Origin of the sequence: Pseudomonas sp. B14-6 (genome assembly GCF_013260315.1) — a bacterium.
GTDB classification, from domain to species: Bacteria; Pseudomonadota; Gammaproteobacteria; order Pseudomonadales; family Pseudomonadaceae; genus Aquipseudomonas; species Aquipseudomonas mandelii.
In genome coordinates, this window is sequence record NZ_CP053929.1 from 6,271,186 (window position 1) to 6,501,871 (window position 230,686).

Sequence of the window (230,686 nt, forward strand, 5' to 3'; positions counted from 1 at the left end):
TCATGGGCTTCCTGCTGCTGCAACTGGCCAACTTCACCTACGCCGCCGGGCAAGTGCTATATAAACATCTGGTGGCGCGTTACCCGAGCGATCTGCCGCATTACCGACGCTTCGGCTACTTTTACCTGGGCGCGCTGGCGGTGGCATTACCGGCATTTCTGATGTTCGGCAAACAGAATTTCCTGCCGGAGGCGCCGCTGCAATGGGGTGTGTTGGTGTTCCTCGGCCTGGTCTCGACCGCGTTGGGGTTGTACTGGTGGAACAAGGGCGCCTGTATGGTGAACGGTGGAACATTGGCGGTGATGAACAACCTGCATGTGCCGGTGGGGTTGCTGATCAATCTGTTGATCTGGAATCAGCATGAAGAACTAGGGCGGTTGTTCTTTGGCGGATCGGTGATTTTGATGGCGGTGTGGATCAGTCGGTTGGGTGTACGCAGGCCAGCTATCGCGTGATCATTCCCACGCGGAGCGTGGGAGCGATCAGTTCGGTGGGCTACATGATGTGTTTTTCGGGCTCGGGTATATGGCCCGCGCCTAAAACTGCCGGAAGTAACCCGCTCCGCAAGTCCCCACCACTCGGCTGCTGATACAGGCTCAATCCGAACTCCGGCAGCACCGCCAGCAGGTAATCGAAAATATCCCCCTGAATCCGCTCGTAATCTGCCCACGCCGTAGTGCGGGTGAAACAGTAGATTTCCAGCGGAATACCCTGCGCGGTGGTTTGCATCTGGCGGACCATGCAGGTCATGCTCGGCTGAACCTCCGGATGACTCTTCAGATAGGCCAGCGCATAGGCGCGGAACGTCCCGATGTTGGTCATCCGCCGACGGTTGGCCGACATCGCTGCGACATTGCCCTGCGCCTCGTTCCAGGCCTTGAGCTCCGCCTGTTTGCGGCCGATGTAGTCGGTGAGCAGATGCACCTGGCTCAGTTTCAACTCTTCGTCGTCGCGGACGAATCGCACGCCGCTGGCATCGATGAACAGGCTGCGCTTGATCCGTCGTCCGCCGGACTGCTGCATGCCGCGCCAGTTCTTGAACGACTCGGACATCAGGCGCCAGGTCGGTATCGAGACGATGGTCTTGTCGAAATTCTGCACTTTCACCGTGTGCAGCGTGATATCCACCACGTCACCGTCGGCACCGACTTGCGGCATCTCGATCCAGTCGCCGACCCGCAGCATGTCGTTGCTGGTCAGTTGCACGCTGGCGACGAACGACAGCAGCGTGTCCTTGTAGACCAACAGAATCACTGCCGACATGGCGCCCAGGCCGGACAGCAGCAACAGGGGCGAACGGTCGATCAGCGTGGCGACGATGATGATCGCGCCAAACACGTACAGGACCATTTTCGTCAGTTGCACGTAGCCTTTGATCGACCGGGTACGGGCATGTTCGGTGCGCGCGTAGATGTCCAGCAGGGCACTGAGCAGGGCGCTGACCGACAGCATCAGGAACAGAATGGTGAACGCCAGCGCGACGTTACCGAGGAATATCAGGCTGGTCTTGCTCAGCCCCGGCACCAGGTGCAGGCCGAACTGGATCACCAGCGACGGCGTCATCTGTGCCAGGCGATGAAAGACCTTGTTATGCCGAAAGTCGTTGACCCAGTGCAAGGCCGGTTGCCGGCCAAGCATTTTGGTCGCATGAATAATGAGGTAGCGCGCCACTCGTCCGAGGACCAGCGCCACCACCAGCAGCAGGATCAGTGCCAGGCTGGAATGCAGGAGCGGGTGCTGATCGAGGGCACCCCAGAGGTCTTGGGCGTTGAGCCAGAGCTGTTTGATATCCATGGGTAAAACCGGTTCTTCTGTAGGACGCGACGGGGCGATTAGAGCATCTAAGACGCTTTGCATGACGTTTTGAGACAAATCAGGCAACAAAAAAGCCACTGTTTACCGCCGTTTGCATAAAGAAACTCGGCCTCGGCGCTCGAAACCGTTACCCTATGCAGCTGTTTTTTTGTATTTCTTCGAGGTAGCACCCGTGTTTTCCCAATTCGCCCTGCACGAACGCCTGCTCAAAGCCGTGGCCGAGCTTAAATTTGTCGAGCCAACGCCTGTGCAAGCAGCGGCTATTCCGCTGGCGCTCCAAGGGCGTGACCTGCGGGTGACAGCGCAAACCGGTAGCGGCAAGACCGCTGCATTCGTTTTGCCGATCCTCAACCGTCTGATCGGCCCGGCCAAAGTCCGCGTCAGCATCAAGACCCTGATCCTGTTGCCGACCCGCGAGCTGGCCCAGCAGACCATCAAGGAAGTCGAGCGCTTCGCTCAGTTCACGTTCATCAAGTCCGGTTTGATCACCGGTGGTGAAGACTTCAAGGTCCAGGCCGCCATGCTGCGCAAAGTGCCGGACATCCTGATCGGTACGCCGGGCCGGATGATCGAGCAACTGAACGCCGGCAACCTCGACTTGAAAGAAGTTGAAGTGCTGGTCCTCGACGAAGCCGACCGCATGCTCGACATGGGCTTTGCCGAAGACGTGCAGCGTCTGGTGGAAGAATGCACCAACCGTCAGCAGACCATGCTGTTCTCGGCCACCACCGGCGGTTCGGGCTTGCGCGAGATGGTCGCCAAGGTCCTGAACAACCCGGAACACTTGCAGCTGAACAACGTCAGCGATCTGAACGCGACCACCCGTCAGCAGATCATCACCGCTGACCACAACCAGCACAAAGAACAGATCGTCAACTGGCTGTTGGCCAACGAGACCTATCAGAAGGCTATCGTGTTCACCAACACCCGGGCCATGGCTGACCGCATCTACGGCCGCCTGGTGGCGCAGGAATACAAAGCGTTCGTGCTGCACGGTGACAAAGACCAGAAAGACCGCAAGCTGGCCATCGACCGCCTGAAGCAGGGCGGTGTGAAAATCCTCGTCGCCACCGACGTCGCCGCTCGCGGCCTCGACGTGGAAGGCCTGGACCTGGTGATCAACTTCGACATGCCGCGCAGCGGCGACGAATACGTTCACCGTATCGGTCGTACTGGCCGCGCCGGCAACGATGGCCTGGCCATCTCGCTGATCTGCCACGGCGACTGGAACCTGATGTCGAGCGTCGAGCGCTACCTCAAGCAGAGCTTCGAGCGCCGCACCATCAAGGAAGTCAAAGGCACCTACGGCGGACCGAAAAAGGTCAAGGCCTCGGGCAAAGCCGTTGGCGTGAAGAAGAAAAAGGTCGACGCCAAGGGCGACAAGAAGAAAACCGGCGCCAAGGCCCCGACCAAGCGCAAGATCGCCAACCGCCCGAAGACCGACGCCCTGTCGCTGGTCAGCAAGGACGGCATGGCGCCGCTCAAGCGCCGCAAGCCGGAAGCACCGGCTGCTGAATAAGGCGTTGTCAGGTCAGTTAGGATAGGTATGGCGAACACAAAACCTTGTGGCGAGGGAGCTTGCTCCCGCTGAGGCGCGAAGCGGCCCTGAAAAGAAGGGACTGCTGCGCAGTCCAGCGGGAGCAAGCTCCCTCGCCACAGGATCCGTGTTGCTTCTGACTGACTGGTTTTAGCCGTAGCGATCCAATAAAAACCCGGACAAGTGTCCGGGTTTTTTTATCTCCAGCGTTTGTCAGCTCCCCAATAGCCCACTGGTGTCCGCATCAAAACGTTGTTTGGCTTGATCAGCCTTCGGTTTGAGTAGCGTGAGCAGCTCGGCCTCGCCGTACAACCGTGTGACCGCCAGTTCCTTTGGCGTCGGCTCAATCGGGATCAGCACGTCTTCAGTGTCGGCATGCAGCCAGATCGCCACCAAGTGCAGCGCCGAAACAAACAGCACCCGCAGCTCAACGGTTTTACCCTGCAGTTGCGGCGACTGTTCCGCCAGTTTCAACGCCCCGACCGTCGCAGCGGCGATGGCCCCGTGGTTCAGCGAGGCGAACTCGACATGGCCGCGGACGTCGGCCAATTGCGCATCGGCAATCGTCACGCCATTGGAAAACACCAGGTAATGCCAATCGCCGACTTTGGCGTCTTTCAGGCCTTTGCCCTGGCTCACGTCCTCCAGGCTGAGCGAGTAACCACGGTAGGCCTCGCTCAGGCTGATGTTGCCGGGCGTGGCGTTGGCAAACTGGCGATTGACGCCGAAGCCTTGGGTTTGCAGGGCGGCTTGCAGCGCCGGACGCAATGTCTGTACGCCGTTGGAAGGCGCCTTTGGATAAGTCAGTTGCATGATGTCGCCCTCCTAGTTTTTAACGGTGAAGTAAGTGTTGGTCCAGTTGCCGCCGCCGTTGTAAGAACCGGGGAAGGAGTTCAACGCTCGGGTCGAGTAGCCGTAGATCGAGTCTGCGACCAGCACGTAGTTGCCGTTGGTGCCATAGATCGTCAGGAAGTGCGCACCGCCACCGAACCAGGCACAGCGCAAACCGATCGGTCGGCCCATGTTGATCTGGTTCTGGATGGCCGACATCTGCAGCGAACCCTGATTCATACCGTTGAAACTGCGGGTGATCCTCAGGGCTGTATCCAGATAGCCATACACGTTGCACGGCCCCGGTTGATTACAGCAGTTGCGGTCCAGCGCGGTGGTGGCCACGCCGCATTGGGTCCAGGACCCGGTGCCGTAATAGTTGCCGACCGAGGCGGAAACCGCCGCCCAGCACCAGTTGGTCTGGGTTTGCTTCTGCATTGTGAAGTTGAGGCTGGCAGCAGCCAGTGCGCTGAGGGGGGCAGCCGATTCGACATCGGACAGTTGCGGGTTGAGCAGATGACCGGTCAGGCACCTTGGCAGGGTTTCGCCGGTGAATGACGTGGCTTCAGTGGTTAACATTTTCAATCCTCCATGAGTGAAAACTAGCGTCCAGCTAGTGGGTATGTAGCGGTGTGGCTGAGCGATCGGCGTATGCGGTTTGCCATGTTGGATGGCCGGCTCCGATTCGGGCTCGGGGTAACCTTAGGCAGATATATGCGTATGTGCAAATAATTAAATGCACTAGTGCAAATTCCAGATCGAAAGGACGGCGCCTTTGGCAGCGCCGGAAGAAGCGTCATTTTTGCGTAGGAGTGACCGAAGGCGCCAATCCCTGGTTTCAGCTCTCGGCCTTTTTGTCCGCCGTCTTCAGCTCTTTCAGCCGCTGATCAATCAGCTGGCATTTGTCGGGAAGATCCGCGCTGGCGGTGCCCAAATCCATCTTCTGCAGCTCGGCGTTGATCTCTTTGGCCTTGGCCGGGTTCTGCTCGGTGAGTTTGGTCACTTCCTTGGCCAGTTGTTCGCGCTTGGCGGTGGCTTCTTCGGGAGTGCAGGCCCAGGCAGGGAGGGCGCAGGTGAGAGTGGTGACGAGGGTGAGTTTCAGCAGGGTTTTCATTGTGAGCCTCAGTCCGGGTTAAGACGGGTTAACCGGTTGAGGGCCGAAGTACGGCAAAAGTTCAGCGGCGCAGTGGTGGATCGACCGGGATTTCGTGGATGCTTAGCCTTTCCCCCCCTGTTTCCTGTGCCCAAGGATCGAACATGCTTCCAAAAGCAGTGTTGATGGTACTTTTCCTGTCGCTATCAGCTTGCGGACCTTCTCGTTCAGCATGGATCGACAGCGCCAACAGCCTGGTCGGGCAGCCGATGCCCGATCTCGAAAACAAACCTTGCGATGCTCGCTGTCAGCTCATGCTGTGGTCCCCAAACAATCACGAACACCGCTATGAACGAGTGGTCGAGGGCGATGGCAATCGTTACTACTTCAACTGGCTATTCGATTGCAGTTACTCGGTGTACACCACGGCCGATGGTGTGATCCGGTCGTGGCGGTTCGAGACATCGCGGCCTGAAAGTTGTTATGTGTTCTAGCGCACTATCCCCCGTGGCAGCAGCTGGATGACGCCTTGTCTTCGTATTTGTCGTGGTGCTGCACCCACTCCATGATCTCCTCTTCATTACGGCCCTTGGGCGTCAGGTCGAGGTAGTTATAGGCCCCGACCAACATGTCCAGGCCCCGGGCATAGGTGGAATAGGTGTGAAAGATTTCTCCCGCTTCATTGCGATAAAACACGCTGAGGCCAGGGAGTTCTTCTTCGGCGCCGTCGGATTTTTCGTAGTTGTAGGTGGCTTTGCCGGCAGCGACGTCTTCGGCTCGGGCGGAAACGCCAAAGTCGTAGTTGAAATCGCAGCCTTCTGACGATACCCAATCGAATTTCCAGCCCATACGCCGTTTGAAGGCTTGGAATTCGGCGAACGGTGCGTGAGAAACTGCGACCACTGCCACGTCATGATGGGCCAGATGCTGGTTGGCGCCATCGATGTGGTCGGACAGGAACGAGCAGCCGGGGCAGCCTTCGTCCCATCCGGCGGCGAACATGAAGTGGTAGATGACCAACTGGCTGCGGCCGCCGAACAGGTCGGCGAGTTTCAGTTCGCCTTGGGGGCCCTGGAAGTGGTAATCCTTGTCGATTTTCACCCAGGGCAGGGCGCGGCGTTCGGCGCTGAGTTTGTCCCGTTCCTTTGTGAAGGCTTTTTCGTGGGCCAGGTGTTGTTTGCGGGCGGCGAGCCAATCTTCGCGGGACACGACGGGATGATTCTGAACGTTCATCAGGTTTTCTCCTTCGCAAGGCTGGGAGGTGACTTACAGAGCCTAGTCGTTTGACCTGCGTCCAATTCGACATGCCGTCGGTCGGCAGCCGCAAAAAACTCGGTTGAACGGCTGCGCGCGGTGCCGGTCACAACTTAAGAAGGCCCTCTCTCACAGGCTTTGGAGGTTGAATCAGGATGACCACTTACAACTGGGATTTGATTGAACGCTTGCTGCACGAAGTGCAACGCGGTGAGGCCAGTTTCACGCCGCGCCCGTATGCCGAGCAGCATGCGGCGGAGAAAGCGTCGGAAGGCGAAGCGACTGAAAACCTCGATCACCTCAAGGCTGTGGCCGGCGAGTACGAAAAATTATTGCTGGCGCGCGGTTATATCGAGCCTCGACCCGAAGAGCAGGGCGGCACCGGCTCCAATTACATTTTGACGCCGCGTGGCTCGAGCTTGTTGAGCCTGATCGACAGCAGCATTCCGGGTAATGACCATCCGCGGCAGGTGTTGGATGAGCAGGAAGATGCGCTGGATGAGCTGACGTTTGATGAGGTGGCGTCGAAGGCGCAGATTGCCTGAAGACCACCTGAAACCAATGTGGGAGTGAGCCTGCTCGCGATTGCGGAGTGTCAGTCGACATCGTCGTTGTCTGATACTCCATCATCGCGAGCAGGCTCACTCCCACATTTTGACCTGTGTTGGGCTTAGCCTTGTTGCGCGGCTTTCAGGCATTTCAAATCGTTGAAGTCCTTGCGCACCCCTTCAATCTTTTTCAACAGCCGCTGACGTTGAGGCGGCGTACTCTCGGCCATCAAATCCACGAACAATCCTCGTGCTTGCGCTTCAGTGTTGGCATAGGCCTGACGGTACGCCGGCGTCCATAAACTCTCACGATTCACCAGAAGCGTCTCGATTCTCTGTGGGAATTCCGGACTCTGACGCTGCGCAACGGCCGCACTGAATTGCTTCTGCCAATGCGCTCGGTTGGCGATCCATTGCGTGTTCTGGTCACCCAAGGCGTTCGACCATGTCACCACCCGTTGTCTCTGAGTCGGGCTGAGCGGGCCCAGCCAGTCATTCAGGCGTTTTTGCATGCGCTCGCTACGTTCCTTGATCTGCTGATCGAGCGTCGGTTTGACGTAATCGTCTTGGCGCTTGCGCTGATCCTTGGCGAAGGCGTCGTTCATTTCAGCGACTTGCTTGTCATCCAGCCCCTGTAACAATTCGATGGCCGAAGGGGTGATTTCCCGGGCGGTCTGTGCGATGGCGTCCTTGGCTTCCTGAGTGCGGATTTGCAGCGCGTCGTCGGTGACCTGGTTGGTCTCGACCATCGCCTGCAAGCGGTCCAGCCAGTCAAGGTAGCCCGGCAGTTGCGTGGTGCAGTGCCAGCTCAGGTGTTCCTTGAGGCGCTCGTTGAACCAGCCTTTTTGTTCGCCGTTCATGTCCAGGTAATCGCTGAGCGTCCACGGAATGATCACGTCGAGGTTGCGATAGGCCAGGCCCACGCGGCTACAGGCGCCAAGGGCCAGGCTGAGCGTGATGATGAGGGCTAGATACTTTAACCAGCGCGACATGGGCGAATCCTTGCGAAGATCTGGCTTCTTTAGTGGATTCTTATGTGAACGCAGAATGGGCCCGGCAGTTCAGCCGATCAATAGAAGGGGCGCTCGGCCTTGAGGGTGACCAACCCGTCGCACTGGCTGTTGTGCCCGGAGTAGGCGGAACAGTCGCTGCCGCTGAGGCTTGAGTCGCTGTAGATCAGGTTGAGGTCGACACCCATGAACGGCCGGGAAAGTTGCACCGACCAATCGGTAAAACTGCCGATATAGCCGCCGTCGACGGACGCTGGCGTGTTGAGTTGGTGGGTGGTGTATTTCATGCTGATCCCGATGCCGAACGGCTGATTGCCGCCCAGGTCGGCGAAGACGGTGCTGTTCTGTTTGTCCGGGTCGTTGCTGAAGGCTGCGCCGAAACGGCTGCCGAGAAAGGTCAGGCCACCGAAAAACTCCTGGCTGTCGAGGGTGTCCACTTTCGGGTAGCTGTAATGGATCATGCCGACTTCGTACCCGAGGGTATTATCGAAAGGCTGTTTAAAGCCCAGGTAGGAGTCGACTTCAAGGTTGGCCCCAGGGGATAAACCCATGCTCGGCGCCCATTGCCCCGCGTAAAAGCCACTGTCATGGCTCAGGTCGAGACCACCGTGGAACGAACCGGTGCTGGCGGGCTTGACCAGCCCTTGGGCCATGCTGCGGCTGGGGGTGGTGCCGAGTTTGAGATCGAAATCGCCCAATTCACGCTGGAAGATTTGCGCGTTGGCGACCGAACACGACAGCAGGGTGCCGAGCAATAAATGGGAGGGTTTGAGCATGCGTCACTCCATGACCGCGAGGAGCAGGAACAAAAACCTACTGAAACGCTTGATCTAGACGTGTGCAAGCATACCGGCGAATGCTCGGCATTGAAGGCCGTTCGTCGATTTTTGAAATATTGATGTGTTTGGCGGGGTGTTGCGGGGAGGTTCCAGTCCAAGCGCTTCGAAGCTCAAAGCGCTTACGGACCAGGTGACGCGGCGGATCTTTGGGGGAGTGTTACTTCTTGCCCAAAGTGATCTGCTTGGACGGGCCGAACGTCTGGCCGCTCACGCCTTTGGCAATTTGCTGGATCTCGCCGCCGGACTTGAGGAACGCAGCGATCTGGTTGTTGATCGATTCGCTGGTTTCAACGGCTGGAGCTGGCTTTGCTTTGCTGTTGGATGCTTTTACACGCATGGCGGCCATTAACCTGTAGAAAATTAACTTGGCCAGGCATCGTACAGGAAATACTTGACAATTGCTTGGCTAATATCCCCTCAAAATACACATTGCAGGGGCGTCATTAATCACAAGCTATTATTCGAAACACGTTCCTAAGCTGCTGTTTTAAATAAGAACGACGGTAGAAAAACACAGGTTTCAGATCCGCTGGCGAGGGTGACGATCGCCCGTTCGGCCTGACGAGCGGCCAAATACCCAAGGCAAAACCCAGGAAAATTAAGGCCTTCAGAAGAATTTCTGGTGTCACCGGGCTGGCCACGGGAACGCCGCACGGAAAAACGGGTAGAATGCCGCCCACGCAATGAGGGTATTGGAAATGGCTTTAGTCGGGCGCTACAACAGTTTGCAAGTGGTTAAACACACTAACTTCGGTTTATATCTTGACGGTGGCGCGGATGGCGAAATCCTCCTGCCTAATCGTTATATTCCCAAAGATATTCCCAGCGAAGATGAAGATTGGCTCAACGTTTTTGTTTATCTGGACAGCGATGACAAACTCATCGCAACTACCGAAAAGCCGAAAGTTCAGGTCGGTGAATTCGCCAGTTTGAAAGTCGTTGAGGTCAACAGCATCGGTGTTTTCCTGGATTGGGGCCTGCCGAAGGATTTGCTGCTGCCGTACTCCGAAGAAAAACGCCAGATGACGGCCGGCGAATATGTCGTGGTGCACGTCTACCTCGACAAGCACACTCGCCGCATCACCGCGACGGCGCGCCTGGACCGCTACCTCGACAAGACCCCCGCCAGCTACACGCCTGGCCAGGAAGTTGATTTGCTGGTGGCCGAAGCGACCGACATGGGCTTCAAGGCAATCATCAACAACAAGCACTGGGGCCTGATTCACAAGAACGAAATCTTCAAGTTCATGCGCGCCGGCAAGGAAGAGAAAGGCTTTATCAAAGAAGTCCGTACCGACGGCAAGATCAGCCTGAGCCTGCAACCGGTGGGCGAAGAAGCCGCCACCAGCCTCAACTCGAAGATCCTCGCCAAGTTGCGTGAAAACAACGGCACCCTGCCGGTCAGCGACAAGAGCGACCCGACCGTGATCACCAGCCTGTTTGGTGTCAGCAAAGGCAACTTCAAGAAGGCTATCGGTGCGCTGTACAAAAATGGCCAGATCGTCATTCATGCGGATCGCATTGAACTAAGCTGACCTCGCTCCGGCCCCATATAGAACGATTACAGAGGGGCGGGTTATGAAAAAAGGGCTGTTTGCCTACGCGGGCACCTTGCTCGCGTTTCTTGTGCTCGACGGCCTATGGCTGGGCGTGCTGATGGCGCCGACTTATCGGGCGCTGCTCGGTCCGCTGATGCTCGACCAACCGCTGCTGGCCCCGGCAGCGGTGTTCTATCTTCTTTATGTCTTGGGTTGCGTGGTGTTCGTGGTGTTGCCGGCGAAGACCTGGCGACGAGCTTCGGTGCTGGGCGCGCTATTGGGTCTGGTGGCTTACGGCACGTATGACCTGAGTAACTGGGCAACCTTGAACGGATGGTCGGCGCAGTTGGCGTTGATGGACATGGCCTGGGGCACGTTGGCCACCTGCATTGCCTGCACGGTCGGGTATTGGGTTGCGCGAAAAGTGCAGTGATCCTCGTTGCCTGCAATGACGCAATCGGGAATTTAAACGTCCCGTCCAGGCGGCATTTTCTGGCCGTTTGGTTAATAATCGACAGCATAACTTTTCGCCCCGACACCGTTTGTTCAGCAAGCAGGCCGGGGCTTTGTTTTTACTGTCGAGTCACTGCCATGTTTGTTGTTGTCGAGGTGTTCCGGTGAGCGCCAGCCGGCGTAGCGCCGATGGGTTTGCCCTGCAAGTGATGGTCGGGTTGTGCCTGATCTGGGGCGTGCAGCAGGTGATGATCAAATGGGCGGCGCCCGACATCGCTCCGGTCATGCAAGCGGCGGGGCGGTCGGGTATTTCCGCGTTGCTTGTAGGACTGTTGATCTGCTGGAAGGGTGGCTGGGACCAAGTCAGCAGCACCTGGCGCGGTGGCTTGTTGGCCGGTGCGTTGTTTGGTCTGGAGTTCTTTTTCATTTCCGAAGGTTTGCAACTGACCACGGCAGCGCATATGTCGGTGTTCCTTTATACCGCGCCGATTTTTACCGCGTTGGGCGTGCACTGGCTGCTGCCGAGCGAACGTCTGAGGCCGGTGCAATGGCTGGGGATTTTCCTCGCCTTCGTCGGGATCGCCATCGCGTTTGCTGGCGGCGTGTCCTGGGACAACCTCGACCACCGCATGTTGATGGGCGATGCGTTGGGCGTACTGGCCGGGGCATCCTGGGGCGCGACCACGGTGGTGGTGCGTGCCTCGCGACTGTCGGAAGCCCCGGTCACGTTGACCCTCTTTTACCAACTGATCGTCGGTTTCGTTGGGCTGCTGCTGATCGCGATCCTCAGCGGTCAGGTGACCCACGTCAGCCTGACCACCGTGGCGGTGGCGAGCGTGCTGTTCCAGGGATTGGTCGTGTCGTTCTTCAGCTACCTGACGTGGTTCTGGCTGTTGCGCCGTTACCTGGCCGCGAACCTGGCGGTGTTTTCGTTCATGACACCGCTGTTCGGTGTCACATTCGGCGTGGTGTTGCTGGGTGAAGAGTTGAGCCTGAACTTCGTCATCGGTGCCGTGCTGGTGTTGTTGGGCATCACGTTTGTCAGCGCTGAGCAGTGGGTTCGCCGTCGTTTGCGCAAAGCCCTGGGGCAGCAGTGACGGGACGCAGTAACAACCCACCGGCGACAAGCAAGCCGCTGCCGGCAACCACCAGCGCTGGCTGCAAACCACCACTGAAATGGCTGCTCAGCGCTGCCAGCAACGGTCCGGCGAGCTGACCCACGGCAAAGCAGGCCGTTAGCATCCCGGCGTTGCGTTGAGTAGCGTGGGGCGCCAGTTCTCGGGAGCGTTGCATCACCAATTGCATGCAGGCCAGGAACGGCGTGCCGCACAGAATCACCCCCAGCGCCAGGCCCGAGCCGCTGCCCAACAGACAGGCAAAGACACCAGCGGCTTGCAGCCACAACGTCACCATCAGCCAGTGGCGGGTGCCATTCGGGGTTTGTCGACGCAGGCTGACCAGCACCACCCCGATAGCCGACGCCAGACCGAAGCACGGCCAGAACAGGTCGGCCTGCCATTGGCCATGGAACTGTGCGCTGGCCATTTGCGAAAGGAACGTGGCGGGGATGATGTAGCCCAAGCCGTACAACCCGTAGATCACACCTAGACGACCAATGCCTCGCTGGTTCGAAGTGGCTGTGCTCGGTGCGGCAACCGCAGTCGCGGTCGATTGCGGCAAAAACGGCAGAATCCCCAGCAGCATTGCCAATGCGACACCGGCATACACCAGCCACAAGGTGGCAGACGTCTGCCCGAGCAGGTGCGAGCCCAACGCCAACATTCCTGTGAGAAAAATCCCCAAACCAGGTCCGGCAAATACCTGGGCGCCCAGTCGTGGGCTGCCGGCTGCCGCTGCCAGTGGCTGGCTCAACGCCGTGATCATCACCAGCACCCAGGCGCTGGCCACGCCGGTACCGAATCGCAGCACCAGGTGCGACCAGAACCCGTTGGCCCAGAACGACGCCAGTGTCAGCAGCACACACAGCCACAACCCACCGAGCAGTCGCCGACGGACCTGTTCGGGACGGCGAGAGAACATGGCATCCACGGCACCGACGAAGTAGCCGAGGTAGTTGGCGGCCGCAATCAGACCGGCGGCAGTCAGGTCGATCTGACCTTCGCTGAGCAAGTGCGGCATTTGCGGTGTGAGGGCGAAACGCCCGATCCCCATGGCCATCATCAGGGCGATAAAACTGGCGAGTAAGCGAATCAAGGGAGACATGGTCTGAATTCCGGTAAAGGCTCAATGACCGTCAGGCTAGGACTGATTGACTTTCTTTAAAAATGAATAATAGTGAGTAACTTGTTCTGATTTGGAGAATATCGTGGAGTTCAGCCAATTGCGGATTTTCCAGGCCGTGGCGCAGGAGGGGTCGATCACCCGTGCTGCCGAACGGTTGCACCGGGTGCCGTCTAACCTGTCAACGCGACTCAAGCAACTTGAAGAGCAGCTCGGTGTAGAGCTTTTCGTCCGCGAGCGTCAGCGTTTGCAACTGTCACCTGCGGGAAAAGTCCTGCTGGACTACACCGCCAAACTCTTCAGCTTGCGCGACGAAGCCCAGGCAGCAGTGCAGGGCGGGCAACCGGCCGGGGACTTCGTGTTGGGCACCATGTACAGCACGGCGGCGATTCATTTGCCGGGACTACTGGCGCGTTATCACCGCACGTATCCGGCGGTGAACCTGCAAGTGCAGTCCGGGCCCAGCGGTGAATTGCTTGAGGGTTTGCTCACCGGTCGTCTCGATGCGGCCTTGGTGGATGGCCCGCTGGAGCTGGCCGGTCTGGACGGTGTGCCATTATGCGACGAGCGGCTGGTGCTGATCAGCGAGGCCGATCACCCGCCGGTCCGCAGCGCCATGGACGTGGAAGGGCGCTCGGTGTTTACCTTTCGTCAGGGCTGCTCCTACCGCATGCGTCTTGAAGCCTGGTTTGCCCATGACCACGCGGCCATGGGCCGGGCGATGGAGATCGAGTCTTACCCGGGCATGCTGGCGTGTGTGATTGCTGGCTCGGGCGTGGCGCTGATGTCGGAGTCGATGCTGGCAAGCCTGCCGGGCCGTGAAAGCGTGGGGGTGCACCCGCTGGCGGAGCCGTTTGCCCACGCGACGACCTGGTTGATGTGGCGCAAAGGCATGGTCGGGGCCAACCTGAACGCGTGGATTGAACAGCAACAAGCGGTCTATCCATCGGCGCCGATGCAGGCTTCGGCGATTGCTTGAACTATCGGTCAGGTATTTTGATCAATTCAGTAACAGATCATTGCGGATTTGGCCGAGCATTGCGTAGGACTTCAGACTATTATCAGTGCGAAGGGGCTACAGAATTTCAGCCGCTCGGCACTACCCTGAAGGGGGCACCATGAAAGAGAAAATTCAAAACTGGCTGCACGATCTGGGTGTTGCACTCGGTTTGATCGAACCGCCTCTGCAACCTGTTCCTATTCGCACCGACGACGAACAGCGTCGACGCCAGCCGCGCCGTCGGTAAGTCTGACCCGCACTGGCTCAAACCTGGCAAATCCTCTGTGGCGAGGGAGCTTGCTCCCGCTGGGGCGCGTAGCGCCCCTTGGTAGCCTCAGAGTTGTCAGGGAATACTCGGACAGGATTGGCGACTGCTGCGCAGCCGAACGGGAGCAAGCTCCCTCGCCACAGTTCACCACGAGCGTGCGTTTGGCATTCGGACTCAATGCCGTCCAATCTCCACCAAAAACCGACTCAAATCATTCGCCGTCCTGGCATCCTTGAGCATACGGTCTTCTTCCGCCGTAAACGCCGTCAACCCCAGCTCATCCTCCAGATGGAAGATCAGCTCTTCGATATCCTGTTTATCCAATCCCAACTGCGCCAGGCTGGCGTTGTCGTCGAAGTCATCCTGACCCTCCAGCAGGCGGCTGATGAAACGATGCACGGCGGCACGAACGGCAGCTCTTTTCATGGTGGTTCTTCGAGGGCGTTATTGTTGTTCCTGAGCTTGAGTACAGCAGGCTTCAGGTGTGTGAGCGCTGCCACTCGTCAATCATCGTGCGCAAATGCTCCCCGGAAAAACTCCCGAAATGCCCGCCGTGCACCGTACGGATCGGCAACGTGCGCAAGCGCTGCAGGCTGCGAGCGTAGTCGTCGAGATTGGAGTGGTAGGCGTCTTCGATCAGCGGGCCGTCGTAGATGATGTCGCCGCTGAACAGCGTCTCGGTTGCCGCTTCGTACAGGCTGATGCCGCCCGGTGAATGCCCCGGCGTATGCAGCACCTGCAGTACGCGATTGCCCAGATCCAGCACGTCGCCTTCTTCAATCATCCCCGTGGCCGGCGCGGCTTTGACCCGATATTCGGCATAGCACAACGGGCAGTCCGGGTGCGCCTCGAACATCTCGTCGCCGACAAACGCCCGGCTCAAATCGTTTTCGCCGTCGGGTGCCGCCAGGATGTCGGCCTCGGCCGGATGCACCAGGCGCTCGGGAAATTCGTGATGACCGGCAATGTGGTCGAAATGGCAATGACTGGCCACTGCCACCAGCGGCCGCTCGGTGATCCACGGCAACTGCTCGCGCAGGCTCACCAACCCGGAACCGCTGTCCAGCAGCAAGTCCTTGTCGCGGCCCTGAATGTGCCAGAGGTTGCAGCGATAGAAGGGCCGGATGTAAGGCTCGTGAATCAGCCGTATGCCGTCACCGAGCTGTTTGACCTCGAACCACTGATCGCGCGAAACAATCTTCATCAAAGGTTTTCTCCAGACGAAAAAAAACGGGTGTGGCAACCGACGCCACACCCGTCGAAGAAAGCATCAAGTCGTTAGGTTCAGCTTAGGCGGCGCTGGCCATCGTTGCCGGACGAGGGGACAGCAAGCTGACCACCACGAAGCTCACCAGGCCCACGCCGAGGCTGTAGTAGATCGGAGTGTTGGCGTCCATACCGTCCTTGAACATGAACAGCAGCGCAGTGGCAAAGCCCATGCCCATGCTGGCGATAGCGCCGGCGGTGGTTGCGCGTTTCCAGAAGATCGCGCCCATCAGCGGAATCAGCATGCCGCCCACCAACAGGTTGTAAGCCAGGGTCAAGGCACTGATCACATCGTTTACCACCAGCGCGATACCCAGCACCACGATGCCGGTCAGCAGGGTGAACAGGCGGTTGATGCCCAGGCTCGACTGTTTGCCGCCGCGCAGTTTCGGCAGCAGGTCTTCGGTCAGAGTGGTGGCGGCGGCGAGCAGGCCGGCGCTGGCGGTGGACATCATTGCTGCCAGGGCAGCCGCGATCACCAAGCCACGGATGCCGTCCGGCAGCGAGACTTTGACGATAGCGGCAAAAGCGTTATTGACGTTGTCCAGATCCGGGATCAGTACGTGAGCGGCCATGCCGATCAATGCACAGACCAGGCCGTAGATGATGCAGTAGATGCCCGCGGTGGTACCGGCATACTTCGCAACTTTCTCGCTTCGTGCGGTGAACACCCGTTGCCAGATATCCTGGCCTATCAGGATGCCGAAGAAGTAAATCATGAAGTAGGTGATGATGGTGTCCCAGCCAATGCTGGTGAAGCTGAAGCTGGCAGCCGGCAATTGTGCAACCAGTTGATCCCAGCCACCCACTCGGTACAAGCAGATTGGCAGCAGCAGGAACATCAGGCCTACGGTCTGGATACCGAACTGGACGATGTCGGTCAGGGTCAGCGACCACATTCCGCCGATGGCCGAGTAGATCACCACCACGCCACCGCCGAGAATTACCGACATCCAGAACGGAAGGCCGAACAGCACTTGCAGCACGGTGCCGATCGCCAGGATCGAGGTCACGCCGATCATCAGCGCATAGGCCAGCATGATGCTCGCGCTTGCGGTACGAGCCATTGGGTTGTAGCGCTTTTCCAGCACTTGAGTGACGGTGAAAACCTTCAGCTTCAGCAGCGGTTTGGCGAGGAACAGGTTCAGCGCGACGATCCCGCAACCCAGTGCAGCACAGAGCCAGAAACCGGAGATGCCATGAACGTAGCCCAGGCGCACGGTGCCCACGGTGGACGCGCCGCCCAGAACGGTGGCGGCCATGGTGCCCATGTACAGGCTCGGGCCGAGGTTGCGACCGGCGACCAAGTAGTCTTCGTTGGTCTTGGCCTTGCGCATGCCGAAGTAGCCAAGTATCAGCATCGCGGCGGCGTAGATGAGTACGACGAATAAATCCAAAGCCATGATGGCGTGTCTCCGATTGTCTTTTTTATGGTGAGGCGAAAATCAATGTGGCAATCAGTCCGCTTTTTGTGGCGAGGGAGCTTGCTCCCGCTGGGCTGCGAAGCAGCCCCAAATCCTGCAACCGCGTTTCTTCAGGGGAAACACCATTCGCCTGTTTTGCGACTGCTGCGCAGTCGAGCGGGAGCAAGCTCCCTCGCCACAGAGGTCCGTTGACCATCGTTTGTGTTGAATCAGGCGGCTTGTCGCATCGCCGGTTTACTGAGCGCGTCCGTGCCCTTGCTGCGTGCATCATTCGGCCCGAACACCGCAGCCGGTTCCGGAAACAGGCTCAGCAGCGTCAGGTACACCAGCGAGGCCAGGCCGAGGGTGACCGGCAGGCTGATGTCGATGCCGCCAGCCAGATCGCCCAGCACACCCACAAACTGCCCCGGCAGGTTCACAAAGCACAAACCCACCAGCGCACTCGGGATCCAGGCTCCCAGGCCACGCCAGTTCCAGCCGTGGGTGAACCAGTAGCGGCCACCTTTCTCGCCGCGGGTGAACACTTGCAGGTCATCCGGGCAGTAGAAGCCGCGACGCACCACCAGGCCGATGATCATGATCACCATCCACGGGGTGGTGCAGGTGATGATCAGCACGGCGAAGGTCGACACGCTCTGCACCAGGTTCGCGGCGAAGCGCCCGATGAAGATGAAGGCAATCGACATCACACCGATCAGCAACGTCGCCTTGACCCGCGACAGCACCCGAGGGAACACGCTGGACATGTCCAGCCCGGTGCCATACAGCGAAGTAGTGCCGGTGGACATGCCGCCGATCACCGCGATCAGGCACACCGGCAGGAAGAACCAGCTCGGCGAGACCGCCAGCAAACCGCCGACGTAGTTGTTGGCCGCGATGTAGTCGGGTGCCTTGATCGCTACGATGGTGGCGGTGGCCAGGCCGAACAGGAACGGAATGAACGTCGCGATCTGCGAGATCACCACGGCGGCCATGATCCGGCGCTTGGAGGTCTCACGCGGGATGTAGCGCGACCAGTCGCCGAGGAACGCGCCGAAGGAAATCGGGTTGCTCATCGCCACCAGTGCAGCACCGATGAAGGCCGCCCAGAAACCTGGCTGACCCATATTGACGGTGCCGGCGTAATTCACATCGAACGGCCCGGCGAAGGCGAAGATGCCCAGCAGGAACAACAGGCTGGCGCTCCATACCGCGATTTTGTTGACCCACAGCAGAAAGCGAAAGCCATAGATGCAAACCGTCAGCACCAGGATCGCGAACAGCCCGTAGGCCAGGCCCAGGGTCAGGTCGGTTTCCGGCAGACCGATCAGGCGTTTGGCGCCACCGATCAGCGCATCACCCGAACTCCACACCGAGAGCGAGAAGAAGGCGATGGCGGTCAGCAGCGACAGGAACGAACCGACGATCCGCCCGTGCACGCCGAAATGCGCACCGGAAGACACGGCGTTGTTGGTGCCGTTGATCGGGCCGAACAGGCCCATTGGCGCGAGGATCAGCGAGCCCAGCAGCACGCCCAGCACAATCGCCCAGACACCAGCCTGAAAAGACAGGCCGAACAGCACCGGGAAACTGCCGAGCACGGCGGTGGCAAAAGTGTTGGAACCGCCGAAGATCATCCGGAACAAGTCCGTCGGGCCTGCGGTGCGTTCGTTGTCCGGGATCTGTTCGACCCCGTGGGTTTCAATCTGCGTAAGGCTTTGGTCTTTGTTGTTGTTATTCATGATCAGCTCCGATCATAAAGGCGCGCTCATCGTGTGTGAGCGTCACCTGTTTGGCTAAGGGGGTGGCAGCCCTTCCGGCATCGCGGACAAATGTTCATGGCAGGCCAGCCATAGGCCTTGTTGTTGTCGGCGAAACACAATCGTCTCGCGCTCCTGGCTGAAGTGTTGCTCCCCTTGCATGCGCAGCTCGGTGGCCACGTCATGGATGAAAATCGCCACGTCACCCTGCAGGCTGACGGAGGCGTTGCTCGATGTGCACGCAAGCACCTCGAAGCCATCCTCGGCGCGCCAGGTGTCCCACAACGCCTGATAGGCATCGCGCGACAGCAGGGGCTGTTCGAGGGTGTAGAACACGAAGCTGGCGTCGGCGCTGAACGCGCCGAAGTAGGCTTCGCGATCGTTGCAGGCGAAGGCTGACACCAGATCGGCGGCAGCTTTCAACACCTGATCACGTTCGGTCATGACCGATCCTCAGCGGTGGGCCACGCCCGGCAGTACGCAGAGCATTTCGTACAGCAGGTTGGCGGCCAGCAGCGAGGTGTTGCCGGTGGTGTCATAAGCGGGCGAGACTTCTACCAGATCGCAGCCGATCAGGTCGAGGCCTTGGCAGCCGCGAATGATTTCAATTGCCTGAATGGTCGTCAGACCACCGATTTCCGGGGTGCCGGTGCCTGGCGCCCAAGCCGGGTCGATGCCGTCGATGTCGAAAGTCAGGTACACCGGACCGCCGCCGACTTTCTCGCGCACTTCGGCCATCAGCGGTGCCAGGGATTTGTGCCAGCACTCTTCAGCCTGAACCACACGGAAGCCCTGTTTACGACTCCAGTTGAAGTCTTCGGAGGTGTAGCCCTGAGCGCGCAAGCCGATTTGCACCACGCGATCGCAGTCGATCAGGCCTTCTTCGGCCGCGCGACGGAAGGTGGTGCCGTGGGCGACTTTCTCGCCAAACATGTGATCGTTCACATCGGCGTGAGCGTCGATGTGCACCAGGCCCACCTTGCCGTGCTTCTTGTGAATGGCACGCAGGATTGGCAGGGTGATGGTGTGGTCGCCGCCCAGGGTCAGCGGGATCACATTATGTTCGAGGATAGCGTCGTAGGATTCTTCGATGATCCGCACCGCGTCCAGCAGATTGAACGTATTGATCGCCACGTCGCCGATGTCGGCCACCGACAGCGAATCGAACGGTGCAGCGCCGGTCGCCATGTTGTACGGGCGGATCATCACCGATTCAGCGCGGATTTCGCGAGGTCCGAAGCGGGTGCCGGGGCGCAGCGAGGTGCCAATGTCCAGCGGGACGCCAACAAAGGCAGCATCCAGACCGGCAGCGGTAGGCAAATGGGGGAGTCGCATCATGGTGGCGATGCCGCCGAAGCGCGGCATTTCATTGCCGCCCAGTGGTTGGTGAAGAATCTTTTCCACGGGTAAGGCCTCATCGTCGTTGTTTTATTTATGTCGGTTGCGCCGCTCCGGGGAGGTTTGGGCACCGTTGGGGGCCGATTCTGCGAAATGTAGTGCGCGGGAAGAATCGCTACGGGCAAATACTTAGTTCAGATTTTTCTAAACTAATGGTTGGCACGACGATAGACTTGCGGCCATGTGCCGCACTCCTGTGGCGAGGGAGCTTGCTCCCGCTCGGCTGCGCAGCAGTCGTAAAATCGGCTGATGCGGTCCGTCTGACACTACGAGGTGAATGGTTGTAGGGCCGCTTCGCAACCCAGCGGGAGCAAGCTCCCTCGCCACAAAAGCGCAACACGCATGACCTTGCAAACGGAGCCCCCATGGCCAACGCTTTACCCGACCTGAAACTGTTACGCATCTTCGTCAGCGTGGTGCGTCATCAGGGGTTTGCCAACGCGCAGCAAGAGCTCAACCTCTCGACTTCGGCCATCAGCACCTACATGAGCCAGCTCGAAGCCGCCCTTGGCCTGGTGCTCTGCCATCGCGGTCGCGGCGGTTTCAGCCTGACCAGCAAGGGCGAGCTGTTCCATCAGGAAACCCTGCGTCTGTTGGGCGAGCTTGAAGGCTTCGAGCAGTACGCGGCGGCGTTGAAGGGCGAACTGCGCGGCACTCTTAACCTCGGCGTCATCGACTCCACCGTCAGCGACAAGGCCTTGCCGTTCGCCGAAGCCATCGGCGCCTACAGCCAGGAACACCCGGCCGTGCATTTGCACCTGTCGGTCATGAGCCCCTACGAATTGCAGCTCGGCGTGCAGGACAACCGTCTCGACCTGGCCATCGGTGCGTTTTCCACGCGCATGAGCGGCCTGGTTTACATGCCGCTGTACCGCGAGCAACACTGGTTGTATTGCAGCAGCCGTCATCCGCTGTTCACCGAGCGGCGCATTCCTGAGCAAGTCATCACTCAGCAACGCATGGTCGGCCGTGGTTACTGGAGCCAGGCCGAACTGGCGCGCCACGGTTTCAAGCACAGCGCCGCCACCGTGGAAAGTATGGAGGCGCAGCTGATTCTGGTGCTGTCGGGCGCCTACATCGGTTACCTGCCGGAGCACTACGCCCAGGCTTGGGCGGACAAGGGCGATTTGCGCGTCCTGCTGCCCGCGACTTTCGGTTATCAGGCGCCGTTTTCGATGATCGTGCGTCGTGGCCGCAGCCGCGAGCCGCTGATCCAGACCTTCCGCGATCTGCTCAAAGCACAACTGAACCAGGCCTGAGAACATGTCCAGAATCCAGTGTCCACGCTGCCTGCGCCCACAAACCCATTGCCTGTGCCCGCTGATCCCGAGCCTCGACAGCCGCACCCGAGTGCTGTTGTTGCAGCATCCCAGCGAAGTGAACCATGCGTTGAACACGGCGCGACTGGCCGCGTTGGGCTTGAAGAATGCCGAGTTGATTGTCGGTGAGGTGTTTGAGGATTTGCCGGTGCTGCTGAATCCTCCGGGGTATCAGGCGCGGTTGTTGTTTCCGGCCGACGATGCGCAGCCATTGCAGGCGTACACCACGAATGAAGACCCGCTGTTGCTGGTCGTCCCGGACGGCACCTGGCGCAAGGCGCGCAAGATGTTGCACCTCAATCCGTTACTGGCGGCGTTGCCGAGGGTGACGTTGGTGGATTGCGGGGTGTCTCGATATCGACTGCGCAAGGCACCGGGGCCGGGGGCGTTGTCGACGGTGGAAGCGATTGTCCAGGCGTTGCAGACGCTGGAAGCGCCGAGCTCTTTTGAACCCTTGTTGAAACCGTTCGAGGCGTTGATCGAAGGCCAGATTGCCGCGATGGGGGAGGAGACTTACCAGCGTAACCACGGCAGGTGATTACTTGTGGCGAGGGAGCTTGCCCGCTGGAGTGCGAAGCGCTCCCAATTTGTCGACTCAGTACACCTGTTGCGCCTGGTTGAATGATTTTGGATCTGCTGCGCAGCCCAGCGGGAGCAAGCTCCCTCGCCACAGAGAATGAGTCAAACCTATCGCTCCCGCATCGCCTCGGTCCGCGCTTTCAACACCGGTTTCAACAGGTAATCCAGCACGCTTTTCTCGCCCGTGATGATATCTACCGTCGCCACCATCCCCGGAATAATCAGCAGCGGTTTCACATCGCCGCCCAAGTGATTCTTGTCGGTCCTCACCTGAATCAGATAAAAGCTGTTGCCCTTGTCATCGGTAATGGTGTCCGCACCAATCAGTTCCAGCTTGGCAGTCAACCCGCCATAAATCGTGTAGTCGTAAGCACTGAACTTGACCATCGCTTTCTGCCCCGGATGCAGGAACGCCACGTCCTGTGGCCGCACCTTGGCTTCGATCAGCAAGTTGTCTTCAATGGGGACGATCTCCACCATGTCGCTGCCCGGCTGGACCACGCCGCCGATGGTATTGACCTTCAGCACCTTGATGATTCCGTGCACCGGCGACACCACGGTGGTGCGGGTCACGCGGTCATCGATGGCGATGCTCGACGCTGTGATTTTCGACAGGTCGGTGCGTTTTTCATTCAGCTCTTTCGCCGCGTCCGAGCGGAAGGATTGCTCCGATTCATCGATCTTGCTTTTGATCTCGTTGATCGCCGATTCCGCCCGGGGAATTGCCAGCGTCGTCGCATTCAAAGAACCGCGAATTTCCACCGCGCTGCGTTTGAGCCGCAGGATTTCCACCGGTGAAACCGCCCCGGTGCCCACCAGCGGCGCGGACATGTTCATCTCTTGTTGCAGCAAGGCCAGGCTCGAACTGAACTGCCCCTGCTTGGAGCGAAATTCCGCCAGTTCCTGAGTCTTTTGCCGCAGTTGTTCGGTTAGCGTCCGTTGCTCACTGGCCAGTCGACGCTGGCGTTGTTCGTATAACGAGCGCTCGTCTTCGGCCACTTGCGGAGCCTTGGCGATCACCTCAGGCGACAGCTTGAACGGCCGGCCTTCCGCTTCGGCCGACAGACGTTCGACCTGCGCGGTCAACGCATAACGATCCGCCTCGCTCTCGCCCTTGTTCGACAGAAACCGCGTGTCATCCAGGCGCAGCAAGGTGTCGCCCTTGTTCACCATTTGCCCTTCGCGTACGAAGATCTCGGTGACGATGCCGCCCTCCAGGTTCTGGATCACCTGGACCTTGCTCGACGGGATCGCCTTGCCTTCACCCATGGTGACTTCTTGCAGCACTGCAAACTTGGCCCAGACCAGCGCGGTAATCAGCAGCGCCGCGGCCAGCCACACGGTGATCCGCGACCAGCGCGGCGAATCCTGTAGCGAAGCGCCGGCGGTTTCCGGCATGAATTCGCTCTCGGCGGTTTTGCCGAAGCTGCCGAAGTAGCCGCGGTCTTGTGGCGTGTCGGATGATGAACGGGCCATGGGTAGCTCCTAGACAGCCGCAGAGCCGACACGGCCCTTGCGCAGTGCATCGATGACCGCTTCTTTCGGACCGTCGGCAACGATCCGCCCGTTATCCAGCACCAGCAGCCGATCTACCAGGCTGAGCATCGAGGTGCGGTGGGTCACCAGCAGCAAGGTCTTGCCCTGCACCCAGCCGTGGAGTTTTTGCCGCAAGACATCTTCGCTGCTGTTGTCCATGGCGCTGGTGGGTTCGTCGAGCAGCATGATCGGCGGATCCAGCAACAAGGCCCGGGCCAGCAGCACTGCCTGGCGTTGACCGCCGGACAGCAACTGCCCGCGTTCGCCCACGGGCCGGTCAAAACCTTGCGGATGCTGACGCGCCAGCTCGGTGACACCGGTCAGTTCGGCGACTTCGAGCATCCGTGAATCGCTGATGTAACGCGCGCCCAGGGTCAGGTTGTCGCGCAGGCTGCCGGCCAGCAGCGGCAGGTCATGGGCGACGTAACCGATTTGCTGGCGCAGGTCGGCGACATCGAGTTGCCGCAGGTCCAGGCCATCGAGCAGCAACTGGCCTTCTTCCGGCGCATAGAACCCCATCACCAATCGCGCCAGGGTGCTTTTACCCGAGCCGCTGCGACCGATGATGCCGATCCGTTCGCCGGGTTTGACGCTGAAACTGATGTTGGCCAGGGCAGGGGCGTTCTGGCCGTTGTAGTGGAAGGTCACGCCACTGACATCCATCGCGCCTTGCAACTGAGTGCGCTCCAGCGGCCGCTGGTGGGCGTCGCGCTCTTGCGGCAAGGACATCAGCGCATCGGTGCTTTTCATGGTCAGTTGCGCTTGCTGGTAGCGGGTGATCAAACCGGCGATCTGCCCCAAGGGTGCGAGTACGCGGCTGCCGAGCATGTAGGTCGCCACCAGCGCACCAACGCTGAGGTTGCCGGCGATGATGCTGTAGACGCCGGCGACGATGGTCGCCATGCCGGAGAATTGCTGGATGAACAGCGTGCCGTTGGTGGCCAGCGCCGACAGATTGCGCGCATGGCTGTCGAGGCGGGTGAGGGCGCCGTGGGTGCTTTCCCATTTGTGCTGGCGCTCGCTTTCGGCGCTGCACGCTTTGAGGGTTTCCAGGCCGCCGAGGGTTTCGATCAGCAGGGCCTGGCGCTCGGCGCCGAGGCTCAGGCTTTTCTGCACGGTGTCGCGCAGGCGCACCTGAATGACCATCGCGAAAATGATCGTAATCGGAAACGCCAACAATGGAATCACCACCAGCCAGCCGCCGAGCAGGCCGATCACCACCAGCATCAACACGGCAAAGGGCAGGTCGATCAGGCTGGTCAGCGTGACGGCAGTGAGGAATTCACGCAGGCCCTGGAAGTCATGGATGCTCTGGGCGAAACCGCCGATGGTCGCCGGCCGCGCTTTCATCGCCATGCCAGTGATGCGCTCGAACAAGGTCGCGGAAAGAATCACGTCGGTTTTCTTCCCGGCGGTGTCCAGCAAGTGCGCGCGCACCACCCGCAGCACCAGTTCGAAACCGGTGCCGATCAGCAAGCCGATCGACAGCACCCACAAGGTCGACGTGGCCTGGTTCGGCACCACGCGGTCGTAGGTTTGCATCACGAACAGCGGCACCATCAGCCCCAGGAGGTTGATCAGGAAACTCGCCAGAATCGCATCGCTGTACAGCCATTTCGACAGCTTCAAGGTGTCGCGAAACCACGCTTCCACACGCGGCACCAGCGGCGAGCGCAGGTCTTCGAGTTCATGGCGGGGCCGGGCGAACAAGGCCTGGCCGCTGTAATTTTCAGCCAGTTCTTCACGGCTGACCCATTGTTCGCCACCGTCCGCTTCGCTGGGCAGGATCAGCAACCGGCCGTCATCGCCATAGCGTCGCAGGATGGCGGTGCGGCCGTTGTTCAGGATCAGCATCACAGGCAGGTTGAGCGCGGAAATGTCCGCCAGTTCACGGCGCAGCACCCGCGCCTGCAAGCTGGCCCGGGCTGCTGCACGGGGCAGCAGGTCCAGGCTCAAGCGTTGTTTGTTCAGCGGCAGCCCGGCACTCAGGCTGGCGCGACTGACCGTCGCGCCGTGGAGTTTGCAGAGGATCAACAGACCGTCGAGTAGCGGGTCATCGAAGCTCAGGCGCGGATCGACACCGATGTTGCCGGGTTCCATGCTGGTCAAATTGATCGCCCCCAGTGAGCTACTTCAGTTCAGGCAAACGCGCTTCGTTTTTCACTTCGGCCTGGGCGATCGCATCGGCGGGTAGCACCACCCGTTGTTTGCTCAGCAACTGGCCCATGTTCGCCAGCACGCGGTACATCGAATACTCCTCGGTGTAGCGCACTTCGGTGTAGCGGCGATTGGCGTTGTAGAGCTCGTTTTCACTGTCGAGCAAGTCGAGCAGGGTGCGTTGGCCGAGGCCGAACTGGTCCTGATACGCCAGGCGCACACGACGGCTGGTGTCCGCGTATTCGCGGGCAGTCGGGGTTTGTTTCTTGGCATTGACCATGGCGTTCCAGGCCAGGTGGATGTTCTCGTTGAGTTGGCGCAAGGCGTTGTTGCGGATGTCCATCGCCTGGTTGATCTGATGCGCATTGGAGGCCAGGCGCGCCTTGTCGCTGCCGCCGCGGAACAGGTTGTAGTTCATCACCACGCCCACGCGCCACTCGTTGTCGTGGCCTTCATCGCCCTGCACGTTGTTGTTTGCGCCCACTGCCGCTTCGGCATCGAAACGCGGGTAGAACGGCGACTTTGAGACTTCGTACTGGCTCTCGGCCGATTGCACGTCAGCTTGGGCCGATTTCAGGTACGGGTTGTTTTCCACCATGCTCTGCTGGGCTTCCGGCAGGGAGGCAGGCAGTTCGCCGCGGATAGACGGCGGCGTTTCCAGTTCATCGGGCAGGCGCCCTACAACGGCGGCGAAATTCGACTCGGCATCCGCCAGATCGACCTCGGCGGTGTCGAGGTTGTTTTGCGCCAGTGCCCGGCGGGCGCTGGACTGGTCGGAGTCGGCGTTGCTGCCGACGCCACGCTGGGTGCGCAGGCCGATCTGGTCGTTGACCCGCAAGTGAGCCTGCAGGTTGTTCGTGGCCAGGGTCACCAGTTCACGGCGCTTGAGCACTTCGAGGTAGACCTCGATGGTGCGCAATGCCAGGTCCTGAGCGGTGCCTTGAGCGTAATAGGCCCGGGAGTTGACGACCCCTTTGGTGCGTTCGACTTCGTTCGCGGTGTTGAAACCGTCGAACAGCATCTGCCGCAGGCGCAGCTCCGATTGGGTGTAGGTGAGGATTTCGGTGTTGTGATTGCCGAACGCCCGGGTGTTGGTGTTATCGCTGTACCCGCGCCCGTAGGCGGCGTTCAGATCAACTGATGGATAAAAGCCCCCCTTGGCGACTTTGACTTGCTCATCCGCGGACAGCCGCGAGTCGACGCGCGAGGCCAGTTCCGGGTGGGTTGCGATGGTGCTCTGGATCGCCTCGGTCACTGACATGGCTTGAGCCTGGGATGTGCAGGCCATGGCCAGCAGAATTGCGCTGCAAAGGGGGGTTAAAACGCGCATGGGTACATCTCCCTGATTCCTGATGGTTCTTTATCAGTCGCCAAATATTTGACGACATTTATAGGCAAAACCGTTTCATGCTTGTAACAACGTAGCTAAGAACATTCTAGAGCGTAGCTAAGAAATTTTTTTCATAGGGGTTATTCCAAAAAAAACTTATGCGCTCTGCAAAATCCAGCACATTGTTCACTCTGAAAGCCCTTGTTTTAGAAGCTCTAGGGAGCATTCGAGGGTTTAAGGAAAGTTCCATCCACTTATCGACATAGGGCGGAGAAGTGCTGGAGGGGAGGGAAGCGAAACGGTTTTGAGGCGACAGTTTTTTGTCGCTCTACAGGTTCAAAATCGTTACGCATCGCACAAAAGGCAATGTGGCTGCGATTGGAATCCCAAGGTTGTTGATTGCATTGGGGTTTTGCCAAAAACGGACTCATTGCCCATGAGCGACATGCTTGGCGAGACTATCGCCGGGGCAGCGGTTTACTCGGATAAACGCACCCCGCAGGCGATCCGCCAGGCAACCTGCTTCAACCATGAGCACGTTCTTCGCACAAACAGGGTGCCGACAGCGGTTGGCAGCGGAGGAAATGCACATGGCAACGCTCATCGGTACCGTCAGTAAAATCATTGGTCAGGTGTTCGCGGAAAGCGGCGGTACCCGGCGTGTGCTGGCCGAGGGCGATCGATTGTTCGCCGGCGACCAATTGATCACCGGCGCCGATGGCGCGGTGGCCGTGCATCTGAAAAATGGCCAGGAACTGACCCTCGGGCGTGGCAGCAGCCTGCAAATGAACTCCCAGTTGCTGGCGAATCAAGCGGCCCATGTGGAAACCGCTGAAGCGGTGACGCCGACTCAAGCGCAACTGACCGATGTCGAGCAACTGCAAAAAGCCATCGCGGCCGGCGATGACCCGACTCAAACCGCTGAAGCCACGGCGGCCGGACCTGCTTCGACCGGCGCACCCGGCGGGGCGGCGGGCGGCGGCCACAGTTTCGTCATGCTCGAAGAAGTGGGCGGGCGGGTCGACCCCACCATTGGCTTCCCCACCGCGGGCTTTAACGGCATTCCCGAATTTCCGCTGGAACGTCTGGCCGGTGATCCGGACAACGGCGACAACGGTGCCGGTTCAGGGGCACGGGTGTCATTCCCGTTCCTGACGCGCCGAACAACCCGGTCACCCTCGCGGGCCTGTCGGTGGCGGGCGGCGAACTGACCCTCAACGAAGCTAACCTCGCGGACGGTTCTGCCAGCAATCCAGGCGCCTTGATCCAGAACGGCACCTTCACCGTGTCTGCGCCCGACGGGCTGACCAGCCTGAGTATCGGCGGGATCAATGTGATCACGGGTGGGGTGCCTGTCGGCTTCCCGCAGTCGATCACCACACAACTGGGCAACACCCTGACGATCACCGGCTACAACCCGGCCACCGGCGTGGTCAGCTACAGCTACACCCTGGTCGGCAACGACACCCATTCGGCCGGCGAGGGTGTCAACAACCTCAGCGAACAGTTCATCGTCGTCGCTAATGATTCCAACGGCGATACCGCCACCGGCACGCTGGACGTCAACATCACCGACGATGTGCCCAAAGCGGTCGATGACAGCAACGCCGGCACCGCTTCGGAAACCCTGCTGACCCTGACCGGCAGCGTGCTGCCCAACGACTCGCAGGGGGCTGACCGCATTCCCACAGGCCCCAACAGCGGGCCGATCATCGGCGGCACTTTCACCGGGACTTACGGCACGCTGGTGCTCAATCCCAACGGCAGTTACACCTACACGCTGAACACCAGCGACGCCGATTTCAAAGCGCTGCACGGCGGCGGCAGCGGCACCGAAACCTTCACCTACACCCTGACGGATGCCGATGGCGACACCAGCACCGCCAACCTGGTGCTGCAAATCCAAAACAACGATGACCCGGTCACGATCGGCGGCCTCAACGTCGAAGGCGGCGAACTCGTCGTCTACGAGAAAAACCTCAGCGACGGCAGCAGCCCTGACGCGCCAGCGCTGACACAGAGCGGCACCTTCACCATCACCGCGCTCGACGGTGTGCAAACCCTCAGCGTCGGTGGCATCAACGTGGTGGTCGGCGGCGTGTCCGCAGGCTTCCCGCAATCGATCGTCACACCACTCGGCAGCACGTTGACCATCACCGGGTTCGACAGCGCGACCGGCGTGGTCAGTTACAGCTACACCCTGGCCGATAACGAAGCGCATCCGACGGCCAACGGTGCCAACGGGATCTCCGAGCAATTCGCCGTCACCGTGGTCGATGACAACGGCACCACCGCCAATGGCAACCTTGACGTCAACATCGTCGATGACCTACCTCAGGCCGTAGACGACAGCAACGCCGGCACCGCTTCGGAAACCCTGCTGACCCTCAACGGCAATGTGCTGACCAACGACACCCAAGGCGCAGACCGCGTGACCGTCGGCGAAAACGCCGGCCCGATCACCCCCGGCACTTTCATCGGGACTTACGGCACGTTAGTGCTGAACGCCAACGGCACGTACACCTACACCCTGAACACCAGCGATGCCGACTTCAAAGCGTTGCACGGCAATGGCAGCGGCACGGAAACCTTCACCTACACCCTCACCGATGCCGATGGCGACACCAGCACCGCCAACCTGGTGCTGCAAATCCAAAACAACGATGACCCGGTGACCCTCAACGGCCTCGACGTCGCCGGTGGTGAGCTGACTGTCTACGAGAAAAACCTCAGCGACGGCACCAGCCCGAACGCGCCCGCGCTGACCCAGAGCGGCACCTTCACCGTGACCGCCCTCGATGGCCTGCAAACCCTGACGGTCGGCGGCATTTCGGTGGTCAGCGGTGGCGTGGCCGCAGGTTTCCCGCAATCGATCGTCACACCGCTCGGCAGCACGCTGACCATCACCGGCTACAACCCGACCACCGGCGTCATCAGCTACAGCTACACCCTGGCGGACAACGAAACTCATCCGAATGCCAACGGTGCCAACAGCCTCACTGAGAATTTCAACGTGGTGGCGACGGACACCGACGGCAGCACTGCGTCGGGCCAGATCAACGTCAACATCGTCGACGACCTGCCCACCGCCAACCCTGATTACGCTTCGGTAGACGAGGGCGCGACCGTCTCGGGCAACGTGCTGGATAACGACATCGGCGGTGCCGATGGCCCGGCGCTCAGCGGCGCCGTGATTGGCGTGCGCGCAGGCTCGGACACCTCGACCTCGGCCATCGGTGGACTGGGCACCAACATCAACGGCACCTACGGTTACCTGACGCTGGATGCCAACGGCAATGCGACCTACCACAGCAATCCCAACGCGGTGAACGGCCCCGGCGCGACCGATGTGTTCACCTATACCGTGCGTGATGCCGATGGTGACGAAAGCACCACCACCATCACCATCGACGTGTCCAACAGCAGCATTGTCGCCTCCACCGATGCCGACGTGACCGTCTACGAAAATGCCCTCGACCTGACCAAGGACGGGCAAGACCTGGCGGCCGGCACGGTCATCGGCAGCGACCCGACCAGCACCGGCGAAACCGCCAAGGGCACGCTGGTCGGCTCGGTCACCGGTGCGATCGGCGCGATCACTTACACGCTGGTGGGCAGCGCCACGGGCAACTATGGCCAGATCCAGCTCAACCCCAACGGCACGTACACCTACACCCTGACCTCGCCTGCGACCACCACGCCGCCTGCCAACGATGGCGCGAATTCGCTGACCGAAAGTTTCACCTACCAGGCGACCGATTCCCTGGGTAACAGCACCACCAGCACCATCGTGGTGAAGATCGTCGATGACGTGCCAAAAGCCTTCAACGACAGCAACACCGGCACAGCGTCGGAGGCCGCGCTGACGCTCAATGGCAATGTCCTGAGCAACGACGTCCAGGGCGCGGACCGTGTCGCCACCGGCCCGAACGCCGGGCCTGTGACCCCAGGCACCTTTACCGGGACTTACGGCACCCTGGTGCTCAACGCCAACGGCACGTACACCTACACGCTGAACACCAATGATGCGGACTTCAAAAACCTGCACGGCGGCGGCACCGGCACTGAAACTTTCGCCTACACCATTACCGATGCCGACGGCGATACCAGCACCGCCAACCTGGTGCTGAACATCCAGAACAACAACGACCCGGTCACGCTCAACGGCCTCGATGTGTACGGCGGTGAACTGACCGTCTACGAGAAAAACCTCAGCGACGGCACCACCCCGAACGCGCCCGCCCTGACCCAGAGCGGCACCTTCACCGTGACCGCGCTGGACGGCCTGCAAACCCTGACCGTCGGCGGCATTGCTCTGGTCACTGGCGGTGTGGCGGCAGGCTTCCCGCAATCGATCGTCACACCGCTGGGCAGCACGCTGACCATCACCGGCTACAACCCGGCCACCGGCGTGGTCAGTTACAGCTACACCCTGGCGGACAACGAAACTCATCCGAACGCCAACGGCGCCAACAGCATCACCGAGAACTTCAACGTGGTGGCGACGGACACCGACGGCAGCACCGCGACGGGTCAGATCAACGTCAACATCGTCGATGATTTGCCGACGGCCAAAGCGGACACGGCGAGCGTGGTCGAAGGCGGCACGGTCAGCGGCAACGTGCTGGACAACGACATCGGTGGTGCAGATGGCCCGGCACTCAGCGGCGCAGTGATTGGCGTGCGCGCAGGCTCGGACACTTCGTCCTCGGCCATCGGCGGCCTGGGCACGAACATCAATGGCACCTACGGTTACCTGACGCTGGATGCCAACGGCAACGCGGTTTACCACAGCAATCCCAACGCCGTGAGCGGTGCCGGTGCCACCGACACGTTTACCTACACCGTGCGCGATGCCGATGGCGATGAAAGCACCACCACTATCACCATCGATGTGTACAACAGCTGCATCAAAGCGGTCAGCGACACCGATGTCACCGTCTACGAGAAAGCGCTGGACCTGACCAAGGACGGGCTGGACCTGGCGGCCGGTACTGTCACGGGCAGCGAGCCCGGCAACACCGGCGAAACGGCCACCGGCACCCTGGTCGGCTCCGTCACCGGCGCGAGTGGCGCCATCACCTACACCCTGGTCGGCAGCGCCACCGGGGCCTACGGGCAAATGCTGCTCAACCCCAACGGTACCTACACCTACACACTGACGTCGGCGCCGAAAACCTCGCCGAACACCAACGACGGCCCGAATACCCTGACCGAAAGCTTCACCTACAAAGCCACCGATGCGCTGGGCAACAGCACCACCAGCACCATCGTGGTCAACATCGTCGATGACGTGCCCAAGGTCCTCGGCGCGGAGCGTTCGGTGGCGGCTGTGGAGATCGATTCCAACCTGCTGCTGGTGATCGACGTCTCCGGCAGCATGGTCGACCCCTCCGGTGTACCGGGGCTGTCACGCCTCGAACTGGCCAAGCAGGCGATCAGTGCCTTGCTCGACAAATACGACGACCTGGGCGATGTGAAAGTGCAGATCGTCACCTTCAGCAGCAACGCCACCGACAAGACATCGATCTGGGTGGATGTGGCGACCGCCAAGTCGATCATCTCCGGCCTGACTGCCGGCGGTGGCACCAATTACGACGCCGCTGTCGCGACGATGCAAACGGCGTTCAACACCTCGGGCAAACTGACCGGGGCGCAGAACGTCGGCTACTTCTTCTCCGACGGCAAACCCAACGAAGGCGACATCGGCAGCGCAGATGAGGCCGCGCTCAAAGCCTTCCTCGACGCCAACAGCATCAAGAACTACGCGATCGGCCTGGGCAGCGGCGTGAGCAACGCCTACCTCGATCCGCTGGCTTATGACGGCAGCACCCACACCAACACCAACGCTGTTGTGGTGACCGATCTCAACCAGCTCAACTCGGTGCTTTCGGGCACGGTGGTCGGCGCGCCGGTGACGGGCACCTTGCTGGAGGGCGGTACGTTCGGCGCCGATGGCGGCTTCATCAAAACCCTCGTGGTCGACGGCACGACGTACACCTACGACCCTAAAGGCAACAGCAATCAGGGTTCGTTGAACTTCAGTGGCGGCGCCAACCACGGCACCTTCAACACGGTGAACAACAGCATCAGCATCGCCACCAACAATGGCGGCACCCTGGTGGTGAACCTCGACACTGGCGAGTACACCTACACCTCGCAAAAAACCACGGCAGTGGTGATTACCGAAAACATCGGCTTCACCGCCAGCGACAACGACGGCGACCTGGCCAGCTCCACGCTGACGGTCAAAGTCATCCCGAACGCGGCGCCGGTGGCGGTCGATGACCACATCATCACCAACGTGCTCTCGGGCAACATCGTGGTGCCGGGCGAGTTGCTGCTGGCCAACGACACCGATGCCGATGGCGATCCGCTGACGGCTTCACCCACCAACTTCAACACCGGCTGGATTTCCAAAGGCGCCGACTTCACCGGCACCGGGGCGATCAGCTTCTCCTCGACCGGCAACAACAACGCCAACCAGGTCCTGGCGAACGTGCGCAACGCCTTTGCGGCGAACGCGACGACCATGACGGCGGTGCTGGTGGTCAGTGGATATCTGGGCGGGGTAACCGCCGGCAACGCCAATGATGAGGACCGGATCACCGTCAACCTCAAACAAGGCGAAACCCTCAACCTGGACCACAATCTGGCGGGCGGTCACATCGCCATGGAGTACTCGCTCAACGGCGGTGCATGGATCGCCCTCGCGGACGGGCAAACCCTCACCGCGGCGGCGGACGGGACCTATCAGATCCACGTCACCAACATCACCAACACCAGCGGCAGCGGCGTGAACAACGCGGAATACTACAAGCTGACCATGACCCTCGATTACGCCGGGGGCCACGACATCGCCCCGGATGCCCACGGCACCTACACCGCCAACGACAACCACGGCGGCAGCGACAGCGCGGGCGTGACCATCAGCTATCAGGACGGACATACCCTCACCGGCACGGCCGGCGACGATGTGCTGGTGGCGGGCACCGGCAATAACGTTCTCAATGCCGGCGACGGCAACGATGTGCTCACCGCTGGCTCCGGCAACAACGAGCTGCATGGCGGTGCAGGCAATGATTTGCTGTTCAGCGGCACCGGCAACGACCTGCTCGACGGCGGCACCGGCACCGACACCGTGAGTTACGCCCACGCCACCGCCGGGGTCACGGTCGACCTGAGCGTGGCCACCGCGCAAAACACTGGCGGCGCCGGCACCGACACCCTGACCGCGATCGAAAACCTCACCGGCTCCAACTTCAACGACTCGCTCACGGGCGACAGCCTGAGCAACGTCATCACCGGCGGTTTAGGCGATGACATCCTCAAGGGCGGCGGCGGTGACGACTTCCTGATCGGCGGCCTGGGCAACAACACCCTGACCGGCGGGGCAGGGGCCGACACCTTCCAGTGGCTCAAAGGCAACAGCGGCCACGACCTCGTCACCGACTTCACCCCAGGCACCGACAAACTCGATTTGTCGCAACTGCTGCAAGGCGAAAACGGCACCGCGGCATCACTGGATGACTACCTGCACTTCAAAGTCATCGGCAGCGGCGCCTCGGTCCTGACCAGCATCGACGTCAGCGCCATGGCCGGCGCGGCACCGAACCAGACCATCGACCTGGCCGGCGTCAACCTGGCCAGCCACTACGGCGTCACGCCGGGAGCGGGCGGGGTGGTGGCGGGCGGGCACGATACCGCGACCATCATCAATGGCATGTTGAATGACCATTCGTTGAAGGTGGATACCGTGTGATCTGAAGGCTGACCTCTGAAACGACAAAACCCGCCATTCCTGGGTAAGGAATGGCGGGTTTTTGTTGTCTGTGAGATCGCTTTCGTCGGATCGCCGCCCGGAACAAGCCCGCTCCGACACTTTGATCTTCAGTGAACACAAAACAGGCGAACAACCCAGATCAACTGTAGGAGCGAGGCTGCTCGCGAAGAGGCCCAAAAGACCACCACAAAACTCACAGCCTGACACGCTGTTGTGGCGAGGGAGCTTGCTCCCGCTGGCTTGCGAAGCAGCCCCAAAACCATACACCGCGATTGTGTCTGATAAACAGCGTTTCGCTGGTTTTACGACTGCTGCGCAGCCGAGCGGGAGCAAGCTCCCTCGCCACAGGAAAGTGTTCGCACCAGGATTTTCGCTAACCCTGCGGAACGAAGTTATCCAGCATCCGATTCACCGCCAATTCCCCCAGCATCACCACCTGCTGAATCCCCAACACCGTATTGCGATGCGAACCCTCCATCAACCCCGCGAAATTACTCAACATCACACTCGCCGACGCCAGGGTTTCGCAGGCGTTGACCAGCAGCGTTTCGTCATTGGTGTCGGGAGCGATGGAATAGATGGTGCTCGGTTTACGCGGAGTGTCTGCGGGGATGACCGGTTTGAGGTAGTAGTCGAGGGCGCGGTCGGCGGCTTCGTTGAGTTTTTTGGAATCGGTGGATTCGTAGGGGGAAACGTCGTCGGTTTCGGGTGGGTTGGGTGTGATCTTGAACATGGTGAAACTCCTACAAGAAATGGAGCCACCAAGACCTGTCGCTAAACAAGTAAGGGTGGCGGCTGCACGCAGGTTAGCGAACCGGGTGTAGGCGCCCGGCAGACCCGAAAGTCTCCCGCGCACAGCCGCCATGACGTCAGTCGCAGACATGAACAATCTGCAAGAGAGTTGGGAGCGCTGTTGCGCCTACATAGGTTCGGGTCGCTAAACCCGATCGCTGATTTGTCAGCGACCGGGAAACGATAGAGCCCCGGCCCAAGGCACACAAGCCGGCGGATTCTGGCGCAGTCGTAGGCAGCTACGCAAGGATGTGTAGGCAGAGTGAGTGTCTTGAAATGTCTTTTAAACACCGCCGTTTATTTCCTCCTCCAAATAAATAGCGGCGCCCCCCCTACGTGGTGTCAATCGCCGACGAACGGTAGCAAAACCTGTTATTTCTGACAGTAGCCAGTCTGTACGCAGTGCCGTTAAATCACTTCAGAGCAACAAATACCTGACACGCTGAATACGTACTGAGCGTGAGAGAACGTCGACAAAGTCTTGAGAGGAAGTCAGCAATGCCGATTTCTCAAAACCGGGCTGATCCAACGGATCCAACCCTGGAACAACCGAGGGTGCCTGCCATCCTCAAGGACGAGAACGGCGAAGAGAGTCCGGAGGGGCTGTTGCCGAGAAGTGCAGTGAGTGATGACCTGGTCGTCATCGTTCCGAACTGGAGAACGGCACTCGTCGATCCGTTTCCCTACATCATCTCTATCAGTTGGGTAAAGGAAGGCAGTTCGTTCACCGAAGTGTACAGGGAGGAGTTCACCGACCCAGGGGAGAAGACCTTGAAAGTCCCTCGGGACAAGCTGGATCACGGTATTTATTCCCTGTCGTACCAACTCAGTTACGGCGGGAACGCAGAACTGTCCTTCTCCAAGCGCGTCACGGTCGATAGAGTGCCGCCGGATGATGGTCAGGAGCCAAAGCCGCTGGTGATGCTGGATGTTCCCGGCGATATCACCGATGACTACCTCACACGATTTGGAGAGGTCAGATTACAAGTCCCGCTCTATGTCGATTTAAAGGCCCGGGATCGCGCAATCTATTATTTGACGGACAACCCCAATCCTCTGGATACCGAACCTGACATTCGTGAGCAGGAGTTCAGTCAACAGGACATTGACCAGCGTCGTCTCATCATTACCGTGTACGCGGCGGATATTCGTGGTCGTGGGCACGGTCAACGCTACTTTTATTACCGGCTACGTGATTGGGCCGGCAACCGTGGGCCACGCTCGACCCTGTTACCGGTTTTTGTCGACTTGACGCCGGCCCCTGGCAATCTCGATCCAGCTCGGGTGCCATTGTCGGTGCGGGGGTTGATCGACCGCGAACACGCTCGCGAAGGGGCGGTCGATCAGAAAGCGGTCACCGTCGAAATCGATGCCTATGACAATCCGGACGCCTCCGACAAGGTTCTGATCCAGTGGAATAGTCATGCTCTCGCCCCCTGGACGTTGACCCAACCCAATTTCCGCTCAGCCAAACTGTACCGTGGTCGACACTGACGGCTGACGGGCTCGGGCCGATGGATGCGCGTGTTGACTACCGCATCAGTCGTGGCGGGACACCGACGCCGCCTGCTCCAGAAACGCAGGTGCCGATCAATTTGACGGTCGCCGGTCCGGATCACGCTGACGCTCCCACGATGTTGAACCTCACGCTGGCGAATCTGGAGATCTATGGCGCCGTTTCGAAACAACTGAACACGCTGCAGACGATAGATCATGGTCAGCCCGCCGACGGGTACTTGCGCTTGTACGACAATCCACAGCCTGGAGAAAAGATCTTCCTGTACTGGGGCGCCATCAGCACGCCAGTCGCTGAATACGAGGTCAAGGATGGCGACAGCGCCGGGCAAAATATTGAGTTCAGTATTCCTTGGACGGCTATCGAGCAAGACATGGAAAATCCGGCGTTACCGGTGTGGTACACCACCGACAACCAGGTAAACGTGCAGTTGGCCCGAGCGACTCCGGTAAACGTGGCAATCATCATCATCAGGAATTTGCCGGAGCCGACGTTCCCTGATGGCGGGCTAAAAGGCCTGCTTGATTGCTGTGCCAGACCTCGATTGTGGGAGCAGGTGCGGGTGCATATCGAGGGTAACGACGCGTTCGACAAAGACGATATTGTCGAGCTTCATTGGCAAGGGTGTTACGGCCCCAATGGCACATCCCCCATCCCGGGGGTCACTGAGTCATTTGAAACAACACTCAGTCTTGAGCAGGCACGCAATGGTTTTGATATATCGGTGACAGACTATGAAAGGTTAGTTGCGCCGATGGTTGATCGCGGATCAGCACTTTGCCGATATTTTTTGAGAAAGAGCAACGGCGGACAAGGTGAGTCGAAGTCTGAGTTTGTGATTATCAATAGAACGATGCCCAGTGGTCAATTGTGCGGGCCGAATAATGATATTTGCGAAGAATCATTCGTGAGTGACGTGCCTAAACATTGATCGATTAAAAGAGCGCAATACTGTCCGCTGTTTAAGTCGGATTATCAGAATTAAAGTCCGCGCGTGGGTGGTCAGTTTCCAAGTGTCCTGACGGGGGCTGGTAGTGTCCTTTGTCAGATAATCAAGCAATTGAAAGGAAGATACAGATGACCAGTTTCAAACCATTGGATCCCGCACAGAATCGCGCGCGTTATCTTGTCGTTCGGCAGAGTATGCCTACAGAGGACGCAGCGCCCCCCTCCCTGCACGCTGATAATCCCCTGTTGCCCGATACCGCGGACGATTTGCCAAATCAGTTGCATTCCAGTCTTCAAGGCGCACAGCTAAAAGTGCTGATCCCCCGATTTGCTCAGGCGGGCGATGAAAACGCTATACCAGGGTTTTTGAACTTGACCTGGAATGGCAGTCGTGTTGGTACCCGATATGATTATGAGACTCCAATTGATCCCGCCATCACTGCGTTTGAATTGCTGTTGCCAGCAGGCCTCACTAATGCATCGGGATCGCATGAGTTAAGTTATATACTGAGTCATGGTGGCAATCATGATGACGTTCTGGCCGAGGTGATTAATATCGATACGCAGGCTCCCTTGCCGAACGGTGAGGTGACCCTTCCTGCAGAAGTTGAGCGAGACGGCATTACCAAACCTTACCTGGATGCCAACGGTTTTGTTCTTGTTACCGTCCCTCAATACGCCACAAAAAAAATCGGGGATGAAATCGAAGCTTTCTTTGGCATATCTTTGCCAGGAGCTATTTCGATAGGGAAGGTGACTGTTACAGATACCGCCGTGCCGGTGACTTTCAACTTGACTGCTGCCCAGGTTGGCACCGAAGAGGGTGAAAAAGAACTCTGGTATACGTTGATGGATCGGAAAGGTAATAAGAGTCTCCCCTCAGAGTACAAGAAAACTAACGTATCGCTGACGGATCCGCCAGAGGGATTATTGCCACCCAGCATTCCGCTGTTTGATGATGATACGCTACCTAAGCTGGTGGATCTGGCCGATGCGCGGATGCCTTTGGGCATCGGGATATTGGCTGAGTACGATAATTACATCGCGGATCGTGATGAGATCGAAGTGACGGTAGATGGCATTCTATTGCCCGCACAGCGGATCAACGGCTTTCCCTTCTACGTGAATGTTCCTTATAGCGCGCTGGCTAAAGATAGCCTTGGCGAAAAAACAATAACAACCAGTTATCAGATAAAGCGCGGCACGGTTCGTCACCCATTAACTCCACTTACAAAAAACATTGTTGTCGACCTCCGCAGACCGGGGCCCGGTGAAGGGGAGGAGAATCCCAATCCGGACCTTGATCTGGTGACTGTTCAAGGACAAGGAGGTAATGGCCCGAATGTACTGACAGAAGACGACAAAGATCAGACGGTTTCAGTCACTGCGCAGGTTTTTGATGGCGTCAAGGACGGAGACGTTGCGACACTGATCTGGAAGGGTGTTGAGGTGACAGCAGCACAGGGCGGCGTCATTGAACTGGATGGAACGGAAACGGATGATTTGGAATGGACTGTTGAGTGGGAAGTTGTGGATGAAGGAGGAAATGGCAATCCGCTTCCGGTAAGTTACAAACTAACCAATCCGGACCTTAACGAAAATGAGGAGTTTTCGTTGCCTCAGGACGTTGATGTTTATATTCGTCCGGGTGTTGCGCCCGAAGTAAGGTTTCAACATATGGATCCAGATTTGACTCTACTCAATTGCCAATCTTTGCGAGCCGATGCAGTGCTTGGCAAATGTGCTGAAGCACTGGTCGCAGGTGGAGAGCCGGAATTGAAGGGGAAAACATTGGCCTGTACTTATCAAGGGTATAGCGATTCTGCGGGGACTACAGTAAAGCCGGGTACCAAGTACGAATTCAACTATTCTCCGAGCGATCAGGAGGTTGACGACGGTTTTATTATAAAAGTCCGCTACCAGGAGCTTCTTGCAACACAGAGCGCATGGGGGGAAATCAGTTACGTCGTCGAGATCGATGGGCGGGACGTAACTTCCAGTCACTTCGTTAGAGTGCATATGGTAGGGGGACTGGAACGCCTTGTCCGATTTAAGTGAAAAAGCCCGGAAGGTGTAAAAACCTTCCGGTTTTTTTTTAGTGAGGGAAGTTATGGAAATATTCGCTATGTGATTTCGGATATTTCCTACATTTTTTTAGGGGGAGTTCCTTTACCTTCCGCGCTCTATTTTTTCACGCAAATGTATTTGCGCACTTTTTATTATGAGTTGGAGGTGGATAAATTATGAAAGTATTTGGCGAGCTCCCCGTCAGGGTTATTCGAAAACGCGCGCTGGGCGTACTGGTGTTCATGCCGGTCTTTTCTTTGTCCGGCACGGGTGCACAGGCGGCAACCATCGTCGACGGAACGACACTGGATATCGACTCATCGACAACGTCGATCGACTATCTGGTGCGTAACAATGGCGTGTTGAACGTCAATGGCGCCAGTACCCGATCGATCACTGTGCAATCTGGCTCAACGTTGAATATCAACGGCGCGAGCATTGTCGGCAGTAGCGGCGCTGAAGGCGTTGTAGTCACCAGCAGTCGAGGCACTATCGATCGGGCCAATGTGACCAGCGAAGACATCGGGCTGGCCGTAAACCGTTCCAGTGTCGCGGCCGGCGGATCGGACGTGACCGTTTCCAATAGCCAGATCAAGGGTGAAGTAGCTGGTGCCCAGGTCACGGGGCTCAGCAAATTGTCGTTGATCAATACGCAAGTCACCGGCTCGGCAGGCGACGGCATTGGTGTGAACATTCTGGGCGGTGAAGTGGATGCCTCTGCCGGGACGCATATCACCGGGCAGGCGACAGGTGTGCGGATGGTCAACGATTCCGCCAATGTAGGTGCTCGTGCCCTTACACTGGATAATGCCATCGTACAGGGTGTCAACGGCTCCGCGGTTCTGGTCGAGAGAGGCACAAATGCCACTATCCGTCTCTCGAACGGTGCCAGTCTGCTTGCCGGAAACAACATCCTGCTTGATGTGCAAGGCGCCTCTACCGCCGCCATGACCGTCGCCAACAGTGCGCTTCAAGGCAACGTGAATATAGATGGCAGCAGCGTAGCGAACCTCACCTTCGATCAGGGCCATTTCACCGGTGATGTCGTGCTCGTCGATGACGCCTCCTCGGCCACGGTCAACCTGCAAAACAATTCACGGTTCACCGGCAGCCTGGATAAGGTCGACGGTGTGACCATCAACAGCGGCTCCAACTGGACCCTGACCCGCAACGACACCGTCGGCGCATTGGCCATGAATGGCGGTACAGTCAGCTTCGGTTCGCCCGATGCCCCGGACACGTTCTACCAGTTGAACGTCGGAACACTTGCGGCCTCAGGCACCGGCGCCAATGTATTTGCGATGAAAGGCAACTTTGCCACCGGCCATCACGATTTCCTGAACGTGACCGGTGTGGCCACTGGGCAGTTCGGTCTGTTGGTTGCGGCCTCTGGGCTGGATGCCGTGTCTCCCGGGCAATTGAACCTCGTGCATACGGCGGCGGGTGATGCGCAATTCTCGCTGATCAGTGGCAGGGCGGACCTGGGAACCTGGTCCTATTCGCTGAAAAGCACGATGGACGAAAGCGGGGCTACCGACTGGTATCTGGACCCTGCTACCGAAACCGTCAGCCCGGGCGCGCGTTCGGTATTGGCCCTGTTCAATACAGCGATCACTGTGGCCACCGGCGAAGACGCATCCCTACGCAGTCGCATGGGTGAGCTTCGATTCAACGGCGGCAAGTCGGGTGCCTGGGTACGTACTTACGGCAGCCAATACAATGTGGCTGACGGCTCGGGTGTGGCTTATCAGCAAACCCAGCAAGGTTTTTCCCTGGGCGCTGATGCGAGACTGGGTGAGAGCCAATGGTTTATGGGGGTGATGGCGGGGTACAGCAATTCCAGGCTGAATCTTGATTACGGCACTTCCGGCACCGTCGACAGCTACTACGTCGGGCCTTACGCAACTTGGCTCGATGCCGATTCCGGTTACTACTTCGATGCCGCGCTCAAGTTCAACCACTTCCGCAACGAGTCAAAAGTCGGCCTGAGCGACGGTTCCCGTGCCAAAGGCGACTATGACAACTCCGGCCTCGGCGGCTGGGCCGAATTCGGCCGACACATCAAGTTCGGCGATGGCTACTTCATCGAGCCGTTTACCCGATTCTCGTCCGTCGTGATCCAGGGCAAGCATTACAACCTGGACAACGGCATGGACGCCGACGGTGATCGGGCCCGCTCGATGCTGGGCAAGGTCGGCAGCACCTTCGGGCGCAATTTCGACTTCGGCAACGGCAAGGTGGTACAGCCTTATATCAGTGCCGCGGCGGGTTACGAGTTCGCTAAAAATAACAAAGTGCAAGTGAACAACAATGTGTTTAACAACGACCTGTCGGGCTACCGTACCGATTTCGGGGCGGGGTTGGCAGTGGCTTTCTCCGAGGGGATGCAGGCGCACGTTGATTTTGATTATGAAAAGGGCGAGCACATTGAGAAACCGTGGGGGGTTAACTTTGGGGTGAGGGTTAACTGGTAAGGGAATAGTAGTCTTGCAAGACTGAAACGCCGCTTCTCCTATTGGGTAAGCGGCGTTTTTTATTGACCCGTCTGACCGGCAATCACCTGTCTCGGCAACCACGAATCTCCATCCTCAATCCGCTTCACCTTCAGCAACAACGGTAGCGCCAGGGTAATCGACTGCCCGCCCCGCACCAGCTTCCATCGTAACTGCGCACCTTGTCATGCCACACCCCGAGAAGCGCCGCCCGATGGTTCGAGTCGAGTGGTGACTCCGGAAACGGCGGTGACCCGACACAGCGTTCATCAGGACCAGTCGCGCCTGATCCTGGTTAAGTTCACATCAGTCATGCAGGTGAAGGCGCGTAAATAGATTCGGCGCTTTAACTAGTCTTTAATCACGATTGTGGAAATAAATATTTCCCCTTCGCTTATCACATTCAAAACCTTATTCGCTCTCCCATGATGGAAGAATTTAATGAGGTGCGCTTTTGTACTCGTCAGGTTTATAAGACTATAAAGGTTGAATACACCATGCCCCGAATCGCCAGCGTTGGTCGACGTCGGATGCGCAACGTTGATCCATATGATCTATATTGTAGAAAGCGTATGTTTGATAACCCTGAACCGGAGGGCATCCACCCACTTCACAAAGCCAATAATTTCGGGCGGTAGGTAATTTTTGGCCATACACTCGTTGCATGTCATTGAGGGCTTGGCCAGCCGGCAATGCATTGCCGAAGGAGCTCATCCAGGAAACGGCCTGAGCGTGCGTTAAATATGAATCATTAGATCGCAGTTGATATATGTTTCTCACTGATATTGGATAACTTACCAATTGAAGCGATGCGTCTCGAACGAAAATTGTGGCATTGCCGATACTGTTGCCAGTGACTTTGCCCGTTTGTGTCACGGAGGCAACGGCCTCATTACTTGAATAATAATAATAGGGAGTCTTTCCACCTTGAGCCAGGCGAACATCAGTATTGCCAATAGAATCTTGTCCAGTTTTCGGCCAATTTGGGATTTTTACTGAGAGCCCATTTAGGTTCATCTGACTAGTATTAATTGTTAATGGTGTTGCTACTGTGAGGCTACGCGCTGGCGTGGAGGACTGTCCACTGCCATACAACGCTTTAGCGGTGAAGCTGTGAGACGCCACACTCAACCCTGTCACCAGCAAGTACCAGATTCCCGTCGTTGTACTGGCGGTGGGCTCCCCCTTCGATATGGTGCCGTCGAGTACCTGGACCTTCTGACCTTTGCTGGCCGTGCCGGTCAGCGACACACTGGTCTCCAATGTTGTACCGCCATTGGGAATTTCGACCCCGCTTGGCGAGCCTTTGACTGAATCAATGGTCGGTTTGACCTCCACCGCCACGGTAAACGTGAACGGTGGAGCGGACTCTTCGCCTTCGCCATACAGCGCCAGCGCCTTGAGGCTGTAAGCCTTGACGGTCAATGCACTTACCACCTGAGTCCAGACACCCGAACCATTGGCGGTAGGTTCCCCCAGTGACGTGGTGCCATCAAGCAAGCGGACTTTCTGGTTGGGACTGGCCTTGCCAGTGACGGTCACCGACCGGTCGAAGGTGATGCCACCCTGGGCGACCGGGCCTTTGGAATCGGTGACCGAGTCAATGGCCGGTTTGAGCGCCGCCGCCACGGTAAACGTGAACGGTGGAGCGGACTCTTCGCCTTCGCCATACAGCGCCAGCGCCTTGAGGCTATAAGCCTTGACGGTCAATGCACTTACCACCTGAGTCCAGATGCCGCTGCCATTGGCGGTAGGTTCCCCCAGTGAAGTAGTGCCATCGAGCAAGCGGACTTTCTGGTTGGGACTGGCCTTGCCAGTGACGGTCACCGACCGGTCGAAGGTGATGCCACCCTGGGCGACCGGGCCTTTGGAATCGGTGACCGAGTCAATGGCCGGTTTGAGCGCCGCCGCCACGGTAAACGTGAACGGTGGAGCGGACTCTTCGCCCTCGCCATACAGCGCCAGCGCCTTGAGGCTGTAAGCCTTGACGGTCAATGCACTTACCACCTGAGTCCAGGTGCCCGAACCATTGGCGGTGGGTTCACCCAGCGCGGTGGTGCCATCGAGCAAGCGGACTTTCTGGTTGGGACTGGCCTTGCCAGTGACGGTCACCGACCGGTCGAAGGTGATGCCACCCTGGGCGACCGGGCCTTTGGAATCGGTGACCGAGTCAATGGTTGGCTTGACCGCCACCGCCACGGTAAACGTGCGCAACGGGGTGGATGCTTCGCCCTCGCCATACAGCGCCAGCGCCTTGAGGCTATAAGCCTTGACGGTCAATGCACTTACCACCTGAGTCCAGATGCCGCTGCCATTGGCGGTAGGTTCCCCCAGTGAAGTGGTGCCATCAAGCAAGCGGACTTTCTGATTGGGACTGGCCTTGCCAGTGACGGTTACTGATCGGTCAAAGGTGATGCCGCCCTGGGCGACCGGACCTTTGGAATCGGTGACCGAGTCAATGGTTGGCTTGACCGCCACCGCCACGGTAAACGTGCGCAACGGGGTGGATGCTTCGCCCTCGCCATACAGCGCCAGCGCCTTGAGGCTGTAAGCCTTGACGGTCAATGCATTTACCACCTGAGTCCAGGTGCCGCTGCCATTGGCGGTGGGTTCACCCAACGCGGTGGTGCCATCGAGCAAGCGGACTTTCTGATTTGGGCTGGCCTTGCCAGTGACGGTTACTGATCGGTCAAAGGTGATGCCACCCTGGGCGACCGGGCCTTTGGAATCGGTGACCGAGTCAATGGTTGGCTTGACCGCCACCGCCACGGTAAACGTGCGCAACGGGGTGGATGCTTCGCCCTCGCCATACAGCGCCAGTGCCTTGAGGCTGTAAGCCTTGACGGTCAATGCACTTACCACCTGAGTCCAGGTGCCGCTGCCATTGGCGGTAGGTTCCCCCAGTGAAGTAGTGCCATCGAGCAAGCGGACTTTCTGATTGGGACTGGCCTTGCCAGTGACGGTTACTGATCGGTCAAAGGTGATGCCGCCCTGGGGGACCGGGCCTTTGGAATCGGTGACCGAGTCAATGGTTGGCTTGACCGCCACCGCCACGGTAAACGTGCGCAACGGGGTGGATGCTTCGCCCTCGCCATACAGCGCCAGTGCCTTGAGGCTGTAAGCCTTGACGGTCAATGCACTTACCACCTGAGTCCAGGTTCCCGAACCATTGGCGGTAGGTTCCCCCAGTGAAGTGGTGCCATCAAGCAAGCGGACTTTCTGATTGGGACTGGCCTTGCCAGTGACGGTTACTGATCGGTCAAAGGTGATGCCGCCCTGGGGGACCGGGCCTTTGGAATCGGTGACCGAGTCAATGGTTGGCTTGACCGCCACCGCCACGGTAAACGTGCGCAACGGGGTGGATGCTTCGCCCTCGCCATACAGCGCCAGCGCCTTGAGGCTGTAAGCCTTGACGGTCAATGCACTTACCACCTGAGTCCAGGTGCCGCTGCCATTGGCGGTAGGTTCCCCCAGTGAAGTAGTGCCATCGAGCAAGCGGACTTTCTGGTTGGGGCTGGCCTTGCCAGTGACGGTTACTGATCGGTCGAAGGTGATGCCGCCCTGGGGGACCGGGCCTTTGGAATCGGTGACTGTGTCCAGTGTCGGTGCAATCCATGCTGCGACCAGCAAATTCAACGTAACCGAATAACTCCACAACCCCGTAGTCGCATGCTTCACCGTGTAACGTACCTTGACGTACTTGCCGATGTTGGCCGCGACGAACTCCTCCGCCACTCTGAACGTCACGGGTTTTCCGGCGGTCACGGTGGTGATCGGCACCCAGTTGGTTGTGCTGCCAAAAGGACCGTTGCCGCTCCAGTGACAGGTCAGAATGTCGCCCGGGAGCGTGCCGAGGTAGTTGACCCTGACATTCACGTTATGGAAAACCTTCGAGGGGTCGAGCACATCCGGTGGGTCGGCTTCCAGCACCACGGGCACCGGCAGTGTGGTGCGCAATTGTTCGACCTTGAGCAGCAAGCGTTCCGATTCACTGATGCCAAACAGCGCTACGGCGTCGTTGGTGATGCGGTAGGACAGGTCCAGCGAACCCTTGTCCAGCACGACAATGTGCTGACTGTCGATGTGGAAGGTCACTAGCTTGTCGGCGGCCTCTCCGGCGCTGACAGTGTGTGGCTCTTCGTGCAAATACGACTGACCGTTGGCTTGGGTGCCCAGCCAGATCAGGTTGAGGGAATCGCCGCTGGCCATGCCGGGATAGCTGACACGCACCGTTGCATATTCGTTGTCCGGTTCAAGCGTGCCGCCCACCGCTTGCTCAACGATGGGCGCCGGGATGATTGCCACATCCCCAACGACATCGGCGAATGCGCGCTTGGACGACAGGGGCGGCGAGTTATCCAGTTTGGTCAACACATACGAGGCGTCGGCCGACCCCATGGCGATTGCGCGGACCTCGGCGTAGGGCACCTTGAATTCGAGGTGGTGCGGGATGTTGTCCACGGTTCGCGATTGCGTATGGATCAACGGCTTGCCGACAGCAGGCGTGCCGATCCAGGTCAGCGTCACCGTATCGCCGATTGCAAAATCGTCGCCAGCAATCTTGACCAGAACGGTGACGTCTTCGTTGTTCAGATCCTTGAGGGTGATGACCCCGTTCACGGCTTCATTGATGATCGGTGATTCCAGGCGCCAGGCACCGGCATCGACCAGAACCGTCGTGCTTATGGAGTGCTTCTCGGCCCAGTTCCACACCGGGTCGTGCGGAAAGTAGCGAACCGGCAACGCCGCGCTGTCACCGCCGGCGAGAATGGCGTCCTGATCCACCGTGATGATGATGGGGGTTTCGCGATTGGCCTGATCGGGGGTGACGGTATGAGGGATTCGAACGCTGCCCCAGTGCAGATTCACCACGTCGTAAGGGAAAATTCCAAGGTAGAAGGGGATCGTGACAGGGACACCGCTGGCGGCCCACTCCGCATCGATACCATTGTCAATGACGTCTTGGGGGAGTTGCGGTTTATGCAGTTCGGAATGGCCTGGCAGATGAGGTTCCTTGTCGCGCCCCCCCGGCCTGTCGAGCTTCACCAGCACCCGCAACCCAGCTGACGGGTCGTCCGGCACTGTTTCGTCCTTGCGCGTGAGCACGTAGTAAACCGTTTCCACCCAACCGGGAACCATGGGGGCGACGGGCAGGAAAAAGAACAGGAAATCACCGTCGACTTCTTCTGGCTGGAGTTCCTTGTGGAAGATCTTGTCACCGTCCCAATACACATCAATCTGATCGCCCGCCAGCACTGGAGGGCTGTATTTATTGATAGCGCACAACACCCCCTCCGGATGGCTTTCCACCACACTGATGTTGATACCCGCGTCACCGTCGACAATCGGTTCGACCGCGCCGGCAATCATCAATGGCCGGTGCTGCAGCGGGGCGACGACCAACCTTGAAGGGCGAAACAGGAATAGACCAGAAGCGGCCATCAAAAACTCCTTGGCGAAGGTACGCCACTGTGGGGGAGGGGACATTGACGGGTAGATTGGGCACGATGAAAGGCGCGCTGACTACTGTCAGAACTAACAGGTGGGCGGGGGTTTTAGACAAACGGTAGGCGAAAAAAAACGGCCTGGGTAGGCCGTTTCTTGTTCCATGCACCTCCGTGATCGACCCAGACCCAATGTGGGAGCGGGCCTGCTCGCGAAGAACGATGACACGGTATGACTGACCAGTGATGACTTCGGATCAAGGTTATCCAGCATCCGATTCACCGCCAGCTCGCCCAGCATCACCACTGGCTCAATCACCAGTTCAGTGTTGCAATGCGTAGTCAATCGATCCGTCCCTTAAACACTCACTCCACGCGAAACTGCACTTACCTGATAGGAAACCTGACCGACCAACTGGTCTTGCACCGTACTGCTGTTGCCTCCTTTTACCGGGTTACCCCAGGTTACAACGCGACCATCGGAGGTCAGGGCGGTGAACGCCTCGTAGCTGGCGTATAGGGCTTGTACATTGATCAGTTGGTCCTCAACCGCTGACGTATCCCCCCCATACCCGGCTTGCCCCAAGCTACGACGGTACCATTCTTACGCAAGGCTGCGAACGCTTCCCCCGTGCCGGCCACCTGCACAATGTCGTTCAGCAGCGCGATGTCGGCAGGCACCTTGCCGCCGCTTTGCGGGTGTCCCCACGCCACTACATGGCCGTTGGCACGACGAGCAGCGAATGCAAATGCTGTGGAGCACACGTCGACAATATCCTTCAATTCCGCGAACTCTGGGCTGATAGTGCCACCACTTGATTGTAAGCCCCAAGCCACCCATTGGCCTGTAGCGCGCTTCGCTATAAACGCCCAAGTATTACAACGCAGCTCGATGATGTCGTTCAATGCAGCAATCGGTTCTGGCAGGTCTCCACCAACCTCAACATTGCCCCAAGCGACGAGACGGCCGTTGGCGCGAAGGGCCGCAAAGGCCTGCTGGGCACCGAGGATCATGTTGATATCGGTGAGCAGGGCAATGTCCGTCGGCAGGTTTCCACCCTGATTGGGATTTCCCCAAGTCACCACCTGCCCGGTGGCCCGTTGCGCGGCAAATGCGTTGCCACTGACAACGATCCGCACAATGTCCCTGAGTGCCGCGATTGCAGTAGGCACAGTGCTGCCCGCGTTGTCATGACCCCAGGCAACCACCTGATTCGCATTCTTTAAACCGGCAAACGCCGCCATGTTACCAACAACCCGAACAAAGTCCGAAGGCACAACACTGCCCATGTTCCCACCATTATTCGCGGCCCCCCACACCACCACCGCTCCATGGGTTCGGCGGGCAGCGTAAGCGCTGTTAGTGCTACTGACTTCAACGATGTCTTTCAGGGGCATAATGGCCGGGGGAATCTTCCCACCCGAATCAGCATTGCCCCAAGCGATCACGTCACCCCCGTCACGATGCGCGACGAAGGAGTGTCCGTTGCCGATAATATTTACCGGATTGAGGGTGATCTGTTTGTCGGAGGAACGAACCTGTAAAGGTTCCTGTGGCGTTGTATCAGTCCAGGTGGTGGCAGTTGTCCACTCAGTGTCTGTGGCATATTTCCACTGCGCCTCTATGGGTTGCTCGGTAGTGGCATCGAACGCGCTCAATACACGAGAAGCGCCGGTATGCCCAAACGTATGGCAATTGAAGCGCGCCCCCATGACTTTCAGGTTGCCTGAGCCAATCGCCTGGCCAACCCCAAATTCCAGAACATTCGAATAACTCGTCTCGTTCGTCGCCGCCCGCCAGATCCGGTAACTCACCGTCACCTTCTTGCCGCGGTTCGGCTCGATATGCTCGGCGACAAACGTGGCGTTGAGGGTGAAATTCACATCCTTGTCCTTGGACAGCCCGTTGAGGGTGACGGAGTCTTCCGTGGTACCCGTGACTTCACCCGTCCAGGTGTAGGTCACGATGTCACCGGATTGGGTCGGTTTGACGGTCGGCCTTGGCGCGGTCAGTTTGCCGATGCCGCCGGGCAGGTCTCCGGGCTCCAGCGCTCCGTCCTGTTCACCGAGGACGATGGGTTTGACCAGTTCGAGTTGCGGCTCGCCCACCTGCAGCAGCGCCGCATGCAAGGATTCGCGGCGGACTTGGTCGCCGTTCTGGCCTTCGCTGAGCAGGTGGTACCACAGCTCCAGCGTGCCGCCTTCCAGGGTTTTCAGGTGCTGGCTCTCCACCGTGATGAAAAAATCGTTCTCGGCCTCGATCTCGTCCCTACTTGGAAAATACCAATCCAGCTCCGGGGTATAACTGCTGCTATCCGGGCGGGTGCCGAACCAGATCAGCTCGATGGCCATGCCCTGCTGCATGATCGGATCGAACGGAATCCGCACGCGAGGGTGAGGCAGGTCCGGATCAATCGCGCCGTTTTGTTCATCTTCGGCCTTGGGCGCGGCCAGGTGTTTCGGTTCGCCGATGAAGGTGACAAATTGCCCCTTTGACGGCAGGGGGTCGGTCACGCCCGGGCGCTCTACGCGATAGGAAAAAGTCACCTGGGTTTTGGCCAGTTGACGCACGTCGGCGTTGGACAGTTCGAATTCATAGGTATGCGGCAGGTTGTTGACCGTCTGGGCCGGCGTGTTGACTTCCACGGCCTCGTTGTCCACGGTGGTGCCGCGCATCTTCAGGATGATGCGGTCCTCCAGCTTGAACGCCGGCCCTTTGGCCCAGACCTGAGCCGTGATGTTTTTGTCCTCCAGCGCATCGAGGTCAAGGATGTTGTTCGTCGCCTCCTTGACGATCGGCGCATCGCGCAGATCGGTGCCGGTCATGACCACCAGCCGCGTGGCCTTGCACCAGTCTTCCGAAAAATTGTGCACCACATCGCGCACGCGGAAGGTGACCGCCAGCCCGGAGATGTCGGTGTCGCCCGCGGCCAGGATGGTGGCTTCGTCGACGTGGATCACGATCGGGTGAGTGGCCGGGTCGCTGATCTGCTCGGCAGTCAGCGGCGCGGATTCCACGAGCACACCGCCCCAGCTCAGCACCATGACATCGCCCACCGCCGCATCCGGATAAGGCTCGCCGGTCCCGGACTCGGCCCGAATGATGATGTCCACCCCGGCCGCGGCAATCTCCTTGTCGACGATGTCCTCGACGATGGCCGGATCGATGAACAGGTACAGGTTCGAGTGGCTGCCTTCTTCCGGGTTAAGGTCCTGGCCCGCAGGAATCTCCAGCTTGGCGTAGAGCTTGAGCGCCGGCGTGAACGTCTCGGCGCCCTGATTGAAACGGGTCACCCGGTAAGCCAGCGTGTGCGTCCCGGTCAGCCAATGCCTGGGTTCGACCCACAAGGTCACCCGCTGACCGACTTCGGCGTCGTCGGTGATGATGTGCTGATTGACCACCTGGTCGTCGAACTGCAGCTCGACCTTGTCGCCTTTGCCCATGCTTGACCAGGCCGGGACGTAGACTTTGAGCCCGTTGATGGGGAAGTTGTCCAGGGCCGCGGCGCGGTTGATTGCCCAGACGTCAGTGGAAGAGTCCAGTAGACGGGCGCCGGGGATTTCTGGTTCACGCAGCAGCATGGAAACAAGGTGACGGACGGGTTGCACGAGCATGGGGAGACTCCTGTCGAGGGGGGATGTGCGACGGAGTCATTTAAGGTGTTAGACCGTGCGGTTGGCTACTGTCAGAAATAACAGGTAAGTCCCTGTTTCCGATAAGCGGTAATGCATTAGCAGGATTGGCGTTAACCGGCCTACATCGGCTCCGGCGGCCCGATCAACCGTCCCATGACCCCGAACAACCCCAACGCCCGAATCACCTCCAGCTCGCCTTTGGTCTCGACCATCTCCGCAATCAACGGCAAATCAATGCTGTTGGTCGCCCGGTAGATCGCATCAATAAACAGCCGCTTGTCACTCTGCTCATCGATGTGGCGGATGTACGCCCCATCGATTTTCAAGTATGCCAACCCAAGCTGCGTGAGATTGCCGATCTGGCTGAAACTGCCGCCAAAGTGCTGCAAGCCGATGCGATAACCGGTGTCGAGCAGGCTGTGGCTCAGGCGTTGCAGTTCATCGGGGGGCGGCAGTTGGCGTTCGTCGATTTCCAGGGTCAGCAGAGGTGCCAGATCGGGCAGTGACTCGAGCATGTCGATGATTTGTCGCAGTTGCGCCGGGTCGCGCAAGGTGCTGCCGGAGAGGCTCAACGCCAAGGGCCAGCGGTTGACGATGAGGTAGTCGAGGGTGGCTTCGAGCATCGCCAGGTCGAACCGCGCGGTCCAGCCGAGACGCTCGATCCACGGCAGGAAATGCCCGGCGGCGATGGCCTCGCCTTGCGGGTCGAGCAGGCGCGCGAGGACTTTGTGGTGCAGCACCTGGCTGGTGTCGGCGCATTGCACCACGGGTTGGAAATACAGCTGCATTTTGCCCTCGGTGAGGGCGTCGTCGATCCAGGTGCGCCAGTCGTGTTGGGTGTGGTTCGTCGCGGTATCGGAGCGGGCCAGATGCACCCACGGCCGTTCGGGATGTTGCTGGGCCTGGGCCAGCGCTTGATCGAGGCGCAGCAGGACGTCGCTGGCCGGTTCGCCGGGCTGATAAGCGACCACGCCCAAATGCGCCACGGGCATGCAATCGCTGGCACCGGTCAGGCGCAGATTTTCCAGGGTGGCGCTGATTTCCGAGGCGAGTCGGGCGGCTTCGGTACTGTCCAGGCCGGGGGTCAGCAGGCTGAACTCACCACCACGATTGCGCGCCGCCAGCCAGGTACGGCGTTCAGGCAGCTGCGTCAGACGTTTGAGCAATTCGCCGACGGCGCTGATCAGCCCGTCGGTGCGCAGTCCGCCCAGGCGCTGGTTGAGACCGATCAGGTCGTTGATCCGCAGCATCAGTAAATGGCCGTCACTGCTTTGCTCGGAAACCAATAAATGGTCGGCCAGTTGTTCATCCAGCAAGCGTCGATTGGCCAGGCCGGTGAGGCTGTCCTGATAAGACTCGGCGCGCAGTTTTTCGCTGCGCGTGGCTTCTTCGGAAAACAGCGCCTTGAGCTTTTCGACCATCTGATTCATGGCCAGCACCACACGCCTCAGTTCAGGTGTGCGTGGCAATTTGGGCAGGCTGAGGAACTCGCGTTTGCTGATGGCTTCGGCCTGCCTGACCATTTTGTCGAGCGGGCGCAATTGCCGGCGTAACAACCATCCACCGAATACGGCGCTGAGCAATCCGCAGACCAACAGCCAGATCAGGCTGCCGAGGGTGCTGTCCCAGAGTTTGGCCAGGGCGAACTGCGGATTGCTCAGCACTTCGACCCGCGCCACCTGTTCCCAGCCGCGCATGACCAAGGCATCGCCACCTTCCGGGCGCAGGTTGACCAGGCTCACAAACCAGCCGGGCACGCCTTCGATCTGTGCTGGTGCGCTGCGCTCCACCAGCACTTGTCCATCGACGATATTGACGACGCGGATGCTGCGGAAATAGCCGCTGTCGAAAATCGAGCTGACCATCAATTCGGTCATCGCCGGGTCGTCGATCTGCGCGGTCAACGATAAACCCAAGGCGGTGGCAGCGTCCTGGGCGTGGGAGCGCAACTGGCCGAGCATCTGTTCACGGGAGCTTTCCAGGCTGACAAAAAAACTGCCGCTGAAGGCCACCAGCAAGAACAGGCAAATGGCGAGAAACAACTGTTTGCGCAGTGACATAAAACGCTCCTTGCGATGGCGGCTAGCCTTCGCCCACGGCGAACCCTTCGGCTTGCATCTTTTTCAACACGTCCTGCCAACGCGACAACTTCTTCGAGTCGCTGCTGCGTTTGCCGCCATTGGCCCCCGGCAAGTACAGGCCTTCGGCATTGAAGGCGTACACCGGCAACAGGTCTTTGCGTTGGGAGGCGGGGCGGATCTCGCCGATCAGGTTGTCGAGCACCAGCGGCTCGGCCGTGGGGCTGCTGTAGAAGGTCAGCACCATGTGCGCCTGGTTTTGGGACAGTGCCTTGACGTAGGTAATGCGCAGTTTCTCGCTGGGAATCCCGAGTTGGCGCAGGCTGAAATATTTCGCCAGGGCGTAGTCTTCGCAGTCGGCGGCGCCCTTGATCAAGGATTCTTCCGGCGTGGCCCAGTAATCGGTCTGGCGCCAGATGCGCGTGTCGTCCTGAAAATTCAGCTGTTGATTGAAGAAGCGATTGACCGCGTCCAGTTGTTCGCGCTCGGGTTGGTTGAGTTCGCTTTTGAGCATTTGACTCCAGGCCTCGATTCTTCCTTGGGCGGGGCCGAGCGGACCGTAGCGCTTTTCGGCGATTTGCAGGATCTGCGTAAAGTTCCAGTTGGCCCACACGCTGCCGAGCCCGGTCAGCAGAAAACTCGCCAGCAGCAGCCATCCGCCGAGCCGAAGTCGGAGCGTTGACCTTCCTGGACTACGCCATCGACGGGACATGTCTGGCTGCTCGGGTGCAGATGACTGAAGTCTAGGCGGTGTTCTTTAAAAGACAGGACTAATCGTCGGGTCGGCAGATGGACCCTGTGGCGAGGGCGCTTGCTCCCGTTCGGTTGCGAAGCAGTCGCCAAACCAATCAATGAGGTCTGTCAGGAGAATTGGGGGGAGGTTCTGGGGATGCTTCGCAACCCAGCGGGAGCAAGCGCCCTCGCCACAGAAGCTCAGGGCTTTTGCAGGGTTTTCTGTTTGAGGATGTAGATCGTCACCAGCACCGCGCTGGTCAGCATGGCCCCTCGCGCCCACGGCAGGGGAACCAGGTAGCAGGAGAACAGGATGCTCACCCACATCAGGCCGATGGCGTAGACCTTGCCCTTGAGCGGGATGCCGTTGCCGTCAAGGTAGTCGCGAATCCACGGGCCAAGCCGCGGATGCCCCACCAGCCATTGATAGAAACGTGGCGAACTGCGGGCGAAACAGGCGGCCGCCAGAAGCAGGAAGGGCGTGGTGGGCAACACCGGCAGGAAAATCCCGATCACCCCCAGCGCTACGCTCAGCCAGCCGATGGCTAGCAGCACGTAACGCAACATCAGGGAGCGGTTGCCTATGGGGTTGTCCATAGGCAAAACCTTAGTGGTGACGTGGCTTGAGGATCGCCGGTTTTTCGTCTGGCGCCTGGCACAGCAGGTACAGCGCGGTCAGGGCTTCCGGGATCTGCACGATCATGTCGTCCATCAGATTGGCGTCTTTGGCGATGTCTTCGAACTCAGGCTGTTCGTCGAACAGACCCGAACCGACCATGATCGGAAGCAGCATTTCGCTGACTTCGTCTTCGGCGGTTTCGAACCAGGCCGCTTCGCGCAGGAACACGCCTTCCATGAAACCGATGCACCAGCCGCGCAGGTCGGAATCGTCCGGCTCTTCGCCCAGGTCCAGGTCGCAAGGCAGCTCGAACTCTTCATCGGAGGCCAGTTGGCGCGCGATGTGAGCCTTGAGGGCCAGCAGGGTGGATTCGATCGCTTCACGCTCGGTGTCGTCAGCGTAATGCGGCTCTTCGGCGAAGAGGGCGTCGATCCATTCACGATCCGGAACCTCTTCGGAACAGATCGACAGCGCAGTGAGGTAGCCGTGGGCGGCCACGTAGTCCAGCGCCTCGTCGTGCAGTTCGTCGGCGTCGAGGAAGACTTGCAAACGGGTTAGTTGCTCAGCGAAGGACATTAAAGCGCTACCTTGGGGAATTAACAGATGCGGGAATTCTAGGCCTTCTTGAGCGCTCAGGCCAGCCGCGCGGGATATTTGCAGCCCGTTGACCCCGCAGACCACCGCAATACCTGTAGGAGTGAGCCTGCTCGCGATGGCGGTGGTTCAGTCAACATTGATATTGAATGTGACGCCGCCATCGCGAGCAGGCTCGCTCCTACAGGGAATTGCGTTGTGTTCCTCTTCTCAGCGGTGCCCTTTGCAAGGGAGGCCTCGGGTATACTCGCGCGTTTTGTGATGCCCTGCTGGCGTCGCGGCTGAAATGTGAAGCGTCATGCAATGCGCACTTACGATTTGTCAGTGCAGCCTGCGTGGTTCTGAACCAGCCTTGCAGGGATGTTTCGGTGATTTTTGGAGTTTTTATGCTCGAACAGGCTCAACGCGTCCTCAAGGACATCTTCGGCTACGACAGTTTCCGTGGCCGCCAGGGTGCAATCATTGAGCGCGTGGCCAGTGGCGGTGACGCCTTGGTGCTGATGCCTACCGGTGGCGGCAAATCCTTGTGCTTCCAGGTGCCGGCGCTGCTGCGCGAAGGCCTGGCCGTGGTGGTATCGCCGTTGATCGCACTGATGGACGATCAGGTCGCGACCCTCGAAGAGCTCGGCGTCGCCGCCGCTGCATTGAACTCCACCCTGAGCGCCGAGCAGCAGCGTGATCTCGCCGCGCGGATCAAGCGCGGCGAAGTGAAGATGCTGTACCTGGCGCCCGAGCGTCTGGTCCAGCCACGCATGCTGGCTTTCCTGCAAAGCCTTGAAATCGCCCTGTTCGCCATCGACGAAGCACACTGCGTGTCCCAATGGGGTCATGACTTCCGTCGCGAATACCTGCAACTGGGCCAGTTGGCGGAGCTGTTCCCCAACGTCCCGCGTATTGCCCTGACGGCCACGGCCGACAAGCGCACCCGCGAAGAAATCGTCGACCGTTTGCATCTGCAGAACGCCGAGCGCTTTCTCTCGAGCTTCGACCGTCCGAACATTTTCTACCGCATCGTACCCAAGGAGCAGCCACGCAAGCAGTTGCTGGCGTTCCTTGCCGAGCGCCGCAGCGATGCCGGTATTGTCTATTGCCTGTCGCGCAAGAAAGTCGACGAAGTCGCAGTGTTCCTCAGCGAGCAAGGTTTTCCGGCGCTGCCGTACCACGCCGGTTTGCCCAACGACACCCGGGCCCATCACCAGAAGCGTTTCCTCAACGAAGAAGGGCTGATCATGGTCGCCACCGTGGCGTTCGGCATGGGCATCGACAAGCCCAACGTGCGCTTTGTCGCCCACCTCGATTTGCCGAAATCCCTTGAGGCGTACTACCAGGAAACCGGTCGCGGCGGCCGTGATGGTCTGCCGGCGGATGCCTGGATGGCTTACGGCCTGCAAGATGTGGTGATGCTCAAGCAGATGCTGCAAAACTCCGAAGGCGATGAGCGCCACAAGCGTCTGGAGCAACACAAGCTCGACGCCATGCTCTCGCTCTGCGAAGAAACCCGCTGCCGTCGGCAAACCTTGCTGGCCTACTTCGACGAAGACATGCCCGAGCCGTGCGGCCATTGCGACAACTGCGTCGATGGCGTGCAGACTTGGGACGCCACCGAGCCGGCCCGTCAGGCGCTCTCGGCAATCTACCGCACCGGCCAGCGTTATGGCGTCGGGCATCTGGTGGACGTGCTGCTGGGCAAGGACAACGAAAAGATCCGCAGCTTCGGCCATCAACACCTGTCGGTGTATGGCGTTGGCAAGGCCATGGGCGAGAGCGAATGGCGCTCCCTGTTCCGCCAGCTGGTGGCCCGTGGCCTGGCAGACATTGACCTCGAAGGCTACGGCGGCCTGCGCCTGAGCGACACGTGCCGGCCGCTGCTCAAGGGCGAAGTGACCCTGGAACTGCGCCGCGACCTCAAGCCGCAGACCACCGCCAAAAGCAGCAAGAGCCAGGCGAGCCAGCTGGTTCGTGGCGAAGAACGCGAACAGTGGGAAGCCTTGCGTGCCTTGCGTCGCAAGCTCGCCGAGGAACATGGCGTGCCGCCGTATGTCATCTTCCCCGACTCGACACTGTTGGAAATGCTCCGCAGCCAGCCAACCTCGCTGGCGGAAATGGCCACGGTCAGCGGCGTCGGCGCACGCAAGCTCGAACGTTACGGCGAAGCCTTCCTCGAAGTGCTGGGCGGTCAGGTCGAGGCACCGAAAGTCGTTGCCGACGTGCGCCACGAGTTGATCACCCTCGCTCGCGCAGGCATGACGCCGCTGCAGATCGCCGGCCAACTGCAATGCTCGGAAAAGAATGTCTACACCATGCTTGCCGAGGCCATCGGCAAGCAGCAGTTGTCGCTGGAACAAGCGCTGGACCTGCCCGAAGAATTGATGGGCGAAGTTCAGGATGCCTTCCTCGATGGCGAGGGCGAGTTGCCGCCAGTGTCGGAGATTGCCGCGCTGTTCGCCGGGCGAGTGCCGGAAGGTGTCTTGTACTGCGTTCGGGCGGCGCTGCAATCCGAATTCGAGGTTTAAATGACCTGTTACAGTGATGTAACGATTCACTACAGACCAGACCTTGCCTCAAGCCAACGGTCATGCTTAGCTGACTAATAATTAGTTTTTCTCTATTTTCAGTCTAATCATGAGTTTTTTATGCCGTTAACCGATCAACACCGTTTTGGCATGCAACTGGCCCAGATGTCGCGCGGCTGGCGTGCCGAACTGGATCGCCGTCTGGCTGGCCTGGGTCTGTCCCAGGCGCGCTGGCTGGTGCTGCTGCACCTGGCGCGCTTCGAAGAAGCACCGACCCAGCGTGAACTGGCGCAAAGCGTCGGCGTTGAAGGGCCGACCCTGGCCCGGTTGCTCGATAGCCTGGAAACCCAGGGTCTGGTCCAGCGCCAATCCGTGCTGGAAGACCGCCGGGCGAAAAAAATCGTCCTCTGTGCTCCGGCCCGTCCTCTGATCGAACAAATTGAAACCATTGCCACTCAACTGCGCCGCGAACTGTTCGACGGCGTCGATGAGGCGGATTTGAAGGTGTGCATGCGGGTCCACGGGCACATTCTGGCCAACCTGGAAAAATCTTGAGGCATAACCACGCGCCAGCTTTTTGAGATACCCCGTTGGGCAGACTATAAAGAACTACTAGGCAATATCGTGTTCGTACCGGATGTGCGAACGCGTACAGGTTGGTTCTGGTTATCTAAGGGATGCTCATGCTCGAGAGTTGGCACGTTGTATTGAAGTGTTGCGCCAGGCTGTTTCTGGTCGGTGGTGCTGTCACTTACTCGGCATTGGCCCCTGCGCTGGGATTGGGCGACATTACCCTTCATTCCGCGTTGAATCAGCCGTTGCGCGCTGACATTGGCCTGGTCGATGTCGGCGGGCTGGAGGAGGGCGAACTCTCGATCAGCCTGGCGACAGCGGAGGAATTCACCCGCGCCGGCGTCGATCGGGTGTTCTTCCTCAACGACCTGAAGTTCACGCCGGTCCTGCGGGGCAATCGCAGCCTGATCCGGGTGACCTCCAACAAGCCGGTCAATGAACCTTTCCTGAATTTCCTGGTGCAGCTCAATCAGCCCAATGGGCGCTTGCTGCGCGAGTACACGGTGCTGATCGATCCGCCGGGTTCACCGGGGATCGTGCCGGCAGAAGACGAACCTGCCGCCAGCCCACAGAACTCTCCATTCCCGAGCGTCAAACCGGCCACTGCGCCGGCACCGGCGGCGAAGAAGTCCGCACCGGCGCCGGCCGTCGTGCAACCTGCCACCGATCCTGCCGCCGAACAACTGGCCGCCAGCGTGTTGCAAAACCAGCAGCTGCAAAAAACCATCGATGAGTTGAATGCAAAGCTTCAGGCTCAGGATGAACAGATCGCCGGCCAGAAGAAACAGGTGAGCGAACTGCAAACCCGGCTGTCGGAGGTCAATCAGGCGCCGCCGGTGACTCCGGTAGCGGTGGCACCTGCCCCCGTCGTTGTTGAAGAGCCCGAGGCCAGCCATTGGCCGCTGATTATCGGCTTGCTGGCGCTGATCGCGCTGGTATTGCTGGGGCTGTTTGTTCGACGTCAACGCCAGCAGGTTCAGGCGTTACCCGAGCCTTCGCCCGTTTTGCCCGTTTCACCCTTGAAACAGGAGCCGGGGCTTGAGCGTGCGGCGCACCCGTCGGTGCAACAGCCCATGCTGAGACCCGCTCCGGATCATCGTGAAGAGACGCCGACAGGCGATGTGCTCGAAGGGGTCGGCATCTACCTGGCGTATGGCCGTTTTTCCGAAGCCGCAGGGTTGTTGCGAGAAGCATTGGTCAAGGAACCGCAGCGCACGGATCTGGGCGTGCAACTGCTGGAAATCCTCGGCAAACAGGGGGATGTTCCCGCCTATGATGCACAGGAAAAAAACCTGCGTGACGGCGGGTTCGACGAAAAAAAGCTTGAGGACATCCGCGCCCGCCACCCGAAACTGAGCAATGCGGCACCAGCGGCACCAGCGGCACCAGCGGCACCAGCGGCACCAGCGGCACCAGCGGCAGCCGTCGCAGTCATCGCTTCCACGCAAGCGGCACCTGCCGACGAGTTCCAGTTGAATCTGGATGACCTGTCCATGGATTCCAGCTGGGACCTGATCAGCCCTTTCGACAACGCTAAACCTTCAGGCGAATCACCCAAGGCCGTAGAGCCGGCGTTCACCTCGAATCTGCACGTGTTGCCCGAGGTATTCGAGATGCCTGAAGAGCCGACGCTGGATGAGCCAGAGCTTGAGTGGGTCGCCGAACCGGACTCACAGGCGCTGAGCGACGATTTTCTCGACGAGTTCAGCGATCCCGGTCAGTCCTTGGAGCTTGACTCCCTGACCTTGGAGCCTGTCGAGCCGACCAATGCCGGTAAACTGGAACAAGCCCAGACCTGCATCGATGATGGCGACCTGGACAGCGCCATCGAACTGCTCAACGAGCTGCTCAAGGAGGGCGATGAGCCGCTCAAGCAAACCGCCCGGAGCCTGTTGGCCGGGATCCGCTGAGCCACTACTATAGCGGCGCCCTCTGGCTCAGGAGTCTTGTCCGTCATGACCACGCATAAACCGGAAATCATCATCACCTACTGCACGCAATGCCAATGGCTGTTGCGTGCGGCCTGGCTGGCCCAGGAGCTGCTGAGCACCTTCGGCGACGACTTGGGCAAAGTGTCGCTGGTGCCCGGCACTGGTGGGGTTTTCCATATTTTTTGTGACGAGGTGCAGCTCTGGGAGCGCAAGGCCGACGGTGGTTTCCCGGAAGCCAAGGTGCTAAAGCAGCGGGTCCGCGATCAGATCGACCCGGACCGCGACCTCGGCCACAACGACCGCACTCAGTGAGATGCGGCTTCGGCTGCCACGGTCTTTTTGCTTGAACCGGACAGTCTGCTGGAGACCACAATCGCGACGATGATCAAGGCGCCACCAAGCAGCATGCGCAACGTCGGGTTTTCATCGAACAACAACCAGGCCACGGTGATGCCATACACCGGTTCCAGTGCGAACACCACGGCGGCGGTGCGCGCCTTGATCACCGCCAGGCTGGCGACGAACAGACTGTGAGCGACGCCGGTGCAGAACACCCCGAGCAAACCGATCCACAGCCAGTCGATGGCGCGGACGTCGCTCAACTGCGGCGCCGCTACCGGCAGAAGGCACAGCGCGACCACGACGTTCTGACACAGCGCGGCCTGCACCGGCGGGATTCTGCCGGAGCTGGCGCGGTTGGTCAGCGACAGCAGGGCGAACAGCAAGCCTGAACCGATCGCCCAGAGCAGGCCCGTGGTGGCGCCACTTGCCAGATCGAAGTCCGGCGTCACCAGCACCAGCCCGACACTCACCAGTACCACCAACAGAATTTCATTGGCGCGGATCCGCTCCCGGAATATGACCCCTTCGAGGATCACGGTAAACGCCGGGAAGCTGGCGAAACCCAGGGTCGCTATCGCCACTCCGGCGACTTTAACCGCAATGAAAAAACTCACCCAATGCCCGGCCAGCAGCAAGCCACTGAGAAGCAGACGGCGCCAGTCCTGCGCTTCGAGTGTGTACCAGCGCGTCCTGCTGGCAAACCGCGCGAACACCGCCAGGGCGAGTACCGCAAATGCCGCGCGACCAAACACGATGACCGCGGGCGAGGCGGCAGCGAGTTTGCCGAACACACCGGTCAGGCCGAACATCAATGCGCCGATATGCAGGGCGCCAAGGGCGGTACGGGGAGTCATTGCGATCCTTAACAACAAGACAAACAGAGGGGGACATTGAACCGCGCCATACTCGCTGAGTCTGTCGGCAGACTATCGACTTTTGTCGCCAGCCTCGCGCCGCAGTTCGCCCGGAGTCTTACTAAACTCGCGCAACACCGCTGCGGCAAAGGCACTCTGAGAACTGTAACCGACCCGACTGGCAATCTCGCCGATGGGCAATGGCGAATCGCGCAGCAGTCTTACCGCACTATGCAGCCGCCGGCTGCGGATGTAATCCATCGGCGTCTGCCCGCACTCAGCGACAAACCGCGCATGCAATCGGGCAATGGACAGCCCGGCAACGCGCGCCAGGTCGGCGACCTGCAATGGATACGCCGCGTACTGATCGATATGCGCATTCAACGCCGCATATGGCAGACGGCGACCGCCCACGATTTCAGGCTTGGCGTTATTGAGGCTGGCCAATAACAGCACCGCGCCTTGCTGGGCAATCAACGGGTCACTGACCTGGCTGCCCGCCAGCCAACTCACCAATTGGCTTTGCCCGGCATCCAGCGGCAGGCGCCCAGCGTTGTCGAGCAAACGGCGGCTGGCGTCGGCGTGATCGCCAAGGGACTGCGAAACCCATTGGTCACTCGGTATATCCAGCACCAGGCAGCGGCTGCCATTGCTGCTGCCGCAGGCGTGATGAAAGCCCGACGGCACCACCACGAAACTCTGCTGAACCACCTGGCTACCATGCCCGTCGACCTCGAAGTCCAGCGCACCCGACAACCCGAACACCAGTTGTGCGTGGTCGTGGCTGTGGACGATCAGGTCCTTGGTGTATTGGCGCAGCGTGAGGATCGGTCTCATCGCAGGTCTCCCGGTCAAGATGCGGCCAGTCTACACCGGCCGGGTGTTGTCACAGGATTGACTCGCGGCTGTCATGGGCCATTAACCCGAACCGCGCAAGCTTGCCAAAACTTGTCCTGAGGGTTGCCAATGACCAGCGCCGAGCTCGCCAAACCCAGCCGTAAGCAACGTGTGCGGACCTTGTGGATTTCCGACGTGCATCTGGGCACCCGGGACTGCCAGGCCGAACACCTGTCGCAGTTTCTCAAGGGCTACCACGCGGACAAGATCTACCTGGTCGGCGACATCATCGATGGCTGGAAACTGCGCGGCGGCATGTACTGGCCGCAGGCGCACACCAACGTGATTCGCCGCCTGCTGACCATGAGTAAGCGCGGCACCGAGGTGATCTATGTCACCGGCAATCACGACGAATTCCTGCGCCGCTATTCGAAGCTGATCCTGGGCAACATCCAACTGGTGGACGAAGCGGTGCATGTGACCGCCGATGGCCGCCATCTGCTGGTGATCCACGGCGACCAGTTTGACGTGATTACCCGGTATCACCGCTGGCTGGCCTTTCTCGGCGACTCGGCCTACGAATTCACCCTGACCCTCAACCGTTGGCTGAATCACTGGCGCGCGCGTTATGGCTACGGCTACTGGTCGCTGTCGGCCTACCTCAAACACAAGGTGAAAACGGCAGTCAGTTTTATCAGCGACTTTGAAGAAGCCATCGCCCACGAGTGCGTCAAACGCGAGTTGCATGGGGTGGTGTGCGGGCACATTCACCATGCCGAGATTCGCAAGGTCGGCGGGGTGGATTACCTCAATTGCGGGGATTGGGTGGAGTCGTGCACGGCGTTGATCGAGCATTGGGACGGGTCGATCGAGTTGTACCGGTTGGCGGATGCCCAGGCGCGGGAGGCCGAATTGAAAGCCTTGAAGATCGCAGAGCCGGCATAAAAGTCAGCGTGCCTGGTCTGGCCCCATCGCGAACAGGCACGCGCCCACAATTTTGACCGTATTGACCTGCACGGACTCTGACACCTGTGGGAGCGAGCCTGCTCGCGATGGACCGCGCAGCGGTCCCCCCGGACCTGTCAGGCTGGCGAATATTCTTCCATCGCCGCCTTGTAGATCGAATGCTTCGGTTGCGCAAACAAGCGCTCCATCATTGGCTCAAAGAAGCTCAGCGGTAACGTCTCGTAAGCCGGATCAAACGCCGCCGCGTCATATTTGGCGCAGAACTCGATGGTCGCCTGATACTGCGGATGCCCGCTGAATTGTTCGCGCAAATGCCGATCCATTCCCAGGTGATGGAAGAAGTAATACCCCTGGAATATCCCGTGCTTCTCCACCATCCACAGGTTTTCGGCACTGACGAACGGCTTGAGGATCGCCGCGGCGATGTCCGGATGGTTGTAGGAACCGAGCGTGTCGCCGATGTCGTGAAGCAGCGCGCAGACCACGTATTCTTCATCCCGGCCATCGCGCCAGGCACGGCTGGCGGTCTGCAGGGAATGGGTCAGCCGATCCACCGGGAAGCCGCCAGAATCACCCTCCAGCAATTTCAGGTGCGCCACAATCCGTGACGGCAACTGCCTGGCGTAGGCACTGAAGTCGGCGGCGATGATCGCCCAGTCTTCCTGCGTGCCATCCTGCATGTGGGTGAATCGTGCATTGGCGTTCATCAGCTATCCTCTTGTTCTAATCGAAAGGGATGTCTTGAGTGTAGGACTTGGATCCAACATCGCACTGGCTGCGCAGGACGCTTTGATGGCCAGTGGAGCCTAGAAGGGCACGCGACCCAGAATCATGTCGCGGTACATGACAAAGTCGCCGAGCAGGCTATAAAGAGGATGCTGAAACGTGGCGGGACGGTTCTTCTCGAAAAAGAAATGCCCGACCCAGGCGAAGCTGTAACCCGCCAGCGGCAAGGCGAGCAACATCAACCAGGCACCTTTGCCGATGGTCAGCGCCAGAATGAAGATGACCAGGCTGGTGCCGATAAAATGCAATCGTCGACAGGTGCTGTTGCTGTGTTCACTGAGGTAGTACGGGTAAAACTCAGCGAAACTGTTGAAACGTTTGACGTTTTCCACGACTGCGATCTCTGTGGTTGTTGTTCTGATTGCAAGTTGTTCTGCGGGTAGCTTATTTGAGTCTAGAGTGATCATTGGCATCAGCCAGTGACAATGGGCGCCACTTTAGTATCCTTCGAAAACTTGCCGCGGTAGACGGCTCACAAAACAGTAAGAAAACGCCATGAGCGAACGAACGACTTCTGCAAGCTGGGCGATGGGGATTGTCAAAGCACTGGAGATGGACGGCCTGGATTGCCGGGTTCTGTTCAAGCAGCTGGGGCTCGACTACGCGTCTCTGGATGATCCGGATGCGCGCTTCCCGCAAGACTCCATGACACGCCTGTGGCAGCGCGCGGTCGAGCTGTCCGGCAACCCGGCGATTGGCCTGAACATGGGCAAGGTGGTGCGACCGGCGTCCTTCCATGTGGCTGGCTACGCACTGATGTCCAGTCAGACCCTGGCCGAAGGCTTTCAGCGGCTGGTGCGTTATCAGCGGATCATCGCCGAAAGTGCCGACCTGAGCTTCCGACTGCTGGATGAAGGTTATGCGCTGATTCTGACGGTGCATGGCGATCACTTGCCGCCGACCCGACAGAGCGCCGAAGCGTCGCTGGCCTGCGCGCTGGCGCTGTGTGGCTGGTTGACCGGGCGCACGTTGCAACCGCGCAAGGTGTTGATCCAGGGCGATCAGCCTGTCGATCTCGAACCCTATAAACAAGCGTTCCATGCGCCGTTGGTGTTCAACGCGCCCTATGACGCCTTGATCTTCGAACGCGCCGACATGGAGGCGCCGCTGCCGACGGCCAACGAGGCGATGGCGCTGTTGCACGACCGGTTTGCCGGCGAGTACCTGGCGCGGTTTTCCGAGAGCCGCGTGACCCACAAGGCGCGCCAGGTGCTGTGCCGTTTGCTGCCCCAGGGCGAACCCAAGCGCGATACGGTGGCGCAGACGCTGCACCTGTCGCAACGCACCTTGCAACGCCGTTTGCAGGAAGAAGGCACGAGTTTTCAAACCTTGCTCGACGACACGCGACGTGAACTGGCCGAGCAGTACCTGGCGCAACCCACCATGACCCTGCTGGAAATTGCCTACCTGTTGGGGTTTGCCGATCCGAGCAACTTCTTCCGCGCCTTTCGACGCTGGTTCGACGCCACGCCCGGCGAGTACCGGGCGCGGCTGATGGAAACGCCGGCGCTGGTCAGTGCCGCCAGAACGCAGGAATACACAGAACAAACACCGTAATGATCTCCAGTCGGCCCAGCAGCATGCCGAACGAGAGAATCCACTTGGCAGCGTCCGGCAAGGTGGCGAAGTTGCCCGCCGGGCCAATGGTCTCGCCCAGGCCAGGACCGACACCGGACACGGTGCTGGCGGCGCCGGTCAGGGCGGTCATCCAGTCGACGCCGAGCAGCGACAGCAGCAAGGCAATCACGCAGATGGTGATGGCGAAGAAGAACGAGAAGGTCAGGATCGAACGCACGATCTCTTCGTCGAGACGATGGCCGTTGTACTTCTGCTTGATCACTGCGCGCGGATGAATCAATTGGTTAAGGTTGGCCTTGAGCAGGATGTAGGCGACCTGGAAACGGAAAATCTTGATCCCGCCAGCCGTCGAGCCTGAGCAACCGCCGACAAACCCCAGATAGAAGAACAGCATCAGCGAGAAGTTGCCCCAGAGGCTGTAGTCCCCCAGTGCAAATCCTGTCGTGGTGACGATCGAAGTCACGTTCAGCGCTACATGTCGCAACGCTTCAAGCCAATGCAGCTGGGTGGTCCACCAGTACCAGGTGCCGAGCACCAGCCAGGTCACCAGCAACATGCCGAGCAAGCCTTGCACCTGCTGATCCTTGATCAACGCTCGACGGTTACCGCGCAAGGTCGCCACGTACAGGGTGAATGGCAGGCTGCCGAGAATCATGATGACAATCGCCACCCAGTGCACCGCCGGTTGTGTCCACTTGGCCAGGGACTGGTCGGACGTTGAGAAACCTCCGGTGGAAATCGCTGACATCGCGTGGTTGATCGCATCGAACGCGCTCATTCCGGCCCACCAGAACGCCAGGCTGCCGAGAATAGTGATGCCCACATAAGCCGCGACGATCAAACGCGCCACCATGTGCGAACGGGGCATGACCTTTTCGGAACGGTCCGACGACTCGGTCTGGAACAGCCGCATGCCACCGATGCGCAGCAGCGGCAGAATGGCCACTGCCATGCCGATAAAGCCGATCCCGCCGATCCAGTGCAACAACGAGCGCCACATCAGGATGCCGGGGGACATGTCGTCGAGGTGGTTGAGTACGGTTGAGCCGGTGGCCGTGATGCCGGACATGCTTTCGAAGAACGAGTCGGTGTAGCTGATGTGCTGGGTCAGCAAGAACGGCAGCGCGGCAAAGACGCAGACCACCAGCCAGCTGCTGACGGTCAGCAAGTACATGTCTCGCGGGCGCAAGTGTATGTGTTCGGGCCGGCCGGGGATGACCAGGGCCAAACCCGCGACGAAGGTAATCATGCTCGCCCAGAGGAACGACGGCAGATCGCTCGTGCGCTCGAAAATCACCAGGGTGGCCATGGGCACGACCATGGCGATGGCCAGCGTGATCAGGAAGATGCCGATGATGAAACCAATAATCCGTAAGGTCGGCAACGCCATGAAGTCCGCTCGGGCTGAAGAAGGGAAGGCCGCTATTCTACCTGCGAGGCAGGGCATGTAAACCGGCATCCCCGCGCCAGATACCGCTAGAATAGCCGCACATATTTTTCAGGAGGTGGCCGATGCAGGCTCTCGACGCTTTGCTCAACCGTGTTTCCGTTCCACGACTGCTCGAACCGGCACCCACCGCAGAACAGCGCGAAGTGCTGTTTTCTGCCGCGATGCGTGCGCCGGACCACGGCCACCTGCAGCCTTGGCGCTTCCTGACAGTCGAAGGTGCGGCGCGCGAGCAAATGGGCGAGTTGCTGGCCGAAGCGGCGAAGCTGCAAGACAGCGAAGTGTCCGAGGCGGCGCTGGACAAGGCACGTAACGGTCCGTTGCGCGCACCGCTGGTGGTTGTGGTGATCGCGCGGTTGCAGGACCACGTCAAATACCCGAAATCCGAGCAATTGCTGGCGGCAGGATGTGCCGCTCACGGGATTCTGCTGGCCGCTTACGCGCAAGGCATTGGCGCGGTGTGGCGCACAGGGGACCTGGCCTATTCGGCGCATGTGGCCAAGGGGCTGGGGTTGGCGGAAGGAGAACAGGTGATCGCCTTCCTGTACTTGGGCACACCGCAGAAAGAACCGCGCGTGGCCGAGAAGGTTGACCTGGCCGAGTTCGTCAGCGCCTGGCCCGGTCAGTAAGGATCGTTCACACGCGCGTGGGAACGATCAGTGCCTCGATAGTGTGTTCGGCATAGGACCTGTAGGAGCGAGGCTTGCCCGCGAAGCTTTCAAGGCTGGATGACGGCGCCGGGCACCAACGGTAATTCCAGGCTGGCGATGAACCCGCCTTGCGGGTGATTGGCCAGCACCAGGCTCCCGCCATGCCGTTCTGCCGCGCGTCGCGCAATCGCCAACCCCAAGCCATGTCCGGCCGCCGTCTGCCCCGGCGCCCGATAGAACGGCTCACCCAGCAGGTTCAAATGCTCGGCATCGACACCGGGCCCATGGTCCCTGACGCTGACCACAATCCGCTCGCCCTGGCGCACCGCCTGCATTTCAATCGGCTGCCCCGCGGGATTGAAGCGCTGGGCATTGCGCAGCAGGTTATCGACGGCACGCTCGATCATCGTCGGCCAGCCTTTGAGATTCAGCTGCGGTTCGGCGTCGAGGTGAACGGTCTGCTCCGGTGAAGCCAATTGCGCATCTTTTTGCAGCGTATTGAGCAGCGCATTCAGGTCCACTTCTTCAGCGCTGGCGTTGTCGGCATCGACCCGTGCCAGTACCAGGATCTCACTGATCAAGGCCTCTAGTCGATCGCACTCACGGGTCAAGCGTGGCGCGAGCTTCTCCCGTTCTTCGGGGGGGCCCGTTCGGCCAGTGCCAAGGCAATGCGCAGTCGCGCCAGCGGTGAACGCAGTTCATGGGACACGTCGCGCAGTAACTGTCGCTGGCTGCCGATCAGACTTTGCAGGCGCGCACCCATGCGGTTGAAGTCGTTGGCCAATACACCAAATTCGTCGCGCCGGTTGGCCAGTTTCACCAGGCTGTTCTGCTGATAGGTGGTTTGCCCAAGGTCATGCACCGCGCCGCGCAAGCGGTTCAGCGGGCGAGTGATGGACAAGGTCACGAACAGGCTGAAGAGGGTCAGCACCACCAGCGCAATGCCCAGCGCACTTAGCGGCCAGAGCAGGCTTTCGCGGTGCCAGGCGTCCAGTTCCGGGTGCGGGATGCGGTAGATAAGCAGGTAGGTGTCGCCGGTCTTGGCGCTGGTGTATTCGTCGGTCAGACGTCGCCACGGCAGGCGGCGATCGTCGTTGTTCTGCCGTGCTTCGAAAGCCGCCGCACGCCGGGGAAAGGTACCGCGCACCACCGGGTCGCCGCTCTCGTTGAGCACCTGAACGTCAATGTGATACTGGCGCTTGCGCTGTTCCAGAATGTCCTGGGCCGCTTCCTCACCTTGGGCTTCGTAGGTTTGCGTCCACTGTTCGGCCAGGGTGTTGAGGCCCGGGTGGCGGCTGAGAATCCACGCGTCCTGGTTGAGCATGTGCCCCAACAGAATGGAAAGCCCTGCAACCAGAGTGATGGCCAGCCAGAAGCTGGCCAGGATACGCCAGAACAATGAGCGCACAGAAAATCCTCAAACGATCACAAATCCCATGTGGGAGCGGGCCGACCTGTAGGAGCGAGCGGTACGGCGATCCGACTTGCCCGCACCGCCAGGTCCTACAATGGCAAAAGACCCGACGGGGTTAGCCGTCGGGTCCGGGGTCAGTGCATTATTGCGCTTTTTGCGGTTGTTGCGCTTTCCACGCCTTGAATTCGGCCCATTCGGCGCGGCGCTCAGCCTTCTTCTTCTGGATCTCGTCGAATTTCTTCTGTTGATCCGGTTTCAGCAGGCCACGGACATCGGCTTCGGCTTTTTTGTGGTTGGCGGCCATTTCATCTTTCATGGCTTTCTGGTCGGCCGGCGAGAGTTTCTCCAGGTACTTCTCGACCACTTGCTTACGCTCGTGCATCTGCTCGCCCATGATTTTGCGGATCTGCTCACGCTGTTCGCGGCTCAGGTCCAGCTGGCTGTACGGGCCTTTACCGTGCATGCCGTGCATCTGACCGCCGTGGCGCGGGCCGTCCATCGGGCCATCCATCGGGCCGGAACCTTCAGGCATGGCCATGGCAACGGTCGGCAGGGCGGCAGCGAACATCAGAGCGATAAGAGTCTTGCGCATGGTGAATCTCCTTGTCTCGTTCCCGGTACGTTCCGGATGAGTTCAGAATACGCAGATCAAGGTCAGCGGCGGTCAGCGGAGCGTAAAGCTTGGGTAAAGACGATTTCGTGGCGTCCTTACAAACTTTGCTGGCAGTGACCTGTGGCGAGGGAGCTTGCTCCCGTCGGGCTGCGAAGCGGCCCCAAAAGAAGGCCTGCTGCGCAGCCCAGCGGGAGCAAGCTCCCTCGCCACAGGTTGCTCCTATCCGGTTCTTCCAGGTGCTCAGAGGCTGTAGTAGTAACCGCGGCTACGCAGGGCAACGATGCGCGGGCGGCCGTCGGGGTGTGGGCCGATTTTTTTGCGCAGGTTGCTGACGTGCATGTCCAGGCTGCGGTCGTACAGGGTCAGCTTGCGGCCGAGGGCGATTTGCGCCAGGTCCTGTTTGTCCAGCGGCTCGCCGGGTTGCTTGAGCAGGGCTTCGAGCAGACGGCTTTCGGAGACGGTGAGGGTGAATTCCTGTTCGTCGATGCTGACCACGCCACGCACCGGGCTGAAGCACAGGTCGCCCAGTTCGAGCTGGCTGGACACCGCCGTCGGATGACTGCGGCGCAGTACGGCGCGCAGACGGGCTGTCAGTTCCCGCGGGTCGCACGGCTTGGCCAGGTAATCGTCGGCGCCGAGTTCCAGGCCGAGGATGCGATCCAGTGGTTCGCCACGCGCAGACAGCATCAGCACCGGCAGGTCCGGATGGTCGCTGCGCAATTGCTTGAGCAATTCCAGACCGCTGCCGTCCGGCAGCATCACGTCCAGCACCACGGCGGCGGGGGAGGTTTCGGCCAGCGCACGGCGAGCACTCTGGCCGTCGTGGCAGGCACGGACCTGAAAGCCTTCCTGGCTCAGCCAACTGCTCAGGAGCTCGCACAGCTCCTGGTCATCATCAATTAATAACAGCTCGCTCATTACTCACTCAATTTAGCCATTGCCGACGTTTTCTGGTGGCACCACTGGCGAAGATACCGCAGAGCAGGGCCAATAGCGCAACTCCACCACCGATTACGAACCATTGCTGCTGATCAGTCAGCAGACGTGGCAGCGGATTGCTCGCCTGGGCTTCCTTGAGTTGCAGCTTGAGACGCTGGTTCTCTTGGCGCAACCGGCCCAGCTGAGCGCTTTCGCGTTCACTGTCGGTATTTTGCAGTTGTTTGCTCAGTTCTTCCCGTTGCTGCTCGCTTACCTTCAAGCGCTGCTGCAACTCGGTGATCTGGCTGCCGGCGCTCAGCGACAGCGGCGTCGTACTGCCGCCCTCGGCGCTTTCTTCACCATGGGCCGGCGCTACCATCGACAACGTCACCAACATCAGACACAACGGACCTTTGCGCATCGCAACTCCTGATTCCAATACGAGTATTGGGCAGGTTGTCGGCCGGCGAACGAGAATAATGAGCGTTGAGCGCGCGATGAACCGGCAAGGTTCATCGCGCGGGCGCGATTACGGCAGGACTTGCTTGAACGGCTTGACCGAAACGTTGGCGTAGACGCCCGCAGCGATGTACGGATCCGCATCTGCCCAGGCCTGGGCGGCGCTCAGGGAATCGAACTCGGCGACGATCAGGCTGCCGGTGAAACCCGCCGCGCCCGGATCATTGCTGTCGACCGCCGGGTGCGGGCCGGCCAATACGATACGACCTTCGCCCTTGAGCACTTGCAGGCGCTCAAGGTGGGCAGGCCGTGCGGCCAGGCGGGCTTCCAGGGAGTTGGCGACGTCTGTGGCAATGATTGCGTAAAGCATGTCAGTCCTCGGTTTTTGGCGTGGTGGTATCGGCGTCGTGCAGGTGGCGGGACAGGTAAATGCCCTGTGCGACCAGGAACAGCAACGTCATGCCCAGGCTGCCGAAGACTTTGAAGTCGACCCAGTAGCTCTGGAACGTGAACGCGACGAACAGGTTGGCAGCACCGCAAAACAGGAAAAAGCCGATCCAGGCGATGTTCAGTCGCGTCCAGACCTGGTCCGGCAGGGTCAGTGCGTGGCCCATGATGCGCTTGATCAGCAGTTGCTCGCCGATGAAGTGGCTGCCAATGAACGCCAGGGCGAACAGCCAGTTGACCACCGGCGCTTTCCACTTCAGGAAGGTTTCGCTGTGGAACGCCAGGGTCAGGCTACCGAAGACCAGGCAGGCGATGAGGGTCAGCCATTGGCTCTTTTCCAGCTTGCGCTGCTTGATGAACAGCGCACCGTAAACCACCAGGGAGCTGATGATCAGCATCGCGGTGGCGCTGTAAATACCGCCTACAGTCAGTTGATGACCGCCGATGTCGACGACCCGTGGATCAATTTTGAAAACGATGAAAAACAGCAGGAGCGGGATGAAATCGATGAATTGTTTCACAGTGGCAGCCAGAAGCAGGATGTGGCGGCATAATAACAAACATATGGGCGCGCGATAGCGCCAGCTGATTTGAGGTAACACATCCCCGTGAATGTTGATTTGCACTGCCATAGCACTGCCTCCGATGGCGCTCTCGCGCCTGCTGTCCTGGTGGCGCGTGCGTTCGAGAAAGGCGTGCGAGTTCTGGCCTTGACCGATCACGACACCCTCGAGGGCCTCGATGAGGCCCGCAGTGCGGCGACCTCGCTGGGAATGCAACTGGTCAACGGCGTCGAATTGTCCTGCACCTGGGGCGGCGCGACCATTCATGTGCTCGGCTACGGATTTGATGTCAATGCCGAACCGTTGGTCGAGGCGATCGCCAAATTGCACGATGGCCGCTGGCTAAGGTCCGAAGAAATAAGCCGCAAGCTGGCATTGAAAGGCATGCCCGGCGCGCTGGAAGGTGCCCGGGCGATCCAGCAGGAACTGGGCGACAGCGGCAATGCGCCGGCCCGTCCGCATTTCGCCGACTGGATGGTGCGTGAAGGTTTCGTCAAGGATCGCGCTGAAGCGTTCCGTAAGTGGCTGGGCGCTGGCAAGCTGGGCGACGTCAAGCAGCATTGGCCGACCCTGGAAGACACGGTCGAAACGCTGCGAGCCGCGAAAGCCTGGGTCAGCCTGGCGCATCCGTGGCACTACGATTTCACTCGCAGCAAGCGTCGCCGCCTGATTTCTGACTATATTCAAGCCGGGGGCCACGCAATTGAAGTGGTCAATGGCCATCAGCCCGCCGAGCAAGTGGGCAGCCTGGCGATTCTTGCCCGCGAGTTCGGTCTGCTGGTCAGCGCCGGCAGTGATTTTCATGGCCCTGGAGGCTGGTCCGAGATCGGCGAGTACCGCCCGCTCCCGGAGGATCTGCCACCACTGTGGTGTCGATTCAAACATGACCCAATTATTGCCGCCGTCTGAACAGGTAGAGAATGTGAGTCAATTTTTCCAGATTCATCCGGAGAACCCGCAAGCGCGCCTGATCAAACAGGCTGTCGAAATCATCCGCGGCGGCGGGGTGGTGATTTATCCCACAGACTCGTCCTACGCCATTGGTTGCCAGATCGGCGACAAGAATGCCGTGGATCGCGTGCGCCGTTTGCGTGGGCTGGATGAAAAGCACAACTTCGCGCTGATTTGCAGCGACCTGTCGCAACTGGGGGTGTTCGCCAAGATCGACACGGGCACCTTCCGCTTGCTCAAGGCGCACCTGCCGGGGCCTTACACCTTCATTCTCAACGCCACCCGCGAAGTCCCGCGGCTGTTGTTGCACCCGAAAAAACGCACCATCGGCCTGCGGGTGCCGAGCCATCCGATTGCCCTGGCGCTGCTGGAAGAGCTCGGCGAGCCCTTGATGAGCGTGACCCTGATCATGCCCGGCGACACCGATCCGATGAGCGATCCTTACGAAATGCGCCAATTGCTTGAGCATCAGGTCGACCTGATCATCGATGGCGGTTTCGGCGGGATCAAGGCGTCCACCGTGATCAACCTCGCCGACGGCGAGCCGGAAGTGATCCGCGTCGGTTGCGGCGACCCTACGCCGTTCATGGCCGAGGCGTAGATGTCTGCAGTAGAACCCGTTGTCGACAGTCAGGCCGGCGCCCAGCAAGAGCTGCCCTTCGCCATGGTCTATGGCCAGGCGGTCATGGAAATGCCGCTGGACCTGTACATCCCGCCGGATGCGCTCGAAGTGTTTCTCGAAGCCTTCGAGGGGCCCCTCGACCTGCTGCTGTACCTGATCCGCAAGCAGAACATCAACATCCTCGACATTCCCGTGGCGGAAATCACTCGCCAGTACATGGGCTATGTCGAGCTGATGCAGTCGGTGCGCCTGGAACTGGCCGCCGAGTACCTGGTGATGGCCGCGATGCTGGCCGAGATCAAGTCGCGGATGCTGTTGCCGCGGGCCGAAACCATCGAAGACGAAGAAGATGACCCGCGCGCCGAACTGATCCGTCGCTTGCAGGAATACGAACGCTTCAAGGCGGCGGCCGAAGGCATCGATGGCCTGACTCGCGTCGGGCGTGACGTGGTGGTGCCCAAACTGGATGCCCCGGAAGCGCGGGCGCGCAAGCTGTTGCCGGACGTGCGTTTGTCAGAGCTGCTGCTGTCCATGGCCGAAGTCCTGCGCCGTGGCGACATGTTCGAAAGTCACCAGGTCAGTCGCGAGGCATTGTCCACCCGCGAACGCATGAGCGATGTGCTGGACCGGCTCAAGGGCGGCGGTTTCGTGCCCTTTGTCGAGCTGTTCACCGCTGAAGAAGGACGCCTGGGGGTGGTGGTGACCTTTATGGCGATCCTCGAACTGGTCAAGGAATCTTTGGTCGAGCTGGTGCAGAATGAGCCGTTCGCGGCGATCCACGTGCGAGCCCGAGCCGAATAACGAGTTGAATCATGAACCTGACTGAACCCCGCGAGCTAGCGCCATTGCTTGAAGCCTTTCTGTTGGCCTCGGGAAAACCGCAATCGCTTGAACGCCTGTTCGAACTCTTCGAAGAGGGCGAGCGCCCTGAGCCGCCAGTCTTCAAGAAAGCCCTGACGATTCTGGCCAAGTCCTGCGACGGACGCGCCTTCGAGCTGAAGGAAGTGGCCTCCGGGTATCGCCTGCAGATCCGCGAAAAGTTCTCGCCGTGGGTAGGCCGTTTGTGGGAAGAACGCCCGCAGCGTTATTCCCGCGCCATGCTCGAAACCATCGCCTTGATCGCCTATCGCCAGCCGATCACCCGGGGCGAGATCGAAGACGTGCGGGGCGTGGCGGTCAACAGTCACATCGTCAAGACCCTGCTGGAACGCGAGTGGATTCGTATCGTCGGGTACCGCGACGTGCCTGGCAAACCGGCGATGTTTGCCACCACCAAGGCGTTTCTCGACCACTTCAACCTGAAGAACCTCGACGATTTGCCGCCACTGGCTGAGTTGCGAGAGCTGGAGCCTGATCCGGTGCTCGATTTTGACGACGCGCCGGTACCGGCAGGCTTGCAGGAACTGGCGGATGCCAGTGCCGAACCGGAAGAACCCAAGGAGGAGACCAGTTTCCATACGCTGTTGCTGGAACTGGACACCATGGAAGAGGGGCTCAAGACCGACTTCGATGACATCCTGCGTGATAGTGCGGTGACGGATTCCGAAGAGGTGCTGGATCAGCCTGAGCCTGAAATCGAAGTTGAACTTCAGGTCGTGCCTGAAGCCACAGTCGAAGAAGAACCGGAAGAAGAGTTGGAAGATGACGTGCTGGGTGTCGCCGAAGCGCGGGAGAAACTTCTGGCTGCTGTGGCTGCCCTCGAACAGCACAAACCCGAACCCGAATTGAGCGACGAAGAGGCCGAAGCCCGGGCTCTGGCCGAAGCCATCGAAGCCGAACGCCGCGAATTCGACGACTGACCCGGACGCCGATTCCCCCTGAGGGAGTGAGCCTGTTCGCGATAGCGGTGGGTCAGGCAAAACGATGTCGATTGACACTCCCTCATCGCGAGCAGGCTCGCTCCTACAGGGGTTCTGTGTTGCCTGGAGAATTTGATGAGCTCAACCAAAGACCCCTGCGTCAGCGTCTGCAAATTCGCCGATGACATCTGCCTCGGCTGCGGCCGCAGCAAGCGCGAGATCAGGGCCTGGAAGAAACTCGACAAGTCCGACAAGCGCACGGTGCTGGCCGAAGCGTCGCTGCGGTTGATCAAACTTGGCGCCACCGGTCGGCGGAAAGGCAAGTAAGTCTCCATTCATCAGCTAGTCTCTGATGCGCGAACGCTTCCATGAGCGTATGATTCGCGACCCTTTGGCGATCCCTTTGCCAAAGTACCCAGTTTTACATCGCTTCAGGACGCTCAATTCAGGGCCGCCTGAACAGACCACACCGGGAGGTGCCCAGATGAGTATCAACGACCAGAAAGACGACCAGGAAATCGGCCCAGCAGGCGAAAAACTGCAGAAAGTCCTCGCCCGTATCGGCGTCGGCTCGCGCCGTGACGTGGAAGCCTGGATCAGCCACGGCCGCATCAAGGTCAATGGCAAAGACGCCACCCTTGGGCAGCGCGTCGACATGCACGACGCCATCACCATTGATGGCAAGGTGATCAAGCGCGAAGAAGCCGCCGAGTCGGTACGCCGCGTGATCATGTACAACAAGCCCGACGGTGAAATCTGCACCCGCCTTGATCCGGAAGGCCGTCCGACCGTTTTCGACAAGATGCCGCGCCCGAAAGAAGGTCGCTGGATCAACATCGGTCGCCTGGACATCAACACCACCGGCCTGCTGATGTTCACCACCGACGGTGAGCTGGCCAACCGCCTGATGCACCCGTCCTACGAAATGGACCGTGAATACGCGGTACGTGTCCGTGGTGAAGTCGATGACGAAATGATCGAGCGTCTGAAAGCAGGCGTCGTCCTCGAAGACGGCCCGGCCAAGTTCACCGACATCAAGCAAGCACCTGGTGGCGAAGGTTTCAACCACTGGTACCACTGCGTGGTGATGGAAGGTCGCAACCGCGAAGTTCGTCGTCTGTGGGAATCCCAGGGCCTTGTGGTCAGCCGTCTGAAGCGCGTGCGTTTCGGTCCGGTGTTCCTCAACTCCGACCTGCCGATGGGCCGCTGGCGCGAAATGAGCCAGTACGAAGTCGACATTCTGAGTGCTGAAGTCGGCCTGACCCCAGTGGCCATGCCGCAAATGAACGCCAAGAGCAAAGACAAGCTCGACCGCATGCAGCGTAAATCGTCGCGTCCAATGGGCAAGACCGAGCGCGTGCGTTCGTTGCGTCCAGCCATCGGCAATCAGACCGCTGCTACGCCGCGTGACTCCCGTGAACCGCAAATCGAAGGCGAGCGTCCAGCCCGCAAACCAGCAGCGCCACGCGCTGATGGCGAGCGCGGTCCACGCACGCCGCGTCCGGCCAACGGTCGCACTGAACGTGGCGAAGGCCGTGGTGCTCCAAGTGGTGGTCGCAGTGATCGCGGTGCTCCAGCCGGTCGTGGCGAGTCTCGTGGTGAGTCGGGTCGCGGTACGCCAGTGGCAGACCGTCCTTCCGACACCAAGCGCCCGGCCAAGGCACCGGCGAAGAAGCGCCCAGGCATCGTTCTGGTCGACAAGGATGCGCCATCAGGCAAACGCCGTGGTGCGCCAGCCGGTTCGGGCCAGCGTCCGGGCTTTGGTCGTCGCAAGCCTGAGTAATCGGTAAGCACCGAATAAAAAACGCCAACCCTCGGGTTGGCGTTTTTTTTGGTCTGGCAAAAGCCGGTCTTCAGAATGCAGATAAACCTGTGGCGAGGGAGCTTGCTCCCGTTGGGTCGCGAAGCGGCCCCAAACCCTCTACCCCGGTGTGTCAGGCAAATCGTGGCGGCAGGTTTTGCGACTGCTGCGCAGTCGAACGGGAGCAAGCTCCCTCGCCACAGGGTTCATGTTGCTTAGAAAACAAACCGCCCATCAAACACCGGCTCATCATCCAGCGCCAACACGCCGCTGGAGAAGATCAGGTCCAGATGATGGCTGCCCTTGGCCCCACCACCCAACCCCAGATGCAGCCCGCAATGGCGCTCCTCGAACCCGGCATTTCGGGCATACAGCGCCTTCACGCCTTCATTGGTGCCGATTCCCAATTCCTCAATGCGCCGGTTCGACGGATTGGCCTCCAGGTACTTGTTGAAATCATGTTCCAGTCCCGGCACTTCCGTGGCGATCTTGTGGATGGTCGAGTTCTCGATCCACAACTCCAGCGGCGAATCCAGCACCCCGTACTTGCGGGCAAACGGAATGGTGCTGAGGAAGGTCCCCATGAACTTCACCCGGCCGTTGATCGCTTCGCTGTGCGTGGCAATTTCACCGGGGGCCAAATCAAAGTTGCCGATGCCGTTGATGTCGGTCCACTTCTTGATGCTGTTCAGCGGTGTTTCAAACCACGAGCCGTGATCATCTTTGAAACTCAACGTTGTCGCGTGAGACATGCGCTGGATCAAGTGGCTGTTCAAGCCCGCTATGCGCTGCGGAGTGACGCTGAAAGTGTCGTAGAAGTAATCGCCGTAATCCTTGAACAGCAGCGACTTCTTCCAGTTCTCGGCCATTACACCTTGCAGCGCACGGACAAACTCCGGGCCGTCGGGGCGAGGATTGGGCAGGGTGGAAGAGTCGTAGAAGAAAATGTACAGATCGCTTTCGGCAATCGCCTGGGCCAGCTTTTCTGTCGGCTCGATGTCCAGGCGCATGGTGCTGAAACGGAAGGGCTGGCTGTCACTGGCCTGTTCGGCGATGGCGCCGGTCAGTGCCTCGTAATCAGCGGTGTGGCCGAGCAAGACCTTTGCCGGGTTGATGCCGGCAACGGCAGGGTGGTGTTCGAGGTAGTAAAGGAAATGCGAAATGGCGCGTTGCTTATCCATGTAGTCCTCCCTGACAAACCGAGAAAAAGTGGCAGGCACAACCGGCCGGATCGTGCCTGCCGGGTGGGCCTTACAGAGGCCACATCGCCGTGCCGAACGGAACAACCGCATCGGCTTGCATCATTTCAACGGCGGCTTCATGGGTCGGTGCTTCAAACCAATCGTCGAGTTGCAGTTCAGTTTCCAAGTCTTTTTCAAGTGCTTGCATTGTGAATCTCCTAGATGACTTTTTCGGTAAGTGCAGCGGCGCGTTTTTCAGTCATTGAATAACGTGCCAACTTGCCGGTCGATGCGTCTCGGCAAGTCGCTGAAAACCTAGTCCAGAGCTTTTTAAATTGCAAAAAAATAATCAAATTAGATTTATTTGAACTTTTTATTCTGTTTTATCAGGGCCTGTTTATCGATTAAAAACAAAAAACTAACTCGACCTTTTCCTTAGGAAGCTTCCTAACGTCAATTTGCAGTCGTCCTACGGATTGATCTGATTTGGAAAGTCTGCGTTACGGCTTGTAAAGAAAAGCTGACGGATTATCGCCTCTGAGCCCTTGGATTGACGTCCACGGAAGGTGTGTAAGGAAATCCTTCCGCAAACACGTCGCTCAACCACCCTGCAAGGCTCTGGCTCGCTTGTTTCAACGGCGCTGGCAGGGTGAGATGCGCTCCATGCCTGTCGTGCAGGTGCATAACAAGAAGGAGGCGCAATGAACGCCGTGACTCATCTCCACTTCTCCCCCAAGGGCGATTTGTTCGTCGTCCCCGTCGAAGACCCGCAAAGGTCTGACCCAGTTTTTGCAGCCGCCCGAGACCCTCGGGGCGGACACAGGCAATCCCGGCAAACGACGCGCTGATCCAGCGGTGTCTGGCAGCAGGGGGTTACAGGTGTACAATGCGCCGCGTTTTAACTGTGACCTCCTGCGCATCTGCGCAAACCTCAAGGCTATCCGCCTTGTTCACTCCGCCGCGCCACAAGCGTGTCGGGTTCGATTTCGTCACAGATAAAAACAAACAGGTGACGCATGACCGTTGTAAAAACGCTGAACTCCTTTTGCCTTCGCTGGGGTTTGATCGGCGCTGCTTGAAATCGCAACCGAGCAGCAACGTCTAACGAACATCATCAAACCTTGCGTGAGACCCTTTTCATGAGTGGACAAAACTCGCATTCAGGCGAGCTGAAACGCGGCCTGAAAAATCGCCATATTCAACTGATCGCCCTCGGTGGCGCGATCGGTACCGGGCTGTTCCTGGGCTCGGCCGGTGTACTGAAATCTGCCGGCCCGTCGATGATCCTCGGCTACGCCATCTGCGGCTTCATTGCCTTCATGATCATGCGCCAGCTCGGCGAAATGATTGTCGAAGAGCCTGTGGCGGGTTCCTTCAGCCACTTCGCCCATAAATACTGGGGCGGGTTCGCCGGCTTCCTGTCGGGCTGGAACTGCTGGATCCTGTACATCCTGGTGGGCATGTCGGAGCTGACTGCGGTCGGCAAATACATCCACTACTGGGCGCCACACATTCCGACCTGGGTCTCGGCCGCCGGCTTCTTCGTCCTGATCAACCTGATCAACCTGGCCAACGTCAAAGTCTTTGGCGAGGCCGAGTTCTGGTTCGCGATCATCAAGGTCGTGGCGATTGTCGGCATGATCGCGCTCGGCAGCTACCTGCTGGTCAGCGGCCACGGCGGCCCGCAAGCCTCGGTGACCAACCTGTGGGCCCACGGCGGTTTCTTCCCGAACGGGGTTAGCGGCCTGGTGATGGCCATGGCGATCATCATGTTCTCCTTCGGCGGCCTGGAAATGCTCGGTTTCACCGCAGCAGAAGCCGACAAGCCGAAAACCGTGATCCCGAAAGCCATCAACCAGGTGATCTACCGGATCCTGATTTTCTACATCGGTGCGCTGGTCATCCTGCTGTCGCTGACGCCGTGGGACAGCCTGTTGGCGACCCTGAATGCGTCGGGTGATTCCTACAGCGGTAGCCCGTTCGTGCAAGTGTTCTCGATGCTTGGCAGCGACACCGCCGCACACATCCTCAACTTCGTGGTCCTGACGGCGGCGCTGTCGGTGTACAACAGCGGCACTTACTGCAACAGCCGGATGCTGCTGGGCATGGCCGAGCAGGGCGATGCGCCGAAAGCCTTGGCGAAAATCGACAAGCGCGGCGTGCCGGTGCGTTCGATCCTCGCTTCGGCGGCGGTGACGTTGATTGCGGTGTTGCTGAACTACCTGATCCCGCAAAACGCGCTGGAACTGCTGATGTCGCTGGTGGTTGCCACCCTGGTGATCAACTGGGCGATGATCAGCTTCTCGCATTTCAAGTTCCGCCAGCACATGGACAAGACCAAGCAGACGCCGCTATTCAAGGCCCTGTGGTACCCATACGGGAACTACGTCTGCCTGGCGTTCGTGGTGTTCATTCTCGGCGTAATGCTGTTGATCCCGGGCATCCAGATCTCGGTGTATGCGATTCCGGTTTGGGTCGCGTTCATGTGGGTGTGCTACGGCATCAAGAACAAGCGCAGCGCTCAGCATGCGTTGCAGGCTGCAAACGCGAAGTAAGCGCAGCTCGCAGAAACAACAAACCCGGCCAATGTGCCGGGTTTGTTGTTTTCAGGCCTCACACAACCCCCCTGTAGGAGTCAGCCTGCTCGCGATGGGGTCGTGTCAGGCAACAAAGATGTCGACTGACAACACTGCTATCGCGGGCAAGCCTCGCTCCTACAGGGACCGCATGCTTTCAGTTCATTCGCGGTATCCTGCGCGTTCTGAATACGGACGCTTTTCCATGCTGGTGATTTCCAACAATGTGCATCTGCCGGATGCCGAGATCGAGTTGACCGCCATCCGCGCGCAAGGCGCCGGTGGGCAGAACGTCAATAAGGTCTCCAGCGCCATGCACCTGCGCTTCGACATTCCGGCCTCGTCCTTGCCCGAGTTCTACAAGGAACGGCTGCTGGCGCTGCGTGACAGTCGCATCACCAGCGATGGCGTGTTGATTATCAAGGCCCAGCAATACCGCACGCAGGAAGCCAATCGCGCCGATGCGCTGGAGCGGCTGGTCGAGTTGATCCTCAGCGCCACCAAAGTCGAGAAGAAACGCCGCCCGACCAAGCCGACCCTCGGTTCGAAGAAGCGTCGGCTGGAATCCAAGACCAAGCGCGGCAGCATCAAGGCCGGGCGCGGCAAGATCGATTTCTAGCGAGCGTCGCGCCCTTCGCGGTACTTTTCACTCAAGTGCTTCGGCGCCTGCCGGTACAAATAAACGCTCAGCGCCAAACCGCTCAATGCAGCAATCGCGGCGAACAGGAAGATCGAGGCAAAGCCAAACCCTGCAGCAATCGCACCGGCCAGCGGCCCGGTAATCCCCAGCGACAAATCGATGAACAGCGAGTAAGCCCCGACCGCAGCACCGCGACTGGAGGCCGGCACCAGGTTGACCGCTTCCACGCCCAGCGCCGGGAACACCAGCGAGAAGCCGAAACCGCTCAATGCCGCACCGGCCAGTGCCCAATGTGCATCCGGCGCCAGCCACAGCAGCAGCAGCCCCAGGGTTTCCACCGACAGGCAGGCAATCGCCACGCGAAAGCCGCCGAGGCGGTTGATCAGGTTGCCGAACAGCAATCGCGCGCCGATGAAACTGGCGCCGAACAGGCTCAGGCACAGCACCGCGTTGTCCCAGTGCTGTGTGGCGTAATACAGCGTGATGAAGGTGGCGATGGTGCCGAATCCGATCGAGCCCAGGGCCAGGCCGCAACCATGGGGCAGCACCCGTCCCAGCACATGCATGAACGGCAACCGTTCACCGACCACAATCGGCGCGGCGGTTTTTGGCCAGGCCAGTGCCAGGCCGAGGACGGCCAGCAGCACGATGCTCACGCCCATGCTCCACAAGCCCAGTTGACTGACCAGCAACACACCCAACGGCGCGCCGACTGCCAGTGCGCCGTAACTCGCTATGCCGTTCCAGGAGATGACTTTGGCGGTGTTCGCCGCGCCGACCCGGCCGATGCCCCAACCAATCGAGCCGGAGCCCACCAGGCTTTCTGCGCTGCCGAGCACCAGGCGGCCGATCAGCAGGCTGATCAGGCTCAGCATCGGCAGGCTTTGGGTCCAGGCTGAAATCAGCATGAACACACCGCTCAAACCGCAACCGGCGAGACCGTACATCACCGCGAGTTTGCTGCCCTTATTGTCGATGATTTTCCCGGCATAAGGGCGGCTGAGCAGGGTGGCCAGGTATTGCACGCTGATCACCAGCCCCGCGATTACTGCGCCGAAGCCGAGATCGCTGTGGACGTAGCCGGGCAATACGGCGAGGGGAATGCCGATGTTCAGGTAGCCGATGAAGGTAAAGAGAACGATGGAAACGACTTGCAGCGTGACCGCCAGGGGGCGCTGGTTTTCAGACATGGGTAAAGGTCCACGGGAAAGCAGGATAGATAGGCTGCTTATGATAGCGGCGCGAGCGTCCGTGGGGCGTGGAAAAGTAAAACTATTTGCCGTGCGGGGGGTTAATCAGGGTTTTGCGGGGGCGACCAGTTGCGTCGTGACCAGGGCGGCCAGGGCGTTTTCTTCGGTGCCGAAACGGGCGAGCAACGCGGCTTGTTTCTCGGGGGAGAGGCGATTCCAGATCTCGATCATCTTCTCGGCGGTGCCGATCAGGACGCTGGCCTGGGTCTCTGTGAAGTCGTCGGTCATGGTGGGCAGCTCAAGGGTTCAGGCGGTGTGGAAAGCGCATGTTAGCGCTTTCCACACGGTCTGGCATTGCGGGTGTTTCAGTCTTCGCTGTCGGCCTGGCGGCGTTCAGTGGCTTCTTTCGGCTCGGGCTGTTGGGCACCGGCTTGTTGCGTGGTTGTCTGCTCAGTTTCGTGCAGGCTTGGGAAGGGGAGATTAGGGATCTCGTGCATGGTTCGCGCTCCTCGCAAAGTCTGTTGATAGATCTGGTAGATCCGCGCTTTTAAAAAGCTTGGGCAGGATACAGCAGGAGAAATGACAAACAGACTTTTATATCCATTTGTTTCGACGGATGGAGTTGTCTAGACAGGTCAATAGCAGTGACACAAAACAGAGGGGCGAGCCTGTTCGCGAAGGGCCCGGCCAGACATCACAGTATTCGGCAATGCCATAAAAAAGGCCCGCATGAATAACCATGCGGGCCCTTTGCATTCCAGTCGGTGATCAGTGCTTCGGCTCGTCGTTCGACATTGCCAGCAGCTGTTTTTCCTGATTCCAGTCGAAAGGTTCGTCGTTCTGTTCGGCTTCGAAACGACGCTCTTCCAGTGCCTGGTACAAATCGATTTCATCATCGGGCATGTAATGCAGGCAGTCACCGGCGAAATACCACAACAGGTCGCGCGGGACCAGGTGGGCGATTTGCGGGTAACGGGTGATCACCTGGCACAGAATGTCCTGGCCCAGGTATTGGCTTTCGATCGGGTCGACCGGCAGCAACGCACGCAGCTCATCGAAGCGCTCCAGGAACAGGGCATGGCTTTCTTCGGGAACCTGTTCGGCCTCACCTACCGCGACCAGGATGCTGCGCAAGTGGTCGAGCAAGACAAGATGATCGGCAACGACGTTGGACACGAGATAAGTCCTCAAGAGCAAAACGGGCGCAGGAGTATAAAGCTCCTGCGCCCGTTTTTACAGGATCAGCGGACCTTTCCGTCGGCCAGTGCCAGTTCGTCTTTGTCGAAATCATCGACGTCGATGACCTTGCGCCGCGCTACTTCGGCATCACGCAGGGACTGCGCCTCACCCGCTTGCAACACTCCAGCCTCCAGCGCTGCATCGATGACATGTTCCCCAGCCGCCGGTTTGACCTGACCGCTCTTGAGCGCCACGTGCAGTTTTTTCTGTAACGGCTGCGCCGCGTTCAACAGGTTGCAGGCGTGTTGCAGGGCACCGACCGCGTCGTCTGCCGATTGCGGGCGGTAGCAACCGCCGAGCAATTCTTCGAGGGTTGGATCGCCCTTGGCGCGTCCGATCACTGCGGCGACTTCGGCGCCGAGTTTGTCCGATGGACCTTTGTGGCGACGGCCGAACGGGAACACGATCACCCGCAACAGGCAACCCAGCACCTTGTTCGGGAAGTTGCTGAGCAATTCATCCAGCGCACGCTCCGACTGGCCAAGGCTTTCTTCCATGGCCCACTTGAACAGCGGCGCCATGTGCTCCGGCGAATCGAGGTCGTGGTAACGCTTGAGCGCGGCGGAGGCGAGGTACATGTTGCTGAGTACATCCCCAAGACGCGCCGACAGGCGTTCGCGACGTTTCAGTTCACCGCCCAGCAACATCATGCTGAGGTCGGCAAGCATGGCAAACGCAGCCGCCTGTCGATTAAGCGCACGGAAGTAACCCTGACTGAGCTTGTCACCCGGCGAATGTTCCAGGTGCCCGAAGCCGAGGTTCAACACCAGCGTGCTGGCGGCGTTGCTCACGGCGAAACCAATGTGCTTGAGCAGCAGGCCATCGAATTCGGTGAGTGCCTGATCCTTGTCTTCACGGCCGGCGAGAGCCATTTCTTTCAGCACGAACGGATGGCAGCGAATGGCACCCTGACCAAAGATCATCAGGTTGCGCGAGAGGATGTTCGCGCCTTCCACGGTGATGAAAATGGGCGCGCCATTCCAGCTGCGACCGAGGTAGTTGTTCGGCCCCATGATGATCGCCTTGCCGCCGTGAACATCCATGGCGTGGCTGATGCACTCGCGGCCGCGTTCGGTGAGGTGGTACTTGAGAATCGCCGACAGCACCGACGGTTTCTCGCCCAGGTCCACCGCGTTGGCGGTCAGCATTCGGGCGGCGTCCATCATCCAGGCGTTGCCGCCGATGCGTGCCATGGCTTCCTGAATACCTTCGAACGCCGACAGTGGAACGTTGAACTGCTCACGAACCTGCGCGTACTGACCGGTGACCAGGCTGGTGAACTTGGCCGCACCGGTGCCGACCGCCGGCAGGGAAATCGAACGCCCGACTGACAGGCAGTTCATCAGCATCATCCAGCCCTTGCCGAGCATTTCCTGGCCGCCGATGAGAAAGTCCAGCGGCACGAAGACGTCCTTGCCGGAGTTCGGGCCATTCATGAAGGCGGCACCCAGCGGCAGATGGCGGCGACCGATCTCGACACCGGCGGTGTCGGTCGGGATCAGCGCCAGGCTGATGCCCAGGTCTTCCTTGTCACCCAACAAATGGTCCGGGTCATAGGCCTTGAAGGCCAGGCCGAGGAGGGTGGCGACCGGGCCCAGCGTGATGTAGCGCTTTTCCCAGTTGAGGCGCAGGCCGAGGGTTTCCTTGCCTTCCCATTCACCTTTGCAGATGACCCCGGTGTCGGGCATGGCGCCAGCGTCGGAGCCGGCCAGTGGGCCGGTCAATGCGAAGCACGGGATATCGTCACCCCGAGCCAGCCTTGGCAGGTAATGGTTGCGTTGTTCGTCGGTGCCGTAATGCAGCAGCAGTTCGGCCGGGCCCAGCGAGTTAGGGACCATTACGGTCGACGCGAGGTCTCCACTGCGAGTTGCCAGTTTCATCGCCACCTGGGAGTGGGCATAGGCCGAGAAGCCCTTGCCGCCAAACTCTTTGGGGATGATCAGCGCGAAGAAGCCGTTCTCCTTGATGTGGGTCCAGGCTTCGGGCGGCAGGTCCATGTCTTGCCCGATCTGCCAGTCGGTGACCATGGCGCAGAGCTCTTCGGTCGGGCCGTCGATAAAGGCCTGTTCCTCTTCACTGAGCTGCACTTTTGGATAGGACAGCAACTTGTTCCAGTCCGGGCGACCGCTGAACAGTTCGCCATCCCACCACACGGTCCCGGCGTCGATCGCATCGCGCTCGGTTTGCGACATTGGCGGCAGGGTTTTCTGGAACCAGCTGAACAGCGGCGCGCTGAAGAATTTGCGACGCAGGTCGGGCAGCAACAACGGCGCCGCGACGGCTGCAATCAACACCCAGAAAACCAGCAGCAGCCAGCCTGGCGCGCGACTGAAGGCCCCCATCGCGACGATATAGGCAGCGACGATGCACAGGGCGGGCAGGGGGGCGATGCGACGGTGGGCTAAATAAGCTATCCCGACAACCAGAACCAGTATCCACAACAGCAGCATATTTAATCCTCCGTGAACCAGGGCAAAACCAACCTTCAGAGCTTAGACGGCATCCGCAAAACAGGGTGGTCGGAGCGAGGTGATTGAATTCGTGGGAAACCATCGATGAGTTTTGTAGGTCGGGTTGGCAACACGCCCGGGAAATCGTTCGTTTCCTACGCGGCAATACGCCCATGTTTGGCCGAAACGTCGTTATCTCTGTGCTGAAGGTGTCGTTAGACTCGTGGCTTCCCCAGGAGATTGTTCTCATGCACGAGTATCTGAGTCCCGGCCGCTTCATCGATAGTGACCACCCCTCGGTGGTGGAGTTCGCCGAAAAACACCGGGGCGCCAGTCGCGATCCGCTTGAGCAGGCGATCAACCTCTATTACGCGGTGCGCGAGGCCGTGCGCTACAACCCCTACACGTTCAGTCGCGACCCGGATACGTTGCGCGGCAGTTATGCCTTGGCGGCCGGGGAAAGTTATTGCGTGCCCAAGGCCACGCTTCTGGCCGGTGCCGCGCGACATTGCGGGATCCCTGCGCGGATCGGTCTGGCGGACGTGCGCAATCACCTGTCGACCCCGCGTTTGCTCGAGTTGCTCAGGAGCGACGTGTTTGCCATGCACGGCTATACGGAGTTGTTTCTGAACGGTCGCTGGGTCAAGGCGACGCCGGCCTTCAACCAGCAACTCTGCGAACTGTTCAATATCGCGCCGCTGGAGTTCGACGGCATCAACGACAGTGTTTTCCATCCCTTCAACCGTGATGGTGAGCAGTTGATGGAGTACCTGGTCGACCACGGCCAGTTCACCGACGTGCCTGAGACGTTCTTTTTCGAGCACCTGGAAAAGTGCTACCCACATCTGTTCAGCGACACATTGCCGGCGTTGCTGGGTGACATGCAGAGTGATTTGAGCCGCGCCTGATCCGGCGTATGCTGCCTGCGCATTCATCCATAAAGAGGCGGTCATGCTGAAGATCTGGGGTCGGAAAAATTCGTCGAATGTCAGAAAGCCATTGTGGGCCGCCGAGGAGTTGGGCCTGGCCTATGAAGCCATCGATGCGGGTGGCGCCTTCGGTGTAGTCGATACGCCGCAGTATCGTGCGATGAATCCCAACGGTCGTGTGCCGGTGATCGAAGACGACGGCTTTGTGCTCTGGGAATCGAACGCCATCGTGCGTTATCTGATGGCCAGTCGCGCCAATGGCACCGCGTGGTACCCGACGGATCTGAAGGCTCGCGCCGCTGCCGACAAGTGGATGGACTGGACCACCTCCAGTTTTGCCGGCCCGTTCCGCACGGTGTTCTGGGGCGTGTTACGCACACCTGAAGACAAGCAGGACTGGACCGCCATCAACGCCGCAATCAAGGAGTGCGATGATCTGTTGGCGATGGCGAACCAGGCGTTGGCGGCCACACCGTATCTGTCCGGCGACGAAATCGGCATGGGCGACATTCCCCTTGGCAGTTTCATTTATGCCTGGTTCGAGATGCCGATCGAGCGTGCACCGCAGCCGCATCTTGAAGCCTGGTATGCACGACTGAAACAGCGTCCGGCGTATAAAAAAGCCGTTATGACCGCGTTGACTTAATACTCACTATCGACACACTTGACTGTACTTGTTTGGCGGCGACAAGCACCATTGCGCTCGTGCGCCGCGGTTGCATTGCTCGCCGCCCGCCCATAGTTATCCCTTTCTTCCCTTCTTGGTGCGTAAATCCGATATGAGTTCCGCTCTGTCCATCCGGCAGCTAACCAAAACCTACGGCAACGGTTTCCAGGCCTTGAGTGGTATCGATCTGGACGTCGCCGAAGGTGACTTTTTCGCCTTGCTCGGCCCTAACGGTGCCGGCAAATCCACGACCATCGGCATTCTCTCGACCCTGGTGAACAAGACCAGCGGCACGGTGAATATCTTCGGTCACGACCTGGACAAGGAGCCGGCAGCGCTCAAGCGTTGCATCGGCGTGGTGCCCCAGGAATTCAACTTCAACCAGTTCGAAAAAACCTTCGACATCGTCGTGACCCAGGCCGGTTACTACGGCATCCCGCCGAAGATCGCCAAGGAACGCGCCGAGCAGTATCTGACCCAGCTCGGGCTGTGGGACAAACGCGATGTGCCGTCGCGTTCGCTGTCCGGTGGCATGAAGCGTCGCCTGATGATCGCCCGCGCACTGGTTCACGAACCGCGCCTGCTGATCCTCGATGAACCGACCGCGGGTGTGGACATCGAACTGCGTCGCTCGATGTGGACCTTTCTCACCGAGCTGAACCAGAAAGGCATCACCATCATCCTCACCACTCATTACCTGGAAGAGGCTGAGCAGTTGTGCCGCAACATCGGCATCATCGACCACGGCACGATTGTCGAGAACACCAGCATGAAACAGCTGCTCGGCCAGCTGCATGTGGAAACCTTTCTGCTTGATCTCAAGAACACGCTGAACGTCGCGCCGCAGTTGCTCGGTTATCCGACCAAGCTGCTCGACAGCCACACACTCGAAGTCCAGGTCGACAAGGCCATGGGCATCACCGCGCTGTTCACCCAGTTGGCGCAGCAGAACATCGAAGTGCTGAGCCTGCGCAACAAAACCAATCGCCTCGAGGAGTTGTTCGTGTCTCTGGTGGAGAAAAATCTGTCGAAGGTGGCGGTATGAGTTCCGAGCTGCAACCCAACCTCGTTGCCCTCAACACCATCGTTTACCGCGAGGTGAAGCGCTTTACCCGGATCTGGCCGCAGACCCTGCTGCCGCCGGCCATCACCATGGTCCTGTACTTCGTGATCTTCGGTAACCTGATCGGTCGACAGATTGGTGATATGGGTGGCTTCACCTATATGGAATACATCGTGCCGGGCCTGATCATGATGTCGGTGATCACCAACTCCTACGGCAACGTGGTGTCGAGTTTCTTCGGCAGCAAGTTCCAGCGCTCCATCGAAGAATTGATGGTGTCGCCGGTATCGCCGCATACGATTCTGATTGGCTACACCCTGGGCGGCGTGCTGCGGGGCTTGATGGTCGGGTTGATCGTGACGCTGTTGTCGCTGTTCTTCACCGAATTGCAGGTGCATCACCTGGGCGTGACCATTCTGGTGGTGGTGCTGACGGCGACGATCTTCTCGCTGCTGGGCTTCATCAACGCCGTGTTTGCACGTAACTTCGATGATATTTCGATCATCCCGACCTTCGTGCTGACACCCCTGACATACCTGGGCGGGGTGTTCTACTCGATCAGTTTGCTGCCGCCGTTCTGGCAGACCGTGTCCCTGGCCAACCCGGTGCTGCACATGGTCAACGCCTTCCGTTACGGCATTCTTGGCGTTTCGGACATCAGGATCAGCGTGGCGATTACTTTCATGTTGGTGGCGACCGTCGTTCTATACATCGGTTGTGCGCGACTGCTGGTCAGTGGGCGCGGGATGCGTACCTGAGAAAGACCGCGTCGCCTGCTTCGCGGGCAAGCCTCGCTCCTACAGTTCACCATCAGACCTGTAGGAGCGAGGCTTGCCCGCGAAGGCGTCAGCCCAGACGCCATAAAAAAACGGCCTCCAACAATGGAGGCCGTTTTGCATTTACTGCATCCGGTTTCTCTTGCGCCGCTTCCACTGCCGCCCAACCCACCAGCGCCAATACATCATCACCAGGCAATAGGCGAGGGCGCCCAGCACCAGTCCCGTCACCACTGAACCCAGCAAAAACGGCTGCCACAAGGTGGAAAGCTCACCACTGATCCATTCCCAGGTCAGCTCGTCCGGCAAATGCCTGGCCGGCACGTCCATTAACCACGCTCCCGTCTGATAGGTGCAGAAGAACACCGCTGGCATGGTAATCGGGTTGGTCAGCCAGACCAGGCTGACGGCAATGGGCATGTTGCCCCGCACGACGATCGCCAGAATGGCAGCGACCAGCATCTGCAACGGAATGGGCAGGAAGGCCGCGAACAGGCCCACCGCCATGGCCCGTGCGACGGAATGACGATTGAGGTGCCAGAGGTTCGGGTCATGCAGCAGGGTGCCGAGAAAGCGTAAGGATTTGTGTTCCCTGATGCTGGTCGGGTCTGGCATGTAACGTTTGAATAAGCGCCGGGGCATAAGGCTTCTCGGTCGGTTAAGGCGGCAAGTATGTCTGGATTCTATGAACCGCCCATTCAGACTTTGTGACAATTAATAACCGTGTGCGTGCAGTCGGGCAGCTATGCCTAGGGTGGGACTCTCAAGGACGGGCGTATGCGCACAGGGATGATGGCGCTGGCGCTGGGTTTGCTGGCCCTGCGTTTTTTACCGGTTTTACCGCCGGTCTGGTTATGGATGTTGCTGCCGGTCGTGGGTTTGATGCTGTTGCCGTTTCGGACTCACCCGTTGGCGTTTTTTCTGTTCGGCTTCAGTTGGGCGTGCGCGAGTGCGCAGTGGGCGCTGGATGATCGCCTGTCGCTGACGCTCGATGGCGAGACTCGTTGGGTCGAAGGTCGGGTGACGGGCCTGCCGCAGAATGCCGAAGGGGTGGTGCGCTTCGAGTTGACTGACAGTCAGTCCCGAAGCACCCGGCTGCCCCGGCATCTGCGCCTCGCCTGGTATGACGGACCGCCCGTCAACAGCGGCGAACGGTGGCGGCTGGCGGTCAAGTTGAAGCGTCCTGCCGGGCTGCTCAATCCGCATGCCTTTGACTACGACGCCTGGTTGCTGGCACAACGCATCGGCGCTACCGGTACGGTCAAGGATGGCCATAGGCTGGTCGCCGCCCAATGGGCCTGGCGTGACAGCATTCGGCAGCAATTGCAGGCCGTCGATGCCCAAGGCCGGACGGGGGCGCTGATCGCATTGGTGTTGGGCGACGGCGGCGGGCTGAGTCGCGAGGACTGGCAAGTGCTGCAAGACACCGGCACCGTGCATCTGCTGGTGATTTCCGGGCAGCACATCGGGTTGCTGGCGGGGCTGGTGTATCTGCTGATCGCCGGGCTGGCGCGCTATGGTCTGTGGCCGAGCCGTTTGCCCTGGCTGCCATGGGCCTGCGGACTGGCGTTTGCCGCTGCGCTGGGTTACGGGTTGCTGGCCGGTTTTGAGGTGCCGGTGCGCCGGGCCTGCGTGATGATCGGTCTGGTGTTGTTGTGGCGGCTAAGGTTTCGGCACCTTGGCGCCTGGTGGCCGCTGTTGCTGGCGCTCAATGGCGTTTTACTGCTCGACCCGCTGGCGAGCCTGCAACCGGGGTTCTGGTTGTCCTTCGCAGCGGTGGCGGTGTTGATCTTCACTTTCGGTGGGCGTCTGGGGCCGTGGCGTTGGTGGCAAACGTGGACCCGTGCGCAATGGCTGATCGCGATCGGACTGTGCCCATTGCTATTGATACTTGGCTTGCCGATCAGCGTCAGCGGACCAGTGGCCAATTTGCTGGCGGTGCCCTGGGTCAGTCTGGTGGTATTGCCGCCAGCCTTGCTCGGGACGTTGTTACTGCCCGTCCCTTATGTGGGCGAGGGGTTGCTGTGGCTGGCGGGCGGTCTGGTCGACCTGTTGTTCAAGGGGCTGGCCTTGATGGCCGGGCGATTCCCCGCCTGGGTGCCGGTCGCGGTGCCGGTGTGGATTTGGGCGCTCGGTACGCTGGGGCCTTTCTTCTATTACTGCCTAAAGGGGTTCCGTTGCGCCCGTTGGGTTGGCCGCTGCTGCTGTTACTGGTTTTTCCACCTCGCCCGATGCTTGCCGAAGGCGTCGCCGAAGTCTGGCAACTGGACGTCGGCCAGGGCCTGGCCATCCTGGTGCGCACCCGCCATCACACCTTGTTGTATGACGCCGGGCCGCGTTTTGGCGAATTCGACCTCGGCGAGCGAGTGGTGCTGCCGTCATTGCGCAAACTGGGCGTGTCCGGGATCGACCTGATGCTGCTCAGTCACGCCGACGCCGATCACGCCGGCGGTGCACGTGCGGTTGCCAACGGATTGCCGGTGGCGCGGGTCCTGAGCGGTGATCCCGAGGCGCTGCCAGCCGAATTGCGCGCCGAAGGCTGTGAAAGCGGCCGGCAATGGACCTGGGACGGTGTGGACTTCCGGCTCTGGCAATGGACATCCGCCGCCGACAGCAATCAAAAATCCTGTGTCTTGCAGATCGAAGCCAATGGCGAGCGATTGCTGTTGACCGGTGATATTGATGCGGCAGCCGAGCGGGCATTGCTCGACAGTCCGCTTGCCGTGCCGACCGATTGGCTGCAATCGCCTCACCACGGCAGTCGCAGTTCCTCTTCGATGGCGCTGCTCGCCGCGTTGCAACCCAAGGCTGTGCTGATATCCCGTGGCCAGGGCAATTCCTTTGGCCACCCGCATCCCACGGTCATGGCGCGCTATCAAAAACGCGGCATGGCGATCTACGACAGCGCCACCCACGGCGCCATTCGTCTGCAACTGGGACGGTTCAAGCCGCCATGGACGATGCGTCTGGATCGGCGTTTCTGGCGCGATCCGCCACCGTTGGGCCCATAACCGCCAGTTATGAAAGCCCGACCGGATGCGACATCACGGTCTTCGGTGCATCCGGCCCCTATGTTAGAGTGGCGCACTTTTTCGAGGGGGCTGTCACTGTGTGGGAATTGGTCAAATCCGGCGGCTGGATGATGCTGCCGATCATTCTGAGTTCCATCGCGGCAATGGCGATCGTCGCCGAGCGTCTCTGGACCCTGCGAGCCAGCCGTGTGACCCCGGAGCATTTGCTCGGGCAGGTCTGGGTGTGGATCAAGGACAAACAGCTCAATAAAGAAAAACTCAAGGAACTGCGCGCCAACTCACCGTTGGGCGAGATCCTGGCGGCGGGCCTTGCCAACTCCAAACATGGTCGCGAGATCATGAAAGAGTGCATCGAAGAGGCCGCCGCACGGGTGGTTCATGAACTCGAACGCTATATCAATGCGCTGGGCACCATCGCCGCCATGGCCCCATTGCTGGGCCTGTTGGGTACGGTGCTGGGCATGATCGACATTTTCAGCGCGTTCATGGGCACGGGCATGGGCACCAATGCCGCAGTGCTGGCGGGCGGTATCTCCAAGGCGCTGATCACTACGGCCGCTGGCCTGATGGTCGGTATCCCGGCAGTATTCTTTCACCGATTCCTGCAACGCCGGATCGATGAGCTGGTGGTGGGCATGGAGCAGGAAGCGATCAAACTGGTCGAAGTGGTTCAGGGCGACCGTGATGTGGACCTGGCCGAGGGCAAAGCGTGAAATTCCGCCGCAAACCGCGGGAAACGGTCGACATCAACCTCGCGTCGCTGATCGACGTGGTGTTTATCTTGCTGCTGTTTTTCGTGGTCACCACTACGTTTACCCGTGAAACCCAGTTGCGCGTCGATCTGCCGGAAGCGGTCAGCGGTTCGCCTGCCGAAGACCAGCAGGTCAAGCACCTGGACGTTGCCATCAGTGCCGAAGGCGCGTTCTCGGTGAACAATCAGCTATTACCGAAGAACGACCTCGCGACGCTGATGGAGGCGCTGCAAAAAGAATCCAATGGCGACACCAACCTGCCGCTGTCCATCAGCGCGGATGGCAAGACTCAACATCAGTCGGTCATCACCGCCATGGACGCCGCCGGCAAGCTGGGTTTCAGCCACTTGCGCATGACCACGGTCGAAGCGGCACCGCCCGCGCCCTGATGGCCATGTCCGATCGCTTGCTCGCCGCGTGGTACCAAGGTCATCCGGCCCTGAAACTGTTGCAGCCACTGGAGTGGCTGTACCGGCGCATCGTCATGAACAAGCGCAAGCGCTTTCTGGCGGGCGAGGGCGAGATCTATCAGCCGCCCGTGCCGCTGATCGTGGTCGGCAATATCACCGTCGGTGGCACTGGCAAGACACCGCTGATTCTGTGGATGATCCAGCATTGCCAGCGCAGTGGTTTGCGGGTCGGGGTGGTCAGCCGGGGTTACGGCGCCAAACCGCCGCAATTGCCGTGGCGCGTCGAGGCCGATCAAAGCGCGGACATTGCCGGCGACGAACCGCTGTTGATCGTCCAGCGCACGGGCGTGCCATTGATGATCGACCCGGATCGCAGCAGCGCCGTCAAAGCGCTGCTGGCGAGTGAGCCGCTGGATCTGATCCTCTCCGATGACGGCATGCAGCATTACCGGCTGGCCCGGGACCTGGAACTGGTGTTGATCGACGCCGCCCGCGGCCTGGGCAACAAACGCTGCCTGCCGGCCGGTCCCTTGCGTGAACCGGTCGAACGCCTTCAGAGCGTCGATGCCGTGCTGTACAACGGCGCCGCCAATGATCGCGAAAACGGTTTTGCCTTCCAGCTGCAACCTACCGAACTGGTCAACCTGCAAAGTGGTGAGCGTCGCCCCCTCGACTACTTCCCCGCAGGTCAGGCACTGCACGCCGTGGCCGGGATCGGCAATCCGCAGCGTTTCTTCACGACCCTCGAAACGCTACACTGGCAGCCAGTGCCGCATGCGTTTGCCGACCACGCCGAATACAGCGTTCAGGCCTTGAATTTCACACCGTCATTGCCGTTGGTGATGACCGAAAAGGACGCGGTGAAGTGCCGTGCCTTCGCCGCCGCCGATTGGTGGTACCTGGCGGTCGATGCTGCACCATCGCCGGCTTTCGTGGCCTGGTTCGATACGCAGCTGATGCGCCTGTTGCCGGCTCGTCTTTTGCCTTAACTCCGTTTTTATCCAGGGAATGCTCATGGACACCAAATTGCTCGACATCCTCGCTTGCCCGGTCACCAAAGGCCCCTCAAACTCAGCGCCGACAAGACCGAGCTGATCAGCAAGGGCGCCGGCCTGGCTTACCCGATTCGCGATGGCATCCCGGTGATGCTCGAAACCGAAGCCCGCACCCTGACCACCGACGAGCGCCTGGATAAATGACCACAGCCTTTACCGTTGTCATTCCATCGCGTTATGCCTCCACCCGTCTGCCGGGCAAACCGCTGCTGCTGATCGCCGGCAAGCCGATGATCCAGCACGTCTGGGAGCAGGCGAGCAAAAGCAGTGCCGAGCGTGTCGTGGTCGCCACTGACGACGTGCGCATTGTCGAGGCGTGCAAGGCGTTTGGCGCCGAAGTGGTTCTGACCCGCGAAGATCACAATTCCGGTACCGATCGCCTGGCCGAAGTCGCCGCGAAACTCGGCCTGGCCGCCGACGCCATCGTGGTCAACGTCCAGGGTGACGAACCGTTGATTCCGCCGAGTGTGATCGATCAGGTCGCCGCCAACCTGGCCGCCCACGCCGAAGCGCGCATGGCCACCCTGGCCGAGCCGATCGAAGACGTGGAAACCCTGTTCAATCCCAACGTGGTCAAGGTTGTCAGCGACCTTAATGGCTTGGCGCTGACCTTCAGTCGTGCCACGTTGCCGTGGGCCCGCGACGCGTTCGCCAAAAGCCGCGAGCAATTGCCGGAAGGCGTGCCGTACCGCCGCCACATCGGCATCTATGCCTACCGCGCCGGTTTCCTGCACGACTTCGTCAGCTGGGGCCCGTGCTGGCTGGAAAATACCGAATCCCTGGAACAGCTGCGTGCCCTGTGGCACGGCGTGCGGATTCACGTCGCTGACGCACTGATCGCACCGCCCACCGGTGTCGACACCGTCGAAGACCTCGAGCGCGTCCGTCGCCTGCTGGAGGCCTGATGCGCGTTCTGTTCGTGTGCCTGGGCAACATCTGCCGTTCTCCGACGGCCGAAGGCGTGCTGCGGCATAAATTGCGCGAAGCGGGGCTGGCCGATCACATCGAAGTCGCCTCCGCCGGCACCGGTGACTGGCACGTCGGCAAGGCGCCGGACAAACGTAGCCAGGCCGCCGCCAGACTGCGCGGTTACGACCTGTCCGCCCAACGCGCCCAGCAAGTGACCCGCGCTGATTTTTCCGCCTACGACCTGATACTGGCGATGGACAACAGCAACCTGCGCCACCTCAAGGCCCTGCAACCGGCCAAGGGCAAAGCCGAGCTGGACCTGTTCCTGCGTCGCTACGAGTCAGAACTCGATGAAGTGCCGGATCCGTATTACGACGGGGACCAAGGCTTCGAGCAGGTGCTGGACCTGATCGAACGCGCCAGTGATCGACTGGTGATCGAATTGAAGGGACGGTTATGAGTTTGCAGGTTCAACCCCGGGTTTCGCTCAAGTCGTTCAATACGTTTGGTGTCGACGTTCAGGCCCGGTTGTTCGCCGAGGCCCACAGCGACGCCGATGTGCGTGAAGCCCTGGCGTATGCGTCGGCCCATGACGTGCCATTGCTGGTGATCGGTGGCGGCAGCAACTTGCTGCTGACAGCTGATGTCCAGGCGCTGGTGCTGCGCATGGCTACGCGCGGGATTCGGATCCTGAGCGATAACGGCAGCAAGGTCGTGATCGAAGCCGAGGCGGGCGAGCCTTGGCATCCGTTCGTGCAGCACACCCTGGCGCAGGGGTTGTCGGGGCTGGAGAACCTCAGCCTGATTCCCGGCACCGTGGGTGCGGCGCCGATGCAGAACATCGGTGCCTATGGCGTCGAGATCAAGGACGTGTTCGCCGGCCTGACCGCGCTGGATCGCCAGACCGGCGAGCTGCGGGATTTCTCCCTGGAAGAATGCAACTTCGCCTACCGTGACAGCCTGTTCAAACAGGAACCGGGGCGTTGGTTGATCCTGCGCGTGCGTTTCACCCTAAACCGCGCCGCGCACCTGCACCTGGAATACGGCCCGGTTCGCCAGCGCCTGACCGAGCAAGGCATCGATCAGCCGACTGCCACCGACGTCAGCCAGGCGATCTGCAGCATACGCAACGAAAAGCTCCCGGACCCGGCAGTACTCGGCAATGCCGGCAGCTTCTTCAAGAACCCTCTGGTGCCGACCGCGCTGGTCGCGCAGCTGAAAAGCCAATACCCGGACCTGGTGGCCTACGCGCAACCCGATGGGCAGATGAAACTGGCGGCGGGCTGGTTGATCGAGCGGGCCGGCTGGAAAGGCTTTCGCGATGGCGATGCCGGAGTGCATAAGTTGCAGGCGCTGGTGCTGGTCAACTATGGCAGCGCCACCGGCCTGCAATTGCTGCACCTGGCGCAGCAGATTCAGAAAGACATTTCCCAACGTTTCAACGTCGACCTGGAAATGGAGCCGAATCAGTATTGAGGCTACGCTTTAATGGCTGATCTCAAAGCCCTGCACACCTTCAACTGTGCAGGGCTTTTTTGTTAATGCTGGGTTAACTTAGCCACCTAACGATGCAAGCATTTGCTCCACCAAAGGCCCGATGCAGACGTTTCCGTCCGCGTAAGAGAGCCTCTTAGCCTGAGCCGATCTGCATGATGCCAACCGCCAAGTCTCGGCGGCAGATTGCTCGACCCCATAACCTCCAGAAATATGCGGGCGTGCCCATGATTACCCTGAAGCTCAATGGTCAAGACCATCAACTCGACGTCACCGAGGATATGCCGCTGCTCTGGGCAATCCGCGACGTGGCCGGTTACAACGGCACCAAATTCGGCTGCGGCATGGGCCTGTGTGGTGCCTGCACCATTCATATCGAAGGCGCTCCGGCGCGCAGTTGCATCACGCCGATCGGTTCAGTGGTCGGCCAGAACGTCACCACCATCGATAACCTGCACGTCGACCCGGTCGGGCAAGTCGTGCAACAAGCCTGGCTCGACGCCGCTGTGGCGCAATGCGGTTTCTGCCAGGGCGGGCAGATCATGTCAGCGACGGCGTTGCTCAAGACCAACCCGAACCCTAGCGACGCACAGATCGAAGAGGCGATGGTCGGCAATATTTGCCGTTGCGGCACCTACAACCGGATCAAGACCGCCATCCGCCAGGCATCCACTCACCTGAAGGAGGCCAAGGCATGAGCCAGTTACCGAATGATTTTGCGCTGAGCAACCTCAGCCGCCGTGGCTTCCTTAAAGGCGTCGGTGCGACCAGTGCGTTAGTTCTGGTAGCGAGCTGGGGCTGGCAAGACGCTTTTGCCGAAGAAAAAGAGAAAAAATTCGGCGCCGACGGCATGCCCAATGGCTGGATCGATGATCCCAAGGTTTACATCAGCATTGCCGCTGACGGCATGGTGACCGTGGTCTGCAACCGTTCGGAAATGGGCCAGGGTGTGCGCACCAGCCTGACCATGGTAGTGGCCGATGAACTGGACGCCGACTGGGCCATGATGAAAGTGCAGCAGGCGCCGGGTGACGAGGTCCGCTTCGGTAACCAGGACACAGACGGTTCGCGCAGCATGCGTCACTGGTACGAGCCGATGCGTCGTTGCGGTGCCGCCGCGCGAACCATGCTGGAACAAGCGGCTGCCGAGCAATGGAAGGTGCCGGTCAGCGAGTGCCACGCGCAGCTGCATAAAGTGGTGCACCAACCGAGCGGTCGTGAACTGGGCTACGGCGCTCTGGCCGCCGCTGCGGGTGCGCTGGCAGTGCCGGCCCGTGACAGCCTGCGGCTCAAGCAACCGTCGGAGTTTCGCTACATCGGCAAAGAAGGCACCAAGGCGATCGACGGTGCCGACATCGTCAACGGCCGCGCCATTTACGGGGCCGATGTGCATTTCGACGGCATGCTCTACGCCGTGATTGCGCGTCCGGCGGTTTATGGCGGCACGGTCAAATCCGTCGACTCCAGCGCGGCGATGAAAGTCCCGGGCGTGATCAAGGTCATTCAGATCGAAGGCCGTCCGCTGCCATCCGAGTTCCAGCCATTGGGTGGCGTGGCCGTGGTGGCCAGCAACACCTGGGCCGCGATCAAGGGCCGCGAAGCGCTGACGATCGAGTGGGATGACGGCCCCAATGCCAGTTACGACTCGATCGCCTACCGCAAAGAACTGGAAGCCGCGTCCCTCAAACCCGGCAAAGTGGTGCGCAATACCGGCAACATCGACGACGCCATGAAAGGCGCCAACAGCACCCTCGAAGCCTCGTATTACCTGCCGCACCTGGCGCAGGCGCCGATGGAACCGATGGTCGCCATCGCCCGCTTCAAGGACGGTGTGTGCGAGGCCTGGGCCCCGAGTCAGGCGCCACAGGTCACCCGGGAACGGATTGGCGAACGCCTTGGTATTCCGTTCGATAAGGTCACGTTCAATGTCACCTTGCTTGGCGGCGGTTTCGGTCGCAAGTCCAAGCCGGACTTCGTCATCGAAGCGGCGATCCTCGCCAAGGAATTCCCCGGTAAAGCGGTGCGGGTGCAATGGACCCGTGAAGACGACATCCACTGCTCCTACTTCCACACCGTGTCCGCCGAGTACCTGAAGGCCAGCCTGGACAAGGATGGGCTGCCCTCTGGCTGGTTGCACCGCACCGTGGGCCCGAGCATTACCGCGCTGTTCGCCCCGGGCATGAACCACGAGGCGGCTTTCGAGCTGGGCATGGGCTTTACCAACATGGCCTACGCCATCCCCAACGTGCGCCTGGAAAACCCCGAAGCGGCGATTCATACCCGGGTCGGCTGGTATCGCTCGGTGTCGAACATTCCCCACGGGTTTGCGATCCAGAGCTTTGTCGATGAGCTGGCGCACAAGGCCAAGCAGGATCCGCTCAAGTATCAGATCAAACTGCTCGGCCCGGATCGTCAGATCGATCCGCGTACCTTGAGTGAAGAGTGGAACTACGGCGAATCCCCCGAGCGTTATCCGATCGACACCGGGCGGATGCGCGCAGTACTGGAAACAGCCGCCAAGGCCGCCGGTTGGGGGCGCGAGCTGCCCAAGGGCCGAGGCCTGGGCCTGGCGGTGCATTACAGCTTCGTCAGCTATGTGGCGGCGGTGATCGAAGTCGAAGTCAAAGACGACGGCACGTTGATCGTGCACAAGGCCGACATCGCAGTGGATTGTGGTCCGCAGATCAACCCCGAACGGATTCGCGCTCAGTTCGAAGGCGCTTGCGTCATGGGCCTGGGCAATGCCGTGGTCGGGGAAATCAGCTTCAAGGACGGCAAGGTGCAGCAGGACAATTTCCACATGTATGAGGTGGCGCGCATGTCGCTGGCACCGAAGGAAGTGGCGGTGCATCTGGTGACGCCTCCGGGCAATGTGCCGTTGGGCGGAGTCGGTGAGCCAGGCGTACCGCCGATTGCGCCTGCGCTGTGCAACGCGATCTTCGCTGCCACTGGCCAGCGTATCCGCAACTTGCCGGTTCGCTTCCAGCTGCAAGGTTGGCAGAAGGCGCAGGCCTGATGGACAGCGCGGATCTGAACGTCCTGCGCAGCGTGCTGGAATGGCGTCGCGCCGGTCGGCGGGTGGTGTTGTACAGCGTGGTCCAGACCTGGGGCACTGCGCCCCGGGCACCTGGCGCGATGCTGGCGTTGCGTGAAGATGGCGTGGTGATCGGCTCGGTGTCCGGCGGCTGTGTCGAGGATGATCTGATTGCCCGGCTGCACGATGGGCGGATTCCACCTGACGGGCCGCCGGTGCAGTTGATCACCTATGGCGTGACGCGTGAGGAGGCCGCACGGTTTGGTTTGCCCTGCGGCGGCACCTTGCGCCTGACCGAGGAGCGGGTCGGCGATCCAGGTTGGGTCGCCGAGTTGCTGGAACGCTGCGAGGCCCATGAAATAGTGGCTCGTTCGCTGGATATTGCGACCGGTGAAGTGATTTTGCAGGCGGCGAACAAAAGCGATGTGCTGAGCTTTGACGGCCACACCCTGCGCGCCATCTACGGTCCGCGTTGGCGGCTATTGCTGATCGGTGCAGGGCAACTGTCCCGGTATGTCGCCGAAATGGCGCGACTGCTGGATTTCGAAGTGCTGATCTGCGATCCGCGCAGCGAGTTTGTCTACGGTTGGGAAGAGCAGCACGGCCGTTTCGTCTCGGGCATGCCGGATGAAGCGGTGCTGACCATCGAGACCGACGAACGCACGGCCATTGTCGCCCTGACCCATGATCCGCGCCTGGATGATATGGCGTTGCTGACCGCTCTGGATTCCAGGGCTTTTTATGTCGGCGCCCTAGGCTCGCGGGTCAACAGCCTGAAACGTCGGGAAAACCTGGCTCAGCTAGGCTTGTCTTCACAGGCCATCGAGCGGCTGCACGGCCCGATCGGTTTGCACATCGGCAGCCACAGTCCCGCGGAAATCGCCTTGTCGCTGCTGGCCGAGATTGTGGCGATCAAGAACGGCGTCGAATTGAAGCAGAAGAAGCCGTTGCAGGAGGTTGTATGAGTGAACCCATCGGCGTCATCGTGCTGGCGGCGGGGCAGGGCAGACGCTTCAGGGAGGTGGCGGGAGCGGACAAGGACAAGCTGCTGGCCGACTGCACGGGGCGAGATGGCGCGGTTCGGTCGGTGATCGAGCACGTGCTGCTGAGTGTGCCGGCCAACCTTGGGAAGCGTGTGCTGGTGACGACCGAAGATCGCCCACAAGTGATGCGCATGGCTCAGGCGTACGGTTTCGAGAGTGTGGAGATCGGGCCTGCCGGGATGGGCGATAGCATTGCCGCCGGGGTGGCGGCGTGTCCAGAGCTCAGTGGCTGGTTGATTGTGCTGGGGGATATGCCGTTTATCTTGCCGTCGAGTATCGAGCGGGTGGTGGCCGGGGTTGCGGAAGATTGCGTCAGCGTTCCGGTGCATGCGGGGATGTACGGACACCCGGTTGGGTTCGGTCGCAGTTTTGGGCCGGGGTTGATGGCATTATCGGGTGATCATGGGGCCAAGCCGTTGTTTGCGCAGGGCAGGGTGGTTGAAGTGGCGGTGGATGATGCCGGGGTGTTGTGGGATGTGGATGTGCCTGCAGCATTAGTATTTTCCTGACATACCGATTTGCCCGCGAAGAACGATAACGCGGTCTACTTGATTTATCTCAGATGTAAAAAAGCCCCGCCTGGATCACCAGGCGGGGCTTTTTAGTGGCCGATGGAATCAGACGAGGGGTTTAGGCTCGTGTTCTTTTTCCAGGGCTTGTTCGTGTTGCTCGACCGCTTCCTGTACGGAGCGCGGTGCTTCTTCGATGACCGATTCGGCAACAGGTGCCGCTTCGATCACTTCAGCCACAACCGGTGCAGGCTCGTCAGCGACAATCGCTTCAACCGGAGCAGCAGCGGCAGCCAGTTCGGCTTCCTTCTGCAGACGCTCTTCTTCACGCTTGCGACGACGCACTTCACGTGGATCGTTCGGTGCACGGCCGCTTGGCGTCAGGGCGCTGACAGGGGCGGCTTCGACTTGCGGTGCAGCCACTTCGGCAACGACCAGCGCTTCAACCACTGGAGCAGGCTCGGCGGCAACAACTACTGGCTCGGACACCATGGCTTCAGCAACCTGAGCTTCAGCAACCGGAGCAGGCGCTTCAACCGCAGCCGGCTCGGCAACCCAGTTGAACGCGGTTTGTTCTTCACGAACTTCGCGGACAGCTTCGGTTACGGTTTCGCTGGAGGTTTCGGCAGCTGGCTCGGCAGCAAACACTGGCTCGGGGGCCGCTTCAACTTCAGGCTGTGCTTCACGAACCGGTGCCACTTCGATTTCCGGAGCCGCAGTGGCTTCTACCGGAGTCGTTGCTTCCACTACTGGCGCTTCGACCGAAGCCGTTTCCAGGGTGGCGGCCGTTGCGCGTTCGGCTTGCTCGTTGGCTTGGGCTTCAGCAGGCGCGCTGATCACGGTGCTGGCAACGGCTGCGGTAACAGCCAGGCCGGCGGCCAGATCGGAAGTGCTTGGCGCTTCGTTGCTTTCGCCCGCTTCGCTGCCTTCGGCGGATTCGGATTCTTCCGAACCTTCGATCACGTTGCCGTTGGCATCGCGTTGACGCTCGCGACGGTTACTGCGACGACGCTGGCCACGGGAGCGGCGGCGTGGACGATCGCCTTCGGCGCCTTCCTGACCGTCTTCCTGCAGTTGCTCTTCGTTGGTTACCAGTTCTTCTTCGGCAACCGCGGCAGCGGCTTGCTCTGCACGTGGCTGACGTTCTTCACGCGGTGGGCGCGGAGCGCGTTCTTCACGTGGCTGGCGAGCTGGACGCTCTTCAGCGGTCGCAGCAGCGGCTGGAGCGGTGGCATCCAGAGGTTCGCGCAGTTCACGCACGCGTTCTTCACGCTCGCCACGTGGCTTGCGGTCTTCGCGAGGTGCGCGCGGTGCACGTTCTTCACGAGGGGCGCGAGGTGCGCGCTCTTCACGTGGAGCACGTTCTTCGCGGGCGACTACCGGGGTTTCTTCCCGGGCTTCGCGTGGTTGACGCTCTTCGCGTGGCTCACGTGGTGCGCGTTCTTCACGCGGTGCACGTTCCTCACGAGGCTTGCGCTCTTCATCGCGGCGACCGTTACGGTTGCGGCTCTGCTGACGACCGTTGCGACGCTCTTCGTTACGGGCCGGGCGCTCGGTGGTCGCTGGTTTTTCAACCACAACCGGAGCAGCAGGCTCTTCCTTGGTAGCAAACAGGCTGACCAGCGACTTCACCAGGCCTTTGAACAGGCTTGGCTCTGGCACGGCGATCGGTGCAGCAACAGGTGCGGCAGCGACGACTTCGGTCGGAACCGGAGCGTTGGCGCGGGCCGGCGCGGTCTTGACTGCGGCTTCCTGACGAACCAGGGTGCGGGTCGCGGCGGCTGGCTGGACTTCTTCGACTTCGGCAGCGGCTGCTGCGATTTCGTAGCTGGACTGGCCGACTGCGGCTTCCGGGCTGTCATCACGCAGACGCTGAACTTCGAAGTGCGGCGTTTCGAGGTGATCGTTCGGCAGAATGACGATGCGGGCACGGGTGCGCAGTTCGATCTTGGTGATCGAGTTGCGTTTTTCGTTGAGCAGGAAGGCTGCGACCGGAATCGGCACTTGGGCGCGAACTTCGGCGGTGCGGTCTTTCAGGGCTTCTTCTTCGATCAGGCGCAGGATCGCCAGGGACAGCGATTCAACGTCACGGATGATGCCGGTGCCGTTGCAACGCGGGCAAACGATGCCGCTGCTTTCGCCCAGGGATGGACGCAGGCGCTGACGGGACATTTCCAGCAGGCCGAAGCGCGAGATGCGACCGACTTGCACGCGAGCGCGGTCGGCTTCCAGGCATTCGCGGACTTTTTCTTCCACGGCGCGCTGGTTCTTGGCAGGGGTCATGTCGATGAAGTCGATGACGATCAGGCCGCCGATGTCGCGCAAGCGCAACTGACGGGCGATTTCTTCGGCGGCTTCAAGGTTGGTCTGCAGGGCGGTTTCTTCGATGTCGCTTCCTTTGGTGGCGCGCGCCGAGTTGATGTCGATGGACACCAGGGCTTCGGTCGGATCGATAACGATGGAGCCGCCGGAAGGCAGTTCAACGACGCGCTGGAAAGCGGTCTCGATCTGGCTTTCGATCTGGAAACGGTTGAACAGCGGAACGCTGTCTTCGTACAGCTTGATCTTGCTGGCGTACTGCGGCATCACCTGGCGAATGAAGGTCAGGGCTTCGTCCTGGGCTTCAACGCTGTCGATCAGCACTTCGCCGATGTCCTGGCGCAGGTAATCGCGGATGGCGCGGATGATCACGTTGCTTTCCTGGTAGATCAGGAACGGCGCGGAGCGATCCAGCGAAGCTTCTTTGATGGCGGTCCAGAGTTGCAGCAGGTAGTCGAGGTCCCACTGCATTTCTTCGCTGCTGCGGCCCAGGCCGGCAGTACGAACGATCAGACCCATATCGGCCGGGGCAACCAGGCCGTTCAGGGCTTCACGCAGTTCGTTGCGCTCTTCACCTTCGATGCGACGGGAGATACCGCCGGCACGCGGGTTGTTCGGCATCAGCACCAGGTAACGACCGGCCAGGCTGATGAAGGTGGTCAGGGCGGCGCCCTTGTTGCCACGTTCTTCTTTTTCGACCTGAACGATGACTTCCTGGCCTTCGCTCAGGACGTCCTTGATGTTGACGCGGCCTTCAGGGGCTTTCTTGAAGTATTCGCGGGAGATTTCTTTGAGGGGCAGGAAGCCGTGGCGCTCAGAGCCGAAATCGACAAAGGCAGCCTCAAGGCTTGGTTCGATGCGAGTAATCCGGCCTTTATAGATGTTGGCCTTCTTCTGCTCGCGTGCACCGGATTCGATGTCCAGGTCGTAGAGGCGTTGGCCATCTACCAGTGCAACACGCAACTCTTCGGGTTGAGTTGCGTTAATCAGCATTCTTTTCATGTAGTACCGTCGGTTTCCGGGCTGCCGGAAACGGCGTTCGGCACACACGACTTCTCATGGTCGGTGTCAGGTGCGTCGGGAGTGGTTGGCCATTCCCGTGTCCAGCGATGTCTGGCCAATTGGGCCGTTATCGCGACTTACGCGTCCTGCTTGCTGTGGCTACTTAAGCACTCAGTCAGGAGGAGGAATCAACCAGCGGCTGTGGACGAGATGAAGCGTCTTGATAAAGCCTATTGCTACACAGTCCAGCGGTTGTGCATCTCCACCCTACACGTATCCCTGATAATTCGGGTGCTGCCGCGCGCAGAATCCGCAGCGGGTTGGCATTTACCGTGAGCTCCGAAGGGGGAGGTCACGCATCATGGCTAATTTAGGCGTTGTTTCCGAAGCGTTCGCTCGGGGTCGTCCTTAGCTGACTGCACTTTGTGAACTGGCCATGAATATTGGCTCGCAAGGGGAGTGAAAACTCTGCTTTGCGGCTTGATTCAGGCCTCATGTCACCTGCGCTTGTTACAGCTGCAAACTCCACCGTTACGTAGCGAAAGCCCCGTAGGACGGCCTCGCGTCCTGGTGAATTGCGTTGGTCAGGGCCGGTTTTTGACCGTTAGTCCGCTGTCCAGGCCGCTTTTGGCGGCGTTCGCGACTATAGCAGCAATGATTAAGTGCTTCAATTCCATAAAAAATTGTTATCATCCGCGGCATGACGACTACTGCCCCTTCGACCCCAGCCGTACAACTGCTGGAGGTCTCGCCGGAATATGCCGGCCAACGTATTGATAACTTCCTTCTCGCTCGGCTCAAAGGCGTGCCCAAGACCTTGATTTACCGCATTTTGCGCAAGGGCGAAGTGCGAGTGAACAAAGGACGGATCAAGCCCGAATACAAGCTGCAGGCGGGCGATATCGTGCGCGTGCCGCCGGTTCGCGTGCCTGAGCGCGACGAGCCGGTGCCGCTGGCCCAGGGCCTGCTGCAACGCCTGGAAGCCTCGATTGTGTTCGAGGACAAAGCGCTGATCGTGATCAACAAGCCTTGCGGCATTGCGGTTCATGGCGGCAGCGGCCTGACTTATGGGGTGATCGAAGCCTTTCGTCAGTTGCGTCCCGATTGCAAGGAACTCGAACTGGTTCACCGTCTCGACCGTGATACCTCCGGCCTGTTGATGATCGCCAAGAAACGCAGCATGTTGCGCCACTTGCACACGGCCTTGCGCGGCGACGGCGTCGACAAGCGCTATATGGCGCTGGTCCGTGGTAACTGGGCGGCTTCGATCAAGCAAGTCCGGGCGTCGCTGGGCAAAAGCAATCTGCGTTCCGGCGAGCGTATGGTCGAGGTCGACGAGGAGGAGGGCAAGGAGTCTGTGACCGTGTTCAAGGTCCTGCGCCGCTTCGGCGACTTTGCCACCCTGATCGAGGCCAGGCCGATTACCGGCCGGACCCACCAGATTCGCGTCCATACCTTGCATGCCGGGCATTGCATCGCTGGTGACACCAAGTATGGCGACGAAGGTTTCAGTAAGGAAATTCGCGATTTGGGCGGCAAACGCCTGTTCCTGCACGCCTACCTGCTGACTGTGCCGCTGCCCGATGGTGGCGAGCTGAAATTGCAGGCGCCGGTGGATGAAATGTGGGCCAAGACCGTGGAGCGCCTGAGTGCACCCCTCTGATTACAAACTGCTGATTTTCGATTGGGACGGCACGCTTGCTGACTCCATTGGTCGGATTGTCGAGGCGATGCATGTTGCGTCCGAGCGGTCCGGGTTTCAGCTGCGCGATGATTTTGCCGTCAAAGGCATTATCGGTCTGGGGCTGCCTGAGGCCATTCGCACGTTGTACCCCGAAATTGGCGATGCCGAGCTGGTTGCGTTCCGCCAACACTATGCGGATCACTACATCGCCGCAGAGGCTGTGCCTTCACCGCTGTTCGAGGGTGTGCTCGAGTCGATGGAGGCGTTTCGCGCCGAGGGTTATCATCTGGCTGTGGCCACGGGCAAGGCGCGTCGCGGGCTGGATCGGGTGCTGAAAGCCCATGGCTGGGAAGATTATTTCGATATCACCCGCGCCGCCGACGAAACCGCCAGCAAGCCCCATCCGCTGATGCTTGAGCAGATTCTCGCGCATTGCGAGGTTCGCCCGGAGCAGGCGCTAATGGTGGGCGATTCGTCCTTCGACCTGCAGATGGCGCGTAACGCCGGTATGGATTCGGTGGCAGTCAGTTACGGCGCGCAATCGATCGACGCGCTGAAGCTGTTCGAGCCGCGACTGGCCATTGATCGTTTTTCAGAATTGCATGCCTGGCTGGGTCAGCGGGCTTAACGGGTTTTTGCTGGGGTAGATGTCATGACCGACGAATGGAAAGCGCCCGCCAAGGCGAGCGCAGAGAGCGGTGACGAAAAAAGCTGGAAGCTGCTGGAAACGACTTTGCTGGCCAGTGTCCAGGAGCAGCGCCGGTCTCGTCGCTGGGGTATTTTCTTCAAATTGCTGACCTTTGTGTACCTGTTTGGTGCGTTGATTCTGTTCACGCCGCTCATGGATATGGAAAAAAGCGCGACCCGCGGTTCCCACTACACGGCGTTGATCGATGTGACCGGCGTGATCGCCGACAAGGAGCCGGCCAGCGCCGACAACATCGTTGGCAGTCTGCGTGCTGCCTTCGAGGACGAGAAGGTCAAGGGTGTGGTCCTGCGCATCAACAGCCCGGGCGGCAGTCCGGTGCAGTCGGGTTATGTGTATGACGAGATCGTCCGTCTGCGCGGCTTGCACCCGGATACCAAGGTGTACGCGGTGATCTCTGACCTGGGCGCTTCCGGTGCTTACTACATCGCCAGCGCGGCGGATCAGATTTACGCCGACAAGGCGAGTCTGGTCGGTTCCATTGGTGTGACGGCGGCCGGTTATGGTTTCGTCGGCACCATGGAGAAGCTTGGCGTCGAGCGTCGGACCTACACGTCGGGCGAGCACAAGTCGTTCCTCGACCCGTTCCAGCCGCAGAAGCCTGAGGAAACTCAGTTCTGGCAGGGCGTTCTGGATACCACGCACCAGCAGTTCATCAACAGCGTGAAGAAAGGCCGTGGCGACCGTCTCAAGGATAAAGAGCATCCAGAGTTATTCTCCGGGCTGGTCTGGAACGGTGAGCAGGCGTTGCCGCTGGGTCTGATCGATGGCCTGGGGAGTGCCAGTTCGGTGGCGCGCGATGTAATTGGCGAGAAGGAGCTGGTGGATTTCACCGTTCAGGAATCGCCATTTGATCGTTTCTCGAAAAAGCTCGGTGCCAGCGTGGCTGAGCAACTGGCGATGTGGATGGGCTTCCAGGGGCCTTCGTTGCGTTGATTCTTTGGTTGCACCAGAAAACCGGCCGCAGTGGCCGGTTTTTTGTGTTCAGGGAATTTGCACGCCCTCGGCCAGTAGCATGTCGATCAGGCGAATCAGCGGCAGGCCGATCAGGCTGGTGGCGTCAGGGCCTTCGGTGCTTTGAAACAGGCTCACCCCCAAGCCTTCGGCCTTGAAGCTGCCAGCGCAGTCGTAGGGCTGTTCGGCGTGCAGGTAGCGCTCGATGCGTGCCGGGTCGAGGGTGCGCATGTGCACGGTGAAAGGCACGCAGTCGACCTGGCAGTCGCCGGTCTGGCTGTTGAACAGCGCCAGGCCCGTCAGGAAGGTCACGCTGGCACCGCTGGATGCCAGTAGTTGTTCGCGGGCCTTCTCGAAGGTGTGGGGTTTGCCGATGATTCGATCGCCGAGGACGGCAACCTGGTCGGAGCCGATAATCAGATGAGCAGGATGGCTGCCGGCCAGTGCCCGGGCTTTTTCTTCGGCAAGGCGTTTTACCAGTTCGATGGCCGTCTCGTCGGAGCGATGGCTTTCATCGATATCCGGCGAGCTGCAGGTGAATGGCAGCTGCAAGCGGGCCAGCAATTGCCGGCGATAAACCGAGCTTGAAGCGAGTAATAAAGGCAGCATGCGTATCTCCGGAAGACAGGCGCGAATTCTACCGAGGCTTCCAAGTGACGGACAGGGCTGAATTTCCTTTGACATGGCCGGGTGCATCCCTATAATGCTGCGCCTATGTTGAATGACCCGATTCCACCTCACGTTGACCCGCGCAAATTGGCTGACCGTGGCACCACCCTTCAAGGTGAACTGCTGCTGGCCGATTTGGAGAGACTCTGCGACCCGCTTTCCGATACTGTCGGTACGGTGCAGGCTAAATTCGTTTTTGAACGAGATGAACGTAAGTCTGTGGTAATCCACAGTTTTATCGACACCGAAGTCAAAATGGTTTGCCAGCGTTGTCTTGAGCTGGTCACCCTGCCGATCCATAGCGAATGCAGTTATGCTGTGGTGAAGGAGGGTGCGAATACCCAGTCGTTGCCGAAAGGTTATGACGTGCTGGAACTGGGCGAAGATCCATTGGATCTGCAGTCACTGATCGAGGAGGAGCTTCTGCTCGCCTTGCCCATTGTGCCTGCTCATCATCCGGAAGAATGCCAGCAGCCGGCGGGTCTCGATGAGCCCGAACCGAGCGAGGACGAGGTAACGCGGTCCAACCCGTTCAGTGTATTGGCGCAGTTAAAGCGTGACCCAAACGTTTAGGAGTTAATCAATTATGGCTGTTCAGCAGAACAAAAAATCCCGCTCTGCCCGTGACATGCGTCGTTCGCACGACGCCCTGACGGCAAGCACTCTGTCTGTAGAAAAAACCACCGGTGAAATTCACCTGCGTCACCACGTATCGCCAGAAGGCGTATACCGTGGCCGTAAAGTGATCGACAAGGGCGCTGACGAGTAATCACTTGTCTGCTCAAGTCATCGCGATTGACGCAATGGGCGGGGACTTCGGTCCCCGCAGCATTGTTCAGGCCAGCCTTGCTTGTCTGTCTGCTACGCCCTCGCTGCACCTGACCCTCGTCGGTCAACCCTCTCTTCTTGAAGAATTGCTCTCTGGCCAATCGGCTGTGGATCGCTCGCGCCTGTCGATTGCTCCGGCGTCCGAAGTCATCGCCATGGACGAAAAGCCTGCCCAGGCCTTGCGTGGCAAGCCTGACTCGTCGATGCGCGTGGCGCTTGAGTTGTTGCGTGATGGCAAGGTTCAGGCCTGTGTCAGTGCCGGCAATACCGGTGCGCTGATGGCGTTGTCGCGGTTTGTGCTCAAGACGTTGCCCGGCATCGATCGGCCGGCGATGGTGGCGGCGATTCCAACGCAGAAGGGTTATTGCCAGTTGCTCGACCTCGGCGCCAACGTTGATTGCAGTGCCGAGCATTTATTGCAATTTGCGGTGATGGGCTCGGTGGCGGCAGAAACCCTCGGCATTGTTCGCCCACGGGTGGCCTTGCTGAACATCGGCACCGAAGACATCAAGGGTAATCAGCAGGTCAAGCTGGCGGCGACCTTGTTGCAAAGTGCTCGCGGCATCAACTACATCGGCTTTGTCGAAGGTGACGGTTTGTACCGGGGCGAGGCGGACGTGGTGGTGTGTGACGGCTTTGTCGGCAATATCCTGCTCAAGTCCAGCGAAGGCCTGGCGACCATGATTGCCGGGCGCATCGAAGCCTTGTTCAAGAAAAACCTCGCTTCGAAAATGATCGGCGCGCTGGCGCTGCCGCTGATGAAGCGTTTGCAGGCCGATCTGGCGCCTGCGCGACATAACGGCGCAAGCTTCCTGGGTTTGCAGGGGATTGTGGTGAAAAGCCACGGTTCGGCCGGGGTTCAGGGTTTTCAGAGTGCCATTTCCCGTGCGCTGATCGAGATCCAGGAAAACCTTCCGGAACGCATTCACGGTCGTCTGGAGGATTTGTTGCTTTAGGCGTTTTCGTCGGACAATGCTTAAATGTGACCGCTCAGTTCAATTGGCCATCCAACTGTCAGTTTCTTGCGTCCCCCAAGCGGGACGTCAAATTCTCCGACGACAAGATCATTAGGGGCTTGTTACATGTCTGCTTCCCTCGCATTCGTCTTTCCAGGACAGGGTTCGCAGTCCCTCGGCATGCTGGCCGAGTTGGGCGCACAACATCCGGTTGTCCTCGAAACATTCAAAGAAGCTTCCGATGCTCTGGGTTACGACCTGTGGGCACTGACCCAGCAGGGGCCGGAAGAGCAACTCAATCAAACCGATAAAACCCAGCCGGCCATCCTGACTGCCTCGATCGCATTGTGGCGTCTGTGGCTGGCGGAAGGCGGCGCGCGTCCGGCTTACGTTGCCGGTCACAGCCTGGGCGAGTACAGCGCACTGGTCGCGGCGGGTAGCCTGAGCCTGGGCGCCGCCGTCAAGCTGGTGGAGCGCCGTGGTCAGTTGATGCAGGAAGCGGTTCCGGCCGGGCAGGGCGGCATGGCCGCAATCCTGGGTCTGGAAGATGCTGACGTGTTGGCCGCCTGTGCCGAAGCGGCGCAAGGCGAAGTGGTCAGCGCGGTCAACTTCAACTCCCCGGGCCAGGTCGTGATCGCCGGTGCCAAGGCTGCGGTCGAACGCGCCATCGAAGGCTGCAAGGCTCGTGGTGCCAAGCGTGCCATGCCGTTGCCGGTCAGCGTGCCGTCCCATTGCGAATTGATGCGTCCGGCAGCCGAGCGTTTCGCTGAGTCGATCGCTGCCATTGACTGGCAGGCTCCGCAGATCCCTGTGGTGCAGAACGTCAGCGCCAATGTGCCGGCCGATCTGGAAACCCTCAAGCGCGATCTGCTTGAGCAGCTCTACAAGCCTGTACGCTGGGTTGAGTCGGTCCAGGCGCTGGCCGCCAAGGGCGCGACCCAGCTGGTCGAATGCGGCCCTGGCAAAGTACTCGCCGGCCTGAACAAGCGTTGCGCCGAAGGCGTGTCGACATCCAACCTCAATACCCCAGACGCTTTCGCTGCCGCCCGTGCAGCGCTGGCCTGAATCAGGAGAAACTTGCATGAGTCTGCAAGGTAAAGTTGCACTGGTCACCGGTGCGAGCCGCGGTATCGGCCAGGCCATCGCCCTGGAACTGGGTCGTCAGGGCGCTATTGTTGTCGGTACCGCGACGTCCGCTTCCGGCGCCGAGCGTATTGCCGCTACCCTGAAAGAAAATGGTATTCAAGGCACTGGCCTGGAACTCAATGTCACCAGCGACGAATCCGTTGCTGCGGTGTTGGCGAGCATCACAGCACAGTTCGGTGCGCCGGCGATCCTGGTCAACAATGCCGGTATCACCCGCGATAATCTGATGATGCGCATGAAAGATGACGAATGGCATGACGTCGTCGATACCAACCTGAACAGTCTGTTCCGCCTGTCCAAGGGCGTTTTGCGCGGTATGACCAAAGCCCGTTGGGGACGAATTATCAGTATTGGCTCGGTTGTGGGTGCCATGGGCAACGCAGGCCAAGTAAACTACGCAGCCGCCAAGGCCGGTCTGGAAGGTTTCAGCCGTGCACTGGCGCGTGAAGTCGGTTCGCGTTCGATTACGGTAAACTCGGTGGCCCCTGGGTTCATCGACACCGATATGACCCGCGAACTGCCTGAGGCACAGCGTGAAGCCTTGCAGACGCAGATTCCGCTGGGCCGTCTGGGGCAAGCTCAAGAGATCGCGTCTGTGGTCGCTTTTCTTGCATCCGACGGTGCGGCTTACGTTACTGGGGCTACAATCCCGGTGAACGGCGGGATGTACATGAGTTAAATGTGACGGATTGCTTCAAAAAAATGTCATACGAGCTGTCTAAAATCCGTTATAAAGCTGCAATCTATTTATAGGCAGAGGGTCGTCGGGTTTGAGGAGTGAAGCTTTCAGTTGAAAAACTGAAAAGTCTTTCTATACACTTACCCACTGGCCAGCTGCCTGAATTTGTCCATTAGGAGTGAAAACAAGGTATGAGCACCATCGAAGAGCGCGTCAAGAAAATCGTTGCTGAGCAACTGGGCGTTAAAGAAGAAGAAGTGGTCAACACTGCTTCCTTCGTTGAAGACCTGGGTGCCGACTCCCTTGACACCGTTGAGCTGGTGATGGCTCTGGAAGAGGAATTCGAGACCGAAATCCCTGACGAAGAAGCTGAGAAGATCACTACTGTACAAGCCGCAATCGATTACGTTACTAACCACCAGGCTTAATAGCTTGTAATCGTTGCTTGCTGTCATGGAAAAACCGCACTGCCATCACGGCGTGCGGTTTTTTCTTTAGGCCTGATGCAAAGTCGTCATTTGAAAAAGGAGAGTGCTGTGTCGCGTAGACGCGTCGTAGTCACCGGTATGGGTATGTTGTCGCCACTGGGCACGGATGTGCCAAGCAGTTGGCAGGGCATTCTGGCTGGCCGCAGTGGCATTGGTCTGATCGAACACACCGACCTTTCTGCCTATTCCACCCGTTTTGGCGGCTCGGTAAAGGGCTTCAATGTCGAGGAATACCTGTCGGTCAAGGAAGCTCGAAAGCTCGACCTGTTCATTCAGTACGGTCTGGCCGCAGGTTTTCAGGCTGTACGTAACGCAGGCCTTGAAGTCACCGACGCCAACCGTGAACGCATCGGCGTGGCCATGGGGTCGGGTATTGGCGGTCTGACCAATATCGAAGAAACCAGCCGCACCCTGCATGATTCCGGGCCACGACGGATTTCTCCGTTTTTCGTGCCTGGCTCGATCATCAATATGATTTCCGGTTTTCTGTCCATCCACTTGGGTGCACAGGGACCTAACTACGCCATCGCCACCGCGTGTACCACCGGTACGCACTGCATTGGCATGGCTGCGCGCAACATCATGTACGACGAAGCCGACGTGATGATTGCCGGCGGCGCCGAGATGGCGGCTTGCGGTCTGGGCATGGGTGGCTTCGGTGCTTCCCGAGCGCTGTCGACCCGCAACGACGAGCCAACCCGTGCCAGCCGTCCATGGGACAAGGGCCGTGATGGCTTCGTTTTGTCCGACGGTGCCGGCGCCCTGGTTCTCGAAGAGCTGGAGCACGCCAAGGCGCGCGGCGCGACCATCTATGCCGAGCTGATCGGTTTCGGCACCAGCGGCGATGCCTACCACATGACTTCGCCTCCCGCCGATGGCGCCGGTGCTGCCCGTTGCATCACTAATGCCTTGCGCGATGCCAGGATCAATGGCGATCAGGTCCAGTACATCAACGCCCACGGCACCTCGACCTCGGCCGGCGACCTCGCCGAAGCCTGTGCGATCAAGTCGGTGTTCGGCGATCACGCCTACAAACTGGCCGTCAGTTCGACCAAGTCCATGACCGGTCACTTGCTGGGTGCAGCAGGCGCAGTCGAGGCGATCTTCAGCGTGCTGGCGATCAACAGCCAGGTAGCGCCACCGACCATCAACCTCGATGAACCGGACGAAGGCTGCGATCTCGATTTCGTGCCGCACACCGCGCGCAATATGGATATCGATGTGGTGCTCTCCAACTCCTTCGGATTTGGCGGTACCAACGGCTCGCTGGTGTTCCGCCGGTTCGCTGACTGATGGACAGCTGGGTCGACGGTCAGCCGGCTGACGCTTTGTCGCTGAAGGATCGCGGCCTGGCTTACGGTGATGGTCTGTTCGAGACCATCGCCGTGCGTGGTGGGCAACCCTTGTTGCTGGACCGACATCTGTCGCGTCTGGCCGATGGCTGTTCACGGCTGGCGATCACTGCCGATCACGAGCTGATCCGCAGTGAGCTGCTGGCCTATGCCGCCGCACTGGGTCAAGGTGTGCTCAAGCTCATCCTCACCCGCGGCGACAGTCTGCGTGGTTACGCTCCCGATCCTTCGGCTCAGGCCCGACGTATTCTGCAAGGAAATCCACCCGCTGCTTATCCTGCCGTTCATGGCGAGCAGGGCGTTCGCCTGTTCCCGTGTGCGACGCGACTGTCCAGGCAACCACTGCTTGCCGGCCTCAAACACCTGAACCGCCTGGAGCAGGTCATAGCCCGTTCCGAATGGCAGGACACCGAGCATGCCGAAGGCTTGATGCTCGACAGGACAGGACGGGTGATCGAAGGCGTATTCAGTAATCTTTTCCTGGTGCGCGATGGCGTGTTGATCACAGCCGATTTGAAGCGCTGCGGCGTGGCGGGTGTGATGCGTGCCGAATTATTGTTTCAAGCCGAGTCATTGGGGATCCCCACGCAAATCACCGACATTAGCCTCGATCAGCTGCAATGGGCCGATGAAGTCTTTGTCTGCAACAGCGTGTATGGCGTTTGGCCGGTGCGCGCCTATGCTGCGCTGAGCTGGCCGGTTGGGCCGCTCACCCGTAAACTCCAAACCATTGCCCATGCGCTACTGGATGCTTGATACGTGAGACGTAAATTGTTGCTGCTGCTGGAAACCGGATTGGTTCTGGCAGGGCTGTGTCTGGGCGCCTCCGCCTGGAAGATTCATACGGCGCTGAATCAGCCGCTGAACATCACCCAGGAAGAACTGCTGGAAGTGCCTAAAGGCACGACACCCACCCGCACCTTCTATCGACTCGAAGCCGATGGCGTCATCAAGGACGCTTTCTGGTTGCGCGTGTATTGGCGATTCAATCTGGCCGGACAACCCTTGCACAAGGGCGAATACCGCATGCAGCCCGGCATGACCGTCGAAGGGCTGATCGACCTGTGGAAACGTGGGGACATCGTTCAGTACAGTCTGACTCTGGTCGAAGGCTGGAATTTTCATCAGGTCCGGGCGGCATTGGCCAAGGATGAAAAACTCGAGCAGACCCTCAACGGCTTGAGCGATAGCGAAGTGATGACCAAGCTGGGCCATACCGGGATCTTTCCCGAGGGCCGGTTCTTCCCCGACACTTACCGCTTCGTGCGGGGCATGACCGACGTCGATCTGCTGAAAAAAGCCTACGATCGCCTCGACGAAGTCCTGGCCAGGGAATGGGAGCAGCGCGCTGCTGATTTGCCGTACACCGAACCCTATCAGGCGCTGATCATGGCCTCGCTGGTTGAAAAGGAAACCGGTGTGCCCCAGGAGCGCGGGCAGATTGCAGGCGTGTTCGTGCGACGCATGGCGATGGGCATGCTGCTGCAGACCGATCCGACGGTGATCTACGGCCTGGGTGATCGCTACAGCGGCAAGTTGACCCGCGCCCACCTCAAGGAGGCCACGCCGTACAACACCTATATGATTTCGGGCCTGCCACCCACCCCGATTGCCATGGTCGGCCGCGAAGCGATCCATGCCGCGTTGAACCCGGTGGCAGGCAACAGCCTCTACTTTGTGGCTCGCGGTGACGGCAGCCACGTGTTCTCCGATGATCTGGACGCCCACAATAATGCGGTGCGCGAGTTCCAGCTCAAGCGTCGTGCCGATTATCGGTCCAGTCCGGCACCGGTCTCCGCGCCAGAAACTCCGAGTGCCGACACACCGGGTGCCGAAGCGCCGATTCCGGCCGCTTCGCCCAATCCCGATCCCGAAGCTTTGCCAGAAGTAGCGCCACAAGACGCGCCGCAAGAACCCGCTCCGGCGCCCGAACCCGTGCCCGAGCCGGACACACCGGCTCCGCAAAGCCCGCAATGACTCTGATTAAGGACTGCCCGTGACTGGCTTGTTTATTACCCTGGAAGGCCCGGAAGGCGCCGGCAAGAGCACCAACCGCGAATACCTGGCCGAGCGCCTGCGCGCCGCCGGTATCGAGGTGGTGTTGACCCGCGAGCCGGGTGGTACGCCCTTGGCCGAGCGGATCCGCGAGGTGCTGTTGGCGCCGGTTGATGAAGTCATGAACCCTGACACCGAGCTGCTGCTGGTGTTCGCCGCGCGCGCCCAGCATCTGGCCGAGGTGATTCGCCCGGCGCTGGCCCGCGGCGCGGTGGTCTTGTGTGATCGCTTTACCGATTCGACCTACGCCTATCAGGGCGGCGGTCGTGGTCTGTCGCTGGAGCGTATCGCGGCCCTCGAAACCTTTGTGCAGGGCGATTTGCGCCCGGATCTGACGCTGATCTTCGATCTGCCGGTGGAAGTGGGTCTGGCCCGCGCCAGCGCTCGCGGTCGCCTGGATCGTTTTGAACTCGAAGGCCGAACCTTTTTTGATGCCGTGCGCAGTGCGTTCCTCAAGCGCGCTGAAGCTGACCCGGCGCGTTATGTGCGGGTCGATGCCGCTCAGCCGCTGGCACAGGTTCAGCAGTCGCTGGACGCCTTGCTGCCACGCCTGCTGGAGTTGGCCCGTGGCTGAAGCCTATCCGTGGCAGGACAGCCTCTGGCAGCAGTTGGCCGGCCGCAAGCAACATGCGCACGCCTATCTGCTGCATGGCCCGGCCGGGATCGGCAAGCGGGCGCTGGCGGAACGGTTGATGGCCAGTTTGCTGTGCCAGCGTCCGACCGCGCAGGATGCCTGCGGTGAATGCAAGTCCTGCCTGCTGCTCAAGGCCGGCAGCCACCCCGACAACTATATCCTGGAACCCGAAGAGGCCGACAAGGCGATCAAGGTCGATCAGGTGCGCGATCTGGTCAGTTTCGTGGTCCAGACCGCCCAAATGGGCGGGCGCAAGGTGGTGTTGATCGAGCCGGTCGAGTCGATGAACATCAACGCCGCGAACGCCTTGCTCAAAAGTCTTGAGGAACCGTCCGGCGACACCGTTTTGCTGTTGGTCAGCCACCAGACCAGTCGTCTGCTGCCGACCATCAAGAGCCGCTGCGTACAGCAGGCTTGTCCGCTGCCGAGCGAAGCGATGAGTCTTGCCTGGCTGGCCAAGGCCCTGCCGGACAGCTCGGAAGAAGAGCGTATCGAACTGCTGACCCTGGCGGCCGGCTCCCCGCTGGCGGCGGTCAAGTTGCAGGCCCAAGGCGTGCGCGAACAGCGAGCTCTGGTGGTCGAAGGCGTGAAGAAGCTGCTCAAGCAGCAGCAATCGCCGACCCAATTGGCCGAAGAATGGAAAACCGTCCCGCAGTTGCTGTTGTTCGACTGGTTCTGCGACTGGTCGAGTCTGATCCTGCGCTATCAATTGACCCAGGATGAGCAGGGGCTGGGGTTGGCGGACATGCGCAAGGTCATTCAATACCTGGCGCAGAAAACCGCTCAGGATAAAGTCTTGAATATCCAGGACTGGATTCTCGCCCAGCGTCAGAAGGTCATGAGCAAAGCTAACCTCAATCCGGCCTTGTTGCTGGAGGCACTGCTGGTGCAATGGGCATCCTTGCCTACCCAGAAGTGATCGTCTGTGCCTAGACTCTGATCATCAGCAATGGAGGTCAGCATGAATGAAGCCGTCAATCCGGGGCCGCGCAACGGCATTTTGTCCCTGACCATCAAGGACAAGTCCGTGCTTTACGCGGCCTACATGCCGTTCATCAAGAACGGTGGCCTGTTTATCCCGACCAACAAGAGCTACAAGTTGGGCGACGAGGTGTTCATGCTGCTGAACCTGATGGATGAGGTCGATAAGATTCCGGTAGCCGGCAAGGTTGCCTGGATTACGCCCAACGGTGCGCAGGGCAATCGGGCTGCCGGGGTCGGCGTACAATTCAACGACGGCGACAACACCGCGCGCAGTCGAATTGAAACCCATCTGGCCGGAGCCCTGAAGTCCGACCGTCCCACTCATACGATGTAAGTTGCAGCCCTTTTATGCTCGTAGATTCCCATTGTCACCTCGATCGTCTTGACCTCGCCGCCCACGACGGCTCCCTGGATGCCGCGCTTGATGCGGCCCGGCAGCGCGGGGTAGGGCACTTTTTATGTATCGGCGTCAGCGTTGAAAATGCCGCGGATGTCAAAGCCCTGGCCGAACGTTATGGCGACGTCGACTGTTCAGTGGGCGTGCATCCTCTGGATGTACAGCCGGGTGCCGCTCCGGCGCTGGATTGGTTGTTGCGTGAGCTCAATCACCCCCGTGTCGTGGCCATCGGTGAAACCGGCCTGGATTATCACTACGAGCCGGAAGCGGCAGAGTTGCAGCAGGCATCGTTTCGCTTGCACCTGCAGGCCGCCCAGCAAACAGGCAAACCGGTGATCATCCACACCCGTGGCGCCCGTGCCGATACGTTGAGTTTGCTGCGCGAGGCTGCGTTGCCTCAGGCGGGCGTGTTGCATTGCTTCACGGAAGACTGGGACATGGCCAAGGCTGCGCTGGACATGGGCTATTACATTTCCCTGTCTGGCATTGTCACTTTTCGCAATGCCGATGCGCTGCGTGACGTCGCCAGCAAAGTGCCAGCTGATCGATTGCTGGTAGAAACCGACTCGCCGTACCTGGCTCCGATCCCTTATCGCGGCAAACCCAACCTGCCGCAGTACGTGCGCGAGGTGGCGGAGTTTCTGGCAATGTTGCGGGGTGAGGCTTACGAGCGATTTGCCGAGCAGACCACTGAAAACTTCAAGCGCCTGTTTCCGCTGGCGCATGTGAAGGGCTGAATCGCAGGCAAAAAAAACCCGGGTTCTGGGGGGTGAATCCGGGTTAAGACCATTAGGAGTAAAACAAAGGCACGCGGTCCGTTGGTACCTATATCGACGCGACACTTGGGGGAGATGCCCCGCCGACAGTTCAAGTATTGATCAGTATTGCGCCGAGTCCAGTTTACCGGTCCCGGTTTTTAAACAATTTTGGAATACGGGCGCTTCGGAAGTGTTCTCATCAACAGGCGACCCTGTGTGAAATCATCAAGAAACACAGATATGGTCGGATGATCCGTGCATTTTGGCGCAAGTTAGGCATAATACGCGGCTTCGAATTTTGACCCCTACAGACCTTTTCTTATGCATAAAGAACCTCGTAAGGTCCGTGAGTTTCGTCGCCGCGAGCAAGAAATTCTCGATACCGCGCTCAAGCTGTTCCTCGACCAAGGTGAAGACAGTGTCACCGTCGAGATGATTGCTGATGCCGTCGGTATCGGCAAAGGCACGATCTACAAGCATTTCAAATCCAAGGCGGAGATCTATCTGCGCCTGATGCTCGACTACGAGCGTGATCTGAACGAGCTGTTGCATTCGGCTGATGTCGACAAGGACAAGGAAGCCCTGTCCCGGGCCTACTTCGAATTCCGCATGCGCGATCCGCAACGCTATCGCTTGTTCGATCGCCTGGAAGAGAAGGTGGTCAAGGGCAACCAGGTGCCGGAGATGGTCGAGGAACTGCACAAGATCCGCGCCTCGAACTTCGAACGCCTGACCTTGCTGATCAAGGGCCGGATCAGCGAAGGCAAGCTTGAAGACGTGCCGCCTTACTTCCATTACTGCGCGTCCTGGGCGCTGGTGCACGGTGCCGTGGCGCTGTATCACTCGCCGTTCTGGAGCAATGTGCTGGAAGATCAGGAAGGTTTCTTCCAGTTCCTGATGGATATCGGCGTGCGCATGGGCAACAAGCGCAAGCGCGATACCGACACTCCGAGTAGCTGAACCATTCAGTTGCCTTATTGCGCCATGATTTCTCTATATGGCGCAGTACCTCAGGAATATACTCAGGCATGGGACTTGCTAAAACTTGATTTGTGAGTCAAGTTTTACGCGTTCAAATTCCTTTCGCCGGAGTGCTCCATGATCGTTGACCGTCAAGGCAGGCGTTTCCGCAATCTGCGGATCAGCCTGACCTCAGCCTGCAATTACGCGTGTACCTACTGCGTGCCCAACGGCAAGCGGCTGGTGGCTGCGCAGGACGAATTGTCGGCCGACGCCATGGCGCGCGGCGTGGCGTACCTGATCGAAGCGGCGGGCATCGAGCGCTTGCGCATCACCGGTGGCGAGCCGCTGGTCAGCCCCAAGCTCGAAGCCTTCATGACGGCCGTCGGCAAGATGGGCCTGGAAGACATCAGCCTGACTACCAATGGTCAGCTGCTGGCGAAGAAGCTGCCGTTGCTGGTAGACGCCGGCATCCGTCGCATCAACGTTTCCCTCGATACCCTGGATGCCAGCGCGTTCCGCAGCATTGCCCGTGGCGGCGACCTGGCGACCGTGCTCGACGGGATGGATCAGGCAAAGGCCGCCGGCCTTAAAATCAAGGTCAACATGGTGCCCCTGCGCGGCCAGAACCTTGATCAAGTGATGCCGCTGCTCGATTACTGCCTGGAGCGTGGCTATGAATTGCGCTTTATCGAGCTGATGCGCATGGGGCATCTGGCCAGCGACAACAACGCTTTCCTGCAACAGTTCGTCAGCCTTCAGCAGTTGCTGAGCCTGATTGGCGAGCGTTACGAGTATTTGCAGGCCGATGCACCCGTAGACGCCACTGCCGTGCGTTACCAAATACCGGGGCTGGGGCACTTCGGCGTGATCGCCAATGAAAGCGTTCCCTTCTGCCGGACTTGTTCACGCCTGCGTCTGTCGTCCACCGGCTGGCTGCATGGCTGTTTATCGTCGAGCAATCGCCACTATGTCGGCGATCTGCTCGACAAGCCGCGCCATCAGGCATTGCCGGCTTTGCAGCGACTTCTGGTGAAAGCCTTGGGGGACAAGCAGGAAGTGGCGTTCTCGGGGGGGCGACCATCATGAAGATTATTGGCGGCTGATCGGGCCTCATTGTCCGAACGCCGCTCCGAGCCTGCTCGCGATTGCTATCTATAAGGCCACAACATCCTTGAGCTGGCGCGGAAGCTGCATCCAATGGCCATTCGCCGGTTTTCCGTCACCGGCCTCTGGAGGGTAGGATGCGTAGCCTGGTTTTGCTGCTGGCCGTTTTGGCGCTTGGTGGCTGCATGAATGTCAGCGATATGGCTGAAGGAACTCGCTACCACATGAGCGATGCAGGGCTGCTGGATCACAGCGACAGTCGTCGGGTGAATAACCTGCGCATTCAGCCGGACTCATTCATCTACATCGCCCAAGGTGCCTTCGCGCCGCCGGGCAGTGCTTATCCGCGACCTAACGTGGTCGCTGAAGAAGCCTTCAACGGTTTTATCGAATATTTCCCGATGGTCCGCCGCGCGCGCGCGCCCGAAGGTCTCGACCAGGCCATGGGTGAAGCCCGCGCCGCCGGTGCCCATTACCTGCTTTACACACGGTTCGCCAAGGCGGATGACCGAATCGGTAACTCGGACGAATGGCTCGATCAGGAATACGTGGATCGCCTGGGCATCGACAGCGGCGTGATTCAGATCATGTTGATCGAGACCAGCACCCAGTATTTGATTGATACTGCACGTATCAAGAGTCGTGGCGGTTTACTGACGTTCCACGATAACAAGCCACAAGACCTCATCGGCCCGCCGCTTGAGCAATACGCGCGCAGCCTGATTGGTCTCAGCGACCAGTAATCCAAGGAGAACGCCATGAGTGGCCCGCAAAAAGCCAACGACTTGTTGGGGCAGATCCCCAAAACCAAAGGCTTGCCGCCGGTCCACCTGTGGAACCCTGATTTCTGTGGCGACATCGATATGCGCATCGCCCGCGACGGCACCTGGTATTACCTGGGGACGCCGATCGGGCGCAAGCCGATGGTCAAATTATTTTCCACTATCATTCGCCGCGATGGCGATGACTATTTTCTGATCACTCCGGTCGAGAAAGTGGGCATCAAGGTCGATGATGCGCCGTTTGTGGCGATTGCCGTGGACGTGGAAGGCGAGGGCGAAGCCCAGCTTCTGCGCTTCACCACCAACGTCGACGAGACCACGGACGCCGGCACCGAACACCCGATTCGCGTGGTGATCGACCCGGTCACGCAAGAGCCAGCACCCTACGTGCATGTGCGCACCAACCTCGAAGCCCTGATCCATCGCAATGTGTTTTACCAACTGGTGGAGTTGGCAGTGACCCGTGAGATCGACGGGCAACGTTGGCTGGGTGTATGGAGCGGCGGAAAATTCTTCCCCATCGGCCTTGAGCCTTAACGCATAGCACTGTGGGGGCGGGCTTGCTCGCGATGAGGCCATAACATCAACCTAGATGTTACCTGTTACGCCGCCATCGCGAGCAGGCTCGCTCCCACATTGGATGTGTGAGTCATCCAAAAAATCAAATTGACACCCAATCGTATGATGATTAGCGTGGACCCCCATCGCGAACGGCTTTGTGCCGCTCCTGCATCGAGGTGTCCATGTCCAGCAGTTTTCATGCGTCGACCGTCGATTGGCTGGGTTGCTGGATAGCCGCCGGCCAGGTCAAGCCGGGTGAAACCATCAAGGTCGAAGCCGACCTGGGTGAGCAGTTGGGTGTCAGTCGCACGGTCATCCGCGAAGCCATCAAAACCCTGGTCGCCAAAGGCATGCTCGAAGTCGGGCCGAAAGTCGGTACACGGGTATTGCCGGTGCGACGCTGGAACCTCTTCGACCCGCAAGTCGTGGGTTGGCTTTCGCGCAGCGGCTTGCCGGAAAACTTCGTCGACGACTTGCTCGATCTGCGCCGCACCATCGAACCGATGGCCGTGCGCTGGGCCTGTGAGCGCGCGACGGTCGAACAGGTCCAGGCGATCCAGCAGGCCTATAACGCGTTGGAACGGGCGGTGGACAGCGGCGTCGATTACAACCGCGCCGACCAGGTCTTCCACGAGTGCATACTCGCCGCCAGCCACAACCAGTTCATCGAACAAATGGTCCCGGCCCTTGGCGCGTTGTTGGCGGTGTCGTTCGAAGTGTCCGCCGCCGACCCGGACGAATTGCGCCGCACGCTGCCGATTCACAAAGACATGGCCGACGCCATCGCCGCACGGGATGCCGCGCGGGGTGTCTGGGCCTGCATGACCCTGATCGATAACGCGGACCTAGCGATCAAACGCTTTTATCCAAAAGTCATGGCCGACAAAAAAGCCGGCTGAGAGGCTTGCGCCACATACAAAAACAACAGGAGGTTTCATGACGTGGAATGCGGTTACCGGACACCGTGCACAACTCGGTGAAGGTCCGTTCTGGGATGTGCCGACCCAGGCGCTGTATTGGGTGGACATCGCCGGCAAGCAAGCCCTGCGGCTGATCGGCGCCAACGTGCAAATCTGGAAAATGCCGGAACACGTGTCCGCGTTCATCCCCTGTGAAAGCGGCGATGCGCTCGTGACGTTGAGCAGCGGCGTCTATCGGCTGGACCTTGATTCGCCGGGGCTTGAGCCGCGCCTGACCTTGCTCTGCGTCGCCGACCCGCAACCCGGCAACCGCGCCAACGAAGCCCGCTGCGATGCACAGGGTCGGCTCTGGCTTGGCACCATGCAGAACAACATCGGTGAAAATGGCGAAGACCTGCCCATTGTGCGTCGCTCCGGCGGCCTGTTTCGCATCGACCGCGACGCCCGGGTCACGCCGCTGCTTCGCGGGCTGGGCATTCCCAACACGTTGCTGTGGAGCGAGGACGAGACCACGCTGTTTTTCGCCGACAGCATGGACAAAACCTTGTACCGCCATTTCGTCCACACCGATGGCAACCTGGACACCGCGTATGTCTGGTTCGGTCCCCACGCTCGGGGCGGCCCCGATGGCTCGGCGATGGATGCCGAGGGTTTCATCTGGAACGCCCGCTGGGACGGTAGCTGCCTGATCAGGCTAACCCCGGATGGCTATGTCGACCGCGTGATCGAATTGCCGGTCAGCCGCCCCACCAGTTGCGTGTTCGGCGGCGAAGACTTGAAAACCCTTTACGTCACAAGCGCCGCGAGTCCGCTCAACCACCCGTTGGACGGCGCGCTGCTGTCGATTCGCGTCGATGTACCCGGAAAACCCTGCACGCGCTTTGCTGGATAAAATCCCAAAATATGGGATGTAAAATTATATATTGAGATTATTTGGTGGTCGGGTTTATAGTCGGCCATCAGTTACACGCACTCACACTTAAAAAAACAAAACAGGTGAAGTGATGCAGCGATTTTCCAAAAGGACTTTTGACCGGACATCGACGGATGCCCGGCTTTTGTCGTCCCTGAAAAAAGGGGGCTTGATCCATGGCTGAGCCTCTTTCCTTGCCAGCCGTGCCCGAACCGCCCAAAGGCGAGCGCCTGAAAAACAAGGTCGTGCTGCTGACCGGCGCTGCGCAGGGCATCGGCGAGGCCATCGTCGCCACGTTCGCGTCGCAGCAGGCCAAACTGATCATCAGTGATATTCAGGCCGAAAAAGTCGAGAAAGTCGCGGCGCACTGGCGGGACAAAGGCTTCGATGTCCAGGCCATCAAGGCCGACGTCTCCCGGCAGCAAGATCTGCACGCGATGGCCAGGTTGGCCGTCGAGCGTCACGGCCGGATCGACGTATTGGTCAACTGCGCAGGGGTCAACGTATTCCGCGATCCACTGGAAATGACCGAAGAAGACTGGCATCGCTGCTTCGCCATCGACCTCGACGGCGCGTGGTATGGCTGCAAAGCCGTGCTGCCGCAAATGATCGAGCAGGGCATCGGCAGCATCATCAACATCGCTTCGACCCATTCCACCCACATCATCCCGGGCTGCTTTCCGTACCCGGTGGCCAAGCACGGCTTGCTCGGGCTGACCCGCGCGCTGGGCATCGAATACGCGCCAAAGGGCATTCGCGTGAATGCGATCGCGCCGGGCTACATCGAAACCCAATTGAACGTCGATTACTGGAACGGTTTTGCCGACCCCCAGGCCGAACGTCAGAGGGCATTCGACCTGCATCCGCCGCGTCGTATCGGGCAACCGATGGAAGTGGCCATGACGGCCGTCTTCCTGGCCAGCGATGAAGCACCGTTCATCAATGCTTCATGCATCACCATCGATGGTGGACGCTCGGTCATGTATCACGACTGAGCAAAACGGCTTTCAGACGCGGAGTTCCGTCTGAAATCCAATCATCATACGATATGACTATTTGCAGTACCGGCTTTCAAAATAACGCTCAAAAAAAATAACAAGGAGTCAGCTATGAATCGTCGTCGTGGGATCCGTTCCCTGTGCTGTGCCGCTTTGGCGGTCACTGCGGTCAGCTTGAGCAGCACGCTGCTGGCGGCCGAGGAAGTGAAAATCGGCTTCCTGGTCAAGCAGGCGGAAGAGCCCTGGTTCCAGACCGAATGGGCATTCGCCGAAAAGGCCGGGAAAGACAAGGGCTTCACTGTCATCAAGATCGCCGTGCCTGACGGCGAGAAAACCCTCTCGGCCATCGACAGCCTCGCAGCCAATGGTGCCAAGGGCTTCGTGATCTGCCCGCCGGACGTCTCCCTTGGTCCGGCCATCATGGCCAAGGCCAAGCTCAATGGTATGAAAGTCATCGCTGTCGATGACCGTTTCGTCGATGCCAATGGCAAGTTCATGGAAGACGTTCCTTACCTCGGCATGGCCGCATTCGAAGTCGGCCAGAAGCAGGGCGCGGCAATGGCCACCGAAGCGAAAAAACGCGGCTGGGACTGGAAAGAAACCTATGCGGTGATCAACACCTTCAATGAACTCGACACCGGCAAGAAGCGCACCGACGGTTCGGTCAAAGCCCTGGAAGACGCCGGGATGCCGAAAGACCACATCCTGTTCTCGGCGCTGAAAACCCTCGACGTACCGGGCAGCATGGACGCCACCAACTCGGCCCTGGTGAAACTGCCGGGCGCGGCGAAAAACCTGATCATCGGCGGCATGAACGACAACACCGTACTGGGCGGCGTGCGCGCCACCGAAAGCGCCGGTTTCGCTGCTGCCAACGTGATCGGCATCGGCATCAACGGCACCGATGCTATCGGCGAGCTGAAGAAAGCCAACAGCGGTTTCTTCGGTTCGATGCTGCCAAGCCCGCACATCGAGGGCTACAACACCGCGAGCATGATGTTCGAGTGGGTCACCACCGGCAAAGAACCACCGAAGTACACCGCGATGGACGACGTGACGCTGATCACTCGCGAGAACTTCAAGCAGGAACTGGAAAAGATCGGCCTGTGGAACTGAGGGCTGGTTGATTTCATCGGCGGCCCTGGCGACGGGGCCGCCTGATCTGTGTGATGAGGTGGTTTTATGCACGCGCAAGTACAGACACATGAGCACAGCGTCGGCGGCAGCCTGCGCTTCAACGGGATCGGCAAGACGTTTCCCGGGGTGAAGGCGTTGGATGGCATCAGTTTCGTCGCTCATCCGGGGCAGGTTCATGCCTTGATGGGCGAGAACGGCGCCGGCAAATCGACCCTGCTGAAAATCCTCGGCGGTGCTTACACGCCGAGCAGCGGCGACCTGCAGATCGGCGAGCAGACGATGGTCTTCAAGTCCACCGCCGACAGCATCGCCAGCCGGGTGGCGGTGATCCATCAAGAGCTGCATCTGGTCCCGGAAATGACCGTGGCGGAGAACCTGTTCCTCGGTCATCTGCCGGCCAGTTTCGGCCTGATCAATCGAGGCGCGCTGCGCCAGCAAGCGTTGGCCTGCCTCAAAGGCCTGGCTGATGAAATCGACCCGCAAGAGAAAGTCGGGCGCCTGTCCCTCGGTCAGCGACAGCTGGTGGAGATTGCGAAGGCGTTGTCCCGTGGCGCGCATGTGATTGCCTTCGACGAACCCACCAGCAGCCTGTCGGCGCGGGAAATCGATCGCTTGATGGCGATCATCGGGCGTCTGCGCGACGAAGGCAAAGTGGTGCTTTACGTGTCCCATCGCATGGAAGAAGTGTTCCGCATCTGCAACGCGGTGACGGTGTTCAAGGACGGCCGCTACGTGCGCACGTTCGAGGACATGAGCGAACTGACCCACGACCAGTTGGTGACGTGCATGGTCGGGCGCGACATTCAGGATATCTACGATTACCGCAGCCGCCAGCGGGGCGCTGTGGCGCTCAAGGTTGACGGTTTGCTCGGGCCGGGACTGCGCGAACCGGTGAGTTTCGAGGTGCACAAGGGCGAGATTCTCGGGCTGTTCGGCCTGGTGGGCGCGGGGCGTACCGAGCTGTTCCGGATACTCAGCGGGCTGACGCGCAACACCGCCGGACGCCTGGAGCTTCGTGGTCATGAGGTGAAACTGCGTTCCCCCCGTGATGCCATCGCGGCCGGGATTCTGCTGTGTCCCGAAGATCGCAAGAAGGAGGGCATCCTGCCGCTCGCCAGCGTCGCCGAGAACATCAACATCAGTGCGCGAGGCGCCCATTCCACGTTCGGTTGCCTGTTGCGCGGCTTGTGGGAAAAGGGCAACGCCGACAAGCAGATCAAGGCGCTTAAAGTGAAGACGCCGAGCGCCGAGCAGAAAATCATGTACCTGTCCGGCGGCAATCAGCAGAAGGCCATTCTCGGCCGCTGGCTGTCGATGCCGATGAAAGTCCTGTTGCTCGATGAACCGACGCGCGGCATCGATATCGGCGCGAAAGCCGAGATCTACCAGATCATCCATAACCTGGCTGCCAACGGCATCGCGGTGATCGTGGTGTCCAGCGACCTGATGGAAGTGATGGGTATTTCCGACCGCATCCTGGTGCTTTGCGAAGGCGCGATGCGCGGCGAGTTGTCTCGCGCAGAGGCCAATGAATCCAACCTGCTGCAACTGGCTTTGCCGCGCCAACGTGCTGACGGCGTGGCGAACTGAGAGGTGACTATGACCATCCAAAACAACGCTCTGCCCACTGCACGCAAACCTCTGGACCTGCGGCGCTTTCTCGACGACTGGGTGATGCTGCTGGCGGCGGTCGGGATCTTCGTGTTGTGCACGCTGCTGATCGACAACTTCCTGTCGCCGCTGAACATGCGCGGCCTGGGCCTGGCGATTTCGACAACGGGCATCGCGGCCTGCACCATGTTGTATTGCCTGGCGTCCGGGCATTTCGATTTGTCGGTGGGCTCGGTGATTGCCTGTGCTGGCGTGGTCGCGGCGGTGGTGATGCGCGACACCGATAGCGTGTTTCTCGGCGTGAGTGCGGCGCTGGTGATGGGGCTGATTGTCGGGCTGATCAACGGCATCGTCATCGCCAAGCTGCGTGTCAACGCGTTGATCACCACCCTGGCGACCATGCAGATCGTTCGTGGCCTGGCTTACATTTTTGCCAATGGCAAAGCGGTCGGCGTGTCGCAGGAGTCGTTCTTCGTTTTCGGTAACGGCCAGTTGTTTGGCGTGCCGGTGCCGATCCTGATCACCATCGTGTGCTTCCTGTTTTTCGGCTGGCTGCTGAATTACACCACCTACGGGCGCAACACCATGGCCATCGGCGGCAACCAGGAAGCGGCGTTGCTGGCCGGGGTGAACGTTGACCGGACCAAGATCATCATCTTTGCCGTGCACGGTGTGATTGGTGCGTTGGCCGGGGTGATTCTGGCGTCGCGCATGACCTCCGGGCAGCCGATGATTGGCCAAGGGTTTGAGTTGACGGTGATCTCGGCGTGCGTGCTGGGCGGGGTGTCGTTGAGCGGCGGGATCGGCATGATCCGGCATGTGATTGCCGGGGTGTTGATTCTGGCGATCATTGAGAATGCGATGAACCTGAAGAACATCGACACGTTCTATCAATACGTGATTCGCGGTTCGATCTTGCTGTTGGCCGTCGTGATTGATCGTCTCAAACAACGTTAACTTCGCTTTGTGGCGAGGGAGCTTGCTCCCGCTGGGCTGCGCAGCGGCCCCAAAATCACTGTTTTGATTCAGGATTTTGCGAGTGCTGCGCACTCGAGCGGGAGCAAGCTCCCTCGCCACAGTGATTACTCCTTCCGTCACCTCCCTTAAATAGTCCTTGCCCGCACCATCGCGTTTCGGTTATCACTTTGTACATGATTAGACAGGTACGATTTGACAAGAAACAACGGGTGGTCGACGAACTCATCCGGCGGATTGAAAGCGGCCTCATGGAGGACGGCTTTCTGTTGCCGGGCGAGCATCAATTGGCTCAAGAATTCAAAGTCAGCCGCGGCACGCTGCGTGAGGCCCTTGCCGAGTTGAAACGACGCAACTACATCGCGACCCAAAGCGGCGTCGGCTCCATCGTCACCTTCGACGGTGTGGTGCTCGATCAACGCAGCGGCTGGGCGCAAGCGCTCGCCGACAGCGGGGCGCTGATCAATACCGAAGTGCTGCGGCTGGAGGCCGTCACGCGGCCTGATTTGCTGCCGCGCTTCGGCACCGACCAATTCATCACCCTCGACCGGCGCCGTCGCTCCACCGATGGCAAGCTGGTGTCCCTCGAACGCTCATTGATGCCCGCCACCGGAGGCCTGGAAAGCCTGCCGCGGGTCGGCCTGATCGACAATTCCCTGACCATCACCCTGGCCGCCTACGGCTACATCGGCGAACGCGGCGATCAGTGGATCGGCGCTGAGCCCTTGAACGCCGAAGACGCCGCGTTGCTCGGTCGTCCGGTGGGCACCGTCTTCCTCAAAGCCTTGCGCACCACCTACGACCGGCAAAACCGTTTCATGGAACAGGTCGAAAGCCTGCTCGACCCGGTGCATTTTCGTCTGCACCTGCAGTTTGGAGAGTCGAAATGACCGCGCTCGACCGTGCGCTCGGCGCGTTCTACGGACTGGCCCTGGGCGATGCGCTGGGCATGCCGACGCAATCCCTGAGCCGCGCCGAGATCACGGCGCGCTTCGGTGCGATCACCGATCTGCAAGACGCCGGTCCTGATCAGCCGATTGCCGCCAACATGCCCAAGGGCTCGATCACCGACGACACCGAACAGGCGATTCTGGTCGGTCAATTGTTGGTGGCCGGTGAGGGCCGGATCGAACCGGCCGTGCTCGCTCAGCGGCTGATCGAATGGGAGGCCGGGATGCAGGCCAAGGGTTCGCAAGACTTACTCGGCCCTTCGACCAAGCGCGCAATCGAAATGATCCTCGCCGGCCACTCGCCGGAAGAAGCGGGGCGCTACGGCACCACCAACGGCGCGGCGATGCGCATCACGCCGGTCGGTATCGCCGCGGATGTCGCCCAGCCTGAACGTTTTATAAGCGCCGTCGTGCAGGCCTGCCAGGTCACCCACAACACCACGCTGGGAATTTCCAGTGCGGCGGCGGTGGCGGCAGTGGTTTCGGCCGGCATCAACGGCATGGACCTGGGCGAGGCGTTGAACCTCGGTCAGCAGATCGCCCAACAAGCCGAAAGTCATGGCCACTGGGTGGCGGGCGGACGGATTGCCTCGCGCATCAGCTGGGCACGGACCATCAGCGTCGACAGTGACAAAGCGTTGCTGGCGGATTTGCTGTACGACGTGATCGGCACGTCGGTGGCTTCGCAGGAATCGGTCGTGGTCTCGTTTGCCCTGGCGCAACAAGTGGCCGTTGGTGAAATGAACGCCTTCGAAGCGCTGTGCATGGCCGCGAGCCTGGGCGGTGACACCGATACCATCGCGGCGATACTGGGCGCGATGCTCGGGGCCTGCCTGGGGCTTGGGAGTTGGCCGGCGGCGATGATCGAACAGGTCAAAGCCGTTAATGATCTGGAGCTGGAACCTTTGGTAAAAGGGCTTCTGGCCTTGCGCTGACTGACCTGGCCTCTTCGCGAGCAGGCTCGCTCCCACAGGTACCGTGCGGCTGCATTATCCCTGTAGGAGCGAGCCTGCTCGCGATGGGCGCACCGCCTATTCGAATTGATAACCCCGCAATGGAAAGCACGAATACGGCCAGGATCGCCGGGATGTAGTTTCGTCTTCCGTCATTGCCCACAACCACAACAAAGGCAACAGGAGCATTTTCATGAGTTCATCGAACGCCGGGCAAAGCGCCGGGCAACTGGAAACCCGCGGCATCGAACCGGTGCCGGAAGCGGAGTGCAACGGTCACCCGCTGCAACTGTTCTGGGTCTGGTTCGCGGCTAACATTTCCATTCTCGGCCTGCCGCTGGGTGCCACGCTTGTTGCGTTTCGCGGGTTGGCGATCTGGCAGGCGATCATCGTTGCGATCCTCGGCGCCGCCGGTTCTTTCGCGGTGGTCGGGATCATCTCCATCGCCGGTCGTCGTGGTCGTGCACCGAGCCTGACGCTGTCGCGCGCCATCTTCGGGGTGCGCGGCAACATCGGCCCGACCCTGGTTTCGCTGATGTCGCGGCTGGGCTGGGAAACCGTCAACACCACCACCGCCGCCTTCGTGCTGCTGTCGCTGTGCTCGATCCTGTTCGGTTCGCCGGTGGAGGCCAAAAGCGCACCGGTGTTGACCCTGGTCTTCATCGCGATTTTCGTGCTGCTGACTTTGTCGGTGTCCGGCCTTGGTCACGCTACTTTGCTGGTGATCCAGAAGTGGGCGACTTATGTGTTCGGTGCGCTGAACATTCTGGTCGGCGGCTTCCTCTGCGCCACCATCGACTGGAGCGCGGTGTTCAACGCCACGCCTGCGCCTATGAGCGCGATGATCATCGGCGTCGGCACCATGGCCGCCGGCACCGGGATCGGCTGGGCCAACGCCGGTGCCGACATGTCGCGCTATCAGCATCGCAGCGTCAAAGCCGTGCGCCTGGTCGCGTCGGCGGCCTTTGGTGCGGGGATTCCGCTGGTGCTGCTGATCACCCTCGGCGGCCTGCTGTCGGTGGGCAACAACGACCTGGCCTCGGCCACCGACCCGATCATCGCGATCCGCGACATGCTGCCGACCTGGATGGCCGTGCCGTACCTGATCACCGCGTTCGGCGGGCTGCTGCTGTCGAACAACCTGTCGGTGTATTCCGCCGGTTTGACCACGCTGACCCTCGGCCTCAAGGTCAAGCGCGTCTACGCCGTGGTGGTCGACATCGTCGCGATCTTCGCCGGTTCGATCTACTTCATGCTGATCGCCGACAGTTTCTATGGCCCGTTCATTACCTTCATTTCGCTGCTGGCGGTGCCGATCACGGCGTGGGTCGGGATCTTCGTCGTTGACCTGATTCATCGTCATTACTACAGCCCCAAAGACTTGCTGGACGTCAGCCCGAGCAGTGCCTACTGGTACAACGGCGGTATCGAATGGCGCGCGTTTGGCGCGTGGGCGCTGGCGATCGTGCTGGGCTTCAGCTTCACCACCATTGGCACCACCGAACAAAACGTCTGGTTCCGCGGTTTTCTTTCGGATTCGTGGCTGGGCCATAACGGCCTGGGCTGGATCGTGACGTTCCTGGTGGCCGGCGGGATTTATTTTGTACTCGGTGGGGCCAGGGATCGTCGTGCCGCAATGACCGAGAACGCTCATGCCTAGATTGCTGCACACCGGCCAGGTCATCATCGACCTGGTCATGGCCGTGGACAAACTGCCGCAACCTGGCGGCGATGTGCTGGCGCAATCCGCCAGGTTCGAAGCCGGCGGAGGGTTCAACGTGATGGCCGCCGCCGCGCGTAACGGGCTGCCGGTGGTCTACCTCGGTCGTCATGGCACCGGTCGTTTCGGCGACCTGGCCCGTGAGGCGATGAAGGCTGAAGGCATTCGGATCGGCATCGCACACAAGGCCGAACGGGATACGGGGTTGTGCGTTGCGGTGACCGATGCCTCGGCTGAGCGCAGTTTCATTTCCTACATAGGCGCCGAGGGCGAATTGACCACCGAGGACCTGGCGAGCGTGCCGGCCGAGGCGGGTGACTACGTGTATGTCAGTGGCTACAGCCTGTTGCATGTCGGCAAGGCCCAGGCGCTGCTGGATTGGGTGCTGGGTTTGCCGAAAGTGATCAACGTGGTGTTCGATCCCGGCCCGTTGGTGGACTCGCCGGACGCGCCATTGATGCAGGCGTTGTTGCCGCGCATTGATCTGTGGACAAGCAACAGTGTCGAGGCACTGCAGTTTACCGGGGCGGCGGACATTGCCGAGGCGCTGGACAGGCTCACCGATCACCTGCCGGCCGAGGTGTTGATGGTGGTGCGCGATGGGCCGCAAGGGTGCTGGATCAGTCAGCGCGGCGAGCGAGAGCATCTGCCCGGTTTCAAGGTTGAGGCGGTAGACAGCAATGGTGCTGGCGATGCCCATGCCGGGGTGTTTCTGGCCGGGTTGGCGCGAGGGTTGTCGGCGAGTGAAGCGGCGCGGCGGGCGAATGCGGCAGCGGCGCTGGCAGTCACTCGGTGGGGGCCGGCGACTTCGCCTGGGACTGCTGAGGTGGATGCGTTAATCAGGAAGACTTTCGGCGCCTGACATAACGCTTTCGCGGGCAAGCCTCGCTCCTACAGGGATTTGGTCATACGCGGATTTTCGCTACAACCCGAACCCGTAGGAGCGAGGCTTGCCCGCGAAGGGGCCACTACATTCAATAAAAAAAATCAGGCTTCTACCCAGCCTTGCGCAACGCCTCAATCAACTCTTGTTTACGCATGCTCGAGCGCCCCGGAATCTTCTTCGAAGTCGCTTCCTTCCTCAAACTGTCAACCGTCTGCGTCTCTCGCGAAGCCTTGCTGTCACGCGAATGACCTTCGCGACTGGCCACCGCACGTCGTGACGATTCCTTGCGATCTTCTGATTTGGCACTCGCCGGTTTCTTGCGCCCGGAGCCCCCCTTGCGTTCGCCGCCACCGGACTGCTTGTTCACCGTTGCCCAGGCGCGCGCCTGCGCTTCATCTTTCGAGACACCTTTGTGCTCGTAGCCTTCTTCAATGTGCTCGGCCTTACGCTTTTGCTCGGCGGTATATTTGTCTTTGCTTCCACGAGGCATGGGATTTCTCCTGCTACTTGTAGAGTCGCTCAAACGGTCGCAGCCGCGCACGACTGCGACCTGATCCATCTTGTTAAACGTCCAGCTTGCGCGCCGCCTCAACCCCAGCCGCGCTGAGTTTGATCGGCAGTTGCAGCGAGTGTTCGCCGGCCTCGTTGCAGGTCACATGCCCGTGCTGAATCAGCCCGCGATCCTGCAGCGTGGCGAGGGTGCTGGCCACGATTTTCTCCCCCGGTAATTGTCCAGGACCTCCTTGCCCAAGCCATTTGGATGGGCGTGCAGCAGACGGGTCAGGACTTCTTTCTCAAGGTTGTTATCGACGTTCATGGTTACCTCTTCATGGATGTGGATAGGTGAAACTCGCGTGGGCGAACTATTGGCTGGCGCCGCCTTCGGAACCCGAGCCACCGGTGGTGGTTTTCGAGCCCATGCCGGCGCCGGCGTTATCCGGTGTCTGGGTGTCCGGCATGTTCATGCCACCTTGGCGGCCCGTATCGTTGCCCTGAATCCGTGGGTCGGTGCCCGTTGACGGAGGCTGGCTACTGTCGACGCCCGTGCCGTTGGTGTTCATGCCGGGCGAGCCTTGGGTGGTCGGATTTTTCTGACCTTCGACCGGGTTGGTCGGGCCGGTACCCGTGGCGGTGGTCGCCGCGAAAGCGGCAGAGGACAACAGCGTGGCGAGAGCGAGGGCAGTCAAGCGGGACATGATCATGGTGTCGTCTCCATTTAATTAGAGTCCTTACCTGATGTTGGTCCGCCCCCGATTTGGATTGGTGCCTGATGAACGACGAACGGTTCAGGCCTGTTGCAACGATTTGCTGCTGTCGACCCGACGCCAGATCAAGCGGCCCAAGGTGATCAGCCAGTTCAAAAGCCCTATGGCGAGAACTGTGAGTAGAAGTGTCGTCATTCCGTGTTCGACAATGATCTTCCCGGCGAGCAATGGAAAGCCGAATACACCGATGAAGTACGACAGGCTGAACAGCAACAACGATTGCGAAGTGGTGCCGTGGGGCGTTTCGTTCGCCGCCAGGCCATTGATCACCGAGTACGTCAGCCCGTAGCCGACCCCGAGCATCATCGCTGCCAGCACGTAGCTGAGCTCGCTATCGACCACGAAGCTGAACAGCACAATCGAACCCGCCATCACGCCTGACAGCAGGCACGAAGCGCGCAATGCATCGCGCTTGACCACGACCCCGGCAATCAACATCCGGCTGCTGATTGCCGCACCCATGAAGCCGAAAAAGAACAGCGAGTAATCCAGCGAGCGAGACGCTGCGTAACTGGTTTGAAAGCTCGACAGGCCGCCGAATACGCACCCGCCGAGGCCGACCATGATGATCGGAAACACTGCCTTCGACGACAGCACCTGAGTCGTCGCACGCCAGGAAATGCGGGCGACAGTGGCGGTAGGCGAGGGCGTTTTTTTCAGTTGCGAATGCAGCCGCCAGAACAGCAACACACCCATCAGGCTGGCCAACGCGGCAAGGTAAAAGGCGGCGGTGACGGGATAACCGAACGCACTGGCCGCGCGGCCCAACAGCGGCCCGCTGCCGATCCCGGTCATCATGCTGCCCGACAGCAGCGCAAAGTATTTCGCGCGTTGCGCGGGCGTCACCAGGCTCGCCACGATCATCGGCCCCAAGGTGTAAAACACCCCCCAGCCCAGCCCCAGCAGCAGTCCGAAAAACAGCAACAGATTGCCGAACCCCGGCGTCAGCGCGAAGCCCAGGCTGGCCGCCACCAACAACACGCCGAACAGCGCAATCGAACGCGCCGCGCCGAGCAGGTCAGACAGGTGCCCGGAGACAACTACCGCCGCAAATGTGCTGAGCATCGCCGCCGAAATCACACTGCCGGCATCATGTTCGTTGCCGCCCCGTGAACCGATCAACAGTGACAACAGGAAGGTCGAGCCGTAGGACAGCGACAGCAAATAACTGGCGAGGCAAAACAGGCCGAACACTCTGCTTGAGACGTGGGGCGTAGCGGTAGACATGACGCGGTTCCTTGACCCGATAAAAACGCTGACCCTCTATCTACCATGTACCTCGACATTGTTAGGTCTGGGGTTATCGATGCCAGGGTTAGCGCGGGCCGGAGTAATGCGCTCAGGTGATGCCGATTTCTTCCTTGAACAGCACCATAAAACCCTTCAGGCGCTCATGCCTGACGCGCGCCAGCCGCTGGCCGGTGATCGTCTGGAAACCGTCCGCCAGGTGCAGCAACTTGGTCTGAAAGTGATCGAGGCAAAAGCGTTTGTCATCGTAGTCCCGCGCTGTCGCTTCCGGGTCTTGCGGGTCGTAAAGGGCGCTGCCCATGCGTCCGGCGATATAGAACGTGCGCGCTACGCCGAGCATGCCGAGGGAGTCGAGGCGGTCGGCGTCCTGCAGGACTTTGGCTTCGAGCGAGGACGGGGTGATGTTGGCGGAAAAGCTGTGGGCTTCGATGGCGTGGGCGACTGCGCTGATTTTTGCACTTGGCCAAGCCATGTCGCTTAGCACGGCAGATGCTTTTTCAGCAGCCAGGCGTGAGGCCTGTGAGCGCAACGGCGAATTCTTTTCCACCGCCACGCAATCATGCAAAAGCACCGCCGCCAGCAGCACTCCGAGATCGCCGCCTTCTTCAGCATGAAGCGTTCGCACGTTGTGCCACACCCGTTGCAGATGGGACCCATCGTGGGCGCCATCTTCCGAGGGTTCCAGTGCGTGGGGTAGCAGTTGCGCTGCGAGAAGTTGCAGCGGCGCGAAAGCATCAGTGGCCATGACTTTCCTTTGAAGTGAACGCGCTTTTGGGGCGAGGGCGCTTGCTCCCGCCGGGTTGCGAAGCAACCCCATCCCGGGAGCAAAGGTATTTCAGTTAAAACCGAGTTGCCAGCCTTTACGACTGCTTCGCACTCGGACGGGAGCAAGCTCCCTCGCCACAAACCACGCGCCGACTTAGTATGGCGTTTTCAACTTTCGACAAAGGCACGTCCATGACGATCGAGATCCGCCCGGCAACCCCCAGCGATGCACCGCAAATCCTCGGGTTCATCACTGAACTGGCCGACTACGAACGTGCCCGTCACGAAGTCATCGCCAGCGTTGCCGACATCGAACGCAGCCTGTTCAGCGAAGGCGCCACCGCCCATGGCCTGATCTGCCTGCGCGACGGCTTGCCGATCGGCTTCGCGGTGTTCTTCTTCAGCTATTCCACCTGGCTCGGCAGCAATTGCCTGTACCTCGAAGACCTCTACATCACCCCCCAGCAACGCGGTGGCGGCGCCGGTAAAACCTTGCTGCGCCACCTCGCCAAAATCGCCTGCGCCAATGACTGCGGGCGCTTCGAATGGAGCGTGCTGGACTGGAACAAACCGGCGATCGAATTTTATAAGTCGTTGGGCGCGCAGCCGCAGGAAGAGTGGGTCCGGTATCGGATGGATGGGAAGGTGTTGCGCGAGTTTGCTGAGGGGAGTTGATCTTCGGCTTCCACTGCCCACTATCGCAGCCTTTGGCGGCGCCTGCCTCGCTATGCAGGAGTCGTCCGAGGCTGCGATATTTTTTTGCGGTCATCCCATAACATGGGAGTGATATTTATATATTGAGATTTCTCCGCGTCAGGGTTTATAGTCCAGCTCACTCACTGCCAATAAACAAAACAGGTGAAGCGATGCTGGCGCAATTGATCGCGCTCGATTGGGGGACGACCTCATTACGTGCTTACAAACTCGCCGCGGGTGGCCAGGTGCTGGAACAGCGTTCGCTGTCGTCCGGGATCATGCAGCTGCCCCGGACACCGCGAATCATCAACGGTCAGGAATGCGCCGACGGTTTTGAACTGGCCTTCGACGAGGCGTGCGGTGACTGGCTCGACGCGCAGCCGGATTTGCCGGTGATTGCCTGTGGCATGGTCGGCAGCGCCCAAGGCTGGCGCGAAGCGGCCTACTGCGATACACCGGCGAACGTCGCCAATCTCGGAACTTCCCTACAAACCCTTCGCAGTCTTCGCGGTGTTGATGTGCACATCGTGCCGGGCGTGATTCAGCGTTCGCGCTTGCCGAACGTGATGCGCGGCGAAGAAACCCAGGTGCTGGGTGTCCTGCAGAATCTGCCGGTCGAGCAGGGCGCTGACCTGTTGATCGGCCTGCCAGGCAGTCATTCGAAATGGGTGGAAGTGGCCGACGGCTGCATCGTGCATTTCGACACCTTCATGACCGGCGAGATTTTCGCCGTGCTCAGTGAACACAGCATTCTCGGGCGTACCCAGCAAAAGGGCGCGTCGTTTGATGGCCAGGCGTTTGATCGCGGTGTGCAAGTGGCGCTGTCGGCGGAAGGCGAGATCGGTCCGTTGTCGACGCTGTTCAGCGCCCGCAGCCTCGGGCTGACCGGTGAGCTCTGCGCCACTGCCCAACCGGATTACTTGTCCGGCCTGCTGATCGGCCACGAACTGTCGGCGCTGGCCAACGTTCAGCGACGCCGACGCAACAGCGTTCACCTGCCTTCAATCATCCTCATTGGCAACTCCCAACTGTGTGCCCGCTACAGCCGGGCCCTCGACGCCTGTGGTTTTGCCCGCGTGACCCTGGCCGAACAAGCCACCGAACGCGGGTTGTGGCAATTGGCGGTCGCCGCCGGACTGATCGCCGCACACCCATCCCGTTCAACCTGACTGGAGGTCTGACATGCTCAAGCAAGCACTGGCGCAAAACGGTCTGATCGCGATCCTGCGCGGCCTGCGCCCGCAAGAAGCGGCCGCCATTGGCGAAGTCCTTTATGCCGCCGGATTTCGCGTCATCGAAGTGCCGCTCAATTCCCCTGAGCCCTACGACAGTATCCGCATCCTGCGCAGTACTTTGCCCGCCGATTGCCTGATCGGCGCGGGTACGGTGCTGACACCGGAACAGGTCGAGCAAGTGAAAGCGGCGGGCGGTCAGGTGATCGTCATGCCGCACAGTGATGCCAAAGTGTTGCGGACAGCAAAAGCGGCAGGGTTGTACCTGTCGCCGGGCGTTGCTACGCCGACCGAAGCCTTCGCCGCATTGGCCGAAGGGGCGGACGTGCTGAAGATGTTCCCGGCCGAGCAGATGGGGCCGGCAGTCGTCAAAGCCTGGCTCGCGGTGCTGCCGGCCGGAACCATTCTGGCGCCGGTTGGCGGGATCACGCCGGACAACATGCAGGTGTTTATCGACGCCGGTGTGAAAGGTTTCGGATTGGGTTCCGGGTTGTTCAAACCGGGCATGACGCCTGAGGACGTGGCGGTAAACGCCAAGGCCTATGTCGCTGCATGGAACGCTCTGCGTTAAGACTTTCTGGCGCCGAGCGCGCTACATCTATAAGAGAGACAAAAGATGAAAATCACCAAACTCACCACCTTCATCGTTCCGCCGCGCTGGTGCTTCCTCAAGGTCGAAACCGACGAAGGCGTGACCGGCTGGGGCGAGCCCGTGGTCGAAGGCCGCGCACATACCGTCGCCGCTGCCGTTGAAGAGTTGTCCGACTACCTGATCGGCAAAGACCCACGCAACATCGAAGACATCTGGACCGTGCTCTACCGCGGCGGCTTCTACCGCGGCGGCGCGATTCACATGAGCGCGCTGGCCGGTATCGATCAGGCGTTGTGGGATATCAAGGGCAAGGCCTTGGGGGTGTCGGTCAGCGATTTGCTGGGCGGTCAGGTGCGGGACAAGATTCGCGTGTATTCGTGGATCGGTGGCGACCGTCCGGCGGACACCGCTCGCGCGGCGAAAGAAGCGGTCGAGCGTGGTTTCACGGCGGTGAAGATGAATGGCACTGAGGAGCTGCAATTCCTCGACTCCTTCGAGAAAGTCGACCTCGCCCTGGCCAACGTTGCCGCTGTGCGTGACGCGGTGGGCCCTAACGTCGGCATCGGTGTGGACTTCCATGGCCGGGTGCACAAGCCCATGGCCAAGGTGCTGATGAAGGAACTCGACCCGTACAAACTGATGTTTATCGAAGAGCCGGTGCTCAGCGAAAACTACGAAGCGCTGAAGGAACTGGCGCCGCTGACCAGCACCCCGATTGCCCTCGGCGAGCGCTTGTTTTCGCGCTGGGATTTCAAGCGTGTGCTCAGCGAAGGTTACGTCGACATCATCCAGCCGGATGCGTCCCACGCCGGTGGCATCACCGAAACCCGCAAGATCGCCAACATGGCCGAGGCCTACGACGTGGCGCTGGCGCTGCATTGCCCGTTGGGTCCGATTGCCCTGGCGGCGTGCCTGCAACTGGATGCGGTTTGCTACAACGCGTTCATCCAGGAGCAGAGCCTGGGCATCCATTACAACGAGAGCAATGACCTGCTCGATTACGTGAAAGATCCGCGGGTGTTCGATTACGACAAAGGCTTCGTGAAGATCCCGAACGGCCCGGGCCTGGGCATTGAGATCAACGAGGAATACGTGATCGAACGCGCCGCTGTCGGCCACCGCTGGCGCAACCCGATCTGGCGCCATGCCGATGGCAGTTTTGCTGAGTGGTGAGTTCCTCCTGACTCCACCATGGTGATCGTTCGCACGCTCTGCGTGGGAATGCCTCACCGGGCGCTCTGCGTCCCTGGCTGTATTCCCACGCGAGCGTGGGAACGATCACGACCTCAATAAACATAAGAAGAGGCATTCCCCATGCAACCGCAAACCCTTACCGGGCAGGCGTCGTTGGTGGCGCCCAGCCGCAAGCGTTTTTTCATCATGGTGCTGCTGTTCATCACCGTGGTCATCAACTACCTCGACCGCAGCAACCTGTCCATCGCCGCCCCCGCGCTGACCAGCGAACTGGGCATCGACCCGATCCACGTCGGGCTGATTTTCTCGGCCTTCGGCTGGACTTACGCCGCTATGCAAATCCCCGGCGGATGGCTGGTGGATCGGGTGCCGCCGCGCATCCTTTACAGCGTTGCGTTGCTGCTATGGTCAATCGCCACCGTCATGCTCGGCTTCGCCGCCAGCTTCATCGCACTGTTCGTGTTGCGCATGGCAGTCGGTGCCCTGGAAGCGCCGGCGTATCCGATCAACAGTCGGGTGGTGACCACCTGGTTCCCCGAACGCGAACGCGCCACGGCCATCGGTTTCTATACCTCCGGACAGTTCGTGGGATTGGCGTTCCTGACGCCGGTACTCGCCTGGCTGCAGCATGAATTTGGCTGGCACATGGTGTTTGTCAGCACCGGTGCGGTCGGTATTCTCTGGGCGGTGATCTGGTACGCGGTGTATCGCGAGCCACGGGACTTCAAAGGTGCCAACGACGCCGAAATCGAGCTGATCCGCGAAGGTGGCGGGCTGGTGGATATCCAGGCCGAGCAAGCCAAGGTCAAGGCGAAATTCAGCTGGACCGACCTTGGCATCGTTCTGACCAAACGCAAGTTGTGGGGCATCTACCTCGGTCAGTTCTGCCTCAACTCGACGCTGTGGTTCTTTCTGACGTGGTTCCCGACCTATCTGGTGAAATACCGTGGCATGGACTTCATCAAGTCCGGCCTGTTGGCGTCGCTGCCGTTTCTCGCCGCCTTTATCGGCGTGCTGTGTTCCGGGTTCTTCTCCGACTTCCTGATCCGTCGCGGCTACACCGTGGGCTTTGCGCGCAAATTGCCGATCATTGGCGGGTTGCTGATTTCCACCTCGATCATCGGCGCCAACTTTGTTGAATCGACACCGCTGGTGATTGCCTTTCTCGCGTTAGCGTTCTTCGGAAACGGGCTGGCTTCGATCACCTGGTCGCTGGTATCAACGCTCGCTCCGGCGCGGTTGCTCGGATTGACCGGCGGGGTGTTCAACTTCATCGGCAACCTGTCGGCGATTACCACGCCGATTGTCATCGGTTTCCTGGCGACCGGTGATTCGTTCGCCCCGGCGATCACCTACATCTCGGTTCTTGCATTGATTGGCGCGCTTTCCTACATCCTGCTGGTCGGCAAGGTCGAGCGTATCAAGTTGTAGTGGCAGCCATCGGGCGACCATAATGCCGCCCGTTCACTCGCTCAACGGTAAAGGCTGGATATGCAGGAAGACGCCCCAAAAATCGCCAAGGACGCCGCGCCGACCGGCACTCAGACACTGCTTCGTGGCCTGGGTGTGGTTCAGGCCGTGGCCAGCGGCGCCCGCGATCTCAAGGAAATCGCCCGGCTGATCGGTACGACGCGCAGCACCACCCATCGTCTGGCCAGTTGCCTGGTGGACGAGCGTTACCTGCGCGTGGTGCCGCAAGTCGGTTACCTGCTGGGGCCGAAGCTGATCGAGCTGGGGTTCCAGGCGCGTGAAGAGTTGCCGCTGGTCACCCTGGCCGGGCCGTATCTGGACGAGTTGTCGGCGTTGACCGGCGACACCATTCACCTGGCGATTCGTGAAGGCGACGAGGTGCTGTATCTGCACAAGAATCCGGGGCGCAATGGCCCGGAAATGCGCTCGCGGGTCGGCCATCGCATGCCGTTGGCGCGCACCGGGATCGGCAAGGCCTTGATGCTGGATGACTCGCAGGAAGAATGGCAACGGCTGTACGAAGTCAGCCTGCCGGCGGGTGGGAAAAATCTGTTCTGGCCGCTGCACCCGGAGCAGTCCTGGGAGCAGTTTCAGCAGCGCATGGTCGAATACGTGGCCGGCGGTTATGCCTTCGATCTGGAAGATAACGAACCGTCGATTCGCTGTGTGGCGGCGCCGATCCGTGATGCCAGTAAACGAATCGTCGCCGCCATCAGCATCGCCAGCACCGTGCCGTACATGCCGCTGGAAAAAATGGCCGAGCTGATTCCCCTGATCAAAGGGGTCACGGCCCGGCTCTCGGCAGAACTCGGCGCGAAGGTTTAGACCTTCAACGTCGCCATGTCGATGACGAAGCGGTACTTCACGTCACCGGCGATCATGCGGGCGTAAGCCTCGTTGATCTGGCGGATGTCGAGCATTTCGATGTCGCAGGTGATGTTGTGCTCGGCGCAGAAATCCAGCACTTCCTGGGTTTCGGCAATGCCGCCGATCAGCGAGCCGGCCAACACGCGACGGCTCATCACCAGTTTGCCGGCGTGGACCGGTGGATCGACCGGTTCGATCAACCCCACCATAATGTGCACGCCGTCGAAACGAAGCGTATCGAGGTAGGGATTGAGGTCGTGCTGCACCGGAATGGTGTCCAGCAGGAAGTCGAAATGTCCTGCGGCGGCCTTCATCTGTTCGGCATCGGTGGACACGATCACGTGGTCCGCCCCTTGACGACGACCTTCTTCAGCCTTGCTCGCCGAGCGGGTGAACAGCGTGACTTCCGCGCCCATCGCCTTGGCGAACTTGATGCCCATGTGGCCGAGGCCGCCCATGCCGAGAATCCCGACCTTGTCGCCGGCCTTCACGCCGTAGTGCTTTAGCGGCGAGTAAGTGGTGATGCCGGCACAGAGGATCGGCGCGGCACTGGCCAGGTCGAGTTTCTCGGGGATGCGCACAACGAAATGCTCGCTGACCACGATGCTGTCGGAGTAGCCGCCCATGGTGTTGCTGCCATCGACCCGGTCCGGGGTGGCGTAGGTCATGGTCGGACCTTCGAGGCAGTATTGCTCGAGGTTGGACCGGCAGGCTTCGCAGCTGCGGCAAGAATCGACCATGCAACCGACACCGACCAGATCGCCGACTTTATGTTGGGTGACGTTCGCACCTATCGCTGTCACTTTGCCTACGATCTCGTGGCCGGGCATCAACGGGTAAACGGCAATGCCCCACTCGTTGCGGGCCTGATGGATGTCGGAATGGCAGACGCCGCAGTAGAGAATATCGATTGCCACATCGTCGGCCCTTGGGCTGCGGCGTTCGAATTTCACGGGGGCGAGGGGAGTGGTAGCCGACTGGGCGGCGTATCCGATGGCGGTGTACATGGTGAACCTCGCAAAAGCAATGACAAGTGAGGCGGCGCATTTTGGGCGCCGTACCTGCCACGGGCCATGGCGATTCCTCCGGGTGTCATGCCTATTCCTCCGGCATCAGCGTTCGTTTGATCAAATGGGCGATCAGACCTGCGATGATGCTTTCATACCTTTTTCCGCGACTTTTTTGTGAAGATTTCTCATGTTGTTAACCCGTCATCTTGATGCGAATGCCACGCTGGTTTCGCTGATCGAGCCCCTGACCACTCGCGATGGTTTCGCTCCTACGGCGTTGCCGGGCGTCCAGGTTTTACGGGCCAGTCGCGATGTGGCCCGTGGTCCGCAGATCTACGAGCCGAGCCTGGTGATCATCGCCCAAGGCAGCAAACTGGCGTATTTGGGGCCGCGCACGTTGGAGTACGGCGCCGGGCACTACCTGATTCAGGCATTGCCGGTGCCGTTTGAGTGCGAAACGTTTTCGGCGCCGGATGGGCCGATGCTCGGGGTGTCCATCGCCATCGACCGAGTGTTGCTCGGTGAGTTGGTGTTGGCCATGGGCCTGGTGCCGGGGCGCACGGTTCCTGCGCAAACACTGGAGTCCATGACGTCGGCGGTGCTCGACGATGCGATGCGTGGTTGCGTGGAGAGGCTGTTGCGTTGCCTGCACGATACGCTGGAATGCCAGGTCATGGGGCCGGCGCGGTTGCGGGAATTGTTGTTCGTCGCGTTGCGCGGTCCGCAAGCCGATGTGTTGCGTGCGCTGGTGGAGCAGCAAGGGCAGTTCGCCCGGATTGCAGCCTCGCTCAACCATCTGCACGGACATTTCACCGAGCCGTTGAATGTGGAAACCCTGGCCAGTTGCGCGAACATGAGCGCGTCGACCTTCCATGAGCATTTCAAGCGCAGCACGTTGTTGTCGCCGGTGCAGTATTTGAAGCGCTTGCGCTTGCTCAAGGCGCAGCAGTTGTTGCTCGCCGAGGGTTTGGGCGTGGCGCAGGTGGCGCATCGGGTCGGGTATCAAAGCACGTCGCAGTTCAGTCGTGAGTACAAGCGCTACTTTGAGCGTAGTCCGGGGGATGAGCGCACTGCCTGAGTGGGTAGTGGTTCCTCCTACAGGGGATTATGGTGTGGGGTAAATGGCGGGCAACAAAAAGGCCCCCATTCCGGGAGCCTTGATGTTCAGGCGTTCGGCTTACATGTTCGGGTAAGTCGGGCCGCCAGCACCTTCCGGCGCCACCCACGTGATGTTCTGTGCAGGGTCCTTGATGTCGCAGGTCTTGCAGTGAACGCAGTTCTGGGCGTTGATCTGGAAGCGCTTCTCGCCGTCTTCCTTGGTCACCACTTCGTACACGCCGGCCGGGCAGTAGCGCTGGGCAGGCTCATCGTACAGCGGCAGGTTCTTGGCGATCGGAATGCTCGGATCGGTCAGCTTCAGGTGGCACGGCTGCTCTTCTTCGTGGTTGGTACCGGAGATGAACACCGAGCTGAGTTTGTCGAAGCTGATCTTGCCGTCCGGTTTCGGGTAGTCGATCTTCTTGCAGTCGGCCGCCAGCTTCAGGCAAGCGTAATCAGGCTTGGTGTCGTGCAAGGTGAACGGCAGTTTGCCGCCGAAGATGTTCTGGTCCAGCCAGTTGAAACCACCGCCGACGATGGCGCCGAACTTGTGGATCGCCGGACCGAAGTTGCGGCTGGCGAACAGTTCGTCGTAGAGCCAGCTCTTCTTGAAGGCGTCGACGTAAGTGGTCAACTCTTCGGTGCCGTCTTTTTCAGCGAAAAGCGCCTCGGCCACGGACTCAGCGGCGAGCATGCCGGATTTCATGGCGGTGTGGCTGCCTTTGATCTTGGCGAAGTTCAGGGTGCCCAGGTCGCAACCGATCAGTGCGCCGCCCTTGAATACCATCTTCGGCAGCGAGTTCAGGCCACCTTTGCAGATGGCACGAGCGCCGTAGCTGATGCGCTTGCCGCCTTCCAGGTACTGCTTGAGCACCGGGTGATGCTTGAGGCGCTGGAACTCGTCGAACGGCGACAGGTAAGTGTTGCTGTAGGAGAGATCAACGATCAGGCCGACGACCACTTGGTTGTTTTCCAGGTGGTAGAGGAACGAGCCACCGGTGTTCTCGGTGCCCATGATGTCCATCGGCCAACCGGCGGTATGGACCACCAGGCCTGGTTGATGCTTGGCCGGATCGACTTCCCAGATTTCTTTCAGGCCGATGCCGTAATGCTGGGCGTCGGCTTCGCTGTCGAGGTTGAAGCGCTTGATCAGCTGCTTGCCGATGTGGCCACGGCAACCTTCGGCGAACAGCGTGTACTTGCCGCGCAGTTCCATGCCAGGGGTGTACAGACCTTCCTTCGGTTGGCCTTCACGGTCAACGCCCAGATCACCGGTGATGATCCCGCGAACCACGCCGTTCTCGTCGAACAGCGCTTCCTGAGCGGCGAAGCCTGGGTAGATTTCTACGCCCAGGTTCTCGGCCTGCTGGGCCAGCCAACGGCACAGGTTGCCCAGGGAGATGATGTAGTTGCCATCGTTGTGCATGGTCTTGGGCACAAAGAAGTCAGGAATTTTTTGCGCGCTGTCGGCGTTTTTCAGAACGAAGATGTCATCGCGGGTCACTGGTGTGTTCAGCGGGGCGCCGAGCTCCTTCCAGTCCGGGAACAATTCGTTCAGGGCGCGGGGTTCGAAGATCGCGCCGGACAGGATGTGTGCGCCGACTTCGGAGCCTTTTTCGACCACGCAGACGCTGATTTCCTTACCGGCTTCAGCAGCCTTCTGCTTCAAGCGGCAGGCGGCGGAAAGACCCGCGGGGCCGGCACCGACGATGACCACGTCGAATTCCATGTATTCGCGTTCCACAGGTTATCTCCTACTCAAGGCTCAACAGTTTTTTTTCTAATTGGAGGTTTGGTGTCGCATCCATGAATTCCTGCGCAATGCGCGGAACAGGACAATCGATTGACCACCTTTCTCTCTGGGTGGCGCATTATATCTACACCACTCCTAGCGTCCAATACAAACGTTTGTTTGAATTGGCTCAAAGCCAGAGAAATCAAAGTCACGCGGCTTATGAACGGCTATTTTGCCGTATTGACCGGAATAGGCGTTCCGGTCAAGATACGGTCGGTTTTGCGCTCGCCGTAGGCTGACTGTTGGGTTCAAGAGCACCTCTAAAGACAGGGCGATGGCAGTACAGGGTGATGCGCAGCGCAGTTTTGGTGCGCAGTTTACACGCCGCGATAATGAATGACTCGTCGGTCACCACTGACGAACGGTCATCACGCCTCGTGAGCAAGGTTCACTCGATACACCTGCCAGCGTTTTTAGAGGTGCCCTTGCGCCGATGAGCATCAAACCGCCAGGTTCGCCTAGGCGACTTTCTTTTCACCGGAGAGTAACGAGGAATCCATGAAGGTTCTTGTAGCTGTCAAACGCGTTGTGGATTACAACGTCAAGGTTCGCGTCAAGGCGGACAATTCCGGCGTCGACCTCGCCAACGTCAAGATGTCGATGAACCCGTTCTGCGAAATCGCAGTGGAAGAAGCCGTGCGCCTGAAAGAGAAAGGCGTTGCGACTGAAATCGTCGTCGTCTCCATCGGCCCGACCACCGCTCAAGAGCAACTGCGCACAGCGCTGGCTCTGGGTGCTGACCGCGCCATCCTCGTCGAATCCGCTGAAGATCTGACTTCCCTGGCCGTTGCCAAGCTGCTCAAGGCTGTTGTCGACAAGGAACAGCCTCAGCTGGTGATCCTTGGCAAACAAGCCATCGACAGCGACAACAACCAGACTGGCCAGATGCTTGCTGCATTGAGCGGCTACGGTCAGGGCACCTTCGCTTCGAAAGTCGAAGTGTCCGGCGACACCGTTGCCGTGACCCGCGAAATCGACGGCGGCGCGCAGACGGTTTCCCTGAAACTGCCGGCCATCGTCACCACCGACCTGCGTTTGAACGAGCCGCGCTACGCGTCCCTGCCAAACATCATGAAAGCCAAGAAGAAGCCTCTCGAAGTGCTGACTCCGGACGCTTTGGGCGTTTCCACCGCCTCCACCAACAAGACCGTGAAAGTCGAAGCGCCGGCTGCACGCAGCGCGGGTATCAAGGTCAAGTCGGTGGCTGAACTGGTCGAGAAACTGAAAAACGAAGCGAAGGTAATCTAAATGACTATCTTGGTTATTGCTGAACACGACAACAAAGTAGTGGCCCCGGCCACGCTGAATACCGTGGCTGCCGCTGCCAAAATCGGCGGTGACATCCACGTTCTGGTTGCCGGCCAGGGCGTTGGCGCCGTGGCTGAGGCCGCTGCGAAAATCGCTGGCGTGGCGAAAGTGCTGGTGGCCGACAACGCCGCCTACGCTCATCAATTGCCGGAAAACGTCGCGCCGCTGGTAGCCGAGCTGGGCGCTGGTTACAGCCATATCCTGGCTGCCGCCACTTCCAACGGCAAAAACATCCTGCCGCGCGTTGCCGCTCAGCTGGACGTTGACCAGATCTCCGAGATCATCTCGGTCGAAAGCGCTGACACGTTCAAGCGCCCGATCTACGCCGGTAACGCTATCGCGACCGTTCAATCGAACGCTGCAGTGAAAGTGATCACCGTGCGTGCCACCGGTTTCGACCCGGTTGCCGCTGAAGGTGGTTCGGCGTCGGTTGAAGCCGTTGCTGCTGCCCATGACGCTGGCACTTCCAGCTTCGTTGGCGAAGAACTGGCCAAGTCCGATCGTCCGGAACTGACCGCTGCCAAGATCGTCGTTTCCGGCGGCCGCGGCATGCAGAATGGCGACAACTTCAAACACCTGTACGCCCTGGCCGACAAGCTGGGCGCTGCCGTGGGTGCTTCCCGCGCCGCGGTCGACGCAGGTTTTGTACCCAACGACATGCAGGTCGGTCAGACCGGCAAGATCGTTGCTCCACAGCTGTACATCGCCGTCGGTATCTCCGGCGCGATCCAGCACCTGGCCGGCATGAAAGACTCCAAAGTGATCGTTGCGATCAACAAGGACGAAGAAGCGCCGATCTTCCAGGTGGCCGATTATGGCCTGGTGGCTGACCTGTTCGAAGCCATCCCCGAGTTCGAGAAGCTGGTCTAATCCAGTCGCTTGACTTATAAAGAGCCCGACCTTTTGGTCGGGCTTTTTTTTGTTCCGGATTTGAGTGGAGAGTGTTGCCATGGATTTGCGTCGCGTGGGTGGCTGGTCATTACTGCTGGGGCTGACGGTGCTGCCGGCGCTAGCCGTGGCGGCAGGCAAGTGCGAACGCCTGGTGGTGACCGGAAGCCCGGACGCGCCGCCGTACTTGTGGCAAGACCCGCAAAACCCCAAGTACCTGATCGGCGCCAGCGCAGACCTGTTGCAACACGTGGCAGGGGAGTTGGGCATCAAAGTCGAACTGCTTTACGCCGGCAAGCGCGCCCAGGCCCTGGACGAAGTGCGCAGCGGACGCATGGACATGCTGGCCGACGCGCCGTTGACCGTCAGCGAGCTGGACACCCTGGATTACATCCATCCGCCGTTGCTGGAAAACGACTATCTGGTCTGGACCCGAAAAAACTCGGCATTGGTCTATAACCAGGCGCAAGACCTTCACGGCCATCCGGGTGCCGTGTCGGAAAAGTCTCGAATGACCCAGGCATTCGGCACTTTCGCCGACCAGCAATTGACCCTCGTGCGTACCCCGAACCTGACCCAGGCCTTTCAGAAACTGCTGCTGGGCGAGGTGGAGTTTGTCCTCGCCGGACGCTACTCGGGCATGGCCGCCGCGCAATCGCTGAGCATGGCCAACGACCTGATCGCTCTTCCCCAACCGGTCGACAAACCTGGCCTGTTCCTCGCGGTTTCCCATAACTCCGCCTGCAACGATCCGTGGTTGCGCGGACAGCTGGCCAAAAAGATGACAGAATTGCCCGCGTCCGGACTGACGGAAAGCGTGCTGCAACGCAATATTGAGCGTTGGACAGCGCAGCAACAGCAACCCGTCAGTACCCCAAAACAGTAGGGATTTTTAGTGAGTATTCGACCTCTTTTCGCTGCCCTGGCCGTTCTGGCTCTGGCGGGTTGTGCAGCCGATCCGGCGCCGAATGAACAAATACGCTTGACCGAACAGGCGCTTGAACAAGCCAAAGCCGTAGGCGCCACCGCCGCCGACGTGCCGGAACTCAAACTGGCCGAAGACAAGTTTTCCCGTGCCCAGGGCGACATGACGGATCAGTCCTACAGGCATGCGCGCATGCGGGCCGAGCAGGCTGAACTGGACGCGCGTCTGGCTGAAGCCAAGGTGCTGACCCTCAAGAGTGAGGAGCAGTTGAATGTGCTCAATACCCGCATCACTCGCCTGCGTAAGCAGCTGGGAGATGCCCAATGAGCCTCAAGTCCAAAGCACTCGGCGGATTGATCCTCGCAGGTTGTGCAAGCCTTTACGGCTGCGCCGGCCAACACAGCGAAACTGCATTGCAGCAGGCCGGGACTGACTTCCAGAAGGTCAAGGAAGACTCCAACGTGCTGCGAATCGCGCCCAAGGACGTGATTCGTGCCGGTGAATCCCTGGCCCGTGCTGATCGTCTTTCCAGTTACTGGGGCAGCGGCTCGGATGTGGTGCATTACGCCTACCTGAGCCAGCGCTACAGCGAAATTGCCCGTGAGCACACCAATCAGGTGCTCAACGAAGAGCGCGCGGCGAAGCTCGAACTGGAACGTCAGCGCCTGCAACTGGCCTTGCGCGAGTCCAAATTGCTCAGCGTGCAGCAGCAAGGCAAGTGGCTCGAAGAACAGATTGTTGCCCTGGCAACCACCCAGACCGACCGTGGCCTGGTGATGACCCTGGGCGACGTGCTGTTCGACACCGGCGAAGCGGAGTTGAAGAATTCGGCGAACCGCGTGGTCCTGAAGATCGTGCAGTTTCTGCAGCTCAACCCCAAGCGCGTGGTCCGTATCGAGGGCTACACCGACAGCACAGGCGGCAAGCAGGACAACCTCAAGTTGTCCCGTGACCGTGCGCAATCGGTGGCGAACGTGCTGATGGACCTGGGTATCGACGACAAACGTATCAAAGTCGAAGGCTACGGCGATGAATACCCGGTGGACGTGAATGCTTCCGAGCGTGGTCGTGCACAGAACCGTCGGGTGGAAATTGTGTTCTCCGACGAAAAAGGCCAGCTCGGCGCCGCCCGCTAAGGGCTGCGTTACTGGAAAACCCGGCCTGCCTGACAGCGCCGGGTTTTTTTGCGCCTGCCAATTGGCTCTCAAAACAGTACAGTTTTTGCTGACACTGCACTGTACGGTCGACTATTGTGGCAACTGTCCCAGTACACTTCTAAACTGTTCCGGTATTGTTTCACACAAGAATAAAATGCCCGTGAAATCGAGTGCTGCGTCATGACCAATCTCTTGCTCTACCAACGTATTGCTCAGCAACTGGCCGAAGATATCCGTCGTGGTGTCTATCAACCGGGGGAACGCGTGCCTTCGGTGCGCAAGATGAGCTCGCAGCTCAACGTCAGCCATGCGACTGTTTTGCAGGCTTACGCCAATCTCGAGGATCAAGGGCTGATCCGCGCCCGGCCGCAGTCGGGTTACTACGTGCACCAGACGCCGGCCCTGACGGCGCCCACGCCGGACATCGCCCGGGTCGAGCGGCCCGGCCTGGTCACCCGTAGCAGCATCATTCAGCAAGTGCTGGTCGAATCCCGCCGCGAGGGTGTTTTTCCCTTGGGCGCAGCGGTGCCGAGCGTCGATTATCTGCCGGTCCGCGCCTTGCACCAGCAATTGGCAAAAGTCACCCGTTTCCATAGCCCGCGTGCCTTCAGCTACATGTTCAGCCCCGGTTTTGAACCGTTGCGCCGGCAGGTGGCGATCCGCATGCGTGATGCCGGCGTGGTGGTCGATCCGTCCGAAGTGGTGATCACCCACGGCTGTGTCGATGCATTGCAGATGTCTCTTCGCGTGCTGACCCGGCCGGGCGACCTGATCGCCGCCGAATCGCCGACTTATTACGGTTTGCTGCAACTGGCCGACTTGCTGGGTCTCAAAGTCATCGAGATCCCCAGCGACCCGGCGACTGGCATGAGCCTCGAAGCCCTGCAATTGGCGGCCAACCAGTGGTCGATCAAGGCGCTGGTACTGACCACGCGTCTGAGTAATCCACTGGGCGGTACCATGCCCGAAGAGCGGCAGAAACAACTGCTGCGCCTGGCCTCGGATTTCGATATCCAGATCGTTGAAGACGACATCTACGGCGAGTTGATGTTCGAACAAGGCCGGACCAAATCGCTCAAGGCCTACGATCGGCTGGATCGGGTGATTTATTGCTCGAGCTTCTCCAAGACCCTGTCACCGGGCGTGCGGATTGGCTGGATGATTGCCGGCAAATACCAGCAAGAGATTCAGCGTTTGCAAACGTTCAGCACGCATTCGGCGTGCAGCGTCACGCAGATGGGCATCGCCGCGTACCTGGAGAATGGCGGTTACGACCGTCACTTGCGCTACATCCGTCAGGAATACCGCAAGAACCTGAGCGCCTTCCAGTTGGCCGTGCAGCAGTATTTCCCGGAAGGCACGCAGATGACCCGGCCAACAGGCGGTTTCATTCTGTGGGTCAGTCTGCCGGGGCGGGTCAACACTCAGGAACTGCATGTGCGTGCCTTGCAGCAGGGCATCAGTATCGCGCCGGGGCTGATTTTCAGTAACACCGAGCAGTTCAATCACTGCATCCGCTTGAACTGTGGAACGCCCTGGAACCGTGAAGCCGAGCGCGCATTGATGACGTTGGGAATGTTGGCGACTCAGCTGTGCCAGGAGACGACCAGCGGTTTCTGACAAGCGCGTCGGTCGTTTCGTACACGTGCTTGTCATGTTGCGTACAACAGGCGAGCATATGGCCCTCTGCCGTTAGCGTCGTTGGTTCCATGAAACCGATTTTTCCTGCCGCCTGCCTATCGATCTGCCTCCTCTTGACCGTTAATGTCCAAGGCGTCATGGCGGCTTCGACTCAGGAAAAGCCGGCAGCCAGCGCAACAACGTCGAAAAAACCAGTTGCCGCGAAGAAAACTACTGCGGTGAAAAAAAACGTCGCGCCAGTCAAAAAGAAACCGGCTGTGCTGAAAAAGCGGCCGCCGATTGCTTCAAAGTCTAAATCGGCCCGAGAAGTGGCGAAGACTCAGCTCCCTTCCGCCGATCTGGACCTGAGCCTGCCTAAAGATTTGGTCGAAGAGCTGAAACCGGTCGGTACGGTCCCTATGCCACGACGCGACTCCGTGTTGCCGGAGATGTTCGGTGACAAGAACAGTCAATTTCAGCTCAACGGCCGGCTGCTCAGCAACGAAATGCAGTTGCAACTGCGCAATGAAGAGCGCCGGGACGTCGAAGGCGCAGCGCTGGATTTCGAGTTCAAACAGTAAATCTGCACTGATTCGTGACCCGCGACCCAGACGCTTTGTCGGAGACTGGTCAGTCACGTTCGTTTGAGCGTAAAAACCCCGGTCCAGGTAATTTAAAACAGCTGTTTTAGCGGTTACTCTGTGCCCCGTCCATTAACACATCACCCGTCGCGAGGAGCTTGTCGTCATGAAATGCCGTGAAGGCTGTGGCGCCTGTTGCATTGCCCCTTCCATCAGTTCACCGATTCCCGGCATGCCCAATGGCAAAGCCGCTGGCGAACGTTGCATCCAACTGTCTGTCGATAACCTGTGCAGCATTTTCGGCGATCCACAACGTCCTGCCGTATGTTCGGCGTTTGAAGCCGACGTTGAAGTCTGCGGAAGCAGCAGTGACGAAGCGATCAAGCTGCTGGGATGGTGGGAGCAGATGACGGCTGCATGATGTGTCCTGAGAACGGAACTTCAACAAAAAGGAATAAGACTATGGGTTCGCTGCATCGAATGGCTGTGCTGTGTGGTTTGACGGTGGTGCTGGCCACCACGGCTGCACAGGCCGAGGACTGGAAAGTCGCCAAGAATGAAGACGGCATCAAGGTGTCCCTGAGTGAAGTGGCCGGTTCCGATTACAAAGCGTACCAGGGCGTCACCCTGATGAAGACCACCATGGCCAAATTGCGCGCGCTGCAGGAAGACGTGGCAGGCGCCTGCACTTGGATTCACGACTGCAAGACCCAGAAGCTGCTCAAGCACGAAGGTGATCAGAACTGGACCTACACCCAGTTCAATACCCCGTGGCCGGTGACTCCGCGTGATTCGGTGTTGCATATCACCACCACCGAAGGCGCCGACGGCAGCCTGACCCGCAAGCTTGAAGGCGTGCCGAAGTACGTGGCTGAGGAAAAGGGCTTCGTGCGAGTCACCAAGGTCGATGGTTTCTGGAAGTTCGTCCCCAAGGGTGACCAGATCGAAGTGACCTACCAGGTGCACACCGAGCCAGGCGGCAGCATCCCATCGATGGTCGCCAACAAGTTCGTGGTCGATGCGCCATTCAACACGCTCAAGGCCCTGAAAGAGCGCGCCGAGAAGTAATCGCACGCTGTTTCATGAAGCGCCCCGACCTCTCGGGGCGTTTTTTATTGGGCAATCGTCAGTTATGCGCAATCCATGTGGGAGCGAACCGGCTCGCGATAGCGGTTTCTCATCCGAAAGAGGTGTCGACTGATCCACCGCTATCGCGAACAGGCCGGCTCTCACCGGAATATTTTGTTTCCAGATATACGTTGCACGAAATTTTCACAACGCCTCCAAGACAATTCGCCCGCGTCAGCCTGCCGGGCACTAATCAATGGCAATGCTGCGGGTGATCGTGCAACATTTGCGCACCGCGCAAGCCCCGGGGCCGTGAACTGGCCAACAGAGGGCAGGGCGCCGCTTTATTTTTGAAACTTCAACTTCCAATGGGTCCTAAAACGACATGGCAAACCCGGACGCCCTGAGTCAGCAGCGAGCTTCTAGTCGCCTGCTGCAACCGACCGTCAAATCGCACCTGGCCTACACGCTGCTGTGCGCCATGGTCATGATGGTCATGTTCAGCCTGCTGCGCGTTGCGCTGCTGGTCTACAACCGCGAAATGATCCAGGATTCACCCGCCTCGACCTTCATCGAGGCGTTTGCCAATGGTCTGCGTTTCGACCTGCGCCTGGTGGTCTACCTCTGCATTCCGCTGATTCTGGCACTGTTCAGCGCCCGGGCCATGGCCGCTCGCGGGTTCTTCCGCTTCTGGCTGACCATCGCAGCGAGCACCGCGCTGTTCCTGGGCCTGATGGAGATGGATTTCTACCGCGAGTTCCACCAGCGCCTCAATGGCTTGGTCTTCCAATATGTGAAGGAAGACCCGAAAACCGTGATGAGCATGCTCTGGTACGGTTTTCCTGTGGTTCGCTACCTGCTGGCCTGGGCTTTCGGCACGTTGATCCTGACCCTCGCGTTCAAGGGCGCCGACCGCGCGACCCGTCCTCGCGGCCCGTTCAGTGGCGGCAGCATCGGCGCGCGCCAGATCGCCCCGTGGTATACGCGAGGCGTCGTGTTCGTGGTCTGTCTGCTGGTTTGCGTGGTTGCCGCTCGTGGCACCCTGCGTCAGGGCCCGCCGCTGCGTTGGGGTGACGTCTACACCACCGATTCGAACTTCGCCAACCAGTTGGGCCTCAACGGCACCCTGTCGCTGATCGCGGCGGCCAAGAGCCGGATGTCCGAAGAGCGCGACAACATCTGGAAAGCCACGCTGGACCAACCAGTGGCTCAGCAGACCGTCCGCGATATGTTGCTGACCCCAAGCGACAAACTGGTGGATGGCGAAACCGCTGCCGTGCGTCGTAACTACTCTCCGGCCGCTGACAAGACCCTGCCGATCAAGAACGTCGTTGTGATCCTGATGGAAAGCTTCGCCGGTCACTCGGTGGGCGCGCTGGGTCGTCCGGGTAACGTCACGCCGTACTTCGACAAGCTGTCCAAAGAAGGCCTGTTGTTCGACCGCTTCTTCTCCAACGGCACCCATACCCACCAGGGCATGTTCGCCACAATGGCCTGCTTCCCGAACCTGCCGGGCTTCGAATACCTGATGCAGACCCCGGAAGGCAGCCACAAACTGTCCGGCCTGCCACAGTTGCTCAGCGCCCGTGACTACGACGATGTGTACGTCTACAACGGTGACTTCGCCTGGGACAACCAGTCGGGCTTCTTCAGCAACCAGGGCATGACCAACTTCATCGGGCGTAACGACTTCGTTAACCCGGTGTTCTCCGACCCGACCTGGGGCGTGTCTGACCAGGACATGTTCAACCGGGGTCTGGAAGAGTTGAAGGCCCGCGACGGCAAGGACAAAAAACCGTTCTATGCCTTGCTGCAAACCTTGTCCAACCACACGCCTTACGCCTTGCCGACGCCTTTGCCGGTCGAGCGCGTGACCGACCGTGGCAGCCTCAACGAACATTTGACCGCCATGCGCTACTCCGACTGGGCGCTGGGTCAGTTCTTCGAGCAGGCGCGTAAAGAGCCGTACTTCAAGGAAACCCTGTTCGTGGTGGTCGGCGACCATGGTTTCGGCAACGAGCAGCAGATCACCGAAATGGACCTGGGCCGATTCAACGTACCGATGCTGCTGATCGGGCCGGGCGTGCAGGAAAAATTCGGCCAGGTTGACCACACCGTGGGCACCCAGATCGACATCGTGCCGACCATCATGGGGCGTATCGGTGGCGACGTGATTCACCAGTGCTGGGGGCGTGACTTGCTGAACCTGCCGGAAGGCGACAAGGGCTTCGGCGTAATCAAGCCATCGGGCAGCGATCAAACCGTAGCGTTGCTGACCGCGGATCGCGTGTTGGTGCTGCCTAAGGAAATGCCGCCCAAGTTGTATCAGTACGAACTGGGCGCCAATTCGAAAGGCGAACTGATCCCGGCGTCGGCTGACGAAGCGGCCCTCAAGCAGAAACTCGAGTCGTTCATCCAGACGGCCACCAAGAGCCTGATCGACAACACCGCCGGTGTGGTTGACGGCAAGCCGGACTAAGCTTTCGGCGCAATAAAAAAGAGGCCCTTCGAGGGCCTCTTTTTTTTTGCCTGTTAAATCTTTATATCTTGCCAAGTAACAGCAGAATCAACAGCACCACCAACACCACGCCGATGATACCCGACGGGCCATAACCCCAACTTCTGGAGTGTGGAAAGACCGGCAAACCACCTACCAGCAGGAGAATCAGAATTACGATAAGAATTGTGCCCATGTCTATTTCCTTGTTGGAAGTGTTCTGGAATGACCTAGCTTTTAACTGTCAGTCGGACTGCAATAAACCCGAGCTGCTTACAAAATCCGACTGTCGCGTGCGTCGGAAAATTCCAAGTTTTTTTAATGTTTTTCGAAGAAAGCCTTATTTCGTTTTTGGCGGTGTTAGTTGATTCCGGCGCTCCCTCGGTTTGCTCGGACCATTCAGCAATCTGATGGAGCGTGGGTCGCGCGATGTCCTTCGCTACACTCAGCGCATCTTCCCCAGAACAACAAGGCTGTTTGCTATGCAAAATCGCATGATGATCACTGGCGCGGGCTCAGGCCTGGGTCGCGAAATCGCGCTGCGCTGGGCGCGTGAAGGCTGGCAGCTGGCCTTGTCGGACGTCAGCGAACCCGGTCTGCAGGAAACCCTGAAGCTGGTTCGCGAAGCGGGTGGCGACGGTTTTATCCAGCGTTGCGATGTGCGCGATTACAGTCAACTGACCGCTTTCGCCCAGGCCTGCGAAGAGAAACTTGGCGGCATCGATGTCATCGTCAACAACGCTGGCGTGGCCTCGGGCGGGTTCTTCAGTGAACTGTCCCTGGAAGATTGGGACTGGCAGATCGCGATCAACCTGATGGGCGTGGTCAAGGGCTGCAAGGCCTTCCTGCCGCTGCTGGAAAAAAGCAAAGGCAAAATCATCAACATCGCGTCCATGGCCGCTCTCATGCAAGGCCCGGCCATGAGCAACTACAACGTGGCCAAGGCCGGCGTAGTGGCCCTGTCCGAAAGCCTGCTGGTCGAATTGGCGCAACAGGAAGTGGGCGTGCACGTGGTCTGCCCGTCGTTCTTCCAGACCAACCTGCTGGATTCCTTCCGTGGCCCGACTCCGGCCATGAAAGCCCAGGTCGGCAAACTGCTGGAAAGTTCGCCGATCACCGCGACGGACATTGCCGATTACATCTATGAGCACGTCGCCGCCGGTGAATTCATGATCCTGCCCCACGAACAGGGCCGCATGGCCTGGGCACTCAAGCAGAAGAACCCGCAACTGCTTTACAACGAAATGACCACCATGGCCGACAAAATGCGCGCCAAGGCTAAACAAAACGCAGGCTGAACTTGCCCGTGCGCAACACCGTCGTTAGGGTGGCCGCAACCGGTCATCCTTACGAGACGTATGCATGCTCAATTACCTGTGGTTTTTCCTTGCGGCGCTGTTCGAAATCGCCGGCTGCTTCGCCTTCTGGATGTGGCTGCGCCAAGGTAAGAGCATGTGGTGGGTGGTGCCGGCGCTGCTCAGCCTGACGTTGTTCGCGCTGTTGCTGACCCGTGTCGAGGCGACTTACGCCGGTCGCGCCTATGCCGCCTATGGGGGCATTTACATCGTCGCCTCGATCGGTTGGCTGGCGGTGATCGAGCGAGTTCGTCCCCTGGGCTCAGACTGGCTGGGCGTGGCGCTGTGCGTGATCGGGGCCAGTGTGATTCTGTTCGGCCCGCGTTTCTCTGCTTCCTGAAGCGGCATTCAAACGATTTGTCAGACGTTTCCGTAAGGGGCATCTTCCTGCGCTGTAGGGCGGGACTGATTTGCCGCTGTTGCATTGAAGAGCGGCTGCGGGCCGGGCATCTTCGAGGGCCGGTAACCCTGAAGGATGAATGCCATGCTTGTACTCAGTCGCGTTGTGGGCGAGATGATTTCCATCGGTGACAACATTTCAGTGCGCATCATCGCCGTCAACGGAGGCAGCGTGCGCTTCGGTGTCGAAGCGCCACAAAACGTCAATGTGCACCGGGCCGAGGTCTACGATCGCATCCAGGTCAAACTGGCGAAAACCAAAAGACGCTGAGCGCCTCAGTCGAACAGGTGCTTGGGCACATCGTGCTTGAGCATCAACTGGCATTGCTCGCTGTCCGGATCAAAAACGATCAGCGCCTGCCCCTTGGTCAATGCCTGGCGAACACGCAATACGCGGGTTTCCAGCGGCGTGTCGTCACCATTGTCCGTACCGTCGCGGGTCACGAAGTCCTCGATCAGGCGGGTCAGGGTGTCGACTTCAAGTTGGTCGTAGGGAATCAGCATAGGCACCTCGGCTAAACAATGGCGCGATGCTACGGCGAATGATCGGTTGCGGCTAGCCCGGGACCTGATGTGGTACCTGATACACCGCCTTCGCGGGCAAGCCTCGCTCCTACTGGTTATGTGTCGATGCACGAAACCTGTAGGAGCGAGGCTTGCCCGCGAAGGCGATCTCTCAGACGCTGAAAAAGCCAGGGTCAGCTGTCTGTTCGTTGCCCCACCAGACTATCCACCGACGGCACCCGCGTATCGCTTTCCATCTGCGTGTCGTGCTCGATTTGATGACTGAACCGGTCCAGCGAGCCCTTTGCCGGCTGCGCATCACTGGCAAATACCGGCGGGCTCAGAATGTAGGCGCCGAGTAGACGACTCAGCGCCGCCAGGCTATCGATGTGCGTGCGCTCGTAACCGTGAGTGGCATCGCAGCCGAAGGCGAGCAGGGCGGTGCGGATGTCGTGCCCGGCGGTGACCGCCGAATGCGCATCGCTGAAGTAATAGCGAAACAGGTCGCGGCGCACCGGCAACTCGTTTTCACTGGCTAACCTGAGCAAGTGCCGCGACAGGTGATAGTCGTAAGGCCCGCCGGAATCCTGCATCGCCACGCTCACCGCGTGTTCGCTGGAATGCTGGCCGGGCGCAACCGGCGCGATGTCGATGCCGACGAATTCGCTGACGTCCCAAGGCAACGCAGCCGCCGCGCCGCTGCCGGTTTCCTCGGTGATGGTGAACAGCGGATGACAATCGATCATCAACTCCTCACCGCTGTCGATGATCGCTTTCATCGCCGCCAGCAGCGCCGCAACACCCGCCTTGTCGTCGAGGTGACGGGCGCTGATGTGACCGCTTTCGGTGAACTCCGGCAGCGGGTCGAAGGCGACGAAATCGCCCACGCTGATCCCCAGGGAATCGCAGTCGGCGCGGGTGGCGCAGTAAGCGTCCAGACGCAACTCAACGTGATCCCAGCTGATCGGCAATTCATCTACGGCGGTGTTGAATGCGTGCCCGGAAGCCATCAGCGGTAACACGCTGCCGCGAATCACACCGTTGTCGGTGAACAGGCTGACGCGGCTGCCCTCGGCAAAACGACTGGACCAGCAACCGACCGGGGCGAGGGTCAGGCGACCGTTGTCTTTCACCGCGCGGACCGCGGCGCCGATGGTGTCGAGGTGAGCGGAGACCGCACGGTCCGGGCTGTTTTTCTTGCCCTTGAGCGTGGCGCGGATGGTGCCGCGCCGGGTCATCTCAAAGGGAATGCCCAATTCTTCAAGGCGTTCGGCGACGTACCGCACGATGGTGTCGGTAAAGCCGGTCGGGCTGGGAATGGCGAGCATTTCCAGCAGGACTTTTTGCAGGTAATTGAGATCCGGTTCGGGAATTTTGCTGGTCATGGAAACTCCTGATGAGTAAAGAACATCGATGGTTTCGATGAGGGAAAAGTTGGGTGCCTGACCTGGCACCTTCGCGAGCAAGCGTCGCTCCTACAGGTAATACGCGTTTCTTTGTAGGAGCGAGGCTTGCCCGCGAAGGCGTCAGTCCAGCCGACCCGTGACTAGGAAACTGCCGGCTGACTGTGCGGAAACAGCAAATCCACAAACCGCTCGGCCGTCGGCTGCGGTTCATGGTTGGCCAGCCCGGCGCGTTCGTTGGCTTCGATAAACACGTATTCCGGTTGATCGGCGGCAGGCACCATCAGGTCGAGCCCGACCATGGGAATGTCCAGCGCCCGCGCAGCCCGTACGGCGGCATCGATCAGGGTCGGATGCAAGATCGCCGTGACATCCTCCAGAACGCCACCGGTATGCAGATTTGCCGTACGCCTGACGAACAGATGCTCACCTGCCGGCAGAATACTGTTGTAGTCATAACCCGCCGCCTGCAGCGTGCGCTCGGTCTCATGGTCCAGCGGGATTTTGCTTTCACCGCTGGTGGCCGCCTGCCGACGCCGACTCTGCGCTTCGATCAGCGCGCCGATGGAATGCTGACCATCGCCCACCACCTCGGCAGGCCGGCGAATCGCCGCGGCGACCACCTCGAAACCGATCACCACAATCCGCAAATCGAGACCTTCGTGGAAACTTTCCAGCAGCACGCGGCTGTCGAACTGCCGGGCTGATTCGATGGCTTGCTGGACCTCTTCAATCGTCCGCAAATCCACCGCGACGCCTTGACCTTGCTCACCATCCAAAGGCTTGACCACCACCCGCTCGTGCTCGTCGAGAAACGCCAGGTTGTCGTCGGCGTTGCCGGCCAGCTGCTGCGAGGGCAGGTTCAAACCGGCGGCCTTGAGCACTTTGTGCGTCAGGCTTTTGTCCTGGCACAGGCTCATGCTGATGGCGCTGGTCAGGTCGCTCAGGGATTCGCGGCAACGCACCCGGCGTCCGCCATGGCTGAGGGTGAACATCCCGGCGTCGGCATTATCGACGTGCACATCGATGCCGCGTCGATGGGCTTCCTCGACAATGATCCGCGCATAGGGGTTGAAATCGGCCTCAGGCCCAGGACCCAGAAACAGCGGCTGGTTGATGCCGTTCTTGCGCTTGATGGCGAAGGTCGACAGGTTGCGAAAACCAAGCTTGGCGTAGAGACTTTTCGCCTGCCGGTTGTCGTGCAACACCGACAGGTCCAGGTAACTCAGCCCACGGCTCATGAAGTGCTCGATCAAATGCCGCACCAGCACTTCACCGACGCCCGGCCGCGAGCAGTGCGGATCGACCGCCAGGCACCACAGGCTGCTGCCGTTCTCCGGGTCGTTGAACGCTTTGTGATGGTTGAGGCCCATGACGCTGCCGATGATCGCGCCGCTGTCTTCATCTTCCGCCAGCCAATACACCGGGCCGCCCTGATGTCGCGGCGTCAGCAAATTCGCATCAATGGGCAACATGCCGCGCGCCTGGTACAGCTGATTGATCGCCTGCCAATCAGTCTCGCTTTGCGCCCGGCGAATGCGAAAGCCGCGAAACACCCGGGTTGACTGACGGTAATCGCTGAACCAAAGACGCAAGGTGTCGGAAGGGTCGAGGAACAGTTGCGCCGGTTCCAGCCCCAATACTTGCTGGGGGCGGCCACGTACAAGGCGATGTCGCGCTCACCGGGCTGCTCGTTGAGCAACTCTTGCGCCAGGCTCGCCGCGTCCGGGAAGGTATGGCCGATCAGCAACCGGCCCCAGCCGCAATGCACCGCAATCGGCGCCGCGCCGAGTTCACTGCCGTCTTCGGCCAGCCGTGCCTGCAAACGTTCATAGGAGGGGGACTGACCGCGCAACAAGCGTTGGCTGTAAGCCGTGGCGTGGGGTTTCATCGATCAGATTCCTTGTTCACTGAGCCACAGGTTCAGCGCCGCCAATTGCCACAGCTTGGAGCCGCGCAACGGAGTCAACTGGCCTTGCGGATCGGTCAGCAGGCGGTCGAGCATGGCCGGGTTGAACAGGCCGCGATCCTGGCTTGGATCGAGCAGCAGTTCGCGCACCCAGTTCAGCGTATCGCCCTGCAAATGCTTGAGGCCCGGCACCGGAAAGTAACCTTTCTTGCGGTCAATCACTTCGCTTGGAATGACCAGTCGAGCAGCCTCTTTCAAGACTTGCTTGCCACCGTCCGGCAGTTTGAATTTGCCCGGCACCCGGGCCGACAATTCCACCAGGCGATAGTCGAGAAACGGTGTGCGCGCTTCCAGGCCCCAGGCCATGGTCATGTTGTCGACACGTTTGACCGGGTCGTCCACCAACATGATCGTGCTGTCCAGACGCAGGGCTTTATCCACCGCCGCCTCGGCGCCGGGCTGTGCGAAATGTTCCTTCACGAAGTCACCGGCAGCGTCATTGGCCGTCAGCCATTTCGGTTGCACGGTGGCGGCGTAATCCTCGTAGCTGCGATCGAAGAACGCATCGCGATAGGCCGCGTACGGATCGGCGGCGCCATCGACTTGTGGGTACCAGTGATAGCCGGCGAACAACTCGTCCGCGCCCTGGCCGCTCTGCACCACTTTGCAATGCTTGGCCACTTCCCGTGACAGCAGGTAGAAGGCGATGCAGTCATGGCTGACCATCGGCTCGCTCATGGCGCGGAACGCCGCGGGCAGTTGTTCGATGATCTCTTTTTCGTCGATGCGCAGTTGATGGTGCTGCGTGTTGTAGTGTTTGGCGATCAAGTCCGAATACTGGAACTCATCACCACGTTCGCCGCCGGCATCCTGGAAACCGATAGAGAAGGTCGACAGGTTTTCCACGCCGACTTCACGCAACAGACCCACCAGCATGCTCGAATCGACACCGCCCGACAGCAGTACGCCGACGTCCACGGCCGCACGTTGACGGATCGCCACCGCGTCGCGGGTGCTGTCGAGTACACGGTCACGCCAGTCTTCGAGCGTCAGGTTCATCTCGTCGGCGTGTGGGCCGTAAGGCAGGGTCCACCAGGTTTTCTGCTCAGTGGTGCCGTCCGCTTCGATGCGCATCCAGGTGGCCGGTGGCAGTTTTTCGATGCCGGCCAGCAAGGTGCGCGGTGCCGGGACCACGGCGTGGAAATTCAGATAGTGATTGAGTGCCACCGGATCGAGGATCGGGTTGATGTCGCCGCCTTTGAGCAACGCCGGCAGCGCCGAGGCAAAGCGCAGGCGCTGGCCGGTGCGCGACAGGTACAGCGGCTTCACGCCGAGACGGTCACGCGCGATAAACAGGCGCTTGGCGTCGCGTTCCCAGATCGCGAAGGCGAACATGCCATTGAGTTTCGGCAGCAGTGCCTCGCCCCAGGCGTGATAACCCTTGAGCAGCACTTCGGTGTCACCACCGGAATAGAAGGAATAACCGAGGCTTTCCAGTTCGGTGCGCAGTTCCGGGTAGTTGTAGATCGCGCCATTGAAGGCCAGGGACAAACCCAATTGGTTGTCGACCATCGGCTGCGCCGAACCGTCCGACAGGTCCATGATTTTCAGGCGACGGTGGCCCAGGGCAATCGGCCCCTGGCTGTGAAAGCCCCACGCGTCAGGGCCGCGAGGGGCCAGGTGATGGGTGATTCGTTCAACGGCTGCAAGGTCCGCAGGTTGATGATCAAAGCGTAACTCGCCAGCTAATCCGCACATAAAGTCCTTACCGGTTTTTCCGTTGGGGAGGGTCAATCGATACCCGCCAAAAACGGCGGGTACTCAGAAACTGACCCGGTGGGATCGCGGGAGTTTTAGATCGATAAGTAATAAGAGGGAATGTGCAGGGAGGCGCCTTCAGCCGAAAACGCCGGTCCGCACCCGATAGATCGATCAATTAAACCGTCAGAATGCGGATTCATTTACCCCGAATCAGGCGCCGCAAGGCGAAACGATTCGGATGGCACGCCTCGGCCACGGCTCTGGGTAATGGCAGCGGTTCGTTGTCGAGCCAGGCCGCGAGCAACTCGCCTGACAACGGCGCGGTAATCAGCCCTCGTGAGCCGTGGCCGCTGTTGACGTACAAACCGTCCAGCCATGGACATGGGGTGTCTGGCGTTTGCCGGGCGTCCTTGCTCAGGGCGATGTAGGCGTCGGCGAAGGCATGGCGATCAGACAAAGGGCCGACAATTGGCAGGTAGTCGGGGCTGGTGCAGCGGAACGCCGCGCGACCTTCAAGTGCCTCGGGTCGCAGGGCCTCTGCGCCGAGTCGGGCGACCAGATCCACCGAGATTTCTTCGAGCATCTGCAGGTTGCCGGCATGCTCGGCCGTGGTGGGCGTCAGGTCGTCGTTGTTGAAATCAAAACTGGCACCCAGGGTGTGTTCACCCAGGCGGGCGGGCGCGACATAACCTTCGGCGCATACCACGGTGCTCAGGCTCTGGCTTGCAGGTGTTTGGGGCAGGCGGGTGATCTGTCCACGAATCCGTTTGAGCGGCAAGTCGCTGCTGAAGTCGAAACGCTTGATCTCGGCGGCGCCGGCCAGCACCACCACCGCTGCGTTGGCCAGCAGCTTGTGACCCTCCCACGCTTGCCATTGCCCTTCGACACGACGCAGTTCCAGTACATCGTGATGGGGCAGGAACCGGATATTCGGATGCGCCGCTTGCCATGCGCACAGGGCGGGCGGATGCACCCAACCGCCTTCGGGGTAAAACAGGCCACCCGATTGCAACGCGATGCCCGCGCGGATCTGCGCGTGTTGCTGATCGAGTGTGTGCAGCAAATCCTCGGGAAACGCCGCCGCCAGTTGTGCCTGACGTTCGGCTTCCTTGGCGTTGAAGGCCAGTTGCAGCACACCGCAATCGTCCCAGTCGACGCCTCGGTGCAAGTGCTCAAGCAAACGCCGGGTGTGACCGAAACCACTGACAATCAACTGTGACAAGGCCGTGCCATGGGCCGAGAGCTTGAGGTACAACACGCCCTGTGGATTGCCCGACGCTTCCTGTGCCAGCGCATCGTGGCGCTCCAGCAAACTGACTTGCCAGCCCCGTGCCGCCAGGCTGGCGGCGGTTGCGCAACCGGCCAGTCCTGCGCCAATCACCAAGGCGTGACGTTCGCCGGTCAACGGCGTTGGGCGGGCAAACCAGGGTTTCGCAACGACAGGCGTGGGGGTTTCTGCAGGCCAGCCCAGAAACACACCGCGCAGGATTTCCCATTTGTGACCGATGCCGGGCGTGCGCTTCATCTTGAAGCCCGCCGCGTTCAACAGACGGCGCACCCAACCGGTGCTGGTGAACGTGCTAATGGTCGAGCCGGGCGCTGCCAATCGAGCCAGTTCGGCAAACAACTCGGCGGTCCACATGTCGGGATTTTTCGCCGGGGCAAAACCGTCGAGAAACCACGCATCAATCTGCGCGTCCAGTTGCGGCAATTGCTCCAGCGCATCGCCGATCAGCAACGTCAGGGTCACACGACCGTTGTCCAAGACCATTCGCTGGAAGCCTTGATGGATCGCCACGTATTGCGCCAGCAATTGATCGGCAAACGGCTTGAGCTCCGGCCACAAAGCCAGCGCACGCTGCAGGTCTGGCTGGCTCAGCGGGTACTTTTCGACACTGATAAAGTGCAGGCGTGCACCGGCCACGGCGTGCTGTTCGAACAACTGCCAGGCGCAGAGGAAGTTAAGTCCGGTACCGAAACCGGTTTCGCCAATGACCAGTCGACCGCCGTCGGGCAACGCGGCGAAGCGTTCACGCAAACCGTTCTGTTCGAGAAATACGTAGCGGGTCTCTTCAAGGCCTGACTTGTCCGAAAAATAGACATCGTCGAACACCCGCGAATACGGGCGACCCTGGTCGTCCCAGTCGAGTTGGGCGTGAGGCAATACAGGTTTCATGGCAGGCTCGGAAACGGCAAGGCGGCCATTCTAGCTGATCGAGGTGGTGATGCCTGATCCATGGCAGTGTCGGGTAGTGGTGCCACAGGCAATCGCCACAAAAAGCCGACCGCCAAGGAATTTTCTGTGATGACGGACAGCCCAATCCGCTAGTCTTGGCGCAATCAGGAAAGGGAGTCGTCCATGTTCGAATCTGCTGAAATCGGTCACGCCATCGACAAAGAAACCTACGACGCTGAAGAACCGGCACTGCGTGAAGCGTTGCTCGAAGCGCAGTTCGAACTTCAACAGCAAAAGCGCTTTCCGGTGATCGTCCTGATCAACGGCATTGAAGGCGCCGGGAAGGGCGAGACGGTCAAGTTGCTCAACGAGTGGATGGACCCGCGTCTTATCGAAGTCCGCACTTTCGATCAGCAGACCGATGAAGAGCTGGCGCGACCTCCGGCCTGGCGCTACTGGCGGATGCTCCCGGCCAAGGGGCGCATGGGGATTTTCTTCGGCAACTGGTACAGCCAGATGCTCCAGGGCCGGGTCCATGGACTGTTCAAGGACGCGGTACTGGATCAGGCGATCAACCAGTCGGAGCGCTTTGAAAAGATGCTCTGCGACGAAGGCGCGCTGATTTTCAAGTTCTGGTTTCACCTCTCCAAGAAGCAGATGAAGGCGCGCCTCAAGGCGCTCGCCGACGACCCTTTGCACAGCTGGCGCATCAGTCCGCTGGACTGGCAACAATCCCGGACTTACGACAAGTTCGTGAAGTACGGCGAGCGCGTGTTGCGTCGCACCAGCCGCGACTACGCGCCCTGGCACGTGATTGAAGGCGTGGATGTGCATTACCGCAGTCTGGCGGTGGGCAAGATCCTGCTCGAAGGCCTGCAAAGTGCCTTGAAACGATCCAGAATCCATCCCGCCAAGGTCAACGCTGCGCCGCTGCCGATCCATGTCGATCAGCTCAACCTGCTCGACAGCCTCGATTTGAGCCAGCGTCTGGACAAGGAAGATTACGAAGAACAACTGATTACCGAGCAGGCGCGATTCTCGGGCCTGATGCGTGACAAACGCATGCGCCAATTCGCCTTGATCGCAGTGTTCGAAGGCAATGACGCGGCGGGCAAGGGCGGTGCAATCCGGCGCGTGGCCGCGGCGCTCGATCCACGTCAGTACAGCATCGTGCCGATTGCCGCGCCCACCGAGGAAGAACGGGCGCAACCGTATTTGTGGCGCTTTTGGCGGCACATTCCGGCCAAGGGCAAATTCACCGTATTCGATCGCTCGTGGTATGGCCGGGTATTGGTCGAGCGCGTCGAAGAACTCTGTCCGCCCGCCGACTGGCTGCGGGCCTACAGCGAGATTAACGACTTCGAAGAGCAGATTTCCGAATCGGGCGTCATCGTGGTCAAGTTCTGGCTGGCCATCGACAAGGAAACGCAACTGGAGCGTTTCGAATCCCGTGAAGACATTCCCTTCAAGCGTTTCAAGATCACTGAAGACGACTGGCGCAATCGGGACAAGTGGGACGCTTACCGCGCGGCCGTCGGCGACATGGTTGACCGCACCAGCACGGAAATCTCGCCATGGACGCTGGTGGAGGCCAATGACAAGCGCTGGGCCCGGGTCAAGGTCCTGCGCACGATCAACCTGGCGCTGGAAGCCGCGTTCGAAAAATCCGACAAGCACGACAAGAAGGCCAAAAAACGCAAGTCGTGAGCCGATGGTTGCGCATACGCGGGGTGAATGATTGTCGCGGTCGGTTATGGGGTGGACTTATGCTCGGTCCACTCCCAACCGATAACAACAATGAGGTATGCCATGCGTGAAGTGGTGATCGTCGACAGCGTGCGGACCGGCCTGGCCAAATCCTTTCGCGGCAAGTTCAACCAGACCCGTCCGGATGACATGGCGGCGCATTGCGTCGATGCCTTGTTGGCGCGCACCGGCATCGACCCGGCCAGTGTCGAGGATTGCATCGTCGGCGCGGGCTCCAACGAAGGCGCCCAGGGCTACAACATCGGTCGCAACGTCGCGGTGTTGTCACGCCTGGGTATCGGCACCGCAGGCATGACCCTCAACCGTTTCTGCTCGTCGGGCTTGCAGGCCATCGCCATCGCCGCCAACCAGATCGCGTCGGGCTGCAGCGACATCATCGTGGCCGGTGGCGTCGAGTCGATCAGCCTGACCATGAAAAGCGTCAACACCGATCACCTGATCAACCCGCTTCTGAAAGAGCAGGTGCCGGGCCTCTATTTCCCGATGGGCCAGACTGCTGAAATCGTTGCACGTCGTTACGACGTCAGTCGCCAGGAACAGGATCTGTATGCCCTGCAGAGTCAGCTGCGTACGGCCCAGGCTCAGGCCGCTGGTTTGTTCGATGATGAAATCGTGCCGATGGCGGTGAAGTATCGGGTTGAAGACAAGGTCACCGGCCAGGTGCAGATCCTCGACGGGATCGTCGACCGCGACGACTGCAACCGCCCGGACACCACGCTGGAAAGCCTGGCCGGGCTGAAACCGGTATTTGCCGAAGACGGTTCGGTCACGGCGGGTAACTCGTCGCAACTGTCCGATGGCGCTTCGATGACGCTGGTCATGAGCCTGGAAAAAGCCCTGGCGCTGGGTCTCAAGCCCAAGGCGTTCTTCCGTGGTTTCACGGTAGCCGGGTGCGAACCGGACGAGATGGGCATCGGTCCGGTGTTCTCGGTGCCGAAATTGCTCAAGGCCAAGGGTTTGCAGGTGGCTGACATTGATCTGTGGGAGTTCAACGAAGCGTTTGCGTCGCAGTGCCTGTACAGCCGCAATCGCCTGGAAATCGATAACGACAAGTACAACGTCAATGGCGGCTCGATTTCCATCGGTCACCCGTTCGGCATGACCGGCTCGCGTCAGGTCGGGCACATTGTGCGTGAGTTGCAGCGGCGCAACTTGCGGTATGGCGTGGTCACCATGTGCGTGGGTGGCGGGATGGGGGCGACGGGGTTGTTCGAAGCGGTGCGCTAAGTCCGCAAGACTTCTGTTGCCTGATTAACCGCTATCGCGAGCAGGCTCGCTCCCTCATTGGATCTATGGCACGCATCAGAACCCTGTGGGAGCGAGCCTGCTCGCGATGGCAGCACCTCGGTCTATCGATCTAGACTCACAAGCTGCATCCGCGCGATGTAAGCCTGAATCTCCCGCGCAGCCGCCTGCGGATTATCAAACGGCCCCTCCAGCGTGTTTTCCCGGGTGCTGAAAAAAAGTTCTCCATTCACACGACACACCCGGTCGCAACGAAAGTGCGTGGCGGGGGCGGTGTCCTGGGCGCGCTTGCCGTACATGGCGGTCTCCTGAGGGATGTTCCGGTTAGCGGATCCAATGAGCTTATGCATGAACCACTTGCGGCGCCTGACCAACTGATCGGCGGCACTTCGCCAGATTAATGGTGCGACCTGCACAGTTTCATTCGCGGCCCGTCGCCAACTGTCCCTGTGTCGCGCCGAGGTCTGCGCCTAGAATGGTGTTTCTTGCCATCTGGCTTTGGGGTTCGCATGCACATTTCATCCGGTCGCTGGGTTTACGGTCTGTTCCTGGCCTTGCTGACCGCAGTCCTGTGGGGAATCCTGCCGATCAAACTCAAGCAAGTCCTGCTGGTGATGGACCCGGTGACGGTGACCTGGTTTCGCCTGACGGTGTCCGGTGGCTGCCTGTTCATTTATCTGGCGGCGACCAGGCGCCTGCCCAGTCGCAAAGTCCTCGGCCCGCGCGGTGGCTGGCTGGTGTTGATGGCGGTGCTCGGTCTGGTCGGCAACTACGTGTTGTACCTGATGGGCCTGAACCTGCTCAGCCCCGGCACCGCGCAACTGGTGGTGCAGATGGGCCCGATCATGTTGCTGATCGCCAGCCTGTTTGTGTTCAAGGAACGGTTCAGTGTGGGGCAGGGGATTGGTCTGCTGGTGCTTCTGATCGGTTTCGCGCTGTTCTTTAATCAACGTCTGGCCGAGCTGTTGACCTCGCTGACCGATTACACCGCCGGCGTGTTGCTGGTGCTGCTGGCTTCGACGGTCTGGACGTTTTACGCACTGGGGCAGAAGCAATTGCTGACGGTGTGGAATTCGTTGCAGGTGATGATGGTGATCTACCTGTTCTGCGCGCTGTTGCTGACGCCTTGGGTGCATCCGCTGGAGGCGCTGCAGTTGAACCCGTTGCAAGGCTGGTTATTGCTGGCGTGCTGCATGAACACCTTGATCGCTTATGGCGCCTTTGCCGAAGCGCTGGCCCATTGGGAAGCTTCGCGGGTGAGTGCGACGCTGGCGATCACACCGTTGGTGACGTTTGGCGCAGTGGCCGTGGCAGCGTGGGCATGGCCGGAATATGTGCATGCCGAGACGATCAATGGCCTGGGGTATGGCGGGGCGGTGTTGGTGGTGGTGGGGTCGGCGCTGGTGGCGTTGGGGCCTTCGTTGATAGCCGGGCTCAGGGCTCGGCGAGTACGGATAGCCGCAGGTTAAACCGCGTTTTCGTTCTTCGCGAGCAGGCTCGCTCCTACATTTAACCGAGTTCTATCAGAAGAATGCGGCCCCCTGTGGGAGCGAGCCTGCTCGCGATGGCTGATTGTCAGGCGCTACACACTCAGCCCTTGGCGCCCGCTTCCAACATATTCTCCGGCCTTACCCACGCATCAAACTCTTCATCCGTCAGATACCCCAGTTGCAATGCCGCCTCTCGCAAGGTCAGCCCCTCGCTGTAAGCCTTCTTGGCAATCTCCGCCGATTTGTCGTAGCCGATATGCGGGTTCAGCGCGGTCACCAGCATCAGCCCACGCTCCAGGTGCTCGGCCATTTTCGCCGCGTCCGGTTCCAGGCCGGCGATGCAATGCTGCTGGAAGTTGCTGCAGCCATCGCCCAGCAGGCGGATCGATTGCAGCAGGTTGTGGATGATCACCGGTTTGAACACGTTCAGTTGCAAGTGCCCCTGACTCGCCGCAAAACCAATGGCGACGTCGTTGCCCAGGACTTGGCACGCCAGCATCGACAGCGCTTCACACTGGGTCGGATTGACCTTGCCCGGCATGATTGAGCTGCCCGGTTCGTTGGCCGGCAGTTTCACTTCGGCAAAACCTGCACGCGGCCCGGAACCTAGCAGACGCAAGTCGTTGGCGATTTTCATCAGGGTCACGGCGAGGGTTTTCAGCGCGCCCGACAGGGTGGTCAGCGGCTCATGGCCGGCCAGCGCGGCGAACTTGTTCGGCGCGGTAACGAACGGCAGGCCGGAAAGGGCCGCCAACTCCGCAGCGATCGCTTCACCAAAACCGTGGGGTGAGTTCAGCCCGGTGCCGACTGCGGTGCCGCCTTGCGCCAGTTCACAGACCGCCGGCAGTGCGCTGCGGATTGCCCGTTCGGCGTAATCCAGTTGCGCGATGAACGCCGAGAGTTCCTGGCCGAAGGTGATCGGCGTGGCGTCCATCATGTGGGTGCGGCCGGTCTTGACCAGTTTCATATACCGCGCCGCCAACTCGGCCAGGCCGCCGGAGAGTTCACTGATTGCCGGTAGCAAATGCTGCTGCACTGCCTGGGCGGCGGCAATGTGCATGGCGGTCGGGAAGCAGTCGTTGGAGCTTTGCGAGCGGTTGACGTGATCATTGGGGTGAACCGGGGTCTTGCCACCACGCGGGTTGCCGGCCAGTTCGTTGGCGCGGCCGGCGATCACTTCGTTGACGTTCATGTTGCTCTGGGTGCCGCTGCCGGTCTGCCAGACCACCAGCGGGAACTGGTCGTCGTGGCTGCCGTCGAGCACTTCGTCTGCGGCCTGTTCGATCAGGCGGGCGATGTCGGCGGGCAGGTCGCCGTTGCGGTCATTGACCCGCGCCGCGGCTTTCTTGATCAGGGCCAGTGCGTGCAGCACGGCCAGGGGCATGCGTTCGTTGCCAATGGCGAAGTTGATCAGCGAGCGTTGCGTTTGAGCACCCCAGTAGGCCTCATCCGGGACTTCCACCTGGCCAAGGCTGTCGGTTTCGATACGGCTCATCTTGCACACTCCTGTAGGTCGATAGCGCAGTTTAGGCCGTGATCGCCGGCCGTGGTTCCATCAGTCTGTTTTTTGACCGTTCGCCCCCTCTAATTCAGGCCTGACAAGGCTTGGGGTTGAGTGACACACTTTTTTAGGCGCAGAATGGTCGCCCTTGGGGTTTTACCTCGCCTGCTAGAAAAGGAAACTCGATGACTCGTCTTCGTGCCATCTGTACCGCGGTTGCACTGGTTTGCGCCAGCGGCCCTGTTTTTGCCGATACCGCCAGCCACAACGCCAGTGCCGAAGCTTTCCTGACCCTGGCGCACGCTGACAAATTGGGCACTCCGGTGTACATGCAAGTGCAGCAAATGTTCGCTCAGCGCTTTGAACAGACCAAAGCCCCTGAATCGAAAAAAGCCCTGCTGGAAACCTATCAAGCCAAGGCCAACGCCGCTCTGGACGCAGCCATTGGCTGGAACAAGCTGAAGCCAGACATGGTCAAGCTCTACACCACCAACTTCAGCGAATCCGAGCTGAAAGACCTGGTCGCGTTCTACAAGTCGCCACTGGGCAAGAAAGTCCTGGAAAAAATGCCGCAGCTGACTCAGCAGTCGGCCCAGATGACTCAAGCCAAGCTGGAAAGCGCGGTGCCTGTGGTCAACAAGCTGTTGGCTGACATGACTGCCGAGCTGGAGCCTAAAGGCGCCGCCGCTCCAGCCAAGAAAAAGCCTTAAGCGGAGCCCGGTATGACCATGCAACAACGCATCGAATCGACGCTGGGCTTGTTACAGCCCGAGCATCTGCAAGTGCTGGATGAAAGCCACATGCACAGCCGTGGGTTACAGACCCACTTCAAGGCGGTGGTGGTCAGCCAGCAGTTTGAAGGGCTCAACCGCGTCAAGCGTCACCAGAAAGTCTACGGTACGCTCGGCGAGCTGATGGGCGAGTTCCATGCGTTGGCGCTGCATACCTACACGCCTGAAGAATGGGCACAGATCGACGCGGCCCCGGCCTCGCCAACCTGTGCTGGCGGCAGCTAGGAGCGAGGCTTGCCCGCGAAGGCGTCCTCAAGATCGCCTTCGCGGGCAAGCCTCGTTCCTACAGAAGCACTTATTTTTGATAGACTGCCCAACGCGCCGCTCACCCGGCGCGTTTTTTTTATTCCGGTTCGCCCTTTGCGAGGGTAGCCACCTGGAGAAACACCCATGACACAACAGATTGTCGTGGCGGCACTGTATAAGTTCGTCACTCTGGAAGATTACGTTGCCCTGCGCGAGCCACTGCTGCAAGCCATGGTCGACAATGGCATCAAGGGCACGCTGCTGATCGCCGAAGAAGGCATCAACGGCACCGTGTCCGGCAGCCGCGAAGGCATAGACGGGCTGATGGCCTGGCTCAAGAACGACCCGCGCATGGACGACATCGACCACAAAGAGTCGTACTGCGACGACCAGCCGTTCTACCGCACCAAGGTCAAGCTCAAGAAAGAAATCGTCACCCTCGGCGTCGAAGGCGTGGACCCGAACAAACAGGTCGGCACCTACGTCGATCCACAGAACTGGAATGCGCTGATCAGCGACCCTGAAGTGCTGTTGATCGACACCCGCAACGACTACGAGGTTTCGATCGGCACCTTCGAAGGCGCCATCGACCCGAAAACCACCAGTTTTCGCGAATTCCCCGACTACATCAAAGCCCACTTCGACCCGGCCGTGCACAAGAAAGTCGCGATGTTCTGCACCGGCGGCATTCGTTGTGAGAAGGCCTCTAGCTACATGCTCAGCCAGGGTTTCGACGAGGTCTATCACCTCAAGGGCGGTATCCTGAAGTACCTTGAAGAGGTGCCGCAGGAAGAAACCAAATGGCAGGGCGACTGCTTCGTGTTCGACAACCGTGTGACCGTGCGCCATGACCTCAGCGAAGGCGACTACGATCAATGTCATGCCTGTCGTACGCCGGTAAGCGTCGAAGACCGCACGTCCGAGCATTATGTGGCCGGCATCAGTTGCCCGCATTGCTGGGATACGCTGAGCGAGAAAACCCGTCGCAGCGCCATTGATCGGCAGAAGCAGATCGAACTGGCCAAGGCGCGCAACCTGCCTCACCCGATCGGCTACAACTACAAGCAAACTCCTTCAGAGGCTTGAACCATGTCTGCCCAACGCCTGCTCTATGTGATGGACCCGATGTGTTCCTGGTGCTGGGGCTTTGCGCCCGTCGCCAACGCGCTGGTCGAGCAGGCGCAGGCCGCAGGGGTGGACGTGCACCTGGTGGTGGGCGGCTTGCGCACCGGCAGCGGCTCCGCATTGGAGCCGACTACCCGGCGCTACATCCTTGAGCATTGGCAAGCCGTCACCCAGGCCACCGGCCAGCCGTTCAAGGCCGAAGGCGCATTGCCTGACGGTTTCGTCTACGACACCGAGCCTGCCTGCCGGGCGTTGGTGACCGCGCGTAGCCTGGCGCCGGATTGCGCGTGGAAACTGCTCGGCCTCATTCAGCACGCGTTCTATGCCGAAGGTCGAGACGTCACCCACGCCAGTGTCCTGGTCGAGTTGGCCGAGAAAGCCGGCCTGCCGCGCATCGAGTTTGCGGCTGCGTTCGACCGTGCCGATCAGCACGCCGCGACTGCTGCCGATTTCACCTGGGTCCAGGACCTCGGCATCGCCGGATTCCCAACGCTGTTGGCCGAACGTAGCGGGCAACTGGCGCTGCTGACCAATGGCTATCAACCCTTGAGTGAATTGTCGCCATTGCTCGGTCGTTGGCTGGAGCGCGCTGCCTGTGCATGACCTGCCCGATGACACGCCAGCTCCCAAGCGTGTCGATCGGCTGAGTTGGGCTGAAATCCGGCGGCTGGCCCTTCACCATAAAAAATCCCTGTGGATCGCCAATGGCGTGGCGGTGCTGGCCACCCTGTGCAGCGTGCCGATTCCGTTGCTGCTGCCGTTGCTGGTGGACGAAGTGCTGCTGGGGCATGGCGATTCCGCGCTGAAAATCATGAACCACGCGTTGCCGGAAGGCTGGCAGAAAGCGGCGGGCTACATCGGCCTGATGCTGCTGGTGACCTTGTTGCTGCGCTGCGGCGCCTTGCTGTTCAACGTGGTGCAGGCGAAGTTGTTCGCGGCGCTAGCCAAAGACATCGTGTATCGCATCCGCATACGGTTGATCGAACGGCTCAAGCGTATTTCCCTGGGCGAATACGAAAGCCTGGGCAGCGGCACGGTGACCACGCACCTGGTCACGGACCTGGACACGCTGGACAAATTTGTCGGCGAGACACTCAGTCGATTCCTCGTGGCGATGCTGACGCTGGTCGGCACTGCAAGCATTCTGATCTGGATGCACTGGAAGCTGGCGCTTTTGATCATGTTGTTCAATCCGCTGGTGATCTACGCCACGGTGCAACTGGGCAAGCGGGTCAAGCACCTGAAGAAGCTCGAGAATGACAGCACCTCGCGTTTTACCCAGGCCCTGACCGAAACCCTCGACTCGATCCAGGAAGTGCGTGCCGGCAACCGTCAGGGGTTTTTTCTCGGGCGTCTGGGGCAGCGGGCCCGGGAAGTGCGCGATTATGCGGTGACCTCGCAGTGGAAGACCGATGCGTCGAACCGTGCCAGTGGCTTGCTGTTCCAGTTCGGCATCGATATTTTCCGCGCTGCGGCGATGCTCACCGTGTTGTTCTCCGACTTGTCCATCGGGCAGATGCTGGCGGTGTTCAGCTACCTGTGGTTCATGATCGGTCCGGTCGAGCAACTGCTCAATTTGCAATACGCCTATTACGCCGCCGGCGGTGCGCTGTCGCGGATCAACGAGTTGCTGGCCCGCGCCGATGAGCCGCAATACCCCGGCGGTGTCGATCCGTTTCAGGGGCGGGACACCGTGGGCATCGAAGTCCAGGGCTTGAGTTTCGGATACGGCGACGAGTTGGTGTTGAACCAGATGGACCTGTCCATCGCCCCCGGTGAAAAAGTGGCGATTGTCGGTGCCAGCGGTGGTGGCAAGAGCACCCTGGTGCAGTTGCTGCTGGGGTTGTACACGCCCCTTGCCGGGACCATCCGCTTCGGTGGCTCGACCCAGCAGGAGATCGGCCTGGAGACCGTGCGCGAAAACGTCGCCGTGGTCCTGCAACACCCCGCGCTGTTCAACGATACCGTGCGCGCCAATCTGACGATGGGCCGTCTGCGCAGCGACGAGGCCTGCTGGCAAGCGCTGGAGATTGCCCAGCTGAACCAAACGGTTCGAGAATTGCCTGATGGTCTGGACAGCATTGTCGGACGCTCTGGCGTGCGCTTGTCCGGTGGTCAGCGGCAACGGCTGGCGATTGCGCGGATGGTGCTGGCCGAACCCAAGGTGGTGATTCTCGACGAGGCCACCTCGGCGCTGGACGCTGCCACCGAATACAACCTGCACCTGGCGCTGGCGCGGTTCTTGAGCAACCGCACCACGCTGATCATTGCGCATCGGTTGTCGGCGGTGAAACAGGCTGATCGGGTGCTGGTGTTCGACGGCGGGCAAATTGCCGAGGATGGTGACCATCAGCAACTGATTGCCGAAGGTGGGTTGTACGCCAAGCTTTATGGCCATTTACAGCAGCATTAGTGACAGCCCGCGTCAGGTTTGCGGCAAGTGCATGCAAAATACGGGCGCTGGCTTGCCGGGATCGAATACGCACCCTAGTCTAGCTGTAGCGATCACGTTGGATGATGATCTGGCAGTGCTAATACAAGGGACCTCATGAAGCAAAAGCGGACTCTCGGAACCCCTAGGTTATTGGGCATCGTCTGGCCATTTATTGCCGTAGTGCTATTTCAAGCGCTGTTGGGCGGGGTCAGTCTCTATGTACTTTCGGCAGTTCGCGGCTATGTGGCCGGGGAGAGCCTGTGGTCCAAGGGCCAGAAGGACGCCATCTATTACCTCAATCTCTACGCGGACAGTCGCGACGAGGCCATTTTCCTCAAGTACCAGAACGCCATTGCCGTACCCCAGGGTGGTCACGAGTTGCGCGTGGCGCTGGATCATCAGCCACCGAATATCGAAGCCGCACGGGTGGCGATTCTCAAGGGGGCAATCATCCCGACGACGTCTCCAGCGTGATCTGGCTGTACCTCAATTTCAGGCATTTCAGTTACCTTGAAAAAGCCATCGACCGCTGGACGGTGGGTGACGCGTATCTGGTGCAACTCGATAACGTCGCCCAAGAGATGCACCGGCGCATTACCGAAAACCAGGCGTCGGACGCTGACATCAAACGCTGGAAAGACCAGATTTTTGCAATCAACGATGGTGTGACGCCTGCCGCCACAGCCTTCAGCGATGCCTTGGGCGAGGGCTCGCGCTTGATTCTGCGCCTGCTGCTGGTCACGAACCTGGCCACGGCCCTGGGCTTGATTGCGTTAGCGTTGATGCGTACCCACAAACTGCTCAAACAGCGCCATGCCTTTGCCGAGGCCTTGCAGTTGGAGAAAGACCGGGCGCAGATCACCCTGCAATCCATTGGCGACGGGGTGATTACCACGGATGTCGACGGTGCGATCGCCTACATGAACCCGGCGGCCGAGGCGTTGACTCACTGGAAGGGCGAGCAGGCCATCGGCTTGCCGCTGGCGGCCTTGTTCAATCTGCTGGATGACAACGCTCAGGCTGACGGCTTTACCTTGATCGAGCACATATTGAGCGGTCAGCTCAGCGGCGCCAGCGAGCATTCCAAACTGATCCAGCGCCTTGACGGCAGCACCGTCTCGGTCACCCTGGTCGGGGCGCCGATCCGCAACGCCGACAAGGTCAGTGGCGCCGTGCTGGTGTTGCATGACATGACTCAGGAGCGCCAGTACATCGCCAATCTGTCCTGGCAGGCGACCCACGACGCCTTGACCGGGCTGGCCAATCGTCGCGAGTTCGAGTATCGCCTGGAGCAGGCGCTGCACAACCTGACCCGATACTCTGGGCGCCACGCCTTGATGTTCCTCGATCTGGACCAGTTCAAACTGGTCAACGATACCTGCGGCCATGCGGCGGGTGACGAACTGCTTCGGCATATCTGCGCGCTGTTGCAATCAGGCTTGCGCGAAGGTGACACGCTGGCCCGGCTGGGTGGCGACGAGTTCGGGATTTTGCTGGAAGACTGTCCGCCGGAAGCGGCCGAGAAAATTGCCGAGAGCCTGCGCCATACCGTGCAGAACCTGCACTTTGTGTGGAAAGGCCGGCCATTCGTCACAACGGTGAGCATCGGGATGGTTCATATCGCGCAAACCCCGACCACCCTCGAAGCCTCGCTGCGTGCTGCCGATATGGCCTGTTACATGGCCAAGGAAAAAGGGCGTAACCGTGTTCAGGTGTATAACGCCGATGATTCGGAACTGTCCCTGCGTTTCGGTGAGATGGCGTGGGTACAGCGCCTGCACATGGCCCTGGAAGAGGATCGCTTTTGCCTGTATTCCCAGGAAATCGCACCCCTTGGTCATACCGAACACGGCGGCGGGCATATAGAAATCCTGTTGCGTCTACATGATGAAGCCGGGCGCATGATATTACCGGACAGTTTTATTCCGGCTGCCGAACGTTATGGTCTGATGACCGCACTTGATCGTTGGGTGGTGCAGAACGTCTTTAAGATCATTGCCCAATGTATTGCCGAAGAGCGCAAAGGTCCTTTGGCCATGTGTGCGATTAATCTGTCAGGCACTACTATCGGAGATGACGCGTTTCTGGACTTCCTGAGGGAACAGTTTGTTGCATGGTCCATTCCACCTGAAATGATTTGTTTTGAAATTACAGAGACCAGTGCAATTTCCAATTTGGGAAGTGCAATTAGATTTATCAATGAACTCAAAGGTTTAGGTTGTCACTTTTCGTTGGATGACTTCTGCGCCGGTATGTCCTCATTCGCCTACTTGAAACATTTACCTGTAGACTTCTTGAAGATCGATGGAAGTTTCGTAAAGGATATGCTGGACGACCCGATTAACCGCGCCATGGTAGAAGTGATCAATCACATCGGCCATGTCATGGGTAAGCGCACGATTGCCGAGTTTGTAGAAACACCCCAGATCGAGCAGGCATTGCTGGAGATCGGGGTCGACTTCGCTCAAGGGTATGTCATTGAACGCCCGCATCTGTTTACCTGCGATAGTTTGCAAAGTCGTCCTGCCCGGCCTCAACCTTTGTTATTCAAGGCGCCCGGCACGTTCCGTTGAAATCTCTTGCTGATCCTAACAATCACAATCAAAAGGAGCCCGACAGTGATCGACACATTCAATCGAACCGGACCACTCATGGAAGCTGCAAGTTATCCCGCATGGGCGCAACAGCTCATCAAGGACTGCAGCGAGAGTAAGCGCCGGGTTGTCGAACACGAACTGTATCAGCGCATGCGAGACAATAAGCTCGGCGCAAAAACCATGCGGCAGTACCTTATTGGTGGCTGGCCCGTCGTTGAACAGTTCGCGTTATATATGGCACAAAACCTGACCAAGACTCGTTTTGCCCGCCACCCCGGTGAAGACATGGCGCGTCGTTGGTTGATGCGTAACATTCGTGTCGAACTTAACCATGCCGATTACTGGGTTAACTGGAGTCGGGCCCATGGGGTCAGCCTGGAAGACTTGCAGGCGCAACACGTTGCACCTGAACTTCACGCCTTGAGCCACTGGTGCTGGCACACCAGTTCGGCGGATTCGCTGATTGTCGCCATTGCCGCGACCAACTACGCCATCGAAGGTGCGACTGGAGAGTGGTCGGCATTGGTCTGTTCCAATGGTGTCTATGCGGCCGCGTTCCCGGAGGAAGATCGCAAGCGGGCCATGAAGTGGTTGAAGATGCACGCTCAGTACGATGATGCCCATCCCTGGGAAGCGCTTGAAATCATCTGCACATTGGCGGGCCTGAACCCGAGCAAATCCTTGCAAGTGGAATTGCGCCAGGCGGTCTGCAAGAGTTACGACTACATGCACCTGTTCCTGGAGCGCTGCATGCAGTTGGAACACTCTGAAAAGGCTCCGGTCGCGCGTGAGCGCATGGCATTGGCCGAAAGCTGATCCATAGGTATTACAGGCAAAAAAATGTGGGAGCGGCGTTGCGGCGATCCGAGCAAGTCGGATCGCCGCACCGCCACTCCCACATTAGTTATGTGGCTCAGCTGAAGGATTAACCCGCCATGGCCAACCGGTTACGCCCTTCGCGCTTGGCGACATACAGCGCGCTGTCGGCCCGACGCAACAAACTATCGGCCGATTCGCCGGGCAGCAGGGTCGAGCAACCCAGGCTGACCGTCAGCTCGATCTGATTGCCATCGGCTTTGTAACTCTGCGCCTGTGCCGCAAACCGCAGTCTTTCGCCGACCATGGCGGCGGCTTCCCGACTGGTGTTGGACAGGAGGATCAGGAACTCTTCGCCACCAAAACGGAACACCATGTCCACATTGCGCAGCTGGTTCTTGATCGAGGCTGCGACGCTCTTGAGTACGTCATCGCCCGCACTGTGGCCGAAATTATCGTTAACGTTTTTGAAGTGATCGATGTCCAGCATGAGCAGTGACAACGGCATCAAGTGGCGCCGCGACATCTCGATTTCACGCTCTAAGGTCTGATCCATGGCGATGCGGTTGCCGGTATCGGTCAACGGATCGCGCAGTGCACTTTGCGTCGCCGCGCGGTAGAGCAGGGCGTTACGCATCGGGAACAGGAGCGTGGACAGCAGCGATTCCAGATTGCTTTGTTCGTGGTCGCTGAATCGCTGATTGCGGCGGAACACCAGTTCACCCAGGTTCTCGCCTTCATGGCTGAGGCTGTAAGTGACGGAATGGTGGCCGCGATGCCCGAATTCCAGACGCAAGTCGCTGGCCGAGTGCTGATAAGTCAGCGCATCCAGCGGCACCAGGCGTTGAATCTCGCGGAAGAAAAGTCCGAGAATGCGTTGTGGCTCAAGACTGGTCTGCAGTTGCTGGCCAAGTTGCTGGCGCACTTGTGCAAGGCTGAATGGCCGCTCCAGAATGGGAGGTTGCTGACCAAAGCCCAGGCGTTGCAATTTGGCGCTGTCGAAGTCAATTGCGTTGGTCTGGGATGGTGATTTCATATGGCGTGAGCCCCTAAGCAGTAAGGCTGTCTTACAGGCTGGGTGAGAGCGGCTTTGGGCTGCGCGTCATACTGGTCCATCAGTCCCGTAGGACATTTGGCGCAAGTTTAGTCCGCTTTGCCGAATATAAGTAACCTATCGACTGAGGCGTCCGCCCGATTGCTTTCACACGGCGTGTCTGAGCAAAATTAGAGCGAAAGTCATGCCAATGAGTTCCTTTGAATAAAAATCCTTGAAAATCAACAAGTTGAAGGATTTCTGAAGGGTTTCAGGCAGAAAGAGCGGCGGCGTATTGACTTAAACCACTGCACTTGCGGGGTGCTTTCAGGGCCGCGCCGGGAACCCGGCGCGGTACAAAAAGCGACGTGCGGTTGTTACTGTGCGTTGAAAGCCTGGCCGTTGATGCCAGTGCTGTCCGGACCCATCAAGTAAAGGTAGACCGGCATGATCTCCTCGGGCGTAGGGTTGTTCAGCGGATTTTCACCCGGGTATGCCTGGGCGCGCATGCTGGTACGGGTAGCGCCCGGGTTGATGCTGTTGGAGCGCACCGGCGCCACGGTGTCGACTTCGTCGGCCAGGGTTTGCATCAGGCCTTCGGTGGCAAACTTGGACACGCCATAAGCGCCCCAGTACGCGCGACCCTTACGACCGACGCTGCTGGAGGTGAACACCACCGAAGCGTCCTGGGACAGCTTGAGCAGCGGCAGCAAGGTGCTGGTGAGCATGAACATGGCATTGACGTTGACGTGCATGACGCGCATGAAGTTCTCGCCGGACAGCTGCTCGATCGGCGTGCGCGGACCAATGATCGACGCGTTATGCAGCAAACCGTCGAGGTGGCCGAACTCTGTTTCGATCATCGCGGCCAGCTCATCGTATTGATGAGGCAACGCGGTTTCCAGGTTGAACGGTATCACCGCAGGCTGTGGATGCCCGGCGGCTTCGATTTCGTCATAGACCTGAGTCAGATTGGCTTCGGTCTTGCCCAGCAGCAGTACGGTTGCACCATGGGCTGCGTAGGTTTTCGCCGCCGCAGCGCCAATGCCGCGACCTGCGCCGGTAACCAGGATGACCCGGTCCTTGAGCAATTCAGGGCGGGCGGAATAATCAAACATAAGAAACCTCACAACAATTCAACACAAAGGCGGCACCGAACCTGTGGCGAGGGAGCTTGCTCGCGTTCGACTGCAAAGCAGTCGTAAATCACCAGATACGGTGTGCCTGACAGAATGCGTTTGTAGATAGAGGAGGCGCTTCGCGCCCCAGCGGGAGCAAGCTCCCGCGCCACAAAATCTGCGGTACTCAGCAGCTGCAAAGAGCGCTATCGAGCACCTTGCGTAACTCAAGCGGATGATCCACCACCACATCCGCCCCCCAATGCCGCGGGTTGTCGTCCGGGTGAATGTAGCCGTAGGTCACGGCAGCCGTTTTGGTGCCGGCATCGCGACCGGACTCGATGTCGCGCAGGTCATCGCCCACAAACAGCACGCTGGCCGGGTCCAGGTCGAGCATCTTGCACGCCAGGATCAACGGCTCAGGGTCCGGCTTGCTGTTCTTGACATGGTCCGGGCAGATCAGCAGTGCCGAGCGCTCGGCCAGGCCAAGCTGCTGCATGATCGGCTCGGCGAAGCGCAGCGGCTTGTTAGTGACCACGCCCCAGATCAGGTTGGCTTTCTCAATGTCGACCAGCAGTTCGCCCATGCCGTCGAAGAGTTTACTGTGAACCGCGCAACCGGCGAGGTAACGCTCCAGAAACTCCAGGCGTAATTCCTCGAAACCCGGTGATTCCGGGTCCATGGAGAAGGTCACGGCGACCATCGCCTTGGCCCCGCCGGAAATCTCGTCGCGGATGTGCTTGTCGTTCACCGGCGGCAAGCCGCGATCGGCGCGCATCGCCTGGCAGATGGCGATGAAGTCCGGCGCGGTGTCGAGCAGCGTGCCGTCCATGTCGAAAAGGACTGCTCTGATACGCATCGGCTTACTCCTCGCGCAGGGTCTGGATCATGTAGTTGACGTCCACATCGGCCGCCAGCTTGTAGTGCTTGGTCAGCGGGTTGTACGTCAGCCCGATGATGTCCTTGACGGTCAGGCCGGCCATGCGGCTCCAGGCACCCAGCTCGGAAGGGCGGATGAATTTCTTGAAGTCGTGAGTGCCTCGTGGCAGCAGCTTCATGATGTATTCGGCACCGATGATGGCGAACAGATACGCCTTCGGATTGCGGTTGATGGTGGAGAAGAACACCTGGCCGCCCGGTTTGACCATTTTGAAGCAGGCGCGGATCACCGAGGACGGATCCGGCACGTGCTCCAGCATTTCCAGGCAGGTGACCACGTCGAACTGCTCAGGCATTTCCTCGGCCAGCGCTTCGGCGGTGATCTGCCGGTACTCGACGCTCACGCCGGATTCCAGCTGATGCAATTGCGCGACCGCCAGCGGCGCTTCGCCCATGTCGATGCCCATGACGGTGGCGCCGCGCTGAGCCATGGCTTCGCTGAGGATGCCGCCACCGCAGCCCACATCGAGGACTTTCTTGCCGGCCAGGTTGACCCGTTCGTCAATCCAGTTGACCCGCAGCGGGTTGATGTCGTGCAGCGGTTTGAACTCGCTTTCGCGGTCCCACCAGCGATGGGCCAGGGCTTCGAATTTGGCGATTTCGGCGTAGTCGACGTTGCTCATGGTTTAAGTCCTCTAAAACTTGAAAAATCCTGTTGCCCCGGAAGTCAGTCCGGGGAGGCTTACTGTTCGGTGTGGCCGCTGATGCGTTGACCCCAGGCCTTGGCGGTGGCGCAGAGCTGCTCCTCGTCCAGGCGAGTCAGGCGACGGTCGTCGAGCAATTGTTTGCCGGCGACCCACAGATGTTTCACGCAGTCGCGGCCGGTGGCGTATATAAGCTGCGAAACCGGATCGTAGATCGGTTGCTGCGCCAGGCCCGAGAGGTCGAACGCGACGATGTCCGCGGCTTTGCCAACTTCCAGCGAACCGGTTTCAGTCTCGATCCCCAGCGCACGGGCGCCATTGAGGGTGGCCATGCGCAGTGCGCGATGGGCGTCCAGCGCAGTGGCCGAGCCAGCGACAGCCTTGGCCAACAGCGCGGCAGTGCGGGTTTCGCCGAGCAAGTCGAGGTCGTTGTTGCTGGCCGCGCCATCGGTACCGATGGCGACATTGACGCCGGCCTGCCAAAGACGCTCGACCGGGCAGAAGCCGCTCGCCAGCTTGAGATTGGACTCCGGGCAATGAATCACATTGGTGTTGCTTTCTACCAGCAGCACCAGGTCTTCATCGCTGATCTGGGTCATGTGCACGGCCTGGAAGCGCGGGCCGAGCAATCCCAGGCGGCCTAGTCGGGCCAGGGGGCGCTCGCCGCGCTGCTCGACCGATTGCTGCACTTCGAACGCGGTTTCATGGACGTGCATGTGAATCGAGGCGTCCAGTTCTTCGGCGATCACCCGGATTTTCTCCAGGTTTTCGTCGCCCACGGTGTAGGGCGCATGGGGGCCGAACGTGACTTTGATCCGCTCGTGGTGCTTGAGATCGCCGAACAATTCGACGCCCTGACGAATGGCCTCGTCCGCCGTGCTGGCCCTGGAATCGGGAAATCGAGGATCGGAATGGCGATTTGTGCGCGTATGCCACTGTTATGGACACGTTCGCTGGCAACCTTCGGGAAGAAATACATGTCAGAGAAACAGGTGATGCCACCTTTGATCTGCTCGGCGATCGCCAGGTCGGTGCCATCGCGTACAAAATCTTCGTCGACCCACTTGGCTTCGGCGGGCCAGATGTGGTTTTCCAGCCAGGTCATCAGCGGCAGATCGTCCGCCAGGCCCCGGAACAGTGTCATCGCCGCATGCCCGTGGGCATTGATCAGGCCGGGGCTGAGCAACATGTCCGGCAACTCACGAACTTCGGTTGCGTTAAGCTTCAGCGCAGCCGCTCGTGGGCCGATAAACACGATGCGTCCATCGCGAATGCCCAGGCCGTGCTCTTTGAGGACAACACCAGCGGGTTCGACGGGTACCAGCCAGGTCGGCAGCAATAACAGGTCGAGCGCAGCGGCAGTGTTCGGCATCGAGGGTCGGTTCCAGTGCTTTTGTAAAGGATGGCGAAGTATACCCGAGCGTCTTCGCGGGGGGATCGCTATAATCGGCGGCTTTTGTTCATGAGTGCGGGGTGTGGGATGCGCGATCGACTGTTGGCTGCGGAGAAGGTGAAGGCCATCGATTGGCGTGATGGCGCCCTGTACCTGCTGGATCAGCGTATTTTGCCGTTCGAGGAAACGTGGATCGCCTGCACCAGCGCCGCAAGTGTGGCCGAGGCCATTCGCTCGATGGTGGTGCGCGGCGCGCCGGCCATTGGCATCAGTGCGGCCTATGCGATGGTGCTGTCGGCCCGCGCTCGCATAGCTGAGGGTGGTGACTGGCAGGCCGAGTGGGAAGAGGATTACGCATTGCTGGCTGATTCCCGTCCAACGGCGGTGAATCTGTTCTGGGCCTTGGGGCGCATGCGTGACCGCCTGGATCGTCTCAAGGGCGATGCGGATCCTCTCGCGGCGCTGGAGGCGGAAGCCATCGCCATTCATGAAAGCGATCGCGAAGCCAACCTGACCATGGCGCAATTGGGTGTGGACCTGATCCGCAAGCACCAGGGCAACGCGCAGGCGATCCTGACCCACTGCAATACCGGCGCACTGGCCACCGGCGGTTTCGGCACCGCGTTGGGGGTGATTCGCGGGGCCTTTATCGAAGGCATGGTCGAGCGCGTCTACGCCGACGAAACCCGGCCATGGTTGCAAGGTTCGCGATTGACCGCCTGGGAATTGGCCAATGAAGGCATTCCCGTGACCGTCAACGCCGACTCCGCCGCCGCGCACATCATGAAAACCAAGGGTGTGACCTGGGTGATTGTCGGCGCAGACCGGATCACCGCCAATGGCGATGTGGCCAACAAGATCGGTACGTATCAGCTGGCAGTCAACGCCATGCACCACGGCGTGCGCTTCATGGTGGTGGCGCCGAGTTCGACCATCGACATGAACCTGGCCAGCGGCGACGAGATTCCAATTGAAGAACGCGATGGTCGCGAGTTGCTGGAAGTCGGCGGCAAGCGGGTCGGGGCGGAGGTTGATGCGTTCAACCCTGTGTTCGACGTGACCCCGGCGGACCTGATCGATGCGATCGTCACCGAGAAAGGCATCGTCGAGCGCCCGGACACGGCGAAAATGGCGCTGTTGATGTGCCGCAAGCGTCTGCATTGAGAGCGTCCGGCGCCTTGTAAATCGACATCGCCAGCAGGCTGGCTCCCACAGGTTTTTTGATCGACACCGATCCTGTGGGAGCCAGCCTGCTGGCGATGAGGCCCTAAAAGTCAACAAACATCCGTAAATCAGATGCCAATTCTGCATTCGGAGCGGCTCTAAGCCTCTCTCGTCCCCTTTCAGCCTGCCACCAGTCAACTAACTACACTCCATGCGCGTCTGGGGGATAGGTGCGTGGCGGCTCTTGTGATAACATCCGGCGTTTTCCGAGGCAGTCCCGCGGGGTTGTCTTTACTGCGCAAATCCATGGTTCAACTTGTTGATTTGTCGTAAGTCGGTGCATGGCACTCAGCCTGCAGCGGCGAGCTTCGTTCGTCCCATATGGATGTGACGAAGTTTCACCAGAAAAAGGAATCGAGCTTCTCATGGGCGAACTGGCCAAAGAAATCCTCCCGGTCAATATCGAAGACGAGCTGAAGCAGTCCTACCTCGACTACGCGATGAGCGTAATCGTCGGGCGGGCCTTGCCGGATGCGCGCGATGGCTTGAAGCCCGTGCACCGGCGTGTGCTGTTCGCGATGAGCGAGCTGGGCAACGACTTCAACAAGCCGTACAAGAAATCTGCCCGTGTTGTCGGTGACGTGATCGGTAAGTATCACCCGCACGGTGATACCGCGGTGTACGACACCATCGTCCGCATGGCGCAGCCATTCTCGCTGCGCTACCTGCTGGTAGACGGGCAGGGCAACTTCGGTTCGGTGGACGGCGACAACGCCGCCGCCATGCGATACACCGAAGTGCGCATGACCAAGCTGGCGCACGAGCTGCTGGCTGACCTGCACAAAGAAACCGTGGACTGGGTGCCGAACTACGACGGCACCGAAATGATCCCGGCGGTCATGCCGACCCGTATTCCCAACCTGTTGGTCAACGGCTCCAGCGGTATCGCCGTGGGCATGGCAACCAACATTCCGCCGCACAACCTCGGTGAAGTCATCGACGGTTGCCTGGCGCTCATCGACAACCCTGAGTTGACCATCGATGAGCTGATGCAATACATCCCCGGTCCGGACTTCCCGACCGCCGCGATCATCAACGGTCGCGCCGGCATCATCGAAGCCTACCGCACCGGTCGTGGCCGCATTTACATGCGCGCCCGCTCGATCATTGAAGACATCGACAAGGTCGGTGGCCGTCAGCAGATCGTCATCACCGAACTCCCATACCAGCTGAACAAGGCCCGTCTGATCGAGAAGATCGCCGAGCTGGTAAAAGAGAAGAAGCTCGAAGGCATCACCGAACTGCGCGACGAGTCCGACAAGGACGGTATGCGCGTCGTGATCGAGCTGCGTCGTGGCGAAGTGCCTGAGGTGATCCTCAACAACCTCTACGCCCAGACCCAGCTGCAAGCCGTTTTCGGTATCAACATCGTCGCGCTGATCGACGGCCGTCCGCGGATCCTGAACCTCAAGGACCTGCTGGAAGCCTTCGTTCGTCACCGTCGCGAAGTCGTTACCCGTCGTACCGTGTTCGAACTGCGTAAAGCGCGCGAACGTGGCCACATCCTGGAAGGTCAAGCGGTTGCCCTGTCGAACATCGACCCGGTCATCGCCCTGATCAAGGCTTCGCCAACGCCGTCGGAAGCCAAGGAAGCGCTGATCAAGACTGCGTGGGAATCCTCCGCCGTGGTCGCGATGGTTGAACGTGCCGGTGCCGATTCGTGCCGTCCAGAGACCCTGGATCCGCAATACGGTCTGCGCGAAGGCAAGTACTTCCTGTCGCCGGAACAGGCACAAGCCATTCTGGAACTGCGTCTGCACCGTCTGACCGGCCTGGAACACGAAAAGCTGCTGGCCGAGTATCAAGAGATCCTCAACCAGATCGGCGAGCTGATCCGCATCCTCAGCAGCGCCACGCGCCTGATGGAAGTGATCCGCGAAGAGCTGGAAGTGATTCGCGCCGAATACGGCGACGTGCGCCGCACCGAGATTCTCGATGCCCGTCTCGACCTGACCCTGGGTGACATGATCCCGGAAGAAGAGCGCGTCGTGACCATTTCCCACGGTGGCTATGCCAAGACCCAGCCATTGGCTGCGTACCAGGCTCAGCGTCGTGGCGGTAAAGGCAAATCGGCTACCGGCGTGAAGGATGAGGACTACATCGCTCACCTGCTGGTCGCCAACAGCCACACCACGCTGCTGCTGTTCTCCAGCAAAGGTAAAGTGTACTGGCTGAAAACCTACGAAATCCCTGAAGCGTCCCGTGCGGCCCGTGGTCGTCCGTTGGTCAACCTGCTGCCGCTGGACAGTGATGAATACATCACCACCATGCTGCCGGTCGACGAATACACCGAAGGTCACTTCATCTTCATGGCCACTGCCAAAGGCACCGTGAAGAAGACCCCGCTCGAATCCTTCAGCCGTCAACGCAGCGTCGGTCTGATCGCGCTGGAGCTGGACGAAGGTGACGTACTGATTTCAGCTTCCATTACCGATGGCAGCCGCGAAGTCATGCTGTTCTCCGACGGCGGCAAGGTCACTCGCTTCAAGGAAACCGACGTTCGCGCCATGGGCCGTACCGCTCGCGGTGTCCGCGGCATGCGTCTGCCGGAAGGTCAGAAGCTGATTTCCATGCTGATTCCGGAAGAAGGCAGCCAGATCCTCACCGCTTCGGCCCGTGGTTTCGGCAAGCGCACGGCGATCACCGAGTTCCCTGAGTACAAACGTGGCGGTCAGGGCGTTATCGCCATGGTCAGCAACGACCGTAACGGCCGCTTGGTCGGTGCAGTCCAGGTGCTCGACGGCGAGGAAATCATGCTGATTTCCGACCAGGGCACCCTGGTGCGTACCCGCGTCGACGAAGTGTCCAGTCTGGGGCGTAACACCCAAGGCGTGACCCTGATCAAACTGGCCAGTGATGAAACGCTGGTCGGTCTGGAGCGGGTGCAGGAGCCGTCGGAAGTCGAAGGCGAAGAGCTGGAAGGTGAAGAGGGGGCGGTGTTCGACGGCGAGGTCGTGATCGACGACGTGGTTGAAGATCAGCAACTCGACGCCGCTGCTGACGAAGAGCCACAAGAGTAAGTGGACAAACAGGGGCGGATGAAAATTCGCCCCCTTGTTGTTTGTCCGAACGGAAAATTTCGATATCAGTGGAGAACCCTTGTGGGAGCGAGCCTGCTCGCGAATGCAGGCGCCGCGGTACCTCTGAAACACCGTGGTGATGCATTCGCGAGCAGGCTCGCTCCCTCAGGTTTCTGCTTCGGCAGGGCCCTGTGTCGATTGATGTTGTGATTTATTGCGTGATTACCACCAAATCAGAGCGAGATTGGATGTGAGCAAGAGAGCCTATAACTTCTGTGCCGGTCCTGCGGCACTTCCCGAAGCTGTCCTGCAGCGCGCCCAGGGTGAACTCCTTGATTGGCACGGCAAGGGCCTGTCGGTCATGGAGATGAGCCATCGCAGTGATGAGTTCGTGTCCATCGCCACCAAGGCCGAGCAGGATCTGCGTGATCTGCTGAATATCCCCTCGAACTATAAAGTGCTGTTTCTGCAAGGTGGCGCCAGCCAGCAATTTGCTCAGATTCCTCTGAACCTGTTGCCGGAAAGCGGCACCGCCGACTATATCGACACCGGTATCTGGTCGCAGAAAGCCATCGAAGAAGCCTCGCGCTACGGTCGCGTCAACGTTGCCGCTACTGCCAAGCCTTATGACTATTTCGCCATTCCCGGTCAGAACGAGTGGAGCCTGTCGAAAGACGCGGTCTACGTTCACTACGCACCGAACGAAACCATTGGCGGCCTGGAATTCAGTTGGGTCCCGGAAACTGGCGACGTTCCGCTGGTGGCCGACATGTCTTCGGACATTCTCTCGCGCCCAATCGATGTTTCGCGCTTCGGCATGATCTACGCCGGCGCGCAGAAAAACATCGGCCCGAGCGGCATTGTCGTGAACATCATTCGCGAAGACCTGTTGGGTCATGCCCGTTCCCTGTGCCCGACCATGCTCAACTACAAGGTCGCGGCCGATAACGGCTCGATGTACAACACCCCGCCTACCCTGGCCTGGTATCTGTCCGGTCTGGTGTTCGAGTGGCTGAAAGAGCAGGGTGGTGTTGAAGCTATCGGCAAGCTCAACGAAGTGAAGCAGCGCACGCTGTACGACTTCATTGACGCCAGCGGCTTGTACAGCAACCCGATCAACAAGTCGGATCGCTCGTGGATGAATGTTCCGTTCCGCCTGGCTGACGACCGTCTCGACAAGCCATTCCTGGCCGGTGCCGACGAACGTGGCCTGTTGAACCTCAAGGGTCACCGTTCTGTGGGCGGCATGCGTGCCTCCATCTATAACGCCGTCGACATCGTTGCGGTCAACGCACTGATTTCGTACATGGCAGAGTTCGAGAAGGAACACGGCTAATGTCTGAGCAAGAACTCAAGGCACTGCGCGTTCGCATTGATGCCCTGGACGCCAAAGTCCTGGAGCTGATCAGTGAGCGTGCACGCTGCGCCCAGGAAGTTGCGCGAGTAAAGATGGCCTCGCTGGCCGAAGGCGAAGTGCCGGTGTTCTATCGTCCTGAGCGTGAAGCTCAGGTGCTCAAGCGCGTAATGGAGCGCAATCAGGGGCCGCTGGGCAACGAAGAGATGGCGCGTTTGTTCCGCGAAATCATGTCGTCGTGCCTGGCCCTCGAACAGCCGCTGAAAGTGGCGTACCTAGGCCCTGAAGGCACCTTCACTCAAGCCGCCGCCATGAAGCATTTCGGCCACGCGGTGATCAGCAAGCCGATGGCGGCGATCGACGAAGTGTTCCGCGAAGTGGCGGCCGGTGCGGTGAATTTTGGCGTGGTCCCGGTGGAAAACTCCACCGAAGGCGCGGTCAACCACACCCTCGACAGCTTCCTCGAACACGACATGGTCATCTGTGGCGAAGTCGAGCTGCGGATTCACCATCACCTGTTGGTGGGTGAAAACACCAAGACCGACAGCATCAGCCGCATCTACTCCCACGCCCAGTCCCTGGCCCAGTGCCGCAAGTGGCTGGACGCGCACTACCCGAATGTCGAGCGCGTGGCGGTGTCGAGTAATGCCGAAGCAGCCAAGCGGGTCAAGGGTGAGTGGAACTCGGCGGCGATTGCCGGCGACATGGCCGCCAGCTTGTACGGGCTGACCCGCCTGGCCGAGAAAATCGAGGATCGCCCGGACAACTCCACGCGCTTCCTGATGATCGGCAGCCAGGAAGTACCGCCGACCGGCGACGACAAGACGTCGATCATCGTCTCCATGAGCAACAAGCCCGGTGCGCTTCATGAGTTGCTGGTGCCGTTCCACGACAACGGTATCGACCTGACGCGAATCGAGACCCGTCCGTCGCGCAGCGGTAAATGGACCTACGTGTTCTTCATCGACTTCGTCGGCCACCACCGTGATCCGTTGATCAAAGGTGTACTGGAAAAGATCAGTCAGGAAGCAGTAGCACTCAAAGTGCTGGGTTCTTACCCGAAAGCAGTTCTCTAAGGGGTAGCAAATGAGTGGCAACTTCCTCGCTCTGGCGCAGCCGGGCGTGCAACAACTTTCGCCTTACGTTCCGGGCAAACCCGTGGACGAACTGGCGCGTGAGCTGAACATCGATCCAGCCAGAATCATCAAGCTGGCCAGCAATGAAAACCCGTTGGGCGCCAGTCCAAAGGCGCTGGCAGCCATTCGCGACGAACTGGCCGAGCTGACCCGCTATCCGGACGGCAACGGTTTTGCGCTCAAGACCCTGCTGGCCGAGCAGTGCCGCGTCGAGCTGAATCAGGTGACACTGGGCAACGGTTCCAATGACATTCTGGAACTGGTGGCGCGTGCGTACCTGGCGCCCGGCCTGAACGCGGTGTTCAGTGAGCATGCGTTTGCTGTTTACCCGATCGCCACGCAAGCCGTCGGCGCGACGGCCAAAGTGGTCCCGGCCAAAGACTGGGGCCATGACCTGCCGGCCATGCTGGCTGCGATCGATGCCGATACTCGTGTGGTATTCATCGCCAACCCGAACAACCCGACCGGGACCTGGTTCGGTGCCGAGGCGCTGGATGAGTTCCTGCAGGACGTACCGGAGCATGTGCTGGTGGTGCTGGACGAGGCGTATATCGAATACGCCGAGGGCAGCGACTTGCCGGATGGCCTGGACTTCCTGGCGGCGTACCCGAATCTGCTGGTTTCGCGCACGTTCTCCAAGGCTTATGGTCTGGCGGCACTGCGGGTCGGTTATGGCTTGTCCACTGCGGTGGTTGCCGATGTGCTGAATCGCGTGCGTCAGCCGTTCAACGTTAACAGCCTGGCCCTGGCCGCTGCGTGCGCTGCATTGCAAGATGCCGATTACCTGGCTGAAAGCCGTCGCCTGAACGAAGCCGGCATGCAGCAACTGGAAACGGGGTTCCGTGAGCTGGGGCTGAGCTGGATTCCTTCCAAGGGCAACTTCATCTGCGTCGATATGGGGCAGGTGGCTGCGCCGATCTTCCAGGGGTTGCTGCGCGAAGGCGTGATCGTGCGTCCGGTGGCCAACTACGGCATGCCGAACCACCTGCGCATCACCATCGGTTTGCCCGCTGAAAACAGCCGCTTCCTTGAGGCGCTGACCAAGGTTCTGGCTCGTGGTTGATGTCACTGCACTGCAACCTGCTGCCCCTATGATCGGTCGCCTGGTGGTGGTCGGCCTGGGGTTGATCGGCGGTTCGTTTGCCAAGGGGTTGCGCGAAAGTGGCCTGTGCCGCGAAGTGGTCGGGGTCGATCTCGACCCGCAGTCGCGCAAGCTCGCGGTTGAGTTGGGCGTAGTGGATCGCTGCGAAGAAGACCTGGCGATTGCTTGTCAGGGCGCGGATGTGATCCAGCTCGCCGTGCCGATCCTTGCCATGGAAAAAATGCTTGGCCGCTTGGCCGGCATGGACCTGGGGCAGGCGATTCTGACCGATGTTGGCAGCGCCAAAGGCAATGTGGTGCGTGCCGCGACCGAAGCGTTTGGCGGCATGCCGTCGCGTTTTGTGCCGGGCCATCCGATTGCCGGTTCCGAGCAGAGCGGGGTGGAAGCCTCCAATGCCGAGCTGTTCCGTCGCCATAAAGTGATTTTGACACCGCTGGATCAGACCGATCCGGCCGCGTTGGCAGTGGTCGACCGTTTGTGGCGTGAATTGGGCGCCGATGTCGAGCATATGCAGGTCGAGCGTCACGACGAAGTGTTGGCGGCAACCAGCCATTTGCCACACTTGCTGGCGTTCGGTCTGGTCGATTCACTGGCCAAACGCAATGAAAACCTTGAGATCTTCCGTTACGCTGCGGGCGGTTTTCGCGATTTCACAAGAATCGCGGGGAGCGACCCGGTCATGTGGCACGACATCTTCCTCGCCAACCGCGAAGCTGTCCTGCGCACACTTGATACATTTCGCAGCGACCTCGACGCCTTGCGCGACGCGGTCGATGCAGGGGATGGGCACCAATTGTTGGGCGTATTCACTCGCGCCCGGGTTGCCCGCGAACATTTCAGTAAAATCCTGGCCCGCCGGGCTTATGTGGACGCTATGAACTCCAACGACCTGATTTTCCTGGCTCAACCTGGTGGCCGCCTGACTGGGCGGATTCGTGTACCGGGCGATAAATCGATTTCCCACCGTTCGATCATGCTCGGCTCCCTGGCCGAAGGCGTCACCGAAGTCGAAGGCTTCCTCGAGGGCGAAGACGCCCTGGCGACCTTGCAAGCCTTCCGCGACATGGGCGTCGTGATCGAAGGTCCGCACCACGGTCGCGTGACCATTCACGGCGTCGGCCTGCATGGCTTGAAGCCTGCGCCGGGCCCGATCTATCTGGGCAACTCCGGCACCTCGATGCGTCTGCTGTCGGGCCTGCTGGCTGCGCAGGACTTCGATAGCACCCTGACCGGTGACGCCTCGCTGTCCAAGCGCCCGATGAATCGCGTGGCCAATCCGCTGCGTGAAATGGGTGCCGTGATCGAGACCGCCGCTGAAGGTCGTCCACCGATGACCATTCGTGGCGGCAACAAGCTCAAGGGTCTGACTTACACCATGCCGATGGCCAGCGCCCAGGTTAAATCCTGCCTGCTGCTAGCCGGCCTGTACGCCGAAGGCAAGACCACCGTCACCGAACCGGCTCCGACCCGCGACCACACCGAGCGCATGCTGCGCGGCTTCGGCTATCCGGTCACCGTTAACGGTGCGACCGCTTCGGTTGAGTCCGGCCACAAGCTGACCGCGACCCACATTGAAGTGCCGGGCGACATCTCGTCTTCCGCGTTCTTCCTGGTGGCGGCATCGATCGCCGAAGGTTCGGAGCTGGTGCTCGAGCACGTCGGCATCAACCCGACCCGCACCGGCGTGATCGACATTTTGCGTCTGATGGGCGCTGATATCACTCTGGAAAACCAGCGTGAAGTCGGCGGCGAGCCGGTGGCGGATCTGCGCGTACGGGCAGCTAAACTCAAGGGTATCGAGATTCCCGAAGCGCTGGTTCCACTGGCCATCGACGAATTTCCGGTGCTGTTCGTGGCCGCGGCCTGTGCCGAAGGGCGCACCGTGTTGCGTGGCGCCGAAGAGCTGCGAGTCAAGGAGTCGGACCGTATCCAGGTCATGGCGGATGGCTTGCTCGCGCTGGGCGTCAAATGCGAACCGACCCCGGACGGCATCATCATCGACGGCGGCCTGATCGGCGGCGGCGAAGTGCACGGTCACGGCGATCACCGGATTGCCATGGCGTTCAGCGTTGCTTCGCTGCGCGCCACCGCACCGATTCGCATCCATGACTGTGCCAACGTCGCAACCTCGTTCCCGAACTTCCTCGCGCTTTGTGCGCAGGTCGGCATTCGTGTTGCACAAGAGGCTCAGTCGTGAAAATCATCGCACCGGTCATCACCATCGATGGGCCAAGCGGCTCTGGCAAAGGCACGGTCGCCGGGATACTGGCCAAGCGTCTGGGCTGGAATTTGCTGGATTCCGGTGCGCTCTACCGTCTGTTGGCGTTCGCTGCGCATAACCACGGCGTTGACCTGACGAATGAAGAACTGCTGAAAAAGCTTGCCGCTCATCTGGATGTGCAGTTCATTGCGGCGACCGAAGGTCAACTGCAGCGCATCATTCTGGAGGGTGACGAAGTCAGCGATGTCATCCGTACGGAAAGCGTCGGCTCGGGTGCGTCCCAGGTGGCTGCATTGCCCGCGGTACGCGAGGCGCTGCTTCAGCGTCAGCGGGCGTTTCAGGAATCGCCGGGGTTGGTCGCCGATGGGCGCGACATGGGCACGGTGGTTTTTCCGGACGCGCCGCTGAAGATATTCCTCACTGCCAGTGCCGAGGAGCGTGCGCGCCGTCGATACTTGCAGTTGAAGGGCAAAGTCGATGGTGTTAGTCTGTCGAGTCTGCTAGATGAGATCCGTGCACGCGATGAGCGTGACACCCAGCGAGCGGTAGCCCCGCTCAAGCCGGCGGCTGACGCAATACAGCTGGATTCCACGGAGTTATCCATCGATCAGGTGCTGGAACGCATCATGAGCGAGATCGCCATTCGCGATATCGCCGGGTGACCAAGAAGCTCTGCAGGGGACCAGTCATAGTCTTGCAGTGCTTCTTTAAATGAACATAACCCACGTCGTCTGGGATGTGGAGATGGGCGTATCCTTCGCCCTTATTCAACAGGAATTAAAATGAGCGAAAGCTTTGCGGAACTCTTTGAAGAAAGCCTAAAAACCCTGAACCTTCAGGCAGGCTCCATCATCACCGGTGTTATCGTTGATATCGATTACCAAGCTCGCTGGGTAACCGTTCACGCTGGCCTGAAGTCTGAAGCACTCATCCCGCTTGAGCAGTTCTACAACGATGCTGGCGAACTGACTATCAACGTCGGTGACGAAGTTCACGTTGCTCTGGACTCGGTTGAAGACGGCTTTGGTGAAACCAAGCTGTCCCGTGAAAAAGCCAAGCGCGCTGAATGCTGGATTGTTCTGGAAGCAGCCTTCGCAGCCGAAGAAGTGGTCAAGGGCGTTATCAACGGTAAGGTTAAAGGCGGCTTCACTGTCGACGTTAACGGCATCCGTGCGTTCCTGCCAGGTTCTCTGGTTGACGTCCGTCCTGTGCGCGATACCACGCACCTGGAAGGCAAAGAGCTGGAATTCAAGGTCATCAAGCTTGACCAGAAACGCAACAACGTTGTCGTTTCCCGTCGTAGCGTCCTCGAAGCCGAGAACTCCGCCGAGCGTGAAGCTCTGCTGGAATCCCTGCAGGAAGGTCAACAAGTCAAAGGTATCGTCAAGAACCTCACCGATTACGGCGCATTCGTCGATCTGGGTGGCGTCGATGGCCTGCTGCACATTACCGACATGGCTTGGAAGCGTATCAAGCATCCTTCCGAAATCGTCAACGTTGGCGACGAGATTGATGTAAAGGTTCTGAAGTACGATCGCGAACGCAATCGTGTTTCCCTGGGCCTCAAGCAACTGGGCGAAGATCCATGGGTTGCTATCAAAGCCCGTTACCCAGAAAGCACTCGCGTTACCGCTCGTGTAACCAACCTGACCGACTACGGCTGCTTCGCTGAGCTGGAAGAAGGCGTTGAAGGCCTGGTACACGTTTCCGAAATGGACTGGACCAACAAGAACATCCACCCTTCGAAAGTCGTACAAGTCGGCGACGAAGTGGAAGTTATGGTTCTGGACATCGACGAAGAGCGTCGTCGTATCTCCCTCGGCATCAAGCAGTGCAAATCTAACCCATGGGAAGATTTCTCTGGCCAGTTCAACAAGGGCGATAAAATCTCCGGCACCATCAAGTCGATCACCGATTTCGGTATCTTCATTGGTCTGGACGGCGGCATCGACGGTCTGGTTCACCTGTCCGACATCTCCTGGAACGAAGTGGGCGAAGAAGCCGTTCGCCGCTTCAAGAAGGGCGACGAGCTGGACACCGTTATCCTGTCGGTTGACCCAGAGCGCGAGCGCATCTCCTTGGGTATCAAGCAACTGGAAAGCGATCCGTTCTCCGAGTACGTTCAAGAGAACGACAAAGGCGCCATCGTTAAAGGCATCGTGAAAGAAGTTGACGCTAAAGGCGCCATCATCACTCTGGCCGACGATATCGAAGCGACTCTGAAAGCCTCCGAAATCAGCCGTGACCGCGTTGAAGACGCGCGCAACGTTCTGAAAGAAGGCCAGGAAGTAGAAGCCAAGATCATCAGCGTTGACCGCAAGAGCCGTGTAATCCAGCTCTCCATCAAGTCGAAAGACGATGCTGAAGAGAAAGAAGCCATCCAAAGCTTGAAAGACAAGCCTTCGGATAGCATCGCTGCTGGTCCTACCACTCTGGGCGACCTGTTGCGTGCACAAATGGAAAAACAGAACTGAGTTCTGTCAGACCATAGAAAAAGGGCGACTTCGGTCGCCCTTTTTTGTGTCTGGGATTTGGGTTTGTCGGGTGGTTCGTGCGCGGGGTGGCTGTTCTTGAAACCAATGATCCTTCTGTGTTGTCTCTTTCTTTAATCGGATCAATCGCTTATTTGCAGCTAGTCTTTAGCTAAAGAACGATAGCCGGGCAGGGCGTCTGCCATAAGGAAGTGAATGAACAAGCTCATTGTCGCAATGGCAGTCTTGATGCTGGCGGGTTGCGGTACGAATGCCGAGACTCATGCCGTGCGTGGAGTCAGTGGCGTTGAGATAGATTGTTCGGGATTGGGTTCTGGATGGGAGAAGTGCCGTAAGCGCGCGGACAAAGAGTGTAAGGCGGCGGGCTATAAGGTTGTAGCAAGGTCCGATGATGCCAAGGATGAGGATGAATACCCATTCGGCTTCAATCCCGCGGGGTATCTGACGCGCACCATGCTGGTTATTTGTCGCTGAGCTAGATCGCGTCGTAGTTCCTCGTAATTGGGTGGTCATTGCTGGTGAAAATATGTGAAAACCCGGGCTGTTCAAATTCCTCCGGGCATGCTAAAACCTTTGAAGCGCTTTTCCTAGCTGCTTGAAAAAGAAGGGAAAAATATGACGAAGTCGGAGTTGATCGAACGAATTGTCACCCATCAAGGGCTGCTCTCATCCAAGGATGTGGAGCTGGCTATCAAGACTATGCTTGAACAAATGTCCCAATGCCTGGCGACTGGGGATCGTATTGAGATCCGGGGTTTTGGCAGTTTTTCACTGCACTATCGTGCGCCGCGGGTGGGGCGCAATCCGAAGACTGGGCAGTCGGTGAGTCTTGACGGAAAGTTTGTTCCGCATTTCAAGCCGGGGAAGGAGCTTAGGGATCGAGTGAATGAAGATGAGGAGGGTGAGATTTGAATGTGTCGTATCGGGAAGTGAGTTATGCGTAATTTCAGGCGCGTCACATTGGTAGTGCTCGTTTTAGTGTTTGTTCTGCTCACGTTGACATTTGTTCTTGAAAATCAACAGAGCATTTCTTTGTTGTTGCTGGGTTGGCCTCTGCCAGAAGTGCCTATATCGATTGCTATAATATTCGCTCTGCTAGTTGGAATGTTGATTGGTCCGCTTTTTACGTTTCTGTTTGGGCGCGCTAGAAGACAGCGGCAGCGCCATTCGATTTGAGGTGGCCGTCGCATCCGGTAGCCATAAGGGATGTGACGAGCCTGTTCAGCCTACCTGGTTCAGTGTCGATTATCCCCGCCAATCTGCTATTTCCGCCCGTCTTAATCTGTTTCGAATGGGGGTAGCGCCTTGCCTGAAAATCGCAAACATGCGATCCTCCATCCATTATTTTTTGCTGAATGTGTATCTACGCCACTTGCACAGCACTGAATTTCGTTGTCTGTTTCAGTTTATTGCGAAGAAAAAAGAGTTTAACGAAAACAAATGAATATGAACGTTTTTCTTCGAAAGCTTCTTCTTTATGTGCCGGTCAAAATGATACCTGCTGTTTCAGGTATTTTTTTAGTTTTCTTTTTATATAAATCGTTTCCTGAGGGGCAGTATGTAAGTTATTCAGTAAGCTTGTTCTGTTCATTGGTGGCTGCGCAATTGTGCGCTGGTTGGGTTGGTAATTCTTTTATTTATTATTACTCAGGTGTTGAAGATAAAAAGTTGTTTGTTTCAAATTGCATATGTGTGATTTTATTAATTGCACCCATGGCCTCGATATTGGCGGGTGTAATTTCTATTTGTTTGATATCTGAGCGCGATTTGTTTCTGTTTGTTTGGATGCTATGTTTTAGCCAGATCCTGTTTTTTTTCCTTTCATCCATGTGTCAGGCTGGCTTCTTGGTGAAGCAGCAACTCATCGCTGTGCTTCTGCAGGCTGTTATGCAGATTGGCTTGGTAATGGTTTTTTTTAGATTTTCAGAAGTCGATTTCAGATATGCGTTAGTTGCGTCAGTAGCAGGTTATGCCATCGCAGCATTTTTTATGCTGTTCTCTGTGTCGCGTATATTTGGTCTTTGTAATCCGTTTTCGAGTATTGAGTTGTTCAAAGTCGATCTGAAGCTTATTTACCAATATGGTGCTGCCCTGTCGCCATGGATTCTAGGTATGTTAGTGATGGCGGGGGCTGATCGACTTGCTATCGGTTATTATGAGATTGAGCATGGTGATTCGTACTTGTCTTTAAAGGATCTATTTGTAGGTGGTGCCGGGCTCTTAAGTATGCCACTGCTGATGATGGTCCATCCATTTGTTATTAAAAAGTTTAGGGAAGGCGTATTTGCTATCAGGATAATAGAAAGCTCCTCCAGTTTTCTAATTGTCGCGTTTTCATTGCTTTGGTGTGCGTTGTATTTTGTCGGGTTTGATTTTTTTGAGAGGATGACGGGAAAGAAAATAGGGGCATCCACTATCGTCATTTTCTATGCTTTCGCGGGTGTTTTTTTAAACAGCGCGGCCGTGTATTTTCAGAAGCGTCTCGAAGTACATAGAAAAATGAAGTTGCTAGCGTATCTTTCACTCATGTCCGCGCTTATGTCCGTCTGTTTTGCTTGGCTCGGCGGTATGTTCTGGGGGCTGTACGGTGTGTCCTTGGGGGTTTTATTGGCCCAATCCATTTATTTCATTTGTGTCGTTGCCAGTATGTATAAACGTCTCAATGTATATAGGGGTTTCCTGCAGCCCTTTATGGTGTCGTCATTAGCTTTCTTAGCGGGTTATGTTTTTTATTTGGGCTTGCAAAGTGAATGGGTCGATTTTTTTTGGTGGGAAAAGTCGCTTTTTTGGTTAGTAGGATTTTCGGTGGTATCGCTTCTATCCCTTTGGAAAGGAGTGAGGTGGATTGAGTTTATGAAGGCTACACTATGACCGAAGTGGCAGGTTTTTATAAAGTCTGAAATACGCATTCAACGGTTGAGATAGGCAGATCTGGGTGGCGTAGTATTACAAAGGTGAAAGACGGTCTTGTGCCTTCTCAGTGCTGGGGAGGGATAGGATGGGTTTCTCTGAGATATGTCATTAGGTTTAATTCGTCGAGCGGATTTTGAGAAGGCGGAAATGGGAAAAAAAATTGTCTTGGTGGGGTTCTACGTAGGTGATGAATACTTCGAACAGTATTCCAAGGGAGACCCATTTCCTCAGGTTGCGGCATATAAACTTGAAGGTAGATTTCTTGAGGCTCTGCGCTTTGATGGGGGGTTGTTAATAACGTCGCCAGTATTGCAGTATCGACATACCCGCGTAATAGCAAGGTGTATTTTCCAGGGGCGTCGGAACTAGGGGCGGGCGGCAGGTGCAAAGTCATTCCCTTGCTTAATTTGCCATTATTAAAAATTGTTAGTCGACTACTAGGTACGCTTTTTAATTTGCTGCGTCTGCGAAAATCCGGGGTGGATGCGATTTGCGTTTATGCGGCTCATACACCGAACTTGGTGGCTGCTTATGTAGTGCGCAAGCTATATGGTATTCCTTTTTTTGTTTATATTCCCGATCTTCCTGTGTATATGGATATGGGGATGGGTCGGTCCTTTCTTATGAGGGTTTTGAAGAAGTTAGACTCTAAGATTATCGATAATCTCATTTTTCGCTCGTCTGGTGTTTTTGTAGCAAGTAAGTATATGGCTGCGGACAGTGCTAAATGGTCGAAAAAACCGTTTTTGGTTCTTGAGGGGATCGCTAATTCTACGATTACTGCGCCCGAGGAAATATCTGTAGTTGAGCAGAAGAATATCATTTTTTATGCCGGAGGATTGAGCAGGGCATACGGGATCGTCGAATTGGTTGAAGGTTTCATTAAGGCCGGTGTTGACTATGAGCTCTGGTTGTGTGGTCGTGGAGAGTTAGAGTCATATCTTTCGGAGGTGTCAGGTCGCTATCCGTCAGTGAAATATCTGGGTTTTTTGAGTGCTCAAGAAGTTGAAAAAATACAATCCAGCGCTTCCTGTTTGATTCTAAGTCGAAATCCACAGGAGCGATACACGCGCTATTCTTTTCCTTCTAAACTGCTTGAGTACATGGTCAGTGGAATACCTGTTCTTACCACTCGACTAGGCGGAATACCCGACGAGTATTTTGAGTTTTTGAATGTTATCGAAGACTCCTCTGCAGACGGCATTTGCGCCGCTTTGACGGAATTTTGTGCAGCTGATCGACAATTTTTGTTCAGGAAGGCCGCGTGTGGTAAGATTTGGATTTCAAAGAATAAGACTAGCTTTGCCGTCGGACGAAAAATTTTAGATTTTATGGAGATACATAATTGACTATTTTTAGCGGTAAGAAACTATTGATCACTGGCGGCACTGGCTCTTTTGGTAATGCGGTGCTTAAGCGTTTTCTGGATACTGATATCGCTGAAATTCGTATTTTCAGTCGGGATGAGAAAAAACAGGATGACATGCGTAAGCATTACGCAAGCTCAAAGCTTAAATTTTATATTGGCGATGTTCGCGATTACCAAAGCGTTATAAATGCTACTCGTGGCGTGGATTATATCTTTCACGCCGCCGCACTCAAACAAGTACCATCGTGCGAATTTCACCCGATGGAAGCTGTGAAAACCAACGTAATGGGTACTGAGAATGTACTCGAAGCCTCCATCTTGAACGGAGTCAAGCGTGTAGTTTGTCTCAGTACCGACAAAGCAGTGTATCCAATCAATGCCATGGGTATTTCCAAGGCAATGATGGAAAAGGTGATGGTGGCAAAATCTCGCGGTGCCGATGACGATAAAACGGTCATTTGCGGTACCCGCTACGGCAACGTAATGGCGTCTCGTGGTTCGGTCATTCCACTGTTTATCCAGCAGATTCGGGAAGGCAAGGCACTCACCCTCACCGATCCCAATATGACGCGTTTCATGATGACGCTCGCGGATGCTGTAGACCTCGTGTTGTATGCGTTTGAGCATGGCAATAACGGCGATTTGTTTGTGCAGAAAGCACCTGCAGCCACGGTGGAAGTTCTTGCTCAAGCATTGACGCAAATGCTCAACTTGCCTGATCATCCGATTCAAGTGATAGGTACCCGTCACGGTGAGAAACTATACGAAGCGTTGTTGAGCCGCGAGGAAATGGCTTGTGCAGAAGATCGTGGCGATTACTTCCGAGTGCCACCTGATTTGCGCGACTTGAACTATGCAAAATTTGTAGAGCAGGGCGAAGAGAAAATTTCTCGCACTGAAGATTACAATTCGCATAACACAGTAAGGTTGGATGTCGAAGGTATGAAGCAGCTGTTACTTAAGCTTAATTTCATGCGTGCTATTCAGCGTGGCGAACATGCGACGCCTGAGGAGTGACAGAGTGAAAGTTCTGATCACCGGTTCCAATGGTTTTGTCGGCAAGAATCTTATCGCGCACCTTAGTGAGCGCAGTGACGTTGAAGTCTTGCGCTTTACTCGTGACGATAACGTTGCCCAACTGCCCGCCTTGATGACCGAAGTGGATTTTGTATTTCACCTGGCGGGAGTAAATCGCCCGCAGGATCCCCAGGAGTTCAAGACTGGCAACGCAGATCTGACCCGTGCACTGTGCGATGCCGTAGCAGCATGTGGTCGGTCTGTACCTGTACTGTACACATCTTCCAGTCAAGCGGAGTTAGACAACCTTTACGGCATCAGTAAACGATCTGCCGAAGAAGCGTTGATCGAACTGGCTGATAATCACGGTGCTGCAGTATATATATTCAGACTGCCGAATGTTTTTGGTAAGTGGGCGCGTCCGAACTATAACTCTGCTGTGGCTACGTTTTGCCATAATACGGTCCGCGGTCTTCCCGTTCAGATCAACGACCCTCAGGCGAACATCAATCTCGTCTATATAGATGACGTCGTCAGATGCTTTATTGACGCGATGGATGGAAGGTTGTCGGCTGAGCGTTTCGCCATTGTTGAACCTCAATACACAATTAGTGTTGGAGCGTTGGCGAGTCAGCTAGAGGCATTCCGTGATAGCCGCAATACGTTGATAACCGAGCCGGTCGGTACGGGGCTGGTGCGAGCGCTTTATTCTACGTATGTCAGTTATCTGACGCCGGATCGTTTCACTTACGAGGTTCCCAAGTACGGGGATCCTCGAGGTGTATTCGTTGAAATGTTAAAAACAGCCGACAGCGGTCAGTTTTCTTATTTTACTGCTCATCCTGGAGTCACGCGTGGTGGTCATTACCATCACTCAAAAACTGAAAAGTTTCTAGTGATTAGAGGTAAGGCGTGTTTTCGGTTTCGACATATAGTTTCCGGGGAATTCTACGAGTTGTTTACAACAGGTGAGAAGCCGGAAATTGTAGAAACCGTTCCAGGTTGGACACACGATATCACCAATGCAGGAGATGATGAAATGATCGTCATGCTTTGGGCGAACGAGATTTTCGATCGCGAACTCCCGGACACGTACGCACGTCCAGTGGCAGCGCCTTTATAACAAAATAGGTTCTCTCTGCTCCGTAGGCGGAGCAGAGATCCAATTTTTTGGTAAAACGGAAATGAGCTTGGGTTCAGGCCAGGCTTGCATCGTTCTTTGTTTTAAAGGCCGGCTATTTTGGCGCGATCTTCCCCCCGTAAATCACCCCTTATGGTTAACGCCGCATCCCGCGGTTCATCATCCTGCGCTTATGGCTGTGCGTCCCAGCTGACTCCTTGGCATCTGGCGTTCGTTCAGTCTTCTAGTGTTTTCGATACTGGTCGAAGCTTTGGGCAGCTTCGAGGCTTGTTTTTCGAGCAGCTGCCGATTGGCTTTTTGATTCGAAGTGCTTGCGTCTTCCCAGAACCGGCCCCGTGCCATCGATCCGGAAGCCGGGTGGAGGGTCAGGAGAAGCTTGCAGTAGCTAAACTGAGAGTAAAAAATCGATTCAATGTGTCATTATGTCCCACGAAATTTCTCGCTTGCTTTAGCAGTGATGCGTGGGCATTCCCCACTGCGACACGTCCGACAGCAGCAGGGTAATGATGGAGTTTTCGCTTCGGTTTCATGATCTAGGAGGCGAAAACTACTGATTATTTGTCTATCACTTTTTTGAAATGTGACGCTTAAAAATGAAAAAACTAAAAGTCGTAACTGTAGTGGGAACCCGCCCGGAGATCATTCGCTTGTCGCGCGTAATGGCGGCTCTGGATCAGTACTGTGATCATGTGCTTGTTCATACTGGTCAGAATTACGATTACGAACTTAACGAGATTTTCTTTCAAGACTTGGGCATCCGCAAGCCGGATCACTTCCTGAATGCCGCAGGCGCTACGGGCGCCGAAACTATCGGGAATGTGATTATTAGTGTGGACCGCGTGTTGGCAGAGATCGAGCCAGAGGCTCTGCTGGTCTTGGGTGATACAAACAGTTGCATGGCGGTAATTCCTGCCAAACGTCGAAAAATCCCTACTTTCCATATGGAAGCCGGCAATCGCTGTTTCGATATGCGCGTACCTGAGGAAATTAATCGCCGCATTGTTGATCATACGGCGGATATCAATCTAACTTACAGCACGATCGCACGTGATTATTTGCTGCGTGAAGGGTTGTCACCGGACATGGTCATCAAGACTGGCAGTCCTATGTTTGAAGTGCTCAATTATTACCGAGAAGGTATTGAGGCGTCGGATGTTCTATCTCGTCTGGGTCTCGAGAAAGGTAAGTTCTTCGTGGTCAGCGCGCATCGTGAAGAGAATATCGATTCTGATAAAAACTTCGCAAAATTGGTTGAAGCGCTAAATACCGTTGCTGAGCATTATGGGTACCCGGTTATTGTCTCCACGCATCCCCGCACCCAAAAGCGGGTCGACGCCATGGGTGTGAAGTTTCACGAGAACGTCCGCTTGCTCAAACCCTTGGGCTTCAAAGATTACAACAAGTTGCAACTGGACTCCAAGGCAGTTCTTTCTGATAGCGGCACGATCAACGAAGAGTCTTCCATTCTTAACTTTCCGGCGTTGAATATTCGCGAAGCGCATGAACGTCCAGAGGGTATGGAAGAAGCTGCTGTAATGATGGTCGGGCTGGAAGCCGAGCGCGTAATGCAAGGTTTGCAAGTGCTGGAAGGGCAAAGTCGCGATGATGAGCGTAGCTTGCGTCTTGTCGCGGACTACAGTATGCCTAACGTGGCAGAGAAAGTCGTTCGGATCATCCACAGCTATCGGGATTATGTTATGCGGACCGTCTGGAGAAGGTACTAATACGAATGGCTATTCGTGTTTTACTATTTACTCAATGGTTTGACCCTGAGCCGACGTTCAAAGGATTGGTTTTTGCACGAGAGTTGGTCGCACAAGGCTTTGATGTTGAAGTGGTTACAGGGTTTCCGAATTATCCCGGCGGTAAATTGTATCCCGGATATAAAATGAAGGCCTTGCAACGCGAAGTCATCGACGGCGTCCAGATAACGCGCGTGCCACTCTACCCAAGTCACGGGCAGAGTGGTGTCGGGCGACTGCTTAACTATATAAGCTTCGCGGCCAGTATATCGTTGTATGGTCTTTTTCGTGCGAAGAAGCCGGATGTTGTATACGCCTACCATCCTCCGTTGACGGTGGGTATCGCAGCTGCACTTGTTCGTTTTTTTCGGCGTGTTCCCGTGGTTTATGATATCCAAGATATGTGGCCTGATACACTCAAGGCCACGGGTATGTTTTCCAACGAAAAACTCCTGAAGATTGTCTCTTGCGTCTGTAATTGGGTATACAGAAACGTAGACCAGATAGTGGTGTTATCTCCAGGTTTCAAGCGTCTCTTGATCGAGCGTGGGGTGCCGTCGCAAAAAATTGACGTGATTTATAACTGGTGTTCGGAGGATATGGTCCGCGCTACGCCAGACAAATTACCGACCAACTTTCCGGTGACCTCGAAGTTTCGAATTCTGTTTGCCGGCAATATGGGTAAAGCACAGTCCCTCGATACAGTGATTGACGCGGCGCAGTTACTGCAGGAGCAAGCAAGTCAAGTAGCGTTTATCTTTCTTGGCGGAGGCGTTGAAACTTCCAGGTTGGAGGCGCTTGCGAAAGGCAGAAATCTAGACAACGTGTTTTTCTTGCCCGCTGTTCCCATGCCGGATGTCGGCGCTTATCTGGCCGCTGCTGATGCACTGCTTGTTCATCTGAAGAAAGACCCTTTGTTTACCATCACTATCCCTTCAAAAACCCAGGCTTATATGGCAGCCGGGAAGCCGATTTTGATGGCTGTGGACGGTGATGCTGCAGATTTGGTACGTGACGCCGGTTGTGGGGTCGTCAGCGAGTCAGACAACCCGCAAGCGCTTGTGGATGCGGTACTGGCGTTGATGGAAGTATCGGCGGAGGGGCGCAGCTGTATGGCTGAAAATGGGGCAGCGTTCTATCAAAAAGAGCTGTCTTTGCGAGTCGGTGTCGAGCGTTTCGGTGAGCACTTCAAGCGCATGTCGAAATGATTTATGACGCTCCTTTTCTCCAACGATAATGTGTTTTTCAAGGACCTCCGATGTCAAAACGCTTCTTCGATATTGTGGCCTCGGTCGCCGGGTTGATTGTCTTGTCTCCCGTGATCGCGATAGTCGCATACTTGATTCGCAAACGATTGGGATCTCCAATCTTGTTTCGACAAGTCAGACCGGGTCTCGGTGGTGAACCCTTTGAAATGGTCAAATTCCGCACGATGCGGGACGCTTTGGACGCTGACGGTGATCCCTTGCCCGATTCTGAGCGAATGACGGATTTTGGCAGATTTCTTCGTTCCAGCAGCCTGGATGAACTTCCTGAGTTGTGGAACGTGATCAAGGGGGATATGAGCTTGGTAGGCCCTCGTCCCCTATTGATGGAGTATCTACCCCTGTACGATGAGGTCCAGGTTCGCCGACATGACGCACGTCCGGGCGTCACCGGGTGGGCCCAGATAAATGGTCGCAATGCACTGTCCTGGGAAGAGAAATTCAAACTTGACGTCTGGTATGTAGACAATCAGTCGTTGTGGCTTGATCTCAAAATCATCTTCCTCACCATCAAAAAAGTACTCGTCAGGGATGGGATTAGTGCTGAAGGTGAAGTCACAATGACCAAGTTCACCGGGTCAAAAAAATGAAGAAACTGGCAATTCTTGGTGCGAGTGGTCATGGCAAGGTTGTCGCTGACACAGCTGAATGTTGTGGGTGGCAGGTCATTGAGTTCTTTGATGATGCGTGGCCTCAAGTTTCATCCATCGGCGTTTGGTCAGTGGTTGGGAATACCAGCGAGTTGCTCAATCGCATAACGGAGTTCGATGGTGTCCTGGTCGCTATCGGCAACAACGGTGTCCGGCGCAGCAAAATTGATGAGTTAAAGGCTTTGGGCGCAAAGCTTCCAGTGCTGGCGCATCCTTCTTCGATCATAAGTCGATACGCTAAGATTGGGCCTGGAACCGTTGTGTTTGCATCTGCAGTAGTCAATGCCTATGCGTCGGTGGGAGAAGGGGCGATTTTGAACACAGGATGTAGCGTTGATCACGATTGTATTCTCGGCGCATGCGTACATATCAGTCCTGGCGCCAGGTTGGCAGGCGCCGTTAGCGTAGGTGACGGGAGCTGGATAGGCATCGGTGCCTGTGTCAGACAGGTGCTCCAAATAGGCTCAAATGTGATGGTCGGTGCCGGTGCGGCTGTTGTCTGCAATATCTCTGATAACATGACAGTAGCCGGGGTTCCCGCTCGAGCGATTGTCAGATCCTGAGTGCTTAACCATCGGATACATGTGACTGATTGGCCGTTTGAATTTTCGACGGTACTTTTTTAATTATGGATGGCAGGTAAAAATCGTGTTGAATACCCCATTTTCTCCTTGGCCTTCGTTCACTGAGGAAGAGGCCAACGCTGTTCGCGATGTAGTGCTTTCCAATAAGGTCAACTATTGGACCGGGCAAGAATGCCGCGAATTTGAGAAGGAGTTTGCCGCTTGGGCCGGCACGGAATATGCCATCGCCTTGGCGAACGGCACCGTTGCCCTTGATCTCGCTTTAAATGCTCTGGGAATCGGACATGGGGATGAAGTCATCGTCACTCCCCGGACCTTCCTCGCCTCAGTTTCCAGTATCGTCAATGCCGGTGCCATACCGGTCTTTGCCGAGGTCGACCGCGATACCCAGAACATTACCGCGCAGACAATCCAGGCTGTACTGACGCCCCGTACCCGGGGCGTAATCTGTGTGCATCTGGCAGGGTGGCCATGTGATATGGATGCCATCATGGAGCTTGCCGCACTTCATGATCTTAAGGTAATTGAAGACTGCGCCCAGGCACATGGTGCGAAGTACAAGGGGCGTCCTGTAGGCTCCATTGGTCATATCGGCGCCTGGTCTTTTTGTCAGGACAAGATCATGACGACCGGAGGCGAGGGCGGAATGGTCACGACGAACGACCGAAGCCTCTGGTTAAAAATGTGGTCGTTCAAGGATCATGGCAAGAGCTGGGAAGCTATCTACGAACGCGAGCATCAGCCGGGCTTCCGTTGGTTGCACGAAAGCTTTGGCACTAACTGGAGGATGCTGGAAGTGCAAGGAGTCATTGGCCGCATTCAGCTTCGTCGAATGGCCGAATGGCATGCCAGCCGTATAAATAATGCCGAACGTATCTGGTCGAATGCTCGTGAGCTTAAAGGTTTGCGCGTGCCAGCGATTCCCGAAACCTACACTCACGCTGCTTATAAATGCTATGTATTCTTAGAGCCACATCAGTTAAAGGCAGACTGGAACCGTGACCGAATTCTGTCAGAGATTTCAGCGCTTGGTGTGCCATGTTTTTCTGGTTCTTGCTCTGAGGTGTACCTTGAGAAAGCGTTTGATGATACTGGCTGGCGCCCAGAAGTCCGGTTACCCGTTGCCAAGGAACTCGGAGAGAACAGCCTGATGTTCCTTGTGCATCCGACATTGACTGAATCTGAAATCAATAAGACCTGTAAAGCCATTTGCAGTGTTATGCAGCAAGCCTGTAAGCCCTAGGCTCGCGTGGGTTTACAACATCTGAGGGGAATCCCGGGTCAGCTTCTTGCGGGCTCGGGCGTCGATGAACCGTTCGATCTACCAGCCCCTGATTCTGATTTCTGCGCGTAATCCATGTCTATCTGGTCAATCACGTCGGATAGCAAGTGCGAGAGGTCTGAAGGAGCAGGCGTTATACTTCGCACTTTTTTGGGTACCTCTTTGATGGCTCTTTGGTTGTCGTTGCCGGTAATAGCTAGCGTTTCTCTGGCGCTAACGGGAGCCTTGCGTCGTTTTGCTCTGGCTCGCAGCCTTATGGATATTCCAAACGGTCGCAGTTCGCATTCCATACCTACGCCAAGGGCTGGTGGTATAGCCATCGCTTTCAGTTTCCTTGCAGCACTACCGGTTCTCGGCCTTGTTGGAGTCATCGACTGGAATTATATTTTTGCCTTGCTGGGGGCTGGGGCTGGCATTGCGCTTCTCGGCTGGTTGGATGACCACAGTCATGTGCCAGTTCGGTGGCGCTTGCTTGGCCATTTTGCTGGAGCCGTCTGGGCCTTGTTCTGGCTCGATGGCCTACCCTCGCTTGATTTCTTTGGCCACTCGTTGGATCTAGGCTGGCTGGGACATGTATTGGCTACGATCTACCTGGTGTGGATGCTGAATTTGTACAACTTCATGGATGGCATTGATGGTATCGCAGGTGTCGAGGCGGTTACCGTCTGCCTTTGCGCCTGCTTGCTTTACTGGTTGAGCGGGTTCCAGAATCAGATGTGGGTCCCGGCAATGCTAGCCATGGCAGTGGCCGGTTTCCTGTTCTGGAATTTCCCTCCAGCACGCATTTTCATGGGGGACTCGGGTAGCGGATTTCTCGGCATGGTGCTGGGTGTGATTTCAATACAGGCGGCGTGGATTTCACCGCAGCTACTTTGGTCATGGTTGATTTTGTTAGGCGTTTTCATCGTGGACGCGACTTTCACGCTGCTACGTCGGCTGATAGGGGGAGAGAAAGTCTACGAAGCTCATCGCAGTCATGCGTATCAATTTGCATCCCGCCGATACCAAAAACATCTACCCGTCACTCTTGCTGTTGGGGCAATTAATATTGCGTGGCTGTTGCCCGTGGCGCTATTTGTTGCTTGTTCAGGGTTGAACGGAGCATTTGGTTTGCTCATCGCATACATCCCTCTTGTAATTCTGGCGGTAAAATTTCATGCGGGCGAAATGGAAGAAAAATAGACAATCAGCAGTTGATTCATGGAATTTTTAAAGTAACGAGTGCGTCAGAGAGACGTACACTCGTCACACACGATCAATGGGGAGCGGTTCGAGGTGTACGACGGAGTTATGGACAAGTTACGCACATTGTTGCTGGGGCTGCCACGTCGCCAGAAGCGACTGATTCAGGTTTCGGCTGACGTCGTTTTAGTATGGGCGGCGTTATGGTTGGCATTTTTGGTACGCCTCGGCATAGATGATATGGTCAATCCACTTATCGTCCATTCGTGGCTGTTTCTGAGTGCTCCAGTCGTCGCTATCCCTTTGTTTATCCGTTTCGGCATGTATCGTGCCGTGATGCGTTACTTCGGGAATGATGCGCTGATCGCAATCATCAAGGCAGTCAGCTTATCTTCTCTGATCCTCGGCGTAATCGTTTACTGGTACAGCAACCATCAGAACATTGTCCCTCGCTCCATCATCTTCAACTACTGGTGGTTGAGCCTGATTATGGTCGGTGGTTTGCGCCTGGCCATGCGTCAATATTTCCTGGGTGATTGGTTTGCTGCGGCGCAGCATGTGCCTTTCACCAATCGGGATGATGGACTGCCCCGGGTTGCTATTTTTGGTGCTGGAGCCGCGGGGAACCAGTTGGTAGCGGCGCTGCGAATGGGGCGAATCATGCGCCCGGTGGCCTTTATTGACGATGACAAAAGTATCGCCGCTCGCGTCATTTCCGGATTGCAAGTTTATAAGCCCAAGCACATCCAGCAAATGATCGATGAAACCGGCGCGCAGGAAATTCTATTAGCCATTCCTTCCGCCTCCCGTGGTCGCCGCCGGGAGATTCTCGGTTTCCTTGAAGGTTTCCCTCTCCACGTTCGAAGCGTTCCCGGTTTCATGGACCTGGCCAGTGGTCGGGTAAAAGTCGACGATATCCAGGAAGTAGACATCGCTGACCTTTTGGGTCGTGATGCTGTTCCGGCCCAGGATGACTTGCTTGAGCATTGCATCAAGGGTCAGTCGGTACTGGTGACGGGGGCTGGAGGGTCAATCGGTTCCGAACTATGTCGCCAGATTCTGGCTTTGCGTCCCACCACGCTTTTGCTGTTTGAGCACAGTGAATTCAATCTTTACAGCATCTTGTCCGAGCTTGAGCAGCGGATATCGCGAGAGTCTTTATCTGTTCGTCTTTTGCCGATTTTGGGTTCTGTACGCAATCAGGACAAGTTGCTGGATGTCATGAAAACCTGGCACGTGGACACTGTTTATCACGCCGCCGCTTATAAGCATGTTCCGATGGTTGAGCACAACATCGCAGAAGGTGTTCTCAACAATGTGATCGGTACGCTCAATACCGCTCAGGCAGCGTTGCAGGCAGGCGTAGCAAACTTTGTGTTGATCTCGACAGACAAAGCGGTGCGTCCGACAAATGTTATGGGCAGCACTAAACGCCTTGCCGAACTAACGCTGCAGGCCCTCAGTCGAGAACTTGCGCCGGTGTTGTTTGGCGATACGACCAATGTCTCGCGAGTGAACAAAACCCGCTTCACAATGGTTCGATTCGGCAATGTTCTGGGGTCCTCCGGTTCAGTCATCCCGCTGTTTCACAGCCAGATCAAATCCGGCGGCCCGTTGACGGTCACCCACCCGAAAATCACCCGTTATTTCATGACAATCCCGGAAGCGGCCCAACTGGTGATCCAGGCCGGCTCTATGGGGCAGGGAGGTGATGTTTTCGTTCTGGACATGGGGGAACCGGTAAAAATTGTCGAGCTGGCAGAGAAAATGATTCATTTGTCAGGCCTGAGTGTCCGATCGGACAAGAATATCCACGGTGATATTTCCATCGCATTCACTGGGCTGCGCCCTGGCGAAAAGCTTTATGAGGAGCTGCTGATTGGCGATAACGTAGCGGCGACTCAACACCCGATGATCATGTGTGCCAACGAGGACCATTTGCCTTGGGATGTGCTCAAGGTACGTCTGACGGAATTGCTGAATGCTGTTGATCAGGACGACTACGGACGCGTCCGCCAACTCCTGCGCGAAACCGTCAGCGGCTACACCCCCGACGGCGAAATCGTCGACTGGATCTATCAACAACGCCGCCTCGAACCCTGATTGTTTCACATCCTGCAACAGACACACTTTTGACAGCCCCACCACATCGCCTAAGTTTGGAAGGCAGCTTCGGGAAAGCTGCTTTCTCAATCGATGTCATGGAGCTTCATTTATGCGTACAGGCTATTTCTACTCTCTGGTTTTCGCCCTACTGACCAGCGCCTCTATTGCTGCCATCGCCGCGCCTGCGGCAAAGTCTGAGGCTAGTAACGCACCTATTGCGCTGGAAGTCGCGCCTAAGGCGCTGTCTGGCAAAGTCGACCTCAATGGAGCTGATGCACCGACGCTGCAGCGTGAGCTATCCGGTATTGGGGAGGCCAAAGCCAAGGCGATTGTTGCTTATCGTGACAGTAATGGGCCATTTTCGTCCGTGGACGAATTGCTGGAAGTGAAGGGGATAGGCAAGGCGATTCTGGATAAGAACCGCGAGAAGCTGGAAGTGAACTAAGCTTTAGATAAACGCCCAAGAGGCCGGTCATTGACCGGCCTTTTTGCATTTTGGCGTTAAGGACGGCGGCTTGCCTTCTATCGGCATGTAAAAAATTACGACTATCATATTGTCTTTGGATTATGCCTATAATAATTCCTGAGTCTGCCAAAGCAGACGCTCATCTTCCAATCGCATCCTCCCAGGAGCACGCTCATGAATTCTGTCCAGACCCAAGGAACCGCCCTCGTCACCGGAGCCTCCTCCGGAATCGGCGCCATCTACGCTGAGCGGTTGGCGGCGCGTGGTTTTGATCTGTTGCTGGTCGCTCGCGACGAGGAACGCTTGCAGGCAGCGGCGAGCAAGTTGCGCGCCGAGCATGGTGTCCAGGTCGAAGTGCTCAAGGCAGACCTCACACAAAAAGATGACGTTCTGAAGCTCGAACAGCGTCTACGCAGCGATTCGAGTATCAGCCTGCTGCTGAACAATGCCGGTGTCGCAACGGATGGTCTGTTGGCCAATTCCGACATGGACCAGATGGAAAAGCTGATCCAGCTCAACGTCACCACCGTCACGCGCCTGGCATCGGCAGCGGCCGCCGCTTTCGCAAAGGCTGGCCGTGGCACGATCATCAATATCGCCTCGGTAGTGGCGTTGTTTCCTGAGCGATTCAACGCGACTTACAGCGCGAGCAAGGCTTATGTGTTAAGTCTGACGCAGTCGTTGAACGCGGAACTGGACGGTACCGGGGTCAAGGTCCAGGCCGTGTTGCCAGGCGTAACACGCACCGAAATCTGGGAGCGCTCCGGTATCGACGCTACTCAGATTCCCGCAGACATGGTGATGGAAGCCGGGGAGATGGTCGATGCGGCATTGTCCGGTCTGGACCAGGGTGAGTTGATCACCATTCCATCGTTGCCGAACGCCTCCGAGTGGGATGACTTTGTAAAAGCTCGTCTGGTGATGGCCCCGAATCTTTCCAAAAGTACGGCCGCCACGCGTTACAAGTGAGGCGTCTTCAATCGGCTTGAGGTAATTGCAGTATGAGTAATCGTCGAGTGGTTGTAACGGGCATGGGCCTGGTGTCCCCGCTGGGTAGCGATGTCGAGGTGGTATGGGGGCGCCTGTTGGCTGGACGCTCCGGGTTGCGTCAGTTGCCTGACGAAGTGGTTGCCGATCTGCCGGCCAAGGTCGGCGGCGCGGTGCTCTCCATGACGGAAGATCCCGAGGCGGGTTTCGACCCGGACCGGGCGACGCCGCCCAAAGAGCAGAAAAAAATGGACCGCTTCATTATGTTTGCCATGGAGGCCGCGCGCCAGGCGGTGGAGCAGTCCGGATGGCAAGCGCAAGACGCTAATGCTCAGGAGCGCACCGCGACGATTATCGGCTCGGGCGTGGGTGGTTTCGGCGCAATTGCCGATGCGGTCCGTACAACCGACAGCCGCGGCCCGCGACGTTTGTCGCCATTTACCATTCCTTCCTTTCTGGTCAACCTCGCGGCCGGTCATGTGTCGATACAGCATGGTTTCAAAGGCCCGCTGGGTGCTCCGGTGACAGCGTGCGCGGCCGGGGTCCAGGCGATTGGTGACGCCGCGCGGCTGATTCGTTGTGGTGAGGCGGATATCGCCGTGTGCGGGGGCGCGGAAGCCGCGATCGATCGGGTCAGCCTCGCCGGCTTCGCGGCTGCGCGTGCCTTGTCCAGTGGCTATAACGATACCCCGGAGCGTGCCTCTCGGCCGTTCGACAGTGGTCGTGATGGTTTCGTGATGGGGGAAGGTGCTGGCCTTCTGGTGATCGAATCGCTTGAACATGCCCTTGCCCGTGGCGCTCAACCCTTGGCCGAACTGGTCGGATACGGCACCAGTGCCGATGCCTATCACCTGACTGCCGGCCCCGAAGATGGCAGCGGTGCGCGTCGGGCGATGTCGCTGGCCCTGGCCCAGGCGGGCATTTCTGCCGCACAGGTGCAGCATCTCAACGCTCACGCCACCTCGACCCCGGTTGGGGACCTTGGAGAATTGGCGGCCATCAAGTCATTGTTCGGTTCGGACAACAAGATCGCGGTGACATCGACCAAGTCCGCCACCGGGCATTTGCTGGGGGCGGCGGGCGGGATTGAGGCGATCTTCACGCTGTTGGCGATCCGCGATCAAGTCGTGCCGCCCACCCTCAATTTCGAAAACCCGGACCCGGCGGCGCAGGGCGTGGACATCGTCCACGGTCAGGCGCGGCCGATGGCGATCGAATATGCACTGTCCAATGGCTTCGGGTTTGGCGGGGTCAATGCCAGCGTGCTCTTCAAACGCTGGCAGGATTAATCCCAGGGCTGTTTGAGAAATTCGCGTGTCACGTCGAGAATCCGCTTGGCCATCTCCTGATTCTCGACACTGCGCGACAACAACAACGCCCCGACCAGGGCCGACATAATGAAGATGCTGCGGTCGGCGGCATCTTCGCCTTCAAGCGTGCCTTGCACTTGTTGCAGCCTCGAATTGAGCACCACGTCAGAGGTCGGACTGGGTTGTCCGCGCAAGCCAAGCTCCGAGGACATGGTCGGCAGCGGGCAACCCTGATCGGGTGACGTCTGGTGCCATTCAGACAGATAGGTGTCGATGAATGCTTCCAGCGGGTGCTCCTGCGCGAACAGCTCGGCGCAGATGGCGTCGCACTGTTCGCCGGCGGCCTGCAGGGCCTTTTCCACCAGTTCGTCCTTGGACTTGAAATGCGAGTAGAACCCGCCGTGGGTCAGCCCCAACGCTTTCATCAGGGGTTGCAGGCCGGTCGCGCCAATACCGTCGCGGCGAAATCGCGCCGATGCTTCCTTGATGATGCGTTGATGGGTCTGGGCTTTATGGTCCTGCGAGTAACGCATCTGAAATCTCCGCAACAATGCGCCATCTTAACCAATGAAAATGGGATGGTGACTGTACTTCTACTTCTAAAAAGCATGCAGATGCGACCAACTTCGTCCTGCCGCATCGATTCAGCTGGCACGAATAGTGATTACTTGTCAGCTGACGATTGTTGAACAATCACGAGGCGATGAGCATGAACAGTGGACTGTCCCTGGCCGATCACATCACATTGGAGTTGCGCGCCGATATCATAGGCGGTCGCCTACTGCCTGGCATGGCGCTGGTGGAAAACGAATTGGTGTCTGCCTACAACGCCTCCCGTAACACCATTCGTGAAGCGTTGCACCGCCTGGGGCAGGATGGACTGACTCGTTACGTGCGCAACAAGGGCGTGATGGTGCGCAAGCTGGGTCAGGATGATGTTCGGGATTTGTTCAAGGTCCGGCGTACCCTGGAACTGCAAGCCATCAGCGTGAGCCCGCCATTGCGCGATGATCAATCGGGCCGGATGCTCGAGGCGCTGGAGGCCACCGAGCTGGCCCGGGAACGCGAGGACTGGCGCGCCGTCGGCACCCACAGCCTGGCGTTTCATCAACACATCGTCGGGTTGCTGCGCAGCCCATTGTTCGATGAGTTTTTCACCAACGTTGTTGCGCAACTGCGCCTGGCGTTCTGCGCCGCGCCCGATGAATCACGTTTTCAGGCGCCCTGGCTGGCTCGCGACCGGCAGATCCATGACTTTCTCGCTGAGGGCGACAAGCGCGCCGCCGCAGACGCCATGAGCGCTTACCTCGATGACTCTGAACACCTTCTGTTGCGAATGCTTGCCCCAACCCCCCATCACTGATCGAGGATGTGTGTCATGTACAAAGACTATCCGGCGGCCTATCAAGTCAGCAAAGGCTCGGCCTTGCAGGTGGACAAAGCCTTCTACGAACGGATTCGCGACACCAGGGAAGGCCGCACGCTGATCGAGCAGTTTGAAGTGCCGATCCGCACCGGTCGCGCCTGGAACGTGCCGGCCGGGCACGTGTTTCGTGTGACCACGCCGGTCGGCCCGCAAGTCGGCGACTTCAATGTCTGGAACGCCAACGACCCGCGCGAGCGTTTGTGGGCGGCGCGGACCCGGCAACTGCAGGGCGCCCATGTCAGCACCCATGACCGGCTCTGGTCGAACCTGCCTTTTTTACGGCCGCTGGTGACCATCACCGACGACAGCCTGGCCGATTACGGCATCGATGAACATGGGGGGCGTTTGCACGATTTGCTGGGTACGCGCTGCGATCCCTATGTGAACAAAATGCTCACCGGCGAGGACTTCCATCATCACTGCCACTCCAACCTGACGCGCGCCGTGTTGCCCCATGGCCTGACCGAGTTCGACGTGCATGACGTGCTGAACATTTTCCAGTGTACGGGCCTGAACCACGACGACATGTACTTCATGAAGGCCTGTCCGGCGCAGAAGGGCGATTACCTGGAGTTCTTTGCCGAGATCGATCTGCTGTGTGCGCTGTCGACCTGTCCGGGAGGGGACCTGTCACTGGCCATGTGGGGGCCGGATGCGCAGGATCCGCTCAGCGTCTGTCGCCCGCTGGGCGTGGAGATTTATCGGTTGGAGGATTCATTGCTCGAGGGCTGGAGCCAGCCTGAACGTGCTGCGTATAAAGGGCTGCATGGCTTGCACATCGCCAAGGCCGACTGGGAAAAATAATCGGACGTAGGAGCGAGGCTTGCCCGCGAAGGCGTCCCTGAGATCGCCTTCGTGGGCAAGCCTCGCTCCTACAGAAGCTGTTCAGCAGTTTTTTAGCGGTCCTGCGCATCCTTGGCGTCCGCTTCCGCGTTGCGTTCCGCGACACGTTTACGTTGCTCTTCGGTCAGTTCGACCTTGTTGGCAGTGTCACGCAGCATCATCAAACCACCAACGATCGAGCCGATTGCAACGACCAGAATCAACCAGGCATACCAGGGCATAGGGCTCTCCTTGAGGGCAGGCCGATTGGCGGGTTTCGCCAATCGATCGTGCATACCACTTTGAGCGATTTCATATCGCGGTGGTTCCATTCTATGCCTGATCTGTCGGTAACACCTGAGACCATTCAGAGTCCGGTCAACATCGCGTCGGCCGGTGCATCCGCGCGCAATTGCGCGGTGAGCATGAAGTACACGAAGCCCACCGCCATGAAGCCGAGGAAGATCAAGCCGATCAACGTGTTGAACCAGGCCATCGCCACCAGGCACACCACCGCCAGGATCAACGCAATCATCGGCACCAGCGGGTAGCACGGCGCGCGGAAGGTGCGCTCCAGGTTCGGTTCGGTTTTACGCAACTTGAACAGGCTGAGCATGCTCATGATGTACATCACGATTGCGCCGAACACCGCCATGGTGATCATCGCCGCGGTCAGCGTCATGCCACCGAGATTGATCAAACCATCGCTGTAGATCGCCGCGATACCGATTACGCCGCCGGCAATGATCGCCCGATGGGGGGTCTGGAAGCGCGACAGTTTGGCCAGCGACGCCGGCAGGTAACCGGCGCGGGCGAGGGCGAAGAACTGCCGCGAGTAGCCGAGGATGATCCCGTGGAAACTTGCCACCAGGCCGAACAGGCCGATCCACACCAGCATGTGCAACCAGCCCGAGCTTTCGCCGACCACGGTTTTCATGGCTTGTGGCAGCGGGTCGTTGATGTTCGACAGGGTGCGCCAGTCGCCGACGCCGCCGGCAAAGAACATCACGCCCATGGCCAGCAATACCAGGGTCAGGATGCCGCTGATGTAGGCCTTGGGAATCGTGCGTTTCGGATCCTTGGCTTCTTCGGCGGCCATTGCTGCGCCTTCAATGGCGAGGAAGAACCAGATGGCGAAAGGAATCGCCGCGAACATCCCGGCAATCGCCGGCGCCCCGAACACATCGGAACCGGCCCAGCCATTGAGCGCAAAGTTGCTGAAACTGAACGCCGGAGCGACCACGCCCATGAACACCAGCAGTTCCGCCACGGCCAATACACAGACAATCAACTCGAAGGTGGCGGCCAGTTTCACGCCGAGAATGTTCAGGCCCATGAACACGATGTAGGCGCCGACCGCTGCGTGCTTCGGGTCGAGGGCCGGGAATTGCACATTCAGGTAAGCGCCGATAGCCAAGGCAATTGCCGGCGGGGCGAAGACGAACTCGATCAGCGTCGCCAACCCGGCGATCAATCCGCCTTTCTCGCCAAAGGCGCGGCGGCTGTAGGCAAAGGGGCCGCCAGCATGGGGAATCGCCGTGGTCAGTTCGGTGAAGCTGAAGATGAAGCAGGTGTACATCGTGGCGACCATGAACGAGGTCACCAGGAACCCGAGTGTTCCGGCCACGCCCCAGCCGTAACTCCAGCCGAAATACTCACCGGAAATCACCAGTCCGACCGCAATACCCCACAGGTGCAACGTGCCCAGCGTGGGTTTGAGTTGTGTGTTCATGCGTTTGCTCCCTGAACGGTTTGAAAAGCGTCGGGGGGAGGCGTTTGCAGTGGGCGTGCCAGTGTTGTGATAGCAGTCGTAAAGCGTAAAAAGGTGTCGTATCGGGGATGTACGGTGCTGGATGCATGCATTTTGGTGCGCTAGTTGGGGGCGTTGTCGTGTGTTCTGCCGTCTTCGCGGGCAAGCCTCGCTCCTACAAGGGCGAGCGCTCCACGGACCTGTAGGAGCGAGGCTTGCCCGCGAAGGGGCCCGCTCGGACACCGCCGTAACGAAGGCATAAACCCACTCTTTACGCATTCTTTATGCCCCGCCACACCCCTCGGTCTCGTTCCTTTACAGCCTCCCTGCCGACAATGGCTCCACACGCGGCAATACGCCGTAACACGGAGAACTTCCATGAGCGTTCTGGACGGGGTGTCACTGCTATTGGCAGTGGGGCTGTTCATTTATCTGTTGGTTGCGCTGTTGCGCGCGGACCGGAACTAGGAGCGGCTATGCACAGTTATGACTATTGGCTGATCCTGGCCTTCTTTGCCGTGGTGCTGATCCCGGCACCGTTCCTTGGGCGGTTCTACTACAAGGTCATGGAAGGCCAGCGCACCTGGCTTTCGCCGATCCTCGGACCGGTCGAACGTGGTTGTTATCGGGTGGCCGGCGTTGATCCGCAGGCCGAACAGAGCTGGCAGAAATACACACTGGCCTTGCTCGCCTTCAACCTCGCGGGCTTTTTGCTGTTGTTCGCGATCCTGTTGTTCCAGGACCACTTGCCGTTGAACCCGCAAAACCTGCCGGGTCAGGAGTGGACGCAAGCGTTCAACACCGCCGTCAGCTTCATGACCAATACCAACTGGCAGTCCTACAGCGGCGAAGCGACCCTGAGCTACCTGAGCCAGATGGTCGGCCTCACCGTGCAGAACTTCGTCAGCGCCGCCACCGGCCTGGCGGTATTGGTTGCGCTGTGCCGCGGTATTGGTCGCAAGTCGAGCAAGACCCTGGGCAACTTCTGGGTCGACATGACCCGCGCCACCCTCTACGGCCTGTTGCCCCTGTGCCTGCTGCTGGCGCTGTACCTGGTCTGGCAGGGCGTGCCGCAAACCTTCGCGCAGTACGTGAATGCCGTGACCATGCAAGGCGTCGATCAGGTGATTCCGCTCGGTCCGGCCGCCAGCCAGATTGCGATCAAGCAACTGGGCACCAACGGCGGTGGCTTCTTCGGCGTCAACTCGGCGCACCCGTTCGAGAACCCGACAGCGTGGAGTAACCTGTTTGAAGTTGGCTCGATCATTCTGATCCCGGCCGCGCTGGTGTTCACCTTCGGCCACTACGTCAAAGACCTGCGTCAGAGCCGCGCGATCATCGCCTGCATGCTGGCGCTGTTCCTGATCGGCGGTGCAACGTCGCTGTGGGCTGAATACCAACCCAACCCGACCCTGAACAACGTCGCCGTCGAACAGACCGCGCCGCTGGAAGGCAAGGAAGCGCGCTTCGGCACGACCGCCACGGTGCTGTGGTCGGTGACCACCACCGCAGCGTCCAACGGCTCGGTCAACGGCATGCACGACAGCCTCAATCCGCTGAGCGGCATGGTCGCATTGGTCAACATGATGGTTGGCGAAGTGATCTTCGGCGGCGTCGGCGCGGGGCTCTACGGCATGTTGCTCAACGTGTTGATCGCGGTGTTCCTCGCCGGCCTGATGATCGGTCGTACCCCGGAATACCTGGGCAAGAAACTCCAGGCGAAGGAAGTCCAGTTGCTGGTCGTGACCTTGCTGGTGATGCCGGTCGGCGTGCTGGTGCTCGGTGCGATTGCCGCGAGTCTGCCCGGCCCGGTCGCGGCGGTGAGTAACCCCGGTGCCCACGGTTTCAGCCAGTTGCTGTACGCCTACACCTCGGCCAGTGCCAACAACGGTTCGGCCTTCGGCGGATTCGGTGCCAACACGGCGTTCCACAACCTGATGCTGGGTCTTGGCATGTTGATCGGTCGCTTCGGTTACATCCTCCCGGTACTGGCGTTGGCCGGCAGCCTGGCAATGAAGAAAACCGCACCGATCGGCCAGAACAGCTTCCCGACCCATGGCCCGCTGTTCGTGACATTGCTGACCGTGACCATTTTGCTGGTGGGTGGTTTGACCTTCCTGCCGACATTGGCCCTGGGTCCTATTGCTGAACATCTGAGTATGGGCTTCTAAGGAATCCATCATGAATATGCCTGTAAGCAAAACCGTCGTCGCCAAGGCGCCGGAACAACCCAAAACTGCGATCTCGGCCCTCTGGCGCCCGGCGCTGGTGCAAGCCTTCGTCAAGCTCGACCCACGGCAATTGCAGCGTGCGCCGGTGATGCTGGTGGTCGAACTGACCGCGATCCTGACCACCGTGCTGTGCTTCATTCCCGACAGTGCCGTGCCGACCTTCGTCGCTGCGCAAATCGCCCTGTGGCTGTGGTTCACCGTGCTCTTCGCCAACTTCGCCGAAGCCTTGGCCGAAGGTCGCGGCAAGGCCCGCGCCGACAGCCTCAAGGCCGGCAGCGAAGGCTTGAGCGCCCGCCGTAAAACCAGTAACGGCACTTTTCAAGTGGTACCGGCCACCAGCCTGCGCAAGGGCGATGTGGTGCGCGTTGAAGCCGGGGAAATGATCCCCGGTGACGGCGAGGTCATCGAAGGTATTGCCGCCGTCAACGAAGCGGCGATCACCGGCGAATCCGCGCCAGTGATTCGCGAGTCCGGGGGCGACCGTTCGGCTGTCACCGGCAACACTCGCCTGGTCTCTGACTGGCTGCTGGTGAAGATTACCGCCAACCCCGGCGAGTCGACCCTGGACCGCATGATCGCCCTGGTCGAAGGCGCCAAACGCCAGAAAACCCCGAACGAAGTCGCGCTCGACATCCTGCTGATCGGCCTGACCCTGATCTTCCTGTTGGTGGTCGTCACCCTGCAACCGTTCGCCCACTTCGCCAACGGCAGCCTGCCGCTGGTGTTTCTGGTGGCGTTATTGGTCACGTTGATTCCGACCACCATTGGCGGTTTGTTGTCCGCCATCGGTATTGCCGGGATGGACCGTCTGGTGCGCCTGAACGTGATCGCCAAATCCGGTCGCGCTGTGGAAGCGGCGGGGGACGTTCACGTCCTGATGCTGGACAAGACCGGCACCATCACGTTCGGTAACCGTCGCTGCACCGCAGTGCATCCGGCGCCGGGCGTCACCGCCCGTGAACTGGCGGAGGGCGCATTGTTTGCCTCGCTGGCCGATGACACGGCTGAAGGTAAGTCCATCGTCGAGTACCTGCGCGGCACACAGCCACAACCTGAACCCGCCGCCGAGTTGCTGACGGCCGTGCCATTCAGCGCGGAAACCCGTCTGTCCGGTGTCGACTATCAGGGGCGTGTGTATCGCAAAGGCGCGGTGGATTCATTGCTGGCCTTCGTCGGTGTGAAACGCGCCGACCTGGCCGCGCCGCTGTCCCGTGAGATCGACAAGATCGCTCAAAGCGGCGGTACCCCGTTACTGGTCTGCGCCGACGGCAAATTGCTCGGTGTGATCCACCTCAAGGACGTGGTCAAGCCCGGCATCCGCGAGCGTTTTGCCGAGCTGCGCAAATTGGGCATCCGCACGGTCATGGTGACCGGCGACAACCCGCTGACCGCCGCTGCCATTGCTGCCGAAGCGGGCGTGGATGACGTGCTGGCCGAGGCTACGCCAGAGAAAAAACTGGCGCGCATTCGCCACGAACAGAACGACGGTCGCCTGGTTGCCATGTGCGGCGACGGCGCCAACGATGCCCCGGCCCTGGCCCAGGCTGACGTCGGCATGGCGATGAACGACGGTACGCAAGCCGCGCGCGAGGCGGCGAACATGGTCGACCTCGACAGCGACCCGACCAAGCTGCTGGACGTGGTGCAGATCGGTAAGGAATTGCTAGTGACCCGCGGTGCGCTGACGACGTTTTCCATCGCCAACGACGTGGCCAAATACTTCGCGATCCTGCCGGCGCTGTTCGCCTCGATCTACCCGCAATTGGGCGTGCTGAACGTCATGCACCTGGCCAGTCCGCAGAGCGCGATTCTGTCGGCGATTGTGTTCAACGCCTTGATCATTGTGGTGCTGATTCCACTGGCGCTGCGTGGGGTTCGAGTGCAGGCCGCGAGTGCGGCGGCGTTGCTGCGACGCAATCTGCTGGTCTACGGATTGGGCGGGATTGTGGTGCCGTTCGTGGGGATCAAGGCGATCGACATGCTGCTGACGGCGTTGCATCTGGTTTGACGGTCGGGAGCTGTGGTGGGGTTTTTGTGGCGAGGGAGCTTGCTCCCGCTGGGCTGCGAAGCGGCCTCATCCCAGACACCGTGTTTGTTCAGGTACACCGCATTTGCCGGGTTGACGACTGCTTCGCAGTCGAGCGGGAGTAGGCTCCCTCGCCACAAGTGACGTGTGTGCCTGATGAATGTTCTTTGAATTCGAGGATTTTGAAATGTCCACAATGATACGTCCGGCCTTGAGCTTGCTCGTGCTGATGACCCTGATCACCGGCGTCGCTTACCCCTTGGTCGTCACCGGCGTCGCCCAGGTCGCGTTCCCGGATCAAGCCAATGGCAGCCTGGTGCGTGACGCCGGCGGCAAGGTCCGTGGCTCTTCGCTGATTGCCCAGGATTTCGTTGGCGATGCCTGGTTTCATCCACGGCCATCGGCGGGTGCGTTTGCCACCGTGTCGAGCAGCGCCAGCAACCTTTCGCCGAGCAATCCGGCGCTGGCCACCCGGGTGATCGACGATGCCAGCAAACAGCTGGTGCCCGGTCAGGGGCCAGTGCCGTTGGCGATGGTGACCACCTCCGGCAGCGGCCTCGATCCCCACTTGCCACCGGCGGCGATTGCCTATCAACTGGCGCGTGTTGCGGCGGCGCGTAATTTGCCGGTGTCTACGCTTCAGCAATTGATGAATGCGCACATTGAGCAGCCATTGGTGGGGCCGCCGGTGGTGAATGTGTTGGCGCTAAACATCGCGCTGGAAAACCTGTAGAAGATGATCGTTCCCACGCTCTGCGTGGGAATGCATCAACGGACGCTCCGCGTTCGGCTCTGAAGGGGACGCGGAGCGTCCCGAGCTGTATTCCCACGCGGAGCGTGGGAACGATCAATCAAGATAAGGCAATGACAAATGAGTGACTCCGGCCGCGCCGACGCGCTGTTAGCAGACCTGCCCCGCGATGGCCGTGGCCGGCTCAAGGTTTTCCTCGGCGCCGCACCCGGTGTCGGCAAGACCTACGCCATGCTGCAAGCCGCCCACACCCAATTGCGCCAGGGCGTGAAAGTCATCGCCGGCGTGGTTGAAACCCACGGCCGCGCCGAGACCGAAGCGCTGCTCGGCGGCTTGCCGCAGCAGCCCTTGGTGCGCTTGGAATACCGTGGCGTCACGCTCGAAGAAATGGACCTCGACGGTCTGCTCGCGGCCAAGCCGAAATTGGTGCTGGTGGACGAACTGGCCCACACCAACGCCCCTGGCAGCCGTCACGCCAAGCGCTGGCAAGACATCCAGGAATTGCTCGCCGCCGGCATCGACGTGTTCACCTCGGTCAACGTTCAGCACCTCGAAAGCCTCAATGATCAAGTGCGCGGGATCACCGGCGTGCAGGTTCGCGAAACCCTGCCGGACTGGGTGCTGCAAGAAGCCTACGAACTGCTGCTGATCGACCTGCCGCCACGCGAACTGCTTGAGCGTCTGCGTGACGGCAAGGTCTACGTGCCGGAGCAGGCGCGGGCGGCCATCGACGCTTTCTTCACCCAGACCAACCTCACCGCCCTGCGCGAACTGGCAATGCAAACCGCCGCTGCGCAGGTGGACGATGACCTGGCCCAGGGATATCGACAACTTGGCCAGGCCGCGCCAGCGGTGCGCGGTCGATTGTTGGTCGGCGTCGATGGCGATGCTCAGGCCGAACGCCTGGTGCGCCACGCCAGCCGCGTCGCCCAGCGTCGGCATCTGCCGTGGAGCCTGGTGCACGTGGACAACGGCAGCGTGCGCGACGAACAATCGCGACTGCGCCTGCAAAGTGCCCAGCAACTGGCCGAGCGACTGGGCGGCGAAGTGGTGTTACTGCGCGCCGGTGAAGTCGCAAAAACATTGATCCAGCACGCTGCCGAACGCCGTGCCAGCCTCGTGCTGGTCGGTCAATCGCGCCAGCGTTTGCGTCGGCGCTTGTTCGGCGGCGGTCTGGCATCACGCTTGCTGCGTGATGCGCGGGGGCTGGAAATCAACGTCCTCGACAGTGATCACGAACAGCATCAGCCGCGTCAGCGTTCGGCGCATTCGCTGGTGTGGTTCGACTACGCGCTGGCGGTCGTGGCGACGGTGCTGGCCACTGCTTTGGCCTGGGCCGTGGCGAGCGTCTTGCCGCTGCCGAATATATCGCTGGTGTTCCTCGCCGCCGTGTTGCTGGTGGCGGTGCGCAGCAGCCTGGGCCCGGCGCTGGCTTGTGCGGCGCTGTCGTTTCTGACCTATGACTTTCTGTTTATCCCGCCGAATTTTTCGTTCGCCATCCAGCGCGAAGAAGACGTGCTGACTTTGCTGTTCTTCCTGCTGATGGCGGCCCTCACCGGCAACCTCGCGGCGCGGCAACGGCGGCAATTGCAAGCATTGCGCGACACCCAGGAAGAGACCACCGAACTGCTCGACCTGTCGCGCAAACTCACCGCCGCCACCGACCGCCAGGCCGTGGTCAGCGCTGCGGCCCAGCACCTCAATGGCTGGAGCGATCTGCAACTGTGCCTGCTCAACCGCGACGGCCAGGGTGGCTGGAAGGTCGAGACCGGCGGCCCGCTGGAGTTTTCCGAAGCCGAGCGCGCTGCCGCCGATTGGGCCTGGCAACACGACCAGCCGGCGGGCGCGGGTACCGGCACGCTGCCGTTCGGGCGTTGGTGGTGGTGGCCGTTGTCGGTGGAAGACGGACCGTTGGCGCTGCTCGGTGTGTGCGCCAAAGAAGGCCAGACCTTGAGCGGTCAGCGTCGGCGTTTGTTGACGGCGTTGAGTCAACCGCTGGCCCAGGCCTTGGCTCGCGCGCAACTGGCCGAAGACCTGGAAGCGGCGCGCCTGCACGGCGAAACCGAGCAGTTGCGCAGCGCCTTGCTGGCGTCGGTGTCCCACGATTTGCGCACGCCGCTGACCTCCATGCGCGGCAGCATCGACAGTCTGCTGGCCCTCGGTGAAGCCATCCCGCTGGAGGATCGCCGCGAACTGCTTGAAGGCACCCGCGATGAAGCCGAGCGCCTCGACCGTTACATTCAAAACCTGCTGGACATGACCCGCCTCGGTCACGGTGCGTTGAAGCTGGCGCGGGACTGGGTGTCGCCGGCCGATATTGTCGGCAGTTCGCTCAATCGTCTGCGCGCGGTACTGGCGCCGTTGCAGGTCAGCACCGAAGTGCCGGCCGAATTGCCGCTGCTGTACGTGCATGCCGCGCTGATCGAGCAGGCGCTGGTCAACGTGCTGGAAAACGCCGCGCGTTTTTCTCCGCCTCACGGCCGTCTGCAATTACGCGCCGGCGCCAATGACAGCGAGCTGTTTTTCTCGGTCAGCGACGAGGGGCCAGGGATTCCGGAGGAAGAGCGGGCGAAGATTTTCGACATGTTCTACACCGCTGCGCGCGGTGATCGGGGCGGGCAGGGCACCGGCCTGGGGTTGGCGATCTGTCAGGGCATGGTCGGCGCGCATGGCGGTCGGATCAGTGTCGCGGACGGCATTGAAGGGCGCGGCACCTGCATCACACTGCACTTGCCATTGCAGGAACAGCCGGGCCTTGAAAGTGAAGCCTGATACCCTTTGGACATCTCCATGCCACGATCAGAAACCATGAGCCAGACCGCGACCATTTTGGTCATCGACGACGAACCGCAAATCCGCAAATTCCTGCGCATCAGCCTCGCTTCTCAGGGTTACAAGGTACTGGAGGCCGGCAACGGCAACGAAGGGCTGGCCCAGGCGGCATTGAACAAACCCGACTTGCTGGTGCTCGATCTCGGCCTGCCGGACATGGACGGCCAGCAAGTGCTGCGCGAGTTTCGCGAATGGTCGACGGCGCCGGTGCTGGTGCTTTCGGTGCGTGCCAGCGAAGGGCAAAAGGTGGAAGCGCTCGATGGCGGTGCCAACGATTACGTGACCAAGCCGTTCGGTATCCAGGAATTCCTCGCCCGGGTGCGTGCGTTATTGCGTCAGGCCCCCGTTGGCGAGGCTCAGCAAGCGGCGCTGACGTTTGGCCCGCTGACCGTGGACCTGGCCTATCGCCGGGTGCTGCTCGATGGCACCGAAGTCGCGCTGACCCGCAAAGAGTATGCGGTGCTGGCGCAACTGGCCCGGCATCCCGGGCGGGTGATCACCCAGCAGCAACTGCTGAAAGATATCTGGGGGCCGACCCATACCGAGGACAGTCATTATTTGCGGATTGTGGTGGGGCATCTGCGCCAGAAGCTGGCGGATGATCCGACCCAGCCTCGCTTTATCGTTACCGAAGCGGGGGTTGGTTATCGGTTGTTGAGTGAGGGTAGTCTTTAGCTTTTTGGTGTGCGGCCTATTGTCTTCGCGGGCAAGCCTCGCTCCTACAGGATGTGAATCGTTCACAAAGCTCGCGAACGACTCAAACCCTGCAGGAGCGAGGCTTGCCCGCGAAGGGGCCCGCACCTTCATCCGAAAACTTCAGGCATCCCGCTCATTCTCGTATCTATCCAGCGTATCCCGCGCAATCTCCCGCCCCAGCGCGATCAACTCCGGCGCCTTGTAAAACTCGAAAAACCGGCACACCCGTTTCGGCACGTTGATCAGGATGTCCGGCGGATACCCGGCGATCTTGTACTGCGCCAACGACGTCTGCATCACCTCGAAACTCTGGTTGATCAGGTCCAGCAACGACGCCGGGCCCACGTTGTCGATGATGAACGAACCTGTGGCGGATTTCGGTGCGCCTTCGCGTTCGGGGGCGGCTGCCGGTTGCTGGGCTTCGGGTTCGGCGGATTCGATCCAGGGGTTGATGTCGGCCGCTTCGGCCATCAACGCTTCCTTTTCCAGCAGCAGCAATTGTTCGGCCTGCTTGCGGCGGAACGGCATTTTTGAACCCAGGGAATTGATCAGGCTGTCGAACCGGGTCTTGAACGCGGGCGGACGCTGAATCACCGGCAGTTTATAGTGGCGCTGGTTGGTGGAGTTGAGGTTGACCGCAATGATCAGGTCGCAATGGCTCGACACCACGGGCACGATCGGCAAAGGGTTGAGA

At 59.2% G+C, this 230,686-nt stretch carries 203 protein-coding genes and 8 pseudogenes (2 of these 211 running past the window's edge); 141 read left to right on the plus strand and 70 right to left on the minus strand.

Annotation, left to right across the window (positions count from 1 at the left end; translation table 11 throughout):
- On the plus strand, positions 1-455 hold the 3' portion of the coding sequence (locus HP062_RS28655; protein ID WP_172792406.1) for a carboxylate/amino acid/amine transporter. It extends 409 nt beyond the left edge of the window; the window shows 455 of its 864 coding nt (coding positions 410-864); its start codon lies beyond the left edge, outside the window; it ends in the stop codon at positions 453-455.
- Between the two features lie 40 nt (positions 456-495).
- Here HP062_RS28655 and HP062_RS28660 read toward each other — a convergent pair whose 3' ends face one another.
- Positions 496-1,794 carry a mechanosensitive ion channel family protein gene (locus tag HP062_RS28660; RefSeq protein WP_172792407.1) on the minus strand — a complete coding sequence of 433 codons (1,299 nt, stop codon included), beginning with the start codon at positions 1,792-1,794 and terminating at the stop codon, positions 496-498.
- 193 nt (positions 1,795-1,987) lie between these two features.
- On the opposite strand from HP062_RS28660, the gene HP062_RS28665 reads away from it, so the two are divergent.
- Complete coding sequence (locus tag HP062_RS28665) at positions 1,988-3,334, plus strand: DEAD/DEAH box helicase (RefSeq protein ID WP_008153197.1); 1,347 nt, start codon at positions 1,988-1,990, stop codon at positions 3,332-3,334.
- A 231-nt stretch (positions 3,335-3,565) separates the two neighbouring features.
- Here HP062_RS28665 and HP062_RS28670 read toward each other — a convergent pair whose 3' ends face one another.
- The 3 genes from HP062_RS28670 to HP062_RS28680 all read right to left on the minus strand — a co-directional run bounded on the left by HP062_RS28670 (position 3,566) and on the right by HP062_RS28680 (position 5,297).
- Complete coding sequence (locus tag HP062_RS28670) at positions 3,566-4,165, minus strand: hypothetical protein (RefSeq protein WP_145308088.1); 600 nt, start codon at positions 4,163-4,165, stop codon at positions 3,566-3,568.
- A gap of 12 nt (positions 4,166-4,177) precedes the next feature.
- Positions 4,178-4,762 (minus strand): papain-like cysteine protease family protein, encoded by a 585-nt coding sequence (locus HP062_RS28675; RefSeq protein ID WP_010462038.1) that lies wholly within the window; start codon positions 4,760-4,762, stop codon positions 4,178-4,180.
- A gap of 259 nt (positions 4,763-5,021) precedes the next feature.
- Positions 5,022-5,297, minus strand: a complete 276-nt coding sequence (locus HP062_RS28680; RefSeq protein WP_172792408.1) for a hypothetical protein — start codon at positions 5,295-5,297, stop codon at positions 5,022-5,024.
- Between the two features lie 143 nt (positions 5,298-5,440).
- Between HP062_RS28680 and HP062_RS28685 the strand changes: the two genes are divergently transcribed.
- Positions 5,441-5,770: a hypothetical protein gene (locus HP062_RS28685; RefSeq protein ID WP_172792409.1), complete on the plus strand. Its 330-nt coding sequence runs from the start codon at positions 5,441-5,443 to the stop codon at positions 5,768-5,770.
- 4 nt (positions 5,771-5,774) lie between these two features.
- On the opposite strand, the gene HP062_RS28690 is transcribed toward HP062_RS28685, so the two are convergent.
- Entirely contained in the window at positions 5,775-6,509 is a 735-nt protein-coding gene (locus HP062_RS28690; RefSeq protein WP_172792410.1) for a thioredoxin family protein, read from the minus strand.
- A gap of 176 nt (positions 6,510-6,685) precedes the next feature.
- Between HP062_RS28690 and HP062_RS28695 the strand changes: the two genes are divergently transcribed.
- Positions 6,686-7,075: a transcriptional regulator gene (locus HP062_RS28695; RefSeq protein ID WP_169856100.1), complete on the plus strand. Its 390-nt coding sequence runs from the start codon at positions 6,686-6,688 to the stop codon at positions 7,073-7,075.
- A gap of 125 nt (positions 7,076-7,200) precedes the next feature.
- Here HP062_RS28695 and HP062_RS28700 read toward each other — a convergent pair whose 3' ends face one another.
- The 3 genes from HP062_RS28700 to HP062_RS28710 form a co-directional block, all read right to left on the minus strand.
- Positions 7,201-8,070 (minus strand): DUF6279 family lipoprotein, encoded by an 870-nt coding sequence (locus HP062_RS28700; protein ID WP_172792411.1) that lies wholly within the window; start codon positions 8,068-8,070, stop codon positions 7,201-7,203.
- 77 nt (positions 8,071-8,147) lie between these two features.
- Positions 8,148-8,864 carry a TorF family putative porin gene (locus HP062_RS28705; protein ID WP_010462029.1) on the minus strand — a complete coding sequence of 239 codons (717 nt, stop codon included), beginning with the start codon at positions 8,862-8,864 and terminating at the stop codon, positions 8,148-8,150.
- Positions 8,865-9,084: 220 nt separating this feature from the next.
- The gene (locus HP062_RS28710) at positions 9,085-9,273 is read right to left on the minus strand and encodes a hypothetical protein (protein ID WP_017337097.1); all 189 of its coding nucleotides are present in this window, start codon (positions 9,271-9,273) and stop codon (positions 9,085-9,087) included.
- Positions 9,274-9,625: 352 nt separating this feature from the next.
- On the opposite strand from HP062_RS28710, the gene HP062_RS28715 reads away from it, so the two are divergent.
- From HP062_RS28715 to HP062_RS28725, 3 genes are all read left to right on the plus strand, one after another.
- A complete protein-coding gene (locus tag HP062_RS28715) occupies positions 9,626-10,462 on the plus strand; it encodes a S1 RNA-binding domain-containing protein (protein ID WP_102594246.1) in 837 nt (278 codons plus the stop codon).
- Between the two features lie 43 nt (positions 10,463-10,505).
- Positions 10,506-10,898, plus strand: coding sequence for a DUF2177 family protein (locus HP062_RS28720; RefSeq protein WP_145308086.1), 393 nt, complete (start codon positions 10,506-10,508; stop codon positions 10,896-10,898).
- Positions 10,899-11,082: 184 nt separating this feature from the next.
- Positions 11,083-12,015, plus strand: coding sequence for a DMT family transporter (locus tag HP062_RS28725; protein ID WP_010462021.1), 933 nt, complete (start codon positions 11,083-11,085; stop codon positions 12,013-12,015).
- On the opposite strand, the gene HP062_RS28730 is transcribed toward HP062_RS28725, so the two are convergent.
- Positions 11,960-13,141, minus strand: a complete 1,182-nt coding sequence (locus HP062_RS28730; RefSeq protein ID WP_172792412.1) for an MFS transporter — start codon at positions 13,139-13,141, stop codon at positions 11,960-11,962. The two genes, HP062_RS28725 and HP062_RS28730, sit on opposite strands and share 56 nt — an antisense overlap.
- Positions 13,142-13,244: 103 nt before the next feature.
- Between HP062_RS28730 and HP062_RS28735 the strand changes: the two genes are divergently transcribed.
- Both HP062_RS28735 and HP062_RS31250 read left to right on the plus strand, forming a co-directional pair.
- On the plus strand, positions 13,245-14,138 hold the full coding sequence (locus HP062_RS28735) for a LysR family transcriptional regulator (RefSeq protein ID WP_102594249.1): 894 nt from the start codon (positions 13,245-13,247) through the stop codon (positions 14,136-14,138).
- Positions 14,139-14,277: 139 nt separating this feature from the next.
- Positions 14,278-14,406, plus strand: coding sequence for a PA1414 family protein (locus HP062_RS31250; RefSeq protein WP_003184145.1), 129 nt, complete (start codon positions 14,278-14,280; stop codon positions 14,404-14,406).
- Positions 14,407-14,601: 195 nt separating this feature from the next.
- Here the strand turns inward: HP062_RS31250 and HP062_RS28740 are convergent, their stop codons facing one another.
- The 6 genes from HP062_RS28740 to speB form a co-directional block, all read right to left on the minus strand.
- A complete protein-coding gene (locus HP062_RS28740; RefSeq protein ID WP_010462011.1) occupies positions 14,602-14,853 on the minus strand; it encodes a hypothetical protein in 252 nt (83 codons plus the stop codon).
- Positions 14,854-14,905: 52 nt separating this feature from the next.
- Positions 14,906-15,631: an MBL fold metallo-hydrolase gene (locus HP062_RS28745; RefSeq protein ID WP_172792413.1), complete on the minus strand. Its 726-nt coding sequence runs from the start codon at positions 15,629-15,631 to the stop codon at positions 14,906-14,908.
- Between the two features lie 85 nt (positions 15,632-15,716).
- The gene (locus HP062_RS28750) at positions 15,717-17,096 is read right to left on the minus strand and encodes a sodium:solute symporter (protein ID WP_077749135.1); all 1,380 of its coding nucleotides are present in this window, start codon (positions 17,094-17,096) and stop codon (positions 15,717-15,719) included.
- A 230-nt stretch (positions 17,097-17,326) separates the two neighbouring features.
- Entirely contained in the window at positions 17,327-18,838 is a 1,512-nt protein-coding gene (locus HP062_RS28755) for a cytosine permease (protein ID WP_145308080.1), read from the minus strand.
- A gap of 54 nt (positions 18,839-18,892) precedes the next feature.
- Positions 18,893-19,300: a nuclear transport factor 2 family protein gene (locus HP062_RS28760; RefSeq protein ID WP_172792414.1), complete on the minus strand. Its 408-nt coding sequence runs from the start codon at positions 19,298-19,300 to the stop codon at positions 18,893-18,895.
- Positions 19,301-19,309: 9 nt separating this feature from the next.
- Entirely contained in the window at positions 19,310-20,260 is a 951-nt protein-coding gene (gene speB, locus HP062_RS28765) for an agmatinase (RefSeq protein ID WP_077749132.1), read from the minus strand.
- Between the two features lie 359 nt (positions 20,261-20,619).
- On the opposite strand from speB, the gene HP062_RS28770 reads away from it, so the two are divergent.
- Together HP062_RS28770 and HP062_RS28775 are read left to right on the plus strand one after the other, a co-directional pair.
- Complete coding sequence (locus tag HP062_RS28770) at positions 20,620-21,513, plus strand: LysR family transcriptional regulator (RefSeq protein ID WP_007945995.1); 894 nt, start codon at positions 20,620-20,622, stop codon at positions 21,511-21,513.
- A gap of 4 nt (positions 21,514-21,517) precedes the next feature.
- Positions 21,518-22,111 carry a tRNA-uridine aminocarboxypropyltransferase gene (locus HP062_RS28775; RefSeq protein ID WP_172792415.1) on the plus strand — a complete coding sequence of 198 codons (594 nt, stop codon included), beginning with the start codon at positions 21,518-21,520 and terminating at the stop codon, positions 22,109-22,111.
- Between the two features lie 149 nt (positions 22,112-22,260).
- Here the strand turns inward: HP062_RS28775 and HP062_RS28780 are convergent, their stop codons facing one another.
- The 3 genes from HP062_RS28780 to HP062_RS28790 are packed head-to-tail and all read right to left on the minus strand — an operon-like array spanning position 22,261 to position 27,175.
- On the minus strand, positions 22,261-23,628 hold the full coding sequence (locus tag HP062_RS28780; RefSeq protein WP_010462001.1) for an HlyD family type I secretion periplasmic adaptor subunit: 1,368 nt from the start codon (positions 23,626-23,628) through the stop codon (positions 22,261-22,263).
- A gap of 9 nt (positions 23,629-23,637) precedes the next feature.
- The gene (locus tag HP062_RS28785) at positions 23,638-25,797 is read right to left on the minus strand and encodes a type I secretion system permease/ATPase (protein ID WP_083374772.1); all 2,160 of its coding nucleotides are present in this window, start codon (positions 25,795-25,797) and stop codon (positions 23,638-23,640) included.
- A 19-nt stretch (positions 25,798-25,816) separates the two neighbouring features.
- Positions 25,817-27,175, minus strand: coding sequence for a TolC family outer membrane protein (locus HP062_RS28790; protein ID WP_010461997.1), 1,359 nt, complete (start codon positions 27,173-27,175; stop codon positions 25,817-25,819).
- A 590-nt stretch (positions 27,176-27,765) separates the two neighbouring features.
- Between HP062_RS28790 and HP062_RS31605 the strand changes: the two genes are divergently transcribed.
- Together HP062_RS31605 and HP062_RS28795 are read left to right on the plus strand one after the other, a co-directional pair.
- Positions 27,766-28,386: a retention module-containing protein gene (locus HP062_RS31605; RefSeq protein WP_372242734.1), complete on the plus strand. Its 621-nt coding sequence runs from the start codon at positions 27,766-27,768 to the stop codon at positions 28,384-28,386.
- Complete coding sequence (locus HP062_RS28795) at positions 28,368-34,937, plus strand: Ig-like domain-containing protein (RefSeq protein ID WP_372242735.1); 6,570 nt, start codon at positions 28,368-28,370, stop codon at positions 34,935-34,937. Before HP062_RS31605 ends, HP062_RS28795 begins: the two co-directional genes overlap by 19 nt.
- 394 nt (positions 34,938-35,331) lie before the next feature.
- On the opposite strand, the gene HP062_RS28800 is transcribed toward HP062_RS28795, so the two are convergent.
- Positions 35,332-35,691, minus strand: a complete 360-nt coding sequence (locus HP062_RS28800) for a DUF6124 family protein (RefSeq protein WP_010461993.1) — start codon at positions 35,689-35,691, stop codon at positions 35,332-35,334.
- 557 nt (positions 35,692-36,248) lie between these two features.
- On the opposite strand from HP062_RS28800, the gene HP062_RS31255 reads away from it, so the two are divergent.
- The 4 genes from HP062_RS31255 (at position 36,249) to HP062_RS28815 (ending at position 42,755) form a co-directional block, all read left to right on the plus strand.
- Positions 36,249-37,244 carry a hypothetical protein gene (locus HP062_RS31255; protein WP_256666044.1) on the plus strand — a complete coding sequence of 332 codons (996 nt, stop codon included), beginning with the start codon at positions 36,249-36,251 and terminating at the stop codon, positions 37,242-37,244.
- Between the two features lie 20 nt (positions 37,245-37,264).
- Positions 37,265-38,197: a hypothetical protein gene (locus tag HP062_RS31260; protein WP_256666045.1), complete on the plus strand. Its 933-nt coding sequence runs from the start codon at positions 37,265-37,267 to the stop codon at positions 38,195-38,197.
- A gap of 146 nt (positions 38,198-38,343) precedes the next feature.
- Positions 38,344-40,272: a hypothetical protein gene (locus tag HP062_RS28810; RefSeq protein WP_256666046.1), complete on the plus strand. Its 1,929-nt coding sequence runs from the start codon at positions 38,344-38,346 to the stop codon at positions 40,270-40,272.
- A 185-nt stretch (positions 40,273-40,457) separates the two neighbouring features.
- Positions 40,458-42,755 carry an autotransporter outer membrane beta-barrel domain-containing protein gene (locus HP062_RS28815; RefSeq protein ID WP_172792416.1) on the plus strand — a complete coding sequence of 766 codons (2,298 nt, stop codon included), beginning with the start codon at positions 40,458-40,460 and terminating at the stop codon, positions 42,753-42,755.
- Between the two features lie 495 nt (positions 42,756-43,250).
- Here HP062_RS28815 and HP062_RS28820 read toward each other — a convergent pair whose 3' ends face one another.
- The 6 genes from HP062_RS28820 to HP062_RS28845 form a co-directional block, all read right to left on the minus strand.
- Positions 43,251-48,215: an Ig-like domain-containing protein gene (locus HP062_RS28820; RefSeq protein ID WP_172792417.1), complete on the minus strand. Its 4,965-nt coding sequence runs from the start codon at positions 48,213-48,215 to the stop codon at positions 43,251-43,253.
- A gap of 536 nt (positions 48,216-48,751) precedes the next feature.
- Positions 48,752-51,832: a hypothetical protein gene (locus HP062_RS28825; RefSeq protein WP_256666048.1), complete on the minus strand. Its 3,081-nt coding sequence runs from the start codon at positions 51,830-51,832 to the stop codon at positions 48,752-48,754.
- Between the two features lie 140 nt (positions 51,833-51,972).
- Positions 51,973-53,913 (minus strand): cyclic di-GMP receptor LapD, encoded by a 1,941-nt coding sequence (gene lapD, locus HP062_RS28830; RefSeq protein WP_154503607.1) that lies wholly within the window; start codon positions 53,911-53,913, stop codon positions 51,973-51,975.
- A gap of 22 nt (positions 53,914-53,935) precedes the next feature.
- On the minus strand, positions 53,936-54,643 hold the full coding sequence (gene lapG / locus HP062_RS28835) for a cysteine protease LapG (RefSeq protein ID WP_010461977.1): 708 nt from the start codon (positions 54,641-54,643) through the stop codon (positions 53,936-53,938).
- Between the two features lie 221 nt (positions 54,644-54,864).
- Positions 54,865-55,260 carry a YbaN family protein gene (locus HP062_RS28840; protein ID WP_042932301.1) on the minus strand — a complete coding sequence of 132 codons (396 nt, stop codon included), beginning with the start codon at positions 55,258-55,260 and terminating at the stop codon, positions 54,865-54,867.
- 10 nt (positions 55,261-55,270) lie between these two features.
- Positions 55,271-55,858 (minus strand): YecA family protein, encoded by a 588-nt coding sequence (locus HP062_RS28845; RefSeq protein ID WP_010461974.1) that lies wholly within the window; start codon positions 55,856-55,858, stop codon positions 55,271-55,273.
- 404 nt (positions 55,859-56,262) lie between these two features.
- Between HP062_RS28845 and recQ the strand changes: the two genes are divergently transcribed.
- The 4 genes from recQ (at position 56,263) to HP062_RS28865 (ending at position 61,205) form a co-directional block, all read left to right on the plus strand.
- Positions 56,263-58,389: a DNA helicase RecQ gene (recQ, locus tag HP062_RS28850; RefSeq protein WP_010461973.1), complete on the plus strand. Its 2,127-nt coding sequence runs from the start codon at positions 56,263-56,265 to the stop codon at positions 58,387-58,389.
- 120 nt (positions 58,390-58,509) lie between these two features.
- A complete protein-coding gene (locus HP062_RS28855) occupies positions 58,510-58,944 on the plus strand; it encodes a MarR family transcriptional regulator (protein ID WP_010461972.1) in 435 nt (144 codons plus the stop codon).
- Between the two features lie 128 nt (positions 58,945-59,072).
- Complete coding sequence (locus HP062_RS28860) at positions 59,073-60,872, plus strand: FimV/HubP family polar landmark protein (RefSeq protein WP_172792418.1); 1,800 nt, start codon at positions 59,073-59,075, stop codon at positions 60,870-60,872.
- 45 nt (positions 60,873-60,917) lie between these two features.
- Positions 60,918-61,205, plus strand: a complete 288-nt coding sequence (locus HP062_RS28865; protein ID WP_010461968.1) for a SelT/SelW/SelH family protein — start codon at positions 60,918-60,920, stop codon at positions 61,203-61,205.
- Here HP062_RS28865 and HP062_RS28870 read toward each other — a convergent pair.
- Both HP062_RS28870 and HP062_RS28875 read right to left on the minus strand, forming a co-directional pair.
- Positions 61,199-62,089, minus strand: a complete 891-nt coding sequence (locus HP062_RS28870; protein WP_077748024.1) for a DMT family transporter — start codon at positions 62,087-62,089, stop codon at positions 61,199-61,201. The genes HP062_RS28865 and HP062_RS28870 overlap by 7 nt on opposite strands.
- Before the next feature lie 72 nt (positions 62,090-62,161).
- On the minus strand, positions 62,162-62,926 hold the full coding sequence (locus HP062_RS28875; RefSeq protein WP_172792419.1) for an AraC family transcriptional regulator: 765 nt from the start codon (positions 62,924-62,926) through the stop codon (positions 62,162-62,164).
- A gap of 129 nt (positions 62,927-63,055) precedes the next feature.
- On the opposite strand from HP062_RS28875, the gene HP062_RS28880 reads away from it, so the two are divergent.
- Positions 63,056-63,871, plus strand: a complete 816-nt coding sequence (locus HP062_RS28880; RefSeq protein ID WP_010461962.1) for a UDP-2,3-diacylglucosamine diphosphatase — start codon at positions 63,056-63,058, stop codon at positions 63,869-63,871.
- A gap of 137 nt (positions 63,872-64,008) precedes the next feature.
- On the opposite strand, the gene HP062_RS28885 is transcribed toward HP062_RS28880, so the two are convergent.
- Positions 64,009-64,599: an HD domain-containing protein gene (locus tag HP062_RS28885; RefSeq protein WP_102594321.1), complete on the minus strand. Its 591-nt coding sequence runs from the start codon at positions 64,597-64,599 to the stop codon at positions 64,009-64,011.
- Between the two features lie 99 nt (positions 64,600-64,698).
- Positions 64,699-65,010, minus strand: a complete 312-nt coding sequence (locus HP062_RS28890; protein WP_010461958.1) for a DUF962 domain-containing protein — start codon at positions 65,008-65,010, stop codon at positions 64,699-64,701.
- A gap of 163 nt (positions 65,011-65,173) precedes the next feature.
- Here HP062_RS28890 and HP062_RS28895 point away from each other — a divergent pair, with 163 nt between their 5' ends.
- The gene (locus tag HP062_RS28895; RefSeq protein WP_200667930.1) at positions 65,174-66,235 is read left to right on the plus strand and encodes an AraC family transcriptional regulator; all 1,062 of its coding nucleotides are present in this window, start codon (positions 65,174-65,176) and stop codon (positions 66,233-66,235) included.
- On the opposite strand, the gene HP062_RS28900 is transcribed toward HP062_RS28895, so the two are convergent.
- On the minus strand, positions 66,192-67,646 hold the full coding sequence (locus tag HP062_RS28900) for a TrkH family potassium uptake protein (RefSeq protein ID WP_172792420.1): 1,455 nt from the start codon (positions 67,644-67,646) through the stop codon (positions 66,192-66,194). The two genes, HP062_RS28895 and HP062_RS28900, sit on opposite strands and share 44 nt — an antisense overlap.
- A gap of 122 nt (positions 67,647-67,768) precedes the next feature.
- Here HP062_RS28900 and HP062_RS28905 point away from each other — a divergent pair, with 122 nt between their 5' ends.
- Complete coding sequence (locus HP062_RS28905; RefSeq protein WP_010461952.1) at positions 67,769-68,332, plus strand: NAD(P)H nitroreductase; 564 nt, start codon at positions 67,769-67,771, stop codon at positions 68,330-68,332.
- 89 nt (positions 68,333-68,421) lie between these two features.
- Here HP062_RS28905 and HP062_RS28910 read toward each other — a convergent pair.
- The 6 genes and pseudogenes from HP062_RS28910 to HP062_RS28935 all read right to left on the minus strand — a co-directional run bounded on the left by HP062_RS28910 (position 68,422) and on the right by HP062_RS28935 (position 72,725).
- A pseudogene (locus HP062_RS28910) lies at positions 68,422-69,761 on the minus strand (sensor histidine kinase).
- A gap of 148 nt (positions 69,762-69,909) precedes the next feature.
- Positions 69,910-70,359, minus strand: a complete 450-nt coding sequence (locus tag HP062_RS28915; RefSeq protein WP_077748019.1) for a Spy/CpxP family protein refolding chaperone — start codon at positions 70,357-70,359, stop codon at positions 69,910-69,912.
- A 261-nt stretch (positions 70,360-70,620) separates the two neighbouring features.
- Positions 70,621-71,298, minus strand: a complete 678-nt coding sequence (locus tag HP062_RS28920) for a response regulator transcription factor (protein WP_010461945.1) — start codon at positions 71,296-71,298, stop codon at positions 70,621-70,623.
- Positions 71,299-71,305: 7 nt separating this feature from the next.
- Complete coding sequence (locus HP062_RS28925) at positions 71,306-71,719, minus strand: translation initiation factor 2 (RefSeq protein WP_010461943.1); 414 nt, start codon at positions 71,717-71,719, stop codon at positions 71,306-71,308.
- A 108-nt stretch (positions 71,720-71,827) separates the two neighbouring features.
- Complete coding sequence (locus HP062_RS28930; RefSeq protein WP_008156126.1) at positions 71,828-72,127, minus strand: YciI family protein; 300 nt, start codon at positions 72,125-72,127, stop codon at positions 71,828-71,830.
- A 1-nt stretch (position 72,128) separates the two neighbouring features.
- Entirely contained in the window at positions 72,129-72,725 is a 597-nt protein-coding gene (locus tag HP062_RS28935) for a septation protein A (protein ID WP_077748018.1), read from the minus strand.
- A gap of 87 nt (positions 72,726-72,812) precedes the next feature.
- Here HP062_RS28935 and HP062_RS28940 point away from each other — a divergent pair, with 87 nt between their 5' ends.
- The 6 genes from HP062_RS28940 (at position 72,813) to rluB (ending at position 77,922) form a co-directional block, all read left to right on the plus strand.
- The gene (locus HP062_RS28940; RefSeq protein ID WP_010461935.1) at positions 72,813-73,676 is read left to right on the plus strand and encodes a PHP domain-containing protein; all 864 of its coding nucleotides are present in this window, start codon (positions 72,813-72,815) and stop codon (positions 73,674-73,676) included.
- A gap of 13 nt (positions 73,677-73,689) precedes the next feature.
- Entirely contained in the window at positions 73,690-74,319 is a 630-nt protein-coding gene (locus tag HP062_RS28945; RefSeq protein WP_010461933.1) for an L-threonylcarbamoyladenylate synthase, read from the plus strand.
- Positions 74,320-75,141: a ScpA family protein gene (locus HP062_RS28950; RefSeq protein WP_010461931.1), complete on the plus strand. Its 822-nt coding sequence runs from the start codon at positions 74,320-74,322 to the stop codon at positions 75,139-75,141. It begins immediately after the preceding gene.
- A gap of 11 nt (positions 75,142-75,152) precedes the next feature.
- A complete protein-coding gene (scpB, locus tag HP062_RS28955; protein WP_154914163.1) occupies positions 75,153-76,139 on the plus strand; it encodes an SMC-Scp complex subunit ScpB in 987 nt (328 codons plus the stop codon).
- 135 nt (positions 76,140-76,274) lie between these two features.
- Entirely contained in the window at positions 76,275-76,466 is a 192-nt protein-coding gene (locus HP062_RS28960; RefSeq protein ID WP_102594318.1) for a DUF1289 domain-containing protein, read from the plus strand.
- Positions 76,467-76,623: 157 nt separating this feature from the next.
- A complete protein-coding gene (gene rluB, locus HP062_RS28965) occupies positions 76,624-77,922 on the plus strand; it encodes a 23S rRNA pseudouridine(2605) synthase RluB (protein WP_010461925.1) in 1,299 nt (432 codons plus the stop codon).
- A 233-nt stretch (positions 77,923-78,155) separates the two neighbouring features.
- Here rluB and HP062_RS28970 read toward each other — a convergent pair whose 3' ends face one another.
- Together HP062_RS28970 and HP062_RS28975 are read right to left on the minus strand one after the other, a co-directional pair.
- Positions 78,156-79,121: a leucyl aminopeptidase gene (locus HP062_RS28970; RefSeq protein ID WP_077748013.1), complete on the minus strand. Its 966-nt coding sequence runs from the start codon at positions 79,119-79,121 to the stop codon at positions 78,156-78,158.
- 70 nt (positions 79,122-79,191) lie between these two features.
- Positions 79,192-79,329 carry a hypothetical protein gene (locus HP062_RS28975; RefSeq protein WP_010461921.1) on the minus strand — a complete coding sequence of 46 codons (138 nt, stop codon included), beginning with the start codon at positions 79,327-79,329 and terminating at the stop codon, positions 79,192-79,194.
- A 931-nt stretch (positions 79,330-80,260) separates the two neighbouring features.
- Between HP062_RS28975 and HP062_RS28980 the strand changes: the two genes are divergently transcribed.
- Together HP062_RS28980 and arfB are read left to right on the plus strand one after the other, a co-directional pair.
- Positions 80,261-81,676 carry an amino acid permease gene (locus HP062_RS28980; RefSeq protein WP_083374760.1) on the plus strand — a complete coding sequence of 472 codons (1,416 nt, stop codon included), beginning with the start codon at positions 80,261-80,263 and terminating at the stop codon, positions 81,674-81,676.
- 226 nt (positions 81,677-81,902) lie between these two features.
- Positions 81,903-82,316: an alternative ribosome rescue aminoacyl-tRNA hydrolase ArfB gene (arfB, locus tag HP062_RS28985; RefSeq protein ID WP_010461917.1), complete on the plus strand. Its 414-nt coding sequence runs from the start codon at positions 81,903-81,905 to the stop codon at positions 82,314-82,316.
- On the opposite strand, the gene HP062_RS28990 is transcribed toward arfB, so the two are convergent.
- The 5 genes from HP062_RS28990 to HP062_RS29005 form a co-directional block, all read right to left on the minus strand.
- A complete protein-coding gene (locus HP062_RS28990; protein WP_010461916.1) occupies positions 82,313-83,527 on the minus strand; it encodes an MFS transporter in 1,215 nt (404 codons plus the stop codon). The genes arfB and HP062_RS28990 overlap by 4 nt on opposite strands.
- 105 nt (positions 83,528-83,632) lie before the next feature.
- The gene (locus tag HP062_RS28995) at positions 83,633-83,815 is read right to left on the minus strand and encodes a hypothetical protein (RefSeq protein ID WP_010461914.1); all 183 of its coding nucleotides are present in this window, start codon (positions 83,813-83,815) and stop codon (positions 83,633-83,635) included.
- Between the two features lie 77 nt (positions 83,816-83,892).
- Positions 83,893-84,024, minus strand: coding sequence for a hypothetical protein (locus HP062_RS31265; protein ID WP_010461912.1), 132 nt, complete (start codon positions 84,022-84,024; stop codon positions 83,893-83,895).
- A gap of 271 nt (positions 84,025-84,295) precedes the next feature.
- Entirely contained in the window at positions 84,296-84,703 is a 408-nt protein-coding gene (locus HP062_RS29000; protein WP_010461909.1) for a PA2817 family protein, read from the minus strand.
- A 65-nt stretch (positions 84,704-84,768) separates the two neighbouring features.
- On the minus strand, positions 84,769-87,216 hold the full coding sequence (locus HP062_RS29005) for an acyl-CoA dehydrogenase (RefSeq protein ID WP_010461907.1): 2,448 nt from the start codon (positions 87,214-87,216) through the stop codon (positions 84,769-84,771).
- Positions 87,217-87,464: 248 nt separating this feature from the next.
- Between HP062_RS29005 and HP062_RS29010 the strand changes: the two genes are divergently transcribed.
- From HP062_RS29010 to HP062_RS29025, 4 genes are all read left to right on the plus strand, one after another.
- Entirely contained in the window at positions 87,465-88,124 is a 660-nt protein-coding gene (locus HP062_RS29010; RefSeq protein WP_083374759.1) for a transglutaminase family protein, read from the plus strand.
- A 43-nt stretch (positions 88,125-88,167) separates the two neighbouring features.
- Complete coding sequence (locus tag HP062_RS29015; protein ID WP_010461904.1) at positions 88,168-88,791, plus strand: glutathione S-transferase family protein; 624 nt, start codon at positions 88,168-88,170, stop codon at positions 88,789-88,791.
- Positions 88,792-88,924: 133 nt separating this feature from the next.
- Positions 88,925-89,857, plus strand: coding sequence for an ABC transporter ATP-binding protein (locus HP062_RS29020; RefSeq protein WP_010461902.1), 933 nt, complete (start codon positions 88,925-88,927; stop codon positions 89,855-89,857).
- Positions 89,854-90,633, plus strand: coding sequence for an ABC transporter permease (locus tag HP062_RS29025; protein WP_010461900.1), 780 nt, complete (start codon positions 89,854-89,856; stop codon positions 90,631-90,633). The genes HP062_RS29020 and HP062_RS29025 overlap by 4 nt, the downstream gene beginning before the upstream one ends.
- 141 nt (positions 90,634-90,774) lie before the next feature.
- Here HP062_RS29025 and HP062_RS29030 read toward each other — a convergent pair whose 3' ends face one another.
- Entirely contained in the window at positions 90,775-91,293 is a 519-nt protein-coding gene (locus HP062_RS29030; RefSeq protein ID WP_010461897.1) for a DUF2062 domain-containing protein, read from the minus strand.
- Between the two features lie 135 nt (positions 91,294-91,428).
- Here HP062_RS29030 and HP062_RS29035 point away from each other — a divergent pair.
- The 12 genes and pseudogenes from HP062_RS29035 (at position 91,429) to HP062_RS29090 (ending at position 102,889) form a co-directional block, all read left to right on the plus strand.
- Positions 91,429-93,662: pseudogene (locus HP062_RS29035) on the plus strand (DNA internalization-related competence protein ComEC/Rec2).
- 98 nt (positions 93,663-93,760) lie between these two features.
- Complete coding sequence (locus tag HP062_RS29040; RefSeq protein ID WP_010461893.1) at positions 93,761-94,396, plus strand: MotA/TolQ/ExbB proton channel family protein; 636 nt, start codon at positions 93,761-93,763, stop codon at positions 94,394-94,396.
- Complete coding sequence (locus HP062_RS29045; protein WP_010461891.1) at positions 94,393-94,824, plus strand: biopolymer transporter ExbD; 432 nt, start codon at positions 94,393-94,395, stop codon at positions 94,822-94,824. The genes HP062_RS29040 and HP062_RS29045 overlap by 4 nt, the downstream gene beginning before the upstream one ends.
- Positions 94,824-95,834 (plus strand): tetraacyldisaccharide 4'-kinase, encoded by a 1,011-nt coding sequence (lpxK, locus tag HP062_RS29050; RefSeq protein ID WP_010461890.1) that lies wholly within the window; start codon positions 94,824-94,826, stop codon positions 95,832-95,834. The genes HP062_RS29045 and lpxK overlap by 1 nt, the downstream gene beginning before the upstream one ends.
- A gap of 25 nt (positions 95,835-95,859) precedes the next feature.
- Positions 95,860-96,044 (plus strand): annotated as a pseudogene (locus HP062_RS29055) (Trm112 family protein).
- On the plus strand, positions 96,041-96,805 hold the full coding sequence (gene kdsB / locus HP062_RS29060) for a 3-deoxy-manno-octulosonate cytidylyltransferase (RefSeq protein WP_077748004.1): 765 nt from the start codon (positions 96,041-96,043) through the stop codon (positions 96,803-96,805). Before HP062_RS29055 ends, kdsB begins: the two are co-directional and overlap by 4 nt.
- On the plus strand, positions 96,805-97,269 hold the full coding sequence (locus HP062_RS29065; protein ID WP_010461884.1) for a low molecular weight protein-tyrosine-phosphatase: 465 nt from the start codon (positions 96,805-96,807) through the stop codon (positions 97,267-97,269). The genes kdsB and HP062_RS29065 overlap by 1 nt, the downstream gene beginning before the upstream one ends.
- Positions 97,266-98,285, plus strand: a complete 1,020-nt coding sequence (gene murB, locus HP062_RS29070) for a UDP-N-acetylmuramate dehydrogenase (RefSeq protein ID WP_172792421.1) — start codon at positions 97,266-97,268, stop codon at positions 98,283-98,285. Before HP062_RS29065 ends, murB begins: the two co-directional genes overlap by 4 nt.
- A 245-nt stretch (positions 98,286-98,530) precedes the next feature.
- Positions 98,531-99,001, plus strand: a complete 471-nt coding sequence (locus tag HP062_RS29075; protein ID WP_172792422.1) for a (2Fe-2S)-binding protein — start codon at positions 98,531-98,533, stop codon at positions 98,999-99,001.
- The gene (locus HP062_RS29080; protein WP_172792423.1) at positions 98,998-101,319 is read left to right on the plus strand and encodes a xanthine dehydrogenase family protein molybdopterin-binding subunit; all 2,322 of its coding nucleotides are present in this window, start codon (positions 98,998-99,000) and stop codon (positions 101,317-101,319) included. Before HP062_RS29075 ends, HP062_RS29080 begins: the two co-directional genes overlap by 4 nt.
- A complete protein-coding gene (locus HP062_RS29085) occupies positions 101,319-102,302 on the plus strand; it encodes an XdhC family protein (protein ID WP_010461876.1) in 984 nt (327 codons plus the stop codon). Before HP062_RS29080 ends, HP062_RS29085 begins: the two co-directional genes overlap by 1 nt.
- Positions 102,299-102,889, plus strand: coding sequence for an NTP transferase domain-containing protein (locus tag HP062_RS29090; protein WP_172792424.1), 591 nt, complete (start codon positions 102,299-102,301; stop codon positions 102,887-102,889). The genes HP062_RS29085 and HP062_RS29090 overlap by 4 nt, the downstream gene beginning before the upstream one ends.
- A gap of 108 nt (positions 102,890-102,997) precedes the next feature.
- On the opposite strand, the gene rne is transcribed toward HP062_RS29090, so the two are convergent.
- Positions 102,998-106,210: a ribonuclease E gene (rne, locus tag HP062_RS29095; protein ID WP_172792425.1), complete on the minus strand. Its 3,213-nt coding sequence runs from the start codon at positions 106,208-106,210 to the stop codon at positions 102,998-103,000.
- A 700-nt stretch (positions 106,211-106,910) separates the two neighbouring features.
- Here rne and rluC point away from each other — a divergent pair.
- Genes rluC through sppA form a run of 3 tightly spaced genes read left to right on the plus strand, consistent with a single transcriptional unit; the run spans position 106,911 to position 109,536 of the window.
- Positions 106,911-107,873: a 23S rRNA pseudouridine(955/2504/2580) synthase RluC gene (gene rluC / locus HP062_RS29100; protein ID WP_010461871.1), complete on the plus strand. Its 963-nt coding sequence runs from the start codon at positions 106,911-106,913 to the stop codon at positions 107,871-107,873.
- Positions 107,860-108,522, plus strand: a complete 663-nt coding sequence (locus tag HP062_RS29105) for an HAD-IA family hydrolase (RefSeq protein ID WP_083374753.1) — start codon at positions 107,860-107,862, stop codon at positions 108,520-108,522. The genes rluC and HP062_RS29105 overlap by 14 nt, the downstream gene beginning before the upstream one ends.
- 24 nt (positions 108,523-108,546) lie before the next feature.
- Positions 108,547-109,536: a signal peptide peptidase SppA gene (gene sppA, locus HP062_RS29110; protein ID WP_010461867.1), complete on the plus strand. Its 990-nt coding sequence runs from the start codon at positions 108,547-108,549 to the stop codon at positions 109,534-109,536.
- Positions 109,537-109,584: 48 nt separating this feature from the next.
- Here the strand turns inward: sppA and HP062_RS29115 are convergent, their stop codons facing one another.
- The gene (locus HP062_RS29115) at positions 109,585-110,163 is read right to left on the minus strand and encodes a nucleoside triphosphate pyrophosphatase (RefSeq protein WP_172792426.1); all 579 of its coding nucleotides are present in this window, start codon (positions 110,161-110,163) and stop codon (positions 109,585-109,587) included.
- A gap of 105 nt (positions 110,164-110,268) precedes the next feature.
- Between HP062_RS29115 and HP062_RS29120 the strand changes: the two genes are divergently transcribed.
- The 27 genes and pseudogenes from HP062_RS29120 to HP062_RS29250 all read left to right on the plus strand — a co-directional run bounded on the left by HP062_RS29120 (position 110,269) and on the right by HP062_RS29250 (position 134,949).
- A complete protein-coding gene (locus HP062_RS29120) occupies positions 110,269-110,796 on the plus strand; it encodes a YceD family protein (RefSeq protein ID WP_004371317.1) in 528 nt (175 codons plus the stop codon).
- A gap of 13 nt (positions 110,797-110,809) precedes the next feature.
- Positions 110,810-110,992 carry a 50S ribosomal protein L32 gene (gene rpmF / locus HP062_RS29125; protein WP_008152339.1) on the plus strand — a complete coding sequence of 61 codons (183 nt, stop codon included), beginning with the start codon at positions 110,810-110,812 and terminating at the stop codon, positions 110,990-110,992.
- Positions 110,993-110,996: 4 nt separating this feature from the next.
- Positions 110,997-112,007, plus strand: a complete 1,011-nt coding sequence (gene plsX, locus HP062_RS29130; protein ID WP_077747995.1) for a phosphate acyltransferase PlsX — start codon at positions 110,997-110,999, stop codon at positions 112,005-112,007.
- 126 nt (positions 112,008-112,133) lie between these two features.
- Complete coding sequence (fabD, locus tag HP062_RS29135; protein ID WP_042932292.1) at positions 112,134-113,072, plus strand: ACP S-malonyltransferase; 939 nt, start codon at positions 112,134-112,136, stop codon at positions 113,070-113,072.
- 16 nt (positions 113,073-113,088) lie between these two features.
- Entirely contained in the window at positions 113,089-113,832 is a 744-nt protein-coding gene (gene fabG / locus HP062_RS29140) for a 3-oxoacyl-ACP reductase FabG (protein WP_010461854.1), read from the plus strand.
- 191 nt (positions 113,833-114,023) lie between these two features.
- Entirely contained in the window at positions 114,024-114,260 is a 237-nt protein-coding gene (gene acpP / locus HP062_RS29145) for an acyl carrier protein (protein ID WP_003442511.1), read from the plus strand.
- 108 nt (positions 114,261-114,368) lie between these two features.
- Positions 114,369-115,613, plus strand: coding sequence for a beta-ketoacyl-ACP synthase II (gene fabF, locus HP062_RS29150; protein ID WP_008152330.1), 1,245 nt, complete (start codon positions 114,369-114,371; stop codon positions 115,611-115,613).
- Positions 115,613-116,428 carry an aminodeoxychorismate lyase gene (gene pabC / locus HP062_RS29155; RefSeq protein WP_010461852.1) on the plus strand — a complete coding sequence of 272 codons (816 nt, stop codon included), beginning with the start codon at positions 115,613-115,615 and terminating at the stop codon, positions 116,426-116,428. Before fabF (HP062_RS29150) ends, pabC begins: the two co-directional genes overlap by 1 nt.
- A gap of 3 nt (positions 116,429-116,431) precedes the next feature.
- On the plus strand, positions 116,432-117,649 hold the full coding sequence (mltG, locus tag HP062_RS29160; protein ID WP_042932290.1) for an endolytic transglycosylase MltG: 1,218 nt from the start codon (positions 116,432-116,434) through the stop codon (positions 117,647-117,649).
- A gap of 19 nt (positions 117,650-117,668) precedes the next feature.
- Entirely contained in the window at positions 117,669-118,301 is a 633-nt protein-coding gene (gene tmk / locus HP062_RS29165; RefSeq protein WP_010461848.1) for a dTMP kinase, read from the plus strand.
- Positions 118,294-119,280 carry a DNA polymerase III subunit delta' gene (locus HP062_RS29170; RefSeq protein WP_102594305.1) on the plus strand — a complete coding sequence of 329 codons (987 nt, stop codon included), beginning with the start codon at positions 118,294-118,296 and terminating at the stop codon, positions 119,278-119,280. The genes tmk and HP062_RS29170 overlap by 8 nt, the downstream gene beginning before the upstream one ends.
- Before the next feature lie 42 nt (positions 119,281-119,322).
- The gene (locus HP062_RS29175) at positions 119,323-119,679 is read left to right on the plus strand and encodes a PilZ domain-containing protein (protein WP_077747994.1); all 357 of its coding nucleotides are present in this window, start codon (positions 119,323-119,325) and stop codon (positions 119,677-119,679) included.
- Between the two features lie 14 nt (positions 119,680-119,693).
- The gene (locus HP062_RS29180; RefSeq protein ID WP_077747993.1) at positions 119,694-120,479 is read left to right on the plus strand and encodes a TatD family hydrolase; all 786 of its coding nucleotides are present in this window, start codon (positions 119,694-119,696) and stop codon (positions 120,477-120,479) included.
- Positions 120,480-120,821: 342 nt separating this feature from the next.
- Positions 120,822-121,460: a TetR/AcrR family transcriptional regulator gene (locus HP062_RS29185; protein WP_008152317.1), complete on the plus strand. Its 639-nt coding sequence runs from the start codon at positions 120,822-120,824 to the stop codon at positions 121,458-121,460.
- 138 nt (positions 121,461-121,598) lie between these two features.
- A pseudogene (locus HP062_RS29190) lies at positions 121,599-122,566 on the plus strand (GTP 3',8-cyclase MoaA).
- A 138-nt stretch (positions 122,567-122,704) separates the two neighbouring features.
- Positions 122,705-123,310 carry a DUF4823 domain-containing protein gene (locus tag HP062_RS29195; RefSeq protein ID WP_010461840.1) on the plus strand — a complete coding sequence of 202 codons (606 nt, stop codon included), beginning with the start codon at positions 122,705-122,707 and terminating at the stop codon, positions 123,308-123,310.
- A 15-nt stretch (positions 123,311-123,325) separates the two neighbouring features.
- Positions 123,326-123,886, plus strand: coding sequence for a DUF1285 domain-containing protein (locus HP062_RS29200; protein WP_154503787.1), 561 nt, complete (start codon positions 123,326-123,328; stop codon positions 123,884-123,886).
- 206 nt (positions 123,887-124,092) lie between these two features.
- Complete coding sequence (locus HP062_RS29205; RefSeq protein ID WP_010461836.1) at positions 124,093-124,809, plus strand: FadR/GntR family transcriptional regulator; 717 nt, start codon at positions 124,093-124,095, stop codon at positions 124,807-124,809.
- 37 nt (positions 124,810-124,846) lie between these two features.
- Positions 124,847-125,722 (plus strand): SMP-30/gluconolactonase/LRE family protein, encoded by an 876-nt coding sequence (locus tag HP062_RS29210; RefSeq protein ID WP_172792427.1) that lies wholly within the window; start codon positions 124,847-124,849, stop codon positions 125,720-125,722.
- Between the two features lie 197 nt (positions 125,723-125,919).
- On the plus strand, positions 125,920-126,738 hold the full coding sequence (locus HP062_RS29215) for an SDR family oxidoreductase (protein WP_102594682.1): 819 nt from the start codon (positions 125,920-125,922) through the stop codon (positions 126,736-126,738).
- 114 nt (positions 126,739-126,852) lie between these two features.
- The gene (locus HP062_RS29220; RefSeq protein ID WP_010461828.1) at positions 126,853-127,857 is read left to right on the plus strand and encodes a substrate-binding domain-containing protein; all 1,005 of its coding nucleotides are present in this window, start codon (positions 126,853-126,855) and stop codon (positions 127,855-127,857) included.
- Between the two features lie 66 nt (positions 127,858-127,923).
- On the plus strand, positions 127,924-129,468 hold the full coding sequence (gene araG, locus HP062_RS29225) for an L-arabinose ABC transporter ATP-binding protein AraG (protein ID WP_010461826.1): 1,545 nt from the start codon (positions 127,924-127,926) through the stop codon (positions 129,466-129,468).
- 9 nt (positions 129,469-129,477) lie between these two features.
- Positions 129,478-130,446, plus strand: coding sequence for an L-arabinose ABC transporter permease AraH (gene araH, locus HP062_RS29230; protein WP_010461824.1), 969 nt, complete (start codon positions 129,478-129,480; stop codon positions 130,444-130,446).
- Between the two features lie 194 nt (positions 130,447-130,640).
- A complete protein-coding gene (locus HP062_RS29235; RefSeq protein WP_042932288.1) occupies positions 130,641-131,354 on the plus strand; it encodes a GntR family transcriptional regulator in 714 nt (237 codons plus the stop codon).
- Positions 131,351-132,349, plus strand: coding sequence for an ADP-ribosylglycohydrolase family protein (locus tag HP062_RS29240; protein ID WP_172792428.1), 999 nt, complete (start codon positions 131,351-131,353; stop codon positions 132,347-132,349). The genes HP062_RS29235 and HP062_RS29240 overlap by 4 nt, the downstream gene beginning before the upstream one ends.
- Positions 132,350-132,560: 211 nt before the next feature.
- On the plus strand, positions 132,561-134,027 hold the full coding sequence (locus tag HP062_RS29245; RefSeq protein WP_172792429.1) for a cytosine permease: 1,467 nt from the start codon (positions 132,561-132,563) through the stop codon (positions 134,025-134,027).
- A complete protein-coding gene (locus HP062_RS29250; RefSeq protein WP_172792430.1) occupies positions 134,020-134,949 on the plus strand; it encodes a PfkB family carbohydrate kinase in 930 nt (309 codons plus the stop codon). Before HP062_RS29245 ends, HP062_RS29250 begins: the two co-directional genes overlap by 8 nt.
- Before the next feature lie 133 nt (positions 134,950-135,082).
- Here HP062_RS29250 and HP062_RS29255 read toward each other — a convergent pair whose 3' ends face one another.
- From HP062_RS29255 to HP062_RS29275, 5 genes and pseudogenes are all read right to left on the minus strand, one after another.
- Positions 135,083-135,463, minus strand: a complete 381-nt coding sequence (locus HP062_RS29255) for a Rho termination factor N-terminal domain-containing protein (RefSeq protein WP_010461813.1) — start codon at positions 135,461-135,463, stop codon at positions 135,083-135,085.
- Between the two features lie 73 nt (positions 135,464-135,536).
- Positions 135,537-135,790: pseudogene (locus HP062_RS29260) on the minus strand (hypothetical protein).
- 46 nt (positions 135,791-135,836) lie between these two features.
- Positions 135,837-136,175, minus strand: coding sequence for a hypothetical protein (locus tag HP062_RS29265; RefSeq protein ID WP_010461809.1), 339 nt, complete (start codon positions 136,173-136,175; stop codon positions 135,837-135,839).
- Between the two features lie 84 nt (positions 136,176-136,259).
- Positions 136,260-137,465 carry an MFS transporter gene (locus HP062_RS29270; protein WP_169858218.1) on the minus strand — a complete coding sequence of 402 codons (1,206 nt, stop codon included), beginning with the start codon at positions 137,463-137,465 and terminating at the stop codon, positions 136,260-136,262.
- A 112-nt stretch (positions 137,466-137,577) separates the two neighbouring features.
- Positions 137,578-138,231, minus strand: a complete 654-nt coding sequence (locus HP062_RS29275; RefSeq protein WP_172792431.1) for an HD domain-containing protein — start codon at positions 138,229-138,231, stop codon at positions 137,578-137,580.
- Between the two features lie 212 nt (positions 138,232-138,443).
- On the opposite strand from HP062_RS29275, the gene HP062_RS29280 reads away from it, so the two are divergent.
- The 6 genes from HP062_RS29280 to HP062_RS29305 all read left to right on the plus strand — a co-directional run bounded on the left by HP062_RS29280 (position 138,444) and on the right by HP062_RS29305 (position 144,260).
- Entirely contained in the window at positions 138,444-138,926 is a 483-nt protein-coding gene (locus HP062_RS29280) for a GNAT family N-acetyltransferase (protein ID WP_010461803.1), read from the plus strand.
- 191 nt (positions 138,927-139,117) lie between these two features.
- Positions 139,118-140,116: a 2-dehydro-3-deoxygalactonokinase gene (locus tag HP062_RS29285; RefSeq protein WP_172792432.1), complete on the plus strand. Its 999-nt coding sequence runs from the start codon at positions 139,118-139,120 to the stop codon at positions 140,114-140,116.
- Positions 140,117-140,129: 13 nt separating this feature from the next.
- Positions 140,130-140,750, plus strand: a complete 621-nt coding sequence (locus tag HP062_RS29290) for a 2-dehydro-3-deoxy-6-phosphogalactonate aldolase (protein WP_172792433.1) — start codon at positions 140,130-140,132, stop codon at positions 140,748-140,750.
- 45 nt (positions 140,751-140,795) lie between these two features.
- Positions 140,796-141,944: a galactonate dehydratase gene (dgoD, locus tag HP062_RS29295; protein WP_008152275.1), complete on the plus strand. Its 1,149-nt coding sequence runs from the start codon at positions 140,796-140,798 to the stop codon at positions 141,942-141,944.
- Between the two features lie 141 nt (positions 141,945-142,085).
- On the plus strand, positions 142,086-143,396 hold the full coding sequence (locus HP062_RS29300; protein ID WP_010461785.1) for an MFS transporter: 1,311 nt from the start codon (positions 142,086-142,088) through the stop codon (positions 143,394-143,396).
- A gap of 60 nt (positions 143,397-143,456) precedes the next feature.
- The gene (locus tag HP062_RS29305; protein WP_010461783.1) at positions 143,457-144,260 is read left to right on the plus strand and encodes an IclR family transcriptional regulator; all 804 of its coding nucleotides are present in this window, start codon (positions 143,457-143,459) and stop codon (positions 144,258-144,260) included.
- Here HP062_RS29305 and HP062_RS29310 read toward each other — a convergent pair.
- Positions 144,257-145,309 (minus strand): NAD(P)-dependent alcohol dehydrogenase, encoded by a 1,053-nt coding sequence (locus HP062_RS29310; RefSeq protein ID WP_145308719.1) that lies wholly within the window; start codon positions 145,307-145,309, stop codon positions 144,257-144,259. The two genes, HP062_RS29305 and HP062_RS29310, sit on opposite strands and share 4 nt — an antisense overlap.
- A 190-nt stretch (positions 145,310-145,499) precedes the next feature.
- On the opposite strand from HP062_RS29310, the gene HP062_RS29315 reads away from it, so the two are divergent.
- Positions 145,500-146,390 (plus strand): AraC family transcriptional regulator, encoded by an 891-nt coding sequence (locus HP062_RS29315; protein WP_172792434.1) that lies wholly within the window; start codon positions 145,500-145,502, stop codon positions 146,388-146,390.
- Positions 146,391-146,489: 99 nt separating this feature from the next.
- Here the strand turns inward: HP062_RS29315 and HP062_RS29320 are convergent, their stop codons facing one another.
- Positions 146,490-148,154 carry an electron transfer flavoprotein-ubiquinone oxidoreductase gene (locus HP062_RS29320; RefSeq protein WP_010461777.1) on the minus strand — a complete coding sequence of 555 codons (1,665 nt, stop codon included), beginning with the start codon at positions 148,152-148,154 and terminating at the stop codon, positions 146,490-146,492.
- Between the two features lie 549 nt (positions 148,155-148,703).
- On the opposite strand from HP062_RS29320, the gene HP062_RS29325 reads away from it, so the two are divergent.
- The 10 genes from HP062_RS29325 (at position 148,704) to HP062_RS29370 (ending at position 158,231) form a co-directional block, all read left to right on the plus strand.
- Positions 148,704-149,453: an electron transfer flavoprotein subunit beta/FixA family protein gene (locus HP062_RS29325; RefSeq protein WP_010461775.1), complete on the plus strand. Its 750-nt coding sequence runs from the start codon at positions 148,704-148,706 to the stop codon at positions 149,451-149,453.
- Positions 149,454-150,383 carry an electron transfer flavoprotein subunit alpha/FixB family protein gene (locus tag HP062_RS29330; protein WP_010461774.1) on the plus strand — a complete coding sequence of 310 codons (930 nt, stop codon included), beginning with the start codon at positions 149,454-149,456 and terminating at the stop codon, positions 150,381-150,383.
- 79 nt (positions 150,384-150,462) lie between these two features.
- Positions 150,463-151,287: an ABC transporter substrate-binding protein gene (locus HP062_RS29335; protein WP_172792435.1), complete on the plus strand. Its 825-nt coding sequence runs from the start codon at positions 150,463-150,465 to the stop codon at positions 151,285-151,287.
- A 9-nt stretch (positions 151,288-151,296) separates the two neighbouring features.
- Positions 151,297-151,653, plus strand: coding sequence for a DUF4398 domain-containing protein (locus HP062_RS29340; protein ID WP_010461770.1), 357 nt, complete (start codon positions 151,297-151,299; stop codon positions 151,651-151,653).
- Positions 151,650-152,462 (plus strand): OmpA family protein, encoded by an 813-nt coding sequence (locus HP062_RS29345; protein ID WP_077747974.1) that lies wholly within the window; start codon positions 151,650-151,652, stop codon positions 152,460-152,462. The genes HP062_RS29340 and HP062_RS29345 overlap by 4 nt, the downstream gene beginning before the upstream one ends.
- Before the next feature lie 201 nt (positions 152,463-152,663).
- Entirely contained in the window at positions 152,664-154,103 is a 1,440-nt protein-coding gene (locus HP062_RS29350) for a PLP-dependent aminotransferase family protein (RefSeq protein ID WP_010461766.1), read from the plus strand.
- 89 nt (positions 154,104-154,192) lie between these two features.
- Complete coding sequence (locus tag HP062_RS29355; protein WP_042932282.1) at positions 154,193-154,684, plus strand: hypothetical protein; 492 nt, start codon at positions 154,193-154,195, stop codon at positions 154,682-154,684.
- Positions 154,685-154,850: 166 nt separating this feature from the next.
- A complete protein-coding gene (locus tag HP062_RS29360; RefSeq protein WP_010461764.1) occupies positions 154,851-155,105 on the plus strand; it encodes a YkgJ family cysteine cluster protein in 255 nt (84 codons plus the stop codon).
- Between the two features lie 41 nt (positions 155,106-155,146).
- Positions 155,147-155,752 (plus strand): START domain-containing protein, encoded by a 606-nt coding sequence (locus tag HP062_RS29365; RefSeq protein WP_010461763.1) that lies wholly within the window; start codon positions 155,147-155,149, stop codon positions 155,750-155,752.
- A 385-nt stretch (positions 155,753-156,137) separates the two neighbouring features.
- Positions 156,138-158,231 carry an LTA synthase family protein gene (locus HP062_RS29370; RefSeq protein WP_010461762.1) on the plus strand — a complete coding sequence of 698 codons (2,094 nt, stop codon included), beginning with the start codon at positions 156,138-156,140 and terminating at the stop codon, positions 158,229-158,231.
- A 61-nt stretch (positions 158,232-158,292) separates the two neighbouring features.
- Here HP062_RS29370 and HP062_RS29375 read toward each other — a convergent pair whose 3' ends face one another.
- Positions 158,293-158,451 (minus strand): DUF3309 family protein, encoded by a 159-nt coding sequence (locus tag HP062_RS29375; RefSeq protein WP_169858239.1) that lies wholly within the window; start codon positions 158,449-158,451, stop codon positions 158,293-158,295.
- 280 nt (positions 158,452-158,731) lie between these two features.
- On the opposite strand from HP062_RS29375, the gene HP062_RS29380 reads away from it, so the two are divergent.
- The 3 genes from HP062_RS29380 (at position 158,732) to csrA (ending at position 160,274) form a co-directional block, all read left to right on the plus strand.
- A complete protein-coding gene (locus tag HP062_RS29380; protein ID WP_010461756.1) occupies positions 158,732-159,547 on the plus strand; it encodes an SDR family oxidoreductase in 816 nt (271 codons plus the stop codon).
- A gap of 64 nt (positions 159,548-159,611) precedes the next feature.
- Positions 159,612-159,944, plus strand: coding sequence for a YnfA family protein (locus HP062_RS29385; RefSeq protein WP_077747972.1), 333 nt, complete (start codon positions 159,612-159,614; stop codon positions 159,942-159,944).
- Positions 159,945-160,088: 144 nt separating this feature from the next.
- Entirely contained in the window at positions 160,089-160,274 is a 186-nt protein-coding gene (gene csrA, locus HP062_RS29390) for a carbon storage regulator CsrA (RefSeq protein WP_010461752.1), read from the plus strand.
- Positions 160,275-160,279: 5 nt separating this feature from the next.
- Here csrA and HP062_RS29395 read toward each other — a convergent pair whose 3' ends face one another.
- From HP062_RS29395 to mnmC, 5 genes and pseudogenes are all read right to left on the minus strand, one after another.
- On the minus strand, positions 160,280-160,507 hold the full coding sequence (locus tag HP062_RS29395; protein ID WP_010461751.1) for a YheU family protein: 228 nt from the start codon (positions 160,505-160,507) through the stop codon (positions 160,280-160,282).
- A 194-nt stretch (positions 160,508-160,701) separates the two neighbouring features.
- Complete coding sequence (locus tag HP062_RS29400) at positions 160,702-161,892, minus strand: osmoprotectant NAGGN system M42 family peptidase (protein ID WP_010461749.1); 1,191 nt, start codon at positions 161,890-161,892, stop codon at positions 160,702-160,704.
- Positions 161,893-162,053: 161 nt separating this feature from the next.
- A pseudogene (ngg, locus tag HP062_RS29405) lies at positions 162,054-163,801 on the minus strand (N-acetylglutaminylglutamine synthetase).
- A gap of 3 nt (positions 163,802-163,804) precedes the next feature.
- The gene (locus tag HP062_RS29410; protein WP_172792436.1) at positions 163,805-165,577 is read right to left on the minus strand and encodes an N-acetylglutaminylglutamine amidotransferase; all 1,773 of its coding nucleotides are present in this window, start codon (positions 165,575-165,577) and stop codon (positions 163,805-163,807) included.
- Positions 165,578-165,776: 199 nt separating this feature from the next.
- Complete coding sequence (gene mnmC, locus HP062_RS29415; RefSeq protein ID WP_172792437.1) at positions 165,777-167,756, minus strand: bifunctional tRNA (5-methylaminomethyl-2-thiouridine)(34)-methyltransferase MnmD/FAD-dependent 5-carboxymethylaminomethyl-2-thiouridine(34) oxidoreductase MnmC; 1,980 nt, start codon at positions 167,754-167,756, stop codon at positions 165,777-165,779.
- 183 nt (positions 167,757-167,939) lie between these two features.
- On the opposite strand from mnmC, the gene pap reads away from it, so the two are divergent.
- Both pap and HP062_RS29425 read left to right on the plus strand, forming a co-directional pair.
- Positions 167,940-169,463 carry a polyphosphate:AMP phosphotransferase gene (gene pap, locus HP062_RS29420; protein WP_077747970.1) on the plus strand — a complete coding sequence of 508 codons (1,524 nt, stop codon included), beginning with the start codon at positions 167,940-167,942 and terminating at the stop codon, positions 169,461-169,463.
- A gap of 102 nt (positions 169,464-169,565) precedes the next feature.
- Positions 169,566-170,750: a thiolase family protein gene (locus HP062_RS29425; protein ID WP_172792438.1), complete on the plus strand. Its 1,185-nt coding sequence runs from the start codon at positions 169,566-169,568 to the stop codon at positions 170,748-170,750.
- Between the two features lie 122 nt (positions 170,751-170,872).
- Here HP062_RS29425 and HP062_RS29430 read toward each other — a convergent pair whose 3' ends face one another.
- Positions 170,873-171,067 carry a DUF6316 family protein gene (locus HP062_RS29430; RefSeq protein ID WP_042932915.1) on the minus strand — a complete coding sequence of 65 codons (195 nt, stop codon included), beginning with the start codon at positions 171,065-171,067 and terminating at the stop codon, positions 170,873-170,875.
- 210 nt (positions 171,068-171,277) lie between these two features.
- On the opposite strand from HP062_RS29430, the gene HP062_RS29435 reads away from it, so the two are divergent.
- Complete coding sequence (locus tag HP062_RS29435) at positions 171,278-172,237, plus strand: DMT family transporter (RefSeq protein WP_010461711.1); 960 nt, start codon at positions 171,278-171,280, stop codon at positions 172,235-172,237.
- 121 nt (positions 172,238-172,358) lie between these two features.
- Here HP062_RS29435 and HP062_RS29440 read toward each other — a convergent pair whose 3' ends face one another.
- A complete protein-coding gene (locus tag HP062_RS29440; RefSeq protein WP_145308691.1) occupies positions 172,359-173,753 on the minus strand; it encodes a class II fumarate hydratase in 1,395 nt (464 codons plus the stop codon).
- A gap of 191 nt (positions 173,754-173,944) precedes the next feature.
- Here HP062_RS29440 and HP062_RS29445 point away from each other — a divergent pair, with 191 nt between their 5' ends.
- The 7 genes and pseudogenes from HP062_RS29445 to HP062_RS29475 all read left to right on the plus strand — a co-directional run bounded on the left by HP062_RS29445 (position 173,945) and on the right by HP062_RS29475 (position 181,768).
- Positions 173,945-174,469 (plus strand): DUF2059 domain-containing protein, encoded by a 525-nt coding sequence (locus HP062_RS29445; RefSeq protein ID WP_010461709.1) that lies wholly within the window; start codon positions 173,945-173,947, stop codon positions 174,467-174,469.
- A 12-nt stretch (positions 174,470-174,481) separates the two neighbouring features.
- On the plus strand, positions 174,482-174,775 hold the full coding sequence (locus HP062_RS29450) for a BolA family transcriptional regulator (protein ID WP_010461708.1): 294 nt from the start codon (positions 174,482-174,484) through the stop codon (positions 174,773-174,775).
- Positions 174,776-174,940: 165 nt separating this feature from the next.
- A complete protein-coding gene (locus HP062_RS29455; RefSeq protein ID WP_010461707.1) occupies positions 174,941-175,882 on the plus strand; it encodes a rhodanese-related sulfurtransferase in 942 nt (313 codons plus the stop codon).
- Positions 175,883-175,921: 39 nt separating this feature from the next.
- Entirely contained in the window at positions 175,922-176,524 is a 603-nt protein-coding gene (locus HP062_RS29460) for a DsbA family protein (RefSeq protein ID WP_172792624.1), read from the plus strand.
- The gene (locus HP062_RS29465; RefSeq protein ID WP_172792439.1) at positions 176,517-178,334 is read left to right on the plus strand and encodes an ABC transporter ATP-binding protein; all 1,818 of its coding nucleotides are present in this window, start codon (positions 176,517-176,519) and stop codon (positions 178,332-178,334) included. The genes HP062_RS29460 and HP062_RS29465 overlap by 8 nt, the downstream gene beginning before the upstream one ends.
- A 135-nt stretch (positions 178,335-178,469) precedes the next feature.
- A pseudogene (locus tag HP062_RS29470) lies at positions 178,470-180,928 on the plus strand (EAL domain-containing protein).
- Positions 180,929-181,006: 78 nt separating this feature from the next.
- Positions 181,007-181,768, plus strand: a complete 762-nt coding sequence (locus HP062_RS29475) for a TenA family transcriptional regulator (protein WP_370654439.1) — start codon at positions 181,007-181,009, stop codon at positions 181,766-181,768.
- Between the two features lie 109 nt (positions 181,769-181,877).
- On the opposite strand, the gene HP062_RS29480 is transcribed toward HP062_RS29475, so the two are convergent.
- From HP062_RS29480 to HP062_RS29500, 5 genes and pseudogenes are all read right to left on the minus strand, one after another.
- On the minus strand, positions 181,878-182,804 hold the full coding sequence (locus HP062_RS29480; protein ID WP_010461702.1) for a GGDEF domain-containing protein: 927 nt from the start codon (positions 182,802-182,804) through the stop codon (positions 181,878-181,880).
- 374 nt (positions 182,805-183,178) lie between these two features.
- The gene (locus HP062_RS29485) at positions 183,179-183,919 is read right to left on the minus strand and encodes a YciK family oxidoreductase (protein ID WP_007899713.1); all 741 of its coding nucleotides are present in this window, start codon (positions 183,917-183,919) and stop codon (positions 183,179-183,181) included.
- A 187-nt stretch (positions 183,920-184,106) separates the two neighbouring features.
- Positions 184,107-184,778, minus strand: a complete 672-nt coding sequence (gene mupP, locus HP062_RS29490; RefSeq protein WP_077747960.1) for an N-acetylmuramic acid 6-phosphate phosphatase MupP — start codon at positions 184,776-184,778, stop codon at positions 184,107-184,109.
- Positions 184,779-184,782: 4 nt separating this feature from the next.
- Entirely contained in the window at positions 184,783-185,481 is a 699-nt protein-coding gene (gene ubiG, locus HP062_RS29495) for a bifunctional 2-polyprenyl-6-hydroxyphenol methylase/3-demethylubiquinol 3-O-methyltransferase UbiG (RefSeq protein WP_010461694.1), read from the minus strand.
- Between the two features lie 59 nt (positions 185,482-185,540).
- Positions 185,541-186,874, minus strand: a pseudogene (locus HP062_RS29500) (TRZ/ATZ family hydrolase).
- A 108-nt stretch (positions 186,875-186,982) separates the two neighbouring features.
- Here HP062_RS29500 and mtnA point away from each other — a divergent pair.
- From mtnA to fabF (HP062_RS29625), 25 genes are all read left to right on the plus strand, one after another.
- Complete coding sequence (gene mtnA, locus HP062_RS29505; protein ID WP_010461692.1) at positions 186,983-188,059, plus strand: S-methyl-5-thioribose-1-phosphate isomerase; 1,077 nt, start codon at positions 186,983-186,985, stop codon at positions 188,057-188,059.
- Positions 188,060-188,484: 425 nt separating this feature from the next.
- On the plus strand, positions 188,485-191,139 hold the full coding sequence (gene gyrA / locus HP062_RS29510) for a DNA gyrase subunit A (protein WP_077747957.1): 2,655 nt from the start codon (positions 188,485-188,487) through the stop codon (positions 191,137-191,139).
- 250 nt (positions 191,140-191,389) lie between these two features.
- Complete coding sequence (gene serC / locus HP062_RS29515; RefSeq protein ID WP_172792440.1) at positions 191,390-192,475, plus strand: 3-phosphoserine/phosphohydroxythreonine transaminase; 1,086 nt, start codon at positions 191,390-191,392, stop codon at positions 192,473-192,475.
- Positions 192,475-193,569, plus strand: a complete 1,095-nt coding sequence (gene pheA / locus HP062_RS29520) for a prephenate dehydratase (RefSeq protein ID WP_010461684.1) — start codon at positions 192,475-192,477, stop codon at positions 193,567-193,569. Before serC ends, pheA begins: the two co-directional genes overlap by 1 nt.
- A 10-nt stretch (positions 193,570-193,579) precedes the next feature.
- Entirely contained in the window at positions 193,580-194,692 is a 1,113-nt protein-coding gene (gene hisC / locus HP062_RS29525) for a histidinol-phosphate transaminase (RefSeq protein WP_010461683.1), read from the plus strand.
- Positions 194,693-194,720: 28 nt separating this feature from the next.
- The gene (locus HP062_RS29530; protein ID WP_231990963.1) at positions 194,721-196,928 is read left to right on the plus strand and encodes a bifunctional prephenate dehydrogenase/3-phosphoshikimate 1-carboxyvinyltransferase; all 2,208 of its coding nucleotides are present in this window, start codon (positions 194,721-194,723) and stop codon (positions 196,926-196,928) included.
- Positions 196,925-197,614: a (d)CMP kinase gene (cmk, locus tag HP062_RS29535; protein ID WP_010461679.1), complete on the plus strand. Its 690-nt coding sequence runs from the start codon at positions 196,925-196,927 to the stop codon at positions 197,612-197,614. The genes HP062_RS29530 and cmk overlap by 4 nt, the downstream gene beginning before the upstream one ends.
- A gap of 120 nt (positions 197,615-197,734) precedes the next feature.
- Positions 197,735-199,426 carry a 30S ribosomal protein S1 gene (gene rpsA, locus HP062_RS29540; protein ID WP_008148721.1) on the plus strand — a complete coding sequence of 564 codons (1,692 nt, stop codon included), beginning with the start codon at positions 197,735-197,737 and terminating at the stop codon, positions 199,424-199,426.
- Between the two features lie 213 nt (positions 199,427-199,639).
- A complete protein-coding gene (locus HP062_RS29545) occupies positions 199,640-199,918 on the plus strand; it encodes a hypothetical protein (protein WP_172792441.1) in 279 nt (92 codons plus the stop codon).
- Positions 199,919-200,059: 141 nt separating this feature from the next.
- Positions 200,060-200,356 carry an integration host factor subunit beta gene (ihfB, locus tag HP062_RS29550; protein WP_083374729.1) on the plus strand — a complete coding sequence of 99 codons (297 nt, stop codon included), beginning with the start codon at positions 200,060-200,062 and terminating at the stop codon, positions 200,354-200,356.
- Positions 200,357-200,380: 24 nt separating this feature from the next.
- Positions 200,381-200,620, plus strand: coding sequence for a lipopolysaccharide assembly protein LapA domain-containing protein (locus HP062_RS29555; RefSeq protein ID WP_145308677.1), 240 nt, complete (start codon positions 200,381-200,383; stop codon positions 200,618-200,620).
- A gap of 264 nt (positions 200,621-200,884) precedes the next feature.
- Positions 200,885-202,315 (plus strand): hypothetical protein, encoded by a 1,431-nt coding sequence (locus HP062_RS29560; RefSeq protein ID WP_084315790.1) that lies wholly within the window; start codon positions 200,885-200,887, stop codon positions 202,313-202,315.
- A gap of 440 nt (positions 202,316-202,755) precedes the next feature.
- Complete coding sequence (locus HP062_RS29565) at positions 202,756-203,706, plus strand: glycosyltransferase (protein WP_172792442.1); 951 nt, start codon at positions 202,756-202,758, stop codon at positions 203,704-203,706.
- Positions 203,707-203,708: 2 nt separating this feature from the next.
- Complete coding sequence (locus HP062_RS29570; RefSeq protein WP_172792625.1) at positions 203,709-204,743, plus strand: polysaccharide biosynthesis protein; 1,035 nt, start codon at positions 203,709-203,711, stop codon at positions 204,741-204,743.
- Positions 204,744-204,747: 4 nt separating this feature from the next.
- The gene (locus tag HP062_RS29575) at positions 204,748-205,866 is read left to right on the plus strand and encodes an NAD-dependent epimerase/dehydratase family protein (protein WP_083374725.1); all 1,119 of its coding nucleotides are present in this window, start codon (positions 204,748-204,750) and stop codon (positions 205,864-205,866) included.
- Positions 205,867-206,477: 611 nt separating this feature from the next.
- A complete protein-coding gene (wecB, locus tag HP062_RS29580) occupies positions 206,478-207,608 on the plus strand; it encodes a non-hydrolyzing UDP-N-acetylglucosamine 2-epimerase (RefSeq protein WP_083374724.1) in 1,131 nt (376 codons plus the stop codon).
- A gap of 5 nt (positions 207,609-207,613) precedes the next feature.
- A complete protein-coding gene (locus HP062_RS29585; RefSeq protein WP_083374723.1) occupies positions 207,614-208,834 on the plus strand; it encodes a glycosyltransferase family 4 protein in 1,221 nt (406 codons plus the stop codon).
- Positions 208,835-208,884: 50 nt separating this feature from the next.
- Positions 208,885-209,481 carry a sugar transferase gene (locus tag HP062_RS29590; RefSeq protein ID WP_083374722.1) on the plus strand — a complete coding sequence of 199 codons (597 nt, stop codon included), beginning with the start codon at positions 208,885-208,887 and terminating at the stop codon, positions 209,479-209,481.
- The gene (locus tag HP062_RS29595; RefSeq protein ID WP_083374721.1) at positions 209,478-210,104 is read left to right on the plus strand and encodes an acetyltransferase; all 627 of its coding nucleotides are present in this window, start codon (positions 209,478-209,480) and stop codon (positions 210,102-210,104) included. The genes HP062_RS29590 and HP062_RS29595 overlap by 4 nt, the downstream gene beginning before the upstream one ends.
- A gap of 85 nt (positions 210,105-210,189) precedes the next feature.
- Positions 210,190-211,368 (plus strand): DegT/DnrJ/EryC1/StrS aminotransferase family protein, encoded by a 1,179-nt coding sequence (locus HP062_RS29600; RefSeq protein ID WP_083374720.1) that lies wholly within the window; start codon positions 210,190-210,192, stop codon positions 211,366-211,368.
- Positions 211,369-211,572: 204 nt separating this feature from the next.
- The gene (locus HP062_RS29605) at positions 211,573-212,589 is read left to right on the plus strand and encodes a glycosyltransferase family 4 protein (RefSeq protein ID WP_083374719.1); all 1,017 of its coding nucleotides are present in this window, start codon (positions 211,573-211,575) and stop codon (positions 212,587-212,589) included.
- Between the two features lie 108 nt (positions 212,590-212,697).
- On the plus strand, positions 212,698-214,692 hold the full coding sequence (locus HP062_RS29610) for a nucleoside-diphosphate sugar epimerase/dehydratase (RefSeq protein WP_083377234.1): 1,995 nt from the start codon (positions 212,698-212,700) through the stop codon (positions 214,690-214,692).
- A 112-nt stretch (positions 214,693-214,804) separates the two neighbouring features.
- A complete protein-coding gene (locus tag HP062_RS29615; RefSeq protein ID WP_172792443.1) occupies positions 214,805-215,140 on the plus strand; it encodes a helix-hairpin-helix domain-containing protein in 336 nt (111 codons plus the stop codon).
- Positions 215,141-215,335: 195 nt separating this feature from the next.
- On the plus strand, positions 215,336-216,130 hold the full coding sequence (locus tag HP062_RS29620) for an SDR family oxidoreductase (RefSeq protein WP_083374717.1): 795 nt from the start codon (positions 215,336-215,338) through the stop codon (positions 216,128-216,130).
- Between the two features lie 32 nt (positions 216,131-216,162).
- Positions 216,163-217,437: a beta-ketoacyl-ACP synthase II gene (fabF, locus tag HP062_RS29625; protein ID WP_010461652.1), complete on the plus strand. Its 1,275-nt coding sequence runs from the start codon at positions 216,163-216,165 to the stop codon at positions 217,435-217,437.
- Here fabF (HP062_RS29625) and HP062_RS29630 read toward each other — a convergent pair.
- Positions 217,434-217,991, minus strand: coding sequence for a TetR/AcrR family transcriptional regulator (locus tag HP062_RS29630; protein WP_172792444.1), 558 nt, complete (start codon positions 217,989-217,991; stop codon positions 217,434-217,436). The two genes, fabF (HP062_RS29625) and HP062_RS29630, sit on opposite strands and share 4 nt — an antisense overlap.
- A 176-nt stretch (positions 217,992-218,167) precedes the next feature.
- Between HP062_RS29630 and HP062_RS29635 the strand changes: the two genes are divergently transcribed.
- On the plus strand, positions 218,168-218,821 hold the full coding sequence (locus tag HP062_RS29635; RefSeq protein WP_172792445.1) for a GntR family transcriptional regulator: 654 nt from the start codon (positions 218,168-218,170) through the stop codon (positions 218,819-218,821).
- A gap of 15 nt (positions 218,822-218,836) precedes the next feature.
- Positions 218,837-219,688 (plus strand): DUF1989 domain-containing protein, encoded by an 852-nt coding sequence (locus HP062_RS29640; protein ID WP_077747932.1) that lies wholly within the window; start codon positions 218,837-218,839, stop codon positions 219,686-219,688.
- A 92-nt stretch (positions 219,689-219,780) separates the two neighbouring features.
- Here HP062_RS29640 and HP062_RS29645 read toward each other — a convergent pair whose 3' ends face one another.
- Positions 219,781-219,948: a DUF2897 family protein gene (locus tag HP062_RS29645; RefSeq protein ID WP_010461642.1), complete on the minus strand. Its 168-nt coding sequence runs from the start codon at positions 219,946-219,948 to the stop codon at positions 219,781-219,783.
- A gap of 125 nt (positions 219,949-220,073) precedes the next feature.
- Entirely contained in the window at positions 220,074-221,438 is a 1,365-nt protein-coding gene (eat, locus tag HP062_RS29650) for an ethanolamine permease (protein WP_010461641.1), read from the minus strand.
- A gap of 396 nt (positions 221,439-221,834) precedes the next feature.
- On the opposite strand from eat, the gene kdpF reads away from it, so the two are divergent.
- The 6 genes from kdpF to HP062_RS29680 all read left to right on the plus strand — a co-directional run bounded on the left by kdpF (position 221,835) and on the right by HP062_RS29680 (position 229,971).
- Positions 221,835-221,924, plus strand: a complete 90-nt coding sequence (gene kdpF / locus HP062_RS29655; protein ID WP_007899818.1) for a K(+)-transporting ATPase subunit F — start codon at positions 221,835-221,837, stop codon at positions 221,922-221,924.
- A gap of 8 nt (positions 221,925-221,932) precedes the next feature.
- A complete protein-coding gene (gene kdpA / locus HP062_RS29660; protein ID WP_077747930.1) occupies positions 221,933-223,627 on the plus strand; it encodes a potassium-transporting ATPase subunit KdpA in 1,695 nt (564 codons plus the stop codon).
- A gap of 10 nt (positions 223,628-223,637) precedes the next feature.
- The gene (gene kdpB, locus HP062_RS29665) at positions 223,638-225,695 is read left to right on the plus strand and encodes a potassium-transporting ATPase subunit KdpB (protein WP_083374713.1); all 2,058 of its coding nucleotides are present in this window, start codon (positions 223,638-223,640) and stop codon (positions 225,693-225,695) included.
- 205 nt (positions 225,696-225,900) lie between these two features.
- The gene (kdpC, locus tag HP062_RS29670; protein ID WP_172792446.1) at positions 225,901-226,446 is read left to right on the plus strand and encodes a potassium-transporting ATPase subunit KdpC; all 546 of its coding nucleotides are present in this window, start codon (positions 225,901-225,903) and stop codon (positions 226,444-226,446) included.
- A 138-nt stretch (positions 226,447-226,584) separates the two neighbouring features.
- Positions 226,585-229,236: a sensor histidine kinase KdpD gene (locus HP062_RS29675; protein ID WP_172792447.1), complete on the plus strand. Its 2,652-nt coding sequence runs from the start codon at positions 226,585-226,587 to the stop codon at positions 229,234-229,236.
- A gap of 36 nt (positions 229,237-229,272) precedes the next feature.
- The gene (locus tag HP062_RS29680) at positions 229,273-229,971 is read left to right on the plus strand and encodes a response regulator (protein ID WP_172792626.1); all 699 of its coding nucleotides are present in this window, start codon (positions 229,273-229,275) and stop codon (positions 229,969-229,971) included.
- A 141-nt stretch (positions 229,972-230,112) separates the two neighbouring features.
- Here HP062_RS29680 and HP062_RS29685 read toward each other — a convergent pair whose 3' ends face one another.
- Positions 230,113-230,686, minus strand: partial view of a patatin-like phospholipase family protein gene (locus HP062_RS29685; protein WP_010461624.1) — the 3' portion only. The gene runs 467 nt beyond the window's last position; only the last 574 of its 1,041 coding nucleotides appear in the window; its start codon lies off the right edge, out of view; it ends in the stop codon at positions 230,113-230,115.

Bases quoted from the DNA above. Each gene is read 5' to 3' on its own strand.
- HP062_RS28660 (WP_172792407.1), bottom strand. From the start codon at position 1,794: ATGGATATCAAACAGCTCTGGCTCAACGCCCAAGACCTCTGGGGTGCC.
- HP062_RS28670 (WP_145308088.1), bottom strand. From the start codon at position 4,165: ATGCAACTGACTTATCCAAAGGCGCCTTCCAACGGCGTACAGACATTG.
- HP062_RS28675 (WP_010462038.1), bottom strand. From the start codon at position 4,762: ATGTTAACCACTGAAGCCACGTCATTCACCGGCGAAACCCTGCCAAGG.
- HP062_RS28680 (WP_172792408.1), bottom strand. From the start codon at position 5,297: ATGAAAACCCTGCTGAAACTCACCCTCGTCACCACTCTCACCTGCGCC.
- HP062_RS28685 (WP_172792409.1), top strand. From the start codon at position 5,441: ATGCTTCCAAAAGCAGTGTTGATGGTACTTTTCCTGTCGCTATCAGCT.
- HP062_RS28690 (WP_172792410.1), bottom strand. From the start codon at position 6,509: ATGAACGTTCAGAATCATCCCGTCGTGTCCCGCGAAGATTGGCTCGCC.
- HP062_RS28695 (WP_169856100.1), top strand. From the start codon at position 6,686: ATGACCACTTACAACTGGGATTTGATTGAACGCTTGCTGCACGAAGTG.
- HP062_RS28700 (WP_172792411.1), bottom strand. From the start codon at position 8,070: ATGTCGCGCTGGTTAAAGTATCTAGCCCTCATCATCACGCTCAGCCTG.
- HP062_RS28705 (WP_010462029.1), bottom strand. From the start codon at position 8,864: ATGCTCAAACCCTCCCATTTATTGCTCGGCACCCTGCTGTCGTGTTCG.
- HP062_RS28710 (WP_017337097.1), bottom strand. From the start codon at position 9,273: ATGGCCGCCATGCGTGTAAAAGCATCCAACAGCAAAGCAAAGCCAGCT.
- HP062_RS28715 (WP_102594246.1), top strand. From the start codon at position 9,626: ATGGCTTTAGTCGGGCGCTACAACAGTTTGCAAGTGGTTAAACACACT.
- HP062_RS28720 (WP_145308086.1), top strand. From the start codon at position 10,506: ATGAAAAAAGGGCTGTTTGCCTACGCGGGCACCTTGCTCGCGTTTCTT.
- HP062_RS28730 (WP_172792412.1), bottom strand. From the start codon at position 13,141: ATGTCTCCCTTGATTCGCTTACTCGCCAGTTTTATCGCCCTGATGATG.
- HP062_RS31250 (WP_003184145.1), top strand. From the start codon at position 14,278: ATGAAAGAGAAAATTCAAAACTGGCTGCACGATCTGGGTGTTGCACTC.
- HP062_RS28740 (WP_010462011.1), bottom strand. From the start codon at position 14,853: ATGAAAAGAGCTGCCGTTCGTGCCGCCGTGCATCGTTTCATCAGCCGC.
- HP062_RS28745 (WP_172792413.1), bottom strand. From the start codon at position 15,631: ATGAAGATTGTTTCGCGCGATCAGTGGTTCGAGGTCAAACAGCTCGGT.
- HP062_RS28750 (WP_077749135.1), bottom strand. From the start codon at position 17,096: ATGGCTTTGGATTTATTCGTCGTACTCATCTACGCCGCCGCGATGCTG.
- HP062_RS28755 (WP_145308080.1), bottom strand. From the start codon at position 18,838: ATGAATAACAACAACAAAGACCAAAGCCTTACGCAGATTGAAACCCAC.
- HP062_RS28760 (WP_172792414.1), bottom strand. From the start codon at position 19,300: ATGACCGAACGTGATCAGGTGTTGAAAGCTGCCGCCGATCTGGTGTCA.
- HP062_RS28770 (WP_007945995.1), top strand. From the start codon at position 20,620: ATGGCCAACGCTTTACCCGACCTGAAACTGTTACGCATCTTCGTCAGC.
- HP062_RS28775 (WP_172792415.1), top strand. From the start codon at position 21,518: ATGTCCAGAATCCAGTGTCCACGCTGCCTGCGCCCACAAACCCATTGC.
- HP062_RS28780 (WP_010462001.1), bottom strand. From the start codon at position 23,628: ATGGCCCGTTCATCATCCGACACGCCACAAGACCGCGGCTACTTCGGC.
- HP062_RS28790 (WP_010461997.1), bottom strand. From the start codon at position 27,175: ATGCGCGTTTTAACCCCCCTTTGCAGCGCAATTCTGCTGGCCATGGCC.
- HP062_RS31605 (WP_372242734.1), top strand. From the start codon at position 27,766: ATGGCAACGCTCATCGGTACCGTCAGTAAAATCATTGGTCAGGTGTTC.
- HP062_RS28800 (WP_010461993.1), bottom strand. From the start codon at position 35,691: ATGTTCAAGATCACACCCAACCCACCCGAAACCGACGACGTTTCCCCC.
- HP062_RS31255 (WP_256666044.1), top strand. From the start codon at position 36,249: ATGCCGATTTCTCAAAACCGGGCTGATCCAACGGATCCAACCCTGGAA.
- HP062_RS31260 (WP_256666045.1), top strand. From the start codon at position 37,265: ATGGATGCGCGTGTTGACTACCGCATCAGTCGTGGCGGGACACCGACG.
- HP062_RS28810 (WP_256666046.1), top strand. From the start codon at position 38,344: ATGACCAGTTTCAAACCATTGGATCCCGCACAGAATCGCGCGCGTTAT.
- HP062_RS28815 (WP_172792416.1), top strand. From the start codon at position 40,458: ATGAAAGTATTTGGCGAGCTCCCCGTCAGGGTTATTCGAAAACGCGCG.
- HP062_RS28820 (WP_172792417.1), bottom strand. From the start codon at position 48,215: ATGGCCGCTTCTGGTCTATTCCTGTTTCGCCCTTCAAGGTTGGTCGTC.
- HP062_RS28825 (WP_256666048.1), bottom strand. From the start codon at position 51,832: ATGCTCGTGCAACCCGTCCGTCACCTTGTTTCCATGCTGCTGCGTGAA.
- lapD (WP_154503607.1), bottom strand. From the start codon at position 53,913: ATGTCACTGCGCAAACAGTTGTTTCTCGCCATTTGCCTGTTCTTGCTG.
- lapG (WP_010461977.1), bottom strand. From the start codon at position 54,643: ATGTCCCGTCGATGGCGTAGTCCAGGAAGGTCAACGCTCCGACTTCGG.
- HP062_RS28840 (WP_042932301.1), bottom strand. From the start codon at position 55,260: ATGGACAACCCCATAGGCAACCGCTCCCTGATGTTGCGTTACGTGCTG.
- HP062_RS28845 (WP_010461974.1), bottom strand. From the start codon at position 55,858: ATGTCCTTCGCTGAGCAACTAACCCGTTTGCAAGTCTTCCTCGACGCC.
- recQ (WP_010461973.1), top strand. From the start codon at position 56,263: ATGCTCGAACAGGCTCAACGCGTCCTCAAGGACATCTTCGGCTACGAC.
- HP062_RS28855 (WP_010461972.1), top strand. From the start codon at position 58,510: ATGCCGTTAACCGATCAACACCGTTTTGGCATGCAACTGGCCCAGATG.
- HP062_RS28860 (WP_172792418.1), top strand. From the start codon at position 59,073: ATGCTCGAGAGTTGGCACGTTGTATTGAAGTGTTGCGCCAGGCTGTTT.
- HP062_RS28865 (WP_010461968.1), top strand. From the start codon at position 60,918: ATGACCACGCATAAACCGGAAATCATCATCACCTACTGCACGCAATGC.
- HP062_RS28870 (WP_077748024.1), bottom strand. From the start codon at position 62,089: ATGACTCCCCGTACCGCCCTTGGCGCCCTGCATATCGGCGCATTGATG.
- HP062_RS28875 (WP_172792419.1), bottom strand. From the start codon at position 62,926: ATGAGACCGATCCTCACGCTGCGCCAATACACCAAGGACCTGATCGTC.
- HP062_RS28880 (WP_010461962.1), top strand. From the start codon at position 63,056: ATGACCAGCGCCGAGCTCGCCAAACCCAGCCGTAAGCAACGTGTGCGG.
- HP062_RS28885 (WP_102594321.1), bottom strand. From the start codon at position 64,599: ATGAACGCCAATGCACGATTCACCCACATGCAGGATGGCACGCAGGAA.
- HP062_RS28895 (WP_200667930.1), top strand. From the start codon at position 65,174: ATGAGCGAACGAACGACTTCTGCAAGCTGGGCGATGGGGATTGTCAAA.
- HP062_RS28900 (WP_172792420.1), bottom strand. From the start codon at position 67,646: ATGGCGTTGCCGACCTTACGGATTATTGGTTTCATCATCGGCATCTTC.
- HP062_RS28905 (WP_010461952.1), top strand. From the start codon at position 67,769: ATGCAGGCTCTCGACGCTTTGCTCAACCGTGTTTCCGTTCCACGACTG.
- HP062_RS28915 (WP_077748019.1), bottom strand. From the start codon at position 70,359: ATGCGCAAGACTCTTATCGCTCTGATGTTCGCTGCCGCCCTGCCGACC.
- HP062_RS28920 (WP_010461945.1), bottom strand. From the start codon at position 71,298: ATGAGCGAGCTGTTATTAATTGATGATGACCAGGAGCTGTGCGAGCTC.
- HP062_RS28925 (WP_010461943.1), bottom strand. From the start codon at position 71,719: ATGCGCAAAGGTCCGTTGTGTCTGATGTTGGTGACGTTGTCGATGGTA.
- HP062_RS28930 (WP_008156126.1), bottom strand. From the start codon at position 72,127: ATGCTTTACGCAATCATTGCCACAGACGTCGCCAACTCCCTGGAAGCC.
- HP062_RS28950 (WP_010461931.1), top strand. From the start codon at position 74,320: ATGTCTGCAGTAGAACCCGTTGTCGACAGTCAGGCCGGCGCCCAGCAA.
- scpB (WP_154914163.1), top strand. From the start codon at position 75,153: ATGAACCTGACTGAACCCCGCGAGCTAGCGCCATTGCTTGAAGCCTTT.
- HP062_RS28960 (WP_102594318.1), top strand. From the start codon at position 76,275: ATGAGCTCAACCAAAGACCCCTGCGTCAGCGTCTGCAAATTCGCCGAT.
- rluB (WP_010461925.1), top strand. From the start codon at position 76,624: ATGAGTATCAACGACCAGAAAGACGACCAGGAAATCGGCCCAGCAGGC.
- HP062_RS28970 (WP_077748013.1), bottom strand. From the start codon at position 79,121: ATGGATAAGCAACGCGCCATTTCGCATTTCCTTTACTACCTCGAACAC.
- HP062_RS28975 (WP_010461921.1), bottom strand. From the start codon at position 79,329: ATGCAAGCACTTGAAAAAGACTTGGAAACTGAACTGCAACTCGACGAT.
- HP062_RS28980 (WP_083374760.1), top strand. From the start codon at position 80,261: ATGAGTGGACAAAACTCGCATTCAGGCGAGCTGAAACGCGGCCTGAAA.
- arfB (WP_010461917.1), top strand. From the start codon at position 81,903: ATGCTGGTGATTTCCAACAATGTGCATCTGCCGGATGCCGAGATCGAG.
- HP062_RS28990 (WP_010461916.1), bottom strand. From the start codon at position 83,527: ATGTCTGAAAACCAGCGCCCCCTGGCGGTCACGCTGCAAGTCGTTTCC.
- HP062_RS28995 (WP_010461914.1), bottom strand. From the start codon at position 83,815: ATGACCGACGACTTCACAGAGACCCAGGCCAGCGTCCTGATCGGCACC.
- HP062_RS31265 (WP_010461912.1), bottom strand. From the start codon at position 84,024: ATGCACGAGATCCCTAATCTCCCCTTCCCAAGCCTGCACGAAACTGAG.
- HP062_RS29005 (WP_010461907.1), bottom strand. From the start codon at position 87,216: ATGCTGCTGTTGTGGATACTGGTTCTGGTTGTCGGGATAGCTTATTTA.
- HP062_RS29010 (WP_083374759.1), top strand. From the start codon at position 87,465: ATGCACGAGTATCTGAGTCCCGGCCGCTTCATCGATAGTGACCACCCC.
- HP062_RS29015 (WP_010461904.1), top strand. From the start codon at position 88,168: ATGCTGAAGATCTGGGGTCGGAAAAATTCGTCGAATGTCAGAAAGCCA.
- HP062_RS29020 (WP_010461902.1), top strand. From the start codon at position 88,925: ATGAGTTCCGCTCTGTCCATCCGGCAGCTAACCAAAACCTACGGCAAC.
- HP062_RS29025 (WP_010461900.1), top strand. From the start codon at position 89,854: ATGAGTTCCGAGCTGCAACCCAACCTCGTTGCCCTCAACACCATCGTT.
- HP062_RS29030 (WP_010461897.1), bottom strand. From the start codon at position 91,293: ATGCCCCGGCGCTTATTCAAACGTTACATGCCAGACCCGACCAGCATC.
- lpxK (WP_010461890.1), top strand. From the start codon at position 94,824: ATGGCCATGTCCGATCGCTTGCTCGCCGCGTGGTACCAAGGTCATCCG.
- kdsB (WP_077748004.1), top strand. From the start codon at position 96,041: ATGACCACAGCCTTTACCGTTGTCATTCCATCGCGTTATGCCTCCACC.
- HP062_RS29065 (WP_010461884.1), top strand. From the start codon at position 96,805: ATGCGCGTTCTGTTCGTGTGCCTGGGCAACATCTGCCGTTCTCCGACG.
- murB (WP_172792421.1), top strand. From the start codon at position 97,266: ATGAGTTTGCAGGTTCAACCCCGGGTTTCGCTCAAGTCGTTCAATACG.
- HP062_RS29075 (WP_172792422.1), top strand. From the start codon at position 98,531: ATGATTACCCTGAAGCTCAATGGTCAAGACCATCAACTCGACGTCACC.
- HP062_RS29080 (WP_172792423.1), top strand. From the start codon at position 98,998: ATGAGCCAGTTACCGAATGATTTTGCGCTGAGCAACCTCAGCCGCCGT.
- HP062_RS29085 (WP_010461876.1), top strand. From the start codon at position 101,319: ATGGACAGCGCGGATCTGAACGTCCTGCGCAGCGTGCTGGAATGGCGT.
- HP062_RS29090 (WP_172792424.1), top strand. From the start codon at position 102,299: ATGAGTGAACCCATCGGCGTCATCGTGCTGGCGGCGGGGCAGGGCAGA.
- rne (WP_172792425.1), bottom strand. From the start codon at position 106,210: ATGAAAAGAATGCTGATTAACGCAACTCAACCCGAAGAGTTGCGTGTT.
- rluC (WP_010461871.1), top strand. From the start codon at position 106,911: ATGACGACTACTGCCCCTTCGACCCCAGCCGTACAACTGCTGGAGGTC.
- sppA (WP_010461867.1), top strand. From the start codon at position 108,547: ATGACCGACGAATGGAAAGCGCCCGCCAAGGCGAGCGCAGAGAGCGGT.
- HP062_RS29115 (WP_172792426.1), bottom strand. From the start codon at position 110,163: ATGCTGCCTTTATTACTCGCTTCAAGCTCGGTTTATCGCCGGCAATTG.
- HP062_RS29120 (WP_004371317.1), top strand. From the start codon at position 110,269: ATGTTGAATGACCCGATTCCACCTCACGTTGACCCGCGCAAATTGGCT.
- rpmF (WP_008152339.1), top strand. From the start codon at position 110,810: ATGGCTGTTCAGCAGAACAAAAAATCCCGCTCTGCCCGTGACATGCGT.
- fabD (WP_042932292.1), top strand. From the start codon at position 112,134: ATGTCTGCTTCCCTCGCATTCGTCTTTCCAGGACAGGGTTCGCAGTCC.
- fabG (WP_010461854.1), top strand. From the start codon at position 113,089: ATGAGTCTGCAAGGTAAAGTTGCACTGGTCACCGGTGCGAGCCGCGGT.
- acpP (WP_003442511.1), top strand. From the start codon at position 114,024: ATGAGCACCATCGAAGAGCGCGTCAAGAAAATCGTTGCTGAGCAACTG.
- pabC (WP_010461852.1), top strand. From the start codon at position 115,613: ATGGACAGCTGGGTCGACGGTCAGCCGGCTGACGCTTTGTCGCTGAAG.
- HP062_RS29175 (WP_077747994.1), top strand. From the start codon at position 119,323: ATGAATGAAGCCGTCAATCCGGGGCCGCGCAACGGCATTTTGTCCCTG.
- HP062_RS29180 (WP_077747993.1), top strand. From the start codon at position 119,694: ATGCTCGTAGATTCCCATTGTCACCTCGATCGTCTTGACCTCGCCGCC.
- HP062_RS29185 (WP_008152317.1), top strand. From the start codon at position 120,822: ATGCATAAAGAACCTCGTAAGGTCCGTGAGTTTCGTCGCCGCGAGCAA.
- HP062_RS29195 (WP_010461840.1), top strand. From the start codon at position 122,705: ATGCGTAGCCTGGTTTTGCTGCTGGCCGTTTTGGCGCTTGGTGGCTGC.
- HP062_RS29200 (WP_154503787.1), top strand. From the start codon at position 123,326: ATGAGTGGCCCGCAAAAAGCCAACGACTTGTTGGGGCAGATCCCCAAA.
- HP062_RS29205 (WP_010461836.1), top strand. From the start codon at position 124,093: ATGTCCAGCAGTTTTCATGCGTCGACCGTCGATTGGCTGGGTTGCTGG.
- HP062_RS29210 (WP_172792427.1), top strand. From the start codon at position 124,847: ATGACGTGGAATGCGGTTACCGGACACCGTGCACAACTCGGTGAAGGT.
- HP062_RS29215 (WP_102594682.1), top strand. From the start codon at position 125,920: ATGGCTGAGCCTCTTTCCTTGCCAGCCGTGCCCGAACCGCCCAAAGGC.
- HP062_RS29220 (WP_010461828.1), top strand. From the start codon at position 126,853: ATGAATCGTCGTCGTGGGATCCGTTCCCTGTGCTGTGCCGCTTTGGCG.
- araG (WP_010461826.1), top strand. From the start codon at position 127,924: ATGCACGCGCAAGTACAGACACATGAGCACAGCGTCGGCGGCAGCCTG.
- araH (WP_010461824.1), top strand. From the start codon at position 129,478: ATGACCATCCAAAACAACGCTCTGCCCACTGCACGCAAACCTCTGGAC.
- HP062_RS29235 (WP_042932288.1), top strand. From the start codon at position 130,641: ATGATTAGACAGGTACGATTTGACAAGAAACAACGGGTGGTCGACGAA.
- HP062_RS29240 (WP_172792428.1), top strand. From the start codon at position 131,351: ATGACCGCGCTCGACCGTGCGCTCGGCGCGTTCTACGGACTGGCCCTG.
- HP062_RS29245 (WP_172792429.1), top strand. From the start codon at position 132,561: ATGAGTTCATCGAACGCCGGGCAAAGCGCCGGGCAACTGGAAACCCGC.
- HP062_RS29250 (WP_172792430.1), top strand. From the start codon at position 134,020: ATGCCTAGATTGCTGCACACCGGCCAGGTCATCATCGACCTGGTCATG.
- HP062_RS29255 (WP_010461813.1), bottom strand. From the start codon at position 135,463: ATGCCTCGTGGAAGCAAAGACAAATATACCGCCGAGCAAAAGCGTAAG.
- HP062_RS29265 (WP_010461809.1), bottom strand. From the start codon at position 136,175: ATGATCATGTCCCGCTTGACTGCCCTCGCTCTCGCCACGCTGTTGTCC.
- HP062_RS29270 (WP_169858218.1), bottom strand. From the start codon at position 137,465: ATGTCTACCGCTACGCCCCACGTCTCAAGCAGAGTGTTCGGCCTGTTT.
- HP062_RS29275 (WP_172792431.1), bottom strand. From the start codon at position 138,231: ATGGCCACTGATGCTTTCGCGCCGCTGCAACTTCTCGCAGCGCAACTG.
- HP062_RS29280 (WP_010461803.1), top strand. From the start codon at position 138,444: ATGACGATCGAGATCCGCCCGGCAACCCCCAGCGATGCACCGCAAATC.
- HP062_RS29285 (WP_172792432.1), top strand. From the start codon at position 139,118: ATGCTGGCGCAATTGATCGCGCTCGATTGGGGGACGACCTCATTACGT.
- HP062_RS29290 (WP_172792433.1), top strand. From the start codon at position 140,130: ATGCTCAAGCAAGCACTGGCGCAAAACGGTCTGATCGCGATCCTGCGC.
- dgoD (WP_008152275.1), top strand. From the start codon at position 140,796: ATGAAAATCACCAAACTCACCACCTTCATCGTTCCGCCGCGCTGGTGC.
- HP062_RS29300 (WP_010461785.1), top strand. From the start codon at position 142,086: ATGCAACCGCAAACCCTTACCGGGCAGGCGTCGTTGGTGGCGCCCAGC.
- HP062_RS29305 (WP_010461783.1), top strand. From the start codon at position 143,457: ATGCAGGAAGACGCCCCAAAAATCGCCAAGGACGCCGCGCCGACCGGC.
- HP062_RS29310 (WP_145308719.1), bottom strand. From the start codon at position 145,309: ATGTACACCGCCATCGGATACGCCGCCCAGTCGGCTACCACTCCCCTC.
- HP062_RS29315 (WP_172792434.1), top strand. From the start codon at position 145,500: ATGTTGTTAACCCGTCATCTTGATGCGAATGCCACGCTGGTTTCGCTG.
- HP062_RS29325 (WP_010461775.1), top strand. From the start codon at position 148,704: ATGAAGGTTCTTGTAGCTGTCAAACGCGTTGTGGATTACAACGTCAAG.
- HP062_RS29330 (WP_010461774.1), top strand. From the start codon at position 149,454: ATGACTATCTTGGTTATTGCTGAACACGACAACAAAGTAGTGGCCCCG.
- HP062_RS29335 (WP_172792435.1), top strand. From the start codon at position 150,463: ATGGATTTGCGTCGCGTGGGTGGCTGGTCATTACTGCTGGGGCTGACG.
- HP062_RS29345 (WP_077747974.1), top strand. From the start codon at position 151,650: ATGAGCCTCAAGTCCAAAGCACTCGGCGGATTGATCCTCGCAGGTTGT.
- HP062_RS29350 (WP_010461766.1), top strand. From the start codon at position 152,664: ATGACCAATCTCTTGCTCTACCAACGTATTGCTCAGCAACTGGCCGAA.
- HP062_RS29355 (WP_042932282.1), top strand. From the start codon at position 154,193: ATGAAACCGATTTTTCCTGCCGCCTGCCTATCGATCTGCCTCCTCTTG.
- HP062_RS29360 (WP_010461764.1), top strand. From the start codon at position 154,851: ATGAAATGCCGTGAAGGCTGTGGCGCCTGTTGCATTGCCCCTTCCATC.
- HP062_RS29365 (WP_010461763.1), top strand. From the start codon at position 155,147: ATGGGTTCGCTGCATCGAATGGCTGTGCTGTGTGGTTTGACGGTGGTG.
- HP062_RS29370 (WP_010461762.1), top strand. From the start codon at position 156,138: ATGGCAAACCCGGACGCCCTGAGTCAGCAGCGAGCTTCTAGTCGCCTG.
- HP062_RS29380 (WP_010461756.1), top strand. From the start codon at position 158,732: ATGCAAAATCGCATGATGATCACTGGCGCGGGCTCAGGCCTGGGTCGC.
- HP062_RS29385 (WP_077747972.1), top strand. From the start codon at position 159,612: ATGCTCAATTACCTGTGGTTTTTCCTTGCGGCGCTGTTCGAAATCGCC.
- csrA (WP_010461752.1), top strand. From the start codon at position 160,089: ATGCTTGTACTCAGTCGCGTTGTGGGCGAGATGATTTCCATCGGTGAC.
- HP062_RS29395 (WP_010461751.1), bottom strand. From the start codon at position 160,507: ATGCTGATTCCCTACGACCAACTTGAAGTCGACACCCTGACCCGCCTG.
- HP062_RS29400 (WP_010461749.1), bottom strand. From the start codon at position 161,892: ATGACCAGCAAAATTCCCGAACCGGATCTCAATTACCTGCAAAAAGTC.
- HP062_RS29410 (WP_172792436.1), bottom strand. From the start codon at position 165,577: ATGTGCGGATTAGCTGGCGAGTTACGCTTTGATCATCAACCTGCGGAC.
- mnmC (WP_172792437.1), bottom strand. From the start codon at position 167,756: ATGAAACCTGTATTGCCTCACGCCCAACTCGACTGGGACGACCAGGGT.
- pap (WP_077747970.1), top strand. From the start codon at position 167,940: ATGTTCGAATCTGCTGAAATCGGTCACGCCATCGACAAAGAAACCTAC.
- HP062_RS29425 (WP_172792438.1), top strand. From the start codon at position 169,566: ATGCGTGAAGTGGTGATCGTCGACAGCGTGCGGACCGGCCTGGCCAAA.
- HP062_RS29430 (WP_042932915.1), bottom strand. From the start codon at position 171,067: ATGTACGGCAAGCGCGCCCAGGACACCGCCCCCGCCACGCACTTTCGT.
- HP062_RS29435 (WP_010461711.1), top strand. From the start codon at position 171,278: ATGCACATTTCATCCGGTCGCTGGGTTTACGGTCTGTTCCTGGCCTTG.
- HP062_RS29440 (WP_145308691.1), bottom strand. From the start codon at position 173,753: ATGAGCCGTATCGAAACCGACAGCCTTGGCCAGGTGGAAGTCCCGGAT.
- HP062_RS29445 (WP_010461709.1), top strand. From the start codon at position 173,945: ATGACTCGTCTTCGTGCCATCTGTACCGCGGTTGCACTGGTTTGCGCC.
- HP062_RS29450 (WP_010461708.1), top strand. From the start codon at position 174,482: ATGACCATGCAACAACGCATCGAATCGACGCTGGGCTTGTTACAGCCC.
- HP062_RS29455 (WP_010461707.1), top strand. From the start codon at position 174,941: ATGACACAACAGATTGTCGTGGCGGCACTGTATAAGTTCGTCACTCTG.
- HP062_RS29460 (WP_172792624.1), top strand. From the start codon at position 175,922: ATGTGTTCCTGGTGCTGGGGCTTTGCGCCCGTCGCCAACGCGCTGGTC.
- HP062_RS29475 (WP_370654439.1), top strand. From the start codon at position 181,007: ATGGAAGCTGCAAGTTATCCCGCATGGGCGCAACAGCTCATCAAGGAC.
- HP062_RS29480 (WP_010461702.1), bottom strand. From the start codon at position 182,804: ATGAAATCACCATCCCAGACCAACGCAATTGACTTCGACAGCGCCAAA.
- HP062_RS29485 (WP_007899713.1), bottom strand. From the start codon at position 183,919: ATGTTTGATTATTCCGCCCGCCCTGAATTGCTCAAGGACCGGGTCATC.
- mupP (WP_077747960.1), bottom strand. From the start codon at position 184,778: ATGCGTATCAGAGCAGTCCTTTTCGACATGGACGGCACGCTGCTCGAC.
- ubiG (WP_010461694.1), bottom strand. From the start codon at position 185,481: ATGAGCAACGTCGACTACGCCGAAATCGCCAAATTCGAAGCCCTGGCC.
- mtnA (WP_010461692.1), top strand. From the start codon at position 186,983: ATGCGCGATCGACTGTTGGCTGCGGAGAAGGTGAAGGCCATCGATTGG.
- gyrA (WP_077747957.1), top strand. From the start codon at position 188,485: ATGGGCGAACTGGCCAAAGAAATCCTCCCGGTCAATATCGAAGACGAG.
- pheA (WP_010461684.1), top strand. From the start codon at position 192,475: ATGTCTGAGCAAGAACTCAAGGCACTGCGCGTTCGCATTGATGCCCTG.
- hisC (WP_010461683.1), top strand. From the start codon at position 193,580: ATGAGTGGCAACTTCCTCGCTCTGGCGCAGCCGGGCGTGCAACAACTT.
- HP062_RS29530 (WP_231990963.1), top strand. From the start codon at position 194,721: ATGATCGGTCGCCTGGTGGTGGTCGGCCTGGGGTTGATCGGCGGTTCG.
- rpsA (WP_008148721.1), top strand. From the start codon at position 197,735: ATGAGCGAAAGCTTTGCGGAACTCTTTGAAGAAAGCCTAAAAACCCTG.
- HP062_RS29545 (WP_172792441.1), top strand. From the start codon at position 199,640: ATGAACAAGCTCATTGTCGCAATGGCAGTCTTGATGCTGGCGGGTTGC.
- ihfB (WP_083374729.1), top strand. From the start codon at position 200,060: ATGACGAAGTCGGAGTTGATCGAACGAATTGTCACCCATCAAGGGCTG.
- HP062_RS29555 (WP_145308677.1), top strand. From the start codon at position 200,381: ATGCGTAATTTCAGGCGCGTCACATTGGTAGTGCTCGTTTTAGTGTTT.
- HP062_RS29560 (WP_084315790.1), top strand. From the start codon at position 200,885: ATGAATATGAACGTTTTTCTTCGAAAGCTTCTTCTTTATGTGCCGGTC.
- wecB (WP_083374724.1), top strand. From the start codon at position 206,478: ATGAAAAAACTAAAAGTCGTAACTGTAGTGGGAACCCGCCCGGAGATC.
- HP062_RS29585 (WP_083374723.1), top strand. From the start codon at position 207,614: ATGGCTATTCGTGTTTTACTATTTACTCAATGGTTTGACCCTGAGCCG.
- HP062_RS29590 (WP_083374722.1), top strand. From the start codon at position 208,885: ATGTCAAAACGCTTCTTCGATATTGTGGCCTCGGTCGCCGGGTTGATT.
- HP062_RS29595 (WP_083374721.1), top strand. From the start codon at position 209,478: ATGAAGAAACTGGCAATTCTTGGTGCGAGTGGTCATGGCAAGGTTGTC.
- HP062_RS29605 (WP_083374719.1), top strand. From the start codon at position 211,573: ATGGCTCTTTGGTTGTCGTTGCCGGTAATAGCTAGCGTTTCTCTGGCG.
- HP062_RS29610 (WP_083377234.1), top strand. From the start codon at position 212,698: ATGGACAAGTTACGCACATTGTTGCTGGGGCTGCCACGTCGCCAGAAG.
- HP062_RS29615 (WP_172792443.1), top strand. From the start codon at position 214,805: ATGCGTACAGGCTATTTCTACTCTCTGGTTTTCGCCCTACTGACCAGC.
- HP062_RS29620 (WP_083374717.1), top strand. From the start codon at position 215,336: ATGAATTCTGTCCAGACCCAAGGAACCGCCCTCGTCACCGGAGCCTCC.
- fabF (WP_010461652.1), top strand. From the start codon at position 216,163: ATGAGTAATCGTCGAGTGGTTGTAACGGGCATGGGCCTGGTGTCCCCG.
- HP062_RS29630 (WP_172792444.1), bottom strand. From the start codon at position 217,991: ATGCGTTACTCGCAGGACCATAAAGCCCAGACCCATCAACGCATCATC.
- HP062_RS29635 (WP_172792445.1), top strand. From the start codon at position 218,168: ATGAACAGTGGACTGTCCCTGGCCGATCACATCACATTGGAGTTGCGC.
- HP062_RS29640 (WP_077747932.1), top strand. From the start codon at position 218,837: ATGTACAAAGACTATCCGGCGGCCTATCAAGTCAGCAAAGGCTCGGCC.
- HP062_RS29645 (WP_010461642.1), bottom strand. From the start codon at position 219,948: ATGCCCTGGTATGCCTGGTTGATTCTGGTCGTTGCAATCGGCTCGATC.
- eat (WP_010461641.1), bottom strand. From the start codon at position 221,438: ATGAACACACAACTCAAACCCACGCTGGGCACGTTGCACCTGTGGGGT.
- kdpF (WP_007899818.1), top strand. From the start codon at position 221,835: ATGAGCGTTCTGGACGGGGTGTCACTGCTATTGGCAGTGGGGCTGTTC.
- kdpA (WP_077747930.1), top strand. From the start codon at position 221,933: ATGCACAGTTATGACTATTGGCTGATCCTGGCCTTCTTTGCCGTGGTG.
- kdpB (WP_083374713.1), top strand. From the start codon at position 223,638: ATGAATATGCCTGTAAGCAAAACCGTCGTCGCCAAGGCGCCGGAACAA.
- kdpC (WP_172792446.1), top strand. From the start codon at position 225,901: ATGTCCACAATGATACGTCCGGCCTTGAGCTTGCTCGTGCTGATGACC.
- HP062_RS29675 (WP_172792447.1), top strand. From the start codon at position 226,585: ATGAGTGACTCCGGCCGCGCCGACGCGCTGTTAGCAGACCTGCCCCGC.
- HP062_RS29680 (WP_172792626.1), top strand. From the start codon at position 229,273: ATGAGCCAGACCGCGACCATTTTGGTCATCGACGACGAACCGCAAATC.